General features: G+C 72.7%; 187 protein-coding genes, 5 tRNA genes, 6 pseudogenes, 1 CRISPR repeat array and 2 riboswitches (2 of these 201 running past the window's edge). Of the genes and pseudogenes, 107 read left to right on the forward strand and 91 right to left on the reverse strand.

Annotation, left to right across the window (positions count from 1 at the left end; genetic code table 11):
- A protein-coding gene (gene hppD, locus ACIRRU_RS07175) for a 4-hydroxyphenylpyruvate dioxygenase (RefSeq protein WP_403677258.1) crosses the window boundary here: on the forward strand, window positions 1-784 show its 3' portion. The gene continues 362 nt to the left of window position 1, outside the view; 784 of the gene's 1,146 nt are visible here — the last part of the coding sequence; its start codon lies off the left edge, out of view; the stop codon is at window positions 782-784.
- Window positions 785-872: 88 nt separating this feature from the next.
- On the opposite strand, the gene ACIRRU_RS07180 is transcribed toward hppD, so the two are convergent.
- The gene (locus ACIRRU_RS07180; RefSeq protein WP_403677261.1) at window positions 873-2,600 is read right to left on the reverse strand and encodes a tetratricopeptide repeat protein; all 1,728 of its coding nucleotides are present in this window, start codon (window positions 2,598-2,600) and stop codon (window positions 873-875) included.
- A 98-nt stretch (window positions 2,601-2,698) separates the two neighbouring features.
- Here ACIRRU_RS07180 and ACIRRU_RS07185 point away from each other — a divergent pair, with 98 nt between their 5' ends.
- The gene (locus tag ACIRRU_RS07185; protein WP_403677263.1) at window positions 2,699-4,066 is read left to right on the forward strand and encodes an FAD-binding oxidoreductase; all 1,368 of its coding nucleotides are present in this window, start codon (window positions 2,699-2,701) and stop codon (window positions 4,064-4,066) included.
- A gap of 22 nt (window positions 4,067-4,088) precedes the next feature.
- Here the strand turns inward: ACIRRU_RS07185 and ACIRRU_RS07190 are convergent, their stop codons facing one another.
- Entirely contained in the window at window positions 4,089-4,571 is a 483-nt protein-coding gene (locus tag ACIRRU_RS07190) for an SsgA family sporulation/cell division regulator (RefSeq protein ID WP_363199754.1), read from the reverse strand.
- A gap of 247 nt (window positions 4,572-4,818) precedes the next feature.
- On the opposite strand from ACIRRU_RS07190, the gene ACIRRU_RS07195 reads away from it, so the two are divergent.
- A complete protein-coding gene (locus ACIRRU_RS07195) occupies window positions 4,819-6,621 on the forward strand; it encodes an RDD family protein (RefSeq protein WP_403677265.1) in 1,803 nt (600 codons plus the stop codon).
- 136 nt (window positions 6,622-6,757) lie between these two features.
- The gene (locus ACIRRU_RS07200) at window positions 6,758-7,408 is read left to right on the forward strand and encodes an RDD family protein (protein ID WP_363199752.1); all 651 of its coding nucleotides are present in this window, start codon (window positions 6,758-6,760) and stop codon (window positions 7,406-7,408) included.
- Window positions 7,409-7,428: 20 nt separating this feature from the next.
- On the opposite strand, the gene ACIRRU_RS07205 is transcribed toward ACIRRU_RS07200, so the two are convergent.
- On the reverse strand, window positions 7,429-7,761 hold the full coding sequence (locus ACIRRU_RS07205) for a hypothetical protein (RefSeq protein WP_403677268.1): 333 nt from the start codon (window positions 7,759-7,761) through the stop codon (window positions 7,429-7,431).
- 410 nt (window positions 7,762-8,171) lie between these two features.
- On the opposite strand from ACIRRU_RS07205, the gene ACIRRU_RS07210 reads away from it, so the two are divergent.
- Both ACIRRU_RS07210 and ACIRRU_RS07215 read left to right on the forward strand, forming a co-directional pair.
- Window positions 8,172-10,574, forward strand: a complete 2,403-nt coding sequence (locus ACIRRU_RS07210) for an immune inhibitor A domain-containing protein (protein WP_403677271.1) — start codon at window positions 8,172-8,174, stop codon at window positions 10,572-10,574.
- 250 nt (window positions 10,575-10,824) lie between these two features.
- Window positions 10,825-11,184 (forward strand): hypothetical protein, encoded by a 360-nt coding sequence (locus tag ACIRRU_RS07215; RefSeq protein ID WP_403677853.1) that lies wholly within the window; start codon window positions 10,825-10,827, stop codon window positions 11,182-11,184.
- An 85-nt stretch (window positions 11,185-11,269) separates the two neighbouring features.
- Here the strand turns inward: ACIRRU_RS07215 and ACIRRU_RS07220 are convergent, their stop codons facing one another.
- Window positions 11,270-11,857: an isochorismatase family protein gene (locus tag ACIRRU_RS07220; protein ID WP_363199748.1), complete on the reverse strand. Its 588-nt coding sequence runs from the start codon at window positions 11,855-11,857 to the stop codon at window positions 11,270-11,272.
- Between the two features lie 313 nt (window positions 11,858-12,170).
- Window positions 12,171-13,499 (reverse strand): nicotinate phosphoribosyltransferase, encoded by a 1,329-nt coding sequence (locus ACIRRU_RS07225; protein WP_403677273.1) that lies wholly within the window; start codon window positions 13,497-13,499, stop codon window positions 12,171-12,173.
- Window positions 13,500-13,578: 79 nt separating this feature from the next.
- Here ACIRRU_RS07225 and clpS point away from each other — a divergent pair, with 79 nt between their 5' ends.
- From clpS to ACIRRU_RS07275, 10 genes are all read left to right on the forward strand, one after another.
- Entirely contained in the window at window positions 13,579-13,896 is a 318-nt protein-coding gene (clpS, locus tag ACIRRU_RS07230; RefSeq protein ID WP_363199746.1) for an ATP-dependent Clp protease adapter ClpS, read from the forward strand.
- A gap of 85 nt (window positions 13,897-13,981) precedes the next feature.
- Entirely contained in the window at window positions 13,982-14,629 is a 648-nt protein-coding gene (locus ACIRRU_RS07235; protein ID WP_403677277.1) for a DUF2017 domain-containing protein, read from the forward strand.
- 377 nt (window positions 14,630-15,006) lie between these two features.
- Complete coding sequence (locus ACIRRU_RS07240; protein WP_403677280.1) at window positions 15,007-16,443, forward strand: amino acid permease; 1,437 nt, start codon at window positions 15,007-15,009, stop codon at window positions 16,441-16,443.
- A gap of 112 nt (window positions 16,444-16,555) precedes the next feature.
- Entirely contained in the window at window positions 16,556-16,978 is a 423-nt protein-coding gene (locus ACIRRU_RS07245) for a M67 family metallopeptidase (RefSeq protein ID WP_363199743.1), read from the forward strand.
- A gap of 74 nt (window positions 16,979-17,052) precedes the next feature.
- Window positions 17,053-17,160: riboswitch (cobalamin riboswitch) on the forward strand.
- Window positions 17,161-17,220: 60 nt separating this feature from the next.
- Window positions 17,221-18,261: an ABC transporter substrate-binding protein gene (locus ACIRRU_RS07250; RefSeq protein WP_403677285.1), complete on the forward strand. Its 1,041-nt coding sequence runs from the start codon at window positions 17,221-17,223 to the stop codon at window positions 18,259-18,261.
- Window positions 18,258-19,298, forward strand: a complete 1,041-nt coding sequence (locus ACIRRU_RS07255; RefSeq protein WP_403677288.1) for a FecCD family ABC transporter permease — start codon at window positions 18,258-18,260, stop codon at window positions 19,296-19,298. The genes ACIRRU_RS07250 and ACIRRU_RS07255 overlap by 4 nt, the downstream gene beginning before the upstream one ends.
- A 61-nt stretch (window positions 19,299-19,359) precedes the next feature.
- Window positions 19,360-20,157, forward strand: a complete 798-nt coding sequence (locus ACIRRU_RS07260; protein ID WP_403677290.1) for an ABC transporter ATP-binding protein — start codon at window positions 19,360-19,362, stop codon at window positions 20,155-20,157.
- A gap of 69 nt (window positions 20,158-20,226) precedes the next feature.
- Complete coding sequence (locus ACIRRU_RS07265) at window positions 20,227-20,355, forward strand: putative leader peptide (RefSeq protein WP_363199739.1); 129 nt, start codon at window positions 20,227-20,229, stop codon at window positions 20,353-20,355.
- A gap of 99 nt (window positions 20,356-20,454) precedes the next feature.
- A complete protein-coding gene (locus ACIRRU_RS07270; protein WP_363199738.1) occupies window positions 20,455-20,742 on the forward strand; it encodes a MoaD/ThiS family protein in 288 nt (95 codons plus the stop codon).
- Window positions 20,742-21,692 (forward strand): PLP-dependent cysteine synthase family protein, encoded by a 951-nt coding sequence (locus ACIRRU_RS07275; protein ID WP_403677294.1) that lies wholly within the window; start codon window positions 20,742-20,744, stop codon window positions 21,690-21,692. Before ACIRRU_RS07270 ends, ACIRRU_RS07275 begins: the two co-directional genes overlap by 1 nt.
- A 390-nt stretch (window positions 21,693-22,082) precedes the next feature.
- On the opposite strand, the gene ACIRRU_RS07280 is transcribed toward ACIRRU_RS07275, so the two are convergent.
- A complete protein-coding gene (locus ACIRRU_RS07280) occupies window positions 22,083-22,586 on the reverse strand; it encodes a type II toxin-antitoxin system PemK/MazF family toxin (RefSeq protein WP_403677297.1) in 504 nt (167 codons plus the stop codon).
- 215 nt (window positions 22,587-22,801) lie between these two features.
- Between ACIRRU_RS07280 and ACIRRU_RS07285 the strand changes: the two genes are divergently transcribed.
- Window positions 22,802-23,554 (forward strand): MBL fold metallo-hydrolase, encoded by a 753-nt coding sequence (locus tag ACIRRU_RS07285; protein ID WP_363199735.1) that lies wholly within the window; start codon window positions 22,802-22,804, stop codon window positions 23,552-23,554.
- A gap of 92 nt (window positions 23,555-23,646) precedes the next feature.
- Here ACIRRU_RS07285 and ACIRRU_RS07290 read toward each other — a convergent pair whose 3' ends face one another.
- A complete protein-coding gene (locus tag ACIRRU_RS07290; RefSeq protein WP_403677301.1) occupies window positions 23,647-24,912 on the reverse strand; it encodes a PTS transporter subunit EIIC in 1,266 nt (421 codons plus the stop codon).
- A gap of 264 nt (window positions 24,913-25,176) precedes the next feature.
- A complete protein-coding gene (locus tag ACIRRU_RS07295; RefSeq protein WP_403677304.1) occupies window positions 25,177-26,436 on the reverse strand; it encodes a PTS transporter subunit EIIC in 1,260 nt (419 codons plus the stop codon).
- Between the two features lie 221 nt (window positions 26,437-26,657).
- On the opposite strand from ACIRRU_RS07295, the gene ACIRRU_RS07300 reads away from it, so the two are divergent.
- The 4 genes from ACIRRU_RS07300 to rdgB all read left to right on the forward strand — a co-directional run bounded on the left by ACIRRU_RS07300 (window position 26,658) and on the right by rdgB (window position 29,166).
- Window positions 26,658-26,891, forward strand: coding sequence for a PTS glucose/sucrose transporter subunit IIB (locus tag ACIRRU_RS07300; RefSeq protein ID WP_363199732.1), 234 nt, complete (start codon window positions 26,658-26,660; stop codon window positions 26,889-26,891).
- Window positions 26,892-27,259: 368 nt separating this feature from the next.
- Window positions 27,260-27,997: a ribonuclease PH gene (gene rph, locus ACIRRU_RS07305; RefSeq protein WP_403677306.1), complete on the forward strand. Its 738-nt coding sequence runs from the start codon at window positions 27,260-27,262 to the stop codon at window positions 27,995-27,997.
- A 124-nt stretch (window positions 27,998-28,121) separates the two neighbouring features.
- Entirely contained in the window at window positions 28,122-28,511 is a 390-nt protein-coding gene (locus tag ACIRRU_RS07310) for a hypothetical protein (RefSeq protein ID WP_363199730.1), read from the forward strand.
- A gap of 52 nt (window positions 28,512-28,563) precedes the next feature.
- A complete protein-coding gene (gene rdgB, locus ACIRRU_RS07315; protein ID WP_403677309.1) occupies window positions 28,564-29,166 on the forward strand; it encodes an RdgB/HAM1 family non-canonical purine NTP pyrophosphatase in 603 nt (200 codons plus the stop codon).
- A 46-nt stretch (window positions 29,167-29,212) separates the two neighbouring features.
- On the opposite strand, the gene ACIRRU_RS07320 is transcribed toward rdgB, so the two are convergent.
- From ACIRRU_RS07320 to bcp, 4 genes and pseudogenes are all read right to left on the reverse strand, one after another.
- Window positions 29,213-29,296: transfer RNA gene (locus ACIRRU_RS07320), tRNA-Leu, on the reverse strand.
- A 10-nt stretch (window positions 29,297-29,306) separates the two neighbouring features.
- Window positions 29,307-29,642, reverse strand: a pseudogene (locus ACIRRU_RS07325) (HNH endonuclease); the annotation flags it as partial.
- 125 nt (window positions 29,643-29,767) lie between these two features.
- The gene (proP, locus tag ACIRRU_RS07330) at window positions 29,768-31,264 is read right to left on the reverse strand and encodes a glycine betaine/L-proline transporter ProP (RefSeq protein ID WP_403677312.1); all 1,497 of its coding nucleotides are present in this window, start codon (window positions 31,262-31,264) and stop codon (window positions 29,768-29,770) included.
- 182 nt (window positions 31,265-31,446) lie between these two features.
- Complete coding sequence (bcp, locus tag ACIRRU_RS07335; RefSeq protein WP_363199727.1) at window positions 31,447-31,914, reverse strand: thioredoxin-dependent thiol peroxidase; 468 nt, start codon at window positions 31,912-31,914, stop codon at window positions 31,447-31,449.
- Window positions 31,915-32,056: 142 nt separating this feature from the next.
- Between bcp and ACIRRU_RS07340 the strand changes: the two genes are divergently transcribed.
- From ACIRRU_RS07340 to ACIRRU_RS07350, 3 genes are all read left to right on the forward strand, one after another.
- On the forward strand, window positions 32,057-32,377 hold the full coding sequence (locus ACIRRU_RS07340) for a DUF3618 domain-containing protein (protein WP_403677315.1): 321 nt from the start codon (window positions 32,057-32,059) through the stop codon (window positions 32,375-32,377).
- Between the two features lie 230 nt (window positions 32,378-32,607).
- Window positions 32,608-32,952, forward strand: a complete 345-nt coding sequence (locus ACIRRU_RS07345; RefSeq protein WP_363199725.1) for a co-chaperone GroES — start codon at window positions 32,608-32,610, stop codon at window positions 32,950-32,952.
- 121 nt (window positions 32,953-33,073) lie between these two features.
- A riboswitch (guanidine-III (ykkC-III) riboswitch) is annotated at window positions 33,074-33,143 on the forward strand.
- Between the two features lie 36 nt (window positions 33,144-33,179).
- Entirely contained in the window at window positions 33,180-33,500 is a 321-nt protein-coding gene (locus tag ACIRRU_RS07350) for a multidrug efflux SMR transporter (protein ID WP_006124859.1), read from the forward strand.
- Here ACIRRU_RS07350 and ACIRRU_RS07355 read toward each other — a convergent pair.
- A complete protein-coding gene (locus tag ACIRRU_RS07355; protein WP_403677319.1) occupies window positions 33,494-35,950 on the reverse strand; it encodes a transglycosylase domain-containing protein in 2,457 nt (818 codons plus the stop codon). The genes ACIRRU_RS07350 and ACIRRU_RS07355 overlap by 7 nt on opposite strands.
- A gap of 334 nt (window positions 35,951-36,284) precedes the next feature.
- Here ACIRRU_RS07355 and ACIRRU_RS07360 point away from each other — a divergent pair, with 334 nt between their 5' ends.
- From ACIRRU_RS07360 to ACIRRU_RS07375, 4 genes are all read left to right on the forward strand, one after another.
- Window positions 36,285-37,085, forward strand: a complete 801-nt coding sequence (locus ACIRRU_RS07360) for an ABC transporter permease (RefSeq protein WP_403677322.1) — start codon at window positions 36,285-36,287, stop codon at window positions 37,083-37,085.
- Window positions 37,078-37,956, forward strand: a complete 879-nt coding sequence (locus ACIRRU_RS07365; RefSeq protein WP_403677324.1) for an ABC transporter permease — start codon at window positions 37,078-37,080, stop codon at window positions 37,954-37,956. The genes ACIRRU_RS07360 and ACIRRU_RS07365 overlap by 8 nt, the downstream gene beginning before the upstream one ends.
- Before the next feature lie 12 nt (window positions 37,957-37,968).
- Window positions 37,969-38,949: an ATP-binding cassette domain-containing protein gene (locus tag ACIRRU_RS07370; RefSeq protein WP_403677327.1), complete on the forward strand. Its 981-nt coding sequence runs from the start codon at window positions 37,969-37,971 to the stop codon at window positions 38,947-38,949.
- 206 nt (window positions 38,950-39,155) lie between these two features.
- Window positions 39,156-39,890: a DUF1707 domain-containing protein gene (locus tag ACIRRU_RS07375; protein WP_403677856.1), complete on the forward strand. Its 735-nt coding sequence runs from the start codon at window positions 39,156-39,158 to the stop codon at window positions 39,888-39,890.
- A gap of 255 nt (window positions 39,891-40,145) precedes the next feature.
- On the opposite strand, the gene ACIRRU_RS07380 is transcribed toward ACIRRU_RS07375, so the two are convergent.
- A complete protein-coding gene (locus ACIRRU_RS07380) occupies window positions 40,146-41,396 on the reverse strand; it encodes an SGNH/GDSL hydrolase family protein (protein ID WP_403677330.1) in 1,251 nt (416 codons plus the stop codon).
- 97 nt (window positions 41,397-41,493) lie between these two features.
- Between ACIRRU_RS07380 and ACIRRU_RS07385 the strand changes: the two genes are divergently transcribed.
- A complete protein-coding gene (locus tag ACIRRU_RS07385) occupies window positions 41,494-42,891 on the forward strand; it encodes a DUF445 domain-containing protein (RefSeq protein ID WP_403677333.1) in 1,398 nt (465 codons plus the stop codon).
- A 155-nt stretch (window positions 42,892-43,046) separates the two neighbouring features.
- Here the strand turns inward: ACIRRU_RS07385 and ACIRRU_RS07390 are convergent, their stop codons facing one another.
- From ACIRRU_RS07390 to ACIRRU_RS07400, 3 genes are all read right to left on the reverse strand, one after another.
- Entirely contained in the window at window positions 43,047-43,910 is an 864-nt protein-coding gene (locus ACIRRU_RS07390) for an excalibur calcium-binding domain-containing protein (RefSeq protein ID WP_403677336.1), read from the reverse strand.
- 435 nt (window positions 43,911-44,345) lie between these two features.
- The gene (locus ACIRRU_RS07395) at window positions 44,346-47,483 is read right to left on the reverse strand and encodes a DUF3427 domain-containing protein (protein WP_403677339.1); all 3,138 of its coding nucleotides are present in this window, start codon (window positions 47,481-47,483) and stop codon (window positions 44,346-44,348) included.
- A 149-nt stretch (window positions 47,484-47,632) separates the two neighbouring features.
- On the reverse strand, window positions 47,633-48,637 hold the full coding sequence (locus ACIRRU_RS07400) for an SEC-C domain-containing protein (protein ID WP_403677342.1): 1,005 nt from the start codon (window positions 48,635-48,637) through the stop codon (window positions 47,633-47,635).
- 346 nt (window positions 48,638-48,983) lie between these two features.
- On the opposite strand from ACIRRU_RS07400, the gene ACIRRU_RS07405 reads away from it, so the two are divergent.
- The 4 genes from ACIRRU_RS07405 (at window position 48,984) to ACIRRU_RS07420 (ending at window position 52,274) form a co-directional block, all read left to right on the forward strand.
- Entirely contained in the window at window positions 48,984-49,787 is an 804-nt protein-coding gene (locus ACIRRU_RS07405) for a class E sortase (RefSeq protein ID WP_403677344.1), read from the forward strand.
- 124 nt (window positions 49,788-49,911) lie between these two features.
- Entirely contained in the window at window positions 49,912-50,244 is a 333-nt protein-coding gene (locus tag ACIRRU_RS07410; RefSeq protein WP_403677859.1) for a DUF6412 domain-containing protein, read from the forward strand.
- A gap of 133 nt (window positions 50,245-50,377) precedes the next feature.
- A complete protein-coding gene (locus ACIRRU_RS07415; protein ID WP_403677347.1) occupies window positions 50,378-51,145 on the forward strand; it encodes a YidC/Oxa1 family membrane protein insertase in 768 nt (255 codons plus the stop codon).
- Window positions 51,146-51,413: 268 nt separating this feature from the next.
- Complete coding sequence (locus ACIRRU_RS07420) at window positions 51,414-52,274, forward strand: fumarylacetoacetate hydrolase family protein (protein ID WP_403677350.1); 861 nt, start codon at window positions 51,414-51,416, stop codon at window positions 52,272-52,274.
- Window positions 52,275-52,460: 186 nt separating this feature from the next.
- Here ACIRRU_RS07420 and ACIRRU_RS07425 read toward each other — a convergent pair whose 3' ends face one another.
- Both ACIRRU_RS07425 and ACIRRU_RS07430 read right to left on the reverse strand, forming a co-directional pair.
- Complete coding sequence (locus ACIRRU_RS07425; protein WP_403677353.1) at window positions 52,461-52,940, reverse strand: heme-degrading domain-containing protein; 480 nt, start codon at window positions 52,938-52,940, stop codon at window positions 52,461-52,463.
- The gene (locus ACIRRU_RS07430) at window positions 52,937-54,058 is read right to left on the reverse strand and encodes a Gfo/Idh/MocA family oxidoreductase (RefSeq protein ID WP_403677355.1); all 1,122 of its coding nucleotides are present in this window, start codon (window positions 54,056-54,058) and stop codon (window positions 52,937-52,939) included. The genes ACIRRU_RS07425 and ACIRRU_RS07430 overlap by 4 nt, the downstream gene beginning before the upstream one ends.
- A gap of 74 nt (window positions 54,059-54,132) precedes the next feature.
- On the opposite strand from ACIRRU_RS07430, the gene ACIRRU_RS07435 reads away from it, so the two are divergent.
- From ACIRRU_RS07435 to ACIRRU_RS07500, 14 genes and pseudogenes are all read left to right on the forward strand, one after another.
- Window positions 54,133-55,326, forward strand: a complete 1,194-nt coding sequence (locus ACIRRU_RS07435; RefSeq protein ID WP_403677862.1) for an ROK family protein — start codon at window positions 54,133-54,135, stop codon at window positions 55,324-55,326.
- 165 nt (window positions 55,327-55,491) lie between these two features.
- The gene (locus tag ACIRRU_RS07440) at window positions 55,492-56,487 is read left to right on the forward strand and encodes a peptidase (RefSeq protein WP_403677357.1); all 996 of its coding nucleotides are present in this window, start codon (window positions 55,492-55,494) and stop codon (window positions 56,485-56,487) included.
- Between the two features lie 201 nt (window positions 56,488-56,688).
- On the forward strand, window positions 56,689-57,459 hold the full coding sequence (locus tag ACIRRU_RS07445) for a GntR family transcriptional regulator (RefSeq protein WP_403677359.1): 771 nt from the start codon (window positions 56,689-56,691) through the stop codon (window positions 57,457-57,459).
- A 141-nt stretch (window positions 57,460-57,600) separates the two neighbouring features.
- Window positions 57,601-58,725, forward strand: coding sequence for a TIGR03364 family FAD-dependent oxidoreductase (locus ACIRRU_RS07450; RefSeq protein ID WP_403677361.1), 1,125 nt, complete (start codon window positions 57,601-57,603; stop codon window positions 58,723-58,725).
- 5 nt (window positions 58,726-58,730) lie between these two features.
- Window positions 58,731-59,447 (forward strand): annotated as a pseudogene (locus ACIRRU_RS07455) (phosphonatase-like hydrolase); the annotation flags it as partial.
- A gap of 179 nt (window positions 59,448-59,626) precedes the next feature.
- Entirely contained in the window at window positions 59,627-60,937 is a 1,311-nt protein-coding gene (locus ACIRRU_RS07460) for an ABC transporter ATP-binding protein (protein ID WP_403677363.1), read from the forward strand.
- Window positions 60,930-61,832: a 2-aminoethylphosphonate ABC transporter permease subunit gene (locus ACIRRU_RS07465; protein ID WP_403677366.1), complete on the forward strand. Its 903-nt coding sequence runs from the start codon at window positions 60,930-60,932 to the stop codon at window positions 61,830-61,832. The genes ACIRRU_RS07460 and ACIRRU_RS07465 overlap by 8 nt, the downstream gene beginning before the upstream one ends.
- Entirely contained in the window at window positions 61,819-62,616 is a 798-nt protein-coding gene (locus ACIRRU_RS07470) for an ABC transporter permease (RefSeq protein WP_403677369.1), read from the forward strand. Before ACIRRU_RS07465 ends, ACIRRU_RS07470 begins: the two co-directional genes overlap by 14 nt.
- 71 nt (window positions 62,617-62,687) lie before the next feature.
- Window positions 62,688-63,740, forward strand: coding sequence for a 2-aminoethylphosphonate ABC transporter substrate-binding protein (locus ACIRRU_RS07475; RefSeq protein WP_403677372.1), 1,053 nt, complete (start codon window positions 62,688-62,690; stop codon window positions 63,738-63,740).
- A gap of 253 nt (window positions 63,741-63,993) precedes the next feature.
- On the forward strand, window positions 63,994-65,532 hold the full coding sequence (locus ACIRRU_RS07480; RefSeq protein WP_403677378.1) for an alkaline phosphatase family protein: 1,539 nt from the start codon (window positions 63,994-63,996) through the stop codon (window positions 65,530-65,532).
- Between the two features lie 74 nt (window positions 65,533-65,606).
- Window positions 65,607-66,416 carry an HAD-IIA family hydrolase gene (locus tag ACIRRU_RS07485; RefSeq protein ID WP_363199699.1) on the forward strand — a complete coding sequence of 270 codons (810 nt, stop codon included), beginning with the start codon at window positions 65,607-65,609 and terminating at the stop codon, window positions 66,414-66,416.
- Window positions 66,417-66,518: 102 nt separating this feature from the next.
- A complete protein-coding gene (locus tag ACIRRU_RS07490) occupies window positions 66,519-67,073 on the forward strand; it encodes a hypothetical protein (protein ID WP_403677381.1) in 555 nt (184 codons plus the stop codon).
- 1 nt (window position 67,074) lies between these two features.
- The gene (locus ACIRRU_RS07495; RefSeq protein WP_403677384.1) at window positions 67,075-67,797 is read left to right on the forward strand and encodes a class F sortase; all 723 of its coding nucleotides are present in this window, start codon (window positions 67,075-67,077) and stop codon (window positions 67,795-67,797) included.
- Window positions 67,798-68,167: 370 nt separating this feature from the next.
- Window positions 68,168-69,238 carry a glycoside hydrolase family 6 protein gene (locus tag ACIRRU_RS07500; protein WP_403677865.1) on the forward strand — a complete coding sequence of 357 codons (1,071 nt, stop codon included), beginning with the start codon at window positions 68,168-68,170 and terminating at the stop codon, window positions 69,236-69,238.
- A 65-nt stretch (window positions 69,239-69,303) separates the two neighbouring features.
- Here ACIRRU_RS07500 and ACIRRU_RS07505 read toward each other — a convergent pair whose 3' ends face one another.
- From ACIRRU_RS07505 to ACIRRU_RS07515, 3 genes are all read right to left on the reverse strand, one after another.
- Window positions 69,304-71,241, reverse strand: coding sequence for a galactose oxidase-like domain-containing protein (locus ACIRRU_RS07505; protein ID WP_403677387.1), 1,938 nt, complete (start codon window positions 71,239-71,241; stop codon window positions 69,304-69,306).
- Window positions 71,238-73,157: a glycosyltransferase family 2 protein gene (locus ACIRRU_RS07510; RefSeq protein ID WP_403677390.1), complete on the reverse strand. Its 1,920-nt coding sequence runs from the start codon at window positions 73,155-73,157 to the stop codon at window positions 71,238-71,240. Before ACIRRU_RS07510 ends, ACIRRU_RS07505 begins: the two co-directional genes overlap by 4 nt.
- Window positions 73,158-73,675: 518 nt before the next feature.
- Window positions 73,676-73,749: transfer RNA gene (locus tag ACIRRU_RS07515), tRNA-Lys, on the reverse strand.
- Between the two features lie 218 nt (window positions 73,750-73,967).
- On the opposite strand from ACIRRU_RS07515, the gene ACIRRU_RS07520 reads away from it, so the two are divergent.
- The 3 genes from ACIRRU_RS07520 to ACIRRU_RS07530 all read left to right on the forward strand — a co-directional run bounded on the left by ACIRRU_RS07520 (window position 73,968) and on the right by ACIRRU_RS07530 (window position 78,637).
- Window positions 73,968-75,260, forward strand: a complete 1,293-nt coding sequence (locus ACIRRU_RS07520) for a peptidoglycan-binding protein (protein ID WP_403677393.1) — start codon at window positions 73,968-73,970, stop codon at window positions 75,258-75,260.
- 37 nt (window positions 75,261-75,297) lie between these two features.
- The gene (locus ACIRRU_RS07525; protein ID WP_403677396.1) at window positions 75,298-77,796 is read left to right on the forward strand and encodes an SPFH domain-containing protein; all 2,499 of its coding nucleotides are present in this window, start codon (window positions 75,298-75,300) and stop codon (window positions 77,794-77,796) included.
- A gap of 250 nt (window positions 77,797-78,046) precedes the next feature.
- Complete coding sequence (locus tag ACIRRU_RS07530; protein WP_363199693.1) at window positions 78,047-78,637, forward strand: lytic polysaccharide monooxygenase auxiliary activity family 9 protein; 591 nt, start codon at window positions 78,047-78,049, stop codon at window positions 78,635-78,637.
- Between the two features lie 431 nt (window positions 78,638-79,068).
- Here the strand turns inward: ACIRRU_RS07530 and ACIRRU_RS07535 are convergent.
- The 7 genes from ACIRRU_RS07535 to ehuB all read right to left on the reverse strand — a co-directional run bounded on the left by ACIRRU_RS07535 (window position 79,069) and on the right by ehuB (window position 83,964).
- Window positions 79,069-79,142: transfer RNA gene (locus ACIRRU_RS07535), tRNA-Lys, on the reverse strand.
- Window positions 79,143-79,241: 99 nt separating this feature from the next.
- Entirely contained in the window at window positions 79,242-79,829 is a 588-nt protein-coding gene (locus ACIRRU_RS07540; RefSeq protein ID WP_403677400.1) for a hypothetical protein, read from the reverse strand.
- A 46-nt stretch (window positions 79,830-79,875) separates the two neighbouring features.
- Window positions 79,876-80,634: an IclR family transcriptional regulator gene (locus tag ACIRRU_RS07545; RefSeq protein ID WP_403677403.1), complete on the reverse strand. Its 759-nt coding sequence runs from the start codon at window positions 80,632-80,634 to the stop codon at window positions 79,876-79,878.
- Between the two features lie 168 nt (window positions 80,635-80,802).
- On the reverse strand, window positions 80,803-81,684 hold the full coding sequence (gene ehuA / locus ACIRRU_RS07550; protein ID WP_363199690.1) for an ectoine/hydroxyectoine ABC transporter ATP-binding protein EhuA: 882 nt from the start codon (window positions 81,682-81,684) through the stop codon (window positions 80,803-80,805).
- The gene (gene ehuD, locus ACIRRU_RS07555; RefSeq protein ID WP_403677407.1) at window positions 81,674-82,315 is read right to left on the reverse strand and encodes an ectoine/hydroxyectoine ABC transporter permease subunit EhuD; all 642 of its coding nucleotides are present in this window, start codon (window positions 82,313-82,315) and stop codon (window positions 81,674-81,676) included. The genes ehuA and ehuD overlap by 11 nt, the downstream gene beginning before the upstream one ends.
- Window positions 82,312-83,043 (reverse strand): ectoine/hydroxyectoine ABC transporter permease subunit EhuC, encoded by a 732-nt coding sequence (ehuC, locus tag ACIRRU_RS07560; RefSeq protein WP_403677410.1) that lies wholly within the window; start codon window positions 83,041-83,043, stop codon window positions 82,312-82,314. The genes ehuD and ehuC overlap by 4 nt, the downstream gene beginning before the upstream one ends.
- An 18-nt stretch (window positions 83,044-83,061) precedes the next feature.
- Window positions 83,062-83,964, reverse strand: a complete 903-nt coding sequence (gene ehuB / locus ACIRRU_RS07565; protein ID WP_403677413.1) for an ectoine/hydroxyectoine ABC transporter substrate-binding protein EhuB — start codon at window positions 83,962-83,964, stop codon at window positions 83,062-83,064.
- A gap of 380 nt (window positions 83,965-84,344) precedes the next feature.
- Between ehuB and ACIRRU_RS07570 the strand changes: the two genes are divergently transcribed.
- Both ACIRRU_RS07570 and ACIRRU_RS07575 read left to right on the forward strand, forming a co-directional pair.
- Window positions 84,345-85,109 (forward strand): decarboxylase, encoded by a 765-nt coding sequence (locus ACIRRU_RS07570; RefSeq protein WP_403677416.1) that lies wholly within the window; start codon window positions 84,345-84,347, stop codon window positions 85,107-85,109.
- Window positions 85,110-85,259: 150 nt separating this feature from the next.
- Window positions 85,260-86,420 (forward strand): LLM class flavin-dependent oxidoreductase, encoded by a 1,161-nt coding sequence (locus ACIRRU_RS07575; protein WP_403677419.1) that lies wholly within the window; start codon window positions 85,260-85,262, stop codon window positions 86,418-86,420.
- Window positions 86,421-86,498: 78 nt separating this feature from the next.
- On the opposite strand, the gene ACIRRU_RS07580 is transcribed toward ACIRRU_RS07575, so the two are convergent.
- The gene (locus ACIRRU_RS07580) at window positions 86,499-88,409 is read right to left on the reverse strand and encodes a putative bifunctional diguanylate cyclase/phosphodiesterase (protein ID WP_403677422.1); all 1,911 of its coding nucleotides are present in this window, start codon (window positions 88,407-88,409) and stop codon (window positions 86,499-86,501) included.
- Between the two features lie 420 nt (window positions 88,410-88,829).
- On the opposite strand from ACIRRU_RS07580, the gene ACIRRU_RS07585 reads away from it, so the two are divergent.
- Entirely contained in the window at window positions 88,830-90,074 is a 1,245-nt protein-coding gene (locus ACIRRU_RS07585) for a M6 family metalloprotease domain-containing protein (protein WP_403677425.1), read from the forward strand.
- A gap of 89 nt (window positions 90,075-90,163) precedes the next feature.
- Here ACIRRU_RS07585 and ACIRRU_RS07590 read toward each other — a convergent pair.
- The 7 genes from ACIRRU_RS07590 to ACIRRU_RS07620 form a co-directional block, all read right to left on the reverse strand.
- Window positions 90,164-90,237: transfer RNA gene (locus ACIRRU_RS07590), tRNA-Lys, on the reverse strand.
- The gene (locus ACIRRU_RS07595; RefSeq protein ID WP_403677428.1) at window positions 90,228-90,917 is read right to left on the reverse strand and encodes a bifunctional DNA primase/polymerase; all 690 of its coding nucleotides are present in this window, start codon (window positions 90,915-90,917) and stop codon (window positions 90,228-90,230) included. The genes ACIRRU_RS07590 and ACIRRU_RS07595 overlap by 10 nt, the downstream gene beginning before the upstream one ends.
- Window positions 90,918-91,101: 184 nt before the next feature.
- Complete coding sequence (locus ACIRRU_RS07600; RefSeq protein WP_363199681.1) at window positions 91,102-91,443, reverse strand: hypothetical protein; 342 nt, start codon at window positions 91,441-91,443, stop codon at window positions 91,102-91,104.
- A 182-nt stretch (window positions 91,444-91,625) separates the two neighbouring features.
- Window positions 91,626-92,960, reverse strand: a complete 1,335-nt coding sequence (locus ACIRRU_RS07605) for an AAA domain-containing protein (protein WP_403677431.1) — start codon at window positions 92,958-92,960, stop codon at window positions 91,626-91,628.
- Between the two features lie 31 nt (window positions 92,961-92,991).
- Window positions 92,992-94,668: a hypothetical protein gene (locus ACIRRU_RS07610; RefSeq protein ID WP_403677434.1), complete on the reverse strand. Its 1,677-nt coding sequence runs from the start codon at window positions 94,666-94,668 to the stop codon at window positions 92,992-92,994.
- Window positions 94,659-95,852, reverse strand: coding sequence for a hypothetical protein (locus ACIRRU_RS07615; protein WP_403677868.1), 1,194 nt, complete (start codon window positions 95,850-95,852; stop codon window positions 94,659-94,661). The genes ACIRRU_RS07610 and ACIRRU_RS07615 overlap by 10 nt, the downstream gene beginning before the upstream one ends.
- Complete coding sequence (locus ACIRRU_RS07620; protein WP_403677871.1) at window positions 95,764-96,921, reverse strand: phosphatase PAP2 family protein; 1,158 nt, start codon at window positions 96,919-96,921, stop codon at window positions 95,764-95,766. Before ACIRRU_RS07620 ends, ACIRRU_RS07615 begins: the two co-directional genes overlap by 89 nt.
- A 258-nt stretch (window positions 96,922-97,179) precedes the next feature.
- Here ACIRRU_RS07620 and ACIRRU_RS07625 point away from each other — a divergent pair, with 258 nt between their 5' ends.
- Window positions 97,180-97,776 (forward strand): histidine phosphatase family protein, encoded by a 597-nt coding sequence (locus ACIRRU_RS07625; RefSeq protein ID WP_403677437.1) that lies wholly within the window; start codon window positions 97,180-97,182, stop codon window positions 97,774-97,776.
- A gap of 12 nt (window positions 97,777-97,788) precedes the next feature.
- On the opposite strand, the gene ACIRRU_RS07630 is transcribed toward ACIRRU_RS07625, so the two are convergent.
- Window positions 97,789-99,195, reverse strand: a complete 1,407-nt coding sequence (locus ACIRRU_RS07630; protein ID WP_403677441.1) for a tetratricopeptide repeat protein — start codon at window positions 99,193-99,195, stop codon at window positions 97,789-97,791.
- Window positions 99,196-99,440: 245 nt separating this feature from the next.
- Between ACIRRU_RS07630 and ACIRRU_RS07635 the strand changes: the two genes are divergently transcribed.
- Window positions 99,441-99,848 carry a hypothetical protein gene (locus ACIRRU_RS07635; RefSeq protein WP_403677444.1) on the forward strand — a complete coding sequence of 136 codons (408 nt, stop codon included), beginning with the start codon at window positions 99,441-99,443 and terminating at the stop codon, window positions 99,846-99,848.
- Window positions 99,849-100,008: 160 nt separating this feature from the next.
- Entirely contained in the window at window positions 100,009-100,956 is a 948-nt protein-coding gene (locus tag ACIRRU_RS07640) for a spermidine synthase (protein WP_403677447.1), read from the forward strand.
- Window positions 100,957-101,038: 82 nt separating this feature from the next.
- Here ACIRRU_RS07640 and ACIRRU_RS07645 read toward each other — a convergent pair whose 3' ends face one another.
- Window positions 101,039-101,584 (reverse strand): hypothetical protein, encoded by a 546-nt coding sequence (locus tag ACIRRU_RS07645; protein WP_403677450.1) that lies wholly within the window; start codon window positions 101,582-101,584, stop codon window positions 101,039-101,041.
- 180 nt (window positions 101,585-101,764) lie between these two features.
- Between ACIRRU_RS07645 and ACIRRU_RS07650 the strand changes: the two genes are divergently transcribed.
- Together ACIRRU_RS07650 and ACIRRU_RS07655 are read left to right on the forward strand one after the other, a co-directional pair.
- Window positions 101,765-102,505, forward strand: coding sequence for a response regulator transcription factor (locus ACIRRU_RS07650; protein ID WP_403677453.1), 741 nt, complete (start codon window positions 101,765-101,767; stop codon window positions 102,503-102,505).
- Complete coding sequence (locus tag ACIRRU_RS07655) at window positions 102,502-103,968, forward strand: sensor histidine kinase (RefSeq protein ID WP_403677456.1); 1,467 nt, start codon at window positions 102,502-102,504, stop codon at window positions 103,966-103,968. Before ACIRRU_RS07650 ends, ACIRRU_RS07655 begins: the two co-directional genes overlap by 4 nt.
- A 528-nt stretch (window positions 103,969-104,496) precedes the next feature.
- Here the strand turns inward: ACIRRU_RS07655 and ACIRRU_RS07660 are convergent.
- Window positions 104,497-106,152, reverse strand: a complete 1,656-nt coding sequence (locus tag ACIRRU_RS07660) for a bifunctional aspartate transaminase/aspartate 4-decarboxylase (protein ID WP_403677460.1) — start codon at window positions 106,150-106,152, stop codon at window positions 104,497-104,499.
- A gap of 21 nt (window positions 106,153-106,173) precedes the next feature.
- The gene (gene aspT, locus ACIRRU_RS07665; protein ID WP_403677463.1) at window positions 106,174-107,850 is read right to left on the reverse strand and encodes an aspartate-alanine antiporter; all 1,677 of its coding nucleotides are present in this window, start codon (window positions 107,848-107,850) and stop codon (window positions 106,174-106,176) included.
- 336 nt (window positions 107,851-108,186) lie between these two features.
- On the opposite strand from aspT, the gene ACIRRU_RS07670 reads away from it, so the two are divergent.
- From ACIRRU_RS07670 to ACIRRU_RS07690, 5 genes are all read left to right on the forward strand, one after another.
- Window positions 108,187-109,512, forward strand: a complete 1,326-nt coding sequence (locus tag ACIRRU_RS07670) for an ABC transporter substrate-binding protein (RefSeq protein ID WP_403677466.1) — start codon at window positions 108,187-108,189, stop codon at window positions 109,510-109,512.
- 91 nt (window positions 109,513-109,603) lie between these two features.
- Window positions 109,604-110,602, forward strand: a complete 999-nt coding sequence (locus tag ACIRRU_RS07675; RefSeq protein WP_403677469.1) for a carbohydrate ABC transporter permease — start codon at window positions 109,604-109,606, stop codon at window positions 110,600-110,602.
- 14 nt (window positions 110,603-110,616) lie between these two features.
- Window positions 110,617-111,537, forward strand: coding sequence for a carbohydrate ABC transporter permease (locus tag ACIRRU_RS07680; protein WP_403677472.1), 921 nt, complete (start codon window positions 110,617-110,619; stop codon window positions 111,535-111,537).
- Window positions 111,538-111,589: 52 nt separating this feature from the next.
- Window positions 111,590-113,047 carry a GH1 family beta-glucosidase gene (locus ACIRRU_RS07685; protein WP_403677475.1) on the forward strand — a complete coding sequence of 486 codons (1,458 nt, stop codon included), beginning with the start codon at window positions 111,590-111,592 and terminating at the stop codon, window positions 113,045-113,047.
- Between the two features lie 121 nt (window positions 113,048-113,168).
- Window positions 113,169-114,206: a LacI family DNA-binding transcriptional regulator gene (locus ACIRRU_RS07690; RefSeq protein ID WP_403677478.1), complete on the forward strand. Its 1,038-nt coding sequence runs from the start codon at window positions 113,169-113,171 to the stop codon at window positions 114,204-114,206.
- Window positions 114,207-114,335: 129 nt separating this feature from the next.
- On the opposite strand, the gene ACIRRU_RS07695 is transcribed toward ACIRRU_RS07690, so the two are convergent.
- The 3 genes from ACIRRU_RS07695 to ACIRRU_RS07705 all read right to left on the reverse strand — a co-directional run bounded on the left by ACIRRU_RS07695 (window position 114,336) and on the right by ACIRRU_RS07705 (window position 116,359).
- Window positions 114,336-114,408, reverse strand: a tRNA-His gene (locus ACIRRU_RS07695).
- A gap of 120 nt (window positions 114,409-114,528) precedes the next feature.
- Window positions 114,529-115,134 (reverse strand): oligoribonuclease, encoded by a 606-nt coding sequence (gene orn, locus ACIRRU_RS07700; RefSeq protein WP_363199664.1) that lies wholly within the window; start codon window positions 115,132-115,134, stop codon window positions 114,529-114,531.
- 10 nt (window positions 115,135-115,144) lie between these two features.
- Window positions 115,145-116,359: a helix-turn-helix domain-containing protein gene (locus tag ACIRRU_RS07705; RefSeq protein WP_403677481.1), complete on the reverse strand. Its 1,215-nt coding sequence runs from the start codon at window positions 116,357-116,359 to the stop codon at window positions 115,145-115,147.
- 864 nt (window positions 116,360-117,223) lie between these two features.
- Between ACIRRU_RS07705 and ACIRRU_RS07710 the strand changes: the two genes are divergently transcribed.
- Window positions 117,224-117,745, forward strand: a complete 522-nt coding sequence (locus tag ACIRRU_RS07710; protein ID WP_363199662.1) for a universal stress protein — start codon at window positions 117,224-117,226, stop codon at window positions 117,743-117,745.
- Between the two features lie 86 nt (window positions 117,746-117,831).
- Here the strand turns inward: ACIRRU_RS07710 and glmS are convergent, their stop codons facing one another.
- From glmS to ACIRRU_RS07755, 9 genes are all read right to left on the reverse strand, one after another.
- Window positions 117,832-119,661, reverse strand: coding sequence for a glutamine--fructose-6-phosphate transaminase (isomerizing) (gene glmS, locus ACIRRU_RS07715; RefSeq protein ID WP_403677484.1), 1,830 nt, complete (start codon window positions 119,659-119,661; stop codon window positions 117,832-117,834).
- A gap of 74 nt (window positions 119,662-119,735) precedes the next feature.
- Complete coding sequence (locus ACIRRU_RS07720) at window positions 119,736-120,011, reverse strand: hypothetical protein (RefSeq protein WP_336680360.1); 276 nt, start codon at window positions 120,009-120,011, stop codon at window positions 119,736-119,738.
- A gap of 85 nt (window positions 120,012-120,096) precedes the next feature.
- Window positions 120,097-120,984 carry a DUF4429 domain-containing protein gene (locus ACIRRU_RS07725; protein WP_403677487.1) on the reverse strand — a complete coding sequence of 296 codons (888 nt, stop codon included), beginning with the start codon at window positions 120,982-120,984 and terminating at the stop codon, window positions 120,097-120,099.
- Window positions 120,985-121,184: 200 nt separating this feature from the next.
- On the reverse strand, window positions 121,185-122,963 hold the full coding sequence (locus tag ACIRRU_RS07730) for an IucA/IucC family protein (protein WP_403677490.1): 1,779 nt from the start codon (window positions 122,961-122,963) through the stop codon (window positions 121,185-121,187).
- Complete coding sequence (locus tag ACIRRU_RS07735) at window positions 122,960-123,529, reverse strand: GNAT family N-acetyltransferase (protein WP_403677493.1); 570 nt, start codon at window positions 123,527-123,529, stop codon at window positions 122,960-122,962. The genes ACIRRU_RS07730 and ACIRRU_RS07735 overlap by 4 nt, the downstream gene beginning before the upstream one ends.
- Window positions 123,526-124,803, reverse strand: coding sequence for a lysine N(6)-hydroxylase/L-ornithine N(5)-oxygenase family protein (locus tag ACIRRU_RS07740; protein WP_403677496.1), 1,278 nt, complete (start codon window positions 124,801-124,803; stop codon window positions 123,526-123,528). Before ACIRRU_RS07740 ends, ACIRRU_RS07735 begins: the two co-directional genes overlap by 4 nt.
- On the reverse strand, window positions 124,787-126,235 hold the full coding sequence (locus tag ACIRRU_RS07745) for a pyridoxal phosphate-dependent decarboxylase family protein (protein WP_403677499.1): 1,449 nt from the start codon (window positions 126,233-126,235) through the stop codon (window positions 124,787-124,789). The genes ACIRRU_RS07740 and ACIRRU_RS07745 overlap by 17 nt, the downstream gene beginning before the upstream one ends.
- A gap of 257 nt (window positions 126,236-126,492) precedes the next feature.
- Window positions 126,493-127,362, reverse strand: coding sequence for a siderophore-interacting protein (locus tag ACIRRU_RS07750; protein WP_403677501.1), 870 nt, complete (start codon window positions 127,360-127,362; stop codon window positions 126,493-126,495).
- A gap of 247 nt (window positions 127,363-127,609) precedes the next feature.
- The gene (locus ACIRRU_RS07755; RefSeq protein ID WP_403677504.1) at window positions 127,610-128,260 is read right to left on the reverse strand and encodes a GNAT family N-acetyltransferase; all 651 of its coding nucleotides are present in this window, start codon (window positions 128,258-128,260) and stop codon (window positions 127,610-127,612) included.
- Window positions 128,261-128,369: 109 nt separating this feature from the next.
- Here ACIRRU_RS07755 and ACIRRU_RS07760 point away from each other — a divergent pair.
- Window positions 128,370-128,880 (forward strand): annotated as a pseudogene (locus ACIRRU_RS07760) (DUF1707 domain-containing protein).
- Window positions 128,881-129,032: 152 nt separating this feature from the next.
- Here the strand turns inward: ACIRRU_RS07760 and ACIRRU_RS07765 are convergent.
- The 4 genes from ACIRRU_RS07765 to ACIRRU_RS07780 are packed head-to-tail and all read right to left on the reverse strand — an operon-like array spanning window position 129,033 to window position 134,763.
- The gene (locus tag ACIRRU_RS07765) at window positions 129,033-130,199 is read right to left on the reverse strand and encodes an acyl-CoA dehydrogenase family protein (protein WP_403677507.1); all 1,167 of its coding nucleotides are present in this window, start codon (window positions 130,197-130,199) and stop codon (window positions 129,033-129,035) included.
- A 4-nt stretch (window positions 130,200-130,203) separates the two neighbouring features.
- Window positions 130,204-131,178 (reverse strand): hydroxymethylglutaryl-CoA lyase, encoded by a 975-nt coding sequence (locus tag ACIRRU_RS07770; RefSeq protein ID WP_403677509.1) that lies wholly within the window; start codon window positions 131,176-131,178, stop codon window positions 130,204-130,206.
- Window positions 131,175-133,133 (reverse strand): acetyl/propionyl/methylcrotonyl-CoA carboxylase subunit alpha, encoded by a 1,959-nt coding sequence (locus ACIRRU_RS07775; protein WP_403677512.1) that lies wholly within the window; start codon window positions 133,131-133,133, stop codon window positions 131,175-131,177. The genes ACIRRU_RS07770 and ACIRRU_RS07775 overlap by 4 nt, the downstream gene beginning before the upstream one ends.
- A gap of 7 nt (window positions 133,134-133,140) precedes the next feature.
- On the reverse strand, window positions 133,141-134,763 hold the full coding sequence (locus ACIRRU_RS07780) for a carboxyl transferase domain-containing protein (RefSeq protein WP_403677515.1): 1,623 nt from the start codon (window positions 134,761-134,763) through the stop codon (window positions 133,141-133,143).
- A 121-nt stretch (window positions 134,764-134,884) separates the two neighbouring features.
- Here ACIRRU_RS07780 and ACIRRU_RS07785 point away from each other — a divergent pair, with 121 nt between their 5' ends.
- Complete coding sequence (locus ACIRRU_RS07785; protein WP_403677518.1) at window positions 134,885-135,505, forward strand: TetR/AcrR family transcriptional regulator; 621 nt, start codon at window positions 134,885-134,887, stop codon at window positions 135,503-135,505.
- A gap of 161 nt (window positions 135,506-135,666) precedes the next feature.
- Window positions 135,667-136,332 (forward strand): GPP34 family phosphoprotein, encoded by a 666-nt coding sequence (locus tag ACIRRU_RS07790; RefSeq protein ID WP_403677521.1) that lies wholly within the window; start codon window positions 135,667-135,669, stop codon window positions 136,330-136,332.
- A 69-nt stretch (window positions 136,333-136,401) separates the two neighbouring features.
- Here the strand turns inward: ACIRRU_RS07790 and ACIRRU_RS07795 are convergent, their stop codons facing one another.
- A complete protein-coding gene (locus ACIRRU_RS07795; RefSeq protein ID WP_403677524.1) occupies window positions 136,402-137,424 on the reverse strand; it encodes an NmrA family NAD(P)-binding protein in 1,023 nt (340 codons plus the stop codon).
- A gap of 113 nt (window positions 137,425-137,537) precedes the next feature.
- Between ACIRRU_RS07795 and ACIRRU_RS07800 the strand changes: the two genes are divergently transcribed.
- Together ACIRRU_RS07800 and ACIRRU_RS07805 are read left to right on the forward strand one after the other, a co-directional pair.
- Window positions 137,538-138,107, forward strand: a complete 570-nt coding sequence (locus ACIRRU_RS07800; RefSeq protein WP_403677527.1) for a TetR/AcrR family transcriptional regulator — start codon at window positions 137,538-137,540, stop codon at window positions 138,105-138,107.
- 248 nt (window positions 138,108-138,355) lie between these two features.
- Complete coding sequence (locus ACIRRU_RS07805; protein ID WP_403677530.1) at window positions 138,356-139,219, forward strand: phosphatase; 864 nt, start codon at window positions 138,356-138,358, stop codon at window positions 139,217-139,219.
- Between the two features lie 22 nt (window positions 139,220-139,241).
- On the opposite strand, the gene ACIRRU_RS07810 is transcribed toward ACIRRU_RS07805, so the two are convergent.
- The 3 genes from ACIRRU_RS07810 to ACIRRU_RS07820 form a co-directional block, all read right to left on the reverse strand.
- Complete coding sequence (locus ACIRRU_RS07810; RefSeq protein ID WP_403677533.1) at window positions 139,242-140,234, reverse strand: cation diffusion facilitator family transporter; 993 nt, start codon at window positions 140,232-140,234, stop codon at window positions 139,242-139,244.
- Between the two features lie 156 nt (window positions 140,235-140,390).
- Window positions 140,391-141,266: an acyl-CoA thioesterase gene (locus tag ACIRRU_RS07815; protein WP_403677536.1), complete on the reverse strand. Its 876-nt coding sequence runs from the start codon at window positions 141,264-141,266 to the stop codon at window positions 140,391-140,393.
- Between the two features lie 40 nt (window positions 141,267-141,306).
- Window positions 141,307-142,464, reverse strand: coding sequence for an acyl-CoA dehydrogenase family protein (locus tag ACIRRU_RS07820; RefSeq protein ID WP_403677538.1), 1,158 nt, complete (start codon window positions 142,462-142,464; stop codon window positions 141,307-141,309).
- Between the two features lie 309 nt (window positions 142,465-142,773).
- Between ACIRRU_RS07820 and ACIRRU_RS07825 the strand changes: the two genes are divergently transcribed.
- From ACIRRU_RS07825 to ACIRRU_RS07835, 3 genes are all read left to right on the forward strand, one after another.
- Window positions 142,774-143,187, forward strand: coding sequence for a helix-turn-helix transcriptional regulator (locus ACIRRU_RS07825; protein ID WP_363199641.1), 414 nt, complete (start codon window positions 142,774-142,776; stop codon window positions 143,185-143,187).
- Between the two features lie 16 nt (window positions 143,188-143,203).
- The gene (locus ACIRRU_RS07830; RefSeq protein WP_403677541.1) at window positions 143,204-143,620 is read left to right on the forward strand and encodes a VOC family protein; all 417 of its coding nucleotides are present in this window, start codon (window positions 143,204-143,206) and stop codon (window positions 143,618-143,620) included.
- 133 nt (window positions 143,621-143,753) lie between these two features.
- Window positions 143,754-146,141 (forward strand): ATP-binding cassette domain-containing protein, encoded by a 2,388-nt coding sequence (locus ACIRRU_RS07835; protein ID WP_403677544.1) that lies wholly within the window; start codon window positions 143,754-143,756, stop codon window positions 146,139-146,141.
- A 220-nt stretch (window positions 146,142-146,361) separates the two neighbouring features.
- Here ACIRRU_RS07835 and ACIRRU_RS07840 read toward each other — a convergent pair whose 3' ends face one another.
- Window positions 146,362-147,279, reverse strand: a complete 918-nt coding sequence (locus tag ACIRRU_RS07840; RefSeq protein WP_403677547.1) for an alpha/beta hydrolase — start codon at window positions 147,277-147,279, stop codon at window positions 146,362-146,364.
- Between the two features lie 153 nt (window positions 147,280-147,432).
- Between ACIRRU_RS07840 and ACIRRU_RS07845 the strand changes: the two genes are divergently transcribed.
- On the forward strand, window positions 147,433-148,101 hold the full coding sequence (locus ACIRRU_RS07845) for a GPP34 family phosphoprotein (protein WP_403677550.1): 669 nt from the start codon (window positions 147,433-147,435) through the stop codon (window positions 148,099-148,101).
- 72 nt (window positions 148,102-148,173) lie between these two features.
- Here ACIRRU_RS07845 and ACIRRU_RS07850 read toward each other — a convergent pair whose 3' ends face one another.
- Window positions 148,174-149,112 (reverse strand): class I SAM-dependent methyltransferase, encoded by a 939-nt coding sequence (locus tag ACIRRU_RS07850; RefSeq protein ID WP_403677553.1) that lies wholly within the window; start codon window positions 149,110-149,112, stop codon window positions 148,174-148,176.
- A 143-nt stretch (window positions 149,113-149,255) separates the two neighbouring features.
- A complete protein-coding gene (locus ACIRRU_RS07855) occupies window positions 149,256-150,794 on the reverse strand; it encodes a PucR family transcriptional regulator ligand-binding domain-containing protein (RefSeq protein WP_403677556.1) in 1,539 nt (512 codons plus the stop codon).
- A gap of 104 nt (window positions 150,795-150,898) precedes the next feature.
- On the opposite strand from ACIRRU_RS07855, the gene ACIRRU_RS07860 reads away from it, so the two are divergent.
- From ACIRRU_RS07860 to ACIRRU_RS07870, 3 genes are all read left to right on the forward strand, one after another.
- Window positions 150,899-152,419, forward strand: coding sequence for a sodium:solute symporter (locus ACIRRU_RS07860; RefSeq protein WP_403677559.1), 1,521 nt, complete (start codon window positions 150,899-150,901; stop codon window positions 152,417-152,419).
- A 221-nt stretch (window positions 152,420-152,640) separates the two neighbouring features.
- On the forward strand, window positions 152,641-153,669 hold the full coding sequence (gene speB / locus ACIRRU_RS07865) for an agmatinase (RefSeq protein ID WP_403677562.1): 1,029 nt from the start codon (window positions 152,641-152,643) through the stop codon (window positions 153,667-153,669).
- On the forward strand, window positions 153,666-155,348 hold the full coding sequence (locus ACIRRU_RS07870; protein WP_403677565.1) for a thiamine pyrophosphate-binding protein: 1,683 nt from the start codon (window positions 153,666-153,668) through the stop codon (window positions 155,346-155,348). The genes speB and ACIRRU_RS07870 overlap by 4 nt, the downstream gene beginning before the upstream one ends.
- A 28-nt stretch (window positions 155,349-155,376) precedes the next feature.
- Here the strand turns inward: ACIRRU_RS07870 and ACIRRU_RS07875 are convergent, their stop codons facing one another.
- Together ACIRRU_RS07875 and ACIRRU_RS07880 are read right to left on the reverse strand one after the other, a co-directional pair.
- On the reverse strand, window positions 155,377-155,796 hold the full coding sequence (locus ACIRRU_RS07875) for a helix-turn-helix domain-containing protein (protein WP_403677568.1): 420 nt from the start codon (window positions 155,794-155,796) through the stop codon (window positions 155,377-155,379).
- On the reverse strand, window positions 155,796-156,188 hold the full coding sequence (locus ACIRRU_RS07880; RefSeq protein ID WP_403677571.1) for a type II toxin-antitoxin system RelE/ParE family toxin: 393 nt from the start codon (window positions 156,186-156,188) through the stop codon (window positions 155,796-155,798). Before ACIRRU_RS07880 ends, ACIRRU_RS07875 begins: the two co-directional genes overlap by 1 nt.
- A gap of 173 nt (window positions 156,189-156,361) precedes the next feature.
- Between ACIRRU_RS07880 and ACIRRU_RS07885 the strand changes: the two genes are divergently transcribed.
- The 3 genes from ACIRRU_RS07885 to ACIRRU_RS07895 all read left to right on the forward strand — a co-directional run bounded on the left by ACIRRU_RS07885 (window position 156,362) and on the right by ACIRRU_RS07895 (window position 162,316).
- A complete protein-coding gene (locus ACIRRU_RS07885) occupies window positions 156,362-160,141 on the forward strand; it encodes an ABC transporter ATP-binding protein (RefSeq protein ID WP_403677574.1) in 3,780 nt (1,259 codons plus the stop codon).
- A gap of 190 nt (window positions 160,142-160,331) precedes the next feature.
- Window positions 160,332-160,730: a hypothetical protein gene (locus tag ACIRRU_RS07890; protein ID WP_403677577.1), complete on the forward strand. Its 399-nt coding sequence runs from the start codon at window positions 160,332-160,334 to the stop codon at window positions 160,728-160,730.
- 101 nt (window positions 160,731-160,831) lie between these two features.
- A complete protein-coding gene (locus ACIRRU_RS07895) occupies window positions 160,832-162,316 on the forward strand; it encodes a S28 family serine protease (protein WP_403677580.1) in 1,485 nt (494 codons plus the stop codon).
- 64 nt (window positions 162,317-162,380) lie between these two features.
- On the opposite strand, the gene ACIRRU_RS07900 is transcribed toward ACIRRU_RS07895, so the two are convergent.
- The 9 genes from ACIRRU_RS07900 to ACIRRU_RS07940 all read right to left on the reverse strand — a co-directional run bounded on the left by ACIRRU_RS07900 (window position 162,381) and on the right by ACIRRU_RS07940 (window position 173,675).
- Window positions 162,381-163,037 carry a hypothetical protein gene (locus ACIRRU_RS07900; RefSeq protein ID WP_403677583.1) on the reverse strand — a complete coding sequence of 219 codons (657 nt, stop codon included), beginning with the start codon at window positions 163,035-163,037 and terminating at the stop codon, window positions 162,381-162,383.
- Window positions 163,038-163,162: 125 nt separating this feature from the next.
- Window positions 163,163-164,995, reverse strand: a complete 1,833-nt coding sequence (locus ACIRRU_RS07905; RefSeq protein ID WP_403677586.1) for a glycoside hydrolase family 3 protein — start codon at window positions 164,993-164,995, stop codon at window positions 163,163-163,165.
- Between the two features lie 178 nt (window positions 164,996-165,173).
- On the reverse strand, window positions 165,174-165,962 hold the full coding sequence (locus ACIRRU_RS07910) for a sugar phosphate isomerase/epimerase family protein (RefSeq protein ID WP_403677589.1): 789 nt from the start codon (window positions 165,960-165,962) through the stop codon (window positions 165,174-165,176).
- Window positions 165,963-166,125: 163 nt separating this feature from the next.
- Window positions 166,126-166,761, reverse strand: a complete 636-nt coding sequence (locus ACIRRU_RS07915) for a GAF domain-containing protein (protein WP_403677874.1) — start codon at window positions 166,759-166,761, stop codon at window positions 166,126-166,128.
- Complete coding sequence (locus ACIRRU_RS07920) at window positions 166,745-167,671, reverse strand: S8 family peptidase (protein ID WP_403677592.1); 927 nt, start codon at window positions 167,669-167,671, stop codon at window positions 166,745-166,747. Before ACIRRU_RS07920 ends, ACIRRU_RS07915 begins: the two co-directional genes overlap by 17 nt.
- Before the next feature lie 3 nt (window positions 167,672-167,674).
- The gene (locus tag ACIRRU_RS07925; RefSeq protein ID WP_403677595.1) at window positions 167,675-171,286 is read right to left on the reverse strand and encodes an AAA family ATPase; all 3,612 of its coding nucleotides are present in this window, start codon (window positions 171,284-171,286) and stop codon (window positions 167,675-167,677) included.
- 222 nt (window positions 171,287-171,508) lie between these two features.
- Window positions 171,509-171,727 (reverse strand): aroma-sacti cluster domain-containing protein, encoded by a 219-nt coding sequence (locus ACIRRU_RS07930; protein ID WP_363199613.1) that lies wholly within the window; start codon window positions 171,725-171,727, stop codon window positions 171,509-171,511.
- Window positions 171,724-172,371 carry an iron-containing redox enzyme family protein gene (locus ACIRRU_RS07935; RefSeq protein ID WP_403677877.1) on the reverse strand — a complete coding sequence of 216 codons (648 nt, stop codon included), beginning with the start codon at window positions 172,369-172,371 and terminating at the stop codon, window positions 171,724-171,726. The genes ACIRRU_RS07930 and ACIRRU_RS07935 overlap by 4 nt, the downstream gene beginning before the upstream one ends.
- A gap of 152 nt (window positions 172,372-172,523) precedes the next feature.
- Entirely contained in the window at window positions 172,524-173,675 is a 1,152-nt protein-coding gene (locus tag ACIRRU_RS07940) for a radical SAM protein (RefSeq protein WP_403677598.1), read from the reverse strand.
- A 284-nt stretch (window positions 173,676-173,959) separates the two neighbouring features.
- Between ACIRRU_RS07940 and ACIRRU_RS07945 the strand changes: the two genes are divergently transcribed.
- From ACIRRU_RS07945 to lanKC, 4 genes are all read left to right on the forward strand, one after another.
- On the forward strand, window positions 173,960-174,121 hold the full coding sequence (locus ACIRRU_RS07945; RefSeq protein WP_363199611.1) for a hypothetical protein: 162 nt from the start codon (window positions 173,960-173,962) through the stop codon (window positions 174,119-174,121).
- A gap of 115 nt (window positions 174,122-174,236) precedes the next feature.
- Window positions 174,237-174,386 carry a hypothetical protein gene (locus ACIRRU_RS07950; protein ID WP_363199610.1) on the forward strand — a complete coding sequence of 50 codons (150 nt, stop codon included), beginning with the start codon at window positions 174,237-174,239 and terminating at the stop codon, window positions 174,384-174,386.
- Window positions 174,387-174,596: 210 nt separating this feature from the next.
- Entirely contained in the window at window positions 174,597-176,000 is a 1,404-nt protein-coding gene (locus ACIRRU_RS07955; protein ID WP_403677602.1) for an MFS transporter, read from the forward strand.
- A gap of 10 nt (window positions 176,001-176,010) precedes the next feature.
- A complete protein-coding gene (gene lanKC / locus ACIRRU_RS07960) occupies window positions 176,011-178,830 on the forward strand; it encodes a class III lanthionine synthetase LanKC (RefSeq protein ID WP_403677605.1) in 2,820 nt (939 codons plus the stop codon).
- Here lanKC and ACIRRU_RS07965 read toward each other — a convergent pair.
- The 5 genes from ACIRRU_RS07965 to ACIRRU_RS07985 form a co-directional block, all read right to left on the reverse strand.
- A complete protein-coding gene (locus tag ACIRRU_RS07965) occupies window positions 178,817-180,742 on the reverse strand; it encodes a BTAD domain-containing putative transcriptional regulator (protein ID WP_403677608.1) in 1,926 nt (641 codons plus the stop codon). The two genes, lanKC and ACIRRU_RS07965, sit on opposite strands and share 14 nt — an antisense overlap.
- A 232-nt stretch (window positions 180,743-180,974) precedes the next feature.
- On the reverse strand, window positions 180,975-183,896 hold the full coding sequence (locus tag ACIRRU_RS07970) for a helix-turn-helix transcriptional regulator (protein ID WP_403677611.1): 2,922 nt from the start codon (window positions 183,894-183,896) through the stop codon (window positions 180,975-180,977).
- Between the two features lie 79 nt (window positions 183,897-183,975).
- Window positions 183,976-184,173: a hypothetical protein gene (locus ACIRRU_RS07975; RefSeq protein ID WP_363199605.1), complete on the reverse strand. Its 198-nt coding sequence runs from the start codon at window positions 184,171-184,173 to the stop codon at window positions 183,976-183,978.
- A 67-nt stretch (window positions 184,174-184,240) separates the two neighbouring features.
- Window positions 184,241-187,723 carry a type 2 lanthipeptide synthetase LanM family protein gene (locus tag ACIRRU_RS07980; protein WP_403677614.1) on the reverse strand — a complete coding sequence of 1,161 codons (3,483 nt, stop codon included), beginning with the start codon at window positions 187,721-187,723 and terminating at the stop codon, window positions 184,241-184,243.
- A gap of 301 nt (window positions 187,724-188,024) precedes the next feature.
- The gene (locus ACIRRU_RS07985) at window positions 188,025-189,239 is read right to left on the reverse strand and encodes a LacI family DNA-binding transcriptional regulator (RefSeq protein ID WP_403677617.1); all 1,215 of its coding nucleotides are present in this window, start codon (window positions 189,237-189,239) and stop codon (window positions 188,025-188,027) included.
- Window positions 189,240-189,398: 159 nt separating this feature from the next.
- Here ACIRRU_RS07985 and ACIRRU_RS07990 point away from each other — a divergent pair, with 159 nt between their 5' ends.
- The 6 genes from ACIRRU_RS07990 (at window position 189,399) to ACIRRU_RS08015 (ending at window position 194,739) form a co-directional block, all read left to right on the forward strand.
- Complete coding sequence (locus tag ACIRRU_RS07990; RefSeq protein WP_403677620.1) at window positions 189,399-190,550, forward strand: Gfo/Idh/MocA family protein; 1,152 nt, start codon at window positions 189,399-189,401, stop codon at window positions 190,548-190,550.
- The gene (locus ACIRRU_RS07995; protein ID WP_403677623.1) at window positions 190,547-191,704 is read left to right on the forward strand and encodes a dihydrodipicolinate synthase family protein; all 1,158 of its coding nucleotides are present in this window, start codon (window positions 190,547-190,549) and stop codon (window positions 191,702-191,704) included. The genes ACIRRU_RS07990 and ACIRRU_RS07995 overlap by 4 nt, the downstream gene beginning before the upstream one ends.
- Window positions 191,701-192,537, forward strand: a complete 837-nt coding sequence (locus ACIRRU_RS08000; RefSeq protein WP_403677626.1) for a sugar phosphate isomerase/epimerase family protein — start codon at window positions 191,701-191,703, stop codon at window positions 192,535-192,537. The genes ACIRRU_RS07995 and ACIRRU_RS08000 overlap by 4 nt, the downstream gene beginning before the upstream one ends.
- Before the next feature lie 324 nt (window positions 192,538-192,861).
- Entirely contained in the window at window positions 192,862-193,362 is a 501-nt protein-coding gene (locus tag ACIRRU_RS08005; protein WP_403677629.1) for a TspO/MBR family protein, read from the forward strand.
- 40 nt (window positions 193,363-193,402) lie between these two features.
- A complete protein-coding gene (locus ACIRRU_RS08010) occupies window positions 193,403-193,690 on the forward strand; it encodes a hypothetical protein (protein WP_403677632.1) in 288 nt (95 codons plus the stop codon).
- A 281-nt stretch (window positions 193,691-193,971) separates the two neighbouring features.
- Window positions 193,972-194,739, forward strand: coding sequence for an NPP1 family protein (locus ACIRRU_RS08015; RefSeq protein ID WP_403677635.1), 768 nt, complete (start codon window positions 193,972-193,974; stop codon window positions 194,737-194,739).
- Here ACIRRU_RS08015 and ACIRRU_RS08020 read toward each other — a convergent pair.
- The gene (locus ACIRRU_RS08020) at window positions 194,731-194,874 is read right to left on the reverse strand and encodes a hypothetical protein (protein ID WP_403677639.1); all 144 of its coding nucleotides are present in this window, start codon (window positions 194,872-194,874) and stop codon (window positions 194,731-194,733) included. The two genes, ACIRRU_RS08015 and ACIRRU_RS08020, sit on opposite strands and share 9 nt — an antisense overlap.
- 275 nt (window positions 194,875-195,149) lie before the next feature.
- On the opposite strand from ACIRRU_RS08020, the pseudogene ACIRRU_RS08025 reads away from it, so the two are divergent.
- A pseudogene (locus ACIRRU_RS08025) lies at window positions 195,150-195,636 on the forward strand (hypothetical protein).
- 124 nt (window positions 195,637-195,760) lie between these two features.
- Window positions 195,761-198,716: a CRISPR direct-repeat array (repeat unit 29 nt; unit sequence CGGAACACCCCCGCTCGCGCGGGGACCAC).
- A gap of 414 nt (window positions 198,717-199,130) precedes the next feature.
- Here ACIRRU_RS08025 and ACIRRU_RS08030 read toward each other — a convergent pair.
- Together ACIRRU_RS08030 and ACIRRU_RS08035 are read right to left on the reverse strand one after the other, a co-directional pair.
- Window positions 199,131-199,352, reverse strand: coding sequence for a DUF397 domain-containing protein (locus ACIRRU_RS08030; RefSeq protein ID WP_403677642.1), 222 nt, complete (start codon window positions 199,350-199,352; stop codon window positions 199,131-199,133).
- A complete protein-coding gene (locus tag ACIRRU_RS08035) occupies window positions 199,327-200,163 on the reverse strand; it encodes a Scr1 family TA system antitoxin-like transcriptional regulator (RefSeq protein WP_403677645.1) in 837 nt (278 codons plus the stop codon). Before ACIRRU_RS08035 ends, ACIRRU_RS08030 begins: the two co-directional genes overlap by 26 nt.
- Window positions 200,164-200,369: 206 nt before the next feature.
- Between ACIRRU_RS08035 and ACIRRU_RS08040 the strand changes: the two genes are divergently transcribed.
- From ACIRRU_RS08040 to ACIRRU_RS08055, 4 genes are all read left to right on the forward strand, one after another.
- A complete protein-coding gene (locus ACIRRU_RS08040) occupies window positions 200,370-200,735 on the forward strand; it encodes a hypothetical protein (protein WP_403677648.1) in 366 nt (121 codons plus the stop codon).
- Between the two features lie 62 nt (window positions 200,736-200,797).
- Complete coding sequence (locus tag ACIRRU_RS08045; protein WP_403677880.1) at window positions 200,798-201,121, forward strand: hypothetical protein; 324 nt, start codon at window positions 200,798-200,800, stop codon at window positions 201,119-201,121.
- Window positions 201,122-201,355: 234 nt separating this feature from the next.
- Window positions 201,356-203,581, forward strand: coding sequence for an ATP-dependent RecD-like DNA helicase (locus ACIRRU_RS08050; protein WP_403677651.1), 2,226 nt, complete (start codon window positions 201,356-201,358; stop codon window positions 203,579-203,581).
- A gap of 214 nt (window positions 203,582-203,795) precedes the next feature.
- Window positions 203,796-205,094 carry a citrate synthase gene (locus tag ACIRRU_RS08055; protein ID WP_089115220.1) on the forward strand — a complete coding sequence of 433 codons (1,299 nt, stop codon included), beginning with the start codon at window positions 203,796-203,798 and terminating at the stop codon, window positions 205,092-205,094.
- A gap of 586 nt (window positions 205,095-205,680) precedes the next feature.
- On the opposite strand, the pseudogene ACIRRU_RS08060 reads toward ACIRRU_RS08055, so the two are convergent.
- Window positions 205,681-206,295, reverse strand: a pseudogene (locus ACIRRU_RS08060) (HAD-IC family P-type ATPase); the annotation flags it as partial.
- Window positions 206,296-206,431: 136 nt separating this feature from the next.
- On the opposite strand from ACIRRU_RS08060, the gene ACIRRU_RS08065 reads away from it, so the two are divergent.
- Window positions 206,432-206,596: a hypothetical protein gene (locus ACIRRU_RS08065; protein ID WP_403677654.1), complete on the forward strand. Its 165-nt coding sequence runs from the start codon at window positions 206,432-206,434 to the stop codon at window positions 206,594-206,596.
- On the opposite strand, the gene ACIRRU_RS08070 is transcribed toward ACIRRU_RS08065, so the two are convergent.
- From ACIRRU_RS08070 to ACIRRU_RS08080, 3 genes are all read right to left on the reverse strand, one after another.
- The gene (locus ACIRRU_RS08070; protein WP_403677657.1) at window positions 206,593-206,739 is read right to left on the reverse strand and encodes a cation transporter; all 147 of its coding nucleotides are present in this window, start codon (window positions 206,737-206,739) and stop codon (window positions 206,593-206,595) included. The genes ACIRRU_RS08065 and ACIRRU_RS08070 overlap by 4 nt on opposite strands.
- A gap of 128 nt (window positions 206,740-206,867) precedes the next feature.
- Window positions 206,868-207,182 (reverse strand): heavy-metal-associated domain-containing protein, encoded by a 315-nt coding sequence (locus ACIRRU_RS08075; protein WP_403677660.1) that lies wholly within the window; start codon window positions 207,180-207,182, stop codon window positions 206,868-206,870.
- Window positions 207,183-207,425: 243 nt separating this feature from the next.
- Window positions 207,426-208,130, reverse strand: a complete 705-nt coding sequence (locus tag ACIRRU_RS08080; protein ID WP_403677663.1) for a TetR family transcriptional regulator — start codon at window positions 208,128-208,130, stop codon at window positions 207,426-207,428.
- A gap of 158 nt (window positions 208,131-208,288) precedes the next feature.
- Between ACIRRU_RS08080 and ACIRRU_RS08085 the strand changes: the two genes are divergently transcribed.
- Together ACIRRU_RS08085 and ACIRRU_RS08090 are read left to right on the forward strand one after the other, a co-directional pair.
- The gene (locus tag ACIRRU_RS08085; protein WP_403677666.1) at window positions 208,289-210,703 is read left to right on the forward strand and encodes an MMPL family transporter; all 2,415 of its coding nucleotides are present in this window, start codon (window positions 208,289-208,291) and stop codon (window positions 210,701-210,703) included.
- A gap of 101 nt (window positions 210,704-210,804) precedes the next feature.
- Window positions 210,805-211,208, forward strand: a pseudogene (locus tag ACIRRU_RS08090) (SAM-dependent methyltransferase); the annotation flags it as partial.
- A gap of 63 nt (window positions 211,209-211,271) precedes the next feature.
- Here the strand turns inward: ACIRRU_RS08090 and ACIRRU_RS08095 are convergent.
- Window positions 211,272-211,463, reverse strand: a complete 192-nt coding sequence (locus ACIRRU_RS08095; RefSeq protein WP_363199593.1) for a MerR family transcriptional regulator — start codon at window positions 211,461-211,463, stop codon at window positions 211,272-211,274.
- 341 nt (window positions 211,464-211,804) lie between these two features.
- Here ACIRRU_RS08095 and ACIRRU_RS08100 point away from each other — a divergent pair, with 341 nt between their 5' ends.
- On the forward strand, window positions 211,805-212,329 hold the full coding sequence (locus ACIRRU_RS08100; RefSeq protein WP_403677669.1) for a DinB family protein: 525 nt from the start codon (window positions 211,805-211,807) through the stop codon (window positions 212,327-212,329).
- Between the two features lie 76 nt (window positions 212,330-212,405).
- On the opposite strand, the gene ACIRRU_RS08105 is transcribed toward ACIRRU_RS08100, so the two are convergent.
- Window positions 212,406-213,332, reverse strand: coding sequence for a sugar phosphate isomerase/epimerase family protein (locus tag ACIRRU_RS08105; protein WP_403677672.1), 927 nt, complete (start codon window positions 213,330-213,332; stop codon window positions 212,406-212,408).
- Between the two features lie 251 nt (window positions 213,333-213,583).
- Between ACIRRU_RS08105 and iolC the strand changes: the two genes are divergently transcribed.
- From iolC to mmsA, 5 genes are all read left to right on the forward strand, one after another.
- On the forward strand, window positions 213,584-214,747 hold the full coding sequence (gene iolC, locus ACIRRU_RS08110; RefSeq protein WP_403677883.1) for a 5-dehydro-2-deoxygluconokinase: 1,164 nt from the start codon (window positions 213,584-213,586) through the stop codon (window positions 214,745-214,747).
- The gene (locus ACIRRU_RS08115) at window positions 214,744-215,631 is read left to right on the forward strand and encodes a deoxyribose-phosphate aldolase (RefSeq protein WP_403677675.1); all 888 of its coding nucleotides are present in this window, start codon (window positions 214,744-214,746) and stop codon (window positions 215,629-215,631) included. The genes iolC and ACIRRU_RS08115 overlap by 4 nt, the downstream gene beginning before the upstream one ends.
- 372 nt (window positions 215,632-216,003) lie before the next feature.
- Window positions 216,004-216,873: a 5-deoxy-glucuronate isomerase gene (gene iolB, locus ACIRRU_RS08120; RefSeq protein WP_403677886.1), complete on the forward strand. Its 870-nt coding sequence runs from the start codon at window positions 216,004-216,006 to the stop codon at window positions 216,871-216,873.
- Entirely contained in the window at window positions 216,870-219,017 is a 2,148-nt protein-coding gene (locus ACIRRU_RS08125) for a 3D-(3,5/4)-trihydroxycyclohexane-1,2-dione acylhydrolase (decyclizing) (RefSeq protein WP_403677678.1), read from the forward strand. Before iolB ends, ACIRRU_RS08125 begins: the two co-directional genes overlap by 4 nt.
- 73 nt (window positions 219,018-219,090) lie before the next feature.
- Window positions 219,091-220,593 (forward strand): CoA-acylating methylmalonate-semialdehyde dehydrogenase, encoded by a 1,503-nt coding sequence (gene mmsA, locus ACIRRU_RS08130; RefSeq protein WP_403677681.1) that lies wholly within the window; start codon window positions 219,091-219,093, stop codon window positions 220,591-220,593.
- 297 nt (window positions 220,594-220,890) lie between these two features.
- Here mmsA and ACIRRU_RS08135 read toward each other — a convergent pair whose 3' ends face one another.
- A complete protein-coding gene (locus ACIRRU_RS08135; RefSeq protein WP_403677889.1) occupies window positions 220,891-221,307 on the reverse strand; it encodes a GNAT family N-acetyltransferase in 417 nt (138 codons plus the stop codon).
- A gap of 145 nt (window positions 221,308-221,452) precedes the next feature.
- On the opposite strand from ACIRRU_RS08135, the gene ACIRRU_RS08140 reads away from it, so the two are divergent.
- The 3 genes from ACIRRU_RS08140 (at window position 221,453) to ACIRRU_RS08150 (ending at window position 226,923) form a co-directional block, all read left to right on the forward strand.
- A complete protein-coding gene (locus ACIRRU_RS08140) occupies window positions 221,453-224,107 on the forward strand; it encodes an alpha/beta fold hydrolase (protein ID WP_403677684.1) in 2,655 nt (884 codons plus the stop codon).
- A complete protein-coding gene (locus ACIRRU_RS08145; RefSeq protein WP_363199585.1) occupies window positions 224,104-225,018 on the forward strand; it encodes an ABC transporter permease subunit in 915 nt (304 codons plus the stop codon). Before ACIRRU_RS08140 ends, ACIRRU_RS08145 begins: the two co-directional genes overlap by 4 nt.
- A 159-nt stretch (window positions 225,019-225,177) precedes the next feature.
- Window positions 225,178-226,923, forward strand: coding sequence for a von Willebrand factor type A domain-containing protein (locus ACIRRU_RS08150; protein WP_403677689.1), 1,746 nt, complete (start codon window positions 225,178-225,180; stop codon window positions 226,921-226,923).
- Window positions 226,924-227,154: 231 nt separating this feature from the next.
- Here the strand turns inward: ACIRRU_RS08150 and ACIRRU_RS08155 are convergent, their stop codons facing one another.
- Window positions 227,155-228,030 carry a peptidoglycan-binding protein gene (locus ACIRRU_RS08155; protein ID WP_403677692.1) on the reverse strand — a complete coding sequence of 292 codons (876 nt, stop codon included), beginning with the start codon at window positions 228,028-228,030 and terminating at the stop codon, window positions 227,155-227,157.
- Between the two features lie 484 nt (window positions 228,031-228,514).
- Between ACIRRU_RS08155 and ACIRRU_RS08160 the strand changes: the two genes are divergently transcribed.
- Window positions 228,515-228,554, forward strand: the 5' end (the start) of a protein-coding gene (locus ACIRRU_RS08160; protein ID WP_363199582.1) for a hypothetical protein. 785 nt of this gene lie beyond the right edge of the window; 40 of the gene's 825 nt are visible here — the first part of the coding sequence; it begins with the start codon at window positions 228,515-228,517; its stop codon lies beyond the right edge, outside the window.

The raw sequence follows: 228,554 nt of genomic DNA on the forward strand, positions 1-228,554 counted from the left end.
CGCCCGCGGCATCACCGAGCCGCACGAGGTCGGGGACGAGCACGGCACCGTCGTCCTCGCCGCCATCGCCACGTACGGCAAGACCCGCCACACCCTGGTCGAGCGCTCCGGCTACGACGGCCCCTACCTCCCCGGCTACGTCGCCGCCGACCCGATCGTCGAGCCGCCCGCCAAGCGCACCTTCCAGGCCATCGACCACTGCGTCGGCAACGTCGAGCTCGGCCGGATGAACGAGTGGGTCGGCTTCTACAACCAGGTCATGGGCTTCACCAACATGAAGGAGTTCGTGGGCGACGACATCGCCACCGAGTACTCCGCCCTGATGTCGAAGGTCGTCGCCGACGGCACGCTGAAGGTGAAGTTCCCGATCAACGAGCCGGCGATCGCGAAGAAGAAGTCGCAGATCGACGAGTACCTGGAGTTCTACGGCGGCGCGGGCGTCCAGCACATCGCGCTCGCCACGAACGACATCGTCGCCACCGTGCGCGCGATGCGCGCCGCCGGGGTGCGGTTCCTGGACACCCCCGACTCCTACTACGACACCCTCGGCGAGTGGGCGGGCGAGACCCGTGTACCGGTGGAGACCCTGCGCGAGCTGAAGATCCTCGTCGACCGCGACGAGGACGGCTATCTGCTCCAGATCTTCACCAAGCCGGTCCAGGACCGGCCGACCGTCTTCTTCGAGATGATCGAGCGCCACGGCTCCATGGGCTTCGGCAAGGGCAACTTCAAGGCCCTCTTCGAGGCGATCGAGCGCGAGCAGGAGAAGCGCGGCAACCTCTGACCCGCGCCTTCCGGGCGTGGAAACGCCGCCGCGGTCCGGTGCAGTACCCCGGGCCGCGGCGGCGTCCGCCGTTCCCGCGCGGAAGTATCTACGCGCCCGGCGCGGCCCCCTGTGTACCGGCTTTCCCGGGCTCCTTCGCCTCCTCGGGCTCCCGCGCCCGCTCCGAGGCGGCGGGGGAGGGGGACTTCGCGGGGGCCGTGCGCGACGGAGCCGGTGCCGGGGCCTCGGGCTTCTCCCGCCCCGGCTTCTTCTCCGGCTCGGGCTTCGGCTCCGGCTCCGGCTTTCGCTCGGGCGCGGGCGGCGCGGGCGGCGGCGGGGGCGGAGGCGGCGGCTGCATGTCACCGGGACCGCCGTTCGGCGGGTCGCCGAGCGCCTCCAGGGCCTCCCGCGCCAGCGGTGCGGCCAGCGGGGAGAACTCCGGATTCGTGCGCAGCGCCTCCTCCAGATGGCGGCGGGCCGGACCGTAGTCCGCCAGCTCCCGCTGGATCACCCCCAGGTGGTACGCGTACGAAGCGTCCCGCACCCCCGAGTCGACGGCCCGCTCCGCGTACTCCAGACCCTCCCGCGACCGACCCGCCCGGTGCAGCGCCCAGCCGAGCGCGTCCGCCACCGCGGCACTGCGGTGCTGCCCCCGCCACTGGGCGCGCAGCAGTTCCACCGCCGCCCGCGGATCGCCGTGGTCGCTCTCGTACCGGGCCAGCAGCAGCGACTCGTCCACCCCGGCCCTCTTCGCCGCGGCCACCGACTCCCGCAGCTCCGCGTACTGGGTACGGGCGTCGCCGTCCAGGCCCTGCGCCTCGTACAGCTCACCCAGTTCGAGGACGTACACCGGGCGCGGCAGCTTCTCGATCGCGCTCTGGTAGGCGGCCAGCGCCTCGTCGGCCCGGTCCAGCGCCGTCAGCGCGCGGGCCTTCCCGGCGAGCGACGCGTGGTGACCGGGGTCCGTGCGCAGCGCCGCCCCGTACTGCGCCAGCGCCTCCTCCGGTTCGCCCCGCTCCCGGGCCAGCTCGCCCAGCCGGTGCAGCGCCTCGGCCTTCTCGGCGGGCTGCGTCGCCCGGTCCGCCGCCTCCCGCGCGGCGGCCAGCGCGTCCTCGCGCCAGCCCTGGCCCCGGTACACCTCGGCGGTCCGGGCCAGCGCCGGGACGCCCTTGCGCAGCTCGCCGAACTTCTCCGCCGCCGCGGTCGCCGCCTTCTGGTCCCCGAGCCCGGTGTACGCGTCGATGAGGACCGGGTACACGCTCCATACATCCGGCTGCTGCTTCCGCACCGTCTCGCCCCACCGCTTGCCGGCCAGGAAGTCGTGGCGGGCGTTGGCCAGCGCCGCGAGACCCACCCACGCCGCCCCGTTGCCCCGCTCGCCCGGCCGTACCTCCAGCGAGCGCTTCAGCGCCTGCTCGGCGCGCGCGTAGTACGCCGGGTCCGCCGAGCGCCGCGCCCACTCCACGTACGCCGTGCCGAGCGTCGCCCAGGACGGGGCGTCCGAGGGGTGCGCCTCCACCCACTTCCGCCGGTCCCCGATCAGCGCGGTCAGGTCCGAGAGCGCCGCGGGAGAGCCCGCGGTCGCCGCCGCCTCGGCCCGCTCCACCGGCCCCGGCTCCTTCGCCGCGTCCTTCTCGTCGTCCCCCGCCACCAGCGCCCCGGCCAGCAGCACCCCGGCGGCGACCGCCCCGAAAGCGGCGCGGCGCAAGGTGGTCCGCAGCGTGGGAGGCGGCGGGGGAACGGCGGTGGCGCCTTCGGCGGGCAGGGCGTAGAGGTCGTGCGGGGACGGCTCTGGCGTCCGGCGGGACTCGGGATCCTGCTGGGGCGTGACATCCATGGCCATCACTGTGCGTCAGTCATACGAGCACACCGCGCCTTGGGTTCGCTGCCGCTCACGGGTTCACACCATTGGCCCCGGAGTGCCACGCTGGAAACATGAGCGATCTCCTCGAACGGCTGCGCGCGGAACTGCCCCCCGAGGCCCTGATCACCGATCCGGACGTCACCGCGTCCTACGCGCACGACATGGCGAGCTTCTGCGAGGCGGGCGTCCCGGCCGTCGTCGTCCTCCCGCGCACGGTCGAGCAGGTCCAGCACGTCATGCGCACCGCGACCGCGCTGCGCGTCCCGGTCGTCCCGCAGGGTGCCCGCACGGGCCTGTCCGGCGCGGCCAACGCCTCGGACGGCTGCATCGTGCTCTCCCTGGTGAAGATGGACCGCATTCTGGAGATCAGCCCGGTCGACCGGATCGCCGTCGTCGAACCGGGCGTCATCAACGCGGTGCTCTCACGCGCGGTCGGTGAACACGGTCTGTACTACCCGCCGGACCCCTCCAGCTGGGAGATGTGCACCATCGGCGGCAACATCGGCACCGCGTCCGGCGGGCTGTGCTGCGTGAAGTACGGGGTCACCGCCGAATACGTCCTGGGCCTGGACGTCGTCCTCGCCGACGGCCGACTGCTGACCACAGGCCGCCGCACCGCCAAGGGCGTCGCCGGGTACGACCTGACCCGGCTCTTCGTCGGCTCCGAGGGCAGCCTCGGGATCGTCGTCAAGGCCGTCCTCGCGCTCAGGCCGCAGCCGCCGCGCCAGCTCGTGCTCGCCGCCGAGTTCCCCTCGGCCGCCGGAGCCTGTGACGCGGTGTGCCGGATCATGGAGCGCGGTCACACCCCGTCACTCCTCGAACTGATGGACCGGACGACCGTGCGCGCCGTCAACCAACTGGCCGCCATGGGACTGCCCGAGACCACGGAGGCCCTGCTGCTCTGCGCCTTCGACACCCCCGACCCCGCGGCCGATCTCGCCGCCGTCGGGGAGCTGTGCACCGCCGCCGGGGCCACCGAGGTGGTCCCCGCGGATAATCCCGCCGAGTCCGAACTCCTCCTCCAGGCCCGCCGGATGTCCCTCACCGCCCTGGAGACCGTCAAGTCCGCCACGATGATCGACGACGTCTGCGTCCCCCGCTCACGGCTCGGCGCGATGCTCGCGGGCACGGCCGCCATCGCCGAGGAGTACGACCTGACCATCGGCGTCTGCGCCCACGCGGGCGACGGCAACACCCACCCCGTCGTCTGCTTCGACCACACCGACCCCGACGAGTCCCGCCGGGCCCGCGAGTCCTTCGACGCGATCATGGCGCTCGGTCTGCAACTGGGCGGCACCATCACCGGCGAGCACGGCGTCGGCGTCCTCAAGAAGGAGTGGCTCGCCCGTGAACTGGGCGAGACCGGCGTGGAGTTGCAGCGCGGCATCAAGGCCGCCTTCGACCCGCTCGGCCTGCTCAACCCCGGCAAGCTCTTCTGAACCCGGCCGCCCGCGGCCGCTCTCACGCATCACCGTCCTGGGACGAGGACTCGTCCGCCGACCACGGGTCGCTCAGCCACAGGTCGTCGGCGGGCAGCGGGGCCAGCAGCTCCGCGAGCGCCTCGTCGATGCCGAGCCGCTCGCTCTCGGTGCCCGGGGGCACCACCCGCAGCGTCCGCTCCACCCACGCGGCCACCGCCGCGGCCGGCACTTCGAGCAGGGCGTTGCCGTCGGGGGAGGTGAGCGCCACGCAGACGACGCTGCGGTTGTCGACCTTCGTCGGCCAGATCCGCACGTCCCCGTGCCCGCACGGCCGGAACACGCCCTCCACCAGCAGCTCCCGGGCGAACGTCCAGTGCACGGGCGACTCGGAGCTGATGTGGAAGGCGACGTGCACGGCATAGGGGTCGTCGGTGCGATACGTCAGCCGGGCGGGCACGGGGATGGACCGCTCGGGGGACAGGACCAGCTTCAGCTCCAGCTCTCGTTCCACGATGTTCATCATGAGAATGCACGACCTTCCGGTGCTCATGGGCCGGTCCGGTGACCGTCCCGCACAAGGAGAGAGCGCCCTCCCCGCCAGCTATTACGCGACTTCTCAAAAAAACTTCGGGTCAGCTCGAAAGTGGTCCCGAACGGTCGGACCGGCCCGGGGGCGGGTGGCTGTCTGGTAGATGTGGTCCCTTGTATCGGGGCCGTCAGCCCGCATGCCGGGGACGGCCTGAGACCTCCAAGAGATACGGGACCCGCTGATGAGCGCGCCAACTCCGGCACCCGGTGACGAGAGCCCCCGCGAGGGCTACTACCCCGACCCCTCCATCCCCGGTTACGTCCGGTACTGGAACGGTGCGTCCTGGGTCCCCGGTACGAGCCGGCCCGCGCCCCAGCAGACCGCCCCCGCTCCCGCTTCCGCCCCCGCCCCCTCGGCTGCTTCCGTTCCCTCCTCCTCTGCCGCTCCGTCGTCCGCTCCGCAGGCGGGTGGGCGGACCGCGCCGGTGGAGGAGACCGGGCCGATCTTCTTCGACGAGGAGGACGACGCGGACCCGTCCCCCTCTCCCGCCGACCAGGACGGCCCCGGGTCCGCTTCCGTCTGGCAGGCGGACACCGCGCGGCAGACCGGCTTCGGCGGCGAGCGCGACCACCAGGTGTCCTGGCCCGTCCCGGCGGCGGAGCCGGAGGACCCGGGTCCGGCCGCCGCTTCCGCTTCCGCCGCCGCGGCCGTCCCCGACGGCCCGCGGGGAGCCGTGGCACAGGACCCGGCCGGGGGCGCTCTGCCGGGCATGCGGGACGGCGGCGACCGGGCCCCCGCCCCGGTCGCGGCGCGCCCGCCCGCCGAGGGCACGTTGACGATCCGCGCGTCCGGCCGGGCGTCGGGCGTGGCGGGCGGGCCCGGCGCCGCGCGGCCGGACTCCGCCCCGCCGCAGGGCCCGCGCACCCCGCGAAGCGCCCCGGCCGACCGCAGCGCGCCCGCCGACCGGAACGCCTCGGCCGCCCCGGCGCCCCGCGCGCTGACGGGCCCGCAGCACCCCGGCGCCGTACAGCCGCAGCCCCAGTCCCAGCCCCTGCCGTCGCCGTCGCAGCAACCTCAGCCCTCACCCCGCCCCGGCGCACCGGGCCCGGCCGCCGCCCTCCCGGCACAGCAGCAGAGCCAGCAGGGCGCGCAGGGCCAGCAGAGCCAACAGGGCGCGTACCCAGGGCAACTTCAGGGACCGCAGCAAGGCCGACTCCCGGCAGGAGGACCGCCCCAGAAGCAGGCGCAGCCGCAAGGACCGGTCCAGGCCCCCGCTCCCGCCCAGGCCCCCGCCCCCGCCCCGGCGCCCCTGCCTGCCTCGGCGCTCGCGCCCGCCCCGCCCGCCCAGGTCTCCGCCCCGCCCGCCCCGCACGTCCCCGGCGGCGGGTCCGCCTCCTGGGCGCAGCAGGTGCACCAACTGGCCCAGCCCGAAACGCGGCAGGCGTCGCCGGAGCCGCAGGAGGCCCAGGCTTCCCCGGTGGCCGGGGCCGATCAGCAGCCCGTCGTGCCCTGGAAGCCCCCGGCAGACGACCCCTTCCAGCAGCTCGCCCGCTCCCAGGCCGCGGTCCGGCCCGCCGGGCTCGGCAAGCGCTTCGCCGCCCGGCTGATCGACAACCTCGTGCTCGGCGCGGCCGCCGGGGCGGTCGCCGTACCGCTGAGCGCGCGGGCGCTGGACCACGTCGACCGGAAGATCACCGCCGCCGAGCAGACCGGGGAGACCGTCACGGTCTGGCTCCTGGACGGCACCACCGGGGCGCTGCTGGGCGCCCTGCTCGGCGCGTTCCTTCTCCTCGGCTTCCTGCTGGAGGCGGTGCCCACCGCCAAGTGGGGTCGCACGCTGGGCAAGAAGCTCTTCGGACTCGACGTACGGGACATCGAGTCCCACGGCACCCCCACGCTGGGGGCCGCCCTGCGCCGCTGGCTCGTCTACGGGGTGCTGGGCGTGCTGGTCCTCGGCGTCCTCAATGTGCTCTGGTGCCTGATCGACCGCCCCTGGCGTCAGTGCTGGCACGACAAGGCGGCCCATACCTTCGTCGCGGGCTGACGCGCGACCCGTCTGCTTATCGGAAGAACTGGCCGGGCGGGTGGCGACATGCCGGTCTAGACTCGTATGCCGCTCCGCGTCCCCCGAACGCACCTGAGCCGTTGCGAGCCCTTGCGGGCCGGGATGCACTGCCCCCATGAGCAACGACCAGCCGACGCCCGGCCAGCCGCCCGAGGACGACGATCCGTTCCTCAAGAAGCCGCAGGAGCCCCCGCCGCCGTCCGCGGGTCAGCCGTACGGCAGTGCGCCGCCCCCGCCGCCGCCTCCGCCCCCGTCGAACGACCCGTACGGCGGCGGCTTCGGGGCGCCCGACCCGCTGGCCGGGATGCCGCCGCTCGCCGAGCCGGGCAAGCGGATCCTGGCGCGCCTGATCGACTTCCTCATCATCTCGATCCCGCTGTATCTGATCTCGCTGCCCTGGGGCGGCGCGGTCGACGTCGGCGGGGACGGCGACAACGGCTTCAACGCGGCCTACTCCGGACACCAGTTGATCTGGTCGCTCATCGGCCTCGTGGTCTACGTCGCGTACGACACCTACTTCACGCACAAGGACGGCCGCACCGTGGGCAAGCGGCTGCTGAAGCTGCGCGTCGCGATGCTCAACGACGGGCGGGTGCCCGACACGAACGTCGCGCTGATGCGGGCCGTCGTGCTGTGGGCCCCGGCGCTGCTGTGCTGCCCGTGCCTGTGGTGGCTCATCAACATCGTGCTGATGTTCACCGACAAGCCCTACCGGCAGGGTCTTCAGGACAAGGCGGCCAAGACGGTCGTGGTCTCCGTCAACTAGCGGGCCGGGCCTGGTGCCTCTCAGCGACGCAGGGAGTGCTCGCCCGACCGCGCCGAGGACCGGGGGGCCGGGATGCGCTCGCGCGCTCCGATCCCCTCCAGGGCCCGGCGGGTACGGGCCGCGGCGGCGGTCTGCGCGGCGCTGGTGGTCGCGGCTGCCGTGCCCGCCCTGGCCCGGCCGTTCCGGGAGGCGGGCAGGGCCACGGCGGCCAGCAGGCCGAGCACGAGGGAGGCCGTGCCGATGGCGGCCACGCCGACGCCCGACTCCGTTCGGAGCAGGAGCAGCAGGGCGAGGGCCGTGACGACGACGGTGGCCGAACCGTAGGCGTACTGTGCGGCGGTCGGACGCGGCATGGCGGATTCCGTCCTCGGGACGTCGGATGGGCGGGGCGGTCGGCGCGGTCGCGGTGTCGAGCGACCCTACGACGGTGGATGCCCTACCGGGACCGGCGGTAAGCGTGACCTCACCCACGGTACCGGTGCACAGGGGGCGCACGGAGTCACGTGTCCCAGCGGCCGGACGGCTCGGCGCGCCCGGTGGCGGCGGGGCCGGGTCAGGCCCGGCCTGGTCGTTTCTTTACCGTTTCCTGATCGTTCGCATACCGGAAATCCGGTCCTGCATAGTGCACTTGGTCTGTTCAAGTCAAGGTCTGTCTTTTCTCTCATGACTCCGATCGAATGTCGTCACTTGTGACGCGTTACGCGCGCGGCCCTCTCCTTACCCCCCTGGCCGAGGCGCGGACGCCCGGGGAGGACTGCATCAAGTGACCAATCACAGACGGGCGCTTCGTACCGCCGCCGTTGTCGTGGCCATGGCTGCGACCGCCGCGACGGCGTCGACCTTCGCCACCGCCCAGGCGCATGACACCACGTCGGCTTCCGGCGCTTCCACCGTCGACCGCCGGGACCCGGCGCCGGCCAAGGGACACGTCGAGCACAACCTCGAAGGACCCTTCAGCGAGCAGCAGGCGGCGCAGCGGGAGGCCGCGCTGGAGCAGGTGCTCGCCGGGTACAAGAAGGTGGCGAACCGCAGCGGTTCCAAAGTCGTCAAGCTCGGCGACAAGAAGTACGTGGAGCTGGGACGGGAGAAGACCGACAAGATCTTCACCATCCTGCTGGAGTTCGGCGACAAGGTCGACGACACCACGATGTACGACCCGGACGGCGACGGCCCCAAGCCGCCCGTCAAGAAGTACGGCGGCACCCCCGGCCCGGCGCACAACGAGATCGCCAAGCCGGACCCGAAGAAGGACAACAGCACCGCCTGGAAGGCCGATTACAACCAGGAGCACTTCCAGGAGCTGTACTTCGGCGAGGGCAAGGGCGTCCACTCGCTCAAGACCTACTACGAGAAGACCTCCTCGGGCCGCTACTCGGTCGAGGGCGAGGTCTCCGACTGGGTCAAGGTCGACTACAACGAGGCCCGTTACGGCTCCAACTACTGCGGCCAGTCCAACTGCGCCAACGTGTGGGACGCGGTCCGCGACGGCGTGAACGCCTGGGTCGCCGACCAGAAGGCCAAGGGCCGCACCGACGCCCAGATCAAGGCGGACCTGGCCGAGTACGACCAGTGGGACCGCTACGACTTCGACGGCGACGGCAACTTCAACGAGCCCGACGGCTACATCGACCACTTCCAGCTGGTCCACGCCGGTGAGGACGAGTCCGCGGGCGGCGGCGCCGAGGGCGAGAACGCCATCTGGGCGCACCGCTGGTACGCGTACGGCACCAACGCCGGAGCGACCGGTCCCGCCGACAACAAGGCCGGCGGCGCGCAGATCGGCGACACCGGTGTCTGGGTGGGCGACTACACCGTCCAGCCCGAGAACGGCGGACTGGGCGTCTTCGCCCACGAGTACGCCCACGACCTCGGTCTGCCGGACCTGTACGACACCTCCGGCGGCGGCGAGAACTCGGTCGGCTTCTGGTCCCTGATGTCGGCGGGCTCCTGGCTCGGCACCGGCAAGGGCGAGATCGGCAACCTGCCGGGCGACATGACCTCGTGGGACAAGCTCCAGCTCGGCTGGCTCGACTACGACAAGGCCAAGGCGGGCAAGACCTCGCTGCACAAGCTGGGCGTCTCGGAGTACAACACCAAGAACCCGCAGGCGCTGGTCGTCGACCTCCCGGCCAAGTCCGTCACCACCACCGTGGTCAAGCCCGCCGAGGGCGCCAAGCAGTGGTGGAGCGACCAGGGCGACAACCTGTCGAACACCCTGACCCGCTCGGTCGACCTGACCGGCAAGTCCAAGGCCACGCTGGACCTTTCGGGCTGGTACGACATCGAGGCCGACTACGACTTCCTCTACACCGAGGTCTCGGACAACGGCGGCACCAGCTGGACCCCGCTCGACGGCACCGCCGACGGCAAGGCCCTCCCGCGGGACGCCAGCGACAAGCCGGCCCTGACCGGTGTCTCGGGCGGCCACCAGAAGCTCTCCTTCCCGCTGGACGCCTACGCGGGCAAGAAGGTCGACCTCCGCTTCCGCTACCAGACGGACGGCGGCGCGGGCGGCAAGGGCTTCACGGCCGACGCGATCACCCTCACCGCCGACGGCGCCCCGCTCTTCTCGGACAACGCCGAGGGCGACGAGAACGGCTGGACGGCGAAGGGCTTCTCGCGGATCGGCGAGTCGTTCACGCAGGACTACCCGCAGTACTACATCGCGGAGAACCGCCAGTACGTCAGCTACGACGAGACGTTGAAGGTCGGCCCGTACAACTTCGGCTTCTCCACGACGCGTCCGGACTGGGTCGAGCACTACGCGTACCAGAACGGTCTGCTGGTCTGGCTGTGGGACACCTCGCAGAAGGACAACAACACCTCGGCCCACCCGGGCCAGGGTCTGATCCTGCCGGTCGACGCCCACGCGAAGCCGCTGAAGTGGAAGGACGGCTCGCTGGTCCGTAACAAGATCCAGCCGTTCGACGCCCCGTTCAGCTGGTACCCGAACCAGGGCTTCACGCTCCACAACGCGGACGTGCCGCTGTCCATCAAGCCGAGCCTGGGCAACCCGGTCTTCGACGACCGCAAGGGCACCTACTGGTACAAGGAGAACCCCACGGGCAGTGTCAAGGTTTCTGACACCAACACCCGCATCTCCATCGTCCACGAGCCGCGAGACGGCTCCACGATGAGCCTGCTGGTGAGCCCCTCGGGCCGATAATTTGGTAAACCTCCAGGTCAGAGCATGATCGGCCGTCGCCCTCTAGCGGGCGGCGGCCGATCGTGTTTAGGTGCGTCTTGTCCCTATCCTTATTGACACGACGTCTCACGGGGGAGCGTGGAGCATGGCAGGCGGAGGTTTCTGCAAGCTGCCGAACGGCACGGTGGTGGTGGCCCTCACCCTCACCAGACCCGTCGACGGCACGGCGCCCCGCGCCGGTACGGGGGCGGGGCCCGGGGCCCCGGTCCGGGTGCTGGTGCACGCGGCGAACCGGGCGCGCGCCCTGACCAGGCTGCGCAATCTGGGGCTGCGGGCGGTCTATCTGCGCGGCAACGACCAGCCGCCGACCCCGGACGAGGTGACGGCAGTGCTGCACCACCCGGACGGGCTGCTGTGGCGGGGCGCGCCGCAGCACGCCGCCCCCGGGCGGCCGGGCCAGGTCGGACCGCAGCCGGGGGAGCCGGACCCGTCGTCGCTGTCCGCGCCCGCCCGGCTTTCCCCGCTGTCGCCGCCCGCGCTGTCCTCGCAGCCCTCCCAGGAGCTGTGGCACCCGATCCGGGCCCTCCTGGGACCGGGCGGGTACGCCGGACCCGCCCGCCCGGCCGCGTAGCCCCGGGTCGGGGCGAGCCGGGCGAGGCGGCCGGGACCTCTCGACGCGAGCTGTCGTCGGGGACGCGCCGACGGGGGGCGTGCGGCTACGCGACGACCGGCGTGCCGGAGAGCTTCACCCCGGCGGTGCGCAGCTCCTCCAGGGCCCGCTCCGTGGTCGGCGCGGCGACCCCCGCGGTCAGGTCGAGCAGCACCTGGGTGACGAAGCCCGCACGGGCCGCGTCCAGCGCGGTGGCCCGCACACAGTGGTCGGTGGCGATGCCGACCACGTCGACCTCGGTCACCTCACGGTCCCGGAGCCACTGGGTCAGGCCGATCCCGTTCTCGTCGGTGCCCTCGAAACCGCTGTACGCGGCCGAGTAGGCACCCTTGTCGAACACGGTGTCGATCGCGCCGGAGGCGACGGCGGGCGCGAAGTTCGGGTGGAAGCCCACGCCCTCCGTACCGGCGACGCAGTGCACCGGCCAGGAGTCGACGAAGTCCGGGGTGTCCGAGAAGTGGTCGCCCGGGTCGACGTGGTGGTCGCGGGTGGCCACCACGTGGCGGTAGGCGGGCTGGGCGTCGCCGATCAGGTCGGTGATGGCGGCGGCGACATCGGCACCGCCCGTCACCGCGAGGCTGCCGCCCTCGCAGAAGTCGTTCTGCACGTCCACGACGATCAATGCGCGGTGCATGGCGGGTGTCCTTCGGTGGGGAGTGAGCGGGGATGGTTCCGAGGCGGTGTGGTGCGGGGCGGTACGGGGCGGTACGGGGATCAGTGGTACGAGGACGGTGGGTGCGGTGCCGGGCCGCCGGGGCTCCCGGGGGCGGCGGTCGGCGGGCCGGGTCCCGTCCCGTGGACCCGGACCCCGGTGGGGCCGGGAGTCCGAGCCTAGGGACTGGAACGTCACAATCAAGCCCGTCCACGAAACCCCCGGGGCGGAACGCGGCGGTCCGTGCGCCGGGGCGAGAGCCCCGGGCCGCCCCGGCGCACGGACCGCGCCCCCCTCAGACGTACTCGGTGGGGATCACCGGCTCGCCCCGCGACAGCTGGATCGCCGACATCGGCAGCCCCGCGCGCGCGGCCACGTGCCGCTCCCGGGCCGCGTCCAGCGGCTCGCGGGCGACCACCTCGCCGCCGCGCACCAGCTCCACCAGCAGCTGCCGGCCGGCCAGCTCCGCGGGGACCGGCCCGGTGCCGATCACCTCGGCCTCGGCGGCCCCGTGCTCGTCGGTCCGGCGCGCCGCCCACTTGCGGCCGCCCCTCGACGCCTTCGCACCCAGCGACTTCTTGGCGACCGGCACCAGCGGGGCGTCCGGCTCGGCCGAACCGGCGCGGGCCACCAGCTTGTAGACCATCGAGCACGTGGGGTGCCCGCTGCCGGTGACCAGCTGGGTGCCGACCCCGTACGCGTCCACCGGCGCGGCGGCCAGCGAGGCGATCGCGTACTCGTCCAGATCCGAGGTCACCACGATCCTGGTGTCCGTGGCGCCCAGCTCGTCCAGCTGCTGCCGCACCCGGTGCGCCACCAGCAGCAGGTCGCCGGAGTCGATCCGTACGGCTCCCAGCTCCGGGCCCGCGATCTCCACGGCCGCGCGGACCGCCTCCGCCACGTCGTAGGTGTCGACCAGCAGCGTCGTGCCGCGGCCCAGCGAGTCCACCTGGGCCCGGAACGCGTCGCGCTCGGTGTCGTGCAGCAGGGTGAAGGCGTGGGCGCTGGTGCCGACGGTCGGGATCGCCCAGCGGAAGCCCGCCGCCAGGTCGGAGGTGGCGTCGAAGCCGCCGACGTACGCGGCGCGGGCCGAGGCGACCGCGGACAGCTCGTGGGTGCGCCGCGCGCCCATCTCGATCAGGCGGCGCCCCCCGGCGGCGGCCGACATCCGTGAGGCGGCGGCCGCGATGGCGGAGTCGTGGTTGAGGATGGACAGGATCACCGTCTCCAGCAGCACGCACTCGGCGAAGGAGCCCTCCACCCGCAGGACCGGCGAGCCCGGGAAGTAGACCTCGCCCTCCGGGTAGCCCCAGATGTCACCGCTGAAGCGGTAGTCCGCCAGCCAGTTCAGGGTCGGCTCGTCCACGATGCCCTGCTGGCGCAGGAAGCCGATCATCTCGTCGTCGAAGTGGAAGTTCTCCACCGCGTCCAGCACCCGCCCGGTACCCGCGACGACCCCGTAGCGCCGCCCCTCGGGCAGCCTCCGGGTGAACGCCTCGAAGACCGCGTGGCGGTCGGCGGTGCCGGCCTTGAAGGCCGCCTGCACCATGGTCAGCTCGTACTGGTCGGTGAAGAGCGCGGTCGACGGAACGCCGACCCGTCGCCCGAGGTCCGCTGAGTTCATGGCTGAGATGCTACCCCCTATTCGTCAAAGTGACGAGATGTGGGGTCCGTTTGTGCGCGGACCCCCCGCGGGTGGCAGCATGGGACAGGTGAGCGTTGCTACCCCGCTGGAGATCGAACGTCCCGACGCCGCCGAGGAGGCCTTCGCCGTCCCGGAGCCGGACGTCCCCTGGGTGACGCTCGTCCACAACGACCCCGTCAACCTCATGAGCTATGTGACCTACGTCTTCCAGGCCTACTTCGGCTACTCCAAGGACAAGGCCCACAAGCTCATGCTCGACGTGCACCAGAAGGGCCGCGCCGTCGTCTCCAGCGGAAGCCGCGAGGAGATGGAGCGCGACGTCCAGGCCATGCACGGTTACGGGCTGTGGGCCACCCTCACCCAGGACCGCGACTGACCGCCCCTGACCTCGGCTCAGCCCCGTTCGGCAGTCCAGCCCCGATCGACAGCCCCGCCCCGATCGACCCACCACCGGAGAACCCATGGCCGGCCATTTCGAGGCCACCCCAGGCGGCGGCGCCGCCGTCGCGCTCGACGAGGTCGAGATCTCGATCCTGCGCTCCCTCGCCGTCCAGCTGCTCGAACTGGTCGGCCCCGGCGACCAGCCCGCCGACGGTGAGGACCCACTCGCCGCGCTCTTCGCCGAGGGCCCCAGCGAACCGCCCTCCGACCCGGCCCTGGCCCGGCTCTTCCCGGACGCGTACGGCGGCCCCGGCGGGTCCGGAGGCTCCAACGGCCCGGGCGGCCCTGGCAGCCCCGACGGCTCCGGCGGCTCCGAGGAGGAGGTGCGGGAGCGGTCCGCCGAGTTCCGCCGCTTCACCGAGATGGACCTGCGCTCCCGCAAGCGCGAGGACGCGCTGACCGTCGTCCGCACGCTGGACGCGCTCTCGCCCGCCGGTGACGGCGGCGCGGTGCTCACCCTCACCGGCGACGAGAGCCGCTCCTGGCTCGGTGCGCTCAACGACCTGCGCCTCACCATCGGCACCCGGCTGGAGGTGTCCGACGAGGACCAGGGTGAGGGGGGCTCGCTCTACCGGCTCCCCGACAGCGACCCGCGCAAGCCCATGGTGATGGCCTACCTCTGGCTCGGCGCGCTCCAGGAGACGCTGGTCGAGACCCTGATGCCGTAACGGTCGCCGATGCCGTAACGGTCGCCCGAACGCTCCCCGGCCCGCCCACCCGCACGCCGGGCGCGCCGGTCACGATCCGTCATCCGTTCGCTCAACGGACGCTCAGATCTGTATAACGATCCCCCCAAGTGGTAAGCGGCCTTCGTTGTTGATGGAGGTGCTTGTCCGCATTTGACTGTGGGGTGCGCCACAGAATATCCCGTGGTGTCCTGTGACGGCCGTGATAAATCTGCACGACCGCCCGGGGACACCACCCCTGTTCCCCGGGGGCGCTACACGTCGGCCGAACGTCGGCAGCACTCCATCCATATCCGGGGGGATCAGGACCTGATCCGCGGCCTGAGGGCGCGGATCGGCGTGGAGAAAGGCGCACCACCATGACATCGGCGCAGGTCGACGACGGACAGGTCGACAAGGGTCGGCCCGGCGGCGACGCCGGGACCAGCGGCGAGGGATACCAGCGGGGTCTGGGAGCCCGGCAGATCCAGATGATCGCCATCGGCGGAGCCATCGGCACCGGGCTCTTCCTCGGCGCGGGCAAAGCCATCGACCGGGCCGGACCCAGTCTCATCCTGGCCTACGCCCTCGCCGGGCTGGTGATCTTCTTCATCATGCGGGCCCTGGGCGAACTCCTCATGTACCGCCCGGTCTCCGGCTCCTTCTCGGAGTACGCCCGGGAATTCCTCGGCCCGTTCTTCGGATTCGTCACCGGCTGGACCTACTGGCTCTTCTGGGTGGTCACCGGAATCACCGAAGTCACCGCCGCGGCCACCTATATGACGTACTGGTGGGACATTCCCCAGTGGCTTTCGGCCCTGGTCTTCACCGTCATCCTCTACGGCGCCAACCTGATCTCCGTGAAGCTCTTCGGCGAGCTGGAGTTCTGGTTCTCCATGGTGAAGGTCACCGCCATCGTCGGCATGATCCTCATCTGCGCCGGGGTCCTGACCATCGGCTTCTCCGACGCGGGCGACAGCGCGACCGTCTCCAACCTCTGGAACGACGGCGGCTTCTTCCCCAACGGCGTCGGCGGCATGCTGATGACGCTCCAGATCGTGATGTTCGCCTTCCTCGCCGTCGAGCTCGTCGGCGTCACCGCCGGGGAGTCCAAGGACCCCAAGACCGTGCTGCCCAAGGCCATCAACACCGTGCCGTGGCGCATCGCCGTCTTCTACGTCGGCGCGCTGATCATGATCCTCTCGGTGGTGCCCTGGTCCACCTTCAAGCCCGGCGTCTCGCCGTTCGTGAAGGCCTTCGAGGAGATGGGGCTCGGCATCGGCGCCGCCATCGTCAACTTCGTCGTGCTCACCGCGGCGCTCTCCTCCTGCAACTCCGGGATGTACTCCACCGGCCGCATGCTCCGCGACCTCGCCCTCAACGGGCAGGGGCCCCGGGCCTTCACCCGGCTGACGAAGAACGGCCTCCCGCTCGTGGGGACCACCTTCTCCGCCGCCCTGATGCTCGTCGGCGTGTGGATCAACTACCAATGGCCGGGCGAGGCGTTCAACTACGTCGTCTCCTTCGCGACCATCTCCGGCATGTGGGCCTGGATCATGATCCTGCTCAGCCAGATCCGCTACCGCCGCAAGGCGGACGCGGGGATGCTCCCGCAGTCCTCCTTCAAGGCCCCCGGCGCCCCCTACGCCAGCTGGTTCGCGCTCGCCTTCATCGGGGTCGTCATCCTGATGATGGCCATCGACAAGGACGCCCGGATCTCGCTCTACTGCGCCCCGCTATGGGCCCTGGTCCTGTTCGTCTCCTACCGGGTGCTCCAAGCCCGCAACCCGGAGAACGCCTCCTTCGGCAAGCGCTGACCGGCCGGCCGGGTCAGGCTTCCCCGGCCGCCCCGGCGGCGGACGTGTCCAGCATGCGGGCCCCCGCGTACCACCCTCCGGTACGCGGGGGCCCTCGTCCTATCCTGGCGCCATGCTGACCATCACCCGGACGCTCCACGACCAGATCGTCGCCCACGCCCGCGCCGACCACCCCGACGAGGCGTGCGGGGTCGTCGCGGGCCCGGCCGGGACCGGCCGCCCCGAGCGGTTCATCCCGATGCTCAACGCCGCCCGGTCGCCCACGTTCTACGAGTTCGACTCGGCCGACCTTCTCAAGCTCTACCGCGAGATGGACGACCGCGACGAGGACCCCGTGATCGTCTACCACTCGCACACGGCGACCGAGGCCTACCCGTCCCGCACCGACGTGACGTACGCCAACGAGCCCGGCGCCCACTACGTCCTGGTCTCCACCGCCGACACCGACGGCTCGGGCCCCTTCCAGTTCCGCTCGTACCGCATCGTGGACGGCGAGATCACCGAGGAAGACGTGCAGGTCGTCGACGCATACTGACCACCCGGGCGGCCCGCCGACCTGCCGGACAGGTCTGGCACACTGCACCCCAGACCCGAACACAAGGCAGCAGGAACCAGGAAGCCGGTGCGAATCCGGCACGGTCCCGCCACTGTGACCGGGCCGCCCCTCCCCGGCAGGGAACCTCCTGCGCGGACGGGCGGCCCGGAAGCCAGGAACTGGCCCGCCGCCTTCTCCCGCATCGACCAGGGGACGCGGAAATCCCCCGGAGAGGCCCCGCCATGCCCCGGCGCACCCCTGTGCTCACCCGCGCGCTCACGCGCACTCCCGCGCTCATAGCCGCCGCCGTGCTGCTCCCGCTCGCCCTCACCGCCTGCTCCTCCTCCGACGGCGACGCCGCCGCCACCGGGGACAAGGCCGCGGCGAAGAGCGACGGCTTCCCGTACACCGTGAAGAACTGCGGTGTCACCACGACGTACCAGGCCCCGCCGAAGCGCGTGGTCACCATGAACCAGCACGTCACCGAGATCATGCTGGAACTGGGCCTGGCCAAGTCCCTCGTCGGCACCGCCTACCTCGACGACAAGGTCCTGCCGAAGTACGCGAAGGACTACGCCTCCGTCCCGGTCATCGCCAAGGAGTACCCCTCCTACGAGCAGGTCCTCGCCGCCCGCCCCGACTTCGTCTACGGCGGCTACGCCAGCGCGTTCGCGGCGGGCGACGGGCGCGGGCGCGAGGCGCTGAAGAAGTCCGGCATCGAGACCCGGCTCAACACCGAGAACTGCGCCGGGACCGCCACCCCGATGGACACCCTCTACGAGGAGGTCCGCGAGGTCGGCCGCACCTTCGGCGTCGCCGACCGCGCCGAGGCCTGGATCGAGCGGGCCAGGACCGACAACGCCGCCACCGCCGGGAAGCTCAAGGAACTGGAGCCGGTCTCCGTCTTCGTCTACGACAGCGGTGACAAGACCGCCTTCACCGCGGGCGGCAAGGGCATCGGCAACGAGCTGATCAAGCGGGCGGGCGGCACCAACGTCTTCGCCGACCTCGACAAGTCCTTCGGGGACGCCTCCTGGGAGAACGTCGTCGCCCGCAAGCCCGAGGCGATCGTGATCTACGACTACGGCTCCACCACCGTCGAACAGAAGAAGAAGCGCCTCCTCACCGACCCGGCCCTGAAGGACGTCCCGGCGATCAGGAACCAGCGCTTCGCGGTCATGCCGCTCTCCGACGCGGTCCTCGGCGTCCGCGTCCCCGCCGCCGTCGGCAAGCTCGCGGCCCAGCTCCACCCGGAGACGGGCGAGGCGGCCCCCACCCCGTGACCTGCCGCACCCCCGCACCGCGGCGGCTGCTCCGCTACACCCTGGTGCTCGGCGCCCTCGCCGTACTCCTCGCGGCCGCCGTGCTCGCCGCCCTCGCCCTCGGCTCCGTCCGCATCCCGCCCGGCCAGGTGCTCGACATCCTGACCGGGCGGGCGCAGGCGAGCCCGTTCCGCACGATCGTCCTGGACGTGCGGCTGCCCCGGGTCGTCCTCGGCACCGTCGTCGGCGCCGGACTCGCCGTCATCGGCACCGTCCTCCAGGCCCTCGTCCGCAACCAGCTCGCCGACCCCTTCCTCCTCGGCGTCTCCTCCGGGGCCTCCACCGGGGCCGTCCTGGTGATCGTCCTCGGCATCGGCGCCTCCCTCGCCACCACCGTCACGATCCCCGCCGCCGCCTTCGCCGGGGCGCTTCTGTCCCTGCTGCTCGTCTACACCCTGGCGCGCGGCGGAGGCGGCCTCACCACCAACCGGCTCGTCCTCGCCGGGGTCGCCGTCTCCTACGTCCTGTCCGCCCTGACCAGCCTGATCCTGGTCACCTCCGCCCGCGCCGACCACCTCCAGGAAGTCCTCTACTGGACCCTCGGCGGCCTCGGCGCGGCCCGCTGGGACATGCTCGCGCTCCCCGCCGTCACCCTCGCCGTCGGCACGGCCGTCCTGCTCACCCTGGCCCGCCCCCTCGACCTGCTCCTGGTGGGGGAGGAGGGCGCGACCGTGCTCGGCCTGGACACCGCCCGCTTCCGGGCCGCCGTCTTCGTCCTCGCCTCGCTGATGACCGGGGCGCTCGTCGCGTACAGCGGGGCGATCGGCTTCATCGGGCTGATGGTCCCGCACCTGGCCCGGATGGCGGTGGGGGCCTCCCACCGCGCGCTGCTCCCGGTCGCCGCGCTCGGCGGAGCGGTGTTCCTGGTCCTCGCGGACCTGGCGGCCCGGACGCTCGCCGCCCCGCAGGACATCCCGGTCGGTGTGCTCACCGCCCTGACCGGCGGCCCGTTCTTCCTCTGGATGCTGCGCCGCAGACCGGAAGGAGCACCCGCGTGAGACCTCTTCCTGTTCGGAGCGCCGGCACGACGACCGTACGCACGCCTGAGGGAGCCCGCCCGTGACCACCCTGCGCACCGAGGCCCTCTCGTACGGGACGGGGGAGGGCCGCCACCTCGTCGACGCCGTCGACCTCGTCGCCGCCGACGGCGAGACCGTCGGTCTGGTCGGCCCCAACGGCAGCGGCAAGACCACCCTCCTGCGCTGCGTCTACGGCACCCTGCGCCCCACCCACGGCCGGGTCCTCCTGGACGGCGACGACCTCGCCACCCTCCCCGTGAAGGCCCGCGCCCGCCGGATCGCCACCGTCCCGCAGGACAGCCACGCGGGCTTCGAGCTGACCGTCGGCCAGGTCGTCGCGATGGGCCGCGCCCCGCACAAGCGGTTCTGGGAGGCGGACAGCGCCGCCGACACCGCCCTGGTCGCCGACGCCCTCACCCGGGTCGGGATCGCCGCGCTCGAACCCCGTACCTTCGCCTCCCTCTCCGGCGGCGAACGCCAGCGCGCCCTGGTCGCCCGCGCCCTGGTCCAGCGGCCCGCGCTCGTCGTCCTGGACGAGCCGACCAACCACCTGGACATCCGCTACCAGCTGGAGATCCTGTCCCTCGTCCGCGACCTGGGCACCACCAACCTCCTCGCCCTGCACGACCTGAACCTCGCCGCCTACTACTGCGACCGCCTCTACGTCCTCAAGGACGGCCGGGTCGTCGCCTCCGGCACCCCGGAGAAGGTCCTCACCGCCGAACTGCTGGGCGAGGTCTACGGTGTCGCCGCCGAGGTCAGCACCCATCCGAAGACGGGAGCCCCCACGGTCGTCTATCTCCCGCACGACCGCACCGGCGCCCGCGCGTCCGCATAGTGGTCGCTCGGCATCCGCGATGTGAGACCACCCTCGGGTTTCCGGCCGGGGAATCGATACGATGCCCGCATGGTTCCCCATGACGTGAGCGACAAGACGCCGGGCACACTGCTCGTCGCGCGGCTGCACGTCGACCTGTGCAGGCTCGCCAGCGCGATCTGTCCCGCCCGCGGCCTGCCCGTGAGCCGCCCGGCCTGAGCCGCGGTCCGCGCTTCCCGGCCACGCACCGAACCCCCCGCGCGGGGGCCCTAACGCGCGCCCCACGCCACCTCTCCGCTTCCGACAGGAGCCCACGCAATGGCCATCGAGGTCCGCATCCCGACCATCCTCCGCACCTACACCGACGGCGCGAAGGCCGTCGAAGGCAACGGGGACACCCTCGCCGACCTCTTCGCCGACCTGGAGACCCGCCACACCGGCATCCGCGAGCGCATCGTCGACGGCGCGAACGGCGAACAGCTCCGCCGCTTCGTGAACGTCTACCTCAACGACGAGGACGTCCGCTTCCTCGACGGCATCTCCACCAAGCTCAGCGACGGCGACAACGTCACGATCCTCCCGGCCGTCGCCGGCGGCATGCGCTGATGCGGTACGACTCCCCGCTGGCGGCCGTGGGGAACACCCCCCTCGTCCGCCTCCCGCGGCTGTCCCCGTCCGAGGACGTCCGTGTCTGGGCCAAGCTGGAGGACCGCAACCCCACCGGCTCGATCAAGGACCGCCCCGCCCTCCACATGGTCGAACAGGCCGAGAAGGACGGCAGGCTCACCCCCGGCTGCACCATCCTGGAGCCCACCAGCGGCAACACCGGCATCTCGCTCGCCATGGCGGCCAGGCTCAAGGGCTACCGCATCGTGTGCGTCATGCCGGAGAACACCTCGCAGGAGCGGCGCGACCTGCTCGCCATGTGGGGCGCCGAGATCATCTCCTCCCCGGCGGCGGGCGGCTCCAACACCGCCGTACGCGTCGCGAAGGAGCTGTCGGCGGAACACCCGGACTGGGTGATGCTCTACCAGTACGGCAACCCGGACAACGCGGGCGCCCACTACGCCACCACCGGCCCGGAGATCCTCGCCGACCTTCCGTCCATCACCCACTTCGTGGCGGGTCTCGGCACCACCGGCACGCTGATGGGCGTCGGCCGTTACCTCCGTGAGAACCGCCCCGGCATCCAGATCGTGGCCGCCGAACCCCGCTACGACGACCTGGTCTACGGCCTCCGCAACCTCGATGAAGGCTTCGTCCCCGAGCTGTACGACGCCTCGGTCCTCACCACCCGCTTCTCCGTCGGCTCGGCCGACGCGGTCACCCGCACCCGCGAACTCCTCCAGCAGGAAGGCATCTTCGCGGGCGTCTCCACCGGCGCCGCCCTGCACGCGGCGATCGGCGTCGGGAAGAAGGCGGTCAAGGCGGGGGAGAGCGCCGATATCGTCTTCGTCGTGGCGGACGGCGGCTGGAAGTACCTGTCGACGGGCGTCTACACCGCTGAGACGACGGAAGCGGCGATCGAAACCCTTCAGGGCCAGCTCTGGGCGTGAGCCACCGAGCCGCGCGGTTCCCCAGCAGCCCGATGGGCGACGGGTGACCGAGGGAGCCTTCTCGACGTGCCCGGCGGGTGAGCGGGTGAGGGCGGCGGCCGCCGCCCGGGACCGGGCGGCGCTCCGGACGGGACCGGTCCTGTGGGGGCCGGATCCGGGGGCGGGGTCCCGGGCACCGGGGACCCCGCCCCCGCGCCGTACCTCCGGGCCCGGCGCTCAGCCCGCCTGTTCAGCGCGTCCGAGATGCGACCCCGCCCCCGCGCCGTACCTCCGGGCCCGGCGCTCAGCCCGCCTGTTCAGCCCGTCCGGGGCGCGACCCCGCCCCCGGCCCACCGCAGGACAGCCTCACCTCGAACGGCTCCGCGGCTGCACGGCCACCGCCCCCTCGCCTCAACGCGCCAGCTTCCGTACCCGCTCCCACAGCTCCGGTTCCACCGTCCCCACCCGGCGCCGGAACTCGGAGATCCGCACCTCGCGCAGCTCATCCGTCTCCAGGAAGCTCCGCCGCCCCCGCGCGTCCCCCACCGTCCCCGCGGGCAGCGCGATCACCCCGGGCCGCTCCTCGTGATGCTTGCTGGTGATCTTGGCGACGAGCGCCGCGCGCCCCCGGCCCCGCCCCCGTACCGAGAGGACCAGGCACGGCCGGTCCTTCGACCCGGGCCCGTCCTCGTACGGCACATCGGCCCACCACACCTCGCCCGGCCGCGGCCCCCGCCCCTCGCCGCGCTCCGCCGGACCCGAGGGCTTCCCCGGGGGACGGGTCGAACCCGCCGGCCGCCCGGGCCGCCGCCGGGACCGGGGCCCGCGGTCCGAGCGCCCCCGGCCGTCCACCACCGACGCGACGAGCGCGACGAGCACCACGGCGACCAGCGCCACCCACCAGAACGTGTCCATGCCCCGACCGTACCGGCGCCCCGCTTCCATCGAACCGGTGACAGAGCAGGTGAGTTCCCCCACAACGGCAGGCAGCGAAGGAGCGACGCGGAGTTTCGCGCCTTACGCTCGACGAACCGAAAAACGTTCCCGCAGGACCGCGACGCCGCTCCGGCGGGAACCGCCCGAACCGTATGGACCCTCCCCGTCTCCCGCGCCCCGGAGGTTCACGCTCCATGAAGCTCACCGTCGTCGGCTGCTCCGGCTCGTTCCCCTCGCAGGGTTCGGCATGCTCGAGCTACCTCGTAGAGGCCGACGGCTTCCGGCTGCTCCTCGACATGGGCAACGGCGCCCTCGGCGAGTTGCAGCGCCACGTCGGTCTCTACGACCTCGACGCGATCTTCCTCAGCCATCTGCACTCCGACCACTGCATCGACATGTGCGCGTACTTCGTCGTGCGCTACTACCCGCACGGCGGTGGTCGTCCGGTGCCCCTCCCGGTCTACGGGCCCGAGGGCACCGAGCAGCGCCTGACCGCGGCCCACGGTGACACCCCCTCCGACGGGGCGATGGGCGAGGTCTTCGACTTCCACACCCTCAAGCCGGGCTCCTTCGAGATCGGCCCCTTCTCGGTCCGTACGGAGAAGCTCCGCCACCCGGTCGACACCTTCGGCATCCGGATCGAGCACGGCGGCTCCACCCTCGCCTACTCCGGCGACACCGGGAGCTGCGAGGCACTGGAGGACCTGGCCCGGGACGTGGACCTGTTCCTCTGCGAGGCGTCGTTCGTCGACGGCAAGGAGAACATCCCCGACCTGCACCTCAACGGCCGGGAGGCCGGTGAGGCGGCCGCCCGCGCCGAGGTCCGCAGACTCGTCCTCACCCACATCCCCCCGTGGACCGACGCCGACCGCAACCTCGCCGACGCCCGCGCCGCCTACCCGGGCCCGGTGGAACTGGCCGCCCCCGGAGCGGTGTACGAGGTCTGAACCCCACGCGGGCGCACGCGACGGAGCCCCCGTCCGCCGAAGAGGAGTCTTCGGCGGACGGGGGCTCCGGGGGTGCGGATGCCCGGCGGAGGCTACTTCGCCTCGGCCTTCTGCAGTTCGGCGAGCTCCTCGTCCGACTCCCGGCCCGGGGTCGGGAGGTTGAACTTGATGATCGCGAAGCGGAAGACCACGTAGTAGACCGCCGCGAAGCAGAGGCCGACCAGGACCAGCAGCCAGGGCTTCGACGCGATGCCGAGGTTCAGCAGGAAGTCGACCAGACCGGCCGAGAAGCCGAAGCCGTCCTTCATGCCGAGCGCCCAGGTCAGCGCCATGGACACACCGGTCAGTACCGCGTGGATCGCGTACAGCACCGGGGCGATGAACATGAACGTGAACTCGATCGGCTCGGTCACACCGGTGACGAACGAGGTCAGCGCGAGGGAGAACATCATGCCGCCGACGACCTTGCGGCGCTCGGGGCGGGCGCAGTGGACGATCGCGAGGCAGGCCGCCGGGAGGGCGAACATCATGATCGGGAAGAAGCCGGTCATGAACTGTCCGGCGCTCGGGTCGCCCTCCAGGAAGCGGGCGATGTCGCCGTGCTTGCCGTTGTACTCGCCCGCCTGGAACCACGGGAAGGAGTTCAGCAGGTGGTGCATGCCGACCGGGATCAGCGCACGGTTGGCGACACCGAAGATGCCCGCGCCGACCGCGCCGGAGCCGACCAGCCATTCGCCGAAGTTGTGCAGACCGGCGCCCAGGACCGGCCAGATCAGGCCGAAGAGGATACCGATGAGCAGACCCGCGAAGGCGGAGAGGATCGGGACGAGGCGTCGACCGCTGAAGAAGCCCGCCCAGTCGGGCAGCTTCGTCCGGTAGAACTTCTGGTAGAGCAGCGCGACGACGATACCCATCACGACACCGCCGAGGACACCGGCGTTGACCGGGGCGTCGTTCATCACGATCTTGCCGTCGACGACGCTGGCGACCTGGGGCAGGTTGCCGTCCGTGAAGGTGGCGAGCACCTTCTGGAAGACGAGGTAGCCGGTGACGGCGGCCAGCGCGGTGGAGCCGTCGGACTTCTTGGCGAAGCCGATCGCGATGCCGACGGCGAACAGCAGCGGCATGTTGTCGAGGAGCGCGCCGCCGCCCGCGGCCATGTAACCGGCGAGCTTCGTGATGAAGGCCGGGAACGACTCGCGGCCCAGCATGTCGTCGTTGCCGAGGCGGACCAGGAGTGCGGCGGCCGGCAGCACGGCGACCGGCAGCATGAGGCTGCGGCCGATACGCTGCATGACGGCCATCGCACCGGCGCCCTTCTTCTTCTCGGCCGCGGGTGCGGTCTCAGCCGTGGTCATCAACTTCCTCCATGGGGCACGGTGCCGCCCGGGACGATCGATGAGGGAAGGCGGCGACTCGACAAGACCCTGCGGCAGAGCGCCGTGGTCTGGACCACTCAGTGGTGTAGACCAGTTTTAACACGGTGAGGGTTAGATAAGGAACCTTCAATTCCCCATGTCATTCGCAGTAGCAGACGCGGCACGTTCGGTGACATGTCGAAGGCCCCCGGACCGGCTGGTCCGAGGGCCTCGTGAGACCGGGGTCACATCCCCGTTGTCCTGCTACTTCGTCAGATCCTTCTCCGTCTCCTTCTCGATCTCCTCCGGTTCGCGCCCCGGCGTCTTGAGGTCGAACTTGGTGATCGCGAAACGGAAGATGACGTAGTAGACGACGGCGAAGCACGCGCCGATCGGGATGATCAGCCACGGTTTCGTATCGAGATGCCAGTTGACGACGAAGTCGATCAACCCGGCCGAGAAGCTGAATCCCGCGTGCACCCCCAGCAGCCAGGTGATGCCCATCGAGGCCCCGGTCAGCACCGCGTGCACGCCGTACAGCAGCGGCGCGACGAACATGAACGAGAACTCGATCGGCTCGGTCACCCCGGTGACGAACGAGGTCAGGGCCACCGACACCATCAGCCCCCCGACCTCCTTGCGGCGCTCCGGCCGCGCGCAGTGGGTGATCGCCAGCGCGGCGGCGGGCAGGCCGAACATCATGATCGGGAAGAAGCCCGAGGTGAACTGGCCCGCCGACGGGTCCTGGGCGAAGAACCGCGAGATGTCGCCCTGCACGGTCTGGCCGTCCGCCCCGGTGTACTCGCCCGCCTGGAACCAGAAGAACGTGTTCAGGAACTGGTGCATCCCGATCGGGATCAACAGCCGGTTCGCGAACCCGAAGATCGCCGCACCCCAGGAGCCGAGGCCGATCAGCTGCTTGGAGAACCACGTCAGCCCGTCGCCCACCGGCTGCCACAGCAGCCCGAACAGGACGCCCAGGACCACGCAGAGGAACGCCATCAGGATCGGCACCAGGCGCCGTCCGTTGAAGAAGCCCAGCCAGTCCACCAGCTTGGTCCGGTGGTAGCGCTGCCAGACGACCGCGGCCAGCAGGCCGATCAGGATGCCGCCGAGCACGCCGGGGTTCTGCGGCTCACCGTCCGGCAGCTCGTCGGTGACCGTGCCGTCGATCGGGAACGCGGTCAGCACGCCCCGGTAGACCAGGAACCCGACCACGGCCGCCAGCGCGGTCGACCCGTCCGCCTTCTTCGCGAAGCCGATGGCCACGCCGATGCAGAACAGGAGCGGCAGCCCCAGCTCACCGTCGAGGATCGCGCTGCCGCCGTTGAGCAGAACCTTGGAGGTCTTATCCCAGAACGCCCCGTGCAGAGAGGACGAGAAGAGGTTGCCGAGGCTGACGAGCAGGCCCGCCGCGGGGAGGACGGCCACCGGCAGCTGAAGGCTCCGTCCGACCTTCTGCAAGCCCTGGACCGGCCCGTTCCACCATTTCTGCTGCGGTACCGCAGCGGCGCTCGAACTCATGGGCGTCCTCCCGGAACACATCACGTTTGGCGGGCGTTGCAAACTGGTGTAGACCAGTTGCGTCACGGTCCGGGCCTCGCCCTGAGGGCAGGGGGCCGGTGATCATCATCTTTCGGGATCGTCCGGTTACCCGCCCGCGAAGTTGGGCCAACCGTGCGTTACCGTGACGAAACGGACCCGCAGCGGGCGGCTGTCTGCGCGTGAGAACCAGGGAGAAGGACATGGCCACCAAGGCTGAGAAGATCGTCGCCGGGCTCGGCGGTATCGACAACATCGACGAGGTCGAGGGCTGCATCACCCGCCTCCGCACCGAGGTCCACGACCCGAGCAAGGTCGACGAAGCCGCGCTGAAGGCCGCCGGCGCCCACGGCGTCGTCAAGATGGGCTCCGCGATCCAGGTCGTCATCGGCACCGACGCCGACCCCATCGCCGCCGACATCGAAGACATGATGTGACCTGCTGACCCGAAGGCGTCCGCTCCGCGGTGCGCCCGGCACCCCGGTGGCCCGGTACGTGGTCGAGCCGCCGCGCCGGAGGGCCCGGCAGCCCGGTACGCGGCCGAGGCGCCGGTCACGCCGCGCCCGCCGGTACGCCACCGCGCCCGCCGCGACGACGGGCGGCCCGCGCACCCCGTCGGCCCCGCACCCACCCCGGGCGCGGGGCCGACGCCGTACCCGCACCCAGCCCCGTACGGCGGACAGCTCCACCCGCCCCTGTACACCAAGCGACCCCGCCCGCCCCGGACCCCGCTCGGCGCATCCCCCGTACGGCCGCCCACCGCACCCGAACGGACCTGCCCCCGCCAACGGATAGGGTCGGGCGCATGTCTCGCATCGACGGCCGCACCCCCGAACAGCTCCGCCCCGTCACCATCGAACGCGGCTGGAGCAAGCACGCCGAAGGCTCAGTCCTCATCTCCTCCGGCGACACCAAGGTCTTCTGCACCGCCTCCGTCACCGAAGGCGTCCCCCGCTGGCGCAAGGGCAGCGGCGAGGGCTGGGTGACCGCCGAGTACTCCATGCTGCCCCGCTCCACCAACACCCGCGGCGACCGCGAAGCCGTACGCGGCAAGATCGGCGGCCGCACCCACGAGATCAGCCGCCTGATCGGCCGCTCCCTGCGCGCGGTCGTCGACTTCAAGGCCCTCGGCGAGAACACCATCGTCCTGGACTGCGACGTTCTCCAGGCCGACGGCGGCACCCGCACCGCCGCCATCACCGGCGCGTACGTCGCCCTCGCCGACGCCGTCAGCTGGGCCCAGGGCAAGAAGATCGTCAAGTCCGGACGCAAGCCGCTCACCGACACCGTCGCCGCCATCAGCGTCGGCATCGTCGACGGCACCCCCCTCCTCGACCTCTGCTACGAGGAGGACGTCCGCGCCGAGACCGACATGAACGTCGTCTGCACCGGCGACGGCCGCTTCGTCGAGGTCCAGGGCACCGCCGAGGGCGCCCCCTTCGACCGCAAGGAACTGGGCGCCCTCCTCGACCTCGCCACCGCGGGCTGCGTCGACCTCGCCACGCTCCAGCGCAACGCACTCGCGAACACGCAGAACGCGTAGCGACCCGCCTCCTCCGGGTAAAGAAGCAACCAAATCCGCACCACAGAGCGTCGTAACAAGCACGGACGCACGGGTCGAACCGTGCGTCCGTCCACGTAACGACCCCCGGGGAGGGACCGCACCCATGGCTCCGCGCCGCCACCGACGTATCGCACTCGCCACCGCCGCCACCCTGCTGACGCTCACCACGGCCGTGGGCTGCGCGGGCCTGGACAAGGCGCTCGACTGCGTCCGCACCGCCGACGCCATCGCCACCAGCGTCAACAACCTCCAGCAGGCCCTCTCCAACGCCTCCGAGGACATCACCCAGGCCTCGGAGTCCCTGGACGCCATCGACCGCGAGCTGAAGAAGCTCGACGACACGACGGACAACGCCGACCTCTCCAAGGCGGTCGACGAGCTCCAGGCGGGCGTCACGGAGGTCCGCGGATCCATCGAGGCCGGCGACGCGACCCCCGACATCACCCCGGTGACGGACGCGGCGACGGAGATCGGCAAGGTCTGCACGCCGTAGTCCCACGGGCGGGGGAGGGGCCCGGCGTGGGTGGGGAGCGACAATGGGGCCCATGAAGCGCCTGATCCTCGCCACCCGCAACGCCGGGAAAATCACCGAACTCCACGCCATCCTCGCCGACGCGGGACTCGACCTCGACCTCGTCGGCGCGGACGCGTACCCCGACATCCCCGACGTCAAGGAAACCGGCGTCACCTTCGCCGAGAACGCGCTCCTCAAGGCCCACGCGCTGGCCCGCGCCACGGGCCACCCGGCCGTCGCCGACGACTCCGGCCTCTGCGTCGACGTCCTCGGCGGCGCCCCCGGCATCTTCTCGGCCCGCTGGTCCGGCACCCACGGTGACGACCAGGCCAACCTCAACCTGCTGCTGGCCCAGCTCGGCGACATCGACACCCCGCACCGGGGCGCCTACTTCGCCTGCGCCGCGGCCCTTGCCCTCCCCGACGGCACGGAACGCGTGGTCGAGGGCCGCCTGAACGGCATCCTGCGCCCCGCCCCGTCGGGCACCAACGGCTTCGGCTACGACCCGATCCTCCAGCCGGAGGGCGAGACCCGTACGTGCGCCGAGCTGACCCCGGCGGAGAAGAACGCGATCAGCCACCGGGGGAAGGCGTTCCGGGCGTTGGCACCGGTGGTGCGGGAGCTGGTGGGATAGGGCGTCAAAAGGGGCCGTCCCGATCAGGACGGCCCCTTCGTGAGCGTGCGGCCGGTGGGATTCGAACCCACACAGGATTTCTCCCAGATGCCCCTAAAACACCCGCCGATACCAGTTTGGCTACGGCCGCGCGGCAGATCTCAGCTTACTGCCCTCCGCCGAGTGAGTGCGGTGCATATCAGGGAGAGATCCTCAGGACAGCGACCCCTGCACCAGGTGCTGGTCACCGCGTGACAGTTCGGGCACGGGAGCCGCAGATTCTCCCTGCGGTCGTCGCTCCGGTCGCCGTTGATGTGGTCCACCTCAAGTGTCATGGGCCTGCCCAGCCAGAGCGCGTGGGTTCCGCACTCGGCGCACTCCTCCGCGAGGCCGGCTTCTCGTAGCGCCCGCCGCAAGAGGACCGTCTTCGTACGGCGATTCCCCTCGTGCTTCACCGGGACCTGTTCAGCGGTCCTGATCGGGGTGGGTCCGGCTCGCCTCGGCAACGCCTCCGAAGGCGTTCGCGGCGGCGACGCGGCATCCGCCAGCCGCTCACGTGTGTACGGGCCGTTCCGTCGAGGGAAGTCGAGGGGGAAATCGAGGGAAGGGGCGAAGGCGTGCGTCAGAACTTCGGGTCCGGTGCCTGGGCCTGGACCAGTTCCGCTGCCTCCTCGTCCGTCTCCACCGACGGCGGCGAGCCGATCAGGGGCTGCTGGGCGGTCTCCTTCATGCAGGCCACCGCGATCACGCCGACCAGGGCAGCCGCCATCGCGTAGTACGCGGGCATCAGGTTGGAGCCGGTCCAGCTGATCAGGGCGGTGATCACCAGCGGGGTCGTGCCGCCGAAGAGCGACGCGGAGAGGTTGTAGCCCACCGACAGCGACCCGTAGCGGACGTTCGTGGGGAACAGGGCGGGCAGCGCGGCCGACATCGTGCCGAGCATGCAGACCAGGGAGAGGCCCAGCATCAGCATGCCGATGGTGATCGGGAGGATGCCGTCCACCCGGATGAGGAGGAAGGCGGGGAGGGAGAGGAAGAGGAAGCCCAGCATCCCGGTCATCAGCAGCGGCTTGCGGCCGAAGCGGTCCGAGAGCTTGCCGACCTGGCTGATGATCGCCATCAGGAACACCATCACCGCCAGCAGGATCAGCAGCCCGTGCGTCTCGCTGTAGCCGAGTTCGTCGGAGAGGTACGTCGGCATGTACGACAGCAGCATGTAGTCGGTGATGTTGTACGCGCCGACCAGGCAGATGCACAGGATCAGCGTCGGCCAGTACTGCCGGAAGATCTTCGCGAGGTCGCCCTTGGCCGTCGTCTCGACGCCGTCCGCCGCGTCGCTCGCGTGGGCCGTGCCGCCCTCCAGCTTCTGGAAGGCCGGGGTCTCGTCCAGCTTCAGCCGTAGGTAGAGGCCCACTAGGCCCAGCGGGCCCGCGATGAGGAACGGGATGCGCCAGCCCCAGGACTCCATCTGCGCGGTGTCCAGCAGGGCGTACAGGGCCGTGACGAGCCCGGCGGCCCCGACGTACCCGGCCAGGGTGCCGAACTCCAGGAAGCTGCCGAAGAAGCCGCGGCGCTTGTCGGGGGCGTATTCGGCGATGAACGTGGACGCGCCGCCGTACTCGCCGCCCGTCGAGAAGCCCTGGAGCATCCGGAAGAAGATCAGCAGGGCCGCGGCCCCGATGCCGATCGTCTCGTGCGACGGGATGAGGCCGATGGCGAAGGTGCTGATCGCCATCAGGATCATCGTCAGCGCGAGGACCTTCTTCCGGCCGATCTTGTCGCCCATGGGGCCGAAGAACATGCCGCCGAGCGGCCGCACGAGGAAGGCCACCGCGAAGGTCGCGAAGGAGGAGAGGAGCTGGGTGGTGTCGTTCCCGGACGGGAAGAACACATGGCCGATGGTGACGGCGAGGTAGGAGTAGATCCCGAAGTCGAACCACTCCATGGCGTTGCCCAGGGAGGCGGCCTTCACGGCCCGCTTGACCGAGGCGTCGTCCGTGACGGTGATGTCCGTCCTGCGCAGCCGCGGGTTCTGGCGTTTGCGGATGGCCCGGAAGAGCGCGGGGTGACGTTTGACCGCTGCTGGGTCGGCCGCCTGGTGGGGGTCGGGGGCCGCCATGGCCGGGGTCCTTTCCTCGATGGGTGTTCCAGGAAAGGCTTCTGCGCTGTCATGGCGGCCGCAAACCGACTTCACCCGCCGATGGGATCTCCCTCACACGATCTCGACACCTCGCGGCGGTTTCGGCGGGCGGTTCCGGCGCCCGGTACGGGCCGGGCGCCCGGCCCGTACCGGGGCGTCCGTCAGATGCCCAGATCCCTGATGATCTTGGCTACATGGCCGGTGGCCTTCACGTTGTAGAACGCGTGCTCGACCTTGCCGTGCTCGTCGACGACGACGGTGGAGCGGATGACGCCCGTCACCACTTTGCCGTAGAGCTTCTTCTCGCCGAAGGCGCCGTACGCCTCCAGGGTCTTCTTGGCCGGGTCGCCCACCAGAGTGACCTTGAGGTCTTCCGCCTCGCGGAACTTCGCGAGCTTCTCCGGCTTGTCGGGGGAGACGCCGATGACGTCGTACCCGGCGTCCGCCAGCAGGTCGAGGTTGTCGGTGAAGTCGCAGGCCTGCTTGGTGCATCCGGGGGTAAGAGCGGCCGGGTAGAAGTAGACGATGACCTTGCGGCCCTTGTGGTCCGCGAGCGAGACCTCGTTGCCGTCGGCGTCGGGAAGGGCGAAGGCGGGAGCGGTGTCGCCGGGCTTGAGTCGCTCGCTCATGTGGTTCTCCTCGGGTGGCGCACGGGTCGGACGGGACCGAGGGTAATAGGGGTGCCGCCGGGTGTGCGGAGGTTCGAGCTGACAGACTGTCGACGAAGACCCAGACGAAGGTTTACCGGACGACGACCACGGAGGCGGCGCAGTGTCGGATGCCAGGACCCCTGCGCAGATCGAGGCGGACATCATCAGCAGGCGGGCGCAGCTCGCTGTGGTGCTCGACGAGATCGGCGTGCGGGTACACCCGAAGACGATCATCGGAGACGCCAAGGCGAAGGCGGCCCAGTCCGTGGACCGGACGGCCGGCCGCGCGTTCGTCGCGGTGAACCGTTCGGTGGCGGATGTGAAGGCCCAGTTCGTCGCGGAGGACGGCTCACCGCGGTTGGAGCGGGTGATCCCCGCGGCGCTGCTGGCGGTAGGCGTGGTGGGGCTGCTCACCGTGTCGTGGCAGCGCCGCCGCTCCTGATCTACCGGTCGGGATCGCCGCTCCTGGTCCGCCGGTCGGGGCCGCCGCTCCTGGTCCGACGGTCGGGGCCGCCGCTCCTGGTCCGACGGTCGGGGCCGCCGCTCCTGGTCCGACGGTCGGCGCCGCTCCTGGTCCGCCGGTAGGGGTCGCGGGTGCCGCGCCGCCCGGAGCCGTGCGTGATCCCCTACCCGGGGGCGTACGGCCTGGGGCGCGGCAGGTAGGTTGCGGGCGTGAGCGAGAACACCACCCACGACGACAAGCTGCCCATCCGGATGCTGCACGACCGGGTGCTGGTGCGGAACGACACCTCGGAGGGTGAGCGGCGCTCCGGCGGCGGCATCCTCATCCCGGCGACGGCGGCGGTGGGCCGCCGCCTGGCCTGGGCCGTCGTGGTCGCGGTCGGGCAGAACGTCCGGACCGTCGAGCCCGGTGACCGGGTGCTGTACGACCCCGAGGACCGTGCCGAGGTCGAGGTGCGGGGCGTGGCGTACGTGCTGATGCGGGAGCGGGATCTGCACGCGGTGGCCGCTGACCGGTTCGAGGGGTCGGTCGACTCGACCGGGCTGTATCTCTGAATCTGCCCACCTCCCACCTCCTCTCCGCGTCTCCCGCCTCCGGCCGCGGCCCCAGCCGGCGGCTGATGGCCGGAGGGCGGTTGAGCGCGTGAGGGCCTGGTGACCGGTGTCACCAGGCCCTTTCCCGTTTCTTGCTACGCTGGGACCTCCCGACGAGACGCGCCGTACCGGGTTGGCAAAGACGACGCACCCGTTCTGTTCGCGAGGTTTCGTCGGAGGTGCCTGTCATGGCGTGGGTTCTGTTGGTCGTCGCCGGTCTGCTCGAGGTCGGCTGGTCGATCGGGATGAAGTACACCGAGGGGTTCACCCGGCTGTGGCCGAGCGTGTTCACGGGCCTCGGGATCGTCGCGAGCATGGTGCTGCTGTCGCACGCGGCGAAGACCCTGCCGATCGGTACGGCGTACGGGGTGTGGGTCGGTATCGGCGCGGCCGGTGCGGCGATCCTGGGCATGGTGGTGCTGAACGAGCCGGTGACGGCCGCCCGGATCTTCTTCGTGTGTCTGCTGCTGGTGGCCGTGGTGGGGCTGAAGGCGACCTCCGGTCACTGAGCCCCGCCCCCGGGGCGGTCAGCGGCCGGGCCGGTGCTTCCCCCGCCGCCCCCGCCGTTCCTGTCGCCCCCGCCGGTCCCGCCGTTCCGGGCGGCTGTGGGGGAGCCGGTGGTCCCTGGACCGCTCGGAGGGCGGCCGGAGGAGGAGGCGGCGGGCGCGGACGGGATCGTCGTGCGGCCGGGTGTCTCGTTCCCGGTGTCGGCGCTGCCGTCCCCGGCGCCCTCGCCCTCTCCCTCGCTCTCGGTGTCCGTACCGTCCCGGGAGCTTCCGGTGTCCGTGCCGTCCCCGGAGTCCTCGGAGTCTCCGGAGTCCTCGTCGGCCGACGGTGCGTCTCCCTCGCCGGTGTCCGGGGCGTCGGTGTCCGGGACCTCCCCGTCCGGAACCTCCCCGTCCGGCGCCTCGGAGTCCGGCGCCGGTTCCAGGTCGAACTCCTGGGCCGGGGAGGAGTTCAGCGCCGCTCGCGTGTAGGCGGCCCAGGTTTCGGCGGGAGCGCCGCCGCCGTTGACGCGGTCCAGGCCGAAGGCCCCGTACAGCGGGGTCTGGGCGCCGGTGTCCGGGTCCTGGCCCAGGACGGCGACGACGGTCGCCAGGTCGGGGGTGTATCCGGCGAACCAGGCGGCCCGGTCCTCCTCGGCGGTGCCGGTCTTGCCGACGGCGGGGCGGCCGACCGCCTGGGCCGCGGTGCCGGTGCCGCCCTCCACCACGCTGCGCAGGACCGCGGTCGTCGTGTCGGCGGCCTCCCGGGTGACGGCCTGTTCGGTGGTGCGCTCGGGCAGGTCGACCTCGGTGCCGTCCTTGGTGACCTCGTCGACGAGGACGTGGCGGCCGTGCCGGCCGTGGTCGGCGAGGGTGGCGTACGCCTCGGTCATGTCCAGGACGCTGGCGTTGGCGGTGCCGAGGGCGATGGAGGGGGCCGCGGTCAGGTCGGGGGTGTCGGTGGGGACGCCGAGGGCGACCGCGGTCCGGCGCACCTTCGCCGGGCCGACGTCCTGCGCCATCTGCGCGTAGACGGAGTTGACGGACTTGTCGGTGGCGGTGCGTACGGTGATGGAGCCGTAGTCGGTGTCGTCCTCGTTGGCGGGGGCGTAACCGGTGTCGCCCCGGGGGCCGGTGACGGGGCGTTCGTTGGACCCGTCGTAGACGGTGTTGGGGGTGATGGGCCGCCCGTCGCCGGTGGTGGAGCCGTTGACGAGGGCGGAGGTCAGGACGAACGGCTTGAAGATGGAGCCGACCTGGTAGTCGCGGCGGGTCGCGTTGCTGACGTACTGCCTGGTGTAGTCGACGCCGCCGTACAGGGCGACGACCGCGCCGGTGTCGGGAACGATGGAGGCCCCGCCGACGCGGACGTTCCGGTCGACCTCGCGTTCCTGGCTGGTCCGGGCCATGACGTTCGCGTCGACGGCCTCGACGAGGGCGTCCTGTTTGGCCCGGTCGAGGGTGGTGGTGATGCGGTAGCCGCCGAGGGCGAGGGTCTTGGCGTCGAGGATGCCGCGGCGGGTCAGGTAGTCCTCCACGGCCTGCACGATGTAGCCGCGCTGCCCGGAGAGCCCGGTGGGGCGCTTGGCCTTGCCGGGTGCGGGGAACCGGGTCGTCGCCTGTTCGGCGGCGTCGAGCCAGCCCTCCTTGACCATGCCGTTCAGGACGTACTTCCAGCGGCGCAGCGCAGCCGGTCCGTTGTCGGGGTGGGCGACGACGTCGTAGGCGCTGGGGGCGTTGAGGAGGGTGGCGAGGTACGCGCCCTCGGCGGTGGTGAGGTCCTCGACGTTCTTGCCGTAGTACGCCTGGGCGGCCGCCTGGATGCCGTAGGCGTTGCGGCCGAAGTAGCTGGTGTTGAGGTAGCCCTCGAAGATCTGGTCCTTGCTCGTCTCGCGGTTGAGCTTGACCGCGATGAAGAGTTCCTTGGCCTTCCGGACGAGGGTCCTCTCCTGGCCGAGGTAGTAGTTCTTGACGTACTGCTGGGTGATGGTCGAGCCGCCCTGGGTGCCCTTGCCGGTCACGGTGTTCCAGCCCGCCCGGAAGACCGCCCGGACGTCCACGGCGGGCTGGGAGTAGAAGTCGCGGTCCTCGGCGGCCAGGACGGCCTGCTGGACGGTCGGGGGGACCTGGGAGAGCTTGACCTTCTCCCGGTTGACCTCGCCGTCGCGGGCGATGACGCTGCCGTCGTTGTAGAGGTAGACGTTGGACTGGGCGGCGGCGTCGGCGTTGGCGGCCGGGATGTCCACGAGGTGGTACCCGGCGATGAGCCCGCCGCCGATGAGGAGTGCCAGGCCCAGCAGGGTCCCGAGGACCATCCGCCAGGTGGGGACGGCGCGCCGCCAGCCGGTGCGCCGGGGCCGTCTCGTCCGGCCCTTGCGCGGCGCCCCTCCCGGGTGCGGGGACCCGGCGGTTCCGGGGTCGGCCATCGCGCCCGAGGGGTCGCGGGGGGCCCAGGTCTGCGGCTCGTCGCTCATGTCGGTGGCGCTCCTCGGACGTGGACGGTGCTCCTATACTGCCCGTTTGATGCCGAAAACTGGCGTTACGTCAGGTTCGTTCCCTCCTCCGGTCGTCCCGTCGGTATCCAGCCAGGGGAGCGCGCGGTGTCGTCCCGTCGGTGCTCCGTGAGGAAGCGCGCGGGGCGTCTCCTGCGGTCGTTTCGCCGGGGATCGTGCGAGTCCCCGCCGGCCGTCGTCCCGAAAACCGGTCGCGGCCGCCCCGGCGCCGCACTAAGGTCGGGCGCTTTGGTGTCGGACGCTTCTGTCGGGCGCTGTGGTGTCGGGAGCCGCTGGGCGGCGGGGAGGGGGCGGGGTGCGGCTCTACGCGGTGGTGGCGGCGGGCGGATTCCGCCGCTACGCCACCTACCGGACCGCCACGGCGGCGGGCGTGTTCACCAACACGGTCTTCGGCTTCATCCTGGCGTACACCTACATCGCCCTGTGGGACGAACGTCCGCAGCTCGGCGGCTACGACACCGCGCAGGCGCTGACCTACGTCTGGCTCGGGCAGGCCCTGCTGATGGCCTGCGCCCTGATGGGCGGCGGCTTCGAGGACGAGCTGATGGAGCGCGTCCGCACCGGGGACGTCGCCGTCGACCTGTACCGCCCCGCCGACCTCCAGCTGTGGTGGCTGGCGGCCGACCTGGGCCGGGCGGCGTTCCACCTGCTGGGGCGGGGCGTCGCGCCGATGGTCCTGGGGGCGCTCGCCTTCGATTTGGCGCTGCCCGGCTCCCTGTGGATCTGGCCCGCGTTCCTCCTCTCGGTGTTCCTGGGCGTCGTCGTCAGTTTCGGGGTGCGCTATCTGGTGGCGCTCTCGGCGTTCTGGCTGCTGGACGGGGCCGGGGCGAGCCAGATCACCATGCTGGCCGGGCTGTTCTTCTCCGGGATGCTGCTGCCGCTGAACCTGTTTCCCGGGCTGCTCGGCGAGGTGGCGCGGGCGCTGCCGTGGTCCTCGCTGCTCCAGGTTCCGGCCGATGTGTTCCTCGGCAAGCACACGGGGTGGGGTCTGGTGGAGGCGTACGCGTTCCAGGGCGGCTGGGCGGTGGTCCTGTTGCTGGCGGGGCGCCTGACGCAGTCCGCGGCGACCAGGAGGGTGGTGGTCCAGGGTGGCTGAGACGACGGCGGTGCGGGACGGCGCGGGCCGGGAGGCCGGTGGCTTCGCGTACGAGGAGCGGCCCCGGATGCTGGAGGGCGTGCGCGCGTACGGCCTGATCATGGTGATGTGGGTGCGCTCGACGATGGCGTACCGGGCCTCGTTCGTCATGACGACGTTCGGGAACCTCGCGGTGACGGCCTTCGATTTCGTCACGATCCTGCTGATGTTCTCGCACGTCGACGCGCTCGGCGGCTACGCCCTTGAGGAGATCGCGCTGCTCTACGGGGTGTCGGCCACCGCCTTCGGCCTGTGCGACCTGCTGCTGGGGTCCATGGAACGGGTCGGCCGCCGGGTCCGCGACGGCACGCTGGACACCCTGCTGGTGCGCCCGGTTCCGGTACTGGCCCAGGTGGCCGCGGACCGGTTCGCGCTGCGCCGGATCGGCCGCGTCACCCAGGGCCTGGCGGTCCTCGGCTACGCGCTGGTCACCCTGGACATCGCGTGGACCCCGGTGAAGGTGCTGCTGCTGCCGGTGATGGTGGTGAGCGGGGCGGCGATCTTCGGGGCGGTCTTCGTGGCCGGCGCGGCGTTCCAGTTCCTCGCGCAGGACGCCTCGCAGGTGCAGAACTCCTTCACGTACGGGGGAACCACGCTGCTCCAGTACCCGCCGACGGTCTTCGCGAAGGATTTGGTGCGCGGGGTGACGTTCGTGATCCCGCTGGCCTTCGTCAGCTGGCTGCCCGCGCTGTACGTACTGGACCGGGAGTACCCGGTAGACCTGCCCCAGTGGGTGGCGTTCCTGCCCCCGGTCGTGGCGGCGGGCTGCCTGGCGCTGGCGGGTCTGGCCTGGCGGGCGGGGCTGCGGACCTACCGCAGCACGGGAAGTTGAGCGGAGGACACGGTGCGGGACGACGGTTTCATCACGCTCGACGGGGTCGAGAAGGTCTTCGAGGTCCGGCGCAAGGCCGGTCTGCTGCGCCGCGAACGGCACGAGGTCCGGGCCGTGGACGGGATCAGCTTCCAGGTCCCGCGCGGCGAGATGGTCGGCTACATCGGCCCGAACGGGGCGGGAAAGTCGACGACGATCAAGATGCTGACGGGCATCCTCACGCCCAGCGGCGGACGGCTGCGCGTCGCGGGCATCGACCCCTCCCGGGAACGTACGCGCCTGGCGCACCGCATCGGTGTCGTCTTCGGGCAGCGGACCACCCTCTGGTGGGACCTGCCGCTGCGCGACTCGTACCGGCTGATGCACCGCATGTACCGCATCCCGGACCGCCGTTACCGGGAGAACCTGGACCGCTGCGTCGAACTCCTGGACCTGGGCGCCCTGTTGGACGTCCCCGTACGGCAGCTCTCGCTCGGGCAGCGGATGCGCGGCGACATCGCGGCGGCGCTGCTGCACGATCCGGAGGTGCTGTACCTGGACGAGCCGACCATCGGCCTGGACGTGATCTCCAAGGCCAAAGTGCGCGGCTTCCTCCGGGAGTTGAACGCCGAGCAGGGGACGACGGTCCTGCTGACGACGCACGACCTCACCGATATCGAGCAGCTGTGCGGCCGGGTGATGGTGATCGACCACGGACGCCTGATGTACGACGGTTCGCTGGCGGGTCTGCACGCGGTGGGGGAGAGCGAGCGGACGCTGGTGGTGGACCTGGAACGCGAACTCCCGCCGATCCAACTGGAGCCGGACGCCTCAGGCCCGGCGCTGCGGGCGGTCAAGGTGGCGGGCCCGCGCCAGTGGCTGACGTTCCCCGCCGATGCGTCGGCGGCCCCGCTGGTGGCGCGGATCGCGGCGCAGTACCCGCTGGTCGACCTCTCGGTACGGGAGCCGGACATCGAGTCGGTGATCGCGAAGATGTACGAGGCGGCTCCCTGACGCTCCGACCGCCCGGGGCCGTTTCCCGCAGCTCACGGTCGTCGGCCGGCTCCCCGAGTCCCCGGGGACGGTCTGCCGACCGGCGGAGCGGCTTCGCGGAGGCCAGGGTTCCGTTCCGAGGCGGCGCGCGGCCGTCGGCCGGTATCCCTGTGCCGGGCGCCGGTGCGTTCAATAGGCTGCGCGGTATGACAAGTGAACGTCCGGACATGCGCGCCTCCGACGCCGAGCGTGAGCGGATCGCCGAGCTGCTGCGCGAGGCCGTGGCCGAAGGCCGACTGGAGATGGACGAGTTCGAGCAGCGCCTCGAATCCGCCTACAAGGCGCGCACCCACGGGGAGCTGGAGCCCCTCGTGCAAGACCTTCCGGCGCCCGGTTCGGCCGTGACCCCGGCCGGCTCGTCCGCGCCCGCCCCGCTACGGGGCTCGGCGGCCAACTGGCCCGCCCGGATCGGGGGCACCGCGACCTCCCGGGGCGGGTTCGCGTTCTGGGGCGGCTTCAGCCGGAAGGGCCGCTGGACGGTGGGCCGGAAGTTCACCGCGTTCGCGATGTGGGGCGGCGGCGAGATCGATCTGCGCGAGGCGCACTTCGAGGACCGGGAGACCGTGATCCGCTGCATCACGATCATGGGCGGCCTGCATGTGACCGCACCGCCGGAGCTGAACGTCGACGTCCGGGGCGTCGGCATCATGGGCGGCTTCGGGGAGGGCTCCAGCGAGGAGAGCGAGCCCGCACCCGACGCACCGTACGTACGGATCACCGGGCTGGCGCTGATGGGCGGCGTCGGAGTGGACCGGAGGCGGACGAAGGCGGAGCGCCGCCGCCTGAAGGAGGCGAAGGCCCGCGAGGCGGAGCTGGAGGCGCGCGGCCGCAGCGGCCTGGACGGCCCGGACGACGACCGGAAGGGCGGCGGCCGGGGCCGGGGCCGCAAGGAACTGGGCTGAGGCGGGGACGACGGGGACGGCGGGCCCCGGCCGGGCCCGGCGGGCAGGGACCGCAAGGTCTTCCCGGGACCCGCGCGTCAGGACCGCAAGGCCCCTCCCGGGCCCGGGGGGAGCAAGGACCGTAAGGGCCCTTGCGGTGGTCCCGGAGGGCAGGGCCGCCCTGGGATGCCCGGCCGCTCCCGTAGCTCCCGTGCCCTCACCGGCCCTGGTCCCTGGGGCCGCTCCCGGGCCCTCGCCCCGGATGTGCTCAGCGCCTCACAGCTCGTCGGACCTGGGGGCGCGGGCCCGGTCCACGGTCCTCAGGTCGACCCGGTCGCCGAGCGCGCGGTAGCCCGCGTCGTTGAAGTGCAGGTGGTCCCCGGAGTCGTACACGGCGAGCATCCGGTTCGGCGCGGCGGGATCGCGTACCGCCTCGTCGAAGTCGACGTACGCGTCGAACACCGTCCCCGCCCGGATCTGCTCGTTGACCGCCAGCCGGACGGCGTTGCGCTCGGGCGTCCACGTGGCGAAGCCCTCGAACGGGGTCAGCGTCGCACCGACGACCGTCAGTCCGCGGGCGTGCGCCCGCTCGGTGAGGGAGCGCAGGCTGTCCACGATGCGCTGGGGGTCGGGCTCCTGCGGGGTCTGCTGGACATCGTTGATGCCGAGGGCCACGATGACGGTCCGCGCCCCCGCGACCGACAGGACGTCGCGGTCGAGCCGCTCGGTGCCGGGAAGGCCGCCGGTGCCGCGCCCGAGGCCCACGATCCGGTTGCCCGCGATGCCCGCGTTGGCGACCCCGTGGCGGCCGGCCAGCCGGTCGGCGAGGACGTCGGTCCAGCGGGCGTTCGCGTCGGTGGTGGAGCCGCTGCCCGCGGTCAGGGAGTCGCCGAGGGCGACGACCGCGCCGAGCGCCCGCTCGCTGCGGACGTCCACGGCGGTCAGATAGCGCCAGTGGGTGGTGGACCAGGTGCCGCGCTCGTCGATGAGGTAGGACGTCTGATGGGTGTTGGGGTGGTAGGTGACCGGCCCGCTCGGCTCCGGGGTGCGGAGGCTGACCTGGAGGTCGGAGTCGGCGGCCACGGGCACGACGACCGGGTCGCTGACGACCTGCCCGCCCGCGGCGATGGTGACGGCCGGGGCGCCCTTGAAGGTCACCGGCCGGGTGTTGACGGTGACCTGGTCCACCACCAGGGGGACCGTGCCGAAGAGGTTCGACAGCGTGATCCGGGCGGCGTCGCCGCCGATGCTGGTGTGGACGACGTTACGGATGGTGCGTCCGGGGAGCCCGTTCGGGGTGTTCGGCTCGCCGCGGACCGGCGCGGCGGTCCAGGTGGCGACCCACTTGCCGCCCGAGGCGGCGGGGGCGACCGGGTTACGGGCCGCCGCCTGGGTCTCGGCGGGCGGCGGCGGTGCCGGGGAACGGGGGCCGGACAGCAGCGTCGTACCGAAGGCGACGGCGGCGGCGAGCGCGGCGGTGCCCGCCATGAGGGCGATGAGCAGGGCATACCCCTGACGCCTGGGCATGTGCGGTTTTTCTCCTTGTGATGATCGTGCTGTTCCCATGATGCGACAGGCCGTGGGGAACTCGACGTGCGGCTCAGGAGTAGGTGAGGCAGAGACAATGCGTACGGCACGGGAGCGAGGCGTACGCGGACGGGTGGAGCGGATGGAACGGACCGGATCCGAAGTGCAGGACGCGGAGCGGAAGAACGGGTCGGTGTCAGGGGCCCCGGGCGTGGGCGCGGGCCCGCTGGCCTCGTTCGCGTACACCGCCGCCGACGAGGAGAAGCAGCGCGGCGTACGGCGCATGAAGCTCACGGCCACCGGCCTCCTTCTGTTCGTCGCGCTCGTCTACGTCCTGGCCACCTGGGCGGAGAGCTCAGGCGTGGAAGGCTGGCCGGGCTACGTCGCGGCGGCTGCCGAGGCGGGGATGGTGGGTGCGCTGGCGGACTGGTTCGCCGTCACGGCGCTCTTCAAGCGCCCGCTCGGCCTGCCCATCCCGCACACCGCGATCATCCCCACGAAGAAGGATCAACTGGGACAGTCCCTCGGTTCCTTCGTTGGCGAGAACTTTCTCTCCGGAGACGTCATTCGTGACCGAATTCACGCTCTGGGGGTCGGAAAGCGACTGGGTGTGTGGCTGGCGGAGCCCGCCCACGCGGACCGGGTGACCGCCGAGTCGGCGACCGCGCTGCGCGGCGCGCTGACGGTGCTGCGGGACTCCGACGTCCAGGCGGTGGTCGGTGAGGCGATCACCCGGCGCGCCGAGTCGGTGGAGGTCGGGCCGGGTCTGGGCAAGATGCTGGAGAAGGTCGTCACCGACGGCGGCCACCGCAGGGTCGTCGACCTCGTCTGCGTACGGGCGCACGACTGGCTGGTGGAGCACGGCGACTCGGTGATGAACGCGGTACAGGGCGGGGCGCCCGGCTGGACACCGCGGTTCGTGGACAAGCGGGTGGGGGAGCGGGTCTACAAGGAACTGCTCCGGTTCGTCACGGAGATGCGGGACATGCCGGAGCACCCGGCGCGCGGCTCCATCGACACCTTCCTCAACGACTTCGCGGCCGACCTCCAGAGCGATCCGGACACCCGCGCCCGGGTGGAGCGGCTGAAGTCCGACATCCTCGGCCGGAGCGAGGTTCAGGACGTCATCGCCTCGGCCTGGTCCTCCGTCCGCACGATGATCATCTCGGCGGCGGAGGACGAGCGCAGCGAACTGCGGCTGCGGGCACGGGCGTCGCTGATGTCGCTCGGCGCCCGGCTGGCGAGCGACGAGCGGCTCCAGGCCAAGCTGGACGGCTGGCTGGAGGACGCCGCGGTGTACGTCGTCACGACGTACCGCGCGGAGATCACCTCGCTGATCAGCGAGACGGTCGCGGGCTGGGACGCGGACCAGACCTCGAAGAAGATCGAGGCGCACATCGGCCGCGACCTCCAGTTCATCCGGATCAACGGCACGGTGGTCGGAGCCCTCGCGGGCCTGGCGATCTACACCGTGTCGCACGCCCTGGGCGGCTGAGGCACCCCGACCTCAGGGCCCCGCCCCTCCGGACGCGTACCCGTCCGGCTCGGTCGTCTCCGGTACGGGTACGCACCCGGTCCTACGCGGGGGAGTCGCCGGTCAGTACGGGCGCGGGGCGGCGGGCGTCCGACGCCGCGCGGGAGGGGTGACGGTCATTCGCAGCCCACGCCGTCGCCGTCCCGGTCGAGGTGGCGTCCGTAGCCCGGATCCCCGGACCGGATGGGGGCGGCGCCCGCGGCCCGTACGGCGTCGCAGTTCGCGTAGGAGGCGCTGCCACCGCCGCCGCCGCTGCTGGAGCTTCCGCCGGAGGACGACGACCCGCCGCCCCACGGCTCGCAGCCCACGCCGTCGCCGTCGCGGTCCAGGTGGGGCGCGTAGCCCGGGTCGCCCTTCTCGACGGGGGCGGCTCCGGCGGCGCGGGCGGCGTCGCAGTTCTCGTAGGACACCGGTTCCGGTTCGGACTTCGGGGCCGTCGGCTTCGGCGTGGGCTCGGGGCTCGGCTTCGGCGCGGTCACCTCGATGCGGACGATGGCGTCGGCGGCGGCCACCTCGGTCCCGGGCACCTGGACCCGGTACGTGAACTCGTCCGCACCCCCGTACCCGGCCGCGGCGGTGTACATGACCGACGCGCCGACCACCGTGGCCTCCCCGTGTCCGGGGGCGGCCGTGATGCTCAGGGTCAGTTCGTCCGGGTCGTAGGCGTCGAGCAGGGCTGCCGCGTCACCGCTCTCCAGGGTGACGGAGTCGTTGTCCAGGACGTCGACGGCCAGGTCCTCCCCGGCCTTCGCGCGCTGCTCGTCGTCGTCCATGAGCGCCAGAGCCCGCTCCCGCTTCCCGGCGGGCGAGGCACTGGCCGACGCGACGACCTCGGAGGCCCCCTTCGCCCCACCGCCCCCGTCCCCCGCCCCACCACCGTCGCCCCCGCACCCCACGAGGACCAGCGCGAGCACGGCGGCCCCCACGGGTATCCGGAGGAGGAGGTGTCGCGGCCGTCGTGCCTGCTTCGTCGTCTGCATGTGTTGCCCCCAAGACCGGACTAGGTGCGGTGACGCGTTGGAGCAGCCGATGCTCGCAGCGGGGCCGTGGCTGATTCAGGGGCATGGAGGAAGCGAAGCGGAATTGTGATGGAATCATGGACGACCGGTGAGGGCAGCCGGCGGCCGACCGCTCCCAGGGGGACGCGGACAGCCACGTCCGCCGCAGGTGGACGGCCGTCGGCAGCTGCTCGCCGTCGACGGTGGGCAGGGCCCAGCCGCGACCGACAAAGACGCAGTGGACCATCAGTTGATCGATGCTGGCCGCCATGAGCGACGTAACCCTAGGCCAGCGCGAGCGGCACCAAACTCATCCCCTCCGCGACTCAAGTCCTGGGGCAGCGCAACATCGTGCTATCCGATGCTCGGAGATTGAGGCGAGCTCATAGGGGACAGAGGATGTGTTGATCTATTCGATCAGCCACCGGCGATTGCAGAGTAGGTCCATACGTCGGCTGGAATCTGATGAGAAAGCTTCCATTCGATCGCCATCGGGTTGCTGCCCGTGTGCTTGACGTACTCCGCCGGTCCCATGAGCATCCATGGCTGGGGTCCACCGATATCCGTCTGCTTGTACCGGCGTACGAAGAGCAGGACGTGGGTGCCCTTCTCCTTGTGGGTCTGGTAGCGGACGCCGGTGGGTGAGCGCTCCGAGGTCTGGTTCTGTGACTCCCAGTGGAACAAGGAGTCGTTGAGGGCGTAGTCCTTATAGCGGGTCTCGGGTGAGAAGTCCTTCTCGTCTTTCTCCAGGGTGACAAGCAGGGCATCGGTCTGGATGTTCTCGCACCACTTCACGCCTTCGCGGAAGTGTCCGGGCTTCCGGCCGTCCACGGAGGCCTGGCCCAGCGCTGGGAGAATCTCTTCGCGGCTGTACGACGCGTGGATGGTCAGGGGGATGGCAGCGTGCGCCCCGAGGAGTGGCACGGGCACGTGGTCGGCCTGCTGCAGGACGTGAGCGAGCACCTGACGCAGCTCATCCCGGAACGCATGCTGGGGGCGCAGTGAGTCCAGTCCAGCTTGGTAGCTGGGAAAATCTCCACCCAGCGGCCAGAGCGAGAAGAAGAACATGCGGGCGTACCCTTGTTCCTGCTCGCTGAGCTCGTCGTAGGTAGGAGCGTCATCGGCCAGCAGCTTGCTGTACGCCGCAACGCGCAGCGGGTCATCGACGTGCAGGAATGCCGAGACCCGCTTGAGGAGGGGCAACTCGCCTTCAGGGCCGACCGCGTCCAGCAGCCTCGCTCGACGCAAGAGACCTGTCCAAGAGTTTCCGTCGCCTCGGTAGAGCTCCTTGAGCTCCCTGCCGCTCTCCTTAAGGAAGTCCATAAGGCGTGGTTTCGCATAGGATGCGACCTCGCGGGCCAGCTGCTTGACATTGACTGCGATCTGGGCGCGGATGTTGTCAATGATCAGGTCCTTGGCCTTCGTCTCAAGGATGATCTGGCAGCCCGAAGGAAGTTGAGGGAAGTCCTGCTCGATGCTGTCGAGGAGGCGGTTGCGCGTCAGGTTCGTCAGTGCGCGGAACTGTTCTTCGAACCGAAACTCCTTGCGGTGCTGGCCGATGAAGTCCAAGACGGTGAGGACCGCCTTGTCGGCGGTTCGACGCAATCCCCGGCCCAACTGCTGGAGGAAGACCGTGGCACTAGAGGTAGGGCGCAGCAGGAGCAAGGTGTCGACATCGGGGATATCGAGTCCCTCGTTGAACAGATCGACAGAGAAGATGACTTGAAGTGCTCCCGAGCGCAGGTCATCCAGTGCTGCCTTACGGTCGTGCGCTGGAGTCTCACCAGACAGCGCTATCGCGTTGAGGCCTGCCCGCCGGAAGAAGTCCGCCATGAAGCGTGCGTGCGCGACCGACACGCAGAATGCCAGGGCGCGCATCGAGTCCGGATCGGTGACCTTGTCCTTCACTGCCTGCACCACGAGCCGAGCTCGCGCGTCGTTGCCCGTGAACAGGTTGCTCAGCGCTGTCGAGTCGTACGCTCCACGCTTCCAAGTAACAGCGCTCATATCCGTGTTGTCGGTTACGCCGAAATAGTGGAATGGGCTGAGAAGCTCGTTCTCCAGGGCTTCCCAGAGCCGCATCTCCGCCGCGATGCGACCGTCGAAGAACTCGTCCTGGATGTTCAAGCCATCCATGCGTTCCGGGGTCGCCGTCAGCCCCAGGAGCTCCCGTGGCTGGAAGTGGTCCATGATCTTGCGGTAGGTGGGCGACGTACCGTGATGGAACTCGTCGATCACGATGACGTCGAAGTGATCCGGGGCGATACGGTCCAGAGCCTGCGTTGTAAGCGACTGGACGCTAGCGAACACGTGAGTCCATCGGCTGGGGATCTCGCCGCTGAACAACAACTCACCGAAGTTCGCATCGATAAGAACGTTCTGGTAGACGCGCAAGGACTGCTCCAGGATTTCCTTGCGATGCGCTACGAAGAGCAGACGGGGGTCACGACCGAGAGTCTGACGCAGACGCTTGTAGTCCAGCGCCGCCATGACGGTTTTGCCGGTACCCGTTGCTGCGACGAGAAGATTGCGGTGTCGATCGTGCACCGTGCGCTCAACTTCGAGGCGTTCTAGCATGTCCCGCTGGTGCGGGTACGGGCGTACCTCCAGGCCGGAGAGGGTGATGCTCGTAGACCCAGGGCGGCCACTACCACCGGCGCGGGACAGGGCATCATCCAGCCGCTGGGCATCCCTGTCAGGGTCGTACGACTCGAAAGCCGGCTCACTCCAGTAGGCGTCGAAGGTCGCCTCGAACTTGCGGATCACGGAAGGCGTTGCGACCGAGGAGAGGCGGACATTCCATTCGAGCCCGTCAAGGAGAGCGGCCTTGGAAAGGTTCGAGCTGCCGACATACGCCGTGTCAAAACCACTGTCACGCCGGAAGAGCCATGCCTTCGCGTGAAGACGGGTCGAGCGAAGCTCGTAGTTGACCTTCACCTCGGCGCCGAAGTCTCGCACCAGTCGGTCCAGCGCGCGGCGCTCGGTGGCGCCGATATACGTCGTCGTGAGTACCCGGATGGGAATGCCGCGCTCGCGCGCCGACGACAGGGACTTCTCCAAGACCCGGAGTCCGTGCCACTTCACGAATGCGCAGAGGAGGTCGACTCGGTCGGCGGTGGCGAGCTCGGAGCGCAGCTCGAAGCCGAGACTGGGGTCCTCCGGAGAGTTCGTGATGAGTGCCGTTTCGGACAGCGGGGTCGCCGGGCGTATGGCGTATACGCCGGGTGCTTCCTGCTCCGCGACGGCCAGCAGCTGGCGCGGTCCATCGGTGACGAGGTCGACCCACTCCGTCGCACCTTCGATCGTATTGAGCGATTCCAGGATGTGATTGGCCGCCATCACCTGCTCGGTAGGGGTGAGGCCTTGGAGCACCCGACGCACTGTGGCGCCGATATGGCGGGAGAGGACATGGGGCGCCGACTCTGTGCCGACTGAGGCTTCGATGGAGTGCCAGCCCGCGGAATTGAGCTGCTTCATCCGCTCGGCGAGCCGATGCGTAATGAGCGATTCATAGAGCCCAGCAACTGGCGCTTCATTCGAAAGGTTGTTGAGCATGCCCGAGTCCCCTCATCTGGCTGCGTACTACATATGCAGTTCTATCAAGGAGGTCTGACAGCCGGGTCCCGTGGCTAGCGAAAGCATCAGGGGCCGCCGCCCGAGACGTCGTGGGCGGAGGTCCCTGCGAGAGGCGTACAGCAGAGGCCTCAGACCCCGTGGCACCTGCCGTAGGCCTTTCCTGAGCCGCACCAGCAGGCGGCTGTGCGGGACGGGGGCCAGGGGGTGGCGCGGCCTCGGGCGGCGAGGGTGGTGGCGTACTGGGGGAGGAGGCCCACGGTGGCGGGGGACGTGGCTTCGGAGGCGGCGAACGCCTCGTAGGAGGGGACCGTGCCCGTGACGATGCCCAGGTTCGGGGTGCCCGTCGTGTGGAGGTCCCGGAGCGCGGCTTCCAGGCGGTCCAGGTGCGTGGCGTGGTCCACGTACTCCTCGGCCAACGCCGGGTACACCGTGAGCAGTTCGCGGAGTTCGGGTTCGGGCCAGTGCAGCACGGCCACCGGGAACGGGCGGGACAGAGCCGTGCGGTAGGTGCCCAGCTCCGCGCGGAGGCGGGCGATCTCGGCCTTCAGCTCCACCGGGTCCGAGGAGCCCAGGGACCACAGGCGCTTGGGGTCGTGGAGTTCGTCCAGGGGAACCGGGGCCGTGTGCAGCTCACCCGCCAGCTGGTCCCAGGCGTCGTGGTCCAGCCCCATCAGCCTGCGGACCCGGTGGCGGCCGGTCAGCAGGGACTGGACCGGGTACGGGACCTCCTCGTCCGGGGCCAGCAGCAGGGTCAGCGCGGTCGAGAAGACCTCGTGCGCCGACTCCAGCTCATCGTGCGCCTCCAGCGTCTCGGCGGCCACCTGCCACGGCGCTGCGTTCAGCGGGCCCGCCGCACGGATGCCGTGGATGATCGCGCGGGCCTCGGCCTCGTGGCCGTACTCCCACAGGTTGGCCGCCTTCAGGGCCTTGATCAGGTGCGGGTTGTCGACAGTGGGCTCGGGGGCGGCGAGCAGGTCGTCGTAGAGCGTGCTCGCGCGGGCGCGGTCACCCGCGAGTTCCAGGTGGGCCGCTGCCTGGAGGATCAGCGGTTCGTGGTCCTCGGGGTACTGCGCCGCGGTGCGGAGCAGACGCTCGGCTTCGGTGGTGTGGTCGGCAGGCGTGTCGGGGCGCATGGATCACACGGTACTGCCGGAGCGCCGCGGCGGGGAGAAGAGGGCCGAGGAGGAGAAGCGGGAGAAGTCCGGACAGGTGGATCCCGGGAGTTGGGTCTGGTGGATGCCGGGAGCTGGGGCTGGTGGATCCAGGGAGTCGGGTCTGGAGAGTTGCGCGCGATGGCTCTATCGTTCGCGCCCCGGCCGCCGTGTCGACCGGATGGTGAGCAGTCCTGCCGGTCGTGCCCTGAGCCGGGCCTGCCGGTCGTGCGGCCAGCAGTTCTGCCGCTCATGCGGCGGGAGGCGTACGGCGTATGGCGTACGGCGGGCGGCGGGCAGGACCGAGGGGGCGGGAGGCGAGGGGGCTGTGCGGGAGCGGCGAGGTGTACCGGGGCGGGGGGCGCGGCTTCTGGCCCGGGGGCTGTGGGTCTCCGCCGAACTCGTCGTGACCCTCGGGGTCGTGCTCCTGCTGCTCGTCGCCCACCAGGTGTGGTGGACCAACCGGGAGGCGCGTGCCGAGGCCGGGCACGCCGTACGGGAGCTTCGCCGGGGCTGGGACCAGGCCCCCGCCACCCCCGTCGCCCCCGGCGCACCCTCTCCCGCAGGGCCTGCGGGAGAGGGTGCGGGGAGCGGCGGAAGTCCTCCGTCGGCCGACGCCGCCTCCGATGCGCCCGCCGCGTCCGGGGCTCCGGCCGGCGCTCCGGGCCCGGCTCCCCGCTGGGACCAGGCATACGCCGTCCTTCGCATCCCCCGCATCGACCTCACCGCCCCCGTCGCCGAGGGCATCAGCAAGGGCGGGGTCCTCGACCGCGGGTACATCGGGCACTACACCCGCACCGCGGGGGCCGGGCAGGCCGGGAACTTCGCGCTCGCCGGGCACCGCAACACCCACGGCGAGCCCTTCCGGCACATCGACCGGCTGCGGCGCGGCGACCGGATCACCGTCGAGACCCGGGACGCCGTCCACACCTACACCGTCGACAGACGTCTCACGCGTACCGCGCCCTCCGACAGCGGGGTCATCGCGCCGGTGCCCCGCAGCAACATCACCACGTCCGCCGGATACAGCGAGCCCGGCTACTACCTCACCCTCACCACCTGCACCCCCGAGTTCAGCTCCCGCTACCGGCTCATCGTCTGGGGGCAGCTCACCTCGATGCGGCCCCGTTGAAGGACCTGGGAAACCCGGGGGCGGACCCGATCATCGTGTATAACGAAAGAGTGCCGTTCGCTCCGATGAGCGGCATCTCGCAGGACCGGTACGAGGACGGAACGAGGAACGAGAGGTGCACATCGTGCGGGACGCCGACGCCCTGCGCCGCGCCTTCGCCCGGCTGCTCCGGCCCGCCGGACTCGTCCTCCTCTTCCTCACCGGGATCCTCCTCGCCGAGGGCGGCAGCCTCTCCGCCGCCGTCGCGCTCGCTGCCACCGCCGCGGCCGGTTCCGCGCTCGTCGTCTGCTCCGTCATCAGCGCCCGCTGCGCCTCCCCGGTGCCCCGCACCCGGGTCCGTACAGCCATCAGGGACCGGGAGCGGCGCACCGCCTTCCTCCCGCAGCGCGACCCCGACGCACGGGGGCGCACCAGGCCCCGGGCACCCGGGCACGCCCTCCTGACGGCCGCCGCGTAGAGGGTTCCCTCCCGCAACGCCCGCGCTTCCGCGTGCGTACGGTGCACCCGCACGTGCGCCCCGCGCCGGTCGTCATGCCGCGTACCGAACACGTACTTCTCCCGGCACGACGAGACCCCCGGAGGGCTCACCCATGTCCGCCTTCATGTCCGCTTTCGCCGACCTGGTCGGCTCCCTCGCCGATCTGCTCCAGCCGTTCTTCCAGGCCGCCTCCACCGCCGCCGCGATCGTCCTGATCACCGCCCTCGTGCGGCTCGCCGTCCATCCGCTCTCCCGGGCCGCCGCGCGGGGGCAGAAGGCCCGTACCCGGCTTCAGCCGCAGATCGCCGAGCTGCGCAGGAAGCACGGGAAGAACCCCGAGCGGATGCAGAAGGCGATCATGGAGCTGCACGCCGCGGAGAAGGTCTCGCCGCTCTCCGGCTGCCTGCCGAGCCTGCTCCAGCTGCCCGCCTTCTTCCTCCTCTACCACCTGTTCTCCAGCGGCTCCATCGGCGGCGAGCCCAACGCGCTCCTCAGCCACGACCTGTTCGGCGCGCCGCTCGGCGGGCGCTGGCACGACGCCCTCGCGGACGGCGGGGTCCTCGGAGCGCACGGGCTGGTGTACCTCGGGCTCTTCGCACTCGTCCTCACCGTGGCCACCTTCAGCTACCGGATGACCAGGCGGCAGATGGCGGCCAACCCGATGACCCCGGCCACCGGGCCCGACGGACAGCCCGTGCCCGGCGTCGGCGCGATGGTCAAGGTGATGCCGCTGCTCTCGTTCGCGACCCTGATCACCGTGGCCGTCGTCCCGCTCGCCGCCGCCCTGTACGTCGTCACCACGACCGCCTGGAGCGCCGCGGAGCGGGCCTGGCTCTACCGCGATCTGCGCGTCCCCGCCGCCGTCGCGACAGCCACCTGACGTACGCCGTCTCCCTGCCGCCCGATGCCGTCCCGGCAGCCACCCGACGCCGTCGCCACGGCCGGCTGATGCCGTCGTCCCGCTGTGATCACGCACAGCGGGACGACGGGCACCATGGCCGACGCGGCGTAAAACCGCCGGTCAGTGCGCCGGTCCAGTGGGTGAACGAGGTCTTGCGGAGCGATCGCATCTCTTGGAGGATCAGCCAAGCCCGTCGTCGGCCGCACCCCGCCGAAGGGCCTCACCTCGACCAAGAGGAGTTGGACCGTTGAAGCTGCTTCGAGTCGGTACGGCGGGCGCCGAGCGTCCCGCGCTTCTCGACCGCGACGGGACACTGCGTGATCTGTCGGGGATCGTCCCCGACATCGACGGCGAACTGTTCGCCGACGCCTCCGCGTTCGCCCGGGTACGGGCGGCCGCCGACGCGCCCGGTGCGCTGCCCGTCCTCGACCCCGCGGGGCTTCGGACCGGCCCTCCGCTGGGACGCATCGGCAAGATCGTGTGCATCGGGCTCAACTACCACGACCACGCCGCCGAGACGGGTGCGGAGATCCCGGCGGAGCCGATCCTGTTCTTCAAGGCCCCCGACACCGTCGTCGGACCCGAGGACCCCGTCCTCGTACCCCGCGGCAGCCGGAAGACCGACTGGGAGGTCGAGCTGGCCGTCGTCATCGGCCGTACCGCCCGCTACCTGGACACGGCTGAGGAGGGGCTCGCCCACGTCGCCGGGTACGCGACCGCCCACGACGTCTCCGAGCGCGCGTTCCAGATCGAGCGCGGCGGCACCTGGGACAAGGGCAAGAACTGCGAGACGTTCAACCCGCTGGGCCCCTGGCTGGTCACCGCCGACGAGGTGGCCGACCCGCAGGCCCTGCCGCTGCGGCTCTGGGTCAACGGCGAGCTGAAGCAGGACGGCACGACCGCCGACCAGATCTTCCCGGTGGGCGAAGTCGTCCGCTACCTCAGCCACTTCATGACGCTCTACCCCGGCGACGTCATCAACACCGGCACGCCCGCCGGGGTCGCCATGGGCCAGCCCGAGCCGAAGCCCTACCTGAAGGCCGGAGACGTGGTGGAGCTGGAGGTGGCAGGGCTCGGCCGGCAGCGGCAGGAGCTGAAGGCGGCGTAGCCCTTAACAGGTGCGGCACAGCCCTTAACAGGTATGGAGGAGGGGCCCGGCTCCGACGGGTGCCGGGAGCGCAACCCGCTGAGGTGCGGGACGGGGGCGCCACCACCCTGCGTACGGTGGTGGCGCCCCCCGTCCCGTGACGGCGCGTCCGGTCCCTGCCTCCTGCTCAGTCCTCCAGGTTCCCGCTCAGTCCTCCAGCCGTGCCGCGAACTGCTCCAGCGCCTCCACCACCATCGCGTGGTCCTCCGCCTGCGGCAGCCCGGAGACGGTGACCGTGCCGATCACGCCCGCTCCCTCCACCGCGAGCGGGAACGAGCCGCCGTGCGCGGCGTAGGTGTCCGGGTCCAGGCGCGAGGACTCCTCGAACGTCGTGCCCTTGGCCCGGAAGCGGCTGCCGACCAGGTAGGAACTCTCGCCGTACCGTTCGACCACCTTGCGCTTACGGTCGATCCAGGCGTCGTTGTCCGCGCTCGAACCCGGCAGCGCCGCGTGGAACAACTGCTGCGCGCCGCGCCGGATGTCGATCGCCACCGGGGCATGTCGCTCCCGGGCCAAGGCCACCAGCAGGCTGCCGAGCGCGAACGCGTCGTCGTAGGAGAAGTGCGGGAGGGTGAGCCGTCGCTCTTGGGCGATCAGCTCGGCGATGGTGGGAGAGGTGGTGGTCATGAGGCGGGCTGCTCCTCGCCGGTCGGGGCTGCGGACAGGGTCACGGTGACGCCCTCACGGGCCGAGCGGCGGGCCGCTTCCAGGACGTCCAGCGCGGCGGCGGCCTGGTGGGCGGTGACCGGGTTCTCGCCGGTGCCGCGCACGGCGGCGGCCACAGCGGCGTAGTACGCGGGGTAGTCGCCGGGCAGCGTACGGACCGGGGCGCCGCCGCCGGTCAGCGGGGACTCGCCGGAGCCGAGGCGGCCCCACAGCTCCTCCGCCTCCTCGCCCCAGGGCTCGTCGGCCACCGGGCGCAGACCCTCGCGCAGGGCGGCCTCCTGCGGGTCCAGGCCGTACTTCACATAGCCCGCCTTCGAGCCCAGCACCCGCAACCGCGGGCCGAGCTGGGCCGTGGTGGCGCTCACGTACAGGTGCGAACGGACCCCGCCGGCATGGGTGATGGCGATGAACGTGTCGTCGTCGGCGGCCGCGCCGGGGCGGCGTACGTCGGACTCCGCGTACACCGTGGCCGCCGGGCCGAACAGCGCCAGCGCCTGGTCCACGACATGGCTGCCCAGGTCGTACAGCAGCCCGCCGATCTCCTCCGGGTCGCCCGACTCGCGCCAGCCGCCCTTCAGCTGGGGCCGCCAGCGCTCGAAGCGGGACTCGAAGCGCTGCACCTCGCCCAGCTCGCCGTCGGCGATCAGCGCGGCGAGGGTGCGGAAGTCGTTGTCCCAGCGGCGGTTCTGGAAGACCGAGAGCAGCAGCCCGCGCTCCTCGGCGAGCGCCGCCAGCTCCCGCGCCTCGGCGGCGGTCCCGGCGATCGGCTTGTCCACGACCACGGGGAGACCGGCCTTGAGGGCGGCTGTCGCGAGGGAGACATGCGTCTTGTTCGGGGAGGCGATCACGATCAGGTCCAGCTCGTCCGCGCGCTCCCACAGCTCGTCCGGCGAGGCCGCGAACCGTACGCCCGGGTACGCGGCGCGGGCCTCGGTCCGGCGCTCCTCGTTCGACGTGACGAGCGTGTCGAGGACCAGGCCGTCCGTCGCGGTAATCAGCGGGGCGTGGAAGACGGAACCGGCCAGGCCGTAGCCGACGAGGGCGACGCGGAGCGGGGCGTCCGAGGCGTTGGGGGTCATACGTTCCACTTAAGCAACGCTGTTGCCAAAGTGCAAGCGACCGGCACAATGGACGGGTGAAGGGGAATGAACCGCTGAACGGGAGCGGGACGAGCGCGCGGGCCGGGACGGTTCCGACGGCCCGGCCGAAGAGCCATGCCGGTGTGAACCTTCCGGCGCTGCGCCACCACAACGCCGCGCTGGTCCTGGATCTGCTGCGGGCCGCCGGGGCCGGGGGCATCAGCCGGCTGGAGCTCGCCGAGCGCACCGGCCTCACACCGCAGGCCGTCAGCAAGATCACCGCGCGGCTGCGGGCGGAGGGCCTGGCCGTCGGCGCGGGCCTGCGGCCTTCCACCGGCGGCAAGCCGCGTACGGTGCTCCGGCTCGTACCCGACGCGCAGTTCGCCGTCGGCCTCCACCTGGACCGCGACGGGCTCACGGCGGTCCTGGTCGACCTCGCCGGTCGCCCGGTCGCCACGACCACGGCGCCGCTCGACTTCGGCGCTCCGGCGGACCGGGTGCTGGCCGCCGCGGCCGACGCCGTACGCGACCTGAGCGCGGCCGAGCCGCACCGGCCGGTGCTGGGGGTGGGGGTCGCCGTACCGGGCCCGCTCGACCACCGGGACGGCGTACTCCACCGGGTCACCGGCTTCCCGCGATGGGACGGCTTCCCCCTCCGCGACGCCCTCGCCGAACGCACCGGTCTGCCGGTCACCGTCGACAAGGACACCAACGCCGCCGCCCTGGCCCTGGCGCTGGCCCTCTCGCCGAGCGAGCCGCCGGGCGACTTCGCCTACCTCCACGTCGGTACGGGGCTCGGCGCCGGTCTCGTCCTCGGCGGCGAGGTGCACCGGGGCGCGCGGACGGGAGCGGGCGAGTTCGGCCACCAGACCCTTCAGCTGGACGGGCCGCTGTGCGGGTGCGGCGGACGCGGTTGCGTCGAGGCGCTCTGCCTGGCCGCCGAGGCGCGCGGCGACCGGGCAGAGGCGGCCCGGGTCCTCGGCGCGGGCGCGGCGAACCTGGTCGGGCTGCTCGACATCGACCGGGTCGTGCTGGGCGGCCGCACGGTGGCGGCGGATGAGGACGCGTACGTACGAGGCGTCCGCGCCGTGATCGAGGAGCGGGCCGCGCGCGGCGGCGGAGGCGGAGCCAGAGGCAGGGACAGAGGCGCGGTGACCGTCACGGTGGCGCGAGGCGGCGACCGGCCCGTGGCGGAGGGCGCGGCACAGCTGGTGCTCGCGCCGGTGTTCGGACGGGTGGGGGAGCGGGGGCAGGGGAGCGGAGCGTAGGGGGTACGGGTCGGATGCGGGCCCCACACGGCGAAGCCGGTCGGGTGATCGTATGAACGATGTCGGCATGTCGACTCTCTGAGTCCGCGCGCGCGTGCTTGCGTCGGAGGACACCACCGGTGGCCGCCGCCCCGGGTCGTCCGCGAGCAGCGAAGGATCCTCGTCATGTCCCCCACCTCCGGTGCACGGTCACGTGACGGCCGTACGCTCTCCGCCCTCGGGCTGGTCGCCGGGATCGCGGTGCCCGCCGCGCTCCTGGGCGGACCGCAGGCGACCGCCCTGCCCGCCCCGCCGCTCCCCGCATCCTTAGCCGCTGACGAGCAGCCCGCCTGCGGTGACCCGGGCGCGAAGGAGTTCCCCGTCGAGGCCCGCATCCAGAACGCCCCGGACCGGTACGCCTCCGGCGGCGGTTACGGCACCTGGTTCCTGGAGGTCACCAACACCACCGACGCCTCCTGCGGGGCCCTGCACCCGGTTCTCGTCCTCACCGACCGCGACCGCCGGCTGACGGCCGAGCAGATCCAGCTGTCGTACGCCGAGCCCGGCCGGCCCGGCGCCGAGCACCGCGTCACCTGGGAGACCACCGACCGCGACGAGCAGATCGGGGTACTCGGCGGACTCACCGTGCCCGCGGGGAAGACCGTCGCCGTACGCGTCCGGATGGCGTTCACCTCCGACACCGCCCCCGGGCCCGTCTCCGCCCGCGCCGCCGTCGTCCAGCGCCACCACCAGGACATGGACAAGGGCGGCGGGCGCGAGGACGGTGACTGGGTGGGGGAGTCGGCGGACTACGCGTTCGTGATCGTCGACGGCGTCACCGGCGACACCCGCGAACCGGAACGCCCCGACCCCCCGCGCACCGACCCGGACACCGGCACCCCTACCGAGCGGCCCGAGGGACCCCGTGAGGAAGCCGGTACCGGCCGGAAGCCTCTGCCGGAGCGCGACTCCGGCACCGCCCGTCCGGAGACCGAGGGCGACGACGAAGGTACGCGGCCCCCGGGCCTCCCGCCCCGCGACGGCACGGACCGCCCGCTCCCCGAACTCGCCCGCACCGGAGCGGTGTCGCTCGCCTGGACCGGGGCCGCCGCCGGTGCCCTGCTGCTCGGCGGAGCGGCCCTCCTCGCCCAGGCCCGCCGTGCACGCCGCCCGGCGGACTGACCCCGGCGCGCCACCCGAAGCCGACCGGTCCCGCCGGGCGGACCGGTCCCGCAAGGCCGACCGGTCCCGTCGGGCCGAACGGCGCCCAAGGCCGACCGCCTGACCGGGCCCGCGACGCCGACCGCCCCGCGAGCGCACCTCGCCCGCACCCGTATCCGTACCCCCGCCAAGGCGTTCACGTACGTCTGCCACCATCGGGCCGTGGACTACCCGAACGACCAGGCACCTGGCGCACCGATCCGCTCCGGCATCCCGGAGCACGGCCGCATCCCGAAGTACTACGCGGTCAAGGCCCGTATCGCGGTGCTGCTGGACGAACTGGGCGAGGGCGGGCTGCTGCCCACCGAGCGGGAGCTGGCCCAGCGGCACGAGGTGTCGCGCGAGACCGTCCGCCAGGCCCTGCGCGACCTGCTCCTGGAAGGGCGGCTGCGGCGACAGGGGCGCGGGACCGTCGTCGCCGGGCCCAAGCTGGAACAGCCCCTCTCCCTCGCCAGCTACACCGAGGGCGTCCGCCGCCAGGGCAGGCGGCCCGGCCGTCACCTCATCGGCCTGGACCGCTTCCCCTGCCCCGAGGCGCTCGCCGCCGAGGTCGGGGTCGAGCGGGGCGATCCGGTCTGGCACCTGGAGCGGGTGCTGCTCGCCGACGACGAGCGGGTCGGCCTGGAGAGCACGTACGTCTCCGTCGCACGCGCCCCGGAGCTGGACACCCGCTTCGACCCCGACTCCTCCTTCTACGTCTACCTCCGCGAACGCCTGGGCATCGCCTTCGGCGACGCGGACGAGCGGATCGAGACCGTCCTCGCCACCCCGCGGGAGGCCCTGCTCATCGGGACCCCGCCCGCGCTGCCGATGCTGCTGATCCACCGGCTCTCCCGGGACAGCGAGGGGCGGCCGCTGGAGCGGGTCCGCACGCTCTACCGCGGAGACCGCTTCTCCTTCTCAACCCGTCTGAGGGGCGAGGACCGGGACTGAGAGGCCCGCGTCCGGCAGCGACGGGGGCTCTCGTTTCCATCACGTTAAGATAACGGGTCTGGTCCAAACTTGCGGGGTCGTTCACCGGTCCGTCGGTGACCGGACGTGTCCGGGACACCCACCGCCGGGAGCGTGGCCGCCGTGAGAGTCATCGTCGTAGGAGCCGGCGTGGTGGGAACCATGCACGCCTGGCACGCAGTCAGCCGCGGCCACGAGGTCGTACAGATCGAGCGCGAGAGTGAGGCGCGCGGGGCTTCGCTCCGCAATTTCGGACAGATATGGGTCAGTGGCCGGGCCGGTGGCGCGGAGCTGGAAACCGCCCTGCGCGCCCGGGAGTTGTGGGAGGAGATCGGGGCCCGGGTGCCCGCGCTCGGCTTCCGGGGGTGCGGTTCGCTCACCCCGTTGCGGACCGGTCGCGAGGTCGCCGTCGCCGAGGCGGCCACAGCCCGGCCGGACGCGGCGGAGCGCGGCTACAAGCTGCTCACCGCGGCCGAGGCCCGTGCCCTCAACCCGGCTCTGCGCGGCGCGTTCACCGCCGCCCTCTGGTGCGAGCGGGACGCGGCCGTCGAGCCGCGCACCGCCCAACTCGCCCTACGGGAAGAGCTGCTGGCGTCCGGACGCTACACCTTCCTCCCCGGCCGTGAGGTCCGCGAGGTCGTCGGGACCGCCTCCGTGCGCGACGACCACGGTGACGTCCACACCGGCGACGCCGTCATCCTGGCGACCGGGGCCTGGCTCGGCGGGCTCGTCCGCGAACTCGCCGGACCCGGACTGCCCGTGCGGCGCGTCCGCCTCCAGATGGCCCAGACCGACCCCCTCGGCGAACCCCTCACCACCTCGGTGGCCGACGCCGACAGCTTCCGCTACTACCCCGCCTACCGAGGCGAGGCGCTGGACGCGCTCGACGCCGGGCAGCCGCAGGACCCGGTGGCCGCCGCACACCGTATGCAACTCCTCATGGTGCAGCGCAGCGACGGCGGGCTGACCATCGGGGACACCCACGAGTACGAGCACCCCTTCGCCTTCGACACGGTCGAGGAGCCGTACGAACACCTCACCCGGGTGGTCGAGGCCTTCCTCGGCCGCCCGCTGCCGCGCATCCGCCGCCGCTGGGCGGGTGTCTACGCCCAGTGCACGGACACCTCCCGGGTCGTCCACCGGCAGCAGGTGCGCGACGGGGTCTGGCTGGTGACCGGACCCGGCGGGCGCGGCATGACGTGCTCGCCCGCCATCGCCGAGACGACCGCAGACGAACTGGGCTGGTGAATCAGATGACTTCAGCGACACGCACGACGACGGACCGCCCCTTCTTCGGGCTCGTCGTCCTCGACATGGCCGGAACCACCGTCGCCGACGGCGGCCTCGTCGAACAGGCCTTCTCCGCCGCCGCCCAACGCCTGGGCGTACGAACGGGATCGGACGAGCACGAACGCCAACTCGCCTATGTGCGGGCGACCATGGGCGAGTCAAAGATCTCCGTCTTCCGGCACCTCTTCGGCGACGAGGACACCGCCCGGCGCGCCAACACCGCCTTCGAGGAGGCGTACGGGGAACTGGTCGACGGCGGCAGGGTCGCCCCGCTCCCCGGAGCGCGGGAGGCCGTCGAGCGCCTCGCCGCCGAGGGCCGCACCGTGGTCCTGACCACCGGGTTCGCCCGCGCCACCCAGGACGCCATCCTCGCCGCCCTCGGCTGGCAGGACCTCGTCCCGCTCACCCTCTGCCCCGCCGACGCGGGCGGCCGGGGCAGGCCCCACCCGGACCTGGTCCTGGCCGCCCTGCTGCGCACCGGCGCGGTGGACGACGTCCGGCGGATCGCGGTCGCCGGGGACACCTCGTACGACATGCTCAGCGGGGTACGCTCCGGCGCCGGGCTCGTCGCCGGGGTCCTCACCGGCGCCCACGACAAGGACCAGCTGGCCCGGCACGGCGCGACCCACGTCCTCGGGTCCGTCGCCGACCTGCCGGACCTGATCGCGGGGGTGGAGGCGGCCGGAGCACCGGACCTGAGCGCGCGGGCGGAAGCGGCCGGAGCGTCCGGCCCGGACGGGCGGGCGGAGGCGACGGCACCGGCGAGCCGAGACGCGCGGGCGGAAGCGGTCCGCACGTCCGGCCCGGCCGCGCCCGCCGGGGCGGTCCAGCTGCCGGGCCCGGACGGGCGGACCGCGACATGAGCGCCCCGCACGCCACCGCCCGTACGGGCCCCCCGGTGCCGACGGCCCCCGCCGTCCCCAGCGGCATCCGCTTCGACGGGGTCACCGTCGCGTACGGCCGGACCGTCGTCCTGGACCGGCTCGACCTCACCGTCGGACCGGGCGAGGTGATGGCCCTCCTCGGGCCCTCCGGCTCGGGCAAGACCACCGCCCTGCGCGCGGTCGCCGGGTTCGTCCGGCCCGCCTCCGGGCGGGTCTTCCTCGGCGGCCACGACGTCACGGCGCTGCCCCCGCACCGGCGCGGCATCGGCATGGTCGTCCAGAGCTACGCCCTCTTTCCGCACCTGAGGGTCAAGGACAACGTGGCCTTCGGGCTCAAGGCCCACCGCACCCCGAAGGCGGACATCCCCGGCCGGGTCGCCGAAGCCCTCGAACTCGTCGGCATGGCCGCCTACGCCGACCGCCACCCGCGCGAGCTCTCCGGCGGCCAGCAGCAGCGCGTCGCCATCGCCCGCGCGCTCGCCATCCGGCCCGGCGTCCTCCTCCTGGACGAACCCCTCTCCGCACTCGACGCCCGGCTGCGCTCCGGAATGCTCGCCGAACTGGCCCGGCTGCACCGCGAGTTGCCCGACATGTCGATCCTCTACGTCACCCACGACCAGGTGGAGGCGCTGACCCTCGCCGACCGGATCGCCGTGATGGACCGCGCCCGGCTCCAGGACTGCGGCACCCCTCAGGAGCTGTACCGCCGACCCCGTAGGGAGTTCACCGCCTCGTTCGTCGGCAACGCCAACCTGCTCCCGGTCACCGTCACGGGAGAGGGCGCGGTGCGTCTCCACGCCACAGCTACCGGCACAGCCACAGCCACAGCCACAGCCACAGCCACCGCCAAGGCCGCCACCGCCACCGCCACCGCCGAAGCGGCGGGCCGTCTCGACCGCTCCCTGGATCACCGCGGCTCCGAGGAGTCCGGCGGCCGCCCGCTCGCCGTCCCCACCGGCAGTGCCGCGCCCGGCGCCACCGCCACCCTCTGCGTGCGGCCGCACCTGGTCGGTCTCGGCCCCGGCCCCAACGCGCTCACCGGCACCGTCACCGAGGTCCAGTGGCGCGGCTCCACCCACCGCGTCCACGCCGACGTCGACGGCCACCGCGTCCTGGCCGACCTCCGCGAACTGCGCGAGCCCCCGGCCCTCGGCGACTCCGTCACCCTGCACTTCGCGGCCGAGGACGCGGTGCTGCTCCCGGCCGGGCCGCAGGATCCGACGGCGGCACCGGCAGTGACACCGGCCGCGGCGCAGTCGGTGAGGACGGGGGTGCCCCGTGGCTAACGCCGTTCTCGACCGGGGGCCGACGGACGGCGGGGCCCGGCCCGACACCGCCCGGCCCGACCCCGGCCGGTCCCGTAGCGTCCCCGCCTGGGTCTGGGGGCTGCCGCCCGTCGCCGTTCTCGCCCTCGCGTTCCTCTACCCGCTGGCGCTCGTCGTCCAGCAGTCCTTCACCCCCGACGAGGGCGGCGTCTCACTCGACCCGTACGCCGAGGTCTTCGCCTCCGCCGCCTTCCGCGACGCGCTCACCACGACCGTGTGGCTCGCCGTGGGCTCGACCGCGGGCTGTCTGGTCCTCGGGTTCGTCCTCGCTCTGGTCATCGCGTTCGTGCCGTTCCCCGGCGGGAAGGCGGTCGCCCGGTTCGTGGACGTCTTCCTCTCCTTCCCGTCCTTCCTGATCACGCTCGCCCTGTTGTTCGTCTACGGCACGGTCGGCATGGCCAACGGGCTGTGGACCGGCGCCACCGGGGCGGCGGACGGCCCCTTCCACTTCCTGACCACCCCCTGGGGCGTCCTGCTCGCCGAGATCACCTGCTTCACGCCGTTCGTCATGCGTCCGCTGCTCGCCGCGTTCTCCCAACTCGACACCGGGCAGCTGGAGGTGGCCTCCTCGCTCGGCGCGGGGCCGCTGCGGATCATCCGGCAGGTGATCCTGCCGGAGGCGCTCCCGGCGCTGGCGGCCGGCGGCAGTCTGGTGCTGGTGATGTGCCTCAACGAGTTCGGGATCGTGCTGTTCACCGGGGCGAAGGACGTCACCACGCTGCCGATGCTCGTCTACAGCAAGGCCATCCTGGAGTCGGACTACCCGGCCGCCTGTGTCGTCGCCGTCGTCAACATCGCGATCTCCGTGGGCCTTTACGGCCTCTACCGGGTGGTGAGCCGCCGTGCTGGTGCATAGCCGGGCCGGGAAGTGGGCCACCTGGGCGCTCTTCCTGCTCCTCTTCGTCCCGCTCTTCGCGGTGCCCCTGCTCGTCATCCTCGCCGCGTCCCTCGCCACGAACTGGTCCGGGGCCCTCCCGTCCGGGCCCACCACCGCCCGGTACGCCGCCGCGACCAGTGGCGCGTCGCTCCAGGCGCTCACCACGAGCCTGGTCACCGCGGTGGCCGCGAGTCTGCTGGCCCTCACCCTCGGCGGCTGGGCCGCGCTCGCCGCCGCCGCTCTGCGCGAGCGCGGCAAGCGGCTCCTGGACGCCCTGTTCATCCTGCCGGTGGCCGTGCCCTCGGTCGTCGTCGGGCTCGCGGTGCTGGTCGCCTACAGCCGGCCGCCCGTCCTGCTCAACGGGACCCGCTGGATCGTGATCCTCGCCCACACCGTCCTGGTCACCGCCTTCGCCTACCAGTCGGTGGCGGCCGCCGTACGCCGTCTGGACCCGGTGTACGAACAGGCCGCCGCCGGTCTCGGCGCGAGCCCCGCCCGCGTCCTGTGGCGGGTGAGACTGCCCCTGCTGCTGCCTTCGCTCACCTCGGCCGTCGGGCTCTGCTTCGCCCTGTCCATGGGGGAGTTGAGCGCCACGATGATGCTCTACCCGCCGGACTGGACCCCGCTGCCGGTGCGGATCTTCGCCACCACCGACCGGGGCTCGCTCTTCACCGGCGCCGCCCTCGCCGTGGTCCTGATGGCGACGACGCTCCTCGTGCTGGCCGCCGTCTCCCGCATCCGGACCCGCGCCACCTACCGCTGATGCACCGCTCCGCCGATCCACCGCTCTCCTGATCCGCAGTCCCCCGCCCTCCCTCGCTCTCTGGAGAACCCATGCGCAAGCCCGCCCGTGCCCTCGCCCTCTCCCTGGCCGCCCTCGCCCCCGTCACCCTCTCCGCCTGCGGCTCCTCCGCCGCCTCCGACGAGAAGTCCGTCACCGTCTACAGCGCCGACGGCCTCAAGGGCGAGAACGGGAACGGCTGGTACGACAAGGTCTTCGAGGACTTCGAGAAGAAGACCGGCATCAAGGTCCAGTACGTGGAGGGCGGCTCCGGCGAGATGGTGCAGCGCGCCGCCCGGGAGAAGGCCAACACCCAGGCCGACGTCCTCGTCACCCTGCCGCCGTTCATCCAGCAGGCCGACGACAAGGGGCTGCTGACCGCGTACGAGCCGAAGGGCGCCGACCAGGTCGACGGCGCCGGCCGGGCCACCGACGGCACGTGGACCTCCGTCGTGAACAACTACTTCGGGTTCGTCCACAACAAGCAGGAACTGAAGGACCCGCCCACCACCTGGGAGGACCTGCTGGACCCCGGGTTCAAGGAGAAGGTCCAGTACTCCACCCCCGGCGTCGCGGGCGACGGCACCGCCGTCCTCATCAAGGCCCTGCACGACTTCGGCGGCCAGGAGCCCGCCATGGCGTATCTGAAGAAGCTCCAGACCAACAACGTCGGACCCTCCGCCTCCACCGGCAAGCTGGCCCCCAAGGTCGACAAGGGGGAACTCCTCGTCGCCAACGGGGACGTCCAGATGAACTTCGCCCAGTCGAAGGACATGCCCAACCTCGCCATCTGGTTCCCCGCCAGGGAAGGCGGACAGCCCACCACCTTCGCCCTCCCGTACGCGGCCGGGCTCGTCGCGGACGCCCCGCACAGCGAGAACGGCAGGAAGCTGCTCGACTTCCTCCTCTCCGAGCAGGCCCAGCGGGACGTCAGCGCGGTCGGCGGGGGCTTCGCGGCCCGCAAGGACATCCAGGCCACCGACGCCAACGCCGTCGAACTGGCCGCCGTGATGGAGGGCGTGGAGGTCTTCGAGCCCAACTGGGCCGAGATCGGTGACCAGTTGGACTCGTACATCGACGCCTGGAAGTCGGCCACCGGAAGCTGACCGGTCACCTGACGGCCATGCGTCCCTGCCAGGGTCTGGACCCGGGCCCGATGTCTCGCGAAGGTAACGGGTCTGGTCCAGAGGGTGGTTAGCGTCCCGACGACCCCGCCCCGCCCTCGTTCGGCACGCTCCCGTTCGGCCCGAACCCGTCCACCGCACGCCCGCTCTCCCCGTCCCCGTAAGCCCCGCACCCGTACGCCCCGTCCCCGTACGCCCCGTCCCCGTACGCCCCGTCCCCGCTCCGGAGGATCACGTGTCCCGGTCCCTGTCCCGCCGTTCCGTGCTCGCCACCACCGCCGCGGCGGCCACCGCGGCGGCCGTCGGCCCCCTGGCCGCCGCCCCCGCGCACGCCGCGCCCACGCTCCCCGCCGGCACCAGCAAGGACAAGGTGCTCGTCATCGGCATCGACGGGCTCCGCCACGACGTCATCGCCGCCGCCGCGGCCCCGCACCTCAAGTCGATGATGGCGAACGGCACGTACGGCACCTCCCTGCTGTACGCCAACCCGATGGCCGCCACCTCCTCCGGCCCCGGCTGGTCGACCATCTCCACCGGCGTCTGGCCCGACAAGCACGGCGTGAAGGACAACTCCTTCGCCGGGAAGGACTACGGCAGATACCCCGGCTTCCTCGCCCGCCTCGCCCAGGTCCGCCCCCAGCTCTCCACCTACGCGGCCGTCGACTGGAAACCGCTGGACGCCCAGGGCACCGTCACCCCGGGCGCCGACGCCAAGCTGGTCCTGGACGGCGACCGCGACGGCTACCCCGGCCACGACGCCACCATCGCCGCCGAGACCGAGTCGATCCTCCGCGGCCAGAACCCGGACGTCCTGTTCGTCTACTTCGGGCAGGTCGACATCGTCGGCCACAACCAGGGCGCGGCCAGCCCCCGCTACCGCGAGGCGACCGACGTGGTCGACGGCTACATCGGCCGCCTCCTCGCCGCCGTCCGGGCCCGTCCCTCGTACGCCACCGAACGCTGGACCGTCATCGTCGCCACCGACCACGGCCACACCGACCCCGGCGGCCACGGGGGCAGTTCCATCGAGGAGCGGCGCACCTTCGTCCTCGCCCAGGGCCCCGGTATCGCGGCGGGCGCCCGCCCCGCCGACACCCGGCTGGTGGACGTCGCCGCCACCGTCTTCAAGCAGCTCGGCATCGCCCCCGACCCCGCCTGGGGGCTGGACGGCAAGCCGATCCAGGAGCGCTCCACCGACGCCTTCGAGGCGCTGTACCCCGCGCTGTCCGCCCGCGTGGACGAGACCGGCATCCCCGCGGGGGTCCTCGGCTGGACGCCCACCGCGCCCAGCGGCTGGTCGGTGGTCAACTCCGCGATGGGCACCGGAGGCGTGGCCGAGTGGCGCGGCTGGTCCTTCGCCACCGACGAGTTCTGGAGCCGCACCCAGCGCGACCAGTCCCGCGAGCTGAACGTCCGCTCGCGCGGCGTCTTCGCGGTCGCCGACTCCGACGAGTGGGACGACAAGGCGTCCTCGGGTCCGTTCGACTCCACGCTGGTCACCCCGGCGTACGCGGTCGGCGGCAGGTCCACCGTCACCCTCGGCTTCACCACCCTCCACCGCCAGGAGGGCGGCCAGAGCGCCCGCGTCCTCGCCTCCTTCAACGGCGGCACGCCCGTCGAGGTCAGGCGGTACACCTCCGACGTGATCTCCCAGCGCCAGTCCCTGACCCTGGACGTCCCCCCGGGGGCGTCCAGCGTGAGCTTCCGCTTCCACTACACCGGCAGCAACAACTGGTACTGGGTGATCGACGGAGTCACGATCACCACCGGCTAATTATGCTGGGGGGTGCCGGGACGGCGTGGTCCGGGCACCCCCAGCACGCAGGCGTACGGCAGGAGTCCCGCCCCATGGCAGAGCGCAAGCCCATCACTTCCTGGCTCACCGACATGGACGGCGTCCTCATCCACGAGGGCATCCCGATCCCCGGTGCGGACGCGTTCATCAAGCGGCTGCGGGACTCCGGGCTGCCCTTCCTCGTCCTCACCAACAACTCCATCTACACCGCGCGCGACCTGCACGCGCGGCTCAGCCGCATGGGCCTGGACGTGCCGGTGGAGAACATCTGGACCTCCGCGCTCGCCACCGCCCAGTTCCTGGACGACCAGCGCCCCGGCGGCACCGCGTACGTCATCGGCGAGGCGGGCCTCACCACCGCCCTGCACGACATCGGCTACGTCCTGACCGACCACGCCCCCGACTACGTCGTGCTCGGCGAGACCCGTACGTACAGCTTCGAGGCGCTCACCAAGGCGATCCGGCTGATCAACGGCGGGGCCCGGTTCATCTGCACCAACCCCGACGAGACCGGGCCGTCCGCCGAGGGCCCGCTGCCCGCCACCGGTTCGGTCGCCGCCCTCATCACCAAGGCCACCGGCAAGGACCCCTACTTCGCGGGCAAGCCCAACCCGCTGATGATGCGGACCGGGCTGAACGCCATCGGCGCGCACTCCGAGACCAGCGCCATGATCGGCGACCGGATGGACACCGACGTGCTGGCCGGTCTGGAAGCGGGGATGCAGACGTTCCTGGTCCTCACCGGACTGACCGGCGTCCCGGACATCGACCGCTACCCGTTCCGCCCCTCCCACGTCGTGGACTCCATCGCGGACCTGGTCGGCCTGGTCGACCTGCCGGACCGGACGGACGAGCGCGCCTGACCTGCGCGAACCGCGTCCGCGGAACTCCGGGCGTCGCCGGAATGGAGGACTGCGGATGCGGGGCGGGGCGGGAGCCGTGAGCCTTCCCGTAGGAGGTTCACGATGCGTTCAGCGCTTATCACCATCTGTGCCGCCGCGGCGGCCGGGCTCATAGCCGTGCCCGTCCCCGCCGCGCAGGCGGCGTCGCCCGCCTGGGACGACGACAAGGGCACCCTCTCGGTCACCCCGTCCACCATCGCCCCGGGCGGCGAGGTGAACCTGTTCACCGACGCCTGCGGCGACGCCCGCCGCGCGAAGGCCAACTCCGACGCCTTCGTCTCCGCCGCCCACTTCGGGCCCGCCGCCGACACGGCCGGGCTGGTCGCCGAGGCCCGCGTGCGGCGCGACGCCGCACCCCGCTCCTACGACGTCTGGCTGACCTGCGAGGACGGCAAGGGCAAGGCGACCGCCACCCTCACGGTCATCCACCACAACCGGCCCTCACCCGCAGCCCCCGTCAAGGCGGGCGGCGGAGGCACCGCCACCCTCGCCGAGCAGGCCACGGAGTCCTCGGGCCCCGGCACCCGGCACGCGGTGACCGGGCTGGTGCTCGCCGCGGTCGCGGCCGTCGCCGTCGCCCTGCGCAGCTCGCGCCGTCGCGGCCGGATCGGCGGCTGACGTGGGCGCGCCCGACCGTGCGGCGGGCCCCGGGCGGCTGATCACCGGGGTGGCCTGGGCCGTGCTCCTGCTCGGCCTGTGGATCTGGGGCCGGGACGCCGGTCCGGAGTTCGGGAACCTCAACGGGCCCACCACCGGCGACGTGGCCGCCGTCGGCCGCCCCCTCGGCTCCTCGCTGCCCCCGGCCCGCGACCCGCTCGACGGGGTCGCCCCCACACGCGTCGCGGTCCCCTCGGCGGGGATCTCGGCCCCGGTGATCGCCCGCGGCCTGGACGAGGACGGGGCCATCGACCCGCCTCCGTACGGCAGGCCGGATACGGCGGGCTGGTACGGCGACGGCACCGCCCCCGGCGCGCGGGGCGCCTCCCTGTTCGTCGGCCACGTCGACACCGAGACGAAACCGGCCGTCTTCTACGGGCTGAGCGCGGTGAAGCCGGGCGCCCGGATCGAGGTCACCCGGGCCGACGGCAGCGTCGCCGAGTTCACCGTGGACGACGTCCAGGTCGTCACCCGCGAACGCTTCGACGCGGAGAAGGCGTACGGCCCCCGCAAGGACGGCCGGGCCGAGCTGCGCCTGATCACCTGCGGCGGGACGTACGACCGCGCGACCCGCTCCTACTCGGCGAACGTGGTGGTCTCGGCCTACCTCACCGGCGCACGGGACGCACCGGGCGCACCCGGCGACGGGGAGCGCGTCCAGGCGGCGCAGGGGAGCCGTCTCTGACCCGCGCACCCCGCGGGACGCCCCACCCGGCCCGGCCGGCCGCCTCTCGGGCGGTCCGGCCGGGCCGGTCCTCGACCGCGTGCGCCCGGCCGCGGGAGTCGCCCGGCGCGGTACGGGAGGTCGGGTGGCCTGCCGCCACTGTAGGAGGAGCGGTCGCACGGGTCTCCGGCTTTCGAACAGGATGTCCGGAACCAGTGCCTCTCCGTGACCGTTGGACGGGTGGGGATGAGCCCGTCGTGACGGGGCCGGGCGCCCTGCCGACCAGCCGCGTGGGCTCGCCACCGCTGTGCCAGGATGGTCCGGACCGGCGGCCCATCGGTGATTCCGGTGAGCGACAGTGCGGGCAGTGCGCACACCCGAGGGGGAGTGGATGTACGGCGGTTACACCGGCCGGTCCGCCGCGCGCAGGCGCGTGGCAGGCCTGCGGACGACCGGTACGGCGGCGGCGGTCGGGGCGGCCCTGCTGCTGGCGGGCTGCTCCGGTGACGGCGACGGCGGAAGCAGGGGCGGAAGCGAGGGCGGCGACAGGAAGGCCGCGCCGGCCGTCTCGCAGCAGCCCAGGGCCGAGGACCCGTACTGGGTCAACCCCGAGGGAAACGCCGCCCGTCAGGTCGCGGCGTACACCGAGGACGGCGACGAGGAGAAGTCCGCGCTGATCCGGCGGATCGCCGAGCGGCCGGTCGGCGAGTGGATCAGCCCGGACAACGCGGAGGACCAGGTCAGAGGGGTCACCGAGGCGGCCGCCGCCGCCGACCGGGACGCCCTGCTGGTCCTCTACAACATCCCGCACCGCGACTGCGGCCAGTTCTCCAAGGGCGGTGCCGCCGACGGCGACGCCTACCGGGCCTGGCTGGAGAGCGTCGCCCAGGGCATCGGCGACCGCGGCGCCACGGTGATCCTGGAGCCGGACGCGCTGCTCCACCTGGTCGACGGCTGCACCCCCCAGGAGTTCCACGAGGAGCGCTACGACCTCCTCAAGGGCGCGATCCAGCGGCTGAAGCAGCAGCCCGCCACCAAGGTCTACCTGGACGCGGGCAACGCCGGCTGGCAGACGCCCGAGGCGCTCCACCAGCCGCTGGAGCGGGCGGGCGTCGCGGCGGCGGACGGCTTCTCGCTGAACGTCTCCAACTTCCAGACCACGTCCGTCTCCACGGAGTTCGGCAAGAAGGTGTCGGAGAAGATCGGCGGCAAGCCCTTCGTCATCGACACCAGCCGCAACGGCAACGGCCCCTACACCGGCGGCGATCCCGCGGAGAACTGGTGCAACCCGCCGGGCCGGGCGCTGGGCGACGCCCCGACCACCGCGACCGGCGACGAGCGGGTCGACGCCTACCTGTGGATCAAGCGCCCCGGCGAGTCCGACGGCGAGTGCAAGGGCGGCCCCAAGGCGGGCGACTGGTGGCCGGAGTACGCGCTGGGCCTGGCCCGCGCCACGCGGTAGCCCTCCGGGGCCGCGGCCGGAAAGAGGGCCGGAAAGAGCGCCCTCCGGCCGCGGCCCGCGCGGTGCTACGCGGGCACCTCGACCCACATGCCCTCCGACGGCGTGCCCCGCTCGTCGGTGACGAACAGCATGTACCACCCGGCGGGGACCAGTGCCCGGTTCTCCGGCACGGTGACGGTGACCCCGTCCTTCGACTTCGTCATCTCCAGAGCGATGGTGCGCTGGTCGGTGTCGGTGACATGGGTGACCGCCGAGGGGCGCATCAGCTTCGCCGAGGTGATCTTCGCGGCGTGCTGCGTGGTGAACAGGCCCGTCCCGCCGCGCTCGATGCTCTTCGGCCCGGCCGTCAGCTCCGGCCGGGAGTCCCGGTAGAGGTAGGGCGGGGTGTAGATCTCGACGCGCTGCTCGAAGACGCCGGGCCGGGTGTTGGCCTGGTCGGAGAAGAGCGAGTCCGAGCCGAAGATCATGACCCGCCCGTCCGGCAGCAGCACCGACCCCGAGTGGTAGTTCCGGCCGACCGCCGGGTCCGCGACCCTCTTGTACGTGTCGCTCTTCGCGTCGTACAGCCGGGCCTGGAGCACGTCCGAGCCGCCGCGCCCCCGGTAGTCGCCGGAACCGCCGGTGACCAGCACGGAGTCGTCGGGGAGCAGGGAGGTGCTGGGATAGCGGGTGCCCTCGGAGAGGGAGGCGCCGTCGGTGAACCGCGGGTTCTTCTTCCGGAGGTCGACCAGCCGGGACTTCTCGCTGGACTTCTCCGACTCGCCGACCCCGCCGCCGCCGATCACCATGAACTTCTCGTCCTGGGCCGGGGGCAGCCGCACCGTCGCGGAGGTCTCCAGCTGGTCCGGGTCGCTGAGGCCGGGGATCTTGGCGAAGGTGTTGGTGGACAGGTCCCAGACGCCCGGGTCGCGGCCGACGTCCGCCGGACCGTACCCGGCGTTGGAGCCGGAGTAGAAGAGCTTGCCGTCGTTGAGCAGGAACACCGCCGGGTAGGTGGGGAACCGTCGCTCGACGCCGGTGTACTCCCACTCCCTGGTCCTCGGGTCGTAGATCTCGTCCTTGCCCGGGACGATCTGCCCGATCTCGTCCAGACCCGACAGCGCGAGGACCTTGCCGTCCTCCAGCGTCGTCAGGGTCGGATACCAGCGGGCCTCCTTCATCGGGTCGACGGTGATGTACTTCTCCGCCACCGGGTCGAACTCGAAGGCCTCCCGGATGCCCTGGAAGTCCTTCTTGTCGAGGGCCAGCTTCTGCGCGATGCCGTAGACGTTGCGGGTGTCCGAGCCGGACAGGCCCGCCACCCGGTAGTTGTCCTCGGTACCGGTCTCGTACTTCTTGCCGCTTCGCTGCGCCTCGACGTAGATCCGCCCGAGCCCGGGGTCGTTGCGGAGGAAGGCGCCGGTCTGCTTGTCGAAGACCTTGGTGGCCTTCTCGACGAGGACCGGGTCCTTGGAGACGAAGGTCTTCCCGTTCTCCTTGCCGGTGAAGCGGGTGCCCGCGGGCAGGGTGACCGGCTTGTCGGGGTCCTCGTTGTGGACGATCATCAGGCCGCCGGCCTTGGTGACGTCGCCCTCCAGCTTCTCGTAGCGCTTGGTGCCGCCGGCTATGAGGAGCTTGCCGTCGGGCAGTTGGGTGTGCCCGGCGCAGAACATGTCCTTCGGGGTGGGGATGTTCTTGAAGGTCTCCGTCCGCGGGTCCCAGAGCACCGAGCGGAAGCTCTTCGCGTCGAAGTTCTTCTGGTTGTTCCCCGAGCCCGCGACCAGCAGCACCTTGCCGGTGTGCAGCAGCGCCGCGTGGATCGTGTTGATCCTGAACTCCGAGGGGATGTCCAGGAAGGACCAGTGGCCGTTGGCCGCCTTGTACTCCGGCTTGTCGATCGTGTACGCGTGGTAGCGCTCGGTGCTGAAGCGGTACAGCCACGGCCCGTTCGCGCCCGCGAGCGCGAGAACCACCGCCGTACTGATCGCCAGGCGGCGGGTACGGCGGCTCGGACGGTACGTCATTTCTTACGTCCCCCAAGGGCGATCTGCAGGGTCTGGTCGTTGCCGGGCGTTCCGGGCAGGGGCCGCGGCCGCGGTTCGGGGACCGGTCCGCCGCCGCGGTGCGCTCCGCCGCCGCTCCGGCGTTTCTTCTTCTCGGCGCGGATCGTGTACCGCCAGCCGATGATCGGCGCGGCGGTGATCAGCAGCGCCAGCGAGGCCCAGGTGACCATCGCCGGGTGACTGTGGCCGAGGAAGAACGACGCGGTCATCGAGGCGCCGAAGACGGCGATGAAGAACAGATGGATGCGGAAGGTGCCGAAGAGGGTGTCCGGGCTGGACGAGTCACCCTTGGGGGTCACCACGAACGAGCTCTTGCGCCGCAGCACCGCGTCCATCAGGGAGCGGGCGTAGATCGGCGCGGAGAGCGCGGACATCACCATGCCCGCGAGACCGCCGGAGCCCTCGGGCTCGTGCGGCGAGACGTTGTGGCGGCGGTTCCAGATGTACAGGCCGATCTGGAGCGCCGATGCGTTGCCGTACAGCATCATCCAGATCGTCGGGTCGATCTGGACGCCGGAGGCGCCCATGCCGAGGAAGAGCGCGCAACTGAGCGCAGCGAGAATCCAGTTCAGCGCCGACATCGGGTAGAAGATGATCATCATCGTGTAGTTGAAGAGCTTGCCGGGCGGCATCGTCCCGAAGCCCTTCCAGAACTGCCCGATGATCGTCTCGTAGGTCCCCCGCGACCAGCGCAGCTGCTGGGTGAAGAAGTCCGTCCAGGCGGTCGGGCCCTCGCCGACGGCCAGCACGTCCGGGGTGTAGACCGAGCGCCACTTCCTGCCCGTGGCGGGATTGCGGTGGCGGTGGATCTCGAAGCCGGTGGCCATGTCCTCGGTGATCGAGTCGTACAGACCGCCGATCTGCTTCAGCGCCGAGATGCGCACCGCGTTGCTGGTGCCGACGAACATGGGGGCGCCGTAGCGGTTGCCCGCGCGCTGGATCAGGGCGTGGAAGAGGAACTGCTGGGACTCGGCGGCCTTGGTGACGAAGGTGTCGTAGTTGCCGTAGACCTGCGGGCCGATGACGAAGCCGACGTCCGGGTCGCGGAAGTAGCCGAGCATCCGCTCCAGGTAGTTCGGCAGCGGGACGTGGTCGGTGTCCACCGAGGCGAAGAAGTCGTAGTCGCCGCCGTGGGCGTCCAGCCAGGCGTTGTAGTTGCCGTGCTTGGTCTTGGCGCGGTGCGCGCCCTTGGCCTGGTTCCAGTGGGCGACGCCCTTGCGGGAGAAGTGGTGCACGCCGAGCCGGGCGCAGACCTCCTTGACCGCCGGGTCGTCGCCCTCGTCCAGCAGCCAGACGTGCATCAGACCGCGGTGGCGGATGCGCACGGCCGCCTCCAGGGTCTTCGTCACCATCTCCAGCGGCTCCTTGCCGGGCACGAAGGAGGTGAGGAAGGCGACCTTGGTGCCGCTCTCGGGGACCACCGGGACCGGGTCCCGGGCGACGAGGGTGGCGTGCGCGTTCGACAGGACGTTCAACGTGCGGAACAGCTCGATCAGCCCGATCGAGACGAGCATGATCACGTCGAGAACGAGCAGGAGGTCGTTGTCGAGGTTCGGATCGCGGTCGGTCCAGTGGCCCGGCTGCATCAGCCAGGCGAAGAGGCCGAGCGAGACGAGCGGCGCCGCGCCGAGCAGCAGGGCCGCGCGCACCCGGTGCGGCTCCTGGGATATGAGGGAGCGGTACCGCACCTGGTACGGCTTGCCCGGGGGCGGCTGGGTCAGCGGCCCGGCGAGCCGGCTGTAGTGCTCGTAGTCGTAGCGCGGCAGCTCCTTCTCCTTGCGGGCACGCCGCGAGGCTCCCCCCGAGGGCAGTATCCGGAGCTGTGTCGTCCGGGCAGCGTCGTTCTCCGTCCGGTCGCCTGGCGGCGTCGACGTCATGGGTCATTCCCCCCGCACGCACGGTGGTGCGTGACTGGTCGGTCTCCTTGTGCGCGGCGGGCCCCGTGTTCTCCGCCGAGCACACACACGGTGGCGAGCCGCCGTCCCTCGGACAGGGATCGACGGCCCTCCGGTTGCCTGGTGCCGCTCACGGCGTCCGCCCATGAGCGGGACCCCCACCCCGCGGCACGGACAACCGGAACGTCACGCTCTGCTGAACCAACTCTAGGGATCAGCAGCCCCCTTGGGGCCATCGGCCCCCAGATAGATTGTCCGACACCGAACGCGATCGCAAGGGTGAAACAGACTGTTTACCCGTCATACGTACGATTTGGAACCCAGTTGTGGAGGGGGCGTGACAAAGTGAGGATGCGCGCCCGTTCTCGCTCCGTCACTGCATCGTGACGCTCCGGCGGCTCCATCGTCGCTGTGTGTACACGGCTCACGGGTGTCGCCGGATGACGAACAGGGAATGATCAAGGCCCCCTCACCTGTGGTGAGGGGGCCTTGATCGTGCGTGCGCCGTCAGGGACTCGAACCCCGGACCCGCTGATTAAGAGTCAGCTGCTCTAACCAACTGAGCTAACGGCGCCTGCTGACCTGGAGAACTCTACCCGACCCCCAGGGGTGCTCCGACCATTTACCGGACGCCACGCCCCGTCAGATGGTCGTTTTTTCTCATAAGTCCGTCAAAATGCGATACGTCGGGAGAGTCAAGAAGCTGACGCCCGTCGCGGCCGCGCCCGGAGACCTTGTCGGGGCGTGCGGCGAGCGACGAGTGACGAGTGACGAGTGCGGAGGGGACATCGCATGCCTGTGCCGGTCTTCGAGGAGTACGAACCCGCCATCGACTGCACGTGCGCGGGATGCGCCGCGCGCCGCCGCGACGCCGCGCGGGCCCTGCCGGTGCGGTACGGCGGTCACCCGGCCGCGCACGGCGCCCGCCGCGCCCTGGTGCTGGCCACCGCCGCCGGGGTGGTCCTCTCCTGCGGCGCCGCCGGAGCGGCCGCCGCCGACGGCCTCGCCCCCGGGACCCCGCACGCCGACGGCGGCGGGGAGCCCGAACCGGCCACCCCGCAGGGCGAGACAGGACCGCTGAAGGGGTCCGGCGCCTCGGGCCCGCCGTCCGCCGCTCCGGCGCCGCGCACCACGACCCGGGCCGACATCATCAACCGGGCGAAGACCTGGGTGGCCGCGAAGGTCCCGTACAGCATGGAGAAGCACTGGTCGGACGGGTACCGCCAGGACTGCTCCGGCTATGTGTCGATGGCCTGGAACCTCGGCACCAACGAGTGGACCGGCAGCCTCGACCGGTACGGCACCCGCATCGCCCGCGACGACCTCCAGCCCGGCGACATCCTCCTCTTCCACAACCCGGCCGACCCCAACAAGGGCTCCCACGTCACGATCTTCGGCGGCTGGACGGACTACACCCGCAGCCACTACGTCGCCTACGAGCAGACCCGCCCGCAGACGCGCAAGCAGTCGACGCCCATGGCGTACTGGAACAACTCCGACCGCTACGTCGCCTACCGCTACAAGGGCGTCAGCGGCGGCTCGCCCGGCTCCGGGTCCTCCACCGCCTACCCCGGGGCCCAGCAGTTCGGCCCCGGCGCGAAGAACAAGTACGTCACCCAGCTCGGCCAGATGCTGGTCCAGCGGGGCGGCAAACGCTTCTACGCGGTCGGCCCCGGCCCCGAGTGGGGCTCGGCCGACCGGCGCGCGACCCAGGCCTTCCAGCAGGCCCAGGGCTGGAAGGGCAAGGAGGCCGACGGCCTTCCCGGCCCGCACACCTGGAGCCTGCTGACCACCGGCAAGGGCCGCGACATCCCCGCCACCGGCGCGGGCGGCAGCCCGAATACGGCCGTCCCGTTCCCCGGACGCGGCTATTTCCAGCCGGGTCGGTCCAGCAGCCATGTCGACCGGCTCGGCAAACAGTTGGTGAAGAAGGGATACGGCAAGCACTACGTGTCGGGCCCCGGCCCGCTCTGGACCGAGGCCGACCGTCGCAACGTCGAGGCGTTCCAGCGGGCCCAGGGCTGGCGCGGCGGGGCGGCCGACGGTTATCCGGGGCCGGAGACCTGGCGCCGGCTCTTCGCGTGAAGGACATGACCACGTGACGGAAAGGAATCGGGAACCGGTGAGCCCGAACGACACCCCCACCCCCCGCCCCACCCCCCACCCTCTGGACGACCACCTGCCTCCGTCCCTCTTCGCCCCGCCGGGCAAGGGGAGCCCGCCGCCGTTGTTCGGAGGCGGCAGCGGCAGCGGAGATGGTGCCAGGGGCGGAGAGCCCGCACCGACGGCACCCCCGGCCGACGCCGTGGCCGGTGAACCCGCGCCGCCGTCCCGCCGCTCCGGCCGGCCGGTCCCGCCGCCGCTGTTCGGACCGGTCGGCGGCACGGCCACCGACGGCGGGCCCGGCGCTCCGGCGCCGTCCGGTGGCCCTGGCAAGGCCGTCCCGCCACCGCTGTTCGGCACGCCCGCGGGCGGTGCCCCCACCGCGAACGAGGAGAAGCCGTCGCCCGTCGCCGCAGGCGAGCGGAGCCCGTCGCCCACGGCCGTCGCGGACCGGGAGGCCCCGTCGCCCGCCGCAGGGTCCGTCGCCGGGCAGGAGCCCCCGGCGCTCGCAGCGCGCGCCGTCGCGCCTGCGGAGTCCCCGGCCGTGAACCCGCAGCCCGGCCCGGCCGCCCCCGACACGACTCCGGGCCGGGGTGCGGACCGGAGCGCGGACCGGCCCGCCTTGAGCGGCGCAGCCGACCGCCCCGCCGAGGGGCGCGAGGCCGACCGTTCGGCCGCCGTGGGCGTTCCGCCCATGGGTGCGCCGGGTCGCGCCGCCGGGCGGGACGCGGAACGTCCCACCCCGGCCGGTGGGACCGACCGCCCCGTCGCCCCGGCCCTGGCGGGCGACCGCCCGGCACCCTCCCGCCCCGCCCCGCTGGACGGGAACCTTCACCTCAAGTCCGTCCGGCGGTGGAGGACGGACCCCTCGGCGGAGTGGACCCCGCACCCCTCCTACGGGGAGGAGCCGGGCACCCGTAAGACCCCCGGGCCGACGTCCGATCCGGTCTCCGGCGGTGCGCCCGGTCAGCAGGCCGGGCCGGTCACCGGCGCCTCGCCCGACCGGGAGGCCGGTCCGCGCCGCGGCGGCACCCCGGAGCGGAAGGCCCCGCCCCACCCCGGCACCGCCGCCACCGGACCCGGGTCCGACTCCGCGCCCCTCACTCGTTCCGGGTCCGACACCGCACCCCTCGTCCGTCCCGGCGCCGACCCCGCTCCCGCGGCCGCATCCGGGACCCGTCCCGTGACGGGTCCCGGAACCACCGCACCCGACTCCGGACCCGACACCGCGCTGGACCTGGTGCTGGACCTGGCCCCGGGCGACCGGGCCGCCTCCGCCACGTTCTCCGTGCCCGGCCCGGGTGAGCGGGCCGGGGCGGGTTCCGTGTCCGTGCCGCTCTCCCTGTCCGTACCCCCCACCACCGCGACGTCCCCGCCACCCGGTCGTCGCCACTCCGTCATCGCCAACGAGGCCACCGCCTCCATCCCCGTCCACCTCCTCTTCCGGGACGACCTGGAGCCCGCCGAAGCCGCCGCGGTGCCCGCCGCCGTCGCCCGGCGTGCCGCTGCCGGGGAGCCGACGGCCGCCACCCGGCGGCCGCCCGTGCCGCGTGCGCCCCGGACGCGGACTCCGGCCCGGGTGCGGCACTCGTCCCGGCCCGCCCCCGTCGCCGACCCCCGGCTCACCGAGCGGCCCGGTCCCGCGCTGCCCGGGTACGCCGCGCTCCTCACCGGTACGGCCGGAATCGCCGGGGCGCTGGGCGTCCTGTGGTGGCGGGGCGTGCTGCCCGCCACCTGGCAGACGCCCCTCGGCCTCGCCCCGCGCGCCGATGCCGGACTCGGCGCCGGTGCGTGGGCGCTGCTCGCCCTGTTGGCCACCGTGGTGCTCCTCGCCCTCGGCGGCCTCGGCCGGGGCCGGGTCGGGTACGCGTGGGTGCTGACGCTCTTCGGCGACTACCGGGGAACCGTCCGCCGCACCGGTCTGGTCTGGGTCTCGCCCCTGCTGCTGCGCCGCCGGGTCGACGTACGGCTGCGGCACTGGCGGAGCGAACCGCTGCCCGCCGTCGACGCCGACGGCACCGCGCTGCGCGTGGTCGTCCTGGTGGTCTGGCGGATCGAGGACACCGTGCGGGCCGCCCTCGGCATCGAGGACCACGAGGCGTATCTGCGGGCGCAGGTCGAGGCGGCCATGGCCCGGGTCCTGTCGCAGTTGCCGGCCGACGCGTTCCACGAGGACGCCCCGACCCTGCGCGACGCGGAGGCCGTCGGCGACGCGCTGACCCGGATGCTCCGCGCCGACTGCGCGCCCGCGGGCGTCGAGGTGTACTCGGCGCAGCCCACCGGCATCGAGTACGCCCCCGAGGTCGCAGCGGCGATGCAGCGGCGGCGGATCGCCGCCATCGACGCGAGGCACCGCGACAGCGTGCTGACCTCCGTGGTGGACGCGGTCGACGACACCGTCAACCGGCTCACCACGCGCGGCATCGTCGAACTGGACGACTACGAACGCAAGGCGCTCGTCAAGGACTTGACCGTTGCCTTCTACACGGGCCGCGGCACCGGAGGGGACGGGGCCTGAGGGGCGGGGGAGCCGGGGCGGGCCGGTGGAATATCGCCGCCCATTGGTCTGGACATGTTCATGATGCGTCAATAATCTAAGACTTGGTCTAGACCGCAGCACCCGTAGGGGTACGGCACCACCCACCTCCGTACCACCGTGCACACGTGCACCTCGCATGCACCGGGTTCACGCACCACGCACCAAGCGCGCGCACCATGTCGAGCAGTGCTCATGGAACCTCCCCCACGTTCTAAGAGGAGCGACAGCAATGCGGAAAAAGGCAAGCGCGGCCGTCATCGGTCTGGCGATAGCGGGCGTCTCGGTTCTCGCGACCAACACCGCCAGCAGCCACGGCTACACGGACTCCCCGATCAGCCGCCAGAAGCTCTGTGCCAACGGCACGGTCACCAACTGCGGCAACATCCAGTGGGAGCCGCAGAGCGTCGAGGGCCCGAAGGGCTTCCCGGCGGCAGGACCGGCGGACGGCAAGATCTGCTCCGGCGGCAACGGGCAGTTCGCCCAGCTCGACGATCCCAGAGGTGGCAACTGGCCGGCCACCCAGGTCAGCGGCGGACAGGGCTACAGCTTCCGCTGGCAGTTCACCGCCCGCCACTCCACCAGCGACTTCCGCTACTACATCACCAAGAACGGCTGGGACTCCACCAAGCCGCTCACCCGGGCCGCACTCGAATCGCAGCCCTTCATGACCGTGCCCTACGGGAACCAGCAGCCTCCGGCCACGCTGACCCACCAGGGCACGATCCCCACCCAGAAGAGCGGCAAGCACATCATCCTCGCCGTGTGGAACGTGGCTGACACCGCCAACGCGTTCTACGCGTGCTCGGACGTCAAGTTCTGACGCTTCATCAGTTATCGTGCGGCGCCATGACGAACACCGGCGCCGCCGCGGAACGCGCAGGACGCCAACGGGGTGACCACCGGCCCGCCCCGAAGCACGGCCCCACCGTGCTCAGTCATCACCAGGTGGTCCAGGAGCGCCGCCGCACAGGCGGCGCTCCTGGCGGATCCGCTGCCGAGCCGCGGCGAACCGCACCTCGGCGTACGCTCGACAACACCTCTGAGTTCCCGATGCGGCTCAGCGCGGCGGCCCTGGCCGGGGCCGCCGTCGTCGCCCGGTCACCGGCGACCAGGAGGGTTTTGCGGTCCGTCCGGATCGTCGGGCGGATGCCGCTCACCGCGACGAACAAGGTCCGCCGGGTGGCGCCGCGCCGGGCGGGGTCGGAAACGCGAGGAGGCGGCCTCCGGGAAGGAGACCGCCACCGCGTGTCGTGCGCCGTCAGGGACTCGAACCCCGGACCCGCTGATTAAGAGTCAGCTGCTCTAACCAACTGAGCTAACGGCGCCTGCTGACTCGAAAATAATACCCGGTCCCGAAGCGTGCTCCCGACCACCCGCGCCCCGAGCGCTACCGCCGGTCACCCAGGCCGTTCGACGACAGGTCCTCAGGGCTGTCCCGCCATCCCGCCGCGCGCGCTCAGCGCGTCCGGGATCAGCGGCCCGATCCACGCGGCGAACGGCTCCCACAGCTCGTCCCCGGCCGCCCGCACGACCGCGTTGGGGTCCTCGGCGGCCTCCAGCCCGAAGCGGTCGCGCAGCCAGGTGCGGAACTCCTCGTTCGCCGGACAGGGGTCGTACCCGTCCCCTGCCTCGTCGTCATCGGCGTCGGCCTCCTCCTCGCGCTCGTCGAAGTAGTCCAGGTAGTCCCAGCCACCCATCGGCGTCCAGCCGGAGGCGATCACGCGCAGCAGCTCCGGCAGGTCGCGGGCCACCACGTGGACGCCGCCGTCGTCGCACAGGAAGAGCACCGGCAGCGAGGCGGGATCGGCGCCGTCGTCCCCGTCCCGCAGCCAGAACGCGTAGGTGGAGCCGGAGCCGGTGGCCTGGGCGAAAGGCCGTATGCGGTCGGACAGCTGCGGATAGCCGCCGTCGTCGTGGCCGAACTCGATCAGCTCGAAGTCGGGGGCGTAATAGCCGTCGACGCCCGCGTCGAACTCCGCGAGCAGGTCCAGGGTGGGTGCCGGTGTCTGCATGGTGGTGACGCTACCCGGGGCCTCGGACAACGGCGGCCCCCGGCTGCTACAGCGCCAGGGACAGCAGCACCGGCGCGGCCTGCCTGCTGAGCGCGTCGGCCGCCGAGCGCAGCCGGTGCGCGTCCTCGATCGGCAGGGACAGCGCCAGGCAGCCCGCCGAGGACCCGGCCGTCAGCGGCACGGCCGCGCAGACGGTGCCCACCGCGTACTCCTGGAGGTCCAGCACCGGCACCGTGGGGGACTGCGCGTCCAGCTGGGAGAAGAGGATCTTCTCGTCGGTGATCGTCCGCGAGGTGAGCCGGGCCGCCCGGTGCCGGGAGAGGTGGTCGCGCCGCGCGTCGTGGTCGAGCTGGCCCAGCAGGCACTTGCCGACCGCGCTGGCGTGCGCCGAGGAGCGGAAGTCCACCCACTCGTTCACCGCCGGGGTCAGGGGCCCGTCCGCCACCTGCTCCACGCTGACCTCGCCGTCCGCGTACCGGCTGAGGTAGACCGCCGCGCCGATGGAGTCGCGCAGCTGGTCCAGGGTGTGTTGAAGCCGGTCCTCCAGAGCCTGGCGGCGGGTCGTCCCGGAGCCGAGCAGCAGCAGCGAGGCGCCGACGACGTACGCACCGTCGCCGATCTGCTCCACGTAGCCCTCGCGGCGCAGCGTGCGGAGCAGGGAGGCGAGCCGGCCGGCGGGCAGGCCCGTCTCCCGGGTGATCTGGGCATCGGTCACGCCGTCGCCGTGCCGGGAGACCGTTTCGAGCACGCGCAGGGCGTACTGCACCGACGGGAACGGCGCGGTCGGCTCGGGCTTCAACGCCACGGTGTCCCCCTACCAGGTTGTGACCGCAAGCTTTCGCCCCACGATAGCGGCCGACGCGGCTCCGTGGGGCGGCAGTTGACGCGCCCGGAGGCCGCGCCACGGAGCTGTCAGCAGGGGCGCACCTGTCTGGCATATGCGCCTGGCATGGTCGGTGGAGCAATCAGGAGGTCACAGCACCGCGTTGAGGAATTCGCGCGTACGTTCGTGGGACGGATCGGAGAAGATTTTTTCCGGTGATCCGGATTCCACGACCCGGCCCGCGTCGAACATCAGCACCTTCTCGGAGACGTCCCGGGCGAAGCTCATCTCGTGGGTCACGCAGACCATGGTGATGTCGGTGTTCCTGGCGATGTCCTCCAAGAGCTCCAGCACGCCCGCCACCAGCTCCGGGTCGAGCGCGGACGTCACCTCGTCCAGGAGCAGGATCTCCGGCTCCATGGCCAGGGCCCGTGCGATGGCGACCCGCTGCTGCTGCCCGCCGGACAGCTGGGAGGGGTGGGCGTCGACCTTCGCCGAGAGCCCCACCAGGTCCAGCAGCTCCCGGGCCCGGGTCTCCGCCTCCTCGCGGCTCCTGCCGAGCACGCTGACAGGGGCCTCGGTGATGTTCTGGAGGACCTTCATGTTCGGGAAGAGGTTGAACTGCTGGAAGACCATCCCGATCTTCTTCCGGGACTCCCGCAGCTGCTTCTCGCCCGCCGGCTTCAGTGAACCGTCCGGCTGCCGGAGGTGCGTCAGCGGGGAGCCGTCGACCCAGATCACCCCGTCGCTGACCTTCTCCAGCGTCATCAGCAGCCGCAGGATCGTGGTCTTGCCCGAGCCGCTGGGCCCGATCAGGGTGACGTGCTGACCGCGTTCCACGGTGAAGTCCAGCTCGTCCAGGACCACATGGTCGCCGTAGCGCTTGACCACCTTGTCGAAGCGCACCAGCGGCTCACCCGTGGACGCGCTCGCCGCGACCGCGTCCACCGGGGCCGGGTCCACGGAGGCCCGTGCCGGGTCGGCGGGGTCCGGGGTCCGTGTCTTCTTCGGGGGGAGGGGGTCAGTGGCCAAGGCGCTTCTCCAGCCTTCTCATCAACAGCGACGTGGGGTAGCTCGCGACCAGGAAGATCAGGCCCGCGAGGGTGAACACCTCGGTGTACGCGAAGTTGTCAGCTCCGTACTTCCGGGCCTCGAAGACCATCTCCTGCACCGTGATCACGGCGAGGAACGGCGTCTCCTTGAACATCGAGACCGCGTAGTTCCCGAGCGCGGGCAGCACGTTGCGCACCGCCTGCGGCAGGATCACGGCCTGCCAGGTGCGCCGGGGCGACAGCGACAGCGCGCGGCACGCCTCCCACTGCCCCTTCGGTACGCCGTCGATCCCGGCCCGGTAGACCTCGGAGGTGTACGCGGCGTAGTGGACGCCCAGCACCGCGATGCCGGTGTACAGCGGCTCCACCGTGTTGAACAGGGCGGCCGCACCGACCAGTTGGACCAGCAGCGGGGTGGAGCGGACGAACTCCGTGAGCACGCGCACCGGTACGGTCACGAACCTGCTGGGCGCGCGCCCGGCCACCGCGACGGCCAGCCCCAGCACGGCCGCCACCAGGGTGCCGAGCACCGTGGCGAGCACGGTGACCCGGAAGCCCTCCAGCAGGAGCGGCAGGGACTCCCCGACGGCGTTCCAGTCGAAGCCGTTCACCGGGTACCTCCCACGGCGGTCGTGGACGCGCTGCGGCTCCGGAACAGGCTCTTCGCGCCGCTGTCCAGGCCGAGCCGCCGCTTGGCACTCCGCTCCAGCAGATTCATCAGCATCGTCAGGGCGTAGGCCAGCACGAAGTAGGCGGCCAGCAGGGTCAGATAGGCGGTGAGGGTCTCACCGGTGCGGTCACGCAGCGTCTGGACCACGGTCATCAGATCGGCGGCCGAGATCAGCCACAGCAGCGGGGTGGCCTTCAGCAGCTGGATCAGCAGATTGGTGAAGCTCGGGATCATCTGCACCCAGGCCTGCGGCAGGATCACCTTCCACAGCCGCCTGGACGGGCTGAGGTTGAGCGCGATCGCCGCCTCGTACTGCCCGCGCGGCACGGAGTTGATCGCGCCCCGCACCACTTCGGCCCCGTACGCACCGAAGTTGAGGCCGAAGGCGACCACCCCGCAGACGACGGGAGTCAGTTCGTAGCCGGTCACCAGCGGCATCGCGTAGTAGAGCCAGAACAGCTGGATGTAGAGCGAGGTGCCCCGGAAGAACTCCACGACCACCCGGGAGAAGCCCCGGGCCAGGAGCAGCCCGCTGCCCGCCATCAGGCCGAGTGCGAAGGCCAGGACCCCCGCGAGCAGCGCGCCCAGGACCGTGGCCTGGAGCGTCACCCACAACCCCGACCTGACCTGGGGGAACTCCTCGACGAGGAGAGAGAAGAAGTCACTCATGCGTGTGCGTCCGCCCCGTCAGCCCTTGCAGAGGTCCGCGGTCTTCAGGTCCTCCGGCGGGATCTCCGACTCCCCGAAGCCGTACGGCTCCAGCAGCTGCACGTAGCGCGAGCGGTCCGTGACGATCTTCTTCAGCTCGCGGTTGAAGGAGTCCCGCAGATCCTCGTTGCCCTTGCGGAACACCGCGCCGCCCGGTGAGAACTGCGCGTTGCCGTCGATCTGCGGCACGAACGGCTCGGTGACCTCGGTGTCCGGGTTGGTCTTCGCCAGCCAGCGGAGCGAGATCCCGGTCAGCAGGAACGCGTCGATCCGGCCGCCCTTGACCGCGTCCGCCCCGTCCTGCGGCTTCTGGAGCGTCTTGATGCTGCCCTCGGGTATGCCCGCGCCCTTGGCGTAACTCCCCTCGACCGCACCGGACATGACGCCGATGGTGATCCCGGCCTCCTTCGCGGAGTCCAGGTCGGTGACCTTCTTGGGGTTGCCCTTCCGCACCATCAGCGCGGTCGGCGAGATGAACTCCGGCTCGGAGAAGATCGCGTTGCCGCAGCGCTCCGGGGTGATGGCCATGCCCGCGCTGACCACGTCGTACTTCCCGGCCTGGAGCCCCGGGATGAGCCCGTCCCACTCGGAGAGCGTCGGCTTCAGCTCCTTCACCCCGAGCGCCTGGAAGATCTCCCGGTGCAGGGTCGGGGCCTCGCCCTTGAGCTCCTTGCCCTCCATGTACCCGTACGGCGCCTCGTTGGCGTACGCCACCCGCACGAACCCCTGCTTGCGGAGCTTGTCCAGGGCGCCCTCGCCCGTCGCGGCACCGGAGTCGGTCTTGCTGCACGCGGTCAGCAGGCCGGGAACGACGAGGAGGCCGCCCACGGCCGCCGATCGGTTGAGGAAACCCCGGCGGGACAGGTTCGGGAAGTCAGCCATGGTTCGCAAATCTCCTGGAGGTCGAACAGTCCGGACAGGGTGAGCGCCTGCCCGATCCCGTACGTCTATGCAGGAAGCCCGGGGCTGTGATCGAACGGTGGCCGGAAGGTGACCTTCCCGTGCCCGGAGAGGTGCGCAGGGCGACGGGGGGTGCGCGGGGCGTGTTCCCCCGTCACGGAGGATTCATGACCGCGAGTCGGTACCGGTTTCGGCGCCGCCGTCCCCGGAGACTCCGCCGCCGTCAGCGACGCTGTCCGGCGCGCCGCGTCCGGGGCCCACCGGAGGAATACTGGGAACAGGCCGGGGCAGACGTGACCGACTGCGCGCGCACCGCGCGGCGGGCCGTCACCGTAGGGGAGACGTACAGGCAAGGAGTGGACATGACGACCGTCGGACTGCTTTATCCGGGCCACGCCGCCGAGGACGACTTCCCGCGGATCGAGATCCTGCTCGACACCGACATCCGGCTGCCCCTGTTCTCCACCGACCCCGGCGAGGACGCCTACCGGCCCGACGCGCTGCGCGAGCGCGGCGCCGCCGGCCGGATCGCCGAGGGCGTCGAGGAACTGCGTCTCGCGGGCGCCGAGGCGCTGGTCTGGGCGTCCACCGGGGGCAGCTTCGGACTCGGCTGGGAGGGCGCCCACGAGCAGGCCGCCGCGCTCGCCCGGACGGCGGGCCTGCCCGCGTCCAGCACCTCCGTCGGTTTCGTCCACGCGGTACGCGAGCTGGGCGCGCGCCGCGTCGCCGTCGCCGCGCCCTACCCCGAGGACGTCACCGGGCTCTTCGCGCAGTTCCTGGCGTCGGCGGGCGTCGAGGTGGTCGCGGCCGCGTCCGGCGGAGCCGCCTCGTCGGCCGAGGCCGGCTCCTGGGAGCCGGAGCGGGTGAAGCGGCTGGTGCTGGAGGCCGACGACCCGGACGCGGAGGTGGTGCTGATCCCGGACACCTCCCTGCACACCGCCGCCTACGTCCCTGAGCTGGAGGAGGCGCTCGGCAAGCCGGTCCTCACGGCCTGCCAGGTCACGGTGTGGGAGGGACTGCGCCTCGCCGACCGCAGGATGTGGGCCCCCAGGCTCGGCACCCTGTTCGCCACCCGGGAGCCGGTGCGCGGGTCGCAGGAGCCGAAGGGCATCGAGGTCCGCGAGTAGGCAGCCGGAACGGCGGGCCGGTTCGCCGCCGGGAAACAGCCACCGGGAAAAGCCACCGGGGAAAAAACCACCGGGAATAAAACGGAGCCGTCCTCCTGTTGTCGCCTTTCGGCACGCAGCACGCACGACAGGACCGGGAGAGGCCGACACGTGGACGAGATCCGAGGAGACGAGACCCGCGACGAGGCGAACGGCGCCGGTGGCGGGGGTTCCGCGGGGGACGGCGACGGCATCCGGGGCGTCGCGGGCGGCACCGCCCCCGTCCCGCTGTCCGTCCTGGACCTGGTCACCGTGGGGCAGGGCCGCACCGCGACCCAGGCCCTGCGCACCGGTGTCGAGATCGCCCGGCTCGCCGAGAGCCGGGGCTTCCACCGCTACTGGGTCGCCGAGCACCACTCGATGCCCGGGGTCGCCTCGTCCTCCCCGGCCGTGATCCTCGCCCACATCGCCGCCCGCACCGAGCGCATCCGCCTCGGTTCCGGCGGCGTCATGCTGCCCAACCACGCCCCGCTGGTGATCGCCGAGCAGTTCGGCACCCTGGAGGCGATGGCCCCGGGCCGGGTCGACCTCGGCCTCGGCCGCGCCCCCGGCACGGACGGCGCGACGGCCGCCGCCCTGCGCCGCAGCGACCGGCTCAACGAGGGCGCGGAAGACTTCCCGCAGCAGCTCATGGAGCTGATCCGGTTCCTGGACGACGACTTCCCCGACGGGCACCCCTACAGCCGCATCCACGCCGTACCGGGCCCGGTCCAGGCGACCGCCCCCGGCGGGGTGCAGTCCGCGCACCGGCCGTCCGTCTGGCTGCTCGGCTCCTCCGGCTTCAGCGCCCGGCTGGCCGGGACGCTGGGGCTGCCGTTCGCCTTCGCGCACCACTTCTCGGCGCAGAACACCATCCCGGCGCTCGACCTGTATCGCGACTCCTTCCGGCCCTCCGCCGTGCTGGACGCCCCGTACGCCCTGATCGGGGTGTCCGCGCTGGCCGCCGACGAGGAGCGGGAGGCCCGGCGCGAGGTGCTGACCGGCGCGCTGTCCATGCTCCGGCTGCGTAGCGGCCGCCCGGGGCTGATCCCCAGCCCGGAGGAGGCGGAGGCGTACGCCTTCTCCCCGATGGAGCGGGAGTTCGTCGACGGCTGGCTGGCCAACGTCGTCCACGGCACCGCCGACGAAGTCCGCACCGGCCTCGACGACCTGGCCAAGCGGACCGGCGCCGACGAGCTGATGATCACCGCCAACGCCCACGGCGGGGACGCGCGGCTGCGCAGCTACGACCTGATCGCCGACGCGTACGGGCTGCCGACGGCCGCCGCCTGACCCGCGCCCCGGAGCGCCGCGCCCGCGCCGACCGCGCCGGAGACTTCGCCGGGAGGGCTGACCACCCCGGGGAGTGCGTCAGCCCTCCAGGGGCCGGGAGCCGATCAGTCCGGCGATCCGTTCCGGGGCAACGGCCCGTGAGTACAGCCAGCCCTGCCCGGTGTCGCAGCCGATCCGCCGCAGCCGCTCCGCCTGTCCGGCCGTCTCCACGCACTCCGCGGTGACGGTCAGCCCCAGGCGGTGCGCCAGCTGCACCATGGCCTCCACGATCGTCTCGTCGGCCGGGCTCGGGTGCGTGCCGTCCTCGTAGCGGAAGCCCCGGACGAACGCGCCGTCCAGCTTCAGCACGGAGACGGGCAGCCTGCTCAGGTAGGCGAGGTTGGAGTACCCGGTGCCGAAGTCGTCGATGGCGATCCGCACCCCCATGTCGCTCAGCGCCTGGAGCGCCCGCAGCGGGCGGCCGCCGGAGCCCATCACCGCGGACTCGGTCAGCTCCAGCTGGAGCAGGCCCGCCGCCAGCCCGGTCTCGGCCAGGATCTCCGCCACGTCGGCGACCAGGTCGGAGTCCCAGACCTGGCGTACGGCGACGTTGACGCTGATGAACAGCGGCGGCTCGTCGGGGTGGTCCAGCTGCCAGCGCCGGGCCTGGCGGCACGCGGTGCGCAGCACCCACCGGCCGAGCTGCACGATCGAGCCGTCCTCCTCGGCGATGCCGACGAACCGATTCGGCGCGAGCATCCCGAACTGCGGGTGGTTCCAGCGGACCAGCGCCTCCACCCCGCGCAGCACCCCGTCCGCCATCCCCACCAGCGGCTGGTACTCCAGCGTGAACTCACCGCGCTCCACGGCGGGCCGGAGCGTGGAGGACAGCGACTGCCGGGTCATGCGGTGGGCGTTGCGCTCCGGGTCGAACAGGGTCCAGCGGCCCTTGCCGTCGGCCTTCGCCCAGTACAGCGTGGTGTCGGCGGCCTGCATCAGACCGGTGGGCGAGGTGCCGGCCGCGGGCCGCTCCACCACCCCGATCGACGCGGAGACCGAGAACCGCTGCCCGGCCAGGTCGAACGGCTGCTGGAGCGCGGCGAGCACCGAGCGGGCCAGGTCGGTCAGCTCCTGGGTGCCCGCCGAGTCCTCGACCAGGATCGCGAACTCGTCGCCGCCCAGCCGCGCCACCAGCCGGTTGCCGCCGAAGGCGCCGGAGGCGTCGTTCTCCGCGCAGTCGGTGAGCCGCCCCGCGACGGCGGCCAGCAGCCGGTCCCCGGTGCGGTGGCCCAGGGTGTCGTTGATCGCCTTGAAGCCGTCCAGGTCGAGATAGCAGAGCCCGATCCGGGTGTGCTGCCGGTCCGCCGGCGAGTCGTCCTGGTACGGCGGGGTCTCCAGGGCCGCGGCGAGGCGCTCGAAGAACAGCGTCCGGTTCGGCAGCCGGGTCACCGGGTCGTGCATCTGGAGGTGGCGCAGCCGCTCCTGGAGCTCGCGCCGGTCGCTGATGTCCGCGATCGTCAGCAGGACCCGGGCGGGCTCCGCGGCCGAGGTGCCGGTCATGGGCACCACGGTGACCTCGGCCCACAGGGAGCGCCCGTCGGGGTGCTTGATGCGGCGGGTGCAGCGGAAGCGGGAGCGGCGGCCCTGGAGCACCTCGCGGTAGGCGAGCCAGGTGCGGTCGTCGGAGGTGAGGTCGAGCAGCTCGCACGCCTGCTGCCGGGCGAGGGCGCTCGTCGCCGTGCCCAGGAGCCCGCCGAGCGCCTCGTTGGCCCGCAGGATCTGGCCGCGGCCGTCGACGACGGCCATGGGGAGCGTGGCGGCGTTGAAGGCGGCGCGGTAGTCGCGCAGCTCGGACGAGGAGGCGTCGGGCCGGGGTGTTCCGCGCCGGAGCGCGGCGTCCGCGACGGCGGGGGCGCCGGAGGCCGCGGCATGACGCTCCGTGACCGGCGCGGGGGGTGCGCCGGAGGACGTGCCTGCCGGAGCACTCGGCCCTTCGGAGGTTCCGTTCACCGCTCGCTCCCGCTGTGAAGGTTCGTCGTGAACAGGTGGGGTCGGACAGGCCACCGGGTGGCGGCCCCGTCAAGGGGCCCGTTCCACGCGGGGAAGCGTGGTGAAGCATAGAGGGTGCCGCCTCGGCCGTTCCAGCTCGCGGTCCGGGACGAGCGGGTACCGGGGTACGCGAAGGGGGCGCGAGAGGACCGGGAAAGCGCCCCGCGCGGGCGAAGGGACACGTTCCGGTTTGCCCGATCCTGATCATTTCTGAGCTGATGAGTTGGGATGGCCGATTTATCTGACTGATAGTGACGTTCCGTGAAGGCGTGGGTGGTGATACTGACCGCTGACCCGAGTGGGGCAGCACAACAGGGCGTGGAGTCGTGAACCGGCACAGGGTGGACGGGATGGACCGCGTTTCCCCACCCGGAGGTCGATGTGCCGTTGCGTCGCGGACCCGGGGGAGCGGAACGGCCGTCGCTGCGCAGTGTGGCGGCCGCCGCGACCTCCCTCCTGGCGCTCGCCGCCACGTCTCTCGTCGCGGGGCCCGTCGTGGCCGCGGCGCGGGACGGCGCCGAGCCCTGCGCCCTGACCCGGACGGCGGCGCACCACTCGCTCGGGCTGGACACCTGGAACACCGCCTACCCCCGCCCGGAACAGGGCCTGGACGCGGTCATGGTCTTCCTGTCCTTCCCGGACTCCACCCCCAGGCTCACCCCCGCGCAGCTGACCGCCGATCACTTCCCCGCCACCTCCCGCTTCTTCGAACGCTCCAGCTACGGCGGTTTCACCCTGCGCCCCCACCCGCAGCGGACCTGGACCCCGATGCCGCGCGACTCCACCTGGTACGCCATAGAGCGCGACTGGGACGCCGAGCGGCGCACCGCCTACCTGCGCGACGCCATCGCCGCCGCCGACGAGGCCGTCGACTTCTCCGCGTACGACATCGTCTACCTGGTCGCCGACCCGGACGCCCCCGGCGTCGACTCCGACGCCACCAAGGTCGTCAACTTCGACCAGCCGCTGCGCGCCGACGGCACCGACATCCGCCGCGTGGTGACGGTCTTCGAGCAGCACCCGCCGGACCGCAACGTCCTCGCCCACGAGACCGGGCACGTCTTCGACCTCGCCGACCTCTACCACCGGCCCGTCGACGGCAAGGGCGACTGGGACACCTATGTGGGCGACTGGGACGTCATGGGCAGTCAGTTCGGCCTCGCCCCGGACCTGTTCGGCTGGCACAAGTGGAAGCTCGGCTGGCTGGGCGGGCGGCAGGTCGTCTGCGTCCAGGACTCGACCGACCTCACCCTGGAGCCGGTCGCCGCCGCCCCGCCGCCCGGCGGGTCGATGGGGACCCGGCTCGCCGTCATCCGCACCGGCGTCGACAGTGCGCTGGCGATCGAGGCCCGCAGCGCCACCGGGAACGACCGGGACACCTGTACCGAGGGCATCCTGATCTACCGCATCCGCAGCGGTACGGTCTCCGGCGACGGGCCCGTCGAGGTGGTGGACACCCACCCGGAGACCGGGGCCTGCTGGGACCGCTCGGTCTACCCGCCGCTCGCCGACGCGCCTCTCGGCGTGGGGGAGACCTTCACCGTGCCCGGCGACGGCACCCGTATCGAGGTGGCCGACCGCACCGCGTCCGGCTCCTGGACGGTCCGCGTCACCACCGGCCTCTGAACCCCGCACGAGGAGGGCGATCGAGAGGGCGAAAACGGAACGCGCACACGAAGAAGCCCCCCGCTTCCGCGAGGGGCTTCTTCCGTCGGTGCGCCGTCAGGGACTCGAACCCCGGACCCGCTGATTAAGAGTCAGCTGCTCTAACCAACTGAGCTAACGGCGCCTGGTGACGTCGTAGACATTAGCATCCAGATCCGCCCGAGGAAAAATCGCACCCGCGGTGCCCCGGGAGGTCGCCGACCGGCTCACCCGGACACAGGCCCAGAGCAGCGCGTCGGGCCCCGGCAGCCACGGGCTACGGGTGTCCGGCGCGACCAGCCAGCGCGGCCCGCCCTCGGACGAACCGCAGGTCAGCGGCGGTACGGTCACGGCGTCCCCGGTCCCGTGGCAGAGCAGCGGCGGCACCCCGCCCCGCTGTCGCCCGGTCTCCGGGGGGCCGCCCGCCCCCCACTCCTCCCAGGCGAGCAGCGAGGGCAGCCGCTGGGCCGTCCCGGGGGCCGCGAACAGCAGCATCCGGCCGCGGTGCGTGGCGACCGGCCCGGAGCCGGGGCCCTCGGACCACAAGCGCTCCACCATCCGCCGCCCGAACAGCGCGGGCACGTTGACGACGTCGAAAGCGGAACCGCAGGGCAGCACCGCGGGCGCGTCCGGGTGCTCCTCCCACTGGGCGAGCGTGCTGCGCGGATAGGCCGTGGCTCCGGCGAGCCAGGCGGCGCCGGCCGCGGTGACCTGGGCGGCCTGCTGTCCGGACTGGTCCCGCAGCAGGGCGAAGATGTCGACGCCGTGGTGCGCGGTGGCGGCACCGGCGTGCAGGGTCGTTTCGTCTTTCAGCCATGCGCTCATGCACTCAGGTCTACCGGGAGTGACGGGACTGATTCCGAGAGTTGCCGGAAACCGGGACAGGGCGGGAGGACGAGGGGTATCGTGCCCGCCGGAATATGCCACGGGACCTGACCCCGGTCCGGTGCCGCAGCGGACCGGGTGGGGGAGCCGGGGCCCTTCCCGTCGGTCGCGGCGGCCCGCGGGATCAGGGCGTCGGCGCGTCCAGCAGGGACCGGCCGAACTCGATCATCTTCTTCGCGTAGTCCTCGGTCCACTCCGCCCGCTCCGCGACGTCCGCGGGCGTCAGCCGGTCGAAGCGGCGCGGGTCGGCGAGCTGGGCCGCCGCGATCGCCTGGAACTCCACCGACCGGTCCGCCGCCGCCCGGAACGCGTGCGTCAGCTCGGTGGCGCGGGCCAGCAGCTCGCGGGGGTCCTCCATCGACTCCAGGTCGAAGAAGTGCTCCGGGTCGGCCGCCGCCTGAGACGGCTCGAAGAGCAGGGGCGCGGGGCGCAGCCGCTGCCGTTCGTTCCGCTCGGACTCTGTCATGTGCTGTTCCTCCTCGGACGGCCTGGCGGCCTGGCGGCTCGACGACCTGATGGTCCGGACGACCCGGACGGCCAGGGGCGACCCGGACGGCCACCCTCCATTGTCCAACCCCGCGCAAGAGGGCCGGGGCGTGAACGGGAGCGCGCGCGGTGCGCCCGGCTCCGGAGTGCCTACGGCGGCGCTCAGGGCCGCCACCGCACCCGCCGCTCCGCCAGGTGCGCCAGCACCGCGTGGTTGGCCTCCCAGCCGTCGGGGAACTTCACCGTGACGCCCAGCTGGACCGGCTCCGTCGAGGGGTGCTCGTCGAGCAGGTCCGCCACCCCCTCCCGGCAGACCACGACGCACGCGTGCCGGTGCCGGGAGGCCAGCACGCACAGGCGGCCCGTCTCCAGGTGGAACGCGGTGGCGTCGGGGCGGCCCGACAGCGGGTGCAGGACCACCGTGACGTCGAACTCGCGGCCCTGGAGGCGGTTCGCCGTGTCCACGGCCACCCCCGTGACGCCCAGGTCCGCGAGGGCCGCCCGCACCGCGGCCGCCTGGTCCCGGTGGGCCGTGCCGACCGCCACCCGGTCCGCCGTCACCGGCACCGGGCCCTCGGCCCGCTCGCTCGTCGCGACGCCGCCCCGGTCCAGCAGCCGCCGGACCACCAGCGCCACCGCCCGCACCGCCTCGGGGTCCGTACGCGGGGTGTGCCGGGCCGGCAGCTCCAGCAGCCCCCACCCGGACTCCGCCGCCTCGTCCAGCACCCGGTCCGGGCCCGAGCCGTCCGACGCCACCTTGAAGGACAGCTTCCGGTCCCCGTGGTCCGTACCGCTGCGGAACGGCGTGTACGGGTAGAACGCGTCCGACACCAGCGGCGCTGCCGACGCCGGGAGCCGCCAGGAGACCGGCAGCCGGTGCTGCGGCAGCTCCGGATTGTGCGCGAGCAGCGTGGAGACGGCGCTCGCGGACGGGTCGTAGCTCAGCCCCGCCCACTGGTCCGCGCCGACGATCGAGAACGGGTCCAGCTGCCCCGGATCCCCGACGAACAGCGCCCGCTCGAACAGCCCGGCCACGGCCAGCAGCGCGTCCGAACGCATCTGGTAGGCCTCGTCGACGATCGCGTGCCCCCACGGCTCCACGTTCTTCACGTGCGCCCACTTGGCGGCCGTCGAGATCACCACGTCGAGCCCGGCCAGGTCCGCCGCCTTCGCCGACTTCGTCACGTTGGCGAGACCGTCGAGGGCCTTGTCGTACGGGTCGGAGTCGCTGCTGTGCAGCCGCCCCACCGGCAGCTCCGGCTCCTTCTCGGCGAGGCGCAGCACCAGGTCGTCCACCTGGGCGTTGGTCTGCGCGACCACCATCAGCGGGCGTCCGGCGGCGGCCAGCTCCAGGGCCGCCCGGACCACCAGCGTCGACTTCCCCGCGCCGGGCGGGGAGTCCACGACGATGCCGCGGGAAGAGCCGCGCAGGGTGTCGTCGAGGATCGCGCCGGTCGCCCGCGCGGCCGCCGCACCGGGATCGAAGACGGTGCTCACGGTCGGCCCTCCGGGGCGATCGGGCTGAGGCTCACAGCAGGTCCTCCGGGGTCACGGGGTCGGGGCGCTCGCCGCGCGCGGCGGGGTCCGCGCCCGGCGGGCCGCCGTGCGTCCACGGTGTCTCCTCCGGGTCCGGCAGCTTCGGCCCGGAGCGCTGGTCGTGCTCGAACAGGGTCCAGGCGATCCGTTCCCCGGGCTCCGGCAGCGAACCGGGCGCGGGCTCCTTGCCCCGGCCCATCCGGTCCAGGATCCGCAGCACGAGCAGGATCTCGCCGCCGTCCCCGGCCGCGTCCCCGTCCCCGTCCGGGACCGCGCCCGCCGCCCCGGACTCTCCGCCCGCCGGCCCGGGGGCGTACCACCGGACGAACTCCGCCGACTGCGGCTTGCCCTCCAGGGAGCGGTACACCTTCGTCCGCTCGCCCAGGTGCGGGCGCTCGTCGGTGCGGACGGTGACCAGCGGGCGCGGGGAGGGCCGCTTGGACTCGGTGTACGCCATCTCGACGCCGGTCACCGTGGCCAGGAACGCCTCTCCGGCGAGCCGCCGTCCCGCCAGCACCAGCGGATCGTCCAGCGCCTCCTGGGCCTCCAGCTGGGCCTGGGCGGTCTCCCGGGACGCCAGCTTCTGCGCGGCGGTCACCGCGTCGTCGCGGCGCGGCTGCGGCGGCTCGCCCGAACGCACCCGGTCCCGGTGACCGGTGAACGACCAGCGGTCCCGGGTCCAGCGGTCCTCGGTCCGGGCCCCCTCCGGCAGCTCCCGCAGCAGGTCGAGCCCGCGCCACACCGCGTCCCACGTCGGCAGCGTCACCTTCGCCAGCAGCGACCGGATCTCCCGCTCGGCACCGCTCAGCGCACCGAGCCGTTCGTCCGCCGCGAGCCCGTCCTCGGCGGTCGCGAGCGCCGTACGCGCCCGGTCGTAGCGTTCGATCGCGGGGGCCAGGAGCCGGTTGTCGAAGTCCGGGTCGGTGGCCGGGCCCGCGGGCGGGCAGAGCAGCTGGTGCTCGCCGTCCCGGGCCAGCTCGGCATGGAGCGCAGCCTCCGCCCCCGAGGAGCCGTCCGGCGGGTCGATCCAGGCGAGCAGCGCCCCCAGGTGCTGGTCCTCCAGGCTGCTCTGCCCGGTCGCCCAGTGCCGGTTCAGCAGGTCCGTGGCGGCCAGCAGCAGCGCGGAGCCGGGCACCCGGGCCCGCTCCCCGTAGTGCGTCAGCCAGCGGCCGAGCAGCGGAACCCGGGCCGGGGCCGGGTAGGGCGTGTCCGGGTCGTCCTCGGCGGTGCGGCGGAAGCGCATGGACCGGCCCAGCAGCCGGACGAACTCGACGCCCGCCCGGCTCGGCACGATCAGCTGCGGCGCGTCCGTGCACAGCTCGACCTCGACCTTGGTCCGCCTGCCCGTCGCCGGGTCGGTCTCGTTGCGCTCGGCGGGCTCGACGACGTCCGCGTACGCCTCCAGGTGCGGAAGGACGGCCTCCGCCAGCTCCGCCAGGAACGCGAACCGCAGGTCCCGGTCGCGCGGCTGGGCGACCGCCAGCAGCCGGGGCGCCTCCCGGTCCGTGCCCACCAGCGCCCCCAGCGGGGCCCCGGCCTCACCGGCGGTGGTCAGCGGCACCAGCACCAGCGGCCGGTCGGTGAGACGGCGGTGGCGGACGGTCGCCAGCGGCTGGGCGCGCCCGGAGTCGACGGCCTCCAGCCGGGCGAGCGTGGTGATCAGCGACATACGGCGGCCGCCTCCCGGTCCCGGTCACGCAGGGCGGCGCTCTCCAGCGCCTCGGCGCGCAGCGCGGCGGCCCGCCGCAGCGCCGCGACCGTGGGGTCGGCGGGGTCGCCCTCCTTGCCCGCGGCGGCGGCCAGCACCCCCGCCACCGTGGTCAGCCCGCCCAGCTCACCGCGCACGCTCCGGCCCAGCGTCTCCACGGCGCCCCCGGCCCGGGAGCTCGCCCGGCAGTGGAAGGCCAGCTCGCAGGCGGCCAGACACTCGGGGGCGTAGGCGGCGGGCACGGCGGAGACGGCCGCCCCCAGCTCCCGCGGCGAGCACGCCGGGTCGAACGTGGTCCCCTCCGGCAGGGCGTCCGCGATGTCCTCGATCCGGGTGAGCCGGGTCAGCTGGCGGCGGGTGACGGCCCGCTGCTTGCGTACGTCGACGACGGAGGCGGTCGGCAGGTTGGAGAAGTCCTTGGGGCAGACCAGCAGCACCCGGTGGCCCACCTCGGCGCCCTCGGTCACCGCCGCGACCCGCTCCAGCGCCAGCACGTACACCGCGGCCTGGCGGGCGGCGGCCCCGACCTTCGCGGCGTCGGCGGAGGCGTCGATCATGGGGAACGACTTGATCTCGACGACGGTCCACCGGCCGTCGGGGTGCACCACCACCGCGTCCGGCTCCAGATAGGCGGGGGAGCCCGCCACCTCCAGGGCCAGCATCGGGTGGTCCAGCAGCGCCCAGCCGCCGGCCGCCGTCGCCTCCCGCAGCGCGAGCGCGGTGCGCGCGGCGCGGCCCTCGGGACCGGCGGCGCTCAGATCGGGGGCGGCGACGTCCGTGTCCGGGGCCGGAGCGCCGTCCCCGAGGTGTTCGTACAGCAGGCGCAGCAGCTCCGCACCGCCGTCGGCCTTGACCCGCGCCTCGAAGGCGTTGCCGCGCATGAAGGCGAACTGGGACTGGCCGAAGGGGGCGGGGGAGCCGAGCGCGGTGGCCAGGACGCTCTTGTCGACCCCGGCGCCGTCCAGCAGGGCCCGCCGCTTGCAGCCGGGATTCGCGGCGAGGGCGGCCAGTGCGCGGGCGTCGAGCGGATGCGGCGCGACGGAGGGGCCGCGCAGCTCAGCGAGCCGCTGCCGGAGCGTCGTCGCTCGCGCTCGCGTCGGCTGCGGCTCGGGCTGCCGCGCCGCCGACTGCCGCGCCGGGGGGATCTGCGGAGGAGGTCCGCTGGCCGGGGATTCGCTCACCCGCGGAAGTCTCGCACCCGGCACTGACATCACGGGACACGGTCGCCGAAACACCGGCCGGCACTCGCACCGGAACGCCCCTCGGACCGGTCCCCGCGCCGCCACCCGGAGCGCCCCTCGGACCACCCGCCCGGACGGCCCCCGGGCCGGCCGTCGAAGAGCCCCCGGGACCGCGGGCGGCGTCGGCGGCCCGTGCGGTCCGGACACCCCTGGCACCCCTGGCATTCGGGACGTCCCGGAACCGCTCCGCGAGCGGGCGGACCAGGCGGGCGCCGCCCCAGGCCTTGCACCGGTCGGCGATCCGCATGGCGGGCCTGGCCAGCAGCGCTCCGAGGCCCATCACCGCGGCGCCCGCGACGGCGTCCAGGAAGTAGTGGTTGGCGGTGCCCATCACGACGACGGTGGTGATCAGCGGATAGGCGACGCCCGCCGCCCGGACGAGAGGATGACGGCCGTGCCGCCACAGCAGGACACCGCACCAGATCGACCAGCCGACATGCAGGCTCGGCATCGCGGCGTACTGGTTGGTCATCCCGCTCAGCCCGCGCGGGGCGCTCGCGCCCGCGCCCCACCAGCCGTACGCGCTGTACTGCGCCATCGTGTCGACGAAGCCGTGGCTCGCGTCCAGCAGCCGGGGCGGACACGTCGGCATCAGCGTGAAGCCGACCAGCCCCAGCAGCGTCGAGTTCATCAGCCAGACCCGGGCCGCGCGGTAGGCGGCCGACCTGCGGCGGAAGAGCCAGACGAGGACGGCCGGGGTGACCACGTAGTGCAGCGAGGCGTACACGAAGTCGGCGGGGATCCCGATGGACGGGGTGGTGGTGAAGAGCCGGTTCAGCGGATGCTCGGCGTTCAGGTACAGCGCCTGCTCGAACCGCAGGATCGCCAGACCGTTGTCGACCGCCGTCGACACATCGCCGCGCACCAGGAGACGGCCCGCCGAATACAGCGCGTAGACCACCGCGATCAGCGGCAGCTCCGTCCACCAACGAGGCCGATGAACCGGCGCGGGCGGCGCGGTGGCGTTCGGCATCCGGTCGTTCTCCCCCTTGTTCACGTCGCTGACGGCGAGCGTTCAACCGTACGGCGGCACAGTGCCGCCGATTCCCCCGGGGGTCCCCTTGCCGGAGATCCCCCACGTAGTCCTCCCGCGGACCGCCCGCTGTGGTCGACGGGGCGGCGGGGGCGACTGTTCAGGGAGGGACGTCGGTACGGCCCCCGAGGTTGCGCGGGCGGCCGGTACGGGATGATGGGACCCACCCCAGCGTCAGCGTTCCAGGGAGAGCCGTTCATGGCACCGCGCATCCTGCTCGCCCGGCACGGCCAGACCCAGTGGTCGGTCCAGGGCCGTCACACCGGCAGGACGGACATCCCGCTGCTGGACACCGGCCGCGAGGGAGCCAAGCTGCTCGGCGAGCGGCTCCACCGGGCGCCGTGGGCGGGCCTGCCCGGCGTCGAGGTCCGCACCAGCCCGCTCGTCCGGGCCGCCGAGACCTGCGAGCTGGCCGGGTTCGGAGGCCGGGCCGGGACGTGGGACGCGCTGATGGAGTGGGACTACGGGGCGTACGAGGGCCTGACCCCGGCGCAGATCAAGGCGGACCGGCCCGACTGGCTGATCTGGCGGGACGGGGTCCCCGGCGGGGAGTCCGTCGCGGACGTCGCGGCCCGCGCGGACGAGATCGTCGCCTGGGCGCGGTCGGCGGACCGGGACGTCCTGGTCTTCGCCCACGGCCACATCCTGCGGGCGCTGGGCGCGCGGTGGCTCGGGGAGGACCTGTCCTTCGGCGCCCGCGTCCGCCTGGAGCCGACATCGCTGTCGGTCCTGGGCTGGGCGTACGGCGAACCGGCGGTGGAACGCTGGAACGACACGGGCCACCTGGAGCGGTAGCCCGCCCCGCGTTCAGCCGCCCCGGTGGCGGGTCAGGAACGCCGTGACCGGGGCCGCCCCGCCCCGGGACTCCAGGACCCGCGCCGCCCCCTCCAGCATCCCCCGGATGCGCGAGGACCGGACCCGGTCCAGCAGGTCCAGCACCTGATGGCCCGTCGCCGCCGCCTCGTCCGCCCGGCCCGCCCGCGCCAGGTCCCCCGTCAGCTGCGCCCGGTACAACGCCAGGTTGCGGGTGAAGTGCGCGTCCTGGAGCGCGACCGCCCGCCGCCCGTGGCGCGCCGCCCGGGACCAGTCGCCCAGCGCCGACCAGCACTGGGCCTCCAGCAGCTCCAGCTCCGCCTCCCGGAAGAAGCTCATCCACTCCGGATCGGCCGCCGCCGGCCCCCGCTCGAAGGCGGCCCGCGCCCGCCCGAGCGCCCGGTCGCACCCCGTACGGTCGCCCAGTCCCGCCCGGCCGCCCGCCTCCCGCAGCGCGAGCAGCGACAGCAGCCGGGGCGAGCCCAGGGCGCGGGCGGCCCGCTGTCCGGCCTCCGCCGCCCGTACCGCCTCCCGCGGCCGCCCCGCGTCCCGGGCCAGGAACGAGGTGTTGCAGAACGCGTGCGCCTCCAGGCCCGCGTCCCCGGCCAGCCGGGCCGTGGCGAGCGCCTCCGCGTAGTGCGACCGTGCGTCGTCGAAGCGGCCCGAGTCGTGGGCCAGCCAGCCCACCGAGATCGCCAGCTCGCCCGCGCCCGCGTGCAGCCGGTCCGCGGTGGCTCGCCGCGCGGTGATCCCCGCGTCCAGCAACTCGTACGCGGCGCGCAACGGCTGGGCGGCCCGTCGGTAGAGCCCGTCCGCGCCGTGCCGGTCGTCCAGCAGCCGGATCTGCCGTACGGCCTTCTCGACGGCGCTCACCTCGGCCTCGCCGACCCGGCGCTGCGCGGGCAGGAAGACCCGGCCGGGGGCACCGGCGGAGGCGGGGGCTCCGCCGAGCCCCAGGGAGGCGGCCGCCACCGTGGCGGTGCCGCTCATCATGAACACGCGACGCAGCACGTCGCTCTCCTCGTCGGTGTCGTCGGTTCCATCGATGTGGCTGGTGTCGTCCGTGTCACCGGGGGCATCGGGACGCTCGCGGGGGGACCCGGGGGCGGGCGGGGGTCCGGACACGGCCCGCGCCCCTCTTCCCCGTACGCTCTCGCGGGCCGAGAACCCCAGGTCGGCCAGGGACGACCCGGGAAACATGTGCAGGAAGACCCGCTCGTAGGCGTAGTTGGGGCAGCGGATCTCACCGGACTCGACGCGCCCCACGTACCGGGCGTCGCACGCGACCTGTTCCCCGATCTCCCGTGCCGCCCGGCGTACTGCCGCCGCGAACTCCCCGGCGGACCGCCGGCCGCGCAGGCCGCGGAAGGTGAGGTTCGGAACTGCCCCTGTCGACGCCATGACCGGCCCCTCTCTGGTGCAGCCGGGGATCGTGCTCTCCGTTGGTCCCGGCGGAGCAAGAACGTACCTGCTGTGACGGGGCGCACACACAGCGTTTCGTTACGAAAGGTGACATAACGGTTGTCATCCGCCATGAACTGCCACCCTTTGCGGCGGTGTGGGGCCGTAGCCCTTGACGCACTCGGGGCGTTGGTCCGGGCAGAGACGGAGCGTGGCTCCGTTCGGCGATGAGAGGAGGGGTTCCCTTGTTGCACCTCGACACGGAGGCCGACGCGTGGACGGCCGCGGACGGCCGGTCGGCGGAACGGTCCTGCGACCTGGTGACGGTCCCGGCCCGGCAGGGGCTGGAGGCCGTCGACATCCTCCGCCGCGGCGGAGACCAGGAGACCGTCGGCCCGGTCCTGCACGACGGAGCCTGCGACACCCTCGGCTTCCTCGTCCCCCCGGGCACCGCCGACGCCTGGGACGTACCGGGCAGCGCGTGTACGCGGACGGACGGCCGCGGGCTGCGCCTCCCCGCCGAGCCGCCGGGCCCCGGCTCCGGCTGGCTCCTCCCGCCCGCCGACGACGCCCCGGTCACCGATCCGGCCGTGCTGCGCGCAGCCCTCGACCAGGCGGCCCGGCTGATCGAGGCCGCGGACGGCTGCCGCTGAGCCGGTCGCGCCACCGCACCCCGGTGCGCCACCGCGTGCGGGTGCCACGATCGCACCGCCGCTGAGCCCGACGCCGCTGTCGCGCCCATAATGGCCGCACGGGCGGAACGCCTCCGCCGCGGCCGGTGACCCGGGCCCCCACCAGCGAGGATCAGCGAACGTGGCACGTCGAGGACGGCCGGACCGGAGCGGGGCGGAGGGCCGCAAGAGCGCGGCCGGGAAGGCGGCGGGCCGGAAGAAGGAACAGCGCCGCGGCGGTGGACGGGACGGGCAGGAGCCGGTCACCCGGCCGGTCGACGGCGGCCTCGCCGAGCTGATACCCGACCGGGAGCGTCCACGCGGCCGCACCCTGCTGATCGACGGCGCCCCGCAGTCCCACGTGGACCTGGACGACCCCACGTACCTCTCGTTCGCCTACCAGCGGCGGCTCGGCCACGTCATCGACCTCCTCGCGCCCCCGCAGCAGCCGTTGCAGGTTCTGCACCTGGGCGGCGGAGCGTTCACCCTCGCCCGGTACACCGCGGCGACCCGCCCCCGCTCCACCCAGCAGATCGTCGAGATCGACGCCCCACTCGCCCAGTTCGTGCGGGACCACCTCCCGCTGGACGAGAGGGCCCGCGTCCGGGTCAGGGCGGCCGACGCCCGCGAGGGGCTCGGCAGGTTCCCGGACGACTGGGCCGACCTCGTCATCGCCGACGTCTTCGCCGGGGCCCGCACCCCGGCCCACCTCACCTCCGCCGACTTCCTCACCGAGGTGCGCCGGGTGCTGAAGCCCGGCGGGAGCTACGCCGCCAATCTGGCCGACGGGCCGCCGCTCGCCCATCTGCGGGGCCAGGTCGCGACCGCCGCCGCCGTCTTCCCCGAACTGGCGCTCGCCGCCGACCCGGTGGTGTGGCGGGGCCGCCGCTTCGGCAACGCGGTGCTGTACGCCTCCGCCCTGCCGTTGCCGGTCGCCGAGTTCACCCGCCGCGTGGCGAGCGACCCGCACCCCGGCCGCGTCGAACATGGGCGCGCTCTCACCGACTTCACCGGCGGCGCGGCCGTCGTCACCGACGCGGACGCCCGCCCGTCCCCGACGCCCCCGCCCTCGGTCTTCGACAACTCCTGAGCGTAGAGCGGCCCTGACGGGCCGACGGCTCCCGGACGAGAAAGAGCACCACCAGGTAATGGCTCCCGAGCGGGAGACGTCCTCACGGGTCGACGATCTGCACCAGCGGCGGATGCCCGTTCCAGGTGCAGAACACCGAGTACGTCGCCCCGCGCCCGTCCTCGAAGTTGACCCGGATCCATTCGGCGTTCGTCCACACCCGCATCGACCAGCCCGGCCGCGGTGTCGCCGAGACCAGCTTCGCCGAACTGCTCCCCAGCTCGAAGACCACCCGGCCGCCGTCGGTGCGATAGCTCTTCACCTCGCCCGAACCCGAGGGCGCGGGCGGCTTCACCGGGCCGCTCGACGGCGTACGGGAAGGGCGCGGGGACGCGGGCGAGGGACTGGCCTCGCGCGGGGGCGGCGAGGGGGAGGGCGACGGGGACGACCGGTGCGTCGAGGAGACGAGCGGTTCCCCGGTGCCCTGCCCGATCCGGTGCGGCGGCCCCGAACCCACGGAGACCGGCACGGCCCGGGGCGGGTCGTACGCCGTCCCCGTCATGACCGTGTGCACCCCCCACCACGACAGCGTGACCGCCGCGCCCGTGGCGAGCGACCACGCGATCGTGTGGACCAGTCCTCGTCGCATCCGGCGCATTCTGCACCACCGGCCCCGGGGCCGTCCCGCCGCCCCTCGAACTGGCGCGCCCCGGGCCGCCCGGTGCGATCAGAGGCGATTCCCGCACCCCTGGGGACGGTTCCGGCGGCCGGGGAGGGGTTTCCGGCGGCCGGAGGACCCGGCCCGACCGCATGGCGTACGGTGCCGCCCATGGCAAGTGTGCTCGTGGTCGAGGACGACCAATTCGTACGTTCCGCCCTCATCCGGCACCTCAGTGAGGCCTCCCACACGGTGCGGAGCGTGGGCACCGCGCTCGAAGCGCTGCGCGAGGTCGCGCACTTCCGGTTCGACGTGGTCATCCTCGACCTCGGGCTGCCGGACCTGGACGGCGGCGAGGCGTTGAAGATGCTGCGGTCCATCACGGACGTGCCCGTGATCATCGCCACCGCCCGGGACGACGAGAGCGAGATCGTCCGGCTGCTCAACGACGGGGCGGACGACTACCTGACGAAACCATTCTCCGTGGAGCACCTCTCCGCCCGGATGGCCGCCGTGCTGCGCCGCTCGCGCGCCACGGGCGGCGAGACCCCGCCGCCCCGGATCATCCGGGTCGGCGGACTCGCCATCGACCCGCTGCGCCGCAGCGCCGAGCTGGACGGCGCCGAACTGGACCTGACCCGACGCGAGTTCGACCTGCTGACCTTCCTGGCCGGGCGGCCCGGGGTGGTCGTCGCCCGCAAGGAGCTGCTGGCCGAGGTCTGGCAGCAGTCCTACGGCGACGACCAGACCATCGACGTCCACCTGTCCTGGCTGCGCCGCAAGCTCGGTGAGACCGCGGCCCGCCCGCGCTATCTGCACACCCTGCGGGGCGTCGGCGTCAAGCTCCAGCCGCCCGCCGACGCCCCGGACACGACCGGCTCGGGGGCGCCGGTCGCGGAGCCGCCCGCATGAGATGGGCCCTGGTCAAGGTCTGCCTGGCGGTCACCGCGATGGTCGTGATCGCCTTCGCCGTGCCGCTCGGGCTCGTCATCCGCGAGATGGCCAGTGACCGGGCGTTCTCCGACGCCGAACGGCAGGCCGCCAGCATCGCCCCGACCCTCTCCATCACCACCGACCGCGAGGAGCTGACCCGGGCCGTGCTGTCCACCGAGCCCGGCGGCCGGGGCCACCTCGCCGTCCACGTACCGCCGCCCTCCGAGGGTGCCGACGCCGATGCCGGCGCCGGAGGGAAGGGCGAGGCGCTGGATATCGGCACCCGGCGGGCCCCGACCGAGGCCATCGAGACCGTGCGCGAGGACGGCCGGGCCTCGATCGCCGAGGTCGCCGACGGCTTCGCGCTCCTCCAGCCGACCGCGCTCAGCAGCGGGGACATCGCCGTCGTCGAGGTGTTCGTCCCCGAGGGCGAGGTCTCCAACGGGGTCGCCACCGCCTGGCTGATACTGGCGGGCGTCGGCGTCGCGCTGATCGTCGGCTCCGTCGCGGTCGCCGACCGGCTCGGGGTGCGGATGGTGCGGCCCGCCCAGCGCCTCGCGGGCGCCGCCCACGACCTGGGGGAGGGGCGCCTGTCCACCCGCGTCCCCGAGGAGGGCCCCACCGAACTCCGTTCCGCGGCCGTGGCGTTCAACTCGATGGCCGACCAGGTCGTCCAGCTCCTGGCCAACGAGCGTGAGCTGGCCGCGGACCTCTCGCACCGGCTGCGCACCCCCCTGACGGTGCTCCGGCTCAACGCCGCGTCCCTCGGTGAGGGCCCGGCCGCCGAACAGACCCGGGCGGCGGTCCAGCAGTTGGAGCACGAGGTCGACACGATCATCCGTACCGCCCGCGAACAGCGACCGCAGACCCAGGGCGTGCCGGCCGGGGCGGGCGCGGGGTGCGACGCCTCCGAGGTGATCCGCGAGCGCATGGGCTTCTGGTCGGCGCTGGCGGAGGACGAGGGCCGCGAGGTGCGCCTGGCGGGAGTCGACCGTACGGTACGCCTCCCCGTGGCCCGGCCCGAACTGGCCGCCGCCCTGGACGCGTTGCTCGGCAACGTCTTCCGCCACACCCCGGAGGGCACCGCCTTCGCGGTCGACGTGCACCACAGCGGCGACGCGGTCATCGTGCTCGTCTCCGACGCGGGCCCCGGCATCCCCGACCCGGAGGCGGCCCTCGCGCGGGGCGCCAGCGGACGCGCCGCGGAGGGCGGCGAGGTCGGCTCCACCGGGCTCGGGCTGGACATCGTGCGCCGGGTCGCCGAATCCACCGGGGGCGACCTGCGTATCGGGCGGTCCGTGCTCGGCGGCACCGAGGTCCGCATCTGGATCGGGCTGCACGGCAGCCGCCCGGAGCGCGGCCGCCGCGGCCACGGCCGCCGGGTCGGCCGCCAGCGCCGCGGAGAACCCCGCACCACGACGGGCACCGCTCCGCGGGCCTGACCCCTCCAGAGTCCGAGGACGCCCCCTCTGGCCCCTCCGGACCCGCCCCCCCTTACCCGCAACCAGCCACTCCCTGGTCCACGACCAGCCCCCCGCAGCCTCGGACCCCTGACCCGCGCCCCCCGGGACCGCTGACCCGCGCCCCGCACCCCGGGCCCGCCGCCGCGCCCGGACCCGCACCTCCGGGCCCGCCGACCCTCGCCGCTCCCTCCGCCCCCGCCGCCCCGCGACCTGGGCGGCGCGCCTCCACCCCGTGTCCTTAACCCGGCCCCATCCCTTCCTTAAGCCCGTCCTAAGAACGTCAACGCGCCTCCGTAACGCCCTCTTTGCCCGTTCCGCAGTCGCTAGCGTGCTCCGCATCCCGTCCGGGACAGCCGGTCCCGTACGAGACGTCCAGCGACCGCCCGACCACCGCGTCCACACCGAGGGCCACCCCCACCGCGTCCCCCACCGCGAGCCCCCGGGCCACCACACCCCCCACCCGCGTGCCCCGGCCGGATCACCCCCACCTCCGGCCGGGGCGCGCCCCTAACCCGCTCGTCGCTCCCACCACTCCTGGGCGTACTCGTCGAAGATCGCCCGCAGGTGGTGGCCGATCTTCAGGTAGTCCAGGTCGTCCAGATTGGCCAGCGACACCCGCACCGACCACTCGGGCCCGTCGAAACCCCCGCCGTTCAGCAGCACCACCGAGGTCTGCTCGGCCAGCCGGAACAGCGGGTCGACCGGCTCGTAGTTCGCCTTCAGATAGTCGGCGAACGGTTTGCCGTGGACGCGCTCCGCCTCCGCCAGCAGGTCCAGCTCGATGTAGTACGCGGCCCGCTTCGGGTCCTCCGAGACCTTCATGTGCACGCCCTCCAGGAGGAGTTCGAGACGCTGCCGCACGATCGCCCGGATGCGGTGCTTGTACTCCTGGCCCTCGTCCAGCATGTCGAAGAGGGAGAACAGGGCCATCATCACCTGCTGCGGCAGCGAGAGTCCCGCCGTGTGGTTCAGCGCCACCTGCCGGGAGTCGGCCACCATCCGGTCGATGAAGCGCATCTTCTCCGGCTCCAGCGACAGGGAACCGTAACGCCTGGCGAGCCGCTCCTTCTCCGCCGCTCCCTGCTCCCCCAGCATCGCGTCGATCACGTTGTCGTCGTGCAGCCCGATCACCCCGAGCCGCCAGCCCGTCGCCCCGTAGTGCTTGGAGTAGGAGTAGACGAGCAGGGTGTTGCGCGGCAGGTCGGCGGCGAGCGAGCGGAACCCCTCCACGAAGGTCCCGTACACGTCGTCGGTCACCACGATCAGGTTCGGGTTCCGCTCCGCGACGATGGAGACCAACTGCTCGGTGACACGGCTGGAGAGGGCCAGGGAGGGCGGGTTGCTCGGATTGACGCAGCAGACCATCTTCACCGACGGATCCGCCAGCTTGGCGATCTCCTCCTCCGGGTAGCGCCACTGCCGCACCCCGGTCTCGGCGAACAGGTTCGCCTCCACATGGACCACGTCGAAGCCGTACGAATCCAGCTCCGGGATCTCCAGGTACGGGGTGAAGACCGGGACCATCAGGGCGATCCGGTCGCCCTTGGCCAGGATCCCGTTCTTCATCAGCGAGTCGAAGATGTAGCACATCGCCGCCGTGCCGCCCTCGGTCGCGAACAGGCTCAGCTTCTGCCGCTCCGGTGGCCGGTGGTCGAACATCTCGTCCGCCAGATAGCCGCGGACGATCTCCTCCGTGTGGCGCAGCATCCGGTCCGGCACCGGGTAGTTGTCGCCGATCGAGGAGTCCGCCAGCTCGTGCAGGAACGCGTCCCGGTCGAAGCCGAACCGCTTCACCGCCAGCTCCACACTCGCCTTCAGCAGCTCGATGCCCGGCAGTTCGGGGTGCGTACGGACGAAGCGGTCGAACCGCTCCGCGCACCCCGCCTCCTCCGGCATCCCGCCGAGGTTGTCGGCCGTCCACACCCGGCGGGACTCGGAGATCGCGAAGTAGCCGAGCGCGTGGTACGCCTCACGGGGGCCGGTGGCGGTCCAGTTCGGGTTTCCCCGGCCCGCGTTGAGCATGGCGCGGGTCGTCCGCCCCTTCTGGCCGGGCTTGTCGCGCTGCGCGTCCGTCGCGATCCGGATGAACGTGTCCTTGAGCTCGAAGGGGGAGAGCTGGGCGAAGCCCCGGATCTCCTCGCGGCTGAGCCGGTTCTCGGTCATGGTGTCCGCTCCGTACGGTGGTCAGGCCCCCAGCACGCCGACGAGGATCGGCCCGGTGAGCGGCAGCAGGAAGTTGGAGAGCGTGTACGTGATCGTGTAGCCGAGGAGCGGTACGGAGCTCTGGGCCACCTGGGTGATGGAGGTGATCGCCGGGGTGGAGCACTGCTGTCCGGCGATGGCGCCGATGAGCAGCGGTTTCTCGATCTTCAGCAGCTTGCGCCCGACGATCAGCGAGATCGTCGCCGGGACGAGCACCATGGCGATCCCGGCGAACGGCAGCAGTGCCCCGTACTCCTTGAGCAGCGGCCAGGCCTGTGGCCCGGCCGCCAGGCCCGTACAGGCGATGAAGACGGCCAGGCCCATGTCCTTCAGCATGGTCGCGGCCTGCGGCGGAAAGGCGCCGAAGGTCTGCTTGCGGGAGCGGAACCAGCCGAAGACCAGGCCGGAGATCAGGCAGCCGCCGCCGGTGCCCAGCGACATCGGGACGTCCCCGAGCTTGACCACGATCTGGCCGAGCAGGGAGCCCGCGACGATGCCGAAACCGATGTAGACGAAGTCGGTGGAGTCGTTCCTGACCACCGCCCCGATCTTGGCGACCAGCTTGTTCAGCCCGCCCCGTGCGCCGACCAGGGTGAGGACGTCACCCCGCTGGAGCACGGTCTCCCCGCTGGCCGGGAGGTGCTGGTCGTTGCGGAGGACGTCGGTGATGTAGACACCGTCCGCGCGGAACTCCGGGTGGTCCTTCTCCAGCCGGTCGATGGTCGCCCCGGCGGTGGCCTTCTCGGTGACGGCGACCTGGCGGGTGGCGAGCGGGGCGTCGAGCCCCGGCACGGCCGGGGTCTCCGGGCCGATCTCCCGGCCCGCCTCGATGATCGCCGAGCGCCGCCCGACCACCTGGATCAGGTCGCTGAGGGTCAGCTCCAGGCCGGGGGAGGGGGTGAGCAGCGTGCTGCCGCGCTTGACGCCCTCGACGGTGATCCGCCCGCCGAGCGCTCTCTCCAGATCGCCGACCGTACGCCCGTCGGCCAGGGTGACCAGATAGGTCCGGCCGACCGTGCCGGGCAGCGCCTCGCGCTCGTCGGACTCCAGCCCCGCCTGCCCGCCGCGCATCCTCTCCCACAGCTCGCGGGAGGCGTCCGCCAGGTTGATGCGGAGCAGCATCGGCATGATCTGGCTGGTGAACAGGACGATGGTGATGAGGCCGAAGAGGTAGCAGACCGTGTAGGCGGTGGCCACGTGCCCCTGGTACTGGGTGATCTGCTCGGAGGACAGGTCGCCCAGCTTGCCGATCGCCTCGGTCGCCGTGCCCACGACGGCGGACTCGGTGGCCGCCCCCGCCAGGATGCCCGACGCGGTGCCGACGTCCAGGTCGAAGGCCTTGGCCAGCCCGAAGGCGATGCCGAGGACGCAGACCAGTTCGATCAGGCAGAGCGCGAAGAAGCGCAGGCTCCGGCGGTTGAGGTTGGCGAAGAACTGCGGCCCGGCCAGATAGCCGAGCGAGAAGATGAACAGGGCGAAGAAGACGGTCTTCACGTCGTCGTCCACGCTGACGTGCCGGGTGCCGACCAGCAGCGACACGATCAGCGTGCCGCAGATGCCCCCGAGTGTGATCGGGCCGACGCGGAGCTTGCCGACGAGGTAGCCGGCCGCGAGGCAGAAGAAGAGGGCCAGTTCCGGATGGTCGCGCAGCACGCCCATCCGGCCTCACCCACCGCTTCCGGCAGCACGGACCAAGAGCGACATAAGTGACATGAGGGTGAAATTAACAGCGGGGAGCCGGACCGGCATCTCGCCCCGGCCCGCCCGAGGCGCGTTCACCTTCCGACGGGTCGGTCGTCCGGGCGGCCGCGCGTGACCTCCCGGACATCCCTCGGCAACGGAATCGTCTTCAACTCTTGACACCCGACCCCCGCAGGCAGCAACCTTCCGGCATCGGCGCATGGGAGCGCTCCCACGGTAGACGGGGGAGGGGATCTCGCGCGCTTCCCTCCCGCAGAACTCCCCTCAACTCCCCCTGGAACAAGGAGCAGTGGAATGCGCATCACCCGCAGTGGCGCCGGTCGGCGCCGGAGAACCGCGATCGTGGCCACCACCGGTCTGACGGTCACCGCCCTCCTGCTCACCGGATGCGGCGGCTCGTCCGACTCCGGCAGCAAGGGCGCCGACGCGGACGGGAACATCACGCTCACCGTCGCCGACTTCGGCCAGTTCGGTTACAAGGAGGCCGGGCTCTTCGAGAAGTACCACGAGCTGAACCCGAAGATCACGGTCAAGGAGGACACCACCGCCGAGGAGAAGAACTACTACCCCAAGCTCCTCCAGCAGCTGAACTCCGGCAGCGGCCTCGCCGACGTCCACGGCATCGAGGTCGGCCGGATCAAGGAGATCGTCGACACCAAGGCGGACTCCTTCGCCGACCTCTCCGAGGTCATCGACGTCGGCCAGTGGGTCTCCTGGAAGGCCAAGCAGGCCACCGCCCCCGGCGGCGCGGTGATCGGCGCGGGCACCGACATCGGCCCGATGTCCCTCTGCTACAACCGCACGCTCTTCGAGAAGGCCGGGCTGCCCACCGACCGCGCCGAGGTCGCGAAGCTGACCGAGGGCGGCTGGGAGGACTTCCTCGCACTCGGCGAGCAGTACCAGAAGAAGGCGCCCGAGGGCACGTACTTCATGGACTCCGCGAGCGCCATGTTCAACGCCGTGGTCAGCTCCAGCCCCGAGCAGTACTACGACGCGAGCGGAAAGCCGGTCTACCAGGAGAGCGCCGGGGTCAAGAAGGGCTGGGACCTCGCCGCCGAGGCCGCGTCCAAGAAGCTGACCCAGGGGCTGGCCCAGTTCGAGGACCAGTGGCAGGCGGCGCTGCGCAAGGGCACCGTCGCCACGGTCGTCTGCCCCGCCTGGATGGCCGGGCAGATCTCCACGTACGCCGGTGACGCCAACAAGGGCACGTGGGACATCACCGGCGCGCCCGGCGGCACCTCGGCCAACTGGGGCGGCTCCTTCCTGGCCGTCCCGAAGTCCGGGAAGAACGTGACGGAGGCCGCCAAGCTGGTCAAGTGGCTCACCGCCCCCCAGCAGCAGGCCGCCGTCTTCAAGGCGATCGGCGTCTTCCCCTCCAACCAGGGCGCCTACGAACTGCCCGAGGTGAAGAGCGCGACCCTGCCCTACTTCAACGACGCCCCCATCGGCCAGATCTACGCCGACGGCGCGAAGTCCATCCCCGAGGCGGTCCTCGGCCCGAAGGACGGCGTGATCAAGGACTCCATCTCCACCCAGATCAACAACATGGAGCAGCGCGGCACGAGCCCGGACGATGCGTGGGACGCGGCCGTACGGACGGTCGACAAGGCCATCGGCTGACCTCGATCCGCCCTCCGGGGCGGGCGGAAACCACCCCGCCCGCCCCGGCCCGCCCGGCTCCCCGCCGCACCCAGGGAAGGACTCCCCGCCCGTGGCAACCTCGACCCCCGCCCGGGACGCGTACGCGCCGCCGCCCCGCGCCCCGCAGAAGAAACCACCCACCGAGCGGCGGCAGTTGTGGCGCAGCCGGCTGTGGCGCTTCGACGACAAGGCGTCCCCGTACGCGTACATCGCGCCGTTCTTCCTCGTCTTCGGGGCCTTCGGGCTCTACCCGCTCCTGTACACCGGCTGGATCGCCCTGCACCGGGTGGAGATGACCGGCCTGGACTCCATGGAGTGGGTGGGCTGGGAGAACTTCGACACGATCCTGCACGACCCGGAGTTCTGGACCACGGTCGGCAACACCTTCCTGATCGGCGTCATCTCGACCGTCCCGCAGCTCCTGATGGCCCTGGGACTCGCCCATCTCCTCAACTACCGTCTGCGCGCGAGCACGTTCTGGCGCACCGTCGTCCTCACCCCGTACGCGACCTCCGTGGCCTCCGCCGCCCTCGTCTTCGCCCTGGTCTTCCGGGCCGACGGCGGGCTGCTGAACTGGACGATCGGCCTCGTCGGCTTCGACCCGGTCAACTGGGCCAACGGGCACTGGACATCGAAGATCGCCATCGCCGTCATCGTCATCTGGCGGTGGACCGGCTACAACGCGCTGATCTACCTCGCCGCCATGCAGGCCGTGCCCAACGACCTCTACGAAGCAGCCGCGTTGGACGGCGCGTCGCGCTGGCAGCAGTTCCGCAAGGTCACCGTTCCCTCGCTGCGGCCGACGATCCTGTTCACCATCGTCATCTCGACCATCGGGTCCATGCAGCTGTTCGGAGAGCCGCTGCTGCTGGAGGGCGGCGCGCTCGGCGCCACCGGCGGCAACGAGAACCAGTACGAGACGCTCAGCATCTACCTCTACAACTACGGCTGGAACCTCGGGCACCTCGGCCCGGCCGCCGCCGTGGCCTGGGCGATGCTCGCCCTCCTGCTGCTCATCGCCGCGGCCAACTGGATCGCCGGCCGATTCTTCCGCACGTCCGCGGTCTGACCGGGAGCGCCCTCATGACCCTGACCAGTCCCCCGCCCACCGCCCCCGTGAACCTCGCGCCGACGCCGAAGCGCGGCGGGTCCTCCCGCCCGAGCCGCTTCCGGATGGGCGCCGGGCAGCAGCTGAAAGGCGGCCCGTTCGCGTACGTCGCGCTCGCCGTCGTCGGTTTCGGCTCGCTGCTCCCGCTCTACTGGACCCTGGTCGCGGCCTCCCGCACCCAGGACGAAGTCCTCGCGTCCACACCGCCGTTCCTCCCGGGCGGAAAGCTGATCGAGAACATCCAGACCGCCTGGGAGCAGGCGAATCTCGGCAAGGCGATCGTCAACAGCGTCATCGTCTCCGCGTCCATCACGGCCGCCACGCTCTTCTTCTGCACCCTCGCCGGTTACGCGTTCGCCAAGATGCGGTTCCGGGGCCGGGGCTGGCTGATGACCGCGGTCATCGCCACCCTCACCATCCCGCCGCAGCTCAGCGTCGTTCCGCTGTTCATGATGATGTCGGGCCTCGGCTGGGGCGGCCAGCTGGAATCGGTGATCTTCCCGACGCTGGTGAGCGCCTTCGGGGTGTTCTTCATGCGCCAGTACCTGATCGAGGCGCTGCCGTACGAGCTGATCGAGGCGGCCAGGATCGACGGCGCGAACAACTTCCGCATCGTGCGCAGCGTGGTGCTGCCGGTGGCGCGCCCGGCGATGATGGTGCTCGGGATGCTCACCTTCGTCCAGGCGTGGAACGACTTCTTCTGGCCCTACCTCGCCCTCAACCAGCGAAACCCGACCCTCCAGGTGGCGCTCGGCCAGCTCAGCGCCTCGTACACTCCCGACCAGTCCATCGTCATGGCGGGGGCGCTGATCAGCACGCTGCCGCTGCTGGTGGTGTTCGTGGTGTTCGGCAAGCGGATCGTCGGCGGGATCATGTCCGGCGCGGTCAAGGGCTGACGGCCCCCCTCTCCCTCCCCTTTCCACCCCTCGTCCCCGGGAGCACACCCCCATGACAGTCGTCCGACCCGACGCCGCCCCGCAGCAGGCCCCCGCCGCCACGGCCCCCTTCCCGGCCGGTTTCCTGTGGGGCGCGGCCACCGCCGCGTACCAGGTGGAAGGGGCGGCCGCCGAGACGGGCCGCACCCCCTCCATCTGGGACACCTTCAGCCACACCCCCGGCAAGGTCCGCAACGGAGACACCGGGGACGTGGCCGCCGACCACTTCCACCGCTACCGCGACGACGTGGCCCTGATGAAGCGCCTGGGACTCCAGGCGTACCGCTTCTCTGTCTCCTGGTCCCGCGTCCAGCCCACCGGGCGCGGCCCCGCCGTCGAACGCGGCCTGGACTTCTACCGCTCGCTCGTCGACGAGCTGCTGGAGGCGGGCATCACCCCCGTCGCCACGCTCTACCACTGGGACCTGCCCCAGGAGTTGGAGGACGCGGGCGGCTGGCCGGAGCGGGTGACCGCCGAACGGTTCGGGGACTACGCGGCCCTCACGGCCCGCGCGCTCGGCGACCGGGTCGGGATGTGGACGACCCTCAACGAACCCTGGTGCTCGGCCTTCCTCGGCTACGGCTCCGGGGTGCACGCCCCGGGCCGGACCGAACCGGCCGCCGCGCTGCGGGCCGCCCACCACCTCAACCTCGCCCACGGCCGGGCGGCCGAGGCGCTGCGCGCGAACCTCCCCGCCGCCGCGCGCGTCTCGGTCACCCTCAACCTCCACCAGGTGCGCCCGCTGACCGACGGCGAGGCGGACCGGGACGCGGCGCGCCGCATCGACGCGGTCGGCAACCGGGTCTTCACCGGGCCGATGCTGCGGGGCGGTTACCCGCAGGACCTGCTGGCCGACACCGAACGCCTGGTGAACTGGCGCGAGTTGATCCGGGACGGGGATCTCGAAGCCATCGCCGCCCCGATCGACGTCCTCGGGATCAACTACTACACGCCCACCATCGTCTCCGCGCCCGCCTCCGGTGCGGGGGACACCCGCGACGACGGCCATGGCAGCAGCGACCACTCCCCGTGGCCCGGCTCCGAGCACGTCGCCTTCCACCTCGCCGAGGGCAAGCCGCGCACCGCCATGAACTGGTCGGTCGACCCGGACGGCCTCTACGCCCTGCTGATGGACGTCTCCCGCGAGCACCCGGACCTCCCGCTGATGGTCACCGAGAACGGCGCGGCCTTCCCCGACACCCCGGACGCGGAGGGCCGGGTCCACGACCCGGAGCGCATCGCGTACCTGCGCGGCCACCTGGAGGCGGTGCGGCGGGCCGCGGCGGCCGGGGCGGACGTGCGCGGCTACTTCCTGTGGTCCCTGATGGACAACTTCGAATGGGGCTACGGCTACTCCAGGCGCTTCGGCGCGGTGTACGTCGACTACGCGACCCAGCGCCGTACGCCCAAGTCCAGCGCGCACTGGTACAGCGAGGTGATCGCCCGCCACGCACTGCCCCCGGAGAGCTGAGCGCCCGCACTCTGGGAGCGCTCCCACGCCGCCGTCCCCGCCCCTGCCCACATGATCGATCCAGGACTTGGATTGACGTTACGGCTGTGAGAAATTGACCGGGAACGGGGAGGCGGCGGTCATGGCGGCAGGGCGAGTACGGAGCGGTGGGCGGCCCACGCTCGAAGAGGTGGCGGCGCGGGCCGGCGTCGGCCGGGGCACCGCCTCGCGGGTCATCAACGGCTCGCCCCGGGTCAGCGAGGCGACCCGGGAGGCGGTCGAGGCCGCCGTCGCCGAACTGGGGTACGTCCCCAACCGCGCCGCACGGGCGCTCGCGGGCAACCGGACCGACGCCATCGCCCTGGTGGTGCCCGAACCGGAGACCCGTTTCTTCGCCGAACCGTACTTCTCCGCCATCGTCCGAGGGGTCGGGGCGGCGCTCGCCGACACCGAGATGCAGCTCCTCCTCACCCTCGTCGGCAGCGACCGCGAGCGCCGCCGCCTCGCCCAGTACCTCACCGCCCACCGCGTGGACGGGGTCCTCCTGGTCGCCGTGCACGCCGACGACCCGCTGCCGGAGCTGCTGGAGCAGCTGGGCATGCCGTGCGTGATCAGCGGCGCCCGGCACGCCGGCGAACCCCTCGCCTCGGTCGACTCCGACAACTTCGAGGGCGCGCGGGCCGCCGTCGAGCACCTGGTCGCCCGGGGCCGCCGCCGGATCGCCACGATCACCGGCCGCCTGGAGGTCTACGGCGCCCAGCGCCGCCTGGACGGCTACCGCGCCGCGATCGCGGCGGCGGGCCTGGCCCCCGACGAACGCCTGATCGCCCCCGCCGACTTCACCGAGGAGGGCGGCGCGCGGGCGATGCGCGACCTCCTGGCCCGCCGCCCCGACCTGGACGCGGTGTTCGCCGCCTCCGACGTGATGGCGGCCGGCGCCCGCCAGGTCCTGCGCGAGGCGGACCGCCGTATCCCCGGGGACGTGGCCCTGATCGGCTTCGACGACTCGGCGGTCGCCCGCCACATGCACCCCGCCCTCACCAGCGTCCGCCAGCCCATCGAGGAGATGGGCCGCCGGATGGCCCGCCTCCTCCTGGACGAGATCGCGGGCCGCGCCCCGGGGACCGAGAGCCCCACGGTCGTCCTGCCGACGGAGCTGGTGGTCCGCGACTCCTCGTGACGGGGGCGGGACGGCGCGGCCCTCATGTGGAAGGCGAGCTTGGGGAGTGCGTCACGTGACGCACTGCTGAGCACGGGTCCGGGGAAACCGGAAGGGCCCCGGTCCGCAGACCGGGGCCCTTCCTTTCAGGGTGAGTAACGGGACTTGAACCCGCGACATCCTGGACCACAACCAGGTGCTCTGCCAGCTGAGCTATACCCACCATGTCGCCCGGTCGTTTCCGACCGGCCGAGAAAAAGTGTACAGGGTCCGGGCGGGTGCTCGCGCCCCCGTTTACCGGGGGCGGTCCACGGGTGCTCGTGCGCCCGTGACCTGCACATTCCTACGGAGTGGCCGGGACCACATGGCGCGCCGCGATCTCCTTGGCGCGCTCGGAGTCGGGGCCGGGCTGCGGGACGAAGACCGCCTCCCGGTAATAGCGCAGCTCCGCGATGGATTCCCGGATGTCCGCCAGCGCCCGGTGGTTGCCGCTCTTGTCCGGGCTGTTGAAATACGCCCGGGGATACCAGCGGCGGGCCAGCTCCTTGACCGAGGACACGTCCACGATCCGGTAGTGCAGATACCCCTCCAGCTCCCGCATGTCCCGCGCCAGGAAGCCGCGGTCGGTGCCGACCGAGTTCCCGCAGAGCGGGGCCTTGCCCGGCTCCTTCACGTGCTCGCGGATGTACGCCAGGACCCGCTCCTCGGCGTCGGCCAGGGTGGTGCCCCCGGCCAGCTCGTCGAGGAGGCCCGAGGTGGTGTGCATCTGCCGCACCACCTCGGGCATGGTCTCCAGGGCCGCGTCCGGCGGGCGGATCACGATGTCCACCCCTTCACCGAGCACGTTCAGCTCCGAGTCGGTGACCAGGGCGGCCACCTCGATGAGTGCGTCGTCCGTCAGCGAGAGCCCGGTCATCTCGCAGTCGATCCACACCATGCGGTCGTTCATGGGCCCCACCCTACGGGGCGCTCCGCTGTCCCGGCAGCGCCGGGCGTCCCGGAGCGTACGCGTCGGGACCGGGCAGCAGGTGCTCCCCGGAGCCCACGGCCGCCGCCATCGCGACAGGCGCGGACGGCCCCGGCACACCCCGGCGGGACGGCGGCCCCTGGCTGGGCACCATCGTCTCGACCACCGTCGCGGCGCTCTCCGCCACCCCCTGCGGACGGCGGGCCCGGTAGGCGGCCCGGTACGCGGCGGGGGAGGAGCCGAGCTGGCGGCGGAAGTGCCCGCGCAGCGCGACCGGGGAGCGGAAACCGCACCGGCCGGCGACCTCGTCGACCGAGTAGTCGGAGGTCTCCAGCAGTCGCTGTGCCTGAAGGACCCGCTGGGTGATCAGCCACTGCAACGGCGCGCTGCCGGTGAGCGAACGGAACCTGCGGTCGAAGGTCCGCCTGCTCATGTAGGCGCGCGCGGCGAGCGTCTCCACGTCGAACTGCTCGTGCAGATGCTCCAGGGCCCAGGCCACGACCTCGGCGAGCGGGTCGGACCCGATCTCCTCCGGTAAAGACCTGTCCAGGTAACGCTCCTGCCCGCCACTTCGCCGCGGCGGCACGACGAGCCTGCGGGCGAGCGCGCCCGCCGCCTCCGTGCCGTGGTCGGTGCGGACTATGTGGAGGCAGAGATCGATGCCTGCCGCCGTCCCGGCGGAGGTGAGCACATCGCCGTCGTCCACGAAGAGTTCGCGCGGATCGACGTGCACCGACGGATAGCGCTTGGCGAGCGTCGGCGCGTACATCCAGTGCGTGGTGGCGGGCCTGCCGTCCAGCAGGCCGGCGGCCGCGAGCACGAAGGCTCCCGTGCACAGTCCGACGATGCGCGCGCCCTCCTCGTGGGCGCGCCGCAGCGCTTCCAGTGCCTCGGCGGGCGGCGGGGAGGTGATCGACCGCCAGGCGGGCACCACCACGGTGCCTGCCCTGCTGATCGCCTCCAGGCCGTACGGCGCGGTGAGTTCGAGCCCACCGGTGGTGCGCAGAGGTCCTTCCTCGCCGCCGCAGACCAGCAGGCGGTAGCGCGGAACTCCCGCGTCCTGCCGGTCGATTCCGAAAACGGAGAGCGGGATGGAGCTCTCGAAGATAGGGCCGCCGCTGAACAGCAGCACGGCAACGACTTCCCGGCGTCGCCGCCCGGTCAGCTTGCGTGCGGCCTCCGTCGCGGTGGCGGAGTCCTGGCTCATGACGCTAAGCCCCCCTCGGTGTTCGCGTCTCCCTGGTCCCTACGGGCCTGCCGCTCCTGCACGTTTCCCCTCGGTTTCGCACGGTTCCCAGCCCCCGATTTCAAGATCGAATCTACTGCGTCGCGTGGTCCCGCCGTGACACCTTCCCCCACCAGCTCAATGTCGATAAGGAAACGTGGCGTGAAGCGTTCGATCACGAAGCGTTTCACTCGCGAAGCGCACAGGGAAGTGCCCCTCACGAACGTGGCCCGTCCGTGTCGGGTGAAAGCGTACCGCGCGGTCTCTTCCTGCCTGGTGGGCGGTGGGTTGTCCGGCCATCCGGCGAAGGGTCCGGCCAGGGGGTGAAGTTGGCTGAAAACCATCGGTTGCGTGTGCTGGATCCGGTCACGCCCGGCGCACAACCGCCTCCCGGTGACCGCCCTGCCGCGCCCCCGCGTCCCCGTGCACCGGGAGGGTTTCCGGTGCGGACGGGCGGTCCGGGGAGGGGTGGCGGGCCGCGCGGGCGCCGGGGCCGGTGGCCGGGCGCCGGGGCCGATGGTGGTGTGGCCAACGGAGACCGGGTGCGGGGGATGTCCGGAGCGGTCCCGGGGGCGGTCGGAAAACAGGGCGACCGACGGTGTCAGGCCCCGCCCGGCCCGTGTACGACACAACCGGCATTGCCATCCCGGACAGCCTCGGGCATGCTCCCTCCAGCGTCACGCGCGCTTTTGCGGGCATCTGGGCAGTGAAGGAGTGACGCCGTATCCTTAGGGGTATCGGGTTGGGAAGATGATTCCCGGACAGAGCTGACCCACCAGAGTCACCAGCTGATGCACCGCTCGAAACCGTTCCCTCCTCACGAGGACTCTCTTCGCCGAGACATCGATGGCCGGTCACGAAATCCCTGAACCCAAGGACCGCGAGCAGACGGCCGACCCCGGGTCGCAGCCGTTGCCGCTCGACGAGGCACGCCATGCGTGCGATCCCGCCTTCCGCCACGGCGTCGTGGTCGGTTTCGACGGCTCCATGTCCAGTGAGCGGGCTCTCGCGTACGCCATCGGCATGGCCGGGCGCTCGGGATCGGGCCTGATCATCGTCCATGTCGCCAACCGGCTGCCGACGACGGTCTGGGCGGGCTGCGAACCCCCCGTCTTCGTCGACGTCCCCGACCACCGCACCGAGGTCCTGGGCCTGGAACTGGCCTGCGCGGACTACCTCTCCGAGGTGCCCTGGGTGCTGGTCGAGCGCGGCGGCGACATCTGCCACGAACTGGAGGAGGTCGGCCGGGAGTACGCCGCCGACGCCATCGTCGTCGGCTCCACGCACGGGATCGTCGGCCGGATCTTCGGCACGGTCGCGGGCCGCCTCGCCCGCCGGGCGCAGCGCCCCGTCGTCGTCATCCCCTGACCGCCCGCCCCGCCCGCGTACCGGAACGCCTCGGGCCCCGCACCGTCCTCACGGCGGTGCGGGGCCCGACGGCTGACACGCGGCGGCTACTCCACCGTCACGGACTTCGCCAGGTTGCGCGGCTTGTCGATGTCCCGGCCCATCGCGAGGGCGGTGTGGTACGCGAAGAGCTGGAGCGGGATGCCCAGGAGGATCGGGTCCAGCTCGTTCTCGTTCTTCGGCACGACGATGGTGTGGTCGGCCTTCTCCTGCACCTGGTGGGCCACGGCGAGGATGCGGCCGCTGCGGGCCTTGATCTCCTCCATGGCGGCCCGGTTCTTCTCCAGCAGATCGTCGTCCGGCACGATCGCCACCGTCGGCATCGCGGGCTCGATCAGCGCGAGCGGTCCATGCTTCAGCTCGGAGGCCGGATAGGCCTCGGCGTGGATGTACGAGACCTCCTTCAGCTTCAGAGAGGCCTCGCGGGCCACCGGGTAGCCCCGCACCCGGCCGATGAACATCATCGACCTGGCGTCGGCGTACTCCGCCGCCAGCCGCTTGATCTCGTCCTCGGTCTCCAGGATCTGGCTGATCTGCTCCGGGAGCTTGCGCAGCCCCTCGATGATCCGCTTGCCGTCGGCGACCGACAGGTCCCGGATGCGGCCCAGGTGCAGCGCCAGCAGCGCGAAGGCGACCACCGTGTTGGTGAAGCACTTGGTGGAGACCACGCAGACCTCCGGGCCCGCGTGCACGTACGTACCGCCGTCCGCCTCCCGGGCGATCGCGGAGCCGACCACGTTGACCACCCCCAGGACCCGGGCGCCCTTGCGCTTCAGCTCCTGGACGGCGGCCAGCACGTCGTACGTCTCACCCGACTGGGAGACCGCCACGTAGAGGGTGTCGGGGTCCACCACGGGGTTGCGGTAGCGGAACTCGGAGGCCGGCTCGGCGTCGGCGGGGATCCGGGCCAGCTCCTCGATCAGCTGGGCGCCGATCTGGCCCGCGTGGTACGAGGTGCCGCAGCCGAGGATCTTGATCCGCCGCACCCCGCGCGCCTCGCGGGCGTCCAGGTTGAGGCCGCCCAGGTGCACGGTGGAGAACCGGTCGTCGATCCGGCCGCGCAGGACCCGGTCCACGGCGTCCGCCTGCTCGGAGATCTCCTTGTGCATGTAGGTGTCGTGGCCGCCCATGTCGTACGACTCGGCCTCCCACTCCACGGTGGTCGGCGTGGCCGTCGTGGTCGAGCCCTCCGTGGTGTACGTACGGAAGTCGTCGGCCTTCAGGGTGGCCATCTCGCCGTCGTCGAGCGTCACGACCTGACGGGTGTGGGCGACCAGGGCGGCCACGTCGGAGGCGACGAACATCTCCTTCTCGCCGATGCCGAGGACGACGGGGGAGCCGTTGCGGGCCACCACGATGCGGTCGTTGAAGTCGGCGTGCAGCACGGCGATGCCGTAGGTGCCCTCGACGTGGCGCAGCGCCTCGCGGACCTTCTCCTCCAGGGTGTCGGCCTGGGCCCGCGCGATGAGATGCGTCAGCACCTCGGTGTCGGTCTCGGAGAGGAAGGCGACGCCGTCGGCGGTGAGCCTGGCGCGCAGCTCGGAGGCGTTGTCGATGATCCCGTTGTGGACGACGGCGACCTTGTTCTCCGCGTCCAGGTGCGGGTGGGCGTTCTCGTCGCTCGGGGCGCCGTGGGTGGCCCAGCGGGTGTGGGCGATGCCCGTGGTGCCCGCGAACCGCTTGGGGACCCGGGCCTCCAGCTCACGGACCCGGCCCTTGGCCTTGACCGCCTTCAGCACGCCGGGCCTGCCCGCCGCGGCCTTGCCGGTGATGACGATGCCCGCGGAGTCGTAACCCCGGTACTCCAGCCGCTGCAAGCCCTCCAGCAGCAGCGGCGCCACATCGCGCTTTCCGATATATCCGACGATCCCGCACATGGATGCTCTGCCCTCCGTCGACGTACCTGTACACACCTGCGTGGTGGCGCCCCGCGCACGGGCGCCCGGCCAGCTCAGCCGTAGACGATGCGGCGCAGCTGGCGGAGCGACAGCTCCGGCGGCGCCACGGCGCGGTGCGGCAGCTCGGCCGCGATCCGCTCGAAGATCTCCGTGTTGACCAGGCCGCCGGACCGCAGTTCGCGGTGGCGGCGGCGGACGAAGTCGTCGGTGCTCTCGTCGAAGTACGCCAGCACGTCGAGGATCACCCGGGCCGCCTCACCGCGCTGGAGCGCGGTGGAGCGGACGAGGTGGTCGATGAGGTCGTCATGCGACGAGCGGCGTTCCAGCACCCGTCGATACTGCGTGCCGGAGCGTGCTTCCGCAAGAAATCTGCCCGATATCGGGCAGCAGAGCGGTGAAGGCCGCTTGATCACCTCACATGCTGCGCAGTACGGCCTGCTTCGCGGTGCTGAACTCCTCGTCCGTGAGGACCCCGGCCCGGTGCAGCTCGCCCAGCTCCCGCAGCCGGCGCAGCAGCGCGTCGTGGTCCGCGGCGGGCGGCGCGTCCGGCGCCGGAACGGCGGCCTTGGTGAGGGCCGGGGCGGGAGCGGCGGCCGCCACCGCGGCGCGCGCGCCGGGCAGCCGGGCCAGCACCGCCGCCGCGACCGCCACCGCGGTGTACTCCTTCTTCGACAGCCCCCACAGCTCCAGGGAGTAGGGGTCGTGCTTCGGCGGGGCGGAGGAGGGGCCGTCCACCGGCTCGAAGCGGAGGTAGCCGTTCTCCAGGCCGATCGCGGGCAGCCAGCGCACCGCGGCGATCCGCGCCAGCGGCAGCGAGGAGGGCCCGGCCGAGGTCTTGGACCCCTCGGCCTTCCAGTTCCAGGTCAGCCGGACCGTCTCGCCGTCGAACGAGGCCGTGCCGTCACCGCCCCCGCCGGAGACCGGCAGCGCCGGGCCGGGCAGCAGGAAGCCGTCCACCGGGGTGCTCGGGACCTGCTCGATCACCAGGGCGTTGCGGACCTCGTCGACGAAGTACTCCGCCACGCCCGCGCGGTCCTTCTCCACGGTCAGCAGATACGGGTCCGCGGCGTCCTTCAGGCGGCCGTCCGCGGCCCGCAGCACCGGGCAGGCGCCGCCGCGCAGGCGCAGCCGCAGCCGCCCGCCCTTGCGGTCCGGCTCGAAGGAGACGCCCGCCACGGCCTGGACCGGCACGGCCAGCTCCCCCAGCGCCTGCCGGACCGGATGGGCCTTCCCCGCGGGGACGATGCGTACCGTCTCCCCGTCGAACGTCCACGTACCGTCACGCTGGATGATTTCCGCCATGGCCGCGATTCTGCCAGCCGCCCGCCCGCGGGCGCCGGGGTCGCCGCGATTGCCGGAAGCGCGGTCGGTTTCCCCTCACCGCGCGTGTTCGCCCGGCTCCGCAGCGGAAGAAGGCGAGCGCCCGGGGGACCGTCCCCGGGCGCTCGCCGGCTCGATGGGGCCGCGGCGGTGTCCGCCGCGGCCCGCGCCTCACCGGTGGCTCAGAACCCGGCGATCGGGTTCTTCAGACGGCCCACCAACTGCAGGGCTCCGGCAGGGTCGTCGAGGTTGACCATCTGCTGGTTGTCGCGCAATTGGAGGCGGTTGAGGCAGGACAGCGCGAAGTCCGCCTGGAACAGGTCGTACTGGGCGAACTTCTCCGCGAGATAGGGGACGGATTCCTGGTAGTCGCGGGCGCAGGCCGCGACCGTCCGCCAGAAGGTCTCCTCGTCCAGGACCCCTTCCATGGCCAGGCCCGAGGCGAGGAAGCGGAAGAAGCAGTCGAAGACGTCGGTGAAGACCGACAGCAGCTTCATGTCCTCGGGGACCTCGGCCCGGATGCGCTCGACCTGGGGCGGCAGCACCGCGTCCGGGTCCATCACCGCGATCTCCTCGGCGATGTCCTTGAAGATCGTGCGGGTGACGACCCCGTCCTCCACGGCGAGGATCACGTTCTCGCCGTGCGGCATGAAGACCAGGTCGTAGGCGTAGAAGCTGTGCAGCACCGGCACCAGGTAGGCGTCCAGGTAGTGCCGCAGCCACACCCGCGGGTCCAGTCCCGACTCGGCGATCAGCGCGGCGGCCACCGAGCGGCCCTCGTGGTCGGTGTGGAGCAGGGAGGCCATCGTCGCGACCCGCTCGCCCGGCTGGAGACCCGGCACCGGGCTCTCGCGCCACAGGGCGGCGAGCATTTTGCGGTACGGGGAGCCCTTGACGGTCGCGGCCTCGTACGAGCGGTGGTGGTAGCCGATCGCGGCCCGCTCCCGGATGATCGAGAACCGTACCCCGCGCAGCAGGTCGTCGCGGTCGATGAGACCGGCCAGCCAGTCGTTGATGGCGGGCGTCGCCTCCATGTAGGCGGCGGAGAGCCCGCGCATGAAACCCATGTTGAGCACGGACAGCGCCGTTTTGACGTAGTGCTTCCCGGGGTGGTCGGCGTTGAAGAACGTCCGGATCGACTGCTGGGCCAGATAGCCGTCCTCGCCCTCCCCGAGCACCACCAGGTGCCGCTCGGCCAGCTCTCCGGCGAAGGTCACCGCGAGCTTGTTCCACCACTGCCAGGGGTGGACAGGCAGCAGGAAGTAGTCCTCCGGGTCCAGGCCGAGTCCGCGCAGCGCCCCGGCGAACCGCTCCCGGGTCTCCTCGCTGAGCTCGTCCTTGACCAGGGCCTCGTAGTCGAGCCCGGCGCCCGCCGTGAAGGTCGCCCGCTCGCGCCGGGCGGCCAGCCAGACCAGCCGGACGGGGGAGGCCGTCTCGGGGGCGTACGCGCGGTACTCGTCCACGCCGAAGCCGAGCCGCCCGTTGTTGGCGACGAAGCAGGGGTGGCCCTCGGTCATCCCGGTCTCGATGGCCTGGAAACCGGCGGCGACGAGCTGGCCGGAGGTGGCCGGTTCCTTGGTGAGTTTGTAGGCGGTTCCGGCCAGGGTGGAGGAGACCTCCTCCAGATAGACCGGCAGGACCTCGTCGGAGATCCCGAGGGTGTGCCGCATCTCGATGAAGAACTCCGCAGCGTCCAGCGGGAGTTCGCTCCCGTGCCGGTGCCGGGTGATGCTGTCCGCCGCGACCTGCCAGTGGTCCAGGGTGAAGAGCCGCGCGGTGAAACGGTACTCGGTGGCGGCGTCGTCGCTACGCACCGTGAAGCGGTCCCCCTCCTCCGGCGTGGGGGTCAGCAGCCGTTCGTGGCTGAATTCCGCCAGTGCTTTGCGGACCAGCAGTCGGTTTGCGGTGGCCCAGCGCCCCGGGGTGAGGTGGGCGACGCTGTCGGTGAGGGCGCTCGTCATCGGTCGTTACCTCCGGTTGCTGCTTCGAACTGCTCACGGGTGCAGGCGCTGAGCAACGCGTTCTTCTCCGGTTTGGCGATCTCCCGCAGCACCTCGAAGCCGACGGCCTTGTTGAGGGCGTGGACCGCGCCGTTGGTGACGTCGGGCTCGACGACGACCCGCCGCACGGACGGGTCGGCGAAGAGGAACTCCATCACCGCGGTGATCACGGCCCGGGTGAAGCCGTGGACGGGGGTGTCGGCCGGGGCGACCAGGAAGTGCATGCCGACATCGCCGGGCTCCGCCTCGTAGAGCCCCTTCAGCTCGACCTCGGTGGGGTCGTAGCGCTCGATCAGGAAGGCGGGTTCGCCGTCGTGCAGTCCGATGAAGGCGTCGTGGTGCGGGTGCGCGGCTATCGCCGCGTACTCCCGCTCCACGTCGTGGAGTTTCGCCTCCCCCATCAGCCAGAAGGCCGCTTTGGGGTGGGTCACCCAGCCGTGCACCAGCGGGGCGTCGGCGACCGGGTCGAGCGGCCGGGTGGTGAACGTGCCGATCCGGTCGGCGCGGTCGGTGTCGGGGCGGGTCATACGGCGAACTCCTGGAAGGCGATGGACTTCTCGACCGGGTAGACCTCGCGGCCGAGCATCTCCCCGATGATGTAGGCGTTGCGGTACGCGCCCATGCCGAGGTCGGGGGAGGTGATCGAGTGGGTGTGCACCGAGGCGTTCTGGAGGAAGACCCCGCCCCCGGTGGTGTCGATGCTGTAGTTGCGGGCCACGTCGAAACGGCCGCGGCTGTCGTGGCGCAGCCGCCCGGCCACGGGTGCGAGAAAGGCGGGGGCCTCGTAGCGGTAGCCGGTGGCGAGGATCAGGCCCTCACTGGTGAGGGTGTAGTCCTTGCCCTGCTCCTCCTGGCGCAGCCCCAGGCTGTACGCCCGGCCGGCCTCGTCGTAACGGGCGCTGAGCAGAGCGGAGTTGGTGAGCAGCCGGGTGGGAGCGGGGCCGGAGAGGCTCTTCTGGTAGAGCAGGTCGAAGATGGCGTCGATCAGCTCTCCGTCGATCCCCTTGAACAGGCCCTTCTGCCCGGTCTCCAGCCGGTAGCGGGTCTCCTCGGGCAGCGCGTGGAAGTAGTCGATGTACTCCGGGGAGGTCATCTCCAGCGTCAGCTTGGTGTACTCCAGGGGGAAGAACCGCGGGGAGCGGGTGACCCAGGTGAGCTGGTAGCCGTGGACGTCGATCTCGGAGAGCAGGTCGTAGTAGATCTCCGCCGCGCTCTGCCCGCTGCCGACCAGGGTGATGGACTTCTTCCGCTGGAGCTCGGACTTGCCTTCCAGATAACGGGAGTTGTGCAGGAAGTCCCCGCCGAGTCCCTGGCACGCCTCGGGGATGTGCGGCGGCGTGCCGGTGCCGAGCACCAGGCGCCGGGAGCGGAACGTCTCGCCGGAGACGGTGGCCACGGTGTAGAGCCCGGTGCCCTCGTCGTACGTCACGGTCTCGACGGTCTCGTTGAACCGGATGCTGCTCAGCTGCGCGGCGGCCCAGCGGCAGTAGTCGTTGTACTCGGTGCGCAGCGGGTAGAAGTTCTCCCGGATGTAGAACGAGTAGAGCCTGCCCCGGTCCTTGAGGTAGTTCAGGAACGAGTACGGCGAGGTCGGGTCGGCCATGGTGACCAGGTCCGACATGAACGGCGTCTGGAGATGGGCGCCTTCGAGGAACATCCCGGCGTGCCACTCGAAGTCCGGCTTGGACTCCAGGAAGACGCCGTTCAGTTCGTCGACCGGCTCGGTCAGGCAGGCCAGCCCGAGATTGAACGGGCCGAGGCCGATCCCGATGAAGTCGTGGGGGTCAGGAAGCGCGGTCAAGGGAGTCTCCCAGGTACTTCTCGGCGTGGCCGGAGATCAGGTCGAGCACGGCGGCGATGTCGGCCGGGGTCGTCTCGGGGTTGAGGAGGGTGAACTTCAGGTACTGGCGCTCGCCCACCTTGGTGCCCGCGACGATGGCCTCGCCGGAGGCGAACAGCGCCTTGCGGGCGTAGAGGTTGGCGCGGTCGATCTCGTCCGGCGAGGTGACCCCGGAGGGGATGTAGCGGAAGACGAGCGTGGAGAGCCGGGGCCGGACCACCACGTCGAAACGCGGATCGGCGGCGAGCAGCTGCCAGCCCTCGGCCGCCAGGTCGCAGACCTCGTCGAAGAGTTCGCCGATGCCGTCGGCGCCCATGACGCGCAGCGTCATCCACAGCTTGAGCGCGTCGAACCGGCGGGTCGTCTGGAGGGACTTGTCGACCTGGTTGGGTATCCGCTCCTCGGCCATCCGGCGCGGGTTCAGATACTCCGCGTGGTACGTGGCGTGCCGCAGGGTCGCCCGGTCACGGACCAGCAGCGCGGAGGAACTCACCGGCTGGAAGAAGGACTTGTGGTAGTCCACGGTGACCGAGTCGGCGTGGGCGATGCCTTCGAGCAGCCCGCGCCGGGCACGGGAGGCGAGCAGCCCGCAGCCGTACGCCGCGTCCACGTGCATCCAGACGCCGAACTGCTCGCTCAGCGCGGCGATCTCGGGCAGCGGGTCGATGGACCCGAAGTCCGTGGTCCCCGCGGTGGCGACGACGGCCATCGGGACGGAACCCTCGGCGACGCTCTGTTCCAGGGCGTGGGCGAGGGCCACGGTCTGCATGCGCTTGTCGCGGTCGACGGGCACGGCGATCACCGAGTCCGGTCCGAGACCGAGGAGTTTGGCGGACTTCTGGACGCTGAAGTGACTGCACTCGGAGGTGAAGATCCGCAGCCGGGAGAAGTACTCCGGCCGGACCTTCGCCTCCTCCCGCGCCAGCAGCAGGGCCTGGAGGTTGGACTGGGTGCCGCCGCTGGTGAAGATGCCGTCGGCGGCCGGGCCGAGTCCGATCCGTCCGGTGGTCCAGTCGATCAGCCGGCGCTCGATGAGGGTGCCGCCCGCGCTCTGGTCCCAGGTGTCCAGGGAGGAGTTGATCGCGGAGAGCACGGCCTCGCCGAGCACGGCGGGGATGACGACCGGGCAGTTGAGGTGGCCCAGGTAGCGGGGGTGGTGGAAGTAGACCGCGTCGCGGAGATAGACCTCGCCCAGTTCGTCCAGGGCGGCGGAGGCGTCGCCCAGCGGCTGTTCGAGGTCGATCGCGTCGACGACGGGGGAGAGTTCGTCGACACCGACCCCGCTGAAGGGACGTTCGGTGGCGGCGAGCGTGGCCGCGACCCGTTCCACTCCTGCGGAGACGGTGCGCCGATAGTGCTCCGCAGTCGTGTTGTTGAGCAGGTGCGAACGCATCAAGGGATCCTCCCGGGTGAGGGGAACTTCATCGCGGCCCTCCGGACAGGAAGGTGGGGACGAGAGCGCGATGTCGAAGTAAGGCGAGCCTAACCTAACCCACCGTGCATCGGCTTTCACTCCCGCAGGTGGGGAGTTGTCCGATTTGAAGCAGTTATGTCATCTCCCGTACCCGGCCCGCGGCACGTGATCTGCGGCACGCTGCCGGTGTCGGGTGAGGGGGAGCGCGGCCCGAGGAAGCCGCTGGGCGGTGCGGCCTACTGGGCGATGTCGGCCCCGGTCGCGGCCTCCGCGTCCCGCACCTGCTCCTCGCTGAGCCCGCGCCGCCAGTAGCCGACGAACGTGACACGCCTGCGGTCGAAGCCGCGCTCCCGCACCAGGTGGCGGCGCAGTGCCCGTACCCCGGAGGCCTCACCCGCGATCCACACGTACGGCGTTCCCCCGGGCAACTCGGCGGCGCGCACGGCTTCCACGCCGGGGACCGCCCCCTCGCCGCGGACCAGCCAGCGGATCCGGGCCTGGGCGGCCGTGTCGAGCGCCTGCCGGTCCTCGGTGCGCGGAACCTCCAGCCACACCCGGGCGGGCGTCCCGGCGGGCAGCCACTCCAAGGCGGCGGCCGCGGCGGGCAGGGCGGTCTCGTCGGCCCAGATCAGCACCCAGTCGGTGTCGGCCGGCGGCCGGAAGCGCACCGAGGTGTTGTCGGCGACCGCGGGACCCAGCACCGTGAGCCGGTCGCCGGGCGCGGCGGTCAGCGCCCAGCGGGAGGCGGGCCCGCCCGCGCCGTGCAGCGCGAAGTCGATGTCGATCTCCGGCGACCCGTCGGCCGCCGTCCGCTGGGCCCGCACGGTGTACGAACGCATCACCGCGCGAACGTCCTCGGGCAGGGCCCGCCACCGCGCGTACCAGGCGCCGTCGTCCCCCTCCGGCACCACGGCCTCACGCTGCCCCGGCTGCGGCAGGAAGAGCGACAGGCTCTGGTCCCGGCCCCCGGCCCGGAACCCCGCCGCGCCCGGACCGCCGAAGGTGATCCGCAGGATGGAGGGCCCGAGTCTTCTGGTCCGCAGGACGGCCAGTTGGAAGAACCGGAACGGGGCGACGTGGGGGGTGGTGGTGGTCGTCGGCGTCAACGGGGGCTCCTCCGGGACGGCCGGAGCCGCGGGCCGACGGGCCCGGCTTCCGGCGGGGGCAAACCGAAGGAAGGTTAGCCTACCCTTTGTGGAAAGTGGCGGCGTATGGCCGAAAGGTGAGCCCCTGCCCGGCCCTTCCCTCGCCCGCGTCGTCCTGCGCCGCCTGGCGCCGTACGACGTCGCCCCGCGCCGCCCGGAACCGGGGCGTCGACCTGAAAGTGCTCCACCCCGGAGCCGGGCCGTCGCCCTACGTCCGCTCCACCCCGAAGTCGGCGCGGCAGCCGTCGAGCCCCTCCAGGGCCACCTCCGTGGTGCGGTGCCGCTCCCACTGCTCCCGGTCCAGCCGCAGCCGCCGAAGGGTCACGGGCCCGCCGCGCACCGCCCCCGTCGCCAGCCCGTCGTCCGTGTACCCGAGCCGCCGCGAGACCCCGAGCGAACGGGGGTTGTCGGTCATGGCCTGGGAGACGGCGTACCGCGCCCCGAGCCCGGCGAAGGCGAGATGCAGGGCCCCGGCGCGCATCTCCGTACCGATACCCCGGCCCTGGTACGGCAGCCCGAGCCACGACCCGGTCGACACCTCCCGCCGCACCCCGAAGTCCCGCGCCATCAGGTCCTGCCGCCCCACGACCCGCCCCTCGTGGAGGACGGCCAGGGTGAGTGTCCAGTCCCGTGACGACCAGGCGGCCACGGTCCCCGCGACGTGCTGGACCACGGCCCGCCCGACGTTCTCGGGCCGCCCGTCGGTCCACGCCTCGCTGAACGGCATACGGTCCGGTTCGTGCACCCCGCCCGCCGCCACCGAGGCCATCTCGTCAAGGAGTTCGACGCCGGGCAGGCGCAGTTCGAGGCGCGGGGTGCGGACGCGGAGCCCGTAGAGGGGCCAGTACCGGTTCGTCATGACGGGACTCTGCCAATCGCCGGGGCGAGGTGTCGACCGGATTACCGCGAGGCCGCGTCGGGTCTAAGGTCGGAGAGTGACCAGCTCTGGGAGAAGTGCCGCGACGCGCCTGGGCGAGGGCGACCGTGAAGCCGCCGTGCGGCGCGTGCGGGAGGCGTACGCCGAGGAGCGCATCGCGCACGAGGAGATGGACGTCCTTCTCGGCCGGGTGCTCGCCGCCAGGACGCGCGACGACCTGGCGGCGGCCCTGGACCCGCTCCCGGCGGAGGACCCCGGCACCACGGTGACGATCGCCGCGGCCGCGGGCCGGATCAGGCGGCGCGGCGCCTGGCGGGTCCCCAGATTCCTCAAGGTCGAGTCCGCCTTCGGCCGGGTGCGCCTGGACCTGTCCCGGGCGGTCTTCGAACACCCGGTCGTCGACATCGAGTTGAGCGTGGGCACCGGCGGCGCGCGCATCACGGTGCCGCGCGACGCGACCGTCGAAACGGAGGGCCTGACCACCGGCTGGAAGGACCTGCGCTACCGCCCGCCGAAGAGCTTCCGCCCCGGTGGACCGACGGTGCGCCTTTCGGGGGGGGATGGGATACGGACGGCTGAAAATCCGCCACGCGTGGCGGTGAGACGCACGGGCTGAGGCCTCGGCACCTCCCGCGGCAGGCCCGCCCGGTCCCGGCCTGCATCGGCTCGACCCCGGCCGGTCTCGGCTCAGCCCCGCGCCGACCGGGCCGGACAGGATGCCCCGTCCGGCCCCGCACGCCGGGCCGCCGACCGCTCAGCCCGGCAGACCCAGCTCCCGGGCGATCAGCATCCGCTGGACCTCGCTCGTGCCCTCGCCGATCTCCAGGATCTTCGAGTCCCGCCACATCCTGGCCACCGGGTACTCGTTCATGAACCCGTACCCGCCGTGGATCTGCGTGGCGTCACGGGCGTTGTCCACCGCAACCGTCGAGGAGTACAGCTTCGCGATCGCCGCCTCCTTCTTGAACGGCTCGCCCGCCACCAGGCGGGACGCCGCGTCGCGCCAGCCGACGCGGGCCATGTGGGCGCGCGTCTCCATGTCGGCGATCTTGAACTGGATCGCCTGGTTGGCGCCGATCGGCTTGCCGAAGGCGTGGCGCTCGGCGGCGTACTTCACCGACTCGTCCACGCAGCCCTGCGCCAGGCCCGTCGCCAGGGCGGAGATCGCGATACGGCCCTCGTCCAGGATGCGCAGGAACTGGGCGTAGCCCCGGCCCTGTTCGCCCAGGAGGTTCGCCGCCGGGACGCGGACGTCCGCGAAGGACAGCTCGCGGGTGTCGGAGGAGTTCCAGCCGACCTTGGAATAGGGGGCGGCGACCGTGAAGCCGGGGGTGCCCGCGGGGACGATGATGGCGGAGATCAGCGGGCGGCCGTCCTCCTTGCGGCCCGTCACCGCCGTGACCGTGACCAACTCGGTGATGTCCGTGCCGGAGTTGGTGATGAAGCACTTCGAGCCGTTGATCACCCACTCGTCCGTCGCCTCGTCCAGCACGGCCGTCGTGCGGGTGCCGCCCGCGTCCGAGCCGCCGTCCGGCTCGGTCAGGCCGAACGCGCCCAGGGCCTCGCCCGCGCAGAGCTTCGGCAGCCATTGGCGCTTCTGCTCCTCCGTGCCGAACAGGTGCAGCGGCATCGCGCCCAGCGAGACGCCCGCCTCCAGGGTGATCGCCACCGAGGAGTCGACCCGGGCCAGCTCCTCCAGGGCGATGCCGAGCGCCAGGTAGTCGCCGCCCATGCCGCCGTACTCCTCCGGGAACGGCAGGCCGAACAGGCCCATCCGCCCCATCTCCCGCACGATCTCGTAGGGGAATTCATGGCGCTCGTAGAGGTCGCCGATCTTCGGCGCGATCACGTCGTGCGCGAACTCCTCGACCGTGCGGCGCAGTTCCTCGTGCTCGGCGGTCAGCCGGTGGTCCAGGGGCATGGGGTCACTCACTCCTTGCGGGAGGGGAAGAAGGGGGAGGGGTCAGGGCGCGGACCGTACGGGACGGGCTGGGCCGGCCCAGGTGTCCGGCCAGCCAGACGCTGGTGGCGGTCAGTTCGGCCAGGTCGACGCCCGTTTCGATGCCGAGGCCGTCGAGCATCCACACCAGGTCCTCGGTGGCCAGATTGCCGGTGGCGCTCTTCGCGTACGGGCAGCCGCCCAGGCCGCCCGCCGAGGCGTCCACCGTGCTCACTCCGTGCTGGAGCGCCGCCAGGGTGTTGGACAGGGCCTGGCCGTACGTGTCGTGGAAGTGCACGCCGATCGCGGGCGTCGGCACGCCGGCCTCGTTGAGTGCGGTCAGCAGCGCCGTCACCTGGCCCGGCGTCGCCACCCCGATCGTGTCGCCGAGCGACAGCTCGTCGCAGCCCAGGTCCATCAGCGCCCTGGCCACCCGCACCACCTGGGCGAGCGGGACCGCGCCCTCCCACGGGTCGCCGAAGCACATCGACAGATACCCGCGCACCCGGGCCTTCTCCGCCTTCGCGCGGGCCACCACCGGCGCGAACATCGCCAGCGACGCGTCCACCGTGCGGTTCAGGTTGCGGGAGGCGAACGTCTCCGTGGCCGAGCCGAACACCGCGATCTCCCGGGCCCCGAGCGCCAGCGCCCGGTCCAGGCCGCGTTCGTTCGGCACGAGGACCGGGAGGGAGACGTCACCCACGTCCGCGATGTCGCCGAGAAGCGGGAACAGCTGCTCCGCGTCCGCCAGTTGGGGCACCCACTTCGGGTGGACGAAGCTGGTCGCCTCGATGGTGGTCAGGCCCGCCACCGCCAGGCGGCGGATGAACTCCGCCTTCACCTCGGTGGGGACCGTCCCCTTCTCGTTCTGGAGGCCGTCCCGCGCGCCCACCTCGTGGATACGGACCCGGGAGGGCAGACCCGGGGCCGGGACCCTCATGGGGAGTTCCCGCGCGCTCATGCGTCCTCCCCGTCAGCGGCGACCGGGGCCACGACCGCCAGGACCTGGTCCATCGCCACCGTCGCCCCGGCCGTGACGTCCAGCTCCGTCACCGTCCCCGCGTGCGGGGCGGAGATCACGTGCTCCATCTTCATCGCCTCCACCACCAGCAGACTCTGACCTGCCGTCACCTCGTCTCCCACGGCCACCTTCACCACCGTCACCGTGCCCGGCATCGGGGCCGCCAGGGTGTCCGCCCCGCCGCGGCCCGCGCCGCTCAGGGACGCCGCCACCGGGTCGTGGTCCTGGACGTGCCAGGTGTCGCCGTCCCGCCCGAGCCACTCACCGGAGCGGTGGAAGTGGCCCCTCTCGCCGTCGAGTTCGACCGTGACCCGGTCGGCCGTGACCGTCGCCGCGTCCGGGGAGCTTCGAGTGACGGGTTCAAGTACCCCTACTCGCAAGGGGAAGCGCAGCGGCGCCCGCACACCCCCCGTGCGCCAGCCGCTCGGCACCGAGAAGGGGTCCGTCCAGCCCGCCGCGTCCGGCCGGGGCTCCAGCGCCTCCCGGCGCACCGCCGCGGCCGCCGCGTACACCTCGTCCGGGACGCCGTCCGGCACCAGGTGCTCCGCCTCGCGCTCCACCAGGCCCGTGTCCAGGTTCCCCGCGACCACGTCCGGGTGGGCGAGCAGGCGGCGCAGGAAGCCCGCGTTGGTCGGGACGCCCAGGATCACCGTGTCCGCCAGGGCCGCCCGCAGCTTGCGCAGGGCCGTCGCCCGGTCGGGGCCGTACGCGATGACCTTGGACAGCATCGGGTCGTACAGGCTGCCCACCGGCACGCCCTCGCTGAGCCCCGAGTCCGTCCGCACCCCGCCGCCCTGCGGCTCGCGCAGCGCCAGCACCGTACCGCCGGACGGGAGGAAGCCGCGGGAGGGGTCCTCGGCGCAGACCCGGGCCTCGACCGCCCAGCCGGTGAGCGTGATGTTCCGCTGCTCGTGGGGGAGCCGCTCGCCCGACGCCACCCGCAGCTGCCACTCCACCAGGTCCAGGCCGGTGATCAGCTCGGTGACCGGGTGCTCGACCTGGAGGCGGGTGTTCATCTCCATGAAGTAGTACGAGGACGGGTCGTCGCCCGGGACGATGAACTCCACCGTCCCCGCCCCGGCGTAGCCGCAACTGCGCGCCGCCTGAACGGCTGCCTCGCCCATCGCCGCCCGGGTCTCCTCGTCGAGCAGGACGGACGGCGCCTCCTCGATGATCTTCTGGTGGCGGCGTTGCAGCGAGCACTCGCGTTCGCCCAGGTGGATCACGTTGCCGTGGGTGTCGGCCAGGACCTGGATCTCGATGTGCCGGGGGCGGTCGATCCACCGCTCCACCAGGAGGGTGTCGTCGCCGAAGGAGGCGCGGGCCTCGCGCCGGGCCGCCGCGATCTCCTCCGGCAGCACCGCCGCGTCACGGACCAGCCGCATCCCCTTGCCGCCGCCGCCCGCCGAGGGCTTGAGCAGGACCGGGGTGCCGATCTCCCGTGCCGCTTCCTCCAGTTGGGCGTCCGTGAGGCCGCTGCCCGACGAGCCGGGCACCACCGGGACCCCGTAGGCCGCGACGGTCTCCTTGGCCCGGATCTTGTCGCCCATGAGCGCGATCGCGGAGGCGGGCGGGCCGATGAAGACCAGCCCCGCCTCCGCGCACGCCCGTGCGAACTCCGCGTTCTCCGCGAGGAACCCGTAACCGGGGTGGACGGCCTGGGCGCCCGTGCGCCGGGCGGCCTCCAGCAGCGCCGCCACGTTCAGATAGCTCTCGGTGGCGGGCGGCGGGCCGATCCGCACGGCCGTGTCCGCCTCCCGCACGTGCCGGGCGTCCGCGTCCGCGTCGCTGAAGACCGCGACCGAGCGCACGCCCTGCTCCCGCAGGGTCCGGATCACCCGCACGGCGATCTCGCCGCGGTTGGCGACCAGCACGGTGTCGAACATCGTCGTCATCTGTTCCTCACATCCGGAAGACGCCGAAGCCCGGACCGGCCGGGTCCTTCTCGGGCAGCGGGGCGTTGGCGCAGGCCGTGAGCGCGAGGCCCAGCACCTGCCGGGTGTCCACGGGGTCGATCACTCCGTCGTCCCAGAGCCGGGCGGTGGCGTAGTACGCGTTGCCCTGGGTCTCGTACTGGGCGCGGACCGGGGCCTTGAACGCCTCCTCGTCCTCGGCGCTCCACGCGTCGCCCAGCTGGTCGCGCTTGACGGTGGCCAGGACCGAGGCCGCCTGCTCGCCGCCCATCACGGAGATCTTGGCGTTGGGCCACATCCACAGGAACCGGGGGCCGTAGGCCCGGCCGCACATGGAGTAGTTGCCCGCGCCGTACGAACCGCCGACCACGACCGTCAGCTTCGGCACGCGCGTGGTGGCGACCGCCGTGACCATCTTCGCGCCGTGCTTGGCGATCCCGCCGTGCTCGTAGTCCTTGCCGACCATGAAGCCGGTGATGTTCTGGAGGAAGACCAGCGGGATGCCGCGCTGGTCGCACAGCTCGATGAAGTGCGCGCCCTTCTGGGCCGACTCGGCGAACAGGATGCCGTTGTTGGCGACGATCCCGACCGGGTGGCCGTGGACGCGGGCGAAGCCGGTGATCAGGGTCTGGCCGTACTCCGCCTTGAACTCCTGGAACCGCGAGCCGTCCACCACCCGGGCGATGACCTCGCGTACGTCGTAGGGGGTGCGGGAGTCCACCGGGACCGCGCCGTACAGCCCGGCCGGGTCCGCCTTCGGCTCCTCGGCCGGCCCGACGGACCAGGGGAGCGGGGCGCGGCCGGGGAGGGTGGCGACGATGGAGCGGACGATCCGCAGGGCGTGCGCGTCGTCCTCCGCGAGGTGGTCGGTGACGCCGGAGATCCGGGAGTGGACCTCGCCGCCGCCCAGCTCCTCCGCCGTGACCACCTCGCCGGTCGCGGCCTTCACCAGCGGCGGGCCGCCGAGGAAGATCGTGCCCTGGCCGCGGACGATGACGGCCTCGTCGCTCATCGCCGGGACGTACGCCCCGCCCGCCGTGCAGGACCCCATGACGGCGGCGATCTGCGGGATCCCTGCCGCCGACATCCGGGCCTGGTTGTAGAAGATCCGCCCGAAGTGGTCCCGGTCGGGGAAGACCTCGTCCTGCATCGGCAGGAACGCACCGCCCGAGTCGACCAGGTAGAGGCAGGGGAGACGATTCTCCAGCGCGACCTCCTGGGCGCGCAGGTGCTTCTTCACGGTCATCGGGTAGTACGTGCCGCCCTTGACGGTCGCGTCGTTGGCGACGATCACGCACTCGCGGCCCGCCACCCGCCCGATGCCCGCGACGACACCGGCGGCCGGGGCCTGGCCCCCGTACATCCCGTCCGCCGCCAGCGGGGCCAGCTCCAGGAAGGGGGAGCCCGGGTCGAGCAGGGTGTCCACCCGGTCCCGGGGGAGCAGCTTGCCGCGCGCCTCGTGGCGGGCGCGCGCCTTCTCACCCCCGCCCAGCCGTGCCGTGGCGAGACGATCCGCCAGCTCGTCGGAGAGCGCCCGGTGTGCCGCCTCGTTGGCCCGCCAGGCCTCCGAGGCGGGATCGGCCGCGCTCGCCAGGACCGGTGCCTGCTGCATCGTGTCGAGCCCCCTTGCCCGTACCGCGATCACGTGAGTGGTCTTCTGGTGGTGTTAATGACCGTTAACGCATGGCCTTCAGGTTAACGACCGCTAACGACCCTGTCTAGAATGAATCCCCATGAGCACCCATGCCGCCGCCCGCGTCGCGGCCCCCACCCGCCGCGAGCAGATCCTCCGGGAGGCCGCCCGCCTCTTCGCCGAGCGCGGCTTCCACGGTGTCGGCGTGGACGAGATAGGCGCCGCCGTCGGGATCAGCGGCCCCGGCCTCTACCGGCACTTCCCCGGCAAGGACGCGATGCTCGCCGAGTTGCTGGTCGGCATCAGCGAACGCCTGCTGGAGGGCGGCCGCCTCCGGGTCGCGGAGGACGCCGACCGGGGTGACGGCTCCCCGGAGGCCCTGCTGGACGCGCTCATCGAGGGCCACATCGACTTCGCCCTCGACGACCGCCCCCTGATCACCCTCCACGACCGGGAGCTGGACCGGCTGCGCGACACGGACCGCAAGCGGGTGCGGCGGCTCCAGCGCGAGTACGTCGAGGTCTGGGTCGGCGTCGTCCGCGCCCTCTACCCCGCGCTGCCCGAGAACCAGGCCCGGGTCACCGTGCACGCCGTCTTCGGCCTGCTGAACTCCACCCCGCACCTGGCCCCGCCCGACGCCCGACCCAACCGCGAGGCCACCGCGGTGCTGCTGCACCGGCTGGCCCGGGGAGCGTTCGCAGCGGCCGCCGACCCCTCCTGAGCGGCGGGGACCCCTCCTGGGCGGCGGGGACCGCTCCTGAGCGGTGGGGACCGCTCGTAACCCCCCTGCTCCTCGTGAGCAACCTCCCGTGCCGCGTGGGCAACCTCCTGGGAAAGGTGAACGTCTGTCCGGGCAGGACGAGAGGAAACGGGGGCCGGATCATGGCCGTCTCACTGGGCGAAGAGATCATGCTGCTGTCGCTGGACGACGCGAGCGGCGCGGCGAAGGGGGAGAGCGCGGCCCGCTGGGGCGTGGCCGCGGGGATGCTCCTGGAGCTGGTCATGGCGGGTCCGGTCACGGTCAAGGGTGGCTGCGTCGAGGTCTTCGACCCGACCCCGACCGGCGACGCCCTGCTGGACGGACGGCTCGACCGGCTGACGCGCTGGGTCCACGAGACCTCCACCACCCGCAAGGTCACCGCCTGGCTGACCCGGGACCACGCCAAGGGCTCCCAGGACGTCGTGGACAGCCTCGTCGCCCGCGGCCTGGTGACCGAGGAGAAGCACCGGGCGCTGGGCGTCTTCCCGGTGCGCCGCTACCCGGAGGCCGACGGCTCCGTCGAGCGGGAGCTACGGGCCCGGCTGGCCGCGGTCGTGCTGGACGGGGCCGAGCCGGACGCCCGCACCACCGCGCTGGTCGCGCTGCTGCACGCCACGGGGATGCACCCGCAGGCCTTCCCCGGCCTGCCGAGGAAGCGGGTGGCGCCACGCATGGCGGAGATCGCCGACGGCCACTGGGCGGGCGTGAGCGTGCGGGAGGCGATCCGCAACGTCCAGGCGGCGATCTCCGCCGTCACTGTGGTGACCGTGCTCTCGGTGGTGTCCTGAGCCGCCGGTCCCCTCCCGGGCCGCTCCTCTTCCCGTTCCCGGGCGTCGGCGCTCCTGGGGTCCGGAGGGTCAGGCGGGCGTGAGGTGCGTGTCCGCCCAGGCCGCGAACGAGGTCACCGGAATCCCGAGTTCCCGGGCGAGCCGGGGGTGGGCCGGCTGGGTGACCGCGTTGCTCCACAGATGTCCGGCGCCCCACGAGGGCATATCCGCCGCGAGCGCCTCGTCCAGGCTCATCGCCGGGGCCTCCACCGGTACGCCCCAGGCCGCGGACAGCACCTCGGCGACCTGCGTCATGGTGAGCCGGTCTCCGGCCAGCTCCAGCTCCACCCGGTGGAAGCGGTCGGGCTCCAGGACGGCGTGGGCCGCCGCCGCGCCGATGTCCTCCGTCGCCACCAGGGCCACTGTCGTGTCCGGCAGCAGGACCGTCGCGAGCCCGCCCGCGGGCCCGTGGGGCGCCAGTTGCGGCAGGTTGTCCATGAAGAAGGCGGGCTTGACCACGGTCCAGCGGTCGAACCCCGCTCCGCGCACCCGCTCCAGGATCGTCTGCTTGGTGGCGAAGTAGCCCTCCAGGGCCGCCCATCGGCCCTCCGCCCAGCCCGGAGTCTCCGTGTGCCGCCCGACCCCGCTGGTCGAGGACTGGACGAAGTGCGGCACGCCCGCCGCCCGCGCCGCCTCGATCAGGTTCGTCGCCTGGGCCAGCTCCCCGGCGAAGTCGACGCCCTTCTCGCTCATCGGCGGCATCTGCACGGAGAACACCGCCCGCACGCCGTCGCACGCCGGGTCCAGCGTGGCCCGGAGAGTGAGGTCACCGGTGACCAGCTCGGCCCCCAGCGCCTCGACCTCCCGGGCGCGCGGCGCGTGCGGGTCGCGTACCAGCGCGCGCACCGGCACCCCGGCGGCCAGCAGGGCGCGGGCGACGGCCCCGCCCTGGCGCCCCGTGGCCCCGGTGACCAGGACGGGCGCGGAGGCGGGTGATCCTGCCGGCGCGGACTGCCCCGAGGGCGCGGACTGCCCGGCCGGTGCGGCCTGTTCTGAAGGTGCGGCCTGTTCTGACGGTGTGGACGGTCCGGTCGGTATGGACGGTGATGCCATGGCGCGGTCTCCTCGCAGCTCACGAACGGTAAACGGCGGGGCCCGCCGTTTCGTGTCGGCTACGATATGGCGGACCCCGCCACTTAGCAAGGAGAGCCCGTGAGGGAGACCCCGTGACCGGTCAGCGCTCGGACGCCCGCCGCAACTACCTCCGCATCCTGGCCGTCGCCGAGGAGGAGGTCGCGCGCCACGGCGCCGCCGCGTCCCTGGAGCAGGTGGCCCGTACCGCGGGCGTCGGCTCCGCCACCGTGCGGCGCCACTTCCCCACCCGCCAGGCGCTGCTCGAAGCCGTCTTCCTGGAGCGCGTCCAGGCCCTCCACGCCCGTGCGTCCGCGCTGACCGGAGCGGACGACAGCCGGGCGGCCCTGCTCGACTGGCTGCACGACCTCGTCCGTTACGCCGTCTCGGCCCGGGGGTTCGCGGACGCCCTCACCTACGAGCCGCCCACGGACGACCCCGGCGCCCCGCACTCCTGCGGGACGGCTCTGGAGAGTGCGGCCGCCCCGCTCCTGGACCGGGCCCTGACCGACGCGGTGGTCAGGCCGGGGACCACCGTCCACGACCTGATGACCCTCGCCGTGGGCATCGCCCTCGCCACCGAGCACCACACCGAGCCGTCCGTCCAGGCCGACCGCCTCCTCACCCTCGCCGTCGAAGGCCTCAGCCCCGCCCCGCGCCCCTGACCGCGACGGCCCCGCCCGACCCCGCGCCCGGGGGCACCGGCGTACCGGCACGCGGCGGCGTAGTGGACACGTGCCGCGGCCTCCGGCGTACGGAGCCCAGGCGGCGGGCATCCGGCGTACGGGACACGTGCCGAGAGCTCCGCTGTACGGAACACGTGCCGAACGTTCCGGCGTACGGGACACCTGTGGCGGCGTCCGGCGTACGGGACGCCCGGCGCGGTCCGGGCCCCGGGCGGCACAATGGAGCCATGCCGATACCCAGCCGCGCCGCCCTCGTCGACCACCTCGTCCGTACGCGTATCGCGGGCGACGTGGCCACGCCTCGCGACAACAACCTCTCCCACTACCGCAAGCTCGCCAACGGCGACCGCCACTACTGGCTGGGCCTGGAGCTGGGCGACCGGTGGACCGACGAGCAGGACGTCCTCGCCGTGATGGCCGAGAGGTGCGGCGTGAACGACGACCCCGCGCACCGGCAGGGCCAGGACACCATCGACCCGGAGCTGACCGTGGACGCCCTGGAGCGGATGGCGGCCCGGCTGCGCAAGGCCGCCGACGCCCGCGAGCGGGTCCTGTTCGCCACCGGCCACCCCGGCGGCCTGCTGGACGTGCACCGGCAGACCGCGGACGCCCTGCGCCGGGCGGGCTGCGAGATCGTCCGGATCCCCCCGGGGCTGATGGCGGACGAGGGCATGGTCTTCCAGTTCGCCGACGTCGCGATGCTGGAGCGCGGTGCGACGCTCTGGCACACCCACTCCCCGGCCCCGATGGCCGCCATCCTGGACGCCCTGGCCCACCAGGGCCGCCCGCTCCCCGACCTGGTCGTCGCGGACCACGGCTGGGCGGGGTGCGCCGGGCAGCGCGGTCTGGACGCGATCGGCTACGCGGACTGCAACGACCCGGCCCTCTTCCTCGGCGAGGCCGAGGGCACTCTCCAGGTCACCGTCCCGCTGGACGACCACGTCACCGATCCGCGCTTCTACGACCCGATGACGGACTACCTGCTGCACGCGGCGGGGCTGCTGGAGGAGGAGCCCGCGGCGCCGGTCACCGGTCGGCCCGCCCCCGAGCGGCCCGGGACCCGGGTGACCGGCGAGGAACCCGCCGCGTAGGGGGCCTGGATCGCGCCGCAGGTCAGGCGCGCGGGTGCGACCGCCGTCCGCCGCGCCCCGGCGTCGGGTCCAGATAGACCCGCTGGACCGACGGGAACCGCTCCCGCAGCCGGGCCTCCGCCTCGTCGCACGCCCACTCGACCTCCTCGGCGGTGGCCATGTCCCGGAAGTCGACCTTCGCGGCGATCAGGATCTCGGTCGGGCCCTGGATGAGCGTGGTCAGCTCCAGGACGTCGACGACGTGCGGGACCGACAGCAGCTCCTCGCGCACCCCCGCCCGCATCGCCGGGGGCAGCGGCCGCCCGATGAGCAGCTGGGCGTTGGACCGGCCCAGCACCCAGGCCACGTACACGAGCAGCAGACCGATCAGGCAGGACGCGACCCCGTCCCAGATGCCCGATCCCGTCAGCTGCCCGCCCAGCAGCCCGCCCGCCGCCAGCACAAGCCCGATCAGGGCCGCCGAGTCCTCCATGACGACGGCCTTGACGGCGGTGTCGGGGGTGTGTCGCAGGTAGTAGGCGTCCGGCACCCGCAGCCGGGACGCCTCCCGCCGCACCTGCTTGACGCCGGTGCGCAGTGAGTAGCCCTCCAGCAGGAACGCGACGCCGAGGACGATGTAGGAGACGAGCGGATCGCCCAGCTCCTCGCCCGCGATCAGCGTGTGCACCCCGTCGTAGACGGAGAAGACGGCCCCGCCGACGAACGTGGCGATGGAGGCGAGCATCGCCCAGATGTAGCGCTCGGGGCCGTAGCCGAGCGGGTGCTCCTCGTCGGCCGGTTTCTCGCTCCGCTTCAGCGCGGTGAGCAGCATGACCTCGGTGACGGTGTCGGCCACCGAGTGGGCGGCCTCCGAGAGCATCGCGCTGGAGCCGCTGATCAGCCCGGCGACGGCCTTCGCCACGGCGATACCGAGGTTGGCGAGGGCCGCCACGATCACCGTGAACGTGGACTCCCCGCCCGCGTCCGTTCCCTCCCCGCCCGTTTCCTCCGCGTCTGCTGCTTTCGCGTCACTCATGGTGGGGAGTATGTCCGACCCGGCCCGCTGGCCGGAGCTCATCCCCGGGGAGGGCGGAGCCGCGTCGGCCGGAGCTCATCCCCGGGGAGGGCGGAGCCGCGTCGGCCGGAGCTCATCGCCCGGGAACGCCGGGCCGCCGCGTCGCGGGGCGGGCGCTCAGCGCCGGGGAACCCGGACGACGCCCTCCTGGATGACGGTGATCGCGAGGCGGCCGTCGGCGGTGTGGATACGGGCCTGACCCAGCCCCCGCCCGCCGGAGGCCGACGGCGACTCCTGGTCGTACAGCAGCCACTCGTCCGCCCGGAACGGCCGGTGGAACCACATCGCGTGGTCCAGGCTCGCCCCGACCACGTCCCCGACCGCCCAGCCGCCCCGCCCGTGGGCCAGGAGCACCGAGTCCAGCAGGGTCATGTCGGAGACATAGGTGGCCATGCAGACATGCAGCAGCGGGTCGTCCGCGAGCTTGCCGTTCGTCCGGAACCACACCTGCGAACGCGGCTCGCGCGCCTCGCCCGCCGTGGCGAAGGGCGGCGCGTCCACGTAGCGCAGGTCCACCGCCTCCCGCGCCTCGGCCAACCGGTCCACCACCCCCGGATCGCTGAAGCGGTCCGCGTACCGGGGCAGCATCTCGGCGGCCGTCGGCAGGGTCTCCGGATCGGGGGCGGCGGGCATGTCCGCCTGGTGCTCCAGCCCTTCCTCGTACACCTGGAAGGACGCCGAGAGGTGGAAGACGGGCTGCCCGTGCTGGACGGCGACGACCCGGCGGGTGGTGAAGGACCGCCCGTCGCGGATGCGGTCGACGGTGTAGACGATGGGCGCGCCCGGATCGCCCGCCCGCAGGAAGTACGCGTGCAGGGAGTGGGCGGCCCGGTCGGCGGGGACGGTGCGGCCCGCGGCGACCAGCGCCTGGGCCGCGACCTGTCCGCCGAACACCCGGGGGATGAGCGCGCTGCGGCTCGCGCCCCGGAAGATGTCCCGCTCGATCCGCTCCAGGTCGAGCAGATCGAGCAGGGAGTCCAGTGCCGCGCTCATGAGGAGGACGTCGTCGTCGCCGGACCGGCTGCCGGAGCGGTCACAGCCCCATCGACTTGGCGATGATCGACTTCATGACCTCGCTGGTGCCGCCGTAGATGCGGTTGACGCGGTTGTCCGCGTACAGCCGGGCGATCGGGTACTCGTTCATGAAGCCGTAGCCGCCGTGCAGCTGGAGGCAGCGGTCGATCACGCGGTGCGCGACCTCGGTGCAGAACAGCTTGGCGGAGGCGGCCTCGGCCGCCGTCAGCTCGCCGGCGTCCAGGGCCTCCAGCGCGCGGTCGGCGACGGCCTGGGCAGCGTCCACCTCGGCCTGGCAGGCGGCCAGCTCGAACTTGGTGTTCTGGAAGGAGGCGACGGTCTTGCCGAAGACCGTGCGGTCCCGCACGTACTCCTGGGCGAACCGGACGGCCGCCGCGGCCTGGGCGTACGCGCCGAACGCGATGCCCCAGCGCTCGGAGGCCAGGTTGGTGCCGAGGTAGCCGAAGCCCTTGTTCTCCTCGCCCATGAGGTCCTCGACCGGGACCCGCACGTCGACGAACGCCAGCTCGGCGGTGTCGGAGGTGCGCAGGCCCAGCTTGTCGAGCTTGCGGCCGACCGAGTAGCCCGCGGACTTCGTGTCGACGGCGAAGAGGGAGATGCCGAAGCGGCGGTCGTCCTCCCGCGGGGCGGCGGTACGGGCGCAGACGATGACGCGGTCGGCGTGGACGCCGCCGGTGATGAAGGTCTTCGCTCCGTTGAGGACGTAGTGCGTGCCGTCCTCGGACAGCTTGGCGCTGGTCTTCATGCCCGCGACGTCGGAGCCGGTGCCCGGCTCGGTCATCGCCAGGGCCCACATCTCCTCACCGGACGCGAACTTCGGCAGCCAGCGCTTCTTCTGCTCGTCGGTCGCGAGCATCTTGATGTACGGGAGACCGAGCAGGGTGTGCACGCCGGAGCCGCCGAAGGTGACCCCGGCGCGGGCGGTCTCCTCGTAGATGACGGCCTCGTACTTGTGCGAGTCGATGCCCGCGCCGCCGTACTCCTCATCGACCTCGATGCCGAAGATGCCCAGCTCGCCGAGTTTGAGGTAGAAGTCGCGCGGCGCCTGGCCGGCGGCGAACCACTCGTCGTAGACCGGCACGACCTCGGCCGCGATGAAGGCGCGGATGGTCTCCCGGAACGCCTCGTGGTCCTCGTTGAATACCGTACGGCGCACGGGATGCCTCCTTGGTCGGCGGTCGGTTCGCGGAGCGCGCGGTGCGGACGGCGAATGCGCGACGCACGCGGCGCTAAGCGCTTGCTCAGACTCCGTTCGAAGTTACCCGCCGGTTGGGTCCGGTGTCCAGCGTGATGCTCGGCACCCGGGGCCGATTGTCAGTGGCGTGGGGGAGGATCGGAACGGACCACGACGGACGTTCGGGAGGCCCGGCTGCGGGAGCCGTGGCACGTGGGGAGTGGCACGTGGGGACTGCTGAGTGGGGACTGGGAAGTGGGGACTGGGAGTGGGGAGTGAGAAGGTGGGGACGTGAGACTGGAGGACCTGGCCCGGCTGCGCCGCGCCCGCGACCGCATGGACCGCGAGTACGCCGAACCGCTCGACGTCCCCTCGCTCGCCCGCGCCGCCCTGATGTCGCCCGGCCACTTCTCCCGCAGCTTCCGCGCCGCCTTCGGCGAGACCCCGTACAGCTACCTCATGACCCGCCGGATCGAGCGGGCCAAGGCGCTGCTGCGCCGGGGCGACCTCTCGGTCACGGAGGTCTGCTTCGCCGTCGGCTGTACGTCGCTGGGCTCGTTCAGTTCGCGCTTCACGGAGCTGGTGGGGGAGACCCCGAGCGCCTATCGGGCCCGGTCGCACGACGCCGGCGAGGCCATCCCGGCCTGCGTCGCCAAGATGCTCACGCGACCGGTCAGGAATGGAGAAGCGCATCCACAGCGGTGACCGTAGCGTGAAACGCATGGACATCAAGCTCTCGCAGTGCTTCATCGCCGTCGACGACCACGACAAGGCGCTCGCCTTCTACCGCGACGCCCTGGGAATGGAGGTGCGCAACGACGTCGGATTCGAGAACATGCGCTGGGTGACCGTGGGGTCCCCCGCCCAGCCGGACGTGGAGATCGTCCTCGAACCGCCGCTCGCGGACCCCAACGCCCCCGAGGCGGACCGGCGGACCATGGCCGAGCTGCTCGCCAAGGGCATGCTGCGCGGCGTGATCCTCACCTCCGAGGACGTGGACGCCGCCTTCGAGCAGGTCCGCGCCGCGGGCGGTGAGGTCCTCCAGGAGCCGATCGACCAGCCCTACGGCGTCCGGGACTGTGCCTTCCGCGACCCTTCCGGCAACATGCTGCGCATCACCCAGTCCGGCAAGAAGTAGCCCGCGCCGTTCACGGGGCCGGAGCCCACCGGGCCCGGCCCCAGCCATGACCCCGGTCCCGTGAACGGGTGGAAACCCACGCACCAGCAGGCTCGGCGCACCAGCGGCGGCCAGTGAGGGAGAGACGACGAGCATGGCTCCGAGAACGAAGACCACGCAGCCGCGCGCGCCGCACGCCGCCGACAGCCACGATCTGATCCGCGTGCACGGCGCGCGGGAGAACAACCTCAAGGACGTCAGCATCGAGCTGCCGAAGCGCCGGCTGACGGTGTTCACCGGCGTCTCCGGGTCGGGCAAGAGCTCGCTGGTGTTCGCCACCATCGCCGCGGAGTCCCAGCGGCTGATCAACGAGACGTACAGCGCCTTCGTCCAGGGCTTCATGCCCACCCAGGCCCGGCCCGACGTCGACGTGCTGGACGGGCTGACGACCGCGATCATCGTCGACCAGCAGCGGATGGGCAGCGACCCGCGCTCCACGGTCGGCACCGCCACCGACGCCAACGCCATGCTGCGCATCCTCTTCAGCAGACTCGGCACCCCGCACATCGGCCCGCCCGGCGCCTTCGCCTTCAACGTCCCCTCCGTGACGGCGAGCGGCGCGATCACCGTCGAGCGCGGCAACAAGAAGGCCGTGAAGGCGACCTTCAGCCGCACCGGCGGCATGTGCCCCCGCTGCGAAGGCCGCGGCACGGTCTCCGACATCGACCTCACCCAGCTCTACGACGACTCCAAGTCGATCGCCGAGGGCGCGTTCACCATCCCCGGCTGGAAGTCCGACAGCTGGTGGACCGTACGGACGTACGCGGAGTCCGGCTTCCTCGACCCGGAGAAGCCGATCGCCAAGTTCACCAAGAAGGAGATGCGGGACTTCCTCTACCGGGAGCCCACCAAGGTGAAGGTGGAAGGCGCGAACCTCACCTTCGAGGGACTGATCCCCAAGATCCAGAAGTCCTTCCTCTCCAAGGACCGCGAGTCGATGCAGCCGCACATCCGCGACTTCGTGGACCGGGCGGTCACCTTCACCACCTGCCCCGACTGCGAGGGAACCCGGCTCACCGAGGGCGCCCGCTCGTCGAAGATCAGGAAGATCTCCATCGCGGACGCCTGCGCCATGGAGATCCGGGACCTCGCGGAGTGGGTCCGGGACCTGGACGAGCCCTCGGTGGCCCCGCTGCTCGCCGCGCTCCAGCAGACGCTCGACTCGTTCGTGGAGATCGGCCTCGGCTACCTGGCGCTCGACCGCCCCTCGGGCACGCTGTCCGGCGGTGAGGCGCAGCGCGTCAAGATGATCCGCCACCTCGGCTCCTCGCTCACCGACGTCACCTACGTCTTCGACGAGCCCACCATCGGCCTGCACCCGCACGACATCCAGCGGATGAACGAGCTGCTGCTGCGCCTGCGCGACAAGGGCAACACGGTCCTCGTCGTGGAGCACAAGCCGGAGGCCATCGCCATCGCCGACCACGTGGTCGACCTCGGGCCCGGGGCCGGTACGGGCGGCGGCACCGTCTGTTTCGAGGGCACCCTGGAAGGCCTCCGGGCCTCCGGCACCGTCACCGGCCGCCATCTCGACGACCGGGCCGCCCTCAAGGAGGAGGTGCGCGAGCCGACGGGGGCACTGGAGATCCGCGGCGCGACCTCGCACAACCTCCGCGACGTCGACGTCGACATCCCGCTCGGCGTGCTCACCGTCGTCACCGGGGTGGCCGGTTCCGGAAAGAGTTCCCTGGTCCACGGCTCCATCCCGGCGGGCGAGAACGTCATCGCGATCGACCAGAGCCCCATCCGCGGTTCGCGCCGCAGCAACCCGGCGACGTACACGGGCCTGCTCGACCCGATCCGTAAGGCCTTCGCCAAGGTCAACGGCGTGAAGCCCGCGCTGTTCAGCGCCAACTCGGAGGGCGCCTGCCCCACGTGCAACGGCGCGGGCGTCATCTTCACCGACCTCGGCATGATGGCCAGCGTCTCCAGCCCCTGCGAGGACTGCGGGGGCAAGCGGTTCCAGGCCTCGGTCCTCGACTACCACCTCGGCGGCCGCGACATCAGCGAGGTGCTGGCGATGCCGGTCTCCGAGGCGGAGGAGTTCTTCGCCTCCGGCGAGGCGAACACCCCCGCCGCGCACAAGATCCTCCAGCGCCTCTCGGACGTCGGCCTCGGCTATCTGAGCCTCGGCCAGCCGCTGACCACCCTCTCCGGCGGCGAGCGCCAACGCCTGAAACTGGCCACGCACATGGGCGACAAGGGCGGCGTCTACATCCTGGACGAGCCGACCACGGGCCTGCACCTCGCGGACGTGGAACAGCTCCTCGGCCTGCTGGACCGCCTGGTGGAGTCCGGGAAGTCGGTGATCGTCATCGAGCACCACCAGGCGGTCATGGCCCACGCGGACTGGATCATCGACCTCGGCCCCGGCGCGGGCCACGACGGCGGCCGCATCGTCTTCCAGGGCACCCCGGCCGACCTGGTGGCCGCCCGCTCGACCCTGACGGGCGAGCACCTGGCGGAGTACGTGGGGGAGTGAGGCGGGCGGTTCCGGCTCGGCCGACGACGGGCGACGGGCGACGGGCGACTGGTGGCGGCAGTGGCGCGGCGACGGGCGACTGGTGGCGGCAGTGGCGCGGCGACGGCAGTGGCGGCAGTGGCCTGGCGGGATTGCTGGTGGCGGCAGTGGGCACGGCGGTGGCCGGTGGCGGGGCGACAGCGCTGGTGCTGGCGCGGCGGGATTGCCGGCGGCGGTGGGGTCAGGGCGGGCTGATGCGATGGCGCAGCCAGGAGCCGATGCCGTCGAGGGCGGTCGCGGCGAGGGCGGTGGGGTGGCCCGTGAAGCCGTGGGGCGCCGCGGGGTAGACGCCGAGTTCGACGTCGTTGCCCGCCGCCGACAACCGGCCCGCCAGCGCGAGGTTGTCCTCCAGGAGCACGTCGTCGGCGCCCACGACCAGCAGTGTCGGGGGAAGCCCGGTCAGGTCGCCGTAGAGGGGGGAGATGTCGGGGGCGGTGCGGTCGGGGACATGGCCCGCGTACGCCTGGATGAAGTACTCGTCCGCGTAGAGGCGGCCGCCCGGAGTCTGCCCGCTCAAGTCGTAGGCGCCGAACCGGAGTGCGGCGGCGGAGAACCGGTCGCCGAGGCCGGCGTCCTTCAGCCGCAGCAGCGTGGCCAGGGCGAGGTTGGCCCCCGCCGAGCTGCCGCCGATCGTGAGCCGGGAGGTCCCGAAGCGGGCCTCCGCCTCCTCGGCCAGCCACAGCGCGGCCGCCTCGCAGTCGTCGGGCGCGGCGGGCCAGGGGTGTTCGGGGGCCAGCCGGTAGTCGACGCCGACGACGGCGATGCCCAGGGCGTCCGCGAGCGCACGGTGCCGTACGTCCCCGCGGGCGGCGGAACCGGAGTAGAAGCCACCGCCGTGGATGCCCAGGTGGATCGCGCGCGGCGGCCCGTCGGCGGGCAGCAGGATCCGCACCGGTACCCGCACGCCCCCGGCCTCGATGGTCTCCTCGACGGCGGGCGGCTCGGCGGGACGGAAGCCGGTCATCCGCTCCCGTACCTCCGCCAGCTCATCGGCCGAGGCGGGCCCGCGCCGCGCCGGCCGCGACGCGTAGAAGCCGCGCGCCTCCTCGATCTGCCCGGGGGGTACGTCGACCAGGAGCGCGTCCCGTGCCAGGCGCATGCGTCCTCCTCGTCCGTTCGGGTCTGTCGGCGGCATGCTATCGCCGCTCACCCGGGCCCCACCGCCTGCCGCCGGGCCGGACATGACGTCTGTCATGAACAGTGATGACAGGGCGCACGGCTGAGGCAGAGGACTGGGGAAACCATGGGGAACATGGAGAACGAGATGCTCATCGCGGAAGATCTGACGCTGCTGATGATGGACGACAAGTCGGGGGCCATCGCGGGGGAGGCAACGCTCTACTACACGCTGGGCGGGGCGGTGCTCGTCGAACTCGGTATGGGCGGCTACATCAGCGCCGACCCGAACGACCAGGGGTTCAACGGGGTGAAGGTGCACGCCGCCACCGGCCGCGCCCCGTCCGACCCCGTGCTGCGGGCGGCCCAGGACAAGGTCGGTGAACGGGTACGGGGCGTGCAGACGCTGCTCATCGAGATCGGTACGGGGATGCGGGAGACGGTTCTCGACCGGCTCGTCGAACGGGGCGTGCTGCGCCAGGAGACCAAGAAGACCCTGGGCCTGTTCCGTACGACGTCGACGAGGATCGCGGACACCGGACACAAGAAGGCTCTGGTGGAGCAGGTGCGGGCCGTGCTGATGGACGGCGCGGAGCCCGACGAGCGCACGGCCGCGCTGACCGGGCTGCTCTCCGCGAGCGGCACCCTGCCGACCCTGCACCGCTCGATCCCGTGGTCCGGCAAGGTGTACAAGCGGGCCAAGGAGCTGGAGCAGACCATGTGGGGCGCGGAAGCGGTGAACGCCGCCGTGCTGCGGACCGTGGCGGCGGTCTCGGTGGGAACGGCCGCCGCGGTCACCAACTAGGCGGTCACCGGCGAGACGGTCACCGACCAGGCCGCGCGGCGGCCGAGATGGGCGTGGGGCGGGCGGCCCCGCTCAGGCGGGGCGGCGGGCCGCCCACGTCTCACGCGTGGAGCGTACGACGAGGTCGTCCCGGTGGCGTACGTCCTCGCTGCCGCCGTCGACGAGCCGGTCGAGCGCGGCCAGGTCCTCGGGGCCGACCCGCCCTTCGAGGGCGGTCCGGATCCGTTCGAAGACCAGGAAGGCGTACCGCCCCGCCTCCTCGGGCAGGGGCGCGCGCAGCTCCCACCGCTCGGTGCGCTCCTGCTCCACGGGGAGTCCGGCGGCGGCGAGCAGGATGCCCCAGTCGGCGCCCCGGTGCGGCATCCGCTCGGCGTGCAGCCCGTCGAGAGCCTCGCGGCAGCGGGCCTCCAGCGCACCGGCCGCCCCGCCCTCGGGCAGGAAGGCCGGCATCCCGTCCACCTCGGCGACGGCCAGCAGCCCGCCGGGACGCAGCGCGGCGCGGACGCCGGCGAGGGCGGTGGCGGGGTCGTCCAGGTGATGCAGGGACGCCGACGCCCAGACGAGGTCGGCGTCCACGACCCCCGGCAGCCCTGCACCGGCATCGGCCTCCAGCGCCCGCACCCGCTCGCCGAGCCCCCGGTCCCGGGCGGTCGCGACGAGCCGTTCGAGCATCTCGGGGGAGCTGTCGACGGCGGTCACCCGGGCGGTGGGGAACTGTTCCAGCAGGGCGAAGGTCCCACTTCCGGTGCCGGACCCGAGGTCGACGATGTGCCGGACGCCGTCCCCGGCCAGACAGGCGACGCGCCCGGTGAGCGCGGTCAGGTGGGGCGCGAAGAGGGCGGCGTCGAGATCGAGGATCTCGGCAAGCCCCTCCGGCGTCGCGCCCTCGGAGCCACCATGGCCACCGGAACCGTCGTGCGTGCCGTGGCTGCCGTGGCTGTCGTGGCCGCCGTGGTGCTGGCGGTGGCCGTCGTCCGAAGGGTGTCCGTGCTGCTGCTGTCCGTAAGCCATGGACCCGAGCGTACGAGGCACTTGCCCCAAGTGCATGCTCTGTTGCCGATACGGCAAGAAGGTGGCACGGCGCGCTGCCTCGCACGCAAGGGGAAACCGAGCTCGTCCGTAACGGGGGGCCTGTCTCGTACGCCCCCGCCGCCTCACCCGTGCCGCAGCGCGAACCACAACTCGGCCCGGACGTCCATGTCGTCCAGGTTCACATCGAGCAACGCCGCGCAGCGGCCCACGCGTTGGCGGACGGTGTTGCGGTGGACGGCGAGAGCCACCGCCGTGCGGTCCCAGTTGCCGTGCAGGGAGAGCCAGCAGCGCAAGGTGTCGGCCAGGGGCTCGGTGAGCGGGGCGAGCAGGGTGCGGGCGTGGGCGGCCGCCTGGTCGGGCGGGACCAGGGCGGCGAGGCCGCGCGCGGGGGCATCCACCGTCAGCGGGGCGCGGGTCGCCTCCGCGTGGGCCAGGGCGCGGGCGGCCAGGGTGTCGGCGGCGTCGAGCGCGGTGACGGGAGTGGGGGCCGATACGCCGAGCGTCCAGCCGGGCTGCGGGGCGATGGCCGGGAGGGCGACCGCCCCGGACCCGGGTTCCTCGGGGCCGCCGGGTCCCGGTACCAGCACCCGGACCGCGTCGCCGCCGCCCCGGCCCGCGTCCACCAGGGCCGAGCCCAGGGACGCGCCCAGCGCGCCCGCCGTCAGGGCGTCCGCGGGGGCGCCGTCCGTGCGGCGGGCGTGGATCACCGTCCACGGGCCCTCCGGCCCGAGCAGCGGGGCCGCCTCGGCGGGGGAGGCGCCGAGCAGCATCCGGACCAGGGCCGCCGAGCGGCCCGCCGCGTCCGCCCCCTGGTGGGGAGCGGTGAGGAGGGACAGCAGGACCACCGCGATGCCCGCCACCGTGTGATCACCGGACTCCCGCCGCCCGGTGGCCAACGCCAGGACCAGGCCCTCCCCACCGCCGAGCGCGTAGGCGGCCAGATGCGTGTCGCCGTGGCTGTCGGTGGCCGACGCGGGGGAGCCGGGGCGCTCCCGGGCGACCACGCGGGCCAGCCTGGCCAGTGCCGACGCCGTCGCCGGCGCGAGGGGGCGCCCCGCCGCGCGGCTCTCCTCGCCCCCCGCCGTCAGCAGGACCGCCCGGCCGCCGAGCTGCGCCGCCAGCTGGTGCAGCACCGCTGGTACGGGGTCGGGGCGGGCAGCCGCCGTCGACAGCGCCTGCTGGGCCCGAGCCACCCGGCGCAGCTCGCGGTGGCGGGCCTCGGCCATCAGCCGCCACACCGCCCGCGCGATCGCGGTGAACGGGGTCGCGGGCGGCACCTCCAGCAGCGGCAGCCCGTACCGGTCGCACGCCTCGACCAGCGCGTCCGGCACGCTCTCGTGCACCGGGCGCACCCCGAACCCCAGCGCCGCCGCCCCCGCCTCCACCAGCCGTGCGACATAGCGGTCCGGGTCCGTCAGCAGCACCCCGGCGCTCAGCAGCAGCTCGCCGCCGAGGAGGTACGGATACGGGTCCGCCATCTCCGAGGTGTGCACCCAGAGCAGCTCGGCCTCGGCCGGGCCCGCGATCCGGCGCAGGCCCAGGTCCTTGCTCGCCAGCAGCTCCGTCAGGCGGATGGGCGGGGTCGGCGGGCCGGGGGGCGAGGACGGGGGCTGCGGGGGTGTGGTGTCTGCGGGAGGGATCGGCATGGACGGTTCATCCATTCAGCTCGGCAAGAGTGGAGGAAACGTACACTTCAGCGTCGGCTTTCGGCCACCTACCGTCTTCCTCGCACCTGCATCTGTTTGCGCGAGACGGAGGGAAGCCCATGGCTGTCGACTACGCCGTGATCGTCGTCTACCTGGCCGGCATGCTCGCCATGGGCTGGTGGGGCATGCGCCGCGCCAAGTCCAAAGCCGAGTTCCTGGTCGCCGGACGCCGCCTCGGGCCCGCCATGTACTCCGGGACCATGGCCGCCATCGTCCTCGGCGGCGCCTCGACCATCGGCGGCGTCGGCCTCGGCTACCAGTACGGGCTCTCCGGCGCCTGGATGGTCCTCACCATCGGCTTCGGGCTCCTCGCGCTCTCCGTCTTCTTCTCCGCGCGGATCGCCCGGCTGAAGGTCTACACCGTCTCCGAGATGCTCGACCTGCGCTACGGCGGGCGGGCCGGAATCATCTCCGGTGTCGTCATGTGGGCGTACACCCTGATGCTCGCGGTCACCTCGACCATCGCGTACGCCACCATCTTCGACGTCCTCTTCGACGTGAACCGCACCGTCGCCATCGTCCTCGGCGGCGCCATCGTCGTCGCCTACTCGACGCTCGGCGGCATGTGGTCGATCACCCTGACCGACATGGTCCAGTTCGTCGTGAAGACCATCGGGCTGCTGCTGCTCCTGCTGCCCATCGCGGTGGTCAAGGCCGGCGGCTTCAGCGAGATGAAGGCGCAGCTGCCCACCGAGTACTTCGACCCCCTCGGCATCGGCGGCGAGACGATCTTCACCTACGTCCTGATCTACACCTTCGGCATGCTCATCGGGCAGGACATCTGGCAGCGGGTGTTCACCGCGCGCAGCGACCGGACGGCGCGCTGGGGCGGCACCGTCGCCGGTACCTACTGCCTCGTCTACGCCATCGCCGGGGCCGTCATCGGCACCGCCGCCAAGGTCATGTACCCGGACCTGGCCAGCGCCGACTCGGCCTTCGCCACGATCGTCAAGGACGAACTGCCGGTGGGCGTGCGCGGACTGGTGCTCGCCGCCGCCCTGGCCGCCGTCATGTCGACCTCCTCCGGCGCGCTGATCGCCTGCGCCACCGTCGCCAACAACGACATCTGGTCCCGGCTGCGCGGGGTCGTGGCCCGGGGCGGCGGGGACGGGAGCGGCGACGGACCGCACGACGAGGTCAGGGGCAACCGGGCGTTCATCCTCATCATGGGCATCGCCGTCATCCTCATCGCCATCGCGCTGAACGACGTGGTGCAGGCGCTGACCGTCGCCTACAACCTCCTCGTCGGCGGGCTGCTCGTGCCGATCCTCGGCGGGCTGCTGTGGCGGCGCGGCACGGCGGCCGGGGCGCTGGCGGCGGTGGGCGTGGGCGGACTCACGGTGATCGGACTGATGGCGTACTACGGCATCCTCGCCAACCAGCCCATCTACTACGGGCTGCTCGCCTCGCTGACCGTGTACGTCCTCGTCTCGCTGGCCACCCCGCCCACGGACGCGGCGGTCCTCGCCGCCTGGCGCGAGCGGCTGGCGGGGCGCGGAGGGGCGGGGGCCGAGGCCGCCGCGCCGGATCCCTCCGCCGCATCCGGTGTGCCCGCCGCCTCCGGCCCGTCCGGAGCCTGAGAACAGCGGCACCGCCCTCCCGCCGGGCCGGGCCCGGAGGGGCCGGGTTCCTCGCCCGAGGGCTCTTCGCCCAAGGCCCCTTCGCCCGGGAGCCGAGGGCCGGGAGCCCGGCGTCGGGCCCCACCTCAGGGCCCGGCGTCGGGCCCACCCCAGGGCCCGGCGCCGCACCGGACCCCGCACACTTGAACCGTACGAAACCGAAGGAAAGGCACCCCCACCCCATGAGCAGCATCGGATCGCCGCGCGGCCCCGTCGACTCCTCCCGCGTCCCCCGGTACGCCGGGCCCGCGACGTTCGCCCGGCTGCCCCGGCTCGACGAGGTCGGCCGGGCCGATGTCGCCGTGGTCGGTGTGCCCTTCGACTCCGGGGTGTCCTACCGGCCCGGCGCTCGCTTCGGCGGCAACGCGATCCGTGAGGCGTCCCGGCTGCTGCGCCCGTACAACCCGGCCCAGGACGCCTCCCCGTTCGCCCTCGCGCAGGTCGCCGACGCCGGGGACATCGCGGCGAACCCGTTCAACATCAACGAGGCCGTCGAGACGGTCGAGAGCGCGGCCGACGACCTGCTGGGCACCGGCGCACGCCTGATGACCCTCGGCGGCGACCACACCATCGCCCTGCCGCTCCTGCGCTCCGTCGCCAAGAAGCACGGGCCCGTCGCCCTGCTCCACTTCGACGCCCACCTGGACACCTGGGACACCTACTTCGGTGCCGAGTACACCCACGGCACCCCGTTCCGCCGGGCCGTCGAGGAGGGCATCCTCGACACCTCCGCCCTCTCCCACGTCGGCACCCGCGGCCCGCTCTACGGCAAGCAGGACCTGACCGACGACGAGAAGATGGGCTTCGGCATCGTCACCTCCGCCGACGTGATGCGGCGCGGTGTCGACGAGATCGCCGACCAGCTGCGCGCGCGCATCGGGGACCGGCCGCTGTACATCTCCATCGACATCGACGTGCTCGATCCGGCGCACGCCCCCGGCACCGGCACTCCGGAGGCGGGCGGCCTCACCTCCCGCGAGCTGCTGGAGATCCTGCGCGGGCTCGCCTCCTGCCACCTGGTCTCCGCCGACCTGGTGGAGGTCGCCCCCGCGTACGACCACGCCGAGATCACCTCCGTGGCCGCCTCGCACACCGCGTACGAGCTGACCACGATCATGTCCCGGCAGATCGCGACGGAGAAGGCAGAGAAGGCGGAGAGGGAGCAGATCGCGGGGGATAAGGCGGCAAAGGAAGCCGAGGACGCCAAGTGAGCCACGACCACGACGACCGGCCGCGGCTCACCGCCGCCCAGGCCGCCGCCGCCCTGAATCCGCCGCCCGGCCGCAACGGCGGTGACCTCGTCGTCGAAACCCTTCAAGGGCTCGGCGCGACCACCGTGTTCGGGCTGCCCGGTCAGCACGCGCTCGGCATGTTCGACGCGCTGCGCCGCTCCTCCCTCCGCTACGTGGGACTCCGCGTCGAGAACAACGCGGGGTTCGCGGCCGACGCGTACGGCCGGATCACGGGCGAGGTGGCCCCGCTGCTGCTCTCCACCGGACCCGGCGCGCTCACCTCGCTCGCCGCGCTCCAGGAGGCGGCCGCCGCTTCCGCGCCCGTCCTCGCGATCTCCAGCCAGATCCCGGCGGCGGGGCTCGGCGGCGGGCGGCACGGCTATCTGCACGAACTGCGCGACCAGCAGGCCTCCGTCCGCGACATCGTGAAGTCCGTGCACACCGTGCGGACCGCCTCGCAGATCCCGTCCGCGATCGCCGCCGCCTGGGAGTCCGCGCTCACCGCCCCGCACGGACCGGTCTGGGTGGAGATCCCGCAGGACGTGCTGCTCGCCGTGACCACGCTGCCGGTCGTCAGCGCCATGGACGCCACCCCGCGCGAGCTCTACCCGCGCCCCGAGCTGACGGTCGCCGCCGCGCATCTGCTGTCGAACGCCGAGCGGCCCGTGATCATCGCGGGCGGCGGGGTCGTCCGCTCCGACGCGTCCGGCAAGCTCCTCGCACTGGCGGAGAGGATCGACGCGCCGGTCGTCACCACCTTCGGTGGCAAGGGCGCCTTCCCGTGGGAACACCCCCTGTCGCTGCGCTCCTGGCTGGAGGACCGGCACACCACCGACTTCCTGGAGGACGCGGACGTCCTGCTCGTCGTCGGCTCCGGACTCGGCGAACTCTCCTCGAATTACCACACCTTCCGCCCGCGTGGCCGGGTCGTCCAGATCGAGGCGGACGCCGGGAAGCTGGAGTCCAACCACCCCGCGCTCGGCATCCACTCCGACGCCCGCGAGGCGCTGGCCGACCTGCTGGAGGCGGTGGAGCGCCGCGAGGACCCGGCGGCCGCCGAGCGCGTACGGACGGTGCTGGAGAAGGTACGGGTCCGGATCGCGGCCCAGGAACTCACCCTGGAGCAGCAGGTCCTGGCCGCCGTCCGCGAGGCGCTGCCCGACGCCTCGCCCAGCTTCTGGGACATGACGATCCTCGCCTACTGGGCCTGGTCCGCGTTCGACGCCCGCCGCCCCAACACCATGCACTCCGCCCAGGGCGCGGGCGGCCTCGGCTACGGCTTCCCGGCCGCCATCGGCGCCGCGGCCGCCGACCCGACGAGGCCGGTGCTCGCGGTTTCCGGCGACGGGGGCGCGATGTACTCCATCGCGGAGCTGGCCACCGCGCGCCAGTACGACCTGCCGCTGACGTGGCTGATCGTCGACGACGGGGGATACGGCATCCTGCGCGAGTACATGACGGGCGCCTTCGGCGAGGCCACCGGCACCGAGCTGTCCCGCCCGGACTTCGTCGCCCTCGCCGAGTCCTTCGGCGTCCCGGCCGTACGGACCACTCCGGAGTCGCTCGCCGCCGACCTCTCCAAGGCGCTGACGGTCCCGGGGCCGTCCGTCGTGGTGCTTCCGGCCCTGCTGCGGATGTTCGAGCCGACGCACCTCTGAGGCCGGGCGCGGGGGCGGCCCGCGCGGGCTACCCCTGGGCCGCCCGTGGAGCCGGGGCGTCTACGGCTTCCGGCTCTTCCGGGAGGGAGACCCGCGCGGCCGCTTCCGGTGCGTCGCCGTCGAGGTCGGTGAACGCCACGCGGATACTGCTCTCGAACAGTTCCATTCGGAACACCGCCTCCATGGCGCGCGCCAGCCGTGCCAGCAGCGGCACGGTGGGGACCGTACCGCCCAGTTCCAGCTTCGAGACCTGCGGCTGCGTCATGCCGGCGCGCCGGGCCAGCTCGGTCTGCGAGAGGCCGAGGGCGACCCGCCGGTCGAAGACGGCCTGACCCAGATCGAACGCGAGCGAGATCTCCTCACGTCGCCGCTCCACCTCGGGCTCTTCGGAGATTCCCTGGGCGACCTTCTCGTCCCGGGACAACTTCCAGCGTGCGTGGCTGACCATTACCGCTTCTCCTTCTTCTCCTCGTCGGCTGTGCGCGTGTACACGTCGTGAGCTGCCCGGTGCTCGGTCTCGCAGAGCGCTTTGGCGCGCTTGGCGCGAGCGACCTCGGCCGTCTCCCGCTGCCGGGTCTTACGGAAGACGGTAAGCAGAACGATCCGGCGATCCGGCGCGAGCCAGTAGGGAATCCGGGTCGCGAGCCCCGAGCGGCCGAGGCTGAACCGCAGCTCGCGGACACCGTCGCCAAGATGCCGGGAGTACGGCTCCCCGAGGGTTGTGGGGTGCTCCCGCAACAGGTCGGCGACGTGCTCGACCACGAGAAAATCGTTGAACGGCAGGTTCATCAACCACAGTCGAACCTCGGGTTCGATCTCGATCACATAGGGCGTTTCCATATGCTGGAACATATAGATGCTCCAGTGTATGCCGCTCGCCTTCCTCGCGCAGTCACTCGCAAGAGTGGCCTGGTCCGCCGTGTTGTCACGGACCCCTCCCACCCCCCAGGGATGAAATCCGCCCCCCGCCGTGTTGGCCCCTCGGGAAGATCCGACCGGACGGGAGGCGACGCGTGACGGGCGCAGAGCGACAGGGGTGGGGCCGGCGGCTGACCGGGTACGCGTGGCGGTACCGGCGCAACGTCGTGCTCGCGCTCGGATCCTCGCTCGCGGGGATGGCCGTCATGGCCCTCGTCCCGCTCATCACCAAGGTGATCATCGACGACGTGGTCACCGACCGGACCCGCTCCCTGGCGCTCTGGACGGGGCTGCTCGTCGGGGCCGCCGTCCTCGTCTACATCGCCACCTACATCCGCCGCTACTACGGCGGACGGCTCGCCCTGGACGTCCAGCACGACCTGCGGACGGACATGTACGCCTCCGTCGTCCGGCTCGACGGGAAGCGGCAGGACGAGCTGTCCACCGGGCAGGTCGTCGGGCGGGCCACCAGCGACCTCCAGCTGATCCAGGGGCTGCTGTTCATGCTCCCGATGACCATCGGGAACATCCTGCTCTTCCTGATCTCCCTGGTCGTCATGGCCTGGCTCTCCCTGCCGCTGACCCTCGTCGCCCTCGCCGTCGCCCCCGCCCTCTGGTACATCGCGCGCCGCTCCAAGACCCGCCTCTTCCCCGCCACCTGGTACGCCCAGAGCCAGGCCGCCGCCGTCGCCGGAGTCGTCGACGGGGCCGTCTCCGGGGTCCGCGTCGTCAAGGGGTTCGGCCAGGAGGACCAGGAGACCGGCAAGCTCCGCGAGGTCGGCCGCAGGCTCTTCGCCGGGCGGCTGCGCACCATCCGGCTCAACTCCCGCTACACCCCCGCCCTCCAGGCGGTGCCCGCGCTCGGCCAGGTCGCCATGCTGGCGCTCGGCGGCTGGCTGGCCACCCGGGGCGAGATCACCCTGGGCACGTTCGTCGCCTTCTCCACCTACCTCGCCCAGCTCGTCGGCCCGGTCCGGATGCTCGCCATGGTCCTCACCGTCGGCCAGCAGGCCCGCGCCGGTGTGGAGCGCGTCCTGGAGCTGATCGACACCGAGCCCTCCCTGAAGGACGGCACCAAGGAGCTGCCCGCCGACGCCCCGGCCGGGATCGAGTTCGACGACGTACGGTTCGGCTACGCCCCGCCCCCGTCCGACACCGGCGCCGACACCGGCCCCGGAGGCGGAGCACCGGGGCGCCCGGTCCTGGACGGGTTCTCGCTCACCGTCGAGCCCGGCGAGACCGTCGCGATCGTCGGCGCCTCCGGCAGCGGCAAGTCCACCCTCTCGCTCCTGCTGCCCCGCTTCTACGACGTCTCCCACGGGGCCGTCCTCATCGGCGGCCACGACGTCCGCGAGCTGACCCAGTCCTCCCTGCGCGCCGCCATCGGGCTGGTCCCCGAGGACAGCTTCCTGTTCTCCGACACCGTCCGCGCCAACATCGCCTACGGCTTCCCCGACGCCACCCAGGAGCAGATCGAGACCGCCGCCCGTGCCGCCCAGGCCCACGGGTTCATCACCGAGCTGCCGAACGGTTACGACACCACCGTCGGCGAACACGGGCTCACCCTCTCCGGCGGCCAGCGCCAGCGCGTCGCCCTCGCCCGCGCCATCCTCACCGACCCCCGGCTGCTCCTCCTCGACGACGCGACCTCCGCCGTCGACGCCCGCGTCGAGCACGAGATCCACGAGGCGCTGAAACGTGTGATGGAGGGGCGCACCACCCTCCTCATCGCCCACCGCCGCTCCACCCTCCAGCTCGCCGACCTCATCGCCGTGCTGGACGGCGGGAAGCTCGCCGCCGTCGGCACCCACGAGGAGCTGGAGCGCACCTCCTCCCTCTACCGCCGGCTGCTCACCGACCCCGACGAGCTGGGCGGCGCCTCGCCCGGCCACCGGCCCCGCACCGCCGGGACGGATCCCGGGGGCGAGAGGGCCCTCCAGGAGGAGCTGGACGCCGAGTTCGACGCGGAGCGCGGCATCACGCCCGAGCTGTGGATCCGCCGCGAGGAGGAGCGGGACACCACCGTCGCCGGGACGCCCGCCACCCCCGAACTCCTCGCCCAGGTCGAGGCCCTGCCGCCCGCCACGGACACCCCCCAGGTCGACGAGGCCGCCGCCGTGCGCCCCGAGGAGTCCTACGGGCTGCGCCGGCTGCTGCGCGGCTTCGGCCGGGCCCTGCTCATCAGCCTCGGGCTCGTCGCCGTCGACGCGGGCATGGGCCTGCTGCTGCCGGTCCTGATCCGGCACGGCATCGACGAGGGCGTCACCCAGGTCTCGATCGGCGCGGTGTGGGCGGCCTCCGCCGTCGCGCTGGGCGTCGTGCTCGTCCAGTGGGCCGCCCAGATCGGCGAGACCCGGATGACCGGCAAGACCGGCGAACGGGTCCTCTACTCGCTGCGGCTGAAGATCTTCGCCCAGCTCCAGCGGCTCGGCCTCGACTACTACGAGCGCGAGCTGACCGGCCGCATCATGACCCGGATGACGACGGACGTGGACGCGCTCTCCACGTTCCTCCAGACCGGTCTGGTCACCGCGTTCGTCTCCGTGGTCACCTTCTTCGGCATCCTCGTCGCCCTGCTGATCCTGGACGTGCAGCTGGCCCTGGTCGTCTTCGCGACCCTGCCCGTGCTGATCGTCGGCACCTTCTTCTTCCGGCGCAGCAGCGTCAAGGCGTACGAACTGGCCCGGGAGCGCATCAGCGGCGTCAACGCCGACCTCCAGGAGTCCGTCGCCGGTCTCCGTATCGTCCAGGCCTTCGGCCGCGAGCAGGACGGCACCGCCCGCTACACCGAGCGCAGCGACGACTACCGCCAGGCCCGCGTCCGCGGCCAGTGGCTGATCTCGGTGTACTTCCCGTTCGTCCAGCTGCTGGCGTCCGTGGCCGCGGCCGCCGTCATCATCGTCGGCGCGGGCCGGATCGAGGCGGGCACGCTGACCACCGGCGCGCTGGTGGCCTACCTCCTCTACATCGACCTGTTCTTCGCCCCCGTCCAGCAGCTCTCCCAGGTCTTCGACGGCTACCAGCAGGCCGCCGTCTCCCTCGGCCGCATCCAGGAACTGCTGCGCGAACGGCCCTCGACGGCCGACCCGGACGAGCCGCTGGACGTGCTCTCGCTGCGCGGCGAGATCGCCTTCGAGGACGTCTCCTTCGCGTACGGGGACGAGGAGGAGGCCCTCACCGGTGTCGACCTGCGCATCCCGGCCGGGCAGACCGTCGCCTTCGTCGGCGAGACCGGGGCCGGGAAGTCGACGCTGGTCAAGCTGGTCGCCCGGTTCTACGACCCCACCGGGGGCCGGGTCACCGCGGACGGCACCGATCTGCGCAGGCTGGACATGACCGCCTACCGGCACCGCCTGGGCGTCGTCCCCCAGGAGGCGTACCTCTTCGCCGGTACGGTCCGCGACGCCATCGCCTACGGGCTGCCCGACGCCACCGACGCCCAGGTGGAGGCGGCGGCCCGCGCGGTGGGCGCGCACGAGATGATCGCCACGCTGGAGGGCGGCTACCTCCACGAGGTCGCCGAGCGCGGCCGCAACCTCTCCGCCGGACAGCGCCAGCTCATCGCGCTCGCCCGCGCCGAGCTGGTCGACCCGGACGTGCTGCTGCTCGACGAGGCCACCGCCGCCCTGGACCTCGCCACCGAGGCCCTGGTCAACCAGGCCACCGACCGGCTGACGGGCCGCCGCACCACGCTGGTGGTCGCCCACCGCCTGACCACCGCCGCCCGCGCCGACCGGGTCGTGGTGATGGACCACGGGCGCGTCGTCGAGGACGGCACCCACAAGGAGCTGCTGGCCCTGGACGGGCGGTACGCCCGGCTGTGGCGCACCTTCATCGGCGAGGACATAGGGGAGGACGAGCCCGCCGGGGTGTGACCCGCGGGCGCAACCACCCGGGGGCCCGCTGCGTCGTAGCCAGGGGCGCACAGATGCGTACGGCTGTCAGGTGGGGGCGAGCGTGTTCGACAAAGCGGCGGGACCGGCGCGGCCGACGCGCCCCGGGGGAACGACGGGCCCCGGGACAGCGGTGGCACGGCCCGGGACAACGGCACGGCCCGGGGGAGCGGTGCGGCCCGGGACCGCAGCGGCGCGGCGGCCGGTCCTGGTCCACCTCCTCGTACTGCCGCTGATCGCCGGTCTGGCGCTGCTGGCCGGTGCCCCCGGAGCCGCGCAGGCCGCCTCCGGCTGCTCCGGCCGGCCCGCGAAGACGGTCGGGTTCGCCACCGGTGAGCTGCGCGTCTACAAGGCCCGCGCCTACGTCTGCGCCGTCACCGTCGCCAAGAAGCCCGGGAAGCGGCGGGTCATGAGCGTCACGCTCCAGCCGCGCGGCGGACGCGCCGTCACCGACCGGGGCTCGTACACGACGATGGCGGGTCCGGTCACCGTCAACGCCCTCAACCGCTGTGTGCGGGCCGCCGGTTCCATCGGGAAGAAGTCGGTCTCCACCGGCTGGATCCTCTGCTGACCCCGCGCGCCGCGCCCGGTGCCGGAGGAGCGCGGGTCTGGCGTGGCACGCGCGGCCCCAGCTAAGTTCACGGCGACTGTTGTGAACCAAGGGGAGCGTGCATGCGCAAGTCACTCACAGGACTTCTCTCGCTCGCGGTGCTCATAGGCACCGCCGGGGCGACGGGGGCCTCGGCCGGTGCGGCCACCGCCGCGGAACCGGCCGCGAAGCGGAGCGGCGTGGCGGCCGTGGCCGGCGAGACGGGCAACGAGGACATCAAGGACCGCATCCTGGCCATCCCGGGAATGCGTCTCATCGAGGAGAAGCCGTACGCCGGGTACCGCTACTTCGTCCTGGAATACACCCAGCCGGTCGACCACCGGCGCCCGTCCAAGGGCACGTTCCAGCAGCGTCTCACCGTGCTGCACAAGGACGTCTCCCGCCCGACGGTCTTCTCCACCAGCGGCTACAACGTCTCGACCAACCCCAGCCGCAGCGAGCCGACGCAGATCATCGACGGCAACCAGGTCTCGATGGAGTACCGCTTCTTCACGCCGTCCCGCCCGGACCCGGCCGACTGGTCCAAGCTGGACATCTGGCAGGCGGCGAGCGACCAGCACCGGATCTTCACGGCGCTGAAGAAGATCTACGGCAAGAAGTGGCTGGCCACCGGCGGCTCCAAGGGCGGCATGACCGCCACGTACTTCGAGCGCTTCTACCCCAGGGACATGGACGGAGTCGTCGCCTATGTCGCGCCCAACGACGTGGTCGACAAGGAGGACTCGGCCTACGACCGGTTCTTCCGCGAGGTCGGCACCAAGGAGTGCCGCGACAAGCTGGCCGGGGTGCAGCGCGAGGCGCTGGTCCGCCGTGCCCCGCTGGTGGAGAAGTACCGGGAGCAGGCCGCCGCCAACGGCTGGACCTTCTCCACCATCGGTTCCCTGGACCGCGCCTACGAGGCCACGGTCCTGGACTACGTGTTCGCCTTCTGGCAGTACAGCCTGCTCGCCGACTGCGCGGACATCCCGGCCGACGCCAAGAAGGCCACGGACGAGGACATCTGGAACTCCGTCGACGGCATCGTCGGCTTCTCCGGCTACGCGGACCAGGGCCTGGAGGCGTACACCCCGTACTACTACCAGGCGGGCACCCAGCTCGGTTCGCCGGACATCAAGCAGCCCTGGCTCGGCAACCTGAGCCGCTACGGCTACCAGCCGCCGCGCAACTTCGTGCCCCGCTCCATCCCCATGACGTTCGACAAGGGCGCGATGCGGGACATCGACAGGTGGGTCCGGCACAACGCCCGGCAGATGATGTACGTCAACGGCGAGAACGACCCGTGGAGCGCGGAGCCCTTCCGCCTCGGGTACGGGGCGAGGGACAGCTACGTCCACACCGTCCCCGGCGGCAACCACGGTGCCCGGGTCTCCGGTCTGCCCGAGGCCCAGCGGGCCAAGGCCACCGCCGCGATCCTGCGGTGGGCGGGCGTCGCCCCGGCGGCCGTGGAGAAGGACCCGGCGAAGGCCGAGCCGCTGGCGAAGTTCGACCAGAGGCTGGACCGCCGCAACGGTGAGATCGAACGCGACGAGGCGACGCTGCGCCGCTGAGACCGCCAGGGCCCGACGGCCACGGCGAACTCGGGCCCCCGCCGCGCTCGCCCGCCGGTCGCCGTCACGGTGACCGGCGGGCACAGCCCACCGGCAGGTCCCCGCGCAGGGAGACGAACAGGTCCGTGGTGCCGGGGCACTGGTCCCGCCGCTGCACCGCAGACTCCACCCGGTAGCGCGGGGCCCGGCCGCCCGCGTCGTCGCAGGGGGTCTCCCGGACCTCGCCCGCGCGGGAGGCGGTGACGCAGTCCCCGACCACGGTCAGCGGGCCGCCGCCCTGCCCCGGGTCGCCCGGGTGCGGCGGTTCCAGGTTGCGCATGCAGGCGTAGCCGGTGGTGAGCCGGGAGCGGGCCCCGTCGCCCGTCTCGGAGACGTGCAGGAGGAAGTCGGTGCCGCCGGGGCAGAGCGGGCCGGAGTCCGGGCGGCCGAGGTGCCGGGCCACCACCCGGGCCGCGGCCTTCTCGCTCCGGCAGGACACCTCCCGGATCACCGGCCCCCGCGAACTGCAGTCGCCGGGCCCGAGGAACACCACTCCGTACGGTGAGGGGGCGGTGGAGGCGGGCGCGGGACCGTGGTCGTCGGTGCCGGAGCCGTCGGCCACCCGGCAGCCCGTCAGCAGCAGCGCGGCCGCCGCCAGGGCGGGCAGGAGGACGGCTGTCAGGACCGGCGTCAGGACCGGCGGCAGCGGACGCCGGAGCCCCGGGGACGTGTGCTCAGCCATGAAGAAACCCCCGATGCGTCCGTCCAGACGTACACCTGGCGTGGCCCGCCGGAGCGGGGCCACGCCAGGTGCGGGGGTGTATTGCGCCGTCGGCCGGACGCCGGGGTGGGGCGGGCGGCGTAGGGCTAGTACGACAGTCCGTGGCCCACCGGGTACAGCACCTGCGTCGGGTCGTCCGCGCGTGGCACCGGCACGGGCAGGGTGCCCTCCGGGGCGGCGCGGCCCGCGATGACCCGGGCCGCGGCGCGGAGCTCCACGTCGGTCCAGGAGTACGTGGCCAGGGAGGCGGCGGTCCCGGTGCCGGTGAGGTGGGCGATGTCGTACGGGTTGCGGATCGCGACGGTGATGACCGGAACGCCGGTCGCCACCAGGGCCGTGACGAGGTCGCGCTGGGAGCTGCCCGCCGTGACGTTGTACGTCGCCACGATCACCGCGTCCTTGCCGCGCGCGGCGGCCACGGCCTCGTCGGTCTTCGCTCGGTCCGGGGCCGTCCCGGTGGACAACGCCCTGGCGTTGAAGCCGAGTTCACCGAAGGCGTGGGCCAGGGTGCCGGTCGGCGGCCCGGTCGTCCCGGAGGGGGACGCGGGGTCGGCGCCCACCACGAGCAGGTTCCGGTGGGAGCGGCGGGAGAGCGGCAGCAGGGAGCCGGGGTCGGCGAGCAGGGTGGTGGTGCGCTCGGCGATCCGGTCGGCGGCGGCCCGGTGGGGGCGGATGCCGACCGTGCGGTCCACGCCCCGGTCGCTGACGAACGGGTCGCGGAAAAGGCCCAGTTCGTGCTTGAGCCGCAGGGTGCGCAGGATCGACTCCTCGATCCGCGCCTCGCTGATCTCGCCGCCGCGGACCGCGTCCAGCACCGCGTTCCAGGCGACGGGGAGGTTCGGCGGGTTGAGCAGCTGGTCCACACCCGCGAGCAGGGCGAGCACCGGGACGCGGGCGTCGCCGTACTTCATGCGCACCGCCTCCATGCCCAGCGAGTCGGTGACGACGACCCCGTCGAAGCCCAGCTCCTCACGGAGGATCCCGGTCAGGATCGGCCGGGAGAGCGTGGCCGGGACCTCGGCCGGGTCGAGCGCGGGGACCACGATGTGCGCGGTCATCACCGAGTCGACCCGGGCCCGGATCGCGGCCCGGAACGGCGGGGCGTCCAGCTCCTCCCACTGCTCGCGGGTGTGGTTGATGACGGGCAGTCCGGTGTGGCTGTCGGTGTTGGTGTCCCCGTGCCCGGGGAAGTGCTTGACGGTCGCCGCGATCCCGGCGCCCTGATAGCCCTTCACCTGCTCGATGACCAGGCCCGCCACCGCGTCGGGGTCGGAGCCGAAGGACCGTACGCCGATGACCGGGTTGGCCGGGTTGACGTTCACGTCGGCTTCGGGGGCGTAGTTCTGGTTGATGCCGAGGGCGGCGAGCTCGGTGCCCGCGATCCGGGCGGCTTGGCGGGTGTCGGAGCGCGAACCGCCCGCGCCCAGGGCCATCGCGCCGGGCAGCAGGGTGGCGGGTTCGCCGACCCGGCAGACGATGCCGTGCTCCTGGTCGGTGGAGACGATCAGGGGGATGCGGTGCCGCTCGGCGAGGGCGGCGCGCTGGAGCCCGTTGGAGAGACCGGCGATCTGGTGCGGGTCGCGGGTGTTGCGCGCCCAGCCGAAGTAGATGATCCCGCCGAGGTGGTAGGTGGCGATCAGCTCGGCGCCGTCGCGGACCCCGAGCTCCTTGAGGTTCGCGTCGATGTCGGCCTGGTCCAGGCCGGTGGCCGAGGGCCCGTACACCCGTGACACGAAGAGCTGGCCGACCTTCTCCTCCAGGCTCATCCCGGCGATGATCCGCCGCAGCCTCCGGTCGGTGGAAGCGTTCGTGGGGTGCGCGGCCGCGGCGCCGGGGGCGGTGAGGACGCCGGTGGCGGCGGCCGCGGTGGCGGCGGCGGTGGCGGTGAGCAGGGTGCGTCTGGAGGTGGGGTGGGGCACGTGAGCTCCTTCCCGAGAGTGAAAGAAACTTCCAAGAAAATACGCTTATAGGGAAAGTAACTTCCGGTCAAGGGAGCGTGCCGTGAACGTGCCCCCGCGTACGCGAACGGCGCACGCGGTCGGCATATGCGGCTGGAGCCCGATGAGGTGACGGCCGGTCAGCGGGCCGGGCGCCGGGCTACTGCTTCGGCGCGAGGAGACTCAGCAGGTGGTCCCGGCCGGCGTCCAGCAGACCCGGCAGCTCCGCCGCCCCCGGGTGCCAGCGCTTCTCGTACTCCCAGCACACCCACGTCCGCGGCTCCGCCCCGTCCAGGCAGGCCGCCAGCGGAAGCACCCCGGCCCCGAGAGGCAACGGGGTGAGGTCCTCCGCCGAGGCGACGTCCTTCACCTGGACATACCCCAGGTGCGGGGCCAGCACGGCCTGGCTGGCGGCGGGCTCCTCCCCGGCGAGCCACGTGTGCAGCACGTCCCAGATCGCCCCGACCCGGGGGTGCCCGACCGTCGCCACGACCCGGGCGGTGTCCACGCCCGCGCGGTGCGAGTCATGGGTCTCCAGCAGGATGCTGACGCCCGCGTCGGCGGCGGACGGCGCGGCGGCCCCCAGCCTGCGCGCGGCGGTCGCGTCGGCCTCCTCCGGGTCCTGGTCACCGCCGCCGGGGAAGACGCGGACGTACGGCGCGCCCAGGTCCCGGGCCAGCTTCACCAGCTCGGTCAGCTCGGCGTGGACCGGCTCGTCGTCCCCCTCGGCCGCCACCCGCACGTACCCCGCGAGGGCCAGGATCTCCACCCCGGCGGCCTGGAACGCCTCGACGACGTCGGCGCGTTCGAGGGCGGAGAGCTTGAGGTGTACCGGCTCCTCGGGGTGGACGCGCAGTTCCACCCCCTGGTAGCCGTGTGCGGCGGCGAGCCGGGCGACCTCGGTGACCGGTGTGCCCGGGAGCCCGAGGGTGGAGAAAGCGAGCTTCATCGTGCCTGTCCTTCCTGGAGAGCGACGCCCTGGCGGCCGACGCGCCGCGGTGTCCGCGCACGGGGCCTCTCCGGCGTTCGCCCCGCTCCTGCCCGCCCGGCCGGGGGCTACTCCCGTACGGGAACCCGGCGCGGCGGCCCGGACCGGGGCCCGTGCCGTCGGCTCAGCCCACGCCGCGCAGCACCCGCTCCAGGCTGCCGAGCAGCCGCAGCGCGTCCTCCCGCTGCGCCCCCTCCAGCGCCCCGTCCGGCCCCCGCCCGGCCGCCGCGCCGTGCTCCGCCGCCCGCACCCGCTCCGGGGTGAGCACCCGCAGGGCGGCGGCGGCCTGCCGGGCGAACATCGCCAGCAGATCCAGCTCCCGCAGGCCCGACCGGGCCTGCGGGGAGGGGTCCAGCACCTCCAGGACGCCGAGGATCCGGGCGTCGCTGATCAACGGCGCCGCCATCAGGGCGTTCGGCACGTAGGCGGTCGACTCCGCCAGCGAACGGTCGAAGGACGGGTCGGAGGTCAGGTCGTCCACCACCATCGGCTCCCCGGAGGTCGCCACCCAGCCGGCGATCCCCCGCCCGGCCGGGAACCGGCGGCCCACCAGGAACTCCTCGCCCTGCCCGGACACGGCCTGGAACACCAGCTCGTCCGCCTCCTCGTCGAGCAGGAAGACCGAGCTGGCCTCGGCCCCGAAGATGGCCCGCGCCACGTCGACCACCGACTGGAGCAGTTCACTGCGCGGCGCGTCGGCGACGGACGCGGCGGGGAAGGAGGGGGCGGGGGCGGGGGCGGAATCAGTTCTCGGAACCATCACGGACATCTCCTGCCGCTGTCGAAGGGCGCGGCGCGTGACGCACGTTGGCCGCGGACAGATAGAGGGCGTTCTTGAGCTGGAAGGCCGTCATCCGCGGATGCGCGGACAGCAGCCGGGCGCAGAGCCCGGCGACGTACGGCGTGGCGAAGCTGTTCCCCGTGGTGCGGATCGTCCGGCCGCCCAGCCACGGCACGGTCACGTTCTGGCCGGGGCCGAAGAACTCCACCGGGGGCTCGGGGTTGTAGAGGTGGAGCGCGGGATCGTCCTCCTGGTGGCTGCCCACCGAGATCACCGAGGCGAACCGCCACGGAAAGCTCTCCACCGGGGTGTTGTGCGCCGAGGCGACGATCGCGGTACGGGCGAAGTAGGCGCTGTCGGCCAGGCTGTGCAGCTCCTGCGCGAAGCGCGTACGGGTCGTGGACAGACTCAGGTTCACGATGTCGAAGCGCTGCTCGACGGCCCACCGCAGCCCGGCCATCAGGACGTCCCCGGTGCCGGAGAACCGCTCCCCGAGCACCCGCACGCTGTGGATCTCGCAGTCCGGCGCGGTCCGGCGGATGATGCCCGCGCACGCCGTGCCGTGTCCGCAGGTGTCGCCCGTGGTGGTCGGCTCGACCGTGATCCCGCCGCTCTCCTCGTCCTTGATCACCACCCAGGACCCGGACAGCGGGCCCACCAGCGGATGGTCCCGCTCCACGCCGGAGTCCACCACGCACACCCGGACCCCGCGCCCGGTGGCCTCCCCGGCGGGCCGCCCGCCCGGCGGCAGCCGGTCCGCCAGCACCGGCACGTCGTCGGGGCCCCGGCCGCGCAGAGACCAGGTCAGCCCCTGCCCCGGTGCGGTACGCGCCCCCGGGGGCGCCCCGCCCGTCACGCGGGGCCCGCTGCTCGCTTCCGCGGTCGTCATCGGTCAGCTCCGCTCTCTCGTCGTCGCGGCCGTGGTCAGGGGAGCGGACGCGGTCATCGCCGCGGGCGGGGGTGCCTTTACGGTCACGGCCGGGGGTACGGGTACGGCCCCGGGCACCGGCGGCCTGAGGAAGGCCGCCGTCCGCCGGGCCCCGGGCAGATGGCCCTTGCCCGTGAAGTGGGCCTCCGCCGACCGGGCGCAGCCCAGGGCCTCCACCCCCCGGCCCAGCGCGGCGAGCGTGTGCGCCCGGTCCAGCTCGGCCGTCGCCTGCACCAGCGGCGAGTCGGTGAGCAGGGAGGCCCGCACCGCCCGCGCCGCCTGCTCCAGCGCCACGGCGGGCCGGTCGGCCACCGTCAGCCGGGCCGTCAGTCCCGCCAGGTCCACCGCGTCCGCCCGGTTCAGCTCCGCCGGGTCGGCGACCTCCGCCGCCCACCGGGCCGCCCGGTCCGCCCGGCCCCGGTCCAGCTCCAGCCGGGCCGCGTCCAGCGCCACCGCCGTCCGCATCCCGGCCGCCCCGGTGCGCCGGGCCGCCGCGTCCGCCCGCGCCAGCAGGGCCAGGGCCTCCTCGGTCCGGCCGAGCAGCCCCGCCACCGTGGCCCGGAACACCGGCAGGAAGACCTCCGCCTCGGCGAACCCCAGCTTCCCGGCGAGCCGTTCGGCCTCGGCCAGGCACTCGAACGCCTCGTCGGGCCGGTCCTGGAGCGCGTACAGCACCGCCAGCGGGCAGTTGAGGGTGACCCGGACCGTGGGGCGGCCCGCGCCGTGCGCCGCCAGCAGCGTCCGGCAGCGGACCACGGCCGCGGGCGCCGGAACGGGGCCGCGCCACAGCGAGACGCCGATCGCCCCGAGCGCCCCGGCCCGCTCCGGTTCCGCACCGGCCACCACGGCCTGCTCCAGCGCCCTGGCCTGGTCCCGCTCCGCCTCCTCGTGCCGCCCGGACCGCTGGAACTGCTGGGCGAGCCGCAGATGGGCCCGCGCCCGGCCGGTCGCGTCCCCGGCCGCCTCGAACACCGGCAGTACGGCCCTGGCCACGGCCGCCGGGCCCGGCCCCGGGCCACCCGGATCGAGCACCGCGAGTGCCAGCCGGGCGTGCGCCGCCTCCACCGAGTCGCCGCCGAAGTCCCGTACATGGCGCAAAAGTTCGGCCCCTTCGGCGGTCCGGCCGAGGGCCACGCGCACCTCACCCAGCCGCCGCGTCGCCGCCGCGTGCCCGGGGACGGGACGGGAGTCGGGGCGGGACTCGCTGCCGGACCTGTGGTGGGAGCCGGAACCGAAGGCGGGGTCAGGCTCGCGGCCGGAGCCGGGCCCGGGATCGCTGCCGGTGTTCGGCGCGACCGGATGCCCGGCACCTCCCGCGTGGCCGGGCAGCGCCGGCTGCCCGGGAGCCGCCGGGCCGCCGGGCGGGCGGGAGGCCACCGGTGCCAGGCCCGCGGGCGGATGGGGCGCCGCCGGTCCCGGGTCCACGGGCACAGGCGTGGCCGCCCCTCCCGGACCCAGGGCCACCGCCCGTTCCAGCAGGTCGTGGGCCCAGTGCAGGTCGGACCGGGCGGCGGCCTGCGCCCCGGCCCGCCCCAGCGAGGCGGCCGCCCGGTCGCGGAGCCGCCGGGCCGTGTCGTCCAGCAGACCCAGCTCGGCGCGGTAGCGGAAGGCCCGCTCCAGATGGCCGCCGACCGCGCCGTCGCCGCTCCGCAGCACGCTGGGCAGCTCCGCCGCCCAGGCGTGCCGGTCCGCCTTGGCCCGCTTGGACAGCGAGGCGTACGCCACCTCGTGCACCAGGCCGCTGCTGAACCGGTACGCCGGTGCCTCCCGGCCCTCCGCCGGTCCCCTCTCCACCAGGCGGCGGCGGCCCAGCCCCGCCAGCGCCCCCTCCACCCGGGCCCGGTACTCCGCACCCGGCCCGGCCGCCTCGGCCAGCGGTCCGGGTCCGTGTCCCTCTCCGGCCCGTACGGACAGCTCCAGCCGGACCAGTTCCTCGGCGGTGAACTCGCGTCCGATCACCGCCGCCAGGTCCACCACCGAGCGCTCCGGCCGGGCCAGGGCCCCGATCCGGGCGCCCAGCAGAGCCTGGAGCGTAGGGGGCAACTCCTCGTCCGGGCCCACCCCTTCGGGGTGCCGTCCCGCCGGGGAGTCCGCTCGGCCGCCGACCAGAAGCTGTTCCAGATAGAGCGGGTTGCCCCCGGCCCGGGTCAGCAGCCGGTCGTCCACCCGCCCGGGGCGGCCGTCCTGCCCGGCCAGCCGGGCGGCCAGCAGCCGCGCCTCCTCCCGGGGAAGCCCGATGAGCTGGAACCGGCCCAGCCCATCGGTGCGTCGGCCGCCGGGGCTTCCGGCGCCGGTGTGTCGGCCGTCCGGCCGCCCCTCCCCAGGCTCCGTGCCCGCACCCCCGTCCGGTCCCTCGGGCCGCCCCGCGCAGAGCACCAGCACCCCCGGGCACCCAGAACCGTCGGTGAGCCGGCGCACGGTGCGGACCAGCAGCGGGGCCGCCAGGTGCCAGTCGTCCAGGACCAGGACCGCCGGGCGCTGCCGGGCGGCCCGGTCCAGGACCGTCGTCAGAGCCGCGCACATGTCCTCGAAGGAGGCGTTCGGCGCGCCGTCGCGCAGCAGGCCCCCGGAGAGCAGGGCCATCGCGTCGTCGTCGGCCGCCGTGGCGGGCGGGGGCGCGGACGCCAGCAGCGTACGGACCGCGTCGGCCAGGGGGGCGAGCGTGCCGTGGTCCCCGTAGGAGCGGCACCGTCCCGCCCCGTACGCGAGCGCCCCGGACGCGGACCGCCGCGTCAGCCACTCACGTACCAGCCGGGTCTTGCCGATGCCCGCCTCGCCGGTGACCCGCAGCAGGCCCGCGCCGTCGCCGCGCGCCGCACGTTCCAGGGCGGCGTCCAGGGCCCGCTGTTCGGTGCGGCGGCCGACGAAGGGGACGTCGAAGCGGCGCAGCAGCTCCGGGTCGTCGCCGCCCAGCGCCAGCAGCCGGTACGCCTCCACGCTGTCCCGCTTGCCCTTCAGCCGCAGCGGTCCGGTGGGCTCGGCCCGTACGGTCGGACCGGCGGCGAGCAGGGTCCCGGGGCCGATGAGGATCTCGCCGGGGCCCGCGTTCTGTTCCAGTCTGGCGGCGATGTTCACGGTCTCGCCGGACACCAGGGCCTGCCGGGCGGTCGTATCCGAACCGGCCACCACCTGACCGGTGTTGACCCCCACCCGGGTGGTCAGCTCGATGCCGAGGGTGGCGGTGAGCTGCTCGTTCAGCCGGGCCAGCGACCGGCGCATCCCGAGCGCCGCGGCCAGGGCCCGGCGGGCGTCGTCCTCCCGGACCACGGGCACCCCGAACACCGCCATCACGGCATCCCCGATGAACTTCTCCGGGGTGCCGCCCCGGGCGGTGATCTCCGCGCTCATCGCCTCGAAGTACCGCAGCGTCACCGTCCGCAGCGTCTCCGGGTCGAGCACCCCCGACAGCGCGGTGGACCCGACGAGGTCGCAGAAGAGCACGGTCACCGGCTTGCGTTCGTCACCCGCCGGTACGACGGGGGCCGGTGCGGCCGCCGCGGTCGCGCAGGGGGTGCCGCAGGACGAGCAGAACCGGGCCGTCGGCGGCAGATCCTGCTGGCACGAGAGGCAGTTCATGGCGGGTCCTTCTTTCCCGGGAGCCGTGCGGTCGAAGGGTGTCCAGCGGATACGGGCCGGGGCACCGGGGCGGGGTCTGCGGATGCAGGGGGCGGATGCGGAAACGGCTGGGAACGGGGAGTGCGGAAACGGCCGTGGAGTGCGGGCGCGCACGAGGGTGCGGGGCCGGTACGGGCCCGGTGCCCGCGGTGCGGCGGGTGCCGGGCCCCGGCCGACTCCGGGTCAGAACAGCGCGCCCCCGGCGATCTCGCCGTGCGCCTGCACCTCCGGCCCCACGGCGTCCAGCCGGCCCTTGACGTCGAGCAGCAGGTCCAGCTCCTGCGGGGTCAGCGCGCCCAGCACCTCGCGCTGCTCCTCGGTGAGCAGGTCCACCGGGAAGCCCGCCGCGTACAACACATCGTTCAGGGGCGGGCGTTCGTCGTTGCCGGGTGGTCCGGTCATGGTGTGACTCCCATCGGTGAGACAGGTCCGGCTCCCCGCGGCGACGGCGTCGCGGCGGAGCGCCCGAGCCGGACGAACAGCCGGGTGAGCGCGTCGAGGGAGTGCAGCGCACTGACCGCCACGGCCGCCTCCAGCTCCCGGGTGAGCGGCAGCCGGTCCAGCAGCGCGTACAGCTCGTCCAGGTGGTCCGTGTCGAGGACGGAGTGCTCCTGAACGGTCCGCAGAGCGGCGGCGGGCAGCCCGGTGCGCCGGGCGATGTGCCCGGTCAGGCCGGGGGAGGGGGCGTAGCCCTCCAGGACGGCGATGTAGCCGAGCAGGGCGACCGGGTGGTGGTGCTCGATCCAGTAGTGCTGGGCCCCCACCAGCGAGGCCACCAGGGGGGAGGGCTGCGGACCGAGCGCGTCACCGGCCGCCCCGCCCGCCGCCCGCAGATCCTCCAGCAGCCAGTCGTCGTGTCCTTCCTCCTCCTGGATGTGCTCCTCCAGGTAGGCGGCGAGCGGCGCGGCCAACGGGTCACCGGAGAAGGCCTGTTGCCGGACCCGGTCGCGGGCCAGCTCCATCAGGGGGACGGAGGCTCGGATGACGGCGTGCATGGTGCACAGGTAGCTCCGGTAGCGCGGCAACAGCCCCTCCGTGCGCCACATGTGGGCGGTGGCGGACCGGAACTCCGGTTCCAGCAGCAGCAGTTTGGTCCGCAGCCGGGACGCGGCGCCGGGAGCTCCGGACGCGTGCGGTGCTCCCGACACGTGTGGCGCTCCGGGTGCGTCCGGAGCTCCGGTGGCCTGCCGGGCGGGCGTCACCGGGCGTCCCGGACGTCGGTCTCCGGCAGCGGCGGACCACCCGCGACGACGAGCGGCGCGTACGAGGCGCAGCCGTGACGGCGTACGACGCCCTGGGCGCCGTCCCGGGAGCCGCGCAGCGCGGCCGCCAGGTCCAGCAGCTCCCCGGCCACCCCGCCCGCCACCGCACGGGCCCCCGCCGCCACCGCCTCGTCGTCGCCGAGCGCCCGGCAGCCCTCGCAGTAGGAGCCGGCGGCGGGCCCGGAGCCGTACCGGGCGGCCAGATGCGCGGGCCCCACCGCGCGGAGCATCCGCAGCACCGGGGACTCCAGCGCCCGGCGGCGCACCGTGCCCCAGTCGTCCTCCGCGATGTGCCCGAGGTCCAGATGAGCCGGGACCGGCCGCCGGTCGACGGTGTCCTGGTTGCAGCAGGCCAGCACCCGCCCGTCGAAGGCGACCACCGGCCAGGCGGCCATCGAGCAGGGCGAGGCCACGGCCGGGTCCGGGCCGGTACGCGCCGCCCGCGCCCAGGACGCGGCCCGGCCGAACGGCCGCACCTCGTTGACCAGGCACGGCACCGCACCGTCGAACTCCTCGGCCACGGCCGCGGTCAGGTCGGCGAGATACGGATCGCCGCCGCCGGTCCCGGTGAGGTGGAGGCTCACCGCCACCCCCTCCTCCCGGACGCGGTGGAGGACCCGGAAGACGTCCGCGCGGGGCACCTCGCGTTCGTGGTGGAGGTCGAGGGAGGCGGAGAAGTGGTCGACCGAGCGGATCGCGCGCAGGATCGCGGGCGGGATCGCCCCGGCCCTGCGGCCGCCCCGCCAACCCCCCTCGCCCCGTGCCGCCCGGCCCCCGGAACGGGCGAAGAACATCCCGCTGAGCAGGGCCGTACGGGACCCGGCGCGCCGGGCCAGCGTGCTCAGCCGCTCCGCGAGTCCGGGCAGCAGCAGCGGCTCGCCGCCGGTCAGCATGACCACGTCCGGCCGGTTCTCCTCGGTGAACGAGCCGACGAAACGCTCCAGTTGGCCGGGGTCGGGCTCCTCGCGGGTGAACAGGTCCGACCCGGTCGAGCAGTGCGCACAGCTCAGCGGGCAGCGCCGGGTGAGACCGAGCAGCAGCCCGGCGGCGGGGAAGGGCCGTCGTGCGACGAGTTCGGCGAGTTCCATGCGGGCCGCCTCCTTCGGGGCCGGGCGCGTCGGGTGCGTACCCAGGCTGCGGGGCGCCGGTTCGAGGACGGTCCGAGAACGCTTCGGCAGCGGTATGGGCGCAGCTCAGGACGGTCCCCCAGGGTCCCGGCCGACCCCGTGCGAGGCGGGTCCACCGCTCCGAGCAGGCCCGATACCGCTGCCATACCGGCACCGAAGCGTTCGCCAGGCCCGGGTCCCTAACTTTCTCGGCAACGGCAGGCAACGGCCCGCCGCACCGCAGTGACGAGTGGATGGAGACCACCATGTCCGAGAACACCAAGCCCGCCGCCGACGACGCCAACGAGACCCCCGAGGTCGAGGCCCACTCCGTGCTGGACCTCCAGGAGACGTCCGTCCACAACGACCGCGACATCATCGCGCCCCCCGGCAACTGCATCAGCGTGCTGAGCGTCGTCGAGAACTGAGCCGGCGCCGTCGACGACCGGTCGACGCACGCACCGCGGCTCCCGTTCCGCGGCTCAGCCTCACGGCTTCTTCCGTAGTTCCCGTTCCCCCAGTGACGCGTGGATGGAGATCACCATGTCCGAGAACACCAAGCCCGCGGCCGACGAGACCCCCGAGGTCGAGGCCCACTCCGTGCTGGACCTCCAGGAGACGTCCGTCCAGGGCGGCGACACGACCGACGGCAACTGCATCAGCGTGCTGAGCGTCGTCGAGCAGCAGAAGTGACGCAGCGCTGAACGCACCGGGCCGTGCGCCGCGGTGGGACGAGGCCGACGCCTCGGCCCCGTGGCGCCCGGCCCGCGGCCAGGCGGTACGGGGCGGCTCCGCGCACACGGGAGCCGCCCCGCCGCATGACCCCGTACCAGCACCGGAACGCCCCCACAGGGGGGCCGGAACGCCACCCCGCACCGCCCGACGATCTCCAGGAGCCTCCCGATGGCCGAACCGCTCCGCGCGAACAGGGACTTCCGGCTGCTCTGGATGAGCGGCCTCTTCGCCATTCTGGGCGGGCAGATGAGCGCCCTCGCCCTGCCCCTGCTCATCCTCAAGGACACCGGCTCGCCCGTGCAGGCGGGCACCGTGGGCACCGTGTCCGTCTGCGCCGTGCTGATCACGATGCTGCCGGGCGGGGTCATGGCCGACCGCATCGAGCGCCGTCGGCTGATGCGGCTGTGCGACGTGGGCAGCCTGCTCGCGGTCGCCGCCCTGGCCGTCGCGGTCTGGAACGGGCGCGCCCCCATGGCGCTCGTGCTGCCCGTGGCGATCGCCGGGGCGGTCATCAACAGCGTCTACGCCCCCGCCGCCTTCGGGCTGCTCCGGGCCGTCGTGCCCCCGGACCAGCTGGGCACGGCGACCGCGCGGCTCCAGGCGCGCACGTCCACGACCCGGCTGGTGGGCCCGCTCATCGGCGGGGCGCTGTTCGGGCTGCACGAGGCGCTGCCCTTCACCGCCCAGTTCCTCGGGCTGCTCCTGTCGACCGTCTGCGTGACTCTCGTCCGGACCCGCTCCGCCGCCCGGACCAGGGCCGGTTCGGTGTTCAGCCGTGCGGAACTCACCGCCGGTCTCGGCTTCATCTGGAACCTGCGCTATCTGCGCACGGTGCTGCTGATCTTCGGCCTCGGCATGAACTTCGCCTTCGGGGCCCTGACGTTCACGGCGCTCGCCGTCTTCTCCGAGGGCGGGGAGTCCGGTCTCGGCGGCGGGTTCGTCATCACCTGCGTCTCGGCCGGGGCCCTCGCCGGGGCGCTGCTCGCCCCCCGGCTCGCTCCCGACCGGCACGTCCGGGCCCTGCTCCTGGTCACCTGCTGGAGCTGTGTGCTGACGGCCGGGGTGCTGGCGTGGATCAGCAGCCCGCTGGTGGCGGGGGTGCTGTGCGCGGTGGCCATGTGCCTGTCGACGCTGGCCAGCATCGGCTTCCTGTCGACCCTGCTGATCGTCACCCCGGAGGACCGGATCGGCCGGGTGCAGAGCGCCGCGTCCTTCCTGTCCTCGGTCGTCCAGCCGTTCGGCCCGCTCGCGGGCGGCGCGCTGCTGGCCGCCCTGGGCGCGGGCCCGGCCTTCGGCGTGATCGGGTGCGTCCTCGCCGTCTCGGCCGCGGTGCTCACCCTCGCCCCGTCCGTACGGGCCGGAGCCGCCCCGCCGCCCGAGACACCCGCACCGGACACACCGGACGCACCGGACGCGTTCGCCGTTCCGGAAGCGCCGGACGCACTCGCCGTGCCGGAGGCGCCCGCTCCCGAGGACCGCCGCGCCCGTGAGGCCGTGCCCGCTGCCGAGGGCCGCCGCCCGCGCGAGACCGCCCCCGCCGCTCCCGACCCCGCCGCCCCCGGCGCACCCTGAGGAGGCTGCCGTGCCCGGCATCCAGGAGACCCAGCTGTACTGCCTCGCCGACCGCAGGTACTACGACACCCCGGCCCGGCTCCCCGACCGGGAGACCCGCTACCCGCTGGACGCCGCCGAACCGCCCTCCGGCTGGCGGCGCGTCGCGGGCGGCCTGTGGACGTCGCTGCTGCCCGAGGACCGCGAACCGGCCGAGCAGGGCTGGAAGATCCACGTGTCGACCGTCCCCGACGAGGCGGCGCTCACCCTCCGGGACACCGCCGCGATCTGCCTCCGGCACCGGGTCCCCTTCAAGTTCCTCCGCAGCGAACAGGCGCTGCTGCTGATGTCGGGGAAGTACATGTCCCGGGGCAGCGCGGGGAAGTTCCTCACCCTCTACCCGCCGGACGAGGCGGCCTTCACCCGGCTGCTGGACGAGCTGACCCGCACCCTGGCCGGCCGCCGCGGCCCGTACATCCTCAGCGACCTCCGCGTCGGCGACGCCCCCGTCTACGTCCGCTACGGCTCCTTCGTCGACCGCTGGTGCCGCGACGAGCGGGGCGAGCGGGTGCCCGCGCTGCGCCACCCCTCCGGTGAACTGGTGCCCGACGAACGGGGGGTGGTGTTCCGGACGCCCGCCTGGGTGCCGGTGCCCGAGCAGCTGCGGCCCCACCTCGCCGCCCGCGCCGCCGCCCGCGACGACTCCTTCCCGTACACCGTCACCGAGGCCCTCCAGTTCTCCAACGCGGGCGGCATCTATCTCGCCCGGCACCGGGAGACCGGCCACCGGGTGGTGATGCGCGAGGCCCGGCCGTACTGCGGGCTGGACGCGGTGGGAGACGACGCCGTGACCCGGCTGGAGCGCGAGCACCGGGCGCTGACGGCGCTCGCCGGGCTCGACTGCGTACCGGAGGTTTACGGCGTACGGACCGTGTGGGAGCACCGGTTCCTGATGACGGAGTACGTGGCGGGGCCCACCCTGCTGGACGAGATCGTGGCCCGCTTCGCGCTGGTACGCGGTGCCCGCACCGCGGCGGAACTCGCCCCGTACGCGGCGTGGGTGGAGCAGGTGACCGGTCAACTCGCCGACGCGCTGCGGGAGATCCACGCGCGGGGGCTGCGCTTCGGTGACCTGCACCCCTCCAACATCATCCTGCGGCCCGACGGGCGTCTGGCGCTCGTGGACTTCGAGTACGCCACCGAACTGGACGACGAGACAACTCCGTTGGCCGGAGCGCCCGGCCTCCAGGCGCCGCCCGGCACCCCCGGCGCGGAGGCCGACGCCTACGCGCTGTGGGCCACCTGGCTCACCATGCTGATGCCGCTGACCGAGATGGCCTCCCACGACCGCTCCAAGGCCCTCGCCCTGGAGACCTGGGCCCGGGACCGCTACGGCCTCGCCCCCGACGCCGGTCCGGCCCGCCCGGCCCTGCTGCGGGCGGCGGAGAGCGCCGCCGGCCACGAACGCGAGATCGCCGCCCTCCTCGGCGGACCCGGCCCCGACTGGGCGGAGCTGCGCGCCCGGCTGCTCGCGGGCATCCACGCGGGCGCGACGCCCGAGCGCCGCGACCGGCTCTTCCCCGGCGACCCCCAGGCCTTCACCAGCGGCGGTACGGATGTGGCGCACGGCGCCGCCGGAGTGCTGTACGCCCTGCACCGCACCGGAGCCCCCGTCCCGGCCGCGTGGACGGACTGGCTGGCCGACGCCGCCCGCCGCCGCGACCCCGCCGCCCCGGGAGGCCTCTACGCCGGGCTCCCGGGCACCGCCGTGACACTGGCCCTGCTCGGCCGCCCCGACGAGGGGCGCGAGCTGTTCGACCGGGCCGTCTCCGCCGCCCATCCCTCCCTCTCGGCCGACCTGCTGACCGGGCGGGCGGGCACCGCGCTCGCCGCTCTCCGCCTGGCGACGGCGGGCCCCGGGGCCCCGGACCCGGGGCTGGTGGACACCGCGCTGCGCACCGCCTGGGAGCTGGACTGCCTGGTGCGGGGGGAGAGCGTGGCGGGCGGCCCCCAGGCCCCGCCGTCGGCCGGGCTGCTGCGCGGGCTCAGCGGCGTCGCCCTGCTCCACCTCGAACTGCACGCACTCACCGGTGAGGACTGGCTGCTGCGCGCCGCCCGCACCGCCCTGTACCGGGACTCCGGGCACTGCGTGGCGATGGACGACGGCACGGTGCAGGTCAAGGACGGCCGCCGTCATCTGCTCTACCTCGACCAGGGCAGCGGCGGCTTCGCCCTCGTCGCCCGCGCCTACCTCGCCCGCCAGGAGGCCCCCGCGCTCGCCGGGCTGCTGCCCGGGGTGCGCAAGGGGTGCGGCAACGAGTTCGTCCGCGAGCCGGGACTGTTCACCGGACGGGCCGGACTGGTCGCCACCGCACGCCAGTTGGAGGACGGCCCGGCCGGGCCCGAGGTCCTCGCCTCGGTGCGGAACCTGTCCTGGCACCTGGTCGCCGACGGGGACCGGCTGCTGGTGCCCGGCTCCCGGCTGCGCCGCTGCTCGGCCGACCTGGCCACCGGGGCGGCCGGACTGCTCCTGGCCCTGCACTTCCTGGCCGGGGCGGAGGCGGGCGCCGGGGCGGGGACGGGCGCCGACACGGAAGTGGGCGCCGCCCCCCGGGGGGGGGGCCCCCCCCCGGCGGGGCGGGGGGGCCGGGGCCCCCCCGGGGGCCCCCCGGGGCGGGGGGGCCGACCGCGGCGGGCGGCCCCGCCCCCCCCCGGGGGGGGGGGGGGCCCCGGGGGGGGGGGGGGGGGGGGGGGGGGGGGGGGGGGGGGCGCCCCCCGGGGGGGGGCCCCCCCCGGGGGGGGCGCCCCCCCCCGGCCGCGGGATCTGCTGAGCCTGCTCACCCTGGGATGAGAGCGGGGGCGGGCGGCCCGACGGACCGGGCCCCCGCCTCCCGCAGCCCCTGCTCCCGACGTCCCTCCCGTTCCTCCTGCTCCTCCAGCTCCTCCAGCTCCTCCTGCTCCCGGGCGAACAGGCCCAGCAGGCGCGGCACTTCGTACAGCGCGGCATGAGCGGTGACCTCTCCGGCGGGTGAGGTCACCGCCCCCGCGTCGATCAGCGACTCGACGGCCCGGATCGCCTCCCGCTCACCGCAGCCCAGCGCCGCCGCGGCCCGGTCCAGGGTGAGGCCGCCGTCCTCGGCGGGCCTCGCGAGCCGCCCCAGAACCCACCGGTCGCGGTCCGCCAGATCCCGCCAGCCCGACGCCAGCCGCCCCCGTACGGAGAGGTCCCCGGCGACCAGTTCGTCCAGCGCGGACGCCGGGTCGTCCAGCCGGGCCGCGTACTCCGCGAGCGGCAGATGCCGCAGCACCGCCAGCCGCATCCCGCTCACCCCCACCGCCAGCGGCAGCGCCCCGCACGCCCGGACGATCCGCAGCGCCGCCGCCGGGTCCGTGCGCAGCCGTCCCGGCCCGATGAGCTTCCCCAGCAGTTCCAGCGCCTCGCCGTCCGCCAGGGCGGGCAGCGCGATCCGGTGCACCGGGGCGAGCCCGGCGAGTTGGCGGCGGGCGGTGAGAAGGACCCGGCAGTGGCCCGACCGGGGGAGCAGCCCGCGGACGGACGCCTCGTCCGGGACGTCGTCCAGGACCAGCAGCGCCCGGTGGCGGGCCAGCCACTCCTGCCAGGCCGCCGCGGGCGCCCCGCTCGGGCCCCTGCCGGCGTCCTCCGGCACCCCGCATACCCGGCCCACCTCCGCCAGCACCTCCGCCGCCCCGCGCGCCGTGCCGTCCTCCCGGCGCATCCGGACGTGGACGCGCCCGTCGGGGAAGCGGTCGGCGAGCAGATGTGCCGCCCGCACCGCGAGGGCCGACTTGCCCGCCCCGGCCGGACCGGAGACGACCACCACCCGCTCCTCGCCCGCGTCCAGCACGCCCAGCAGCTCGCGCAGTTCGTCGCGGCGTCCGGTGAACGCCCCGGTGTCCGCGGGCAGTGTCACCGCCCGGACCGGCTCCGCGACGGCGGGCCGGGCCTCCCGCCCCCGGCCGAGCACCGACCGGTACAGCGCCGCCATGGCCGGGCTCGGCTCCAGGCCCAGCTCCCGCGCCATCAGCTGCCGGTAGTCGTCGTAGACCGCCAGCGCCTCGGCCTGACGGCCGCACTGGTGCAGGGAGTTCATCCAGGCGGCCCGCAGCCGCTCCCGTAACGGGTGCCGCTCCACCAGGTCGCGCAGTCCGTCCACGGCCACGGCCGCCCGGCCCAGCTCGATCTCCGTCTCCGCCCAGTCCTCGTGGACGCCCAGACACCGGGTCTCCAGCCGGTCGGCCTCCTCGGCCACCACCGCGGAGTCCCGCAGATCGTGCAGCGGGGGCCCCTGCCACAGGTCCAGCGCCTCCCGCAGCAGCCGCGCCGCCTCGTGCCGGTCGCCCCGCCCGGCCGCCGCCCGCCCGGCGCGCGCCAGCGCCCCGAAGCGCAGGGTGTCCAGCTCGTCCTCGCCGATGCGCAGCAGATAACCGCCGCAGCCGTGCACCAGCCGCTCCCGCCCGCCGTCCGCGGCGGGCCCCAGCAGGGTGCGGGCCGCGCTGACGTAGACCTGGAGGTTCTTACGGGCGGTGCGCGGCGGGTCGTCCGGCCAGACCGCGTCGGTCAGCACATCGACCGGTACGGGGGTGTTGGGGCGGGCCAGCAGCGTGGCGAGCACCAGGCGCTGTTTGCGCGGCCCGAGCGGCAGCTCGCCGCCCCCGCCGGTACGGGCGGTGAGCGGGCCGAGCAGACTGACGCGCACGCCGTCGGCGGCGGGCGGGCCGACAGGGGCGGGAGGACGGATCATCAGCGGGCCTCCGGGAACGGGGACGGGGACGGGCTGCCGTACGCACCCCCCGATCGTGCCGCCGCCCGGACCGCCCCCACATCGGGGCCCCGCCCGCATTTTCCGCCTCCGGCCCCGACCGAAACCGCCCCGGACCCCCATGTTGCGCTCCGGGTCCCCCAGACCGGCCGCGCCCCGGCCCCCAGAGCCCCCGGAGCTCTGGTCCCCCGGCCCCCAGGAGCCCGCCGCCTTCTCAGGCCGGCTCCACCGCGCACTCGGCGGCGAACTCGCACAGCGCGGCCCGGTCCGCGCGCCCCGTCTTGCTCAGCAGGCTGGCCATGTGCTTCTCCACCGTGCGCGGCGAGATGGACAGCCGCCGCGCGATCTGCTGGTTCCCGGGCCGCTCGGGCAGCAGCACGAACACCTCGTACTCGCGCGGGGTCACGCCACTGCTCCGCAACGGCGACGGGATGCGGTCCCAGCCGCCCCGGTGCTGCGTGACGCTCGCCCCGGCCTGCCGCAGGGCCGCCCGGCACGCGGAGGCGACCGGCTGCACCCCGGCCCCGTAGAAGAACTCCTCGGCGGTCCGCAGCCAGGACACCGGCTCACCCCACCCGTCGGCGTGCGCCGCGTCCGCGACCAGCCGCAGGCCCAGGTGGCGGGCGACCGGGAAGGGCGCGGACGCCTTCTCGAAGGCCGCCACCAGCGACGCCGCCCCGGCCGGGTCGCCCGCCCGGCCCGCCAGCACCGCACCGGCCAGCTCCAGGAACTGCCGGTTCCACGCCAGCGCGCCCCCGGGGGCCGACCGCGCCTCCGTCAGCTCCGCCCGGTCCGCCTCACCGGCCAGGACCCGCAGCAGCGGGCGCAGCCCGTAGCGGCCGCTCAGGTAGTAGTAGCTCGGGTGGTCCTCCTCCCAGGCCAGCGCCGCGTCCAGCTCCGCGGTGGCCCGCCCCCGGTCCTCCTCCAGCAGCGCGCCGAACGCCCGGCACAGCCCAAGCCGCAACGGCACCAGCAGGGACTCCTCGCCCCCGGCCCGGCGGAACGCCGCCAGGGCCCGGTCCATCTCCCGCCGACGGCCCCGGTGCGCCGCCAGCGTGGCCCCGGCCAGCAGCAGATAGCGGTGGGCGGACAGGTCCCCGACCCGGGCACTGGCCCGCTCCCAGCGGTCGATGATCTCCTGCGCCTCCTCCCACCGGGCGCACAGCACCGCGTTCATCGCCAGCAGTCCGTCGACCGTGCGGGTCAGCATCAGCGCGCCCAGTTCGGTGGCCGCGTCCCGCGCGGAGAGCAGCCGGGAGGCGTCCCCGGTCCGCATGAAGGCGTTCGCGCCGAGCCGGACCAGCGCCTCCACCCGCCAGATGGGCAGGGCGTGTTCGGTGGAAAGCGACAGCATCCGCTCCAGCGCCGCGTCCGCCGCGTCGAAACCCTCCTCCCGCCGCAGCAGCGCCAGCAACTGCCAGGCCTGGCAGGCGACCACGGGCAGTTTCTCGGCCTCGGCGGTCTCCGCCGCCTCCCGGACGGCCCGTTCGGTCCGGGCCGGGTCCCGGGGGCCCCGCCCATGGCCGGGGAGCAGCGCCAGATGCCCGTCGACCACGGCGAGCGCGGCCCGTCGGCCGGGGGGCGGTTCGGGACCGAGCAGGGCGCGGGCGGCCTCCGCCTGCCGGGCCGCGTCGGCGGTGCGTTCGGTCATGACGGCCACCCAGGCCAGCTCGATGTGGGTCTCGCCGCGCCGGGCGGCGGCCTCGGAGCGGGCCGGGACCGGCGGCAGCGCGTCCGCCAGGGACAGCCCGCCGTCCAGATCCCCGCCCTTGGCCCGGGCCAGGGCCAACGACTCGGCGACGGGGGCCTTGTCGCCGTCGTCGGCCAGCGTGTGCGCCCGCTCCAGCAGCACCACGGCAGAGCCGTACGCTCCCGAAGCGAGCATCCGTCTCCCCGCGTCCGCGAACCGGCGGGCCGCTCCGGCCCGGTTGCCCGCGGCCAGGTGGAGCGAGGCGACGAGCTGCCGCCCGTCCTCGTCCAGCGGCTGCCCGGAGTCCTCGACGGCCGCGGCGGCCCGACGGGCCAGCGAGGCGCGTTCGGCCGGGGCGAGCGAGGAGACCAGGGCCTCGGCGGTCATCGAGTGCCGGAAGGCGTACCGGTCGGGGGCGGCCCCGTCCGGGGCGATGACCCCCGCCTCCACCGCGGACCGCAGATGGGCGAAGAGGGCCCGGTCCTCGAAGCCGGTCACGGTCTGGAGCACGGTCACCGAGAACTGGCTGCCGAGCGTGGCGGCCGCCAGCAACAGCTCCCGCACCGGCTCGTCCAGCCGCTCCAGTCTCCGCGCCCAGCTGCGCACGATGTCCGAGGGCAGAGCCCCTTCCGGCTGCCCCGTCGTCGCCCACCCGTCCTCGGTCCGGCTCAGCCGCCCGGTGTCGAGCAGGTCGGCGAGCAGCACCTCCAGCAGGTAGGGGTTGCCCGCCGCGCGTTCGGCCAGCCGCAGATGGACCGGCTCGGGTATCTCCTCCGGCGGAGCCTCCAGACACGCGCCCGTGAGGGTGCGGACCTGGGCCTCGCCGAGCGGCCCCAGCTCCCTTACCGTCGCGGTGTGGCGGCGCTCGGCGGAGCGTACGAGATCCAGGGCGGCGCCGGGCTCCGGGCGGAGGGTGCCCAGCAGCAGGATCGGCAGATCGGCCAGGTTGTCGATGACGTACTCGACGACCGCGACGGTCTCGGTGTCGCAGTCGTGCAGATCCTCCAGCAGGATCGTGCAGCCCGCCTCCCGGCCCAGCACGGACAGCAGTCGCAGCAGCGCCTCGGCCAGCTCGACGACCGTCTCCGGATAGCCCGGGGAGTCCCCTCTGCGCCACTCCGGGACCAGTCGGGCCAGCGCCGGATGGTAGGGCGTCAGCTCCGGGTCGGTCGGGGTGCCCGCCGCCCGGAACCGGGAGGCCAGCGCCTCGGCGAGGGGCCGGAACGGGACGACGAGACCGGTCGAGGTGGCCCGGCCGCGCAGCACCGGCATCCCCAGCTCGTAGGCCCGGTAGGCGCACGCGCCGACCAGCCGGGACTTGCCGATCCCGGCTTCCCCGAGGAGGAACAGCGCACGCCCCGAACCCCGTCGTACGGAGTCCAGGGCGTCGCCCAGCAGTCCGATCTCATCGTCCCGACCGACGATGACCGGCGAAGTCGCTCGCATGGCCGCAGATTACTGGAGCCTCAACTCCCTTGGCAGCGGCCCAAAACGACTGTTTTCGCCTTCAGTCGGCCGGATACCGTCAGAACGGGGACGTCATGGTGGTCCACGGCAGGTCGTGGCTGTAGCCGCTCTCGCCCTCCGACGCGCTCAGAAGTCTGCTGCGGGCACCGAGGCCTCCGGTGGAGCCTAGGGAGATGCGCCCGGCCGGGTGCTCGGCGGCGCCCCCGTACGCGTTCTCGTCGGTCGCCTGCGTGGCCGCTTCGTCGAACTGCGTCATCTCTGCCTCATTCTTCGGTGGTGGATGGATCGTCGGTCGCGTGGACGTCGACAACGGACACCCCGGGTCAGCCCCGGGACGAAGGTGTTCCATGGTGGCGGAAACTCAAGGAGCCCGGGGCGGAAGTCCGCAAGAGCAGAGCCGAACCGATCCGGTCGGGGAACCCCGCCCGCAGCAGCCCGTGCCCGATCCCGGACAATCCGGTCAGCAGCCCCGGATGCGGTACGCGGCCAGGGGTGCCGCACCGCGGCCCGTCCTGGTCCGCCGCCGTCAGCAGCGCCCCGGCCCGCCGCACCCAGGGTGCCCGTACGGCGGGCAGGGCGCGGTGGCCGAGCAGTTCGAGGAGGCCCAGCTCGCCGTGGCAGAGGCTGTCGTTGGCGAGGGGAGCGGAGTCGGCCAGCTCGCCCGCGGTCGCCGCCAGCCAGCCGGAAAGCTCCGGGTCGGCGACCGCGTCCGGGCTGTCCGCGACCGCGAGCGCCGCCCCGGCCGCCCCGTCGCACCAGGCGGCCCCGGTGCCGGTCGCCGCGGTGGCCAGCCGCAGGGCGTGCAGCCCGGCCGCCCGGTGGCGGTCTCCGCCGCCCGCGGCGGCGAACCGCAGCAGCGCCCAGCCGATCCCCGCCGCCCCGTCGGCGAAGCCCCCGCCGTCCAGCAGCGGGGCGGCCGCGATCCGTTCGGCGATCCGCTCGGCCCCGCGCCAGGCCTCGGCCCGGCCGGTGACCCGGTGCACCGCGAGCAGCGACACCAGTCCGCCCGCCGCCCCGCCGCGCACCCCCCAGCCGCCCTCGGCCGCGCTCGCCGCGCAGCACAGCCGGGTCGCCGGACCGGCCCAGTCCAGCACCTCCGGGTCGGCCAGCAGCGAACCGACCTCGGCCAGCGTGTAGGCGATCCCGCCGAGCCCCGCGAAGGCCCCCGACCCCAGCTCGCCCAGCTCGTCCGCCCGGCCGTGCAGGGCGTCCAGCAGCCCCGGCACCGGAGTCAGCGCCTCCCGGGCCGCCTCCGCGTACCGGGGTGCCCCGGTGAGCGCGGCCAACTGGGCCAGGAACAGGGCTGGTCCGGCGTAACCGCCCGCGAGGTCGGCGGCCATCGGCGTCAGCCGCCAGTAGCGCTCACCGAGCAGTTCGAGTCCGATCCAGTTGGTGCGGCCCTCGTGCCGGTAGGCGAGGGAGACGAGCTGATCGCCCACCGACACGGCTGCCGACAGCAGTTGTTCGGGCTCCGGGGCCCGCGCCATGTCCCGCGCCCGGTCGCCGGGGGCCGCCCGGTGCGCCGGTTCGGGCGACGTGCTGACCATGGCGGCCCGGATGATCCGCTCCTGGTCCTGCCGGTCCACGGTGTCCATGGCACGGACCTTCTCCGCCACCCGCTCCAGCCCGGTGGCGGCCGCACCCGGTGCGGCGGTGCGACGGCCGTCGTCCCCGATCCCGCCGTTGCCGGGTGCGTACGGTGCGCGGTCCGCTCCGGTCCCGTGCCGGGCGTCCCGCGTCGCGGGCCGGACGGTGTCCGCTCCGGTCCCGTGTCCGGTGCCGCCCGAGGTGTCCTGGTGGGGGGCGCCCCCCGTCGCGCCCCCCACCATGTCTTCGCCCGCGCGGCCCGAGCCACCCCACAGCTCAGCGCCGCCCGGCAGCTCCGTGCTGCCCGGCAGTTCCGCGGCGCCCGACGGCTCCGTGCTCCCCGGGAGCTCCGCGGCGCCCCACAGCTCCGCGTCGCCCGGCCGGGTGGTGAACACCGGCACGTCGCCGTCCCACAGCTCGGCGATCTCCGCGTCCTCCAGCCCCGGCAGCGCGGGCACGCCCAGGAGCGGGGTGCGCAGCAGGGACAGCACCCGGTGCCGCTCGGTGGCGTCCCGCATCACGTCCGGGTGGGTCGACTCGTCCAGCAGCGTCGTGTACGTCCAGGTCGGCCGGGGCACCACCCGGACCTCGTCCCGGACGAAGAGCCGCAACAGGCCCTCATCGCCCAGTAGTTGACCGCGGTGGTCGCGGATCGCCGTGTAGCCGTCCCGGAAGCCGCCGCACAGGTCCTCGGTGTACGCGGACGGGTCGGCGACCTCGCCGCCCAGCCGGGGCCGGTTGGCGGAGTCCGTGAACCGCCCGGCCCGCCGCACCAGCCGCATCCGGTCCGTCCCGGCCTCCGCCCAGTCCGCCGTCTCGATCGGGGACGCGGCGGCCCGGCCCCCGCCGATGGCGGACATGTCGAGCGCGGAGGTGTCCCCGACGAGCAACTGGGGCAGCAGGCCCACCCGGTGGACCGAGTCGTGCAGGGCGCGGGAGGCCGGATCGGCGGACCGGGCGGTCCCCAGCGGCGGGTGGAAGAGCGTCTCCACATCGACCAGGACGGGATGCGGACCGCAGGCGATCAGGTTCTCGTGGTGCAGGTCCGTGCCGTCCAGCGTGTGCAGCAGCGCCAGCAGCGCCCCCTGCCGCCGGTAGAACCCCCGGGTCTCCGCGACCGTGGCGCAGGGCCGCTCCTCGATGAACTCGGCCCAGCCGTACGCGCCCCGGTCCAGCACCCGCACCGTCCGCAGATCGGGGGCGCCGGGCAGCGAACCGAACCACTCGGCCAGTGAGTTGAAGTGCCGGTGGGCCGCGAGCGGACGCGGCTTGTAGACCAGCCGGGTACCGTCGGCGAACCGCAGCAGCATCACCGACCGGCCCCCGCGGTGGCTGTCGCCCGCCCCCACCGCGACCCCGTGGAGCGCCCCGGGCCCGGCGCCCGAGCCGAGCACCCCGCCCGGAGCCCCCGCACGGTCCCCGAGCACCCCCGAGGGGCCCAGCAGCTCACGGTCGGCGGCGAGCCGCGCGGCCATCTCGGCGAACGCGTCACCCGCGTGGAGGCAGGCCGTCGCGAGCAGCCGGGCCAGCACGGGGTAGCCGGTGACGAGCAGGGCGAGGCCGTCGCGGCGGGCGGTCAGCCGGACGAAGTCCCGGAAGCGCTCCTCGGGCCCGTCACCCGCGAGCCGGCCGAGCCGCCGGGCCTCGTGCAGTTCGGTGACCAGGGTGCGCGCGGCGATCCGGGCGAGCCGACGGGTCAGATGGGCCCGGAAGTCGGTGAGTACGGGGGAGGCGTCGGCGACCGGGCCGGACGCACCGCCGCCCACGGTGAGCGCGCCCCGCAGCCGTACCGCCGCCGCTTCCACGAAGGGCGCGACGACCGGCCCGAAACCGCTCAGCCCGGGGTAGTCCCGCTCGGGGACCACGGCCTCCGGGGGCGCGGCGGCGACGGCGTCCCGGGCGAAGGCGGCCCAGGCGGGCTCGCCGTCGGGCCGGCCGCCGACGACACCGGCACGCCACCACGGCTCCCCGTCCCGCTCCCCGAACAGGTCGGCGGTGACGGACAGGACGCCGACGAGGTCGGCGGGGGAGCGCTCCGGAAGGCGGGGTGCCACGGCGGGGGAGTGTTCCGCGAGGCTGGACGGCGTCGCGGGGGAGCGCTCCGTAAGGCCGGACAGTGGCGCGGCGGAGTGTTCCGCGAGGTCGGACGGCGGCGCGGGGGAGCGCTCCGCGTCGAGGACGCCGCTCGCGCCTCTGTCGATCAGGTCCTTCTCCGCCACCGCTCCGCACCTCCCCGGTTCAGGGGGCGCCCCGTCCGGACCGCCCGCGCTCATGGTGGCTGGGGGTGGGGGTGCGGCGCATGGGGGACCGGCCCCCATCTTTTCGCCCCCACCGCGGGGACCCGGGGGTTCACCCCGGCCGGCCTCCGGCGCTGACCGGCGCTGAGCTGCTGTTACCTGCTGTGCCCGGTCCGGCGCGTCCCCAGGCTCCCCGGGAGCAGTACCCGGCCGCACCCCCGGGGGCAGTACCCGGCCGCACCCGGTCCGGCGCGCGGATGACCTTCCCGCCGCCGGGGGACCGCTACCCCCGGGGCGGAGCCGTCGACCCCCGGATCATCAGCTCGGCAGCGATGGTCGCGATGCCGCCCGGCGGCGGGTTCTCCTTGCCCATCGCGAGCCGTCCCGCCCGTGCCCCCGCCTCGAAGAGCGGCAGCCGCACCGTGGTCAGGGCCGGAACCGCGTCCACCGAGAACGGCAGATCGTCGAAGCCCGCCACCGAGATGTCCTGCGGGATGCGCATTCCCTGGTCCCGGACGGCCGCGCACGCGCCCAGCGCGACGGTGTCGTTGGCGGCGACGATGGCGGTCACATCCGGGGCCCTGCGGAGGAGTTCGAGGGTGGCCTCGTAACCGGAGCGCCGGTCGTAGGGCCCGTGCACGGTGAGCCGTTCCTGCTCGCCGAGGCTGCCGGGGCCGTCGGGGCCGTGGAGACCGCCGGGGCCCTCCGAGCCGTCCGAGACGGCTGCGGGCTCGGGCGCCCCGGACCCGTCCGGCCCGTCCGGGACTGCCGGGCCCTCGGGCGTCCCCGCGCCCTCGGCACCCCCGGCGAAGCCGATCCCCGCCGCCCGCAACGCCTCCCGGTGGCCCTCCAGCCGGTGCCGGGTGGTGGTGCGCTCCGGTGGCCCGGCGACGTATCCGATCCTGCGGTGGCCCAGCGAGATCAGGTGCTCGGTGAGCCGGCGGCCGCCGCCCCGGTTGTCGAACGTGAGCGCGGCGACGAGCGCGTCGCCCTCGGGGAGCGGGGGGCGCCCGCAGAAGACGATCCGGGTGCCCGCGTCGGCGAGCTTCGCCAGCTTCGCGGTCATCGCGGCCTGGTGCTCCGGGTCTTCGATCGCGCCGCCGGTGAGGACGACGGCGGCGGCGCGCTGGCGCTGGAGGAGGGTGAGGTAGGTCAGCTCGCGCTCCGGGGAGCCGCCGGTGTTGCAGATGACGGCCAGCTTCTCGCCGCCCGCCCGCCCCGAGCCGTCCCCGGGTCCGCCGATCTGCGTCTGCGCGGCCCCCGCCATGATCCCGAAGAACGGGTCGGCGATGTCGTTGACCAGGATGCCGACCAGGTCCGAGGTGGCCGCCGCGAGCGAACTGGCGGGCCCGTTGAGCACGTAGTCCAGGTCGTCCACCGCGCGCAGCACCCGCTCCCGGGTCGACGCCGCCACCGGGTAGTTCCCGTTCAGCACGCGGGAGACGGTGGCCGGGGACACCCGGGCGCGGGCCGCCACATCCGCCAGGGTGACTGTCATCGCTGTCCTCCGGGAGGTCACGTGCGGCCCCCTCTTGTCCGGCCGCTGTCGGCAGGCTAGCGTCATCGTGCATAGAAAGCGCTTGCTACGCCGGTGTCCCGCTGGTCGGTGTCCCGCTGCGGCGGCGCGGCCACGCTACGGCGGTATGGAGGGAACTTCGTGACACGCAGGACAGTGCGCATCGCCATGAACGGCGTCACCGGACGCATGGGATACCGGCAGCACCTGGTGCGCTCGATCCTCGCGATCCGCGAGCAGGGCGGCCTGGATCTCGGCGGGGGCGAGGTGCTGTGGCCCGAGCCGGTGCTCGTCGGCCGCCGCGCCCACGCCCTGGAGGAACTCGCCGGGCGCCACGGTCTGACCGAGTGGTCCACCGACCTGGACGCGGTCCTCGCGGACGACACGATCGACGTCTACTTCGACGCCCAGGTCACCTCGGCCCGGGTGGAGGCGATCAAGAAGGCCATCGCGGCGGGCAAGCACGTCTACACCGAGAAGCCGACCGCCACGGACGTTCAGGGGGCCCTCGACCTGGCCCGCCTCGCCCGGGACGCGGGCATCAAGCACGGTGTGGTCCAGGACAAGATCTTCCTGCCGGGCCTGCTGAAGCTGAAGCGCCTGATCGACGGCGGCTTCTTCGGCGAGATCCTCTCCGTCCGGGGGGAGTTCGGGTACTGGGTCTTCGAGGGCGACTGGCAGGAGGCCCAGCGCCCCTCCTGGAACTACCGCGCGGAGGACGGCGGCGGCATCGTCGTCGACATGTTCCCGCACTGGGAGTACGTGCTGCACGAGCTGTTCGGCCAGGTCACCTCCGTGACGGCCCATGTGCAGACGCATGTGCCGCAGCGCTGGGACGAGCACGGCAAGCCGTACGAGGCGACCGCCGACGACGCCGCGTACGGCATCTTCCAGCTGGCCGGAGGGGCCGTCGCGCAGATCAACTCCTCCTGGACGGTCCGGGTCAACCGGGACGAGCTGGTCGAGTTCCAGGTCGACGGGACGCACGGCTCGGCGGTCGCCGGTCTGCGCAACTGCCGCGTACAGCACCGGTCCTCGACCCCCAAGCCGGTCTGGAACCCGGACCTCCCGGCCACCGAGTCCTTCCGTGACCAGTGGCAGGAGATCCCGGACAACCAGGAGTTCGACAACGGCTTCAAGGCGCAGTGGGAGCTGTTCCTGCGCCATGTGGCCCTGGACGAGCCCTACCTCTGGGACCTGCTGGCCGGGGCGCGCGGCGTCCAACTCGCCGAGCTGGGACTGAAGTCGTCCGCCGAGGGCCGCCGCTTCACGATCCCGGAGCTGACGCTGTGACGGGGCCCGTCCCCCTCCCTCAGGGCCCGTACACCCCCCGCGCCGTCCCCCTCGGCCTGACCGGCCCGGGAGCGGCGTCCCTCACCTCCCGTACGGTCTTCTCGGCCGCCCATGTGGTCGCGGACCCGTACGCCGACATCAGCCCCGACGACCCGGCCGCCGTCGACTGGGACGCCACGCTCGCCTTCCGCCGGCACCTCTGGGCGCACGGCCTGGGTGTCGCGGAGGCCATGGACACCGCGCAGCGCGGGATGGGCCTGGACTGGGCGGGCGCGGCCGAGCTGATCCGCCGCTCGGCGGCCGAGGCGCGGGCGGTGGGCGGCAGGATCGCCTGCGGCGTGGGCACCGACCAGCTGCCGCCGACGGGCGAGGTGACGCTCGCGCAGGTCCGCGGGGCCTACGAGCAGCAACTGGCCCTCGCAGAGGAGCACGGCGTCCAGCCGATCCTCATGGCCTCCCGGGCCCTGGCCCGCGCCGCGAGCGACCCGGAGGACTACCTCGCCACCTACGCCCACCTCCTGCGCCAGGCGTCGGAGCCGGTGATCCTGCACTGGCTGGGCCCGATGTTCGACCCGGCGCTGGAGGGTTACTGGGGCAGCGCCGACCTGGACGAGGCGACGGACACCTTCCTCAAGGTCATCGCCGAACACCCGGACAAGGTCGACGGCATCAAGATCTCCCTTCTGGACGCGGCCCGCGAGATCGACGTACGGCGCCGCCTGCCGGGCGGGGTGCGCTGCTACACGGGCGACGACTTCAACTACCCGGAGCTGATCGCGGGCGACGAACGCGGCTTCAGCCACGCGCTGTTGGGGATCTTCGACCCGTTGGGACCGCTGGCGGCGCACGCGGTGCGGGTGCTGGACACGGGGGACGTGGCCGGCTTCCGGGCCCTCCTCGACCCCACGGTCGAGCTGTCCCGCCACCTCTTCCAGCCTCCCACCCGCTTCTACAAGACGGGCGTGGTGTTCCTGGCCTGGCTGGCCGGACACCAGGACCACTTCACGATGGTGGGCGGCCTCCAGTCGGCGCGCTCGCTGCCGCACCTGGCGAAGGCGTACCAACTGGCCGACGGCCTCGGCCTGTTCCCGGACCCGGACCTGGCCGAATACCGGATGCGCGCGCTGCTGGCCGTCCAGGGAGGAGCACGATGACGGACGCGGACCTGGCCCGCCTGAGCATCAATCAGGAGACCATCAAGCAGTGGTCGTTGGAGGAGCTGGCCGAGGGCTGCGGCAAGGCGGGCATCGGCCGGGTGGGCCTGTGGCGGGCCCCGGTCCAGGCCTACGGCGTCGAGCGTACGGCGCGCCTGCTGCTGGACGCCGGGCTCACCGTCACCAGCCTCTGCCGGGGCGGCTTCTTCACCGCGCTCGACCCCGGGGAGCGGGCCCGCGCCCTGGACGACAACCGGGCGGCCGTCGACGAGGCGGCGGCTCTGTCCACGGACACCCTCGTCCTGGTCTCCGGCGGCCTCCCGCCGGGCAGCCGCGACCTGTACGGAGCCCGCGAGCGGGTGGCGGAGGCGCTGGCCGAACTGGCCCCGTACGCGGCGGAGCGCGGCGTACGCCTGGCGATCGAACCGCTGCACCCGATGTTCGCCTCGGACCGCTGCGTGGTCTCCACCCTGGCCCAGGCCCTGGACCTCGCGGAGCGCTTCCCGGCGGACCAGGTGGGCGTCGTCGTGGACACCTACCACCTCTGGTGGGACGACACCGCCCCCGCCCAGATCGCCCGTGCCGGAGCGGGTGGCCGTATCCACGCCTTCCAGCTGGCCGACTGGATCACCCCGCTCCCGGCGGGCGTACTGCTGGGCCGGGGCCAACTGGGCGACGGCAGCGTGGACTTCCGGGCCTTCCGCCGCGCGGTGGAGTCGGCCGGGTACGACGGCCCGATCGAGGTGGAGATCTTCAACGAGGCGCTGTGGGCCCGCGACGGGGCGGAGGTCCTGGCGGAGGTGGCCGAGCGCTACGGGCGACACGCCTGCTGAGCGGCCGGGCCCGAAGGTAAAGAGATCGTCAAGGGCTGCAACCTTTGCGTACCCTCCCGGGTCACACAGGGCGTCGGGACTTCCGAGGAGGGGTCCGGGGGGAACGGGAAGGCCCGACGGGAGGGGAAAGCGAGGGGGTCCGGCCGCGAGGCCGGGCCCCATTCGGCTTCCCGGGCCCAGCACGCACTCCGCACGTCACCCAACACCCGGGCCCCGGGGGCCCGCACGGAGGAGCACCTTCCGGGCTGAAGTGCCCTCTCCGGGGTATTCGTGGCTCAAACGGTGCACGTCCGGTACGCCGTCCCCGGTTGATCAGGAGCCCCCGTGTCGACAGCCCTCACCGCCCGGACGGACCTCTCCCGCCGCCGGAGCGTGCTGACCCTGCTCCTGCTGCTGGTCCTCTGCTACGGCGTGGCGGCGGCCGGAGCGCTCGCGACCGGAGACGCGGGCAGCACCTACGCCGCGCTGGACCGGCCCGCCTGGGCACCGCCCGGCTGGCTTTTCGGCCCGGTGTGGACCGTGCTCTACGGCATGATCGCGGTGGCGGGCTGGCTCGTCGCCCGCCGCGCGGCCCCCGGGCGCCGCCCGGCGCTGGTGGCCTGGGGAACACAGCTGGTGCTCAACGCGCTGTGGACACCGCTGTTCTTCGCCGCGGAGCGGTACGGACTCGCCTTCCTCGACATCGCCCTGCTGCTGGCGGCCGTCGTCGCCACCGCCCTGCTCGCCGCCCGGGTGGACCGGCGCGCCACCTGGCTGCTGGTCCCGTACGGCGTCTGGGTCGCCTACGCGGCGGCGCTGAACCTCTCCCTCTGGCTGAACAACTGATCCAGGCGTTGGCGGGCCGTTCCGGGGGCATCATTCATCCATGGCCAAATCGAAGCGCGCCACATTGAAGCGTGTAGTCCTCGCCCCCCGCGCTGTGCGCCAGCTCAGGCGCGTCCGCTCGGTCTACCTGGTGGGGATGATGCTCTCCCTGCTGGGCCTCGTCCTCCAACTGAACCGGGGAGCGGGCACCGGACGGCAGGTCGAGATCGCGGCCGTGCTGCTGGCCGTCTTCAGCGCCCTGTTCGCGCTGGCGGTGGTCCAGCTGTGGCGGCACTCCAGGACCCGCCACTGCGGCACGGCGAAGAAGTTCGCGGGCGGCACGGCCTGACCGAGGGCTTGTCGGCGGCACGGCGAGAGCGAGGCCATGCCGACGGTGCGGCGCGCCCCGGTCGTCCCCGGGGACGACCGGCCCCTTGTCGTGCCCCCGGGGCCCAGTTGGGCCCAGGGACCCAACCGCGGGCCCAAATCCTACCGGGGCGAACGCCGTTGACCTGCGCTTTCGGGCGAGCGCCGGAACGGACGGCCTTGACGTCGGGGTGACGGGACCGGTTCGCTTCATCGCGAGCCACCCCCCACTCGCACCTCCCGACGGACCTGCCGGAGGACACCGTGCCCCCGCCCGCCCCGCTCCGCCGCGCGCTGACGATCGCCCTGACGGCCGCCACCCTCGTCCTCGCCTCGGCGACGGCGGCCCACGCCGCACCACCGCCGGCGCTCCCCGCGAACGCGGACGAGCTGGAGCGGACGTTCCAGCCGACCCTGGACTACGACAAGGACGGCTGCTACGCCACCTCGGCCATCGGCCCGGACGGCACGATCGCGCCCGGCCTCAAGCTCGGCGGCGCGGTGTACGGAGACTGCCGCGACCGGTCCGACCTGGATACCAGCAACGCCTACTCCCGCGCGAAGTGCGACAACGGCTGGTGCGCGATCCTCTACACGTACTACTTCGAGAAGGACCAGGTGGCCCCCGGCGGCCTCTTCGGCGGCCACCGCCACGACTGGGAGCACGTCGTGGTGTGGGTGAACGACAACACGGCGCGGTACGTCGCGACCTCGGCCCACGGCGACTTCACCGTGCACCGGGCCTCCGACGTCCCCTTCGACGGCACGCACCCCAAGATCGTCTACCACAAGGACGGCGCGAGCACCCACTGCTTCCGCAAGGCCACCGCCAAGGACGAACCCCCGGAGAACCACCTCGGCACCTGGCACCGCGCCCCCCTGATCGGCTGGAACGGCTACCCACCCGGCCTGCGCGACAAGCTCCTGGCGGCCGACTTCGGCAAGGCCACGACCGGCATCAGGGACGACCGCTTCACCAGCCACCTGACAAAGGCCCTCCCGAAGGACGTCCCGTTCAACCCGTCAGCCTGAGCCCACCGGCGGGCAGTAGACACCGAGTGCGTCAATGGCCCGCACCATGAACGCCCGCGCCGCCGCGCCACACACGGCGGCCCGCCACAGCTCCGCGAAGGCGCGGACGTACAACTCCACTTCGGACGACAACATCCGGGACGCCCTGGCGACCCGTGGCCCCGAAGCCGGGCACCCCCATGCCCTTGACCGCATCGGACTGGCCGAATGCGCCTTCCTCGCCGGAGACGTCCAAAGGGCCGCAACCGAGACAGCGCTGGCGGTCCAGGCGGCGCGCGGGAGACAGTCGAGGCGTGTCCGAACACAGCAGGGGCAGCTGCACCCGTACACCGTGGGACACAGCGCGTCACGTCCGGTGAGTGAGGCCCGCGATAGTATCCGCGACCCGCTGTCGAGCTGAGGAGCCGGGCATGACGATGCTTTCCGTGACCGGACACATGGACCTGACCGACGAGACCACACCTCTGGTGCGGGCCGCCCTGCGCGAGCTGCTCTCCGAGCACGGCGACGACCTGACCGGAGTGTCCTGCATCGCCGCCGGAGCGGACAGCCTCTTCGCACAGGAGGTCACCGCCATCGGCGGCCGCCTGATCGCAGTCATCCCGTCCGGGGATTACCGGGGCAGCAAAGGTGAAGCCAGCACACGCTGCCGTCTACGACCACCTGCTTGAGAAGGCCGAAGACGTCGTGACACTGCCTCAAGTGACCGCTACCCGAGCAGCCTACGAGGCAGCCAACGCCGAACTGCTGCGCCGAGCAGACCGACTCGTGGCCGTGTGGGACGGTACGCCGCCGTCAGGTAAAGGCGGCGGAACCGCCGACGCTGTGGAGCAGGCTCGCCGTGCAGGGTTGCCAGTCGACGTGGTCTGGCCCACCGGTGCCGCTCGGCGCACCTGACACAGGACGCACGAAACCGCCCCCTGCCTGGCCGTGATGGCCGATGCAGGGGGCATGGTGGTTCACGGGTACAGGCGACGGGCGGGGTCTACGCAGCGATGCCGATGGTGTGTGGGTCCTCGGACGGAACACCGCCGCTGGCGCGGGGACCAGGGCCCGTACTCGATCAGCCGCTCCAGCAGGTCCGGAACACCCGCTCGCGCGGGGACCACTCGACGTACTCGGTGTTCGTCTCGTCGACGGGCGGAACACCCCCGCTCGCGCGGGGACCACACCTACCAGTTGGTCGACGCGTGGTGGCCGTACGGAACACCCCCGCTCGCGCGGGGACCACATCATCGCTCCGGACCGAGAAGGCCGCGCCGACGGAACACCCCCGCTCGCGCGGGGACCACTGGGAGCCAGCGCGGCGGCGCCATCCGGAACTCGGAACACCCCCGCTCGCGCGGGGACCACACCTACCAGTTGGTCGACGCGTGGTGGCCGTGCGGAACACCCCCGCTCGCGCGGGGACCACGGCGGCGGTGCAGGGAGACATCACCGAGGCGGCGGAACACCCCCGCTCGCGCGGGGACCACACCGAGTGGAAGAACGGGACCGGCGGGGACTTCGGAACACCCCCGCTCGCGCGGGGACCACACCAGCGCCCACGCGTGCCCGTAGCCCAGCTTCGGGACACCCCCGCTCGCGCGGGGACCACACCAGCGCCCGCAGCGCGAGCGCCGAGCACCGCGGAACACCCCCGCTCGCGCGGGGACCACGAGATCCTGGCCGAAGCCGCGCAGGAGCTGTACGGAACACCCCCGCTCGCGCGGGGACCACCCTCCGGCCACCGCGTCGTCACCAAGGACCATCGGAACACCCCCGCTCGCGCGGGGACCACCCCACCGACGGGGGTGACGGTGGGGCCTCGGTCGGAACACCCCCGCTCGCGCGGGGACCACCGCACGGTGGTGCCCTCGGTGGTGGCCTGCACCGGAACACCCCCGCTCGCGCGGGGGCCACCGCCGGAGGACTGGCGCGGGATCTACGGTGCGCGGAACACCCCCGCTTGCGCGGGGACCACGGCCATTACCCCGGGAACGATAGCCACCCAGGCGGAACACCCCCGCTCGCGCGGGGACCACGATGCGGATGCGGTCGCCTACGGCCCGGCGGGCGGAACACCCCCGCTCGCGCGGGGACCACTGCTCAACGACTTGCTGCGGGCTGTCCCAGATCGGAACACCCCCGCTCGCGCGGGGACCACGATCTCCGTCAGGGCCTCCGCCCACGCCCGGTCGGAACACCCCCGCTCGCGCGGGGACCACGTCGCAGCGGGCGCACCTCATCGGCGGGCCGCCGGAACACCCCCGCTCGCGCGGGGACCACGTCTGAGCAACGCCGAAGCGCGCGCCGGACTCCGGAACACCCCCGCTCGCGCGGGGACCACGGCGGTGACCATGTCGACGGCGCGGATCAACGCGGAACACCCCCGCTCGCGCGGGGACCACACGGGCCAGTCGAGGATGAGGATCCCGCCGAGCGGAACACCCCCGCTCGCGCGGGGACCACAGAACCCGGCGATCGTCGGGATCGGGATCAGCCGGAACACCCCCGCTCGCGCGGGGACCACATCCGCCCGTACTGCTCCGGCGAGTGCGTCGTCGGAACACCCCCGCTCGCGCGGGGACCACTCCACCCGCTACCGCCCGCCCCACGCCGTCCGCGGAACACCCCCGCTCGCGCGGGGACCACCGCGCCTGGGCCTGGCCCGCCGTGCTCGACCTCGGAACACCCCCGCTCGCGCGGGGACCACGGGGAGGGCCCGGAGTACGGGGACATCTTCGACGGAACACCCCCGCTCGCGCGGGGACCACACGTCCGGCGCGATCAAGGCCCGGCTGGAGTCCGGAACACCCCCGCTCGCGCGGGGACCACCAAAGGCCAACCAGGACACGGCCGCGCTCACCCGGAACACCCCCGCTCGCGCGGGGACCACCGGTTCGCGGGTCAGGTCCATCAGTGGCTCTCCGGAACACCCCCGCTCGCGCGGGGACCACACCCGGCCGTACTGCTCCGGCGAGTGCGTCGTCGGAACACCCCCGCTCGCGCGGGGACCACAGACTCATCAGCGGGCCGCCGGAGAGCACCAACGGAACACCCCCGCTCGCGCGGGGACCACCCGTCCTCGCCGTCCCAGCGCTTCAGGGCTGCCGGAACACCCCCGCTCGCGCGGGGACCACGCAGTCACCGAGGTCGGCGAGCAGAGCCCGCAGCGGAACACCCCCGCTCGCGCGGGGACCACGTCTGCGAAGCCGTTGCAGGCGTCGCACCACACGGAACACCCCCGTTCGCGCGGGGACCACGGACTGGCTGAGCGTCAGCTCGGGTGCGCCCAGGGAACACCCCCGCTCGCGCGGGGACCACTCCGCGAAGGCGCCGGTCATGGCCTCGACGAGCGGAACACCCCCGCTCGCGCGGGGACCACGGGAGCGCCGCTTTGCTGGTCGATCGCAGTTGCGGAACACCCCCGCTCGCGCGGGGACCACGTATCCCTCGTCGGTCTCATGGGCGCCATCAACGGAACACCCCCGCTCGCGCGGGGACCACTCGCTGAGTACGCCGTTCGTCTGGTGACTGATCGGAACACCCCCGCTCGCGCGGGGACCACTGCGGGGTCGGCGTCCCAGAGCGCGCGGCTGACGGAACACCCCCGCTCGCGCGGGGACCACGCCATCCGCCGCCGTGCACCAAAAGCCGGAGTCGGAACACCCCCGCTCGCGCGGGGACCACAGCGCCTCGCGCATCCCGAGTGGAGCGCGGAGAGGAACACCCCCGCTCGCGCGGGGACCACGAGGACTCCCACGAACGCTGCGCACACACCGTCGGAACACCCCCGCTCGCGCGGGGACCACGCGTATCACAACAGGTCAGGGCCCCGAACGAACGGAACACCCCCGCTCGCGCGGGGACCACTCGCTGATCTTCACGCGGGCGGCGATCGTCTCCGGAACACCCCCGCTCGCGCGGGGACCACCTCACCGAGCGCACCGAGGCCACCGTCCGCGGCGGAACACCCCCGCTCGCGCGGGGACCACTCTTCCTGACGTGCAGGTTTATAACCGCTTTGCTGTTTCTTGACCCATGAGTGTGTCGCTCACCTCTACATGCTGGCAGAGAACGAAAGCCGACAGCTCTGCCCGGCATCTCCCCACCAAAACGCACGCCTCGGGATCCCTCAGCTGCTCTCTCAGATTTCTGGCACCTCGCGTGTGCCGTGCTGCTAGGACGCCCCCCGGGGGGCCCGTACAGCTGGAGCCGATGAACTCCGCCTTAGACCACCCCGTACACGTACGGGCGCATCCACGAGTGCGTTGCCTCGGAGTCGAGGCTGTGGAGAGGTCGCTCACGGGCCGGAACAGTACGTACGGACCGGAACAGTTCGGTGCCTCATGACAACGGCCCCGTCAGGTCGGTGGCCGTGACGACGTCGTCCCGTCAGGCGGCGTACGTCAGACGGAGAGTTCGCTGCTCTTGACGGCGGCGACGAACCGGGACCAGCCCTGGGCGGAGAAGTTCAGCACGGAGCCGGCGGGGGTCTTGCTGTCGCGTACGGGGACTGTGGCATGGCCGTCCGCGACTTCGAGGCAATCGCCGTTGGCCCCACCGCTGTAGCTGGACTTGCGCCAACCGGTCAGGGCCACGTCGTCAGTGGCAGGCTCGTTGGTGTGCATGTTCGTGCTCCTTCGCGATGCTTCTGACGAGCGCCATCGACTTTTGCCGTGAGGCCGCGTCACTCATTGCGAGAGTGTAGGAGGTGTGACAGGCCTCAACCAGCGCCGGATCATCCACCAAGCGCCCGTTGTGCACTCCTTCGAGGTACGCCAGCGGGGCCGCGTCTGCGAAGGACAGCAAGTAGAGCATGCCCTCCAGGAGGGCATGCGCTCCTGTTGCGAGAGGCAGCACATGCAGGCGCAGGCGGCCCGCGTCGGCCATGTCCGCCACTTTGTGAAGCTGCTCGGCCATCACCTGCGATCCGCCGACCCGGCGCCTGAGTGCTGCCTCATCGAGAAGAATCCACGTGACCGGCGCTGACGGCCGCTCCAGCAGCGAGGCTCGATTGGCTCTGCTGACAACCAACTCGTCAAGCTCCTCGGCGCTGTAGTTCGGGCGGTATGCCTCGAACACGGCCCGTGAATACGCCTTCGTCTGGAGCAGCCCCGGGATGACCGAGCCGCCGTAGTGACGGATCTCCGTGACTTCCCGCTCCAGCTCGGCGACTTCCGAGAAGTAGTGAGCGAACGCCGGTTCCAGATCCGCCAACCACCGCTCGAAGAACCCGTCCGTCCCGAGCGCCCGGTCGATCAGCCGCGCGTCGTCCGGGCTCGGCAGGCGTCGCCCCGCCTCGTAGTGGCTGATGAGCGTCGGTGAACAGACGACCTGTTCGGCCAGAGCTTCCTGCGTCAGACCGGCGGCGAACCGTCGTAGCTTCAGTTCCTCGCCGTACTTCTGACGTGCCGTACGCGGCTTCTCGTCCGGCTTCATACGTGTCCAACTCCTTGACCTGACCAGCGTGCTGTCATGCCCGACCCCCTGGCGGCGCAGCGAACGATGACCTCACTCTGTGATGAGTTCGCTACGCAAAGGTAGCGGCTGATCTCGGGCCGAGAAGTGCGAACCGAGACACCGAGAGCTCCGTGACCGACGCGACCGGCCCGGGAGCACGGCCATCCCCGGAAAGCAGGCTGACGATGAACCTCGCTATCGCCCGACTCCTCACGCTGGCAAGGAGTTTGCTGACCGACGCACGGCGTCGACAACACCCCTCGGACTCGGACTCGGACTCGGACACGGACTCGGGCACGGACTCGGACACGGACACGTACGTGTGCCCCTACTCCTGCGCGTACGTCGCCGGGCCGACCGTCCACCGCACCGGCGAGCGGCCTCCGTGCGGCGAGGACAGTCCGCTGGTGCGTCCGTACTTTCTGGCGCACGAGCAGCGGGTGGCCGGGGAGTGCGCCGTCGAGGCGAGGCGGCGGCGTGTCCGGGGCGGGGCGCTGCTTGTCGCCGTCCATGGGGTACAGCTCGGCCAGGGCGCGGAGGTCGGGGCATGAGGGTGGGCAACGAACGCACCGGTGACGGCTTCGGTAACCGCCCCGACGCCCCCGTCCCCGTGATGCGGCTGCTGCCGTGGACGGGCATCGGCGGAAAGCCCTGCTACGTCGTGGGCGACGGCAGCGGCCGCGTCTCACGGATGGCCGACGAAGTGGAGAGCGTCCAGCTCGACATGGCTGACGAACTGCTGGGCCACGCCGCCGATCTGCTGGACGATCAAGGAACCACCGAACAGCAGCTCCGCTTCCTCGCCGGTCGGCTGACCGAATCGCTGCTCCAGACCGTGCGCATCGCCGAGAGCCGCGGGACCTGGCTCGAAGAGAGCCTGCCGGACCGGCCGGAACCGCGCGCCAAGACCCACGCATCGGATGAAGATCCTCCGTGAGCCGACGCGCGGCAGGAATCCTTCCGGCATGCGGCCGCTTCCCCCTGACCCGCGCCACCCCCGTACCCCTCCCCGCACCCGTTCGCGCCGCCCCCACACTCGCCCGCGCCGTTTCCTTACGCGTACACCCACCCACGCACATACGCGCCGCCTCGTACATGCACGTACCCACGCACGCACGTGCGCTCCGGCCCGCGCCCCCGTGCTGTCAGTGCCACCCGGTAGCGTCGGAACATGTCCAACATGGCCGTCCTTGAAGGGGTCCTGGAGAGGATCACGTACGCCAACGAGGAGAACGGGTACACCGTCGCCCGCGTCGACACCGGGCGTGGAGCCGGTGACCTGCTCACGGTGGTCGGTGCGCTGCTCGGCGCGCAGGTCGGTGAATCGCTGCGGATGGAGGGGCGTTGGGGCTCGCACTCCCAGTACGGGAAGCAGTTCACCGTGGAGAACTACACCACCGTGCTGCCCGCCACCATCCAGGGCATCCGCCGCTACCTCGGCTCGGGGCTGATCAAGGGTATCGGGCCGGTGATGGCCGACCGGATCACCACGCATTTCGGGGTCGACACCCTGGACATCATCGAGCAGGAGCCGAAGCGGCTCGTCGAGGTTCCCGGCCTCGGCCCCAAGCGCACGAAGATGATCGCGGCCGCCTGGGAGGAACAGAAGGCGATCAAGGAGGTCATGGTCTTCCTCCAGGGGGTCGGCGTCTCCACCTCCATCGCCGTCCGCATCTACAAGAAGTACCAGGACGCCTCGATCTCCGTCGTGCGGAACCAGCCCTACCGCCTGGCCGCCGACGTCTGGGGTATCGGCTTCCTGACCGCCGACAAGATCGCCCAGGCCGTCGGCATACCCCACGACAGCCCGGAGCGGGTCAAGGCGGGCTTGCAGTACGCCCTGTCCCAGTCCTCCGACCAGGGGCACTGCTTCCTCCCCGAGGAGCGGCTCATCGCGGACGGGGTGAAGCTGCTTCAGGTCGACACCGGGCTGGTCATCGAGTGCCTGGCCGAGCTGGCCGCCGACCCGGAGGGCGTCGTACGGGAGAGGGTGCCGTCCCCTGAGGGCGGCGATCCGGTCACCGCCGTCTACCTGGTCCCCTTCCACCGGGCCGAACTGTCCTTGGCCGGTCAGGTCAGGCGGCTGCTGAGCACCGGCGAGGACCGGATGCCCGCCTTCCAGGACGTCGACTGGGACAGGGCGCTGGATTGGCTCGCCACGCGTACGGGGGCCACTCTCGCCCCGGAGCAGAAGGAGGCCGTAAGGCTCGCGCTGAGCCGGAAGGTGGCCGTCCTGACCGGCGGGCCCGGCTGCGGGAAGTCGTTCACCGTGCGGTCCATCGTCGAGCTGGCGCGGGCGAAGAAGGCCAAGGTGGTGCTCGCCGCCCCCACCGGGCGGGCCGCCAAGCGGCTCTCCGAGCTCACCGGAGCCGAGGCCTCCACCGTGCACCGGCTCCTCGAACTGAAGCCGGGCGGGGACGCCGCGTACGACCGGGACCGGCCGCTCGACGCCGACCTGGTCGTCGTCGACGAGGCCTCCATGCTCGATCTGCTGCTCGCCAACAAGCTCGTCAAAGCCGTGGCACCCGGTGCCCACCTCCTCTTGGTGGGCGACGTCGACCAGTTGCCCTCGGTCGGGGCGGGGGAGGTGCTGAGCGATCTGCTCGCGGACGGCGGCCCGGTCCCCGCCGTCCGGCTGACCCGGATCTTCCGCCAGGCCCAGCAGTCGGGCGTGGTCACCAACGCACACCGGATCAACGCCGGACAGCACCCGCTCACCGAGGGACTGAACGACTTCTTCCTCTTCGTGGAGGACGAGACGGAGGACGCGGGGAAGCTCGCCGTCGATGTGGCGGCCCGCCGCATCCCCGCCAAGTTCGGCCTCGACGCCCGCCGCGACGTGCAGGTCCTCGCCCCGATGCACCGCGGCCCGGCCGGTGCGGGTCATCTGAACGGGCTGCTCCAGCAGGCGGTCACCCCGGGCCGCCCCGACCTCCCCGAAAAGCGGTTCGGCGGCCGCGTCTTCCGGGTCGGCGACAAGGTCACCCAGATCCGCAACAACTACGACAAGGGTGAGAACGGCGTCTTCAACGGCACCGTCGGCATCGTCACCGCCCTCGACGTGGACGAGCAGCGGCTGACCGTCCGCACCGACGAGGACGAGGAGATCGGCTACGACTTCGACGAGCTGGACGAGCTGGCCCACGCGTACGCCATGACCATCCACCGCTCCCAGGGCAGCGAGTATCCGGCCGTCGTCATCCCCGTCACCAACAGCGCGTGGATGATGCTCCAGCGCAACCTCCTCTACACGGCGGTGACCCGCGCAAAGAAGCTCGTGGTGCTGGTCGGGTCCCGTAAGGCGATCGGTCAGGCCGTCCGTACGGTTTCCGCAGGCAGACGCTGTACGGCACTGGATTTCCGGCTCCGGGGCGGCTCCGGAGAAGACTTCCTGTGATCACGGCGAAAAAATGATCGATCAAATCGGTGGGAAACATCACGGAGGTCTTCCGGAACCGCGGCCGACGGGGCAGGATGAGTAAATTGGCGGCACTCAGTGCCGTCAGTAGGTCCAATGGACGACCCCGAGTGCACTCTCCTGAGCCGAATGGGGGAGGGTGGAGACAGTCAGGGCACCTCGAAGAAGAGGCACTACGTCGGTGAGGGATGACGTGAGCGAGCACACCAACAACGCTGTGGTACTGCGATACGGCGATGACGAGTACACCTACCCGGTGATCGACAGCACCGTCGGCGACAAGGGCTTCGACATCGGGAAGCTCCGGGCCAACACCGGCCTGGTCACCCTGGACAGCGGATACGGCAACACCGCCGCCTATAAATCCGCCATCACGTACCTCGACGGCGAGCAGGGCATCCTGCGCTACCGCGGCTACCCGATCGAGCAGCTCGCCGAGCGTTCCTCGTTCCTGGAGGTCGCGTACACGCTGATCAACGGTGACCTCCCCAAGGTCGACGAGCTGGCCGCCTTCAAGAACGAGATCACCCAGCACACGCTGCTGCACGAGGACGTCAAGCGCTTCTTCGACGGCTTCCCGCGCGACGCCCACCCGATGGCCATGCTGTCCTCGGTGGTCAGTGCCCTGTCCACGTTCTACCAGGACAGCCACAACCCGTTCGACGAGGAGCAGCGTCACCTCTCGACGATCCGCCTGCTGGCGAAGCTGCCGACGATCGCCGCGTACGCGTACAAGAAGTCGATCGGGCACCCCTTCGTCTACCCGCGCAACGACCTCGGCTACGTCGAGAACTTCCTGCGCATGACCTTCTCGGTCCCCGCCCAGGAGTACGAGCTCGACCCGGTCGTCGTCTCGGCCCTGGACAAGCTGCTCATCCTGCACGCGGACCACGAGCAGAACTGTTCGACCTCCACCGTGCGTCTGGTCGGCTCCTCGCAGGCGAACATGTTCGCCTCGATCTCCGCCGGCATCTCGGCGCTGTGGGGCCCCCTGCACGGTGGCGCCAACCAGTCGGTGCTGGAGATGCTGGAGGGCATCCAGGCCAACGGCGGCGATGTCGACTCCTTCATCCGCAAGGTGAAGAACAAGGAGGACGGCGTTCGCCTGATGGGCTTCGGCCACCGGGTGTACAAGTCCTTCGACCCGCGCGCCAAGATCATCAAGGCTGCCGCCCACGACGTGCTGTCCGCGCTCGGCAAGTCCGACGAGCTGCTCGACATCGCGCTCAAGCTGGAGGAGCACGCGCTCTCCGACGACTACTTCGTCTCGCGCAACCTCTACCCCAACGTGGACTTCTACACCGGCCTCATCTACCGGGCCATGGGCTTCCCGACCGAGATGTTCACCGTGCTCTTCGCGCTCGGCCGCCTGCCCGGCTGGATCGCCCAGTGGCACGAGATGATCAAGGAGCCCGGCTCCCGTATCGGCCGCCCGCGCCAGATCTACACCGGCGAGGTCCTGCGTGACTTCGTCCCCGTCGAGGGCCGCTGACCCCAGCCCCTCCGTAGTCCCCGGCCTCCTCGGCCGACTGCCTTCGCCCCGCGTACCGCGCCTCGCACAGAGCGCGCGGTGTCCGGGGCGATTCGGCGTTACGGGGGCGGGGTCGGGGCGGGGTGCCCTCGGCCGGGCGCTGGGCGCTTCGGCCTGGCGCGGGGCGCTGCGGCGAGCGGCGGCGTCCCGGGTGCGGGGCACGTGACTCTGGGGCGGCCGGAAGCTGGGCCGGGCGCGCTGCCGAAAAGGGAGAAGCGCCCCGCCGCCGATCCCCCCACGGGTCGACGGTCAGGGCGCTTCCCATATCCCGGAGCGGATTCCCCCCACGGGATCCGGCCGGGCGTCTGCCGGGAGCCGAGGCTCCCGTTGTTCTGTTGTGCTGCGGTACGCCGGGGTACGTACGCACGGGAGGGCCGCTCAAAGCTCCCCGGTGCACGTGCCCCGGCCAACGCATGCCATCAGGAGCGTCCCCCAAGACACTCCGTCGGACGTCCCCCAAGACATCCTTGGCAGTCGCACTCTAAGACTCTCGAACCCACTGGATGGTTACCCTGAAACCAGTGTGATCTAAATCTCTTTGTGCATGTTACGTGAAGGCACGCAACCGAAGGCTGTTCGTGACGACGAACACGGACGAAAACGCCATGGCGGCTCCCGCGATCATAGGGTTGAGCAGGCCACTTGCAGCCAGGGGCAGAGCCACGACGTGGTACCCGAAGGCCCAGAAGAGGTTGCCCCTGATGATGGCCAGAGTACGCCTGGAAAGGCGGATTGCGTCAGCTGTCACCTTGAGATCTCCACGAACTAGTGTGAGGTCGCTCGCCTCGATCACCGCATCCGTCCCGGTACCCATCGCCAGCCCCAGATCCGCCGCGGCCGGAGCCGCCGCGTCGTTCACCCCGTCCCCGACCATCGCGACGACCTTCCCCTCGGCCTGGAGACGTTTGATGACGGTGACTTTGTCCTCGGGCATGGCTTCGGCGTAGATCTCGTCGATGCCTACTTCGGCTGCGACGGTCCGGGCGACGGTCTGGTTGTCGCCGGTGAGGAGGATGGGGGTCAGGCCGAGGGTGCGGAGGCGGCGGATGGCTTCGGCGCTGGTGTCTTTGACGGCGTCGGTGACTTCGATGATGGCTCGTGCCTGTCCGTCCCAGGCGACGGCGATGGCGGAGTGCCCGTGGTGGGTGGCGTGGGCGGGGGCGGTGGTGGACTGGGTGGCGTGCGGTTTCGCTTCGGCGTCGCGGGCCGGGTCGTCGTGGACGCGGTTGTCCTCGCCGCCGCCACCACCGCTCCCGCCGTCGGATCCGGTGCCGGGGACGGGAGGAGCGGGGGGCCTCGTGGCCGCCGTCGCCCCGGCCGGGGCCGAAGCCGGGGCGCGGGTCGGGCTGCGCTTCGGCGGTGCGACGGGGCGGGCGGTGCAGCCGGTCTTCTCGACCGTTGCGCTGAGTTCGGCCAGCTCCCGTCCCTCCCCGAAGGAGACGCGGGCCTTCTCGGTCGCCTAGTTCACCGTGGCGGTGACGCCGTTCATCCGGTTGAGCTTCTTCTCAACGCGGGCGGCGCACGACGCACAGGTCATCCCGCCGATCATCAACTCGGCCTCGGAGGCGTCGGCGGCCGGGATCCCGGCTGTTGCCGTGCGGGCCATGTGTCCGAACTCCTGGATGACGCAGGTCGGGCCGTACCCCTCCAGTATCGACTGGCGGGGTAAGGCCCGACCTGAACGGAGTGGTGCGGCTCCGCCACGGCCTCAGGCGGCCTAGGCGGCCGTGCGCCTCAGGCGGCCGTACCGACGAGCTCGTACCCGGCCTCGTCCACGGCGGCGCGGACCGCCTCCTCGGCCAGCGGAGCCTGCGACTCCACCGTCACCAGCCCGGTGGCGGCGACGGCCTTGACCGAGGTGACGCCCGCGATCTCCGCGATCTCCTCCGACACCGCGCCCTCGCAGTGGCCGCAGGTCATGCCCGTGACCTGGTAGACCGTGGTGACCGCGTCGGACGAGATCCGCACGTCGGCCGCACCGTCGTGGCAGGAACCGGTGGGCGAGCAGCAGGAGCCGGTGGACTGGAGGGTCTCGGTCTCGGCGGTCATGGCGTTCTCCTCTTCGGGAACGCGTTCCTCGGAACGCGTCGCGGTTCGGCGGTCGGGGCGGGGCGGGGCGCGGCCGGACTCAGGGCTCCGGGTGCCTCACCTTCCCTCGAATATACCCCTACGGGGTATGAATGCGTCGCACGGGCCCCGCGTCGGTGGCGGCAGGTCCGTCGGGTCCGTCGGGTCCGTCGGGTTCGGCGGGCGCGACGGGTTCGGCGGGTTCCAGGGCGAGGTGGGCGGAGCTCAGCACGGCGCGTCGTCGCCGACCAGGGGGTCCAGGTAGCGGAACATCATCGTCTTCATCTCCTGGATGTACGCCTCGCGCTCCGCGCCCTCGTTGGCCATGATCAGGTCCAGCCCGGCCGTGAACAGCATGAAGCTCATCTCGGCGACCCGGCGGATCTGGGCGGCGGGCACGTCGGGGAGGTAGTCCGCGAGCACCGACTCGACGCGCGTCAGCATCACGGCGTGCACGGTGTCGTGCTCCTGGGTGATCCGGCCGGGGATCTCCGATCCGTGCATCAGGACGGCGAACGCGGGGTTCTCGCAGTTGAAGGCGATCAGCGGGTCGAGGACGGTGTCCAGCATGCGATCGAGTGGCAGGTCGGTGCGGGTCTGGTCGAAGGCGGCGCCGTAGGTGTCGCGCCAGCGGTTGAGCAGGTGGTCGCCCAGTTCGACGGCGATGGCTTCCTTGTTGGGGAAGAACTGGTAGAGCGTGCCCGGTGAGACCCCGGCCTGGCGCGCGATGGCGTTGGTGCTGGACGCGGTGTAGCCGTTGGCGGTGAAGACATCTGCCGCGGCCTGGAGCAGTTGGGCGATGCGGGCCTCGCCGCGGGCCTGGCGGCGGCGCGGGCGCGCGGAGTCCGCGGCTCCGGCGGCGCGCTCGCCCGCGCCTCCGTCCTCGGCGCCCTGCGGCGCGGTGCCCCTCGTGGCTCTGGCCTCCGACACGGTCAATCCCCGGCTTCCGTGATGCGATTGACAAACGCGAGTCATCACTCGCATTCTAGAGGAACGCGAGCGAACACTCGTGTTTGCCAGGTTACGTGGCAACGACTGACCCATGCTGCCTCGTGCTGCCCGGGTCTGGGTGAAGGGGACACCGCACCATGCCCGAAGTCAACCGACCCGAGCCGCCGCCCGTCGGCGGCTGGACCCGGTTCGTCACCGCCCGGCCGCGGCTCGCCCTCCTGGCGGCCCTGGTGATCACCGCGCTCGCCGTGTTCGCCGGGAGCGGGGTGGCCGACCGGATGGGCAGCGGCGGCTGGCAGGCCCCCGACGCCGAGTCGTCCTACGCGACGGAGGTCCTGGAGCGGGAGTTCCCGGCCTCCCAGCCCAACCTGCTGCTCCTGGTGGACAGCGGCACGGCGACCGTCGACGATCCGGCGGTGGCCGCCGAGGCCGCCCGGCTCGCCGAACGGCTGGACGCCGAGCCGGGTGTCTCGGGCATCGGCTCCTACTGGCAGAACGCCTCGCCCGCGCTGCGCTCCGAGGACGGCCGCGAGGCGGTCATCGCCGCGCGGATCGGGGGCGACGAGAAGGCGGCGGGCGAAACACTCGAACGGATAGCCCCCGACTTCGCCGGTGAGCGCGGGCCGGTGCGTGTCTCCATCGGCGGTCCCGTCGCCGTGCAGCACGAGATGCAGGAGATCATCCAGGAGGACCTGCTGCGGGCCGAGTTGATCGCCCTGCCGGTGACACTCGTCCTGCTGGTCATGGTGTTCGGCAGTGCCGTCGCCGCGATGCTGCCGCTCGGCGTCGGCATCGTCGCGATCCTGGGCACCAACGCGGTGCTGCGGGGCCTGACGGAGTTCACCGACGTCTCCGTCTTCGCCATGAACCTCACCACGGCGCTCGGCCTCGGACTGGCCATCGACTATGCCCTGTTCATCGTCCGCCGCTTCCGCGAGGAGCTGTCGGCCGGGGCGGACACCCGCACCGCGGTCGGGACGACCCTGCGGACCGCCGGGCGGACCGTGCTGTTCTCGTCGCTGACGGTGGCGGTGTCGCTGTCGGCCATGCTCGTCTTCCCGCAGTACTTCCTGAGGTCCTTCGCCTACGCCGGGATCGCCGTGGTCCTGCTGGCGGCGGCCGCAGCGCTGATCCTGCTGCCGGCGGCGCTCATGCTCCTCGGCCCCCGGATCAACGCGTGGGACCTGCGCCGCCTGCTGCGTCGCCGGAGGAAGGGCGGCGCGGCCGGCTCCGCGTCCGCTCCCGCCGCGGGCGAGGTCCGGGGCGCGGCCGAGGGCCGGGGCGCGAGCGAGGGGCGGGAGAACGCCGAAGGCCGGGAGGCCGGCGAGGGGTGGGCCCGGCTCGCCGTGCTGGTGATGCGCCGGGCACCCGTTTTCGCCATCGTCACCACGGTCGGGCTCCTGCTGCTCGGGCTGCCTTTCCTCGGCGCCAAGTTCGGCACGGCCGACGACCGCCAGCTGCCGACCGGCGCGGAGTCCCGCGTCGTCCAGGAACACCTCCGCGAGGCCTTCCCCGGCAGCCCCGGCGGCGGCCTGGAGATCCTCGCGGAGGGATCCGGCACGCCCGCCGCGTACGGAGCGCTCAAGGACCGGATGGAGCGGATCCCCGGCGTGCTGCGGGTCGACGGCCCGGTCACCGCCGACTCCGTCGCGTACTACAGCGTGCTGCCCGAAGGAGAAGCCGTCGGCGAGGAGACCCAGCAGCTCGTGCGGGACCTGAGGGCCGTGGATTCCGGCTCCCTGGAAACGTCGGTGACGGGCGCCGCCGCGGTGCTGGTGGACTCCAAGGACGCCATCGCCGACCGGCTGCCCTGGGCGCTGGGCGTCATCGTCGTGGCGACCCTGCTCCTGGTGTTTCTGATGACCGGCAGCGTGCTGATCCCGCTCCAGGCCGTCGTGCTCAACGCCCTCAGCCTGACCGCGATGTTCGGGGCGATGGTCTGGGTCTTCCAGGACGGGAACCTCTCCGGAGTGCTGGCCTTCACCAGCACGGGCGACATCGAGACCACCCTGCCCGTCCTGATGTTCTGCGTGGCCTTCGGGCTCTCCATGGACTACGGGGTCTTCCTCATATCCCGGATCAAGGAGGAGCACGACCGGACCGGCGACCACGAACACTCCGTCACCTTCGGCCTGCGGCACACCGGCGGGCTGATCACCGCGGCCGCTGTGATCCTCGCGGTCGTCATGGTCGCCATCGGCACCTCGCGGGTGACCAACACCAAGATGCTCGGACTCGGCATCGCCCTCGCCGTCCTGATGGACGCCATGGTGGTGCGCGGCCTGCTGGTGCCCGCGGTGATGAAGCTGATGGGTCCCGCCACCTGGTGGGCCCCCGCGCCGCTGCGGGCCTTCCACCGGAAGTTCGGCCTCAGCGAGGGGGACACGGCCCCGGCCGCCCCCGGCGGGCCGGATGCCCCGAACGCGCCGGACGGCTCGGCCGCCGAGCGGTCCGGGCAAGCCCGGAGCGCTCCGGACACGCCGGGCGGCTCGGACGCGGAGGACATATCCACGGCCGACCGTGGCGGAGGCAGGGTCACCACCGGGGCGTAGGGCCTGTCGCCCGAGCCGGTCCAGGGCGGCGTCAACCGACCTCCCGGAGTTTCGGGAAAGGTGATGTGACCTGGGGATTAGCGCTCGTGCTCGGGAGAATCGCGGCAGCGGAGAGGGGGGCCGGGTGGACCGGACCGTACGACCGGATCTACGACTCCGGGTGCTTCCACCACCTGCCACCCCACCGCCGTATCAGCAATCTCTCCCTCCTGGAGCGCTGTCTGGCTCCCGGCGGGCATCTTCGCCCTGACCTGCTCTTCGCGGCCGGGGAAGGCGGTATGGGCTCGGAGCTGTCGGACCGGGACCTGTACCGAAGTGGCGGGATGCAGGGCGGGCTTGCCGACACCCTGGAAGCGCTGCGCCGCGTCGTCGCCGGTCTGACGGAGGTCGAACTGCGGCGAATGGCCGACGAGGCGCCCGCGTCCCCGCGCTTCGGAAAGCCTTCCTCTGGACGGCGCTGTTCCGGTCAGCCGCCGTCCAGGGTCAGGCGGGCCCTTCGGCGTAAACACTCCGGTCCAGGCGCTCCGGTCCAGGCGCTCCGGTCTGTATCGCGCTGGGTGGCGGGGTGTCAGCGGCCTCGATTGCGGGGGCGGGAGGCGACCCAGGCGCGGACGGTGTCTCCGTACCAGTACGGCTTGCCGTTCTTCACCTGGTCGGGCGGGGGCAGGAGACCGTGCTTGCGATAGGAGCGGACCGTGTCCGGCTGGACCTGAATGTGCGCGGCAATGTCCTTGTAGGACCAGAGTGTTTTGTCCGTCATCCGTGACACCTCTCTGCACTTCTCTGCTCTGCTCTACGGCGCTCCGCGGTGGCGGGCCGCGAGGCTCGTCGGGGCCGTCACGGAGCGCAAGTTGACGATCACTCAGCCTGTGCTCGGATGAACGCCCCGGGGCGACAGGCGGGGTGGGGCTGTCGACCGGCTGTGACGGAAAACCCGCGTAACGGAGATATGTGTGGCGAAATGGTTACCGCTGTGGCAGAAAGGGCGAACGGGTATCGGTGTTGCGGGACGGTGCCGTGGTCGTGGGTGCGACCGGGGCTCGACAGGGTGACCGGCATCGGGACAGGGCGTTGTCAGACCCGGGTGCCACGATGGTGACCATGAGCACTGCCGAACGCCCGATGCCCCCACTGGAAGCCGACGAGCGCACTTCGTTGGAGAGCTGGCTCGACTTCTACCGCGCTACCCTGGCCCAGAAGTGCGAGGGACTCTCCGACGAGCAGCTGCGCGAGGCTTCCGCCGAGCCGTCGTCGATCACCCTGCTCGGACTGCTCCAGCACCTCGCGGAGGTCGAGCGGAACTGGTTCCGCCGGGTCCTCGCGCAGGAGGACGCCCCGCCGATCCACCCCGCTCGGGAGGGGGACAAGGCCCGGAGCGAGGGGCACGACGGCGGGTTCGACCTCACCGACGCCTCCTCGTACGAAGAGGCGTCGGAGCGGTGGCGCGCCGAGGTGGCCGTGGCCCGGGAGAACTGTTCGAGCCGCGCGCTCGACGACACCAGTCCGTTCGCGGGCGGACGGGTGACGCTGCGCTGGATCTACACGCACGTGATCGGTGAGTACGCCCGGCACTGCGGCCACGCCGATCTGATCCGCGAACGCGTCGACGGCCGCACCGGCGTCTGACGGCGGGCGGGGTGACGGGGTGACGCGGAAGGAGGGAAGGGGTGAAGGAGGAGGGGAGAGGGGGTTTCGCGGGGTGTCAGAGTCCGGAGCGTGGCGACCCGCAGGAGCGGAGGAACTCCCGGGTGCGACGGGCGATGGGGAGCGGCTTGTCCGGCGGGCACGGGTACATGTCCTGCTCCACGATCGCGAACAGGTCGACGTCCAGGGCGCGCGCCGCGTCCAGGACCGGTTCCAGGGCGGGGACGCCGCCGGGCGGCTCACACATCACCCCCCGCGCCACCGCCGGACCGAACGGGACCTCGTCAGCCACCACACCCGCCAGGATCTCGGGGTCGACCTGCTTGAGATGGAGATAGCCGATGCGTTCCCCGTACGTCTCGATGAGCTTGACGCTGTCGCCGCCGCAGTAGGCGTAGTGCCCGGTGTCCAGGCAGAGCGAGACCAGAGAGGGGTCGGTGGCGTCGAGGAAACGGCCGACGTTCTCCTCGGTGTCGATGTGGGTGTCGGCGTGCGGGTGGACGACGATCCGCAACCCGTAGCGCTCCCGCACCTCCCGGCCCAGCCGCTCCGTCTGGGTGGTCAGGTCACGCCACTGAGCGGGGGTGAGCGTGCTGTCCTCCAGCACCTCGCCGGACTTGTCGTCGCGCCAGAAGGAGGGGATCACGACCAGGTGTTCGGCGCCCATGGCCCGGGTCAGTTCGGCGATGTCCGCGACATGGGCCCAGGTCCGGTCCCAGACGTCGGGGCCGTGGTGCAGTCCGGTGAACACGGTGCCCGCGGAGACGGAGAGCCCCCGGCTGCGAGTCTCGTCGGCCAGCCGGGCGGGATCGGTGGGCAGATAGCCGTACGGACCGAGTTCGATCCACGTGTAACCGGCCTCGGCGACCTCGTCGAGGAAGCGTTTCCACGGCACCTGCCGCGGGTCGTCGGGGAACCACACCCCCCAGGAGTCGGGTGCCGAGCCGATACGGATACGGGCCGAGGAGCTGGCGGAGGCGGTCATATCGCCCAGCCTCAGGGCCCGCACGGAAGGGTGTCAAGGGTTCGTCCGAATGTCCGGACAAAATGTTGACAGGGTTCCCGGGGGAGGGCTAGACCTGGGACCAGCCGGCCACCGGCGGGGCGAACCGGCGGTTCGAAGGGATACGCATGCCTGAGCCGTACGATGTGACCACCCAAGTGCCCGAGCTGCCCGAGCTGCCCGAGCCGGACGATAGGACTGTCGGAGCGGCCGAGCCGTACGACGTGATCACCATGGGGCGGATCGGGGTGGACCTCTATCCGCTGGAGACCGGGGTGCCGCTCGCCGAGGTCGGGACGTTCGGCAAGTTCCTCGGTGGCTCCCCGACGAACGTGGCGGTGGCGGCGGCGAGGCTGGGGCGGCGCACGGCCGTGATCACCCGTACGGGAGAGGACCCCTTCGGGGACTATCTCCACCAGGAACTGCGCGAGTTCGGGGTGGACGACCGGTGGGTGACGGCGGTGGCCGCGTATCCGACGCCGGTGACCTTCTGCGAGATCTTCCCGCCGGACGACTTCCCCCTGTACTTCTATCGGCAGCCCAAGGCCCCCGATATGGAGATCGAGGTATCGGACGTCGACCTCGACGCGGTGCGCGCGGCGCGGATCTTCTGGATGACGGGCACCGGGCTCAGCGCCGAGCCCAGCCGGTCCGCGACGCTGGCGGCGCTCCGGGCCCGTGACGCCGACGACGGGCCGCCGGACCTGCCCGGAAGGCCCCGCACCGCGACCGTGTTCGACCTCGACTGGCGGCCCATGTTCTGGGACGGGGGCGACGCCGACACGGAGGCCCCCGCCCGCTACCGCGAGGCGCTCGCCCACGCCACGGTCGCGGTCGGCAACGTCGAGGAATGCGCCGTGGCGACCGGCGAGCGCGAACCGTACGCCGCCGCCCGTGCCCTACTCGCGGCCGGGGTCGAACTCGCCGTCGTCAAGCGGGGTCCCAAGGGTGTGCTCGCCGTCCACCGTGACGGGTCCACCGTCGACGTGCCACCGCTGCCGGTGGAGGTGGTCAACGGCCTCGGTGCCGGAGACGCGTTCGGGGGCGCGCTCTGCCACGGGCTGCTCGCGGGCTGGCCGCTCGACCGCGTCCTGCGGCACGCGAACGCCGCCGGGGCCATCGTCGCCTCCCGCCTTGCCTGCTCGTCCGCGATGCCTTTCCCGTACGAGGTCGACCAGGCCCTCGCGGACGGCGGCGTGAGCCGCAGCCCCGACGACGGCACCGGCCGCCACCCCGACCCTGGCCCCGGCGACGACGGCTCCGGCCGCCGTGCCGACAGCGGCCCCGGGGACGACTCCGGCTCCGCCTCCGCCCGCAGCTCCGCCCCCGGCCATAGCTCCGCCCCCGCTCCCGGCCGCGCCCCGGGGCGGGGCGACGGGAACGGAGCGCGGGCATGAGCGCGGTCGCCGCCTCCGTCACCGAGCTGGTCCGGCTGCGGGCCGAGCGCCCCGAAGCGGTGGCCGAGGCCGCCGCTCGGCGGAGGCGACGCCCCCTGCTCCGTGCCGGCGGTGACCGGCTCATGATTATCGCGGCTGACCATCCCGCCCGCGGCGCGCTCGCGGTCGGGGGCCGAGCCCTGGCCATGGCCAACCGGGTCGAGCTGCTGGACCGGCTGCGCCTCGCCCTCTCCCGCCCCGGGGTCGACGGGGTCCTCGCCTCCGCCGACGTCCTGGAGGACCTGCTGCTGCTCGGCGCACTGGAGGGCAAGGTCGTCATGGGCTCGATGAACCGGGGCGGGCTGGCCGGGGCGGCCTTCGAGCTCGACGACCGGTTCACCGGCCACCGCCCCGAGGACCTGGTCCGCCACGGCTTCGACGCGGGGAAGCTGCTGTTGCGCATCGACCACGACGACCCCGGTTCGCTGGACACCCTGCACTCCGCCGCCCGGACCATCGACGCCATGGCCGCGCACCGGCTGCCCGTCTTCGTGGAGCCGTTCCTCTGCCGCCGCGTCGACGGCCGCCTCCGCAACGACCTCGGCGCGACCGCCGTGGCGACCTCCATCGCCATCGCCTCGGGCCTCGCCGGGACGTCCGCGTACACCTGGCTGAAGGTTCCCGTCACCGAGAACCCCGACGACATGGGGCCGGTCATGGAGACCTCCACCCTGCCCGCCGTCCTGCTCGGCGGTGACGTCGGCGGGGACGAGGACACCGCCTACGAGAAGTGGCGCGTCGCGCTGCGGCTGCCCACCGTGCGGGGTCTCGTCGTGGGGCGCTCGCTGCTCTACCCGGCCGACGGAGACGTGGCGCGCGCCGTGGACACCGCCGTGTCGCTGTAGACGTCTCCCGTACGGGTGGGGAACGCCTCCCCGCACGGGCAGGGAACGCCTCCCGCACGGGTGGGTGTGGAACGGGCCCGTACGGACCGGGAACGGGCTCCCGTACGGGTCGGTGGGGAACGGCCTCCGTACGGGGTAGGGAGTGGAGCGGGCGACGGGCAGGGAGCGGGAAGGGAGTAGGACATGACGACGCATCACCCTCACCAGGACCGGCCGGAGCACCGCCAGGACGGTCCAGGAGGCCACCGCCGAGACCGACCTGAGCACCAAGACCCGCCGAAAGGGCACCGCCCGGACCCGCCGGAGGGTCACCGCCCGGACCGGTCGGGAGGGGCCTGCCCGGACCCGTCGGAGGGGCATCGGCGGCACCACCTGGTCGCCGGCAGCGCCGCGCGTGGCCCCTACGCCCTGGACATCGATCCCGAGCGGGCCGGGTGGGACCGGTCGAGCCTGCGGGTACTGGAGCTGGAACCCGGCGGTGTTCACACACTGGTCACCGGTGGGAGTGAATGGATCGTCCTGCCGTTGACCGGCGGCTGTACGGTGCACACAGCAGGTGAGACCTTTGAACTGCTGGGCCGGGAAAGCGTGTTCAGCGGGGTTTCCGACTTCGCTTACGTACCCCGCGACGCCCAGGCACAGATCGCCTCCGGCGCAGGAGGCCGCTTCGCCCTGGCAGGAGCGAGGTGCGAGCGACGACTCCCCGCTCGCTACGGCCCCGCGCCGGAGGTACCCGTCGAACTGCGTGGCTCCGGCACCTGCTCGCGTCAGGTGAACAACTTCGCCGCCGCGGACACCTTCGACTGCGACCGCCTGATCGCCGTCGAGGTCCTCACCCCCGGCGGCAACTGGTCCTCGTACCCGCCCCACAAGCACGACGAGCACGTCCCGGGCGAGGAGTGCGAGCTGGAGGAGATCTACTACTTCGAGGTGGAGGGCGGCGGCCTCGGCTACCACCGGGTCTCCCCGTCGCGCGACGGCGGTACGGACGTCCTCGCCGAAGTGCGCGACGGTGACGCCGTCCTCATCCCCGACGGCTGGCACGGTCCGTCGATCGCCCCGCCCGGCCGAACGCTGTACTACCTGAACGTGATGGCGGGGCCGGGGGAGGAGCGGGCCTGGCTGATCCGCGACCATCCCGACCACCGCTGGATCCGTGACACCTGGCCGGACGAGCCGGTCGACGCCAGACTCCCGCTGTACACGGCGCATCCGTCGCCCGGCCCGGAGGTAACGCCTTGAGCCCGACGAGTCCCGCGAACCCCGGTGGCCGCACCCGCCGCCTCACCACGGCGCAGGCCCTGATCGCCTTCCTGGCCCGGCAGTACACCGAACGCGACGGCCGACGGCAGCGGCTCATCGCCGCCACCTGGGGCATCTTCGGCCACGGCAACGTCGCGGGCATCGGCCAGGCGCTCGTGGAAGCGGGCCAGGCGGGTCCAGCAGGCCACCCGGGCCACCCGGGCGAGGGCCACCCGCGCCACCCAGGCGAGAGCCACCCGCGCCACCCGGGCAGTCCGAACCACCCGGGCCAGGCGCGAGGCAGCGGAACCGGTCACCGTATGCCGTATCTACAGGGCCGCAACGAACAGGCCATGGTGCACGCGGCCGTCGGGTACGCCCGCCAGTCGGGGCGGCTCTCCGCGCACGCGGTGACCACGTCCATCGGGCCCGGGGCCACCAACCTCGTCACCGGGGCCGCCCTCGCCACCGTCAACCGGCTCCCCGTCCTGCTCCTGCCCGGCGACACCTTCGCGACCCGGCCCGCCGACCCCGTACTGCAACAGCTCGAAGTGCCCTACGCCGGTGACGTGTCGGTCAACGACTGCCTGCGGCCCGTGTCGCGCTACTTCGACCGGATCACCCGGCCAGAGGCGCTGATCCCCGCGGCCCTCCAGGCGATGCGGGTCCTCGCCGACCCCGCCGAGACCGGGGCGGTCACGCTGGCGCTGCCGCAGGACGTGCAGACGGAGGCGTACGACTGGCCGGAGGAGTTCCTCGCCGAGCGGGACTGGCACGTGCGCAGGCCCGCGCCCGACGCGCTCGAACTGGAAGCGGCGGTCCGGGCGGTGCGCTCGGCCCGCCGCCCGTTGATCGTCGCGGGTGGCGGGGTCCGCCACAGCGCCGCCGAGGAGACGCTCGCCGCGTTCACCGCCGCGACCCGCATCCCGGTCGCCACCACCCAGGCGGGCAAGGGGGCCCTGCGCCACGACCACCCGGCCGACGTCGGGGGCGTCGGCCACACCGGCACCGCCACCGCGGACGAACTGGCCCGCACCGCCGACCTGGTGATCGGCGTCGGCACCCGCTACACCGACTTCACCACCGCGTCCGGCACGCTCTTCCAGCACCCGGGTGTCCGCTTCCTCAACCTCAACATCACCGGGTTCGACGCCCACAAGCTGGCCGCCCTCCCGCTCGTCGCCGACGCCCGGACGGGTCTCGAAGCGCTCAGCAGCGCGCTCGCCGGACGGCGCTACCGGGTCGACCCGGCGTACGAGACGGAGTACTCCGGCGCGAAGGAGGCGTGGGAGGCGCGGGTCGAGGCGTCCTTCGCCACCCCCGACCCCACCGCGCGCCCCACCCAGACCCAGGTCCTCGGTCTGCTCGACGCCCTGGTCACCGAGGAGGACATCCTCATCAACGCGGCGGGTTCGCTCCCCGGCGACCTGCACAAACTCTGGCGGACCCGCTCCCGCGACCAGTACCACGTGGAGTACGGCTACTCCTGCATGGGCTACGAGATCCCGGCCGCGATCGGCGTCCTCCTGGCGACCGCCGCCAAGACACCCACCGGGACCTCCGCGGGGACCCACGCCGGGACCCCCGCGGGAACCCCCGCCGGGACCCCTGCAGGAACCCCCGCCGGGATCACCGCAGGCAGCCGCTCTCCCCGCCCCGTCTGGGCGCTCGTCGGCGACGGCACGTATCTGATGAACCCCACCGAGGTCGTCACCGCCGTCCAGGAGAACCTGCCGCTGAAGCTGCTGATCCTCCAGAACCACGGGTACGCCTCCATCGGTGGCCTCTCCGGGACGGTCGGCGCGGAGGGCTTCGGCACGGCCTACCGCCACCGGGACGCCGAGGGCGGTTTCACCGGCCCGCCGCTCCCCGTGGACCTCGCCGCCAACGCGGAGTCGCTGGGCCTGCGCGTCCTGCGCGCCGCCACCGTCGACGACCTGCGCGAAGCCCTCGCCGAGGCCCGTGCCGCGGAGGGCCCCACTTGTGTCTACGTCGAGACCGAAACGCCCGACACAGTGTCGGGCCCCCCTCCGGCACAGGCGTGGTGGGATGTTCCGGTGGCCGAAACCGCGAGCCGACCGGCGGCGGTGAAGGCCCGGGAGGAGTACGACCGGCAGGTCGCCGCCCGACGCCGCCACCTGTGAAACCAGCCCCGCGCCCGCCTCAGGTGCTGCGGCCGGGAGCCCGGCCGAAGCCTGAAGCCCGAAGGAGTACGTCATGACGAAGACCGTCAACCACTGGATCGGCGGCAGGACGGCGGAGGGCACGTCGGGCCAGTACGGTCCCGTCACCGACCCGGCCACCGGCGCGGTCACCACGCGGGTGGCGCTGGCCTCGGCGGAGGAGGTCGACGCGGCCGTCGCGGCGGCGAAGGCCGCGTACGCCACCTGGGGGACGTCCTCGCTCGCCCAGCGCACCGCCGTCCTCTTCCGCTACCGCGCGCTGCTGGACGCCCACCGCGACGACATCGCCGCGCTGATCACCGCCGAGCACGGCAAGGTGCACGCGGACGCGCTGGGCGAGGTCGCCCGCGGTCTGGAGATCGTCGAGCTGGCGTGCGGGATCACCACCCAGCTGAAGGGCGAGCTGTCCACCCAGGTCTCCCAACGGGTCGACGTCTCCTCGATCCGCCAGTCGCTCGGCGTGGTCGCGGGCATCACGCCGTTCAACTTCCCGGCCATGGTGCCGATGTGGATGTTCCCGCTGGCCATCGCCTGCGGCAACACGTTCGTGCTGAAGCCGAGCGAGAAGGACCCGTCGGCCGCCAACCTGCTGGCCGAGCTGGCGTCGGAGGCGGGCCTTCCGGACGGCGTCCTGAACGTCGTGCACGGCGACAAGGTCGCGGTGGACGGCCTCCTGAACCACCCCGACGTGGCGGCGGTCTCCTTCGTCGGCTCCACCCCCATCGCCCGCCACATCCACGCCACCGCCTCCGCCAACGGCAAGCGGGTCCAGGCCCTCGGCGGCGCGAAGAACCACATGCTGGTCCTCCCCGACGCCGACCTGGACGCGGCGGCGGACGCGGCGGTCTCGGCGGCGTACGGCTCGGCCGGTGAGCGCTGCATGGCGATCTCGGCCGTCGTGGCGGTCGGCGCGATCGGGGACGAGCTGGTCGCGAAGATCCGCGAGCGCGCCGAGAAGATCACGATCGGCCCCGGCAACGACCCCGCTTCCGAGATGGGCCCCCTGATCACCGCGGCCCACCGCGACAAGGTCGCCTCCTACGTCACCGGCGCCGCCGCCCAGGGGGCGGAGGTCGTCCTGGACGGCACGGGACACACGGTGGAGGGCTTCGAGGACGGCCACTGGATCGGGCTGTCCCTCCTGGACAAGGTCTCCACCGACTCCGACGCGTACCGGGACGAGATCTTCGGCCCGGTCCTGTGCGTGCTCCGCGTGGACAGCTACGAGGACGGCGTCGCCCTCATGAACGCCTCGCCGTTCGGCAACGGCACCGCGATCTTCACCCGTGACGGCGGCGCGGCCCGCCGCTTCCAGCTGGAGATCCAGGCGGGCATGGTCGGCGTCAATGTGCCGATCCCGGTGCCGGTCGGCTACCACTCCTTCGGCGGCTGGAAGGACTCGCTCTTCGGCGACCACCACATCTACGGCAACGACGGCGTGCACTTCTACACCCGCGGCAAGGTCGTCACCACCCGCTGGCCCGACCCGGCGGACGCCCCGGCCGGCGTCGACCTCGGCTTCCCGCGCAACCACTGACCCAGTCCCCGCCCGCCCCCCGGTCACAGCCCGGGGGGCGGGCCCCGAAGTCCGCGTACTCCTCCCGGGCCCCGACGTCCGCGCGCCCCTCCCGGGCCCAGGGGGCCCCTGCACCCCTCCCGGGATCAGGGGACTCCTTGTACCCCTCCCTGGACCAGGAGGCCCTGCACCCCTCCTGGCATCCGGGAGACCCCGAACGCGCCCTGGTCCGACCCCGACCCCGCACCCGCTCCCGGGGCGCCGCCCCCCACTCGGGCCGAGCGCCGGGCCCGCTGCCCACCGGCCGGGACCTCCCCGCTACTGCGTGCCGAACTCCCATACCAGCACCGCGCATCCGCCGTCCGGCACCGCCCCCGCCGAGCGGTAGGTGGCCAGTGCCGCGTCGTTGTCCGGCTCCACGCCGACCCACACGTCGTAGCACCCGCGCTCCCGGGCGACGTCCACCAGCGCCCGCGTCAGGGCCCCGCCGATGCCCCGGCGGCGGAAGCGCTCGTCGACGCCGAGTTCGTACAGGCACATCTCGGAGCCCTTGTCCGGGTGGAGCATCTCGACGCCCGTCACGAAGCCCGCCGGGACGCCGTCCACGTAGGCGATCAGCATCAGGTGGCCGTCCGCGGCGAGGAAGCCGGCGGCCCACTCCGCGCGGGGCGGGGCGTCGAAGAGGTGGGCGGCGGCCCGCAGTTCCGTCACGGTCGTGGTGCGGCGAATGTCCACCATGGCCTCCCGAGGCTAAGGGTTTCCCGGGGCACGGCGTACCGCGTCCGGAGTACGGGGAAGGCGCACCGTACCTCTCCGGGATGCCGCGCACTTCACCCTGGCGGCACGCGAAAGGGTTGCGTCCTCCGTTTAGGGTCGAGGGATGGAGACCCCTACTGCTCGATGGCGGCGTCTGCTGCCCCGCACCCCCGGCCGGTGGGCCTCGGTCGGTGCCGCGCTCGCCGTGCTCGTGGGCGGCGGCGCCTGGAGCGCCGCGGCCGACGACGGCTCGCCCGAAGTGCGGCGCGAGGACCGGACGCTGCGGATGGACGGGGTGCCGGTCGACACCTCGTACTTCTACGGGGAGGGGTCCGGGAAGCGGCCCGCCGTGCTCATCGGACACGGCTTCGGCGGCAGCAAGAACGACGTACGGGCCCAGGCGGAGAAGCTGGCCGCGGACGGGTACGCGGTGCTGACCTGGTCCGCGCGCGGCTTCGGGAAGTCCGGCGGCAAGATCTCCCTCAACGACCCGGACCGCGAGGTCAGGGACGTCTCCCGGCTCATCGACTGGCTGGCGGAACGGCCCGAGGTGGAGCTGGACAAGGAGGGCGACCCCCGGGTCGGTCTCACCGGCGCCTCCTACGGCGGAGCGGTCTCGCTGCTCGCCGCCGGGCACGACGAGCGCGTCGACGCCATCGCCCCGGTGATCACGTACTGGAATCTCGCCGACGCCCTCTTCCCCGACGGGGTCTTCAAGAAGCTCTGGGCCGGGATCTTCATCACCACCGGCGGCGGCTGCGAGCGGTTCGAGCAGCGGCTGTGCGCGATGTACGAGCGGGTCGCCGTCAGCGGCGAGCCCGACGCGGAGGCCGTGAAGCTGCTCACCGAGCGCTCGCCGTCCGCCGTCGCCGACCGGATCAAGGTGCCCTCGCTGCTCCTCCAGGGCCAGTCCGACTCCCTGTTCCCGCTCGGCCAGGCCGACGCCATGCAGAAGGCCATCAGCGCCAACGGCGCGCCCGTCTCCGTCGACTGGATCTCCGGCGGCCACGACGGCGGCGACAACGAGACCAGCCGGGTCCAAGGGCGCGTCGGCGCCTGGTTCGACCGGTATCTCAAGGAGGACACCGGCACCGGCACCGGGCCCGCCTTCCGGGTCACCCGTACCGGAGGTGTCGACTCCACCGACGGGGCCGCCCTGCTGCGCGGCGCGAGCAGCGACACCTACCCGGGGCTGCGCAGCGGCGGCCGGGAGATCGCGATCGACGGGGGCACGAAGACCTTCCGCAACCCGGCCGGGGCCGCGCCGCCCGCCATCTCCGCCGTGCCCGGCCTCGGCGGCGGACTCTCCCAGCTCTCCTCGCTCGGCGTCGGGCTCTCGCTGGACTTCCCCGGCCAGTACGGCCGCTTCGAGTCCGCCCCGCTGGACGCTGCCGTACGCGTCACGGGCACGCCCACCGTCCGCGTGAACGTCACGGCCAACGAGGGCCGGGACGCGGTGCTCTTCGGCAAGCTGTACGACGTCTCACCGGACGGCCGGCAGCAGCGGCTGCCCTCCCAGCTCGTCGCGCCCTACCGGATCACCCCGGGGGAGCAGGGCAGGCCCCTTGAGCTGGCGCTGCCCGCCGTGGACCACGAGTTCGACGCCGGACACCGGCTGCGGCTGGTGTTCTCCGCGACCGACCTCGGTTACGCGTCCCCGGCCGAGCCCGCCACGTACACCGTGACCGCCGACGGACCGCTGACCATCCCCACCGCCCCCGCCGTACGGACCGCGGCCGCCCCGCTGCCGTGGTGGACCTGGGGTCTCCCGGCCGCCGCCCTCGTCATCGCGGCCGTGCTCCTGATCACCGCCCGGCGGCGGACGGCGACCCCCGCACCGGATCCCGCACTGGCCGACGTACCGCTGGAGATCACCGGGCTCTCCAAGAAGTACGCGAAGTCCGTCGACCGGTACGCCGTGCGCGAGTTGTCCTTCCGCGTCGAGAAGGGCCAGGTCCTCGGACTCCTCGGCCCCAACGGCGCAGGCAAGACGACCACCCTGCGGATGCTGATGGGGCTCATCACCCCCGACGAGGGCGGGATCCGCGTCTTCGGCCAGGCCATCCGCCCCGGCGCCCCGGTCCTGTCCCGGGTCGGCGCCTTCGTGGAGGGCGCGGGCTTCCTGCCGCACCTCTCCGGGCGCGCCAATCTGGACCTGTACTGGCAGGCCACCGGGCGCCCCGCCGAGGACGCCCACATCGACGAGGCCCTGGAGATCGCCGGGCTCGGCGACGCGCTGGCCCGCGCGGTACGGACGTACTCCCAGGGCATGCGGCAGCGGCTCGCCATCGCGCAGGCCATGCTCGGCATGCCGGACCTGCTGATCCTCGACGAGCCGACCAACGGGCTGGACCCGCCGCAGATCCGCGAGATGCGGGACGTGATGATCCGGTACGCGGCCGGGGGCCGGACCGTCATCGTCTCCAGCCACCTCCTCTCGGAGGTCGAGCAGTCCTGCACGCACCTGGTCGTCATGGACCGGGGCCGCCTGGTCCAGGCCGGTCCGGTCGCCGAGATCACCGGCTCCGGCGACATGATCCTGGTGACCACCGCCGAGGAGGTGCCCGAACCGCTCGTGGAGAAGATCGCCGCCCTGCCCGGGATCGGCTCCGCCGTCCGCACCGGCGAGGGGCACGGCCTCCTCGTCCGCCTGGACGGGGCCACCACCTCGCGGCTCGTCGCGGACCTGGTCCGGCTCGACGTGCCGGTCACCGGCGTCGGCCCGCATCGCCGCCTGGAGGACGCCTTCCTCACCCTGATCTCCCAAGGAGCAGCATGAGCGCCCCCGTTCAGCCCCCCGAGGCCCGGGTGGAGAGCGAACACCCGGAGGCCGCGGGCTACCGCGCCGGGCGCACCCTCCCGCTCCGCGTCGAGGCCATGCGGCAGTTGCGCCGCCGCCGCACCCTGCTCATGGGCGGGGTGCTCGCCGCCCTCCCGTTCATCCTGATCATCGCCTTCGCGATCGGCGGCACGCCGGACGGTGAGGACGGCGGCGGAGGGGGCGGGGGCGGGGGCAGCCGGATCAACCTGATGGACGTGGCGACCGAGTCCGCCGCGAACTTCGCGGCCACCTCGCTGTTCGTCTCGGCCGGGTTCCTGCTGGTGATCCCGGTGGCCCTGTTCTGCGGGGACACCGTCGCCTCCGAGGCCAGCTGGTCCTCCCTGCGCTATCTGCTCGCCGCGCCCGTGCCGCGGGTCCGGCTGCTGTGGTCCAAGCTGGTCGTCGCGCTCGGCTTCAGCCTCGCCGCGATGGTGCTGCTGCCGGTCGTCGCCCTGGTGGCGGGCACGGCCGCCTACGGGTGGGGGCCGCTGAAACTGCCGACCGGGGGAGCGCTGGCCGCCGGGGACACCGTGCCGCGCCTCGCGCTCGTCGTGGCGTTCATCTTCGTCTCCCAACTGGTCACCGCCGGGCTGGCGTTCTGGCTCTCCACGAAGACGGACGCACCGCTCGGCGCGGTCGGCGGCGCGGTCTTCCTCACCATCGTCGGCAATGTGCTCGACGCGGTGACCGCGCTCGGCTCCTGGCGCGACTTCCTGCCCGCCCACTGGCAGTTCGCGTGGGCCGACGCGCTCCAGCCGCAGCTGGAGTGGGGCGGCATGATCAAGGGGGCGGCGATCTCGGTCACGTACGCCCTGATCCTGTTCGCACTGGCCTTCCGCGGGTTCAGTCGTAAGGACATCGTGTCCTGAATCTGATGTTCCGCCGTTTCAACGGCCGCTGACCGCCCAGGGCCGCCCGCTGTTGCGGCATCGAGACGCTTCCGCAACGCTTTCGTCGGCTCCGGCGGGCGGCCCCGTACGTCACATTCACAGGTGTCGAGGACACCGTGACGACGTGGGGGGATACGTATGTACGAGGCCGGACGGCAGGAACAGCACGGTGGAGAGCGGGAGTCGGGAGGGCCGGGCCGACGGCGCGGGAAGCGCGTCGGAGGGCTGGCGCTCCTGCTGGCGGGCGGCCTGCTGCTCACCGCGTGCAGCGCCTCCAGCGGCGACGGCACGACCGCAGACCGGAACTCCGCCGCCCGCAGGGGCCCGGGGGCCGCGGGCGGACAGCCCGCCCCCGACGCCGCGGCGCCCGGTCGGAGCGGCCAGGGCTTCGAGGCGGACCGGGCGCGGCCGGAGCGGGCCGCACCCGACTACCTCTCCACCTTCGCCCTGGACGTGGACACCGCGAGCTACGGCTACGCGCGCCGCATCCTCGGCGACGGCAGGCTGCCCGAGCCCGGAGCCGTACGGCCCGAAGAGTTCGTCAACAGCTTCCGCCAGGAGTACGAACGGCCCAAGGGCAACGGCTTCGCGGTGAGCGTCGACGGGGCACGGATCGACGCTCTCCAGGGCGGCGGACCGGGCGCCGGGCCCGGGAACGGGACGGAGACCGACAGCGGGGCCGGGAGCGGTGACGAGAGCGGGACAGCAGGCGGAACCGGAGCCGCCGACTGGTCGCTGCTCCGCGTCGGCCTCGCCACCAAGGCTGCCCCGCCCGCCGCGGAACGCCCGCCCGCCGCGCTGACGTTCGTCGTCGACATCTCCGGCTCCATGGCCGAGCCAGGCCGCCTGGACCTGGTCCGGAAGTCGCTGATGATCCTCACCGACGAACTGCGCGACAACGACTCCATCGCCCTGGTCACCTTCAGCGACGAGGCCGAGACCCGGCTGCCGATGACCCGCCTCAAGGGCAACCGGAACCGGATCAAGGACGTGGTCGGGGAGCTGGCCCCGGCCCAGTCCACCAACGCCGCGGCGGGCATCACCCTCGGCTACGAGGAATCGGTGAAGGGACACCGCGAGGGCGTCACCAACCGGGTGGTGCTGCTGTCCGACGCGCTGGCCAACACCGGCGAGACCCGGGCCGAGAGCATCCTGGAGAAGATCGAGTCGGCCCGCCGCGAGTACGGCATCACCCTCTTCGGCGTCGGTGTCGGCAGCGACTACGGCGACGCGTTCATGGAGCGGCTCACCAACAAGGGCGACGGGAACACCACCTACGTCGGTGACGAGGAGCAGGCCCGCAAGGTCTTCGTCGACCAGCTCCCCGCCCACCTGGAGATCCGGGCACGGGACGCCAAGGCCCAGGTGGCGTTCGACCGGAAGACGGTGCGGCAGTTCCGGCTGATCGGCTACGAGAACCGCGAGGTCGCCGACGAGGACTTCCGCGACGACAGCGTCGACGGCGGCGAGGTCGGCCCCGGCCACACGGTGACCGCGCTCTACGCCGTACGGCTGCGCCCGGGGACGCCCGGCACCGTCGCCACGGCCACCGTCCGCTGGCTCGACCCCAAGACCCGCGAGGCGCACGAGGAGACCGGGACGCTGCGGACCGACGCGATCGGCGGCGCCCTGTGGGGCGGCGAGAGCGAACGCCTCCAAGTGGCGGCGGTGGCCGCCTACTTCGCGGACGACCTGCGCAACGGCGACCTGCCCGGAGCGCCGGGCCTCGGCGCTCTCGCCTCCCGGGCGTCCGAGCTGGCGGAGGCGACCGGGGACAGCTCGGTGCGGAAGCTGGCCACGGCCGTCTCGGACGCGAACCGCCTCAGGGGCGGCAGGCCGGGAACGGACGGCGGACCGGAACCGACGGAGGGCGAGATCCGCTGAGGGGCCCCGGCAGAACGGCACGGGCCCAGGCCGGGACCCGCGCCGTGGGCCGGGGGCGGCACCTGACCGGGACCGGCGCCGTGGGCCGGGGGCGTGCGCGGGGCCGACGGGGCGTACGGGGGCGGTGCGGAGGTGTACGGGGGTCTTCGGGGCGTACGCGGGTGGGGCAAAGGTGTACGGGGCGTACGGGGGTGGGGCCGGTCCGGGCGAGGCCCCACCCCCGTAACGCGGTCACACGTTGGGGACCTTCAGCCGGTCCCAGCTGCTCTTGCCGGGGATGCCGTCCGCGTCGCCGCCCGTGTAGCCGAGCTTGCGCTGCCAGGCGGCGTACGACTTCCGGTCGGCCTCGGACCAGGACGGCCCCGGTCCCACCGTGTACCGGCCGCACCCCTCGGAGACCAGGCGCCTGCCCATCGCCGTGACGACCGGGCTGTTGCGGCCGACCCTGAAGAACGCGGATCCCGGGAACGGTTCGTACGTCGGTTGCGGCGGCGGGTCGGAGGGGCCGTCGGGGGCGCCGCCCAGCCGCTTGGCGATCCTGGAGCGCATCGAGTTCATGGTGAAGCCGCGCGGGTCGACCTTGCCCGGCTGCCACTCCAGGTGCCCGATCACGGAGCGCTGGGACCAGCCGTGGGCCCGGCAGATGGCGGCGGCGGCCCGCTCGATCGCCAGCAACTGGGCGGCGGGCCAAGGGTCCTTGCCGTCACCGAGGTTGACGCACTCGAAGCCGTAGAAGTACCTGTTGCCGTCGGTGTTGGCCTCGTTGTCCGGTGGCAGCGCCTTCTCCGCGACGACGGCGCGCAATACGTCGTCGTCCCCGAGCCCGGCGTGGTTGGCGCGGCCGTTGCCCACGAGGTAGACGGTCCCGTTCTTCGCGATCACGCCGTGGCAGAGCGGGCCGGGCAGGGCGGAGTGGCCGTTGTAACAGAGGTCCACGGAGGACGAGGTGCCCGAGGTGACGGTGTGATGGATCATCACCCCGTGCGTCGGGCCCCAGGGCCCCTTGTGGTTCCGGTTGTTGGTACGCCAGCTCCGGTGTTCGACGACCTGGAGGCCTTCGTCGCGGAGGGCTTTGAGCAGCTTGTCGGCGGACAGCGGCGTCGCCATCGTGGCGCTCCTTTCCCTGCGGGTGCGTAGGTTCACGCGGGCGGTTCGGCGGGGGGCGACGGGATCCAGGGGCCTCGACGACGTTCGTCGCTCGCGCGGACCCCGCCGGCTGTGCGGTGGTCGGGAGCGCCCTGCGACGGTTCCGCCCCCGTGCTCACCTGATCGTTTTTCCCGCTCCCGCACCCCTCCGAACGTCCCGTCCGACGGAAGGTTTCACCGAACCCGAACGCCTGTCCGGACATATGCGAACGCGGGTTCCCGTTCCGGACGCCGCACCACCTCACGCATCAACCCAGGTGCCGGTCTCGCGCCAACCCACGCGCCGGTCCAGCGGAATCGTCGGGAGGCCGCCCCTCCAGACGCACGCGCAACATCTTTGTCGTGTGCGGGCCAATCCGTTCCGGCGGCGGCTCCGAATAGACGACATCAGCGACCGAACGTCGTTCCGGCCCGCGCCGGGACCTCCGGAAGGGGATGTGTCCTCGTGATAGCCCGCCGTACAACTCGCCTCGCCGCACTGCTCG

It is taken from the genome of Streptomyces sp. NPDC101181 (assembly GCF_044767975.1).
GTDB lineage: Bacteria > Actinomycetota > Actinomycetes > Streptomycetales > Streptomycetaceae > Streptomyces.

Bases quoted from the DNA above. Each gene is read 5' to 3' on its own strand.
- ACIRRU_RS07910 (WP_403677589.1), bottom strand. From the start codon at position 165,962: ATGAAGCTCGCTTTCTCCACCCTCGGGCTCCCGGGCACACCGGTCACC.
- ACIRRU_RS07920 (WP_403677592.1), bottom strand. From the start codon at position 167,671: ATGACGACCGCGGAAGCGAGCAGCGGGCCCCGCGTGACGGGCGGGGCG.
- ACIRRU_RS07400 (WP_403677342.1), bottom strand. From the start codon at position 48,637: ATGCGCCCCGACACGCCTGCCGACCACACCACCGAAGCCGAGCGTCTG.
- orn (WP_363199664.1), bottom strand. From the start codon at position 115,134: ATGAACGACCGCATGGTGTGGATCGACTGCGAGATGACCGGGCTCTCG.
- ACIRRU_RS08000 (WP_403677626.1), top strand. From the start codon at position 191,701: ATGACGGACGCGGACCTGGCCCGCCTGAGCATCAATCAGGAGACCATC.
- ACIRRU_RS07790 (WP_403677521.1), top strand. From the start codon at position 135,667: ATGGCCGTCTCACTGGGCGAAGAGATCATGCTGCTGTCGCTGGACGAC.
- ACIRRU_RS07680 (WP_403677472.1), top strand. From the start codon at position 110,617: ATGACCCTGACCAGTCCCCCGCCCACCGCCCCCGTGAACCTCGCGCCG.
- ACIRRU_RS07705 (WP_403677481.1), bottom strand. From the start codon at position 116,359: ATGAGCCAGGACTCCGCCACCGCGACGGAGGCCGCACGCAAGCTGACC.
- ACIRRU_RS07660 (WP_403677460.1), bottom strand. From the start codon at position 106,152: ATGACCGAGAACCGGCTCAGCCGCGAGGAGATCCGGGGCTTCGCCCAG.
- ACIRRU_RS07745 (WP_403677499.1), bottom strand. From the start codon at position 126,235: ATGCGTTCGCACCTGCTCAACAACACGACTGCGGAGCACTATCGGCGC.
- ACIRRU_RS07975 (WP_363199605.1), bottom strand. From the start codon at position 184,173: ATGACGCAGTTCGACGAAGCGGCCACGCAGGCGACCGACGAGAACGCG.
- ACIRRU_RS07355 (WP_403677319.1), bottom strand. From the start codon at position 35,950: ATGAGCGACGAGCCGCAGACCTGGGCCCCCCGCGACCCCTCGGGCGCG.
- ACIRRU_RS07985 (WP_403677617.1), bottom strand. From the start codon at position 189,239: ATGACAGTCACCCTGGCGGATGTGGCGGCCCGCGCCCGGGTGTCCCCG.
- ACIRRU_RS07595 (WP_403677428.1), bottom strand. From the start codon at position 90,917: ATGAGCGCATGGCTGAAAGACGAAACGACCCTGCACGCCGGTGCCGCC.
- ACIRRU_RS07815 (WP_403677536.1), bottom strand. From the start codon at position 141,266: ATGAGCGCGGCACTGGACTCCCTGCTCGATCTGCTCGACCTGGAGCGG.
- proP (WP_403677312.1), bottom strand. From the start codon at position 31,264: ATGGCGGCCCCCGACCCCCACCAGGCGGCCGACCCAGCAGCGGTCAAA.
- ACIRRU_RS07505 (WP_403677387.1), bottom strand. From the start codon at position 71,241: ATGACGTACCGTCCGAGCCGCCGTACCCGCCGCCTGGCGATCAGTACG.
- ACIRRU_RS07845 (WP_403677550.1), top strand. From the start codon at position 147,433: ATGGAGAACGAGATGCTCATCGCGGAAGATCTGACGCTGCTGATGATG.
- ACIRRU_RS07690 (WP_403677478.1), top strand. From the start codon at position 113,169: ATGGCGGCAGGGCGAGTACGGAGCGGTGGGCGGCCCACGCTCGAAGAG.
- ACIRRU_RS07245 (WP_363199743.1), top strand. From the start codon at position 16,556: ATGCTGACCATCACCCGGACGCTCCACGACCAGATCGTCGCCCACGCC.
- ACIRRU_RS07185 (WP_403677263.1), top strand. From the start codon at position 2,699: ATGAGCGATCTCCTCGAACGGCTGCGCGCGGAACTGCCCCCCGAGGCC.
- ACIRRU_RS07630 (WP_403677441.1), bottom strand. From the start codon at position 99,195: ATGGCGTCGACAGGGGCAGTTCCGAACCTCACCTTCCGCGGCCTGCGC.
- ACIRRU_RS07710 (WP_363199662.1), top strand. From the start codon at position 117,224: ATGGCCGGTCACGAAATCCCTGAACCCAAGGACCGCGAGCAGACGGCC.
- ACIRRU_RS07620 (WP_403677871.1), bottom strand. From the start codon at position 96,921: ATGCCGAACGCCACCGCGCCGCCCGCGCCGGTTCATCGGCCTCGTTGG.
- ACIRRU_RS07250 (WP_403677285.1), top strand. From the start codon at position 17,221: ATGCCCCGGCGCACCCCTGTGCTCACCCGCGCGCTCACGCGCACTCCC.
- ACIRRU_RS08020 (WP_403677639.1), bottom strand. From the start codon at position 194,874: ATGTTGTCGTCCGAAGTGGAGTTGTACGTCCGCGCCTTCGCGGAGCTG.
- ACIRRU_RS07390 (WP_403677336.1), bottom strand. From the start codon at position 43,910: ATGCAGACGACGAAGCAGGCACGACGGCCGCGACACCTCCTCCTCCGG.
- bcp (WP_363199727.1), bottom strand. From the start codon at position 31,914: ATGAGCGAGCGACTCAAGCCCGGCGACACCGCTCCCGCCTTCGCCCTT.
- ACIRRU_RS07350 (WP_006124859.1), top strand. From the start codon at position 33,180: ATGGCGTGGGTTCTGTTGGTCGTCGCCGGTCTGCTCGAGGTCGGCTGG.
- ACIRRU_RS07940 (WP_403677598.1), bottom strand. From the start codon at position 173,675: ATGGAACTCGCCGAACTCGTCGCACGACGGCCCTTCCCCGCCGCCGGG.
- ACIRRU_RS07240 (WP_403677280.1), top strand. From the start codon at position 15,007: ATGACATCGGCGCAGGTCGACGACGGACAGGTCGACAAGGGTCGGCCC.
- ehuB (WP_403677413.1), bottom strand. From the start codon at position 83,964: ATGGCTGACTTCCCGAACCTGTCCCGCCGGGGTTTCCTCAACCGATCG.
- ACIRRU_RS07460 (WP_403677363.1), top strand. From the start codon at position 59,627: ATGAGCGCCCCGCACGCCACCGCCCGTACGGGCCCCCCGGTGCCGACG.
- ACIRRU_RS07735 (WP_403677493.1), bottom strand. From the start codon at position 123,529: ATGACCCGCCCCGACACCGACCGCGCCGACCGGATCGGCACGTTCACC.
- ACIRRU_RS07955 (WP_403677602.1), top strand. From the start codon at position 174,597: ATGGCCGAACCGCTCCGCGCGAACAGGGACTTCCGGCTGCTCTGGATG.
- mmsA (WP_403677681.1), top strand. From the start codon at position 219,091: ATGACGAAGACCGTCAACCACTGGATCGGCGGCAGGACGGCGGAGGGC.
- ACIRRU_RS07475 (WP_403677372.1), top strand. From the start codon at position 62,688: ATGCGCAAGCCCGCCCGTGCCCTCGCCCTCTCCCTGGCCGCCCTCGCC.
- ACIRRU_RS07205 (WP_403677268.1), bottom strand. From the start codon at position 7,761: ATGCCGCGTCCGACCGCCGCACAGTACGCCTACGGTTCGGCCACCGTC.
- ACIRRU_RS08010 (WP_403677632.1), top strand. From the start codon at position 193,403: ATGGCCAAATCGAAGCGCGCCACATTGAAGCGTGTAGTCCTCGCCCCC.
- ACIRRU_RS08115 (WP_403677675.1), top strand. From the start codon at position 214,744: ATGAGCGCGGTCGCCGCCTCCGTCACCGAGCTGGTCCGGCTGCGGGCC.
- ACIRRU_RS08070 (WP_403677657.1), bottom strand. From the start codon at position 206,739: ATGGCCCGCACGGCAACAGCCGGGATCCCGGCCGCCGACGCCTCCGAG.
- ACIRRU_RS07625 (WP_403677437.1), top strand. From the start codon at position 97,180: ATGGCACCGCGCATCCTGCTCGCCCGGCACGGCCAGACCCAGTGGTCG.
- ACIRRU_RS07655 (WP_403677456.1), top strand. From the start codon at position 102,502: ATGAGATGGGCCCTGGTCAAGGTCTGCCTGGCGGTCACCGCGATGGTC.
- ACIRRU_RS07265 (WP_363199739.1), top strand. From the start codon at position 20,227: ATGGTTCCCCATGACGTGAGCGACAAGACGCCGGGCACACTGCTCGTC.
- ACIRRU_RS07510 (WP_403677390.1), bottom strand. From the start codon at position 73,157: ATGACGTCGACGCCGCCAGGCGACCGGACGGAGAACGACGCTGCCCGG.
- ACIRRU_RS07280 (WP_403677297.1), bottom strand. From the start codon at position 22,586: ATGGACACGTTCTGGTGGGTGGCGCTGGTCGCCGTGGTGCTCGTCGCG.
- aspT (WP_403677463.1), bottom strand. From the start codon at position 107,850: ATGGGCGTGCTGCGCGACCATCCGGAACTGGCCCTCTTCTTCTGCCTC.
- ACIRRU_RS07895 (WP_403677580.1), top strand. From the start codon at position 160,832: ATGCGCAAGTCACTCACAGGACTTCTCTCGCTCGCGGTGCTCATAGGC.
- ACIRRU_RS07945 (WP_363199611.1), top strand. From the start codon at position 173,960: ATGTCCGAGAACACCAAGCCCGCCGCCGACGACGCCAACGAGACCCCC.
- ACIRRU_RS07520 (WP_403677393.1), top strand. From the start codon at position 73,968: ATGCCTGTGCCGGTCTTCGAGGAGTACGAACCCGCCATCGACTGCACG.
- ACIRRU_RS07755 (WP_403677504.1), bottom strand. From the start codon at position 128,260: ATGACGAACCGGTACTGGCCCCTCTACGGGCTCCGCGTCCGCACCCCG.
- ACIRRU_RS08095 (WP_363199593.1), bottom strand. From the start codon at position 211,463: ATGACGGACAAAACACTCTGGTCCTACAAGGACATTGCCGCGCACATT.
- ACIRRU_RS07810 (WP_403677533.1), bottom strand. From the start codon at position 140,234: ATGAGTGACGCGAAAGCAGCAGACGCGGAGGAAACGGGCGGGGAGGGA.
- ACIRRU_RS07540 (WP_403677400.1), bottom strand. From the start codon at position 79,829: ATGCAGACACCGGCACCCACCCTGGACCTGCTCGCGGAGTTCGACGCG.
- ACIRRU_RS07440 (WP_403677357.1), top strand. From the start codon at position 55,492: ATGTCCCCCACCTCCGGTGCACGGTCACGTGACGGCCGTACGCTCTCC.
- ACIRRU_RS08050 (WP_403677651.1), top strand. From the start codon at position 201,356: ATGTCCAACATGGCCGTCCTTGAAGGGGTCCTGGAGAGGATCACGTAC.
- ACIRRU_RS07385 (WP_403677333.1), top strand. From the start codon at position 41,494: ATGCGTACGGCACGGGAGCGAGGCGTACGCGGACGGGTGGAGCGGATG.
- ACIRRU_RS07610 (WP_403677434.1), bottom strand. From the start codon at position 94,668: ATGTCGCTGATCACCACGCTCGCCCGGCTGGAGGCCGTCGACTCCGGG.
- ACIRRU_RS07275 (WP_403677294.1), top strand. From the start codon at position 20,742: ATGCGGTACGACTCCCCGCTGGCGGCCGTGGGGAACACCCCCCTCGTC.
- ACIRRU_RS07855 (WP_403677556.1), bottom strand. From the start codon at position 150,794: ATGGATGAACCGTCCATGCCGATCCCTCCCGCAGACACCACACCCCCG.
- ACIRRU_RS07765 (WP_403677507.1), bottom strand. From the start codon at position 130,199: ATGCCCCTGGACCACCGGCTGACCGCCGAGCACGAGGAACTGCGCCGC.
- ACIRRU_RS08105 (WP_403677672.1), bottom strand. From the start codon at position 213,332: ATGACCGCCTCCGCCAGCTCCTCGGCCCGTATCCGTATCGGCTCGGCA.
- ACIRRU_RS08045 (WP_403677880.1), top strand. From the start codon at position 200,798: ATGCGGCTGCTGCCGTGGACGGGCATCGGCGGAAAGCCCTGCTACGTC.
- ACIRRU_RS07685 (WP_403677475.1), top strand. From the start codon at position 111,590: ATGACAGTCGTCCGACCCGACGCCGCCCCGCAGCAGGCCCCCGCCGCC.
- ACIRRU_RS07785 (WP_403677518.1), top strand. From the start codon at position 134,885: ATGAGCACCCATGCCGCCGCCCGCGTCGCGGCCCCCACCCGCCGCGAG.
- ACIRRU_RS08155 (WP_403677692.1), bottom strand. From the start codon at position 228,030: ATGGCGACGCCGCTGTCCGCCGACAAGCTGCTCAAAGCCCTCCGCGAC.
- ACIRRU_RS07415 (WP_403677347.1), top strand. From the start codon at position 50,378: ATGTCCGCCTTCATGTCCGCTTTCGCCGACCTGGTCGGCTCCCTCGCC.
- ACIRRU_RS07725 (WP_403677487.1), bottom strand. From the start codon at position 120,984: ATGGCGGAAATCATCCAGCGTGACGGTACGTGGACGTTCGACGGGGAG.
- ACIRRU_RS07425 (WP_403677353.1), bottom strand. From the start codon at position 52,940: ATGACCACCACCTCTCCCACCATCGCCGAGCTGATCGCCCAAGAGCGA.
- ACIRRU_RS07850 (WP_403677553.1), bottom strand. From the start codon at position 149,112: ATGGCTTACGGACAGCAGCAGCACGGACACCCTTCGGACGACGGCCAC.
- ACIRRU_RS07860 (WP_403677559.1), top strand. From the start codon at position 150,899: ATGGCTGTCGACTACGCCGTGATCGTCGTCTACCTGGCCGGCATGCTC.
- ACIRRU_RS07380 (WP_403677330.1), bottom strand. From the start codon at position 41,396: ATGCCCAGGCGTCAGGGGTATGCCCTGCTCATCGCCCTCATGGCGGGC.
- ACIRRU_RS07830 (WP_403677541.1), top strand. From the start codon at position 143,204: ATGGACATCAAGCTCTCGCAGTGCTTCATCGCCGTCGACGACCACGAC.
- ACIRRU_RS07840 (WP_403677547.1), bottom strand. From the start codon at position 147,279: ATGCGCCTGGCACGGGACGCGCTCCTGGTCGACGTACCCCCCGGGCAG.
- ACIRRU_RS07375 (WP_403677856.1), top strand. From the start codon at position 39,156: ATGCGCGCCTCCGACGCCGAGCGTGAGCGGATCGCCGAGCTGCTGCGC.
- clpS (WP_363199746.1), top strand. From the start codon at position 13,579: ATGGGACAGGTGAGCGTTGCTACCCCGCTGGAGATCGAACGTCCCGAC.
- ACIRRU_RS07295 (WP_403677304.1), bottom strand. From the start codon at position 26,436: ATGAGTTCGAGCGCCGCTGCGGTACCGCAGCAGAAATGGTGGAACGGG.
- ACIRRU_RS07915 (WP_403677874.1), bottom strand. From the start codon at position 166,761: ATGGTTCCGAGAACTGATTCCGCCCCCGCCCCCGCCCCCTCCTTCCCC.
- ACIRRU_RS08140 (WP_403677684.1), top strand. From the start codon at position 221,453: ATGGAGACCCCTACTGCTCGATGGCGGCGTCTGCTGCCCCGCACCCCC.
- ACIRRU_RS07290 (WP_403677301.1), bottom strand. From the start codon at position 24,912: ATGACCACGGCTGAGACCGCACCCGCGGCCGAGAAGAAGAAGGGCGCC.
- ACIRRU_RS07485 (WP_363199699.1), top strand. From the start codon at position 65,607: ATGGCAGAGCGCAAGCCCATCACTTCCTGGCTCACCGACATGGACGGC.
- ACIRRU_RS07805 (WP_403677530.1), top strand. From the start codon at position 138,356: ATGCCGATACCCAGCCGCGCCGCCCTCGTCGACCACCTCGTCCGTACG.
- ACIRRU_RS08075 (WP_403677660.1), bottom strand. From the start codon at position 207,182: ATGACCGCCGAGACCGAGACCCTCCAGTCCACCGGCTCCTGCTGCTCG.
- ACIRRU_RS07935 (WP_403677877.1), bottom strand. From the start codon at position 172,371: ATGTGGCGCACGGAGGGGCTGTTGCCGCGCTACCGGAGCTACCTGTGC.
- ACIRRU_RS07930 (WP_363199613.1), bottom strand. From the start codon at position 171,727: ATGACCGGACCACCCGGCAACGACGAACGCCCGCCCCTGAACGATGTG.
- ACIRRU_RS07200 (WP_363199752.1), top strand. From the start codon at position 6,758: ATGAGCAACGACCAGCCGACGCCCGGCCAGCCGCCCGAGGACGACGAT.
- ACIRRU_RS07225 (WP_403677273.1), bottom strand. From the start codon at position 13,499: ATGAACTCAGCGGACCTCGGGCGACGGGTCGGCGTTCCGTCGACCGCG.
- ACIRRU_RS07395 (WP_403677339.1), bottom strand. From the start codon at position 47,483: ATGCTCAACAACCTTTCGAATGAAGCGCCAGTTGCTGGGCTCTATGAA.
- iolC (WP_403677883.1), top strand. From the start codon at position 213,584: ATGGGGCGGATCGGGGTGGACCTCTATCCGCTGGAGACCGGGGTGCCG.
- ACIRRU_RS07835 (WP_403677544.1), top strand. From the start codon at position 143,754: ATGGCTCCGAGAACGAAGACCACGCAGCCGCGCGCGCCGCACGCCGCC.
- ACIRRU_RS07270 (WP_363199738.1), top strand. From the start codon at position 20,455: ATGGCCATCGAGGTCCGCATCCCGACCATCCTCCGCACCTACACCGAC.
- ACIRRU_RS07300 (WP_363199732.1), top strand. From the start codon at position 26,658: ATGGCCACCAAGGCTGAGAAGATCGTCGCCGGGCTCGGCGGTATCGAC.
- ACIRRU_RS07600 (WP_363199681.1), bottom strand. From the start codon at position 91,443: ATGACAGAGTCCGAGCGGAACGAACGGCAGCGGCTGCGCCCCGCGCCC.
- ACIRRU_RS07570 (WP_403677416.1), top strand. From the start codon at position 84,345: ATGACGACCGTCGGACTGCTTTATCCGGGCCACGCCGCCGAGGACGAC.
- speB (WP_403677562.1), top strand. From the start codon at position 152,641: ATGAGCAGCATCGGATCGCCGCGCGGCCCCGTCGACTCCTCCCGCGTC.
- ACIRRU_RS07195 (WP_403677265.1), top strand. From the start codon at position 4,819: ATGAGCGCGCCAACTCCGGCACCCGGTGACGAGAGCCCCCGCGAGGGC.
- ACIRRU_RS07780 (WP_403677515.1), bottom strand. From the start codon at position 134,763: ATGCAGCAGGCACCGGTCCTGGCGAGCGCGGCCGATCCCGCCTCGGAG.
- ACIRRU_RS08030 (WP_403677642.1), bottom strand. From the start codon at position 199,352: ATGCACACCAACGAGCCTGCCACTGACGACGTGGCCCTGACCGGTTGG.
- ACIRRU_RS07500 (WP_403677865.1), top strand. From the start codon at position 68,168: ATGTACGGCGGTTACACCGGCCGGTCCGCCGCGCGCAGGCGCGTGGCA.
- ACIRRU_RS07950 (WP_363199610.1), top strand. From the start codon at position 174,237: ATGTCCGAGAACACCAAGCCCGCGGCCGACGAGACCCCCGAGGTCGAG.
- ACIRRU_RS07490 (WP_403677381.1), top strand. From the start codon at position 66,519: ATGCGTTCAGCGCTTATCACCATCTGTGCCGCCGCGGCGGCCGGGCTC.
- ACIRRU_RS07220 (WP_363199748.1), bottom strand. From the start codon at position 11,857: ATGCACCGCGCATTGATCGTCGTGGACGTGCAGAACGACTTCTGCGAG.
- rph (WP_403677306.1), top strand. From the start codon at position 27,260: ATGTCTCGCATCGACGGCCGCACCCCCGAACAGCTCCGCCCCGTCACC.
- ACIRRU_RS07795 (WP_403677524.1), bottom strand. From the start codon at position 137,424: ATGGCATCACCGTCCATACCGACCGGACCGTCCACACCGTCAGAACAG.
- ACIRRU_RS07235 (WP_403677277.1), top strand. From the start codon at position 13,982: ATGGCCGGCCATTTCGAGGCCACCCCAGGCGGCGGCGCCGCCGTCGCG.
- ACIRRU_RS07730 (WP_403677490.1), bottom strand. From the start codon at position 122,963: ATGACGAGCGCCCTCACCGACAGCGTCGCCCACCTCACCCCGGGGCGC.
- ACIRRU_RS08035 (WP_403677645.1), bottom strand. From the start codon at position 200,163: ATGAAGCCGGACGAGAAGCCGCGTACGGCACGTCAGAAGTACGGCGAG.
- ACIRRU_RS07925 (WP_403677595.1), bottom strand. From the start codon at position 171,286: ATGAACTGCCTCTCGTGCCAGCAGGATCTGCCGCCGACGGCCCGGTTC.
- ACIRRU_RS07430 (WP_403677355.1), bottom strand. From the start codon at position 54,058: ATGACCCCCAACGCCTCGGACGCCCCGCTCCGCGTCGCCCTCGTCGGC.
- ACIRRU_RS07180 (WP_403677261.1), bottom strand. From the start codon at position 2,600: ATGGATGTCACGCCCCAGCAGGATCCCGAGTCCCGCCGGACGCCAGAG.
- ACIRRU_RS08085 (WP_403677666.1), top strand. From the start codon at position 208,289: ATGCCCGAAGTCAACCGACCCGAGCCGCCGCCCGTCGGCGGCTGGACC.
- ACIRRU_RS07970 (WP_403677611.1), bottom strand. From the start codon at position 183,896: ATGCGAGCGACTTCGCCGGTCATCGTCGGTCGGGACGATGAGATCGGA.
- ACIRRU_RS07530 (WP_363199693.1), top strand. From the start codon at position 78,047: ATGCGGAAAAAGGCAAGCGCGGCCGTCATCGGTCTGGCGATAGCGGGC.
- ACIRRU_RS07645 (WP_403677450.1), bottom strand. From the start codon at position 101,584: ATGCGACGAGGACTGGTCCACACGATCGCGTGGTCGCTCGCCACGGGC.
- ACIRRU_RS08100 (WP_403677669.1), top strand. From the start codon at position 211,805: ATGAGCACTGCCGAACGCCCGATGCCCCCACTGGAAGCCGACGAGCGC.
- ehuC (WP_403677410.1), bottom strand. From the start codon at position 83,043: ATGAGTGACTTCTTCTCTCTCCTCGTCGAGGAGTTCCCCCAGGTCAGG.
- glmS (WP_403677484.1), bottom strand. From the start codon at position 119,661: ATGTGCGGGATCGTCGGATATATCGGAAAGCGCGATGTGGCGCCGCTG.
- ACIRRU_RS07965 (WP_403677608.1), bottom strand. From the start codon at position 180,742: ATGATCCGTCCTCCCGCCCCTGTCGGCCCGCCCGCCGCCGACGGCGTG.
- ACIRRU_RS07900 (WP_403677583.1), bottom strand. From the start codon at position 163,037: ATGGCTGAGCACACGTCCCCGGGGCTCCGGCGTCCGCTGCCGCCGGTC.
- ACIRRU_RS07880 (WP_403677571.1), bottom strand. From the start codon at position 156,188: ATGGAAACGCCCTATGTGATCGAGATCGAACCCGAGGTTCGACTGTGG.
- ACIRRU_RS07875 (WP_403677568.1), bottom strand. From the start codon at position 155,796: ATGGTCAGCCACGCACGCTGGAAGTTGTCCCGGGACGAGAAGGTCGCC.
- ACIRRU_RS07670 (WP_403677466.1), top strand. From the start codon at position 108,187: ATGCGCATCACCCGCAGTGGCGCCGGTCGGCGCCGGAGAACCGCGATC.
- ACIRRU_RS07285 (WP_363199735.1), top strand. From the start codon at position 22,802: ATGAAGCTCACCGTCGTCGGCTGCTCCGGCTCGTTCCCCTCGCAGGGT.
- ACIRRU_RS07310 (WP_363199730.1), top strand. From the start codon at position 28,122: ATGGCTCCGCGCCGCCACCGACGTATCGCACTCGCCACCGCCGCCACC.
- ACIRRU_RS07650 (WP_403677453.1), top strand. From the start codon at position 101,765: ATGGCAAGTGTGCTCGTGGTCGAGGACGACCAATTCGTACGTTCCGCC.
- ACIRRU_RS08040 (WP_403677648.1), top strand. From the start codon at position 200,370: ATGAACCTCGCTATCGCCCGACTCCTCACGCTGGCAAGGAGTTTGCTG.
- ACIRRU_RS07775 (WP_403677512.1), bottom strand. From the start codon at position 133,133: ATGACGACGATGTTCGACACCGTGCTGGTCGCCAACCGCGGCGAGATC.
- ACIRRU_RS08145 (WP_363199585.1), top strand. From the start codon at position 224,104: ATGAGCGCCCCCGTTCAGCCCCCCGAGGCCCGGGTGGAGAGCGAACAC.
- rdgB (WP_403677309.1), top strand. From the start codon at position 28,564: ATGAAGCGCCTGATCCTCGCCACCCGCAACGCCGGGAAAATCACCGAA.
- ACIRRU_RS07190 (WP_363199754.1), bottom strand. From the start codon at position 4,571: ATGATGAACATCGTGGAACGAGAGCTGGAGCTGAAGCTGGTCCTGTCC.
- ACIRRU_RS07770 (WP_403677509.1), bottom strand. From the start codon at position 131,178: ATGAGCGCGCGGGAACTCCCCATGAGGGTCCCGGCCCCGGGTCTGCCC.
- ACIRRU_RS08150 (WP_403677689.1), top strand. From the start codon at position 225,178: ATGTACGAGGCCGGACGGCAGGAACAGCACGGTGGAGAGCGGGAGTCG.